This window comes from Nocardioides sp. NPDC058538 (assembly GCF_042719275.1).
Lineage (GTDB): Bacteria > Actinomycetota > Actinomycetes > Propionibacteriales > Nocardioidaceae > Nocardioides.
Window position 1 is genome coordinate 1 of the sequence record NZ_JBHXNY010000011.1, and the last position, 163,201, is coordinate 163,201.

Below are 163,201 nucleotides of genomic sequence, written 5' to 3' on the forward strand. Positions count from 1 at the left end.
GCCGAGATGGCACCGGAATGCCATCTCGGCCGACGTAGGTGACGCCTCGGCAGGGTGGGGTCAGCTGACCAGCTTCCCGAAGTTGGAGCGGTGGAAGACGAGGGGCTGGCCGACGCCGTGGTCGGCGGCGTGAAGCTGGAGGAGTACGACGATGTGGTCGCCGGCCTCGACCTCGCGGTAGACGGTGCAGTCGAACCGCGCCAGGCCTTCGTCCAGCGTCAGCGCCCCCTCGGGGGATGCGCTGACGACCAACCCGTCGAAGCGGGAGTCGACGGGACCGGCGAGCTGGCGGCAGACCTCACCGTGGTGCTCGGCGAGAACGGTGACGCCCAGGTGCGAGGAGCGCCGCAGGTCGGGCCAGGTCTTCGAGGTCCTGGCGACCGAGAAGGAGACCAGGGGCGGGTCCAGGGAGACCGAGGTGAACGACGACGCGGCCAGACCGACGGGGCGGCCGTCGACCACCGCGGCGACCGCCACCACCCCGCTGGGGAAGGCCCCGAAAGCCTGCCGCAGCGCGGCTGGGTCGAGATCCTGATTCGTACGCAACGGACCGGTCATCAAGCCACCATCTCTCTCGCGGGCACAGCCCGCGACTCGTAGAGCTTGTCGAAGACGAGGCCGGCGGCGCGACGCGACCAGCTGGGGCTGGCGGAGGTGGCTGTGGGGGTGGACACGTTCGCCTCCTACTGGGCCGCGGCGCCGAAGGGCACCGCTGCCCCTCGACCGGCGACGGGGGCGGGGTGGGACCACAGGCCGCGACGCGCGAGCTCGGGTAGGACGCCCTCGCCGAACCAGTAGGACTCCTCCAGGTGCGGGTAACCGGAGAGCACGAACTCGGAGATCCCGACGGAGTGGTAGGCCTCGATCAGGTCGGCGATCTCGGTGTAGGAGCCGACCAGTGCGGTCCCGGCACCGCCCCGGACCAGCCCGACGCCCGCCCACAGGTTGGGGTGGATCTCGAGCCTGTCGCGCGAACCCTGGTTGAGCTCCAGCATCCGCCGCTGACCCTCCGAGACGCTGCGGGACAGCCCCGCCTGGACGCGCTCGATGTCCTCGTCGGAGATGTTCTCCAGCAGCCGGTCGGCCTCGGCCCACGCGGCGGACGAGGTCTCGCGGGCGATCGAGTGCAGCCGGATCCCGAAGCGGAGCTCGCGGCCGCGGTCGGCTGCCAGCTTCTGCACGCGTCCGATCTTCTCCGCGACCGCGGCCGGGGGCTCGCCCCAGGTCAGGTAGACGTCGGCGTACTCGGCGGCGACCTCCAGGGCCGCCGGCGAGGAGCCGCCGAAGTAGACGTCCGGGACCGGCGTGGGCCGCTGCTCGAGCCGGGCGTTCTCCACCGAGAGATGCGACCCGGTGAAGGTCACCGTCTCCCCCGCCCACAGTCGGCGGACGATGTGCAGGAACTCCCCGCACCGCTCGTAGCGCTCGTCCTTGGCCAGGAAGTCGCCGTACATCCGCTGCTCGTGGTCCTCACCTCCGGTGACGACGTTGAGGAGCAGCCGCTGCCCGGACAGGTTCTGGAAGGTGCCGGCCATCTGCGCGGCCAGGTAGGGCGAGACCGAGTCGGGCCGGAAGGCGACCAGGAACTTCAGCCGCTCCGAGACGGAACTGAGCATCGCGGTCGTCACCCAGGCGTCCTCGCACCACGCGCCGGTCGGCGTCAGCGCAGCCTCGAAACCGAGCTGCTCGGCGCTGCGGGCGATCTGGCCGAGGTAGGGCACCGTCGCCGGACGGCCCGACGCCAGCGCGCTGACGCCGTGACCGCCGCCGATCACGTGACGGCCGTCGCCGCCGTTGGTCGGGAGGAACCAGTGGAACTTGAGCGTGCTCATCGCTGCCTTTCGGGTGGGATGTGTGGGGATGTGTCAGATCTGCCCGTGCCGCGGTGGTGCGGTGCCGTCGACGGCCCACCGTCCGAGGTGCTGCACCTTCCAGGCGGCCGGGTCGTGAAGGGTGTGGGTGCGCGCGTTACGCCAGTGGCGGTCGAGGTTGGTGGACGTCAGGGCCGCCCGGGTGCCAGAGACCTCGAGCAGCCGGCTGGTGACGTCGACCGACACCTTCGCCGTCGACGCGCGGGCAGCCGCCACGGCCAGGCTCGCCTCCGCGGCCGATGCCTCGGTGAGGTCCGCATCGGCCTCGTCCACGCGTTGCGCCGCCTCGGCGAGGAGCGCCTCGGCGCTGCGTACGGACAGCTCCATCTCGCCGAAGGCCTGGACGACCAGCGGGTCCTGCGCGGCTGTCTCGGCACCGGCGAGCGCGACGGCGTCGGCGTAGGGCCGGGACTTCGTGCGTACGAACTCGGACGCCTCGTCCAGCGCGCGCCGGGCGATCCCGGCGTCGATGGCCGCGTGCAGCAGCTGGGCGAAGGCGCCGTAGGTCGTCGGCACGTCGAAGGTGACCGCGAACGGCGTCACCCACTCCTCGGCCACGGCTACGTCGGTGAGGCGCACCGTGCCGGAACCGGTCGTACGCTGCCCGACGGCGTCCCAGTCGTCGATGATCTCGACGCCGGGAGTCTCCGTGCGGACCCAGGCCACCTGCAGCGGCCCGTCGACGTCACGCCGCGCGAGCACGGCGAGATAGTCGGCGAAGAGCGAGCCGGTGCAGTAGAACTTCTCACCGTTCAGCAGCCACTGTCCGTCCTCCCGCGCAGGCGCGAGGGTCGTCCGGATGTCGCGCACGTGCTTGGTGCCGAACTCCGACTGCGCGTTGGCGACCAGTGCGCCTGCCCGCACCTCGCTGTAGATCCGCTGCTGCTGCTCACGGGTGCCGTTCAGCCGGAGCTGGTTCAGGAACACGAAGTGGCTGTGCGGGACCTGGCCGACATTGGGGTCACCCCACGAGACCAGCCGGAACACCTCCGCCACGGTCGTGGCCGAAAGCGCCGGACCGCCGAACTCGAGCGGGACGGTCAGCGCGCCGAGCCCGGCGGCGGCGTACGCCTTGACCTGGTCGTAGGGCAGCGCCCTGACCCGGTCGCGCCCGCCGTCGCCGAGCGCGAGCTCGTCGGCCAGCCGCCGCGCGACCAGCGGCGCGGTCTCGGCGTCGAGTCGGGCGATCTCCGTCGTGCTCAAGCCACGGACTCCAGCTGCTGGGCCTCGAGTTCGCGCACGATCGGCAGGACGCGCTGACCGAAGTACTCCACGTCCTCGAGGTAGTGCAGGAAGCCGCCGAGGATCAGGTCGGCGCCGGCCCTCTTGAGCTCGACGATCCGCTCGGCGACCTGCTCGGGCGTGCCGATCAGTCCCGTCCGGAAGCCGTCGTTGTACTGCACCAGGTCCTCGAGGCTGGAGTCCTGCCACATCCCGGTCTTGTCCCCCGTCGACTGCCCGGCCTGCTTGACCGCGGAGCCGAAGCCCTCGACGGCCTCGCGGTCGGCCTTGTCGATGATCTCCCGGAGAGTGTCGCGCGCCTCCTTCTCGGTGTCGCGGGCGACGATGAAGCCGTTGATCCCGAACCTGACCCGGCGTCCCAGCGGCCCGGCGACCGCGTTGACGTCCTTGATCTGCGCGGCGAGACCCTCGGGGGTGTTGCCGTTGGCGAAGTACCAGTCAGAGACGCGGCCGGCCATCGCCTTGGCGTCGGAGGAGTTGCCGCCCTGGAAGATCTCCGGATGAGGCCGGCCCTCGCTGGCCAGCGGCTTCGGCTTCAGGTCGAAGTCGTGCAGCCGGTAGAAGTCGCCGTTGAGCTCGGCGGCGTCGCTCGTCCAGATCTCGCGGAGGTAGCGGATGAACTCCTCCGAGCGGCGGTAGCGCTCGCCGTGCTCGAGCCACGGCTCGCCGAGCTGGGTGAACTCGTCCTTGAACCAGCCCGAGACGACGTTCACGGCCGCCCGCCCGCCGGAGATGTGGTCGGCGGTGGCCAGGAACTTGGCCAGTACGCCGGGCTGCCAGAGCCCCGGGTGGACCGCGGCGATCACCTTGAGCCGCTCGGTGGCCAGCAGCAGCGCGAGGGAGAACGAGGTGGACTCGTGCTGGTAGGCCGCGCCGTACGAGGCCATGTAGCGCACCTGGGACAGGGCGTACTCGAAGCCGTTGTTCTCGGCCAGCTGCGCGAGCCTCTTGTTGTAGTCGTAGCTCCAGTCGGTGCGCTGCTCGATCTTGCTCACCACCAGGCCGCCGCTGACGTTGGGCACCCAGTAGGCGAACTTCAGGGGCTCGGTTGCCGGTGAAGTCATGCTGGTCTCCTTGGATCGCGAATGTCTATTAAACTTATCGGATTAAACATGCGACGGGACCGGATCTCCCGATGTGGACCACCGGCCGTGCTGATCAGTGGCCCAGATCCCGTGAAAGGCGACGCCTATCAGGCGGCGTCGGGGCGAGAGGCCCTACAGATCACCGACGGCCGGCTCACGTGTACCAGGTCGGCGCGGGGATCTCCCCGAGCAGCGCATAGCGGCCCACCTCGGCGCGCTTGTGCGCCACCGGGTCGTGCAGCGAGTGCGTCCGGATGTTGCGCCACGCGATGTCCAGCCCGACCTTGTTGGACGTCGCCCGGGCACCAGTGAGGTCGTAGACCTTGGTGCCGACCTCGAGACCGACGTCGATCGCGACCTGCTTGGCCGCGGCGATCACGACCGCCGCCTCGCCGCGCTCCTGCTCGGTGACCTCGTCGGCGCGCGCGTTGATGGCCTCGATCAGGCCGGCCGCACGCTCGGCCAACGCCTGGGCCGCCCACAGCTTCGAGGTCAGGTCGCCGTACGTCTCCTGGATGTAGAACTCCTCGCTCCCCGTCTCCTTGACGTCTCCGGCGTAGGGCCAGGCGCGGGTCGTGTCGCGGGTGTAGGTCGCCGCCGTCGCCAGGGCGCCCTCCGCGATCCCGAGATAGAAGTTGGTGAAGATGAGCTGGATGATCGGCACGTTGAGGGTGTTGTAGACCCGCGGGACGAACTCGTACGTCCCGTCCTCCTGCTTCACGTAGCCCGCCGCGGACTCCCAGGGGACCCGCACGCCGTTGATCTCGACGGCGCCGGACTCGGTGAGCCGCTGGCCGAGGTTGTCCCAGTCGCCGGCGAAGACGATGGCCTCCTGCTGGGTCGGGACGATCGCGAAGACGTGCTTCTCCGTGCCCTCGATGACTCCCTCGAGCACGGTCAGATCGGAGATCCGTCCGCCGGTCGAGAACGACTTGCGGCCAGTGAAGACGAGCTCGTCGCCCTCGACCCTGATCACCAGGTCGTCGTCGCGCGGATTGACCGCGCCGCCGAAGAAGAAGTTGTTCTCGGTGTAGAGCTGCTCGACGGCAGCGATCTGCTCCGGGGTGCCGACCAGCCGCGCCGCCCAGGCCCACAGGTAGTGGTAGCCGAGCAGCTGCCCGATCGAGCCGTCACCCGCGGCGACCGCCCGGACCACGCGCAGCGCGGTCGTCCAGTCCTGGCCGGCACCGCCGTGCTCGGCGGGGCCGAGCAGGGTGACCAGGCCGCTCTCCTTGAGCAGGTTCACCTCGTACGTCGGGATCTGGTTGGCCCGGTCGCGGGCGACCGCGTCCACGGAGAGCCTGGTGGCCACCTCGCGGGCACGGTCGACCCAGCCCTCCGGAGTCGTGGGTGCCGCGCCGAACTCCGCGGCGGTGCGTACAGCTTCGGTTGTCATCGCGCCCTCTCATGTCTTGCGTCGTGGATGTTTCTGTCTTTATTCGACCAAATTACTTGAGAATGGTCGGCGTGAGGCAGGCTGGACGCCAGCCATCACCGATCACCCGCTCGGGATGACCGATCACCGACCGACGAGAGGACAGCGTGAGGATCGAGCAGCTGGAGTACATCGCAGCCGTGACCCAGTACGGCTCGCTGCGCCGCGCGAGCGAGCAGCTCCACATCTCCCAGCCCGCCCTGAGCGAGGCGATCACCAAGCTCGAGCGCGAGCTCGGCGTGACCCTGCTCGACCGGCGCCGCGCCGGGGCCCGGATCAGCCGCGATGGCCAGGAGCTGCTGCACTCCATGTCCGACGTCCTCGAGGCCGTCGACCGCCTCCGCCTGGCCGCCGGCGATCAGAGCGCCGGGGTCAGCTCGGTGCGGGTCGGGACGGTCCACGCCGGCACCTCGACCGTGCTGCTACCGACCTTGCGGAGATTCGCCGACGAGCACCCGCGCACGAGCGTCGAGGTGCGCACCATGGTGCAGGAGGACATCTACCTCGCCCTCGCCGAGGGCACCATCGACATCGGCCTGGTCAACCTGCTCGACGGCGACGACCTGCCGCCGACGGTCGAGGGCACCGTGCTTCTCCACGGACGGCCGATCGTGGTGCTGCCCGCGGACCACCCGCTCGCGTCCCGCGACGAGATCACCGTCGAGGAGCTTCGCGAGGAGCCGTTCGTCGGCATGCGCTCGGGCTACCTGATGTATCGCTTCGCCCACCGCGTCTTCGGTCGCGACCTCCCCCACCACTGGCACGCCACCGACGGCGCCGAGATGGGCAAGATGATGGTCGGCGAGGGCCTCGGACTGACCCTGCTGCCGGACTACAGCGTCGTCGGCGACCCCCGCGAGACCGGCGGGCACATCACCGTACGTCCCCTCGCCGGGGACCGCTCGCGGGTCACGATGGTCGCGGTGCGACGGCACAACGCGCGTACGACCTCGGGGGCGCGCAGCCTACTCGACCTGCTCGCCGAGACGGCTGCCCGCTCTTGACCCTCTCGGGCTCAGCCCTCGGCCGGCTCGTAGCTCTGCACGAACTCGGTGAGCCGGGCGAGCTGGTCGGGGTCGGTGCTCGGGATGACGCCGTGGCCGAGGTTGAAGACGTGGCCCTTGGCGCGCCGCCCGGCCTCGATGATCTTCCCGGCCTGCTCGAGCATCACCTCGGTGGGCGCGAAGACGAGAGCGGGGTCGAGGTTGCCCTGGACGCCGAAGTCGTCGCCGAGCTGGGTGACCGCCCAGTCCAGCGGCGTACGCCAGTCGACACCGACGACCTCGGCACCGGCGCTGCCCATCAGCGGAAGGAGCATGGCGGAGTTGACGCCGAAGTGGATCCGCGGGACACCGAGCTCGCCGATCCGGGTCAGCACCTGGGTGGAGTAGGGCAGCACGTGACGCTCGTAGTCGGCGGGCGTGCAGGCGCCGGCCCAGGAGTCGAAGAGCTGCACCGCGGAGGCACCCGCGCGGACCTGGACCTCCAGGAACGCACCGGAGATCCCGGCGATCTTGCGCATCAGGGCGTCCCACACGTCGGGGGCGCCGAACATGAGCGCCTTGGTCTTGGCGTACTCCTTCGAGGGGCCGCCCTCGACCAGGTAGGAGGCGACGGTGAACGGGGCGCCGGCGAAGCCGATCAGCGGGGTGCCGCCATTGATGCCGGCCAGCTCACCGGTGAGGTTCTGGACGGCCTCGGTGATGTAGGTGACGTGCTCCGGGGTCAGGTCCGGGATCGCCTCCACGTCCGCCAGGGTGCGCACCGGGTTGGCGATGACCGGGCCGACACCGGGCTTGATGTCGAGGTCGACACCGACCGCCTTCAGCGGCAGCACGATGTCGGAGAAGAAGATGGCCGCGTCGACCCCGTAGCGGCGTACGGGCTGCAGGGTGATCTCGGTGATCAGGTCGGCGTCCTGGCAGGACTCGAGCATGCCGATGCCTTCACGGACCTTCAGATACTCGGGCAGCGACCGGCCGGCCTGGCGCATGAACCACACCGGCGTACGGCTCGGCTTCTGCCCCGCGAGTGCCTGCAGGAACGGGGAAGATGCGAGCAGGTCGGGGGTCTTCCCAGAGGTTTGTTCAGCGGCCACCTGGCAATGGTCCCATCCGGTGCGGCGTGTACGCACATCGCGAATCGCGCAGAAGACATACCCTGTTCACATGGTCGTCCGTGGAGAGTCGCGTCCCGCCGCGGGACCGGAGACCGGTCCCGCCGTGTTCCGGTCCGCCGCGGAAGGGATGCGCGCCGCGACCTTCAGACCCGAGGTGCTGGCCGAGGAGATGCCGGCGCCCCAGCGGATCGCTCCGTACGCCGCGGCGCTGTCCGCCGAGGTGACGGTCGACGACGTCGACGTGGCGACCGGACGGTTGATCCTGCTGCACGACCCCGACGGCAACGATGCGTGGGGCACGGTGCACGGACTGCCCGGCACGTTCCGCCTGGTGGCGTACGCGCGGGCCGATATCGACGTCGAGCACATCAGCGATCCGCTGTTGGGTGAGGTCGGCTGGTCCTGGCTCCTCGACGCGCTCTCCGGTCACGGCGCCGAGCACGTCGCCGCGGCGGGCACCGTGACCCGCGTCGCCACCGAGTCCTACGGCGGGATGGCCGATGAGGACGGCACCGCGCAGATCGAGATCCGCGCCTCCTGGACCCCGGTCGGCACGGCTTCGGGCGACCTGGACCTGCGACCACACACCGAGGCATGGGGCGAGCTGCTCTGCACGGCCGCGGGACTTCCTCCGGTGCCGGAGGGCGTCACCGTCATACCGAGCCGGCGAGGGCAGCGAGGCGCGTGAGCGAGCGTCAGCGAGCGACCGTCACGACCATCGCGCCACCGCTTCCGTATACTGGCGCCTGCGCTACGGAGGTGGCGGCGTGATCGAAGACAACACCGAGGCCGAAACAGGGCCGGACACACCAGAAGATGCTGCTCCGGCGCCACTGCTGACCCTGCGCGACGGGCTGCCTCCGGTGACCGACACCGATGAGGGCCTGGTCAAGGCCGCCGCGGCCATCGCCGCCGGCTCGGGTCCGGTCGGGATCGATGCCGAGCGCGCCTCCGGCTACCGCTACTCCAACCGCGCCTACCTGATCCAGCTGCGCCGCGAAGGCTCCGGGATCTGGCTGATCGACCCGACCGAGCTGTCCACGATGCAGCCGCTGGTCGACGCGCTCGAGGGCACCGAATGGATCCTGCACGCCGCCACCCAGGACCTGCCCTGCCTCAGCGACCTCGGCCTGCACCCCTCCGCCCTCTTCGACACCGAGCTCGCCGGCCGGCTGCTGGGCTATCCGCGCGTCGGGCTCGGCACCCTGGTCGAGACGGTGCTGGGCTTCACCATGCTCAAGGAGCACTCCGCGGCCGACTGGTCGACCCGGCCGCTGCCGGACGCCTGGCTGGAGTACGCCGCGCTCGACGTCGAGGTGCTCGTCGAGCTGCGCGACGCGCTGGCTGACGAGCTCGTCGCGCAGGACAAGGAGGCCTGGGCCCGCCAGGAGTTCGACTGGCTGCGCGGGTTCGAGGCGCCGGTGCGTACGGATGCCTGGCGGCGCACCTCCGGCATGCACCGCGTCCGCGGGCGCCGCGGCCTAGCCGCGGTGCGTGAGCTGTGGACCGAGCGCGACCGGATCGCGCAGCAGCGTGACGTCACCCCGAGCCGGATCATTCCAGATGCCGCGATCGTCGCCGCCGCGCAGGACCTCCCGCAGGAGAAGGCCGCGCTGCTCGGCCTGAAGGGCTTCCACGGTCGTGGCGCCGAGCGCTACTCGACCTCCTGGGTGAAGGCGCTCAACCGCGCGATCACGATGGAGGAGGACGAGCTCCCGGTGCGGTCGCCGCGCTCCGACGGTCCTCCCCCACCGCGCGCGTGGGCCGACAAGGACCCTGCTGCCGCCCGTCGTCTCACGCTGGCGCGCGAGTCCGTCAACGCCCTCGCCGAGGCCCGCAACCTCCCCGCCGAGAACCTGCTCACTCCCGACTTCCTGCGCCGCGCCATGTGGACGCCCCCGAAGACCCGCGACCCCGGCGCCCTGCTCGACGGCATCATCGAGCTCCTCTCCGGCTTCGGCGCCCGCGGCTGGCAGATCGCCCTCACCGCCCCGCTCCTCACCGACGCCGTCCTCCACGTCGAGACGAACTGAGCGAGGTCGAGCGGCGAGCTTGCTCGTCCGCTCGCGCCGAGCGAGGGAGTGACCGAGACGTCAGGCCCGTCGGCCGAAGCGTCACTGAGGACGGCCGAGGTGGCATCGTCGTGACGACTCGACCGACCTAGCCGACTTCTCGACCGACGTACGTGACACCTCGGGCGACGGGGGTGACGCCTCGGCTCGGCAGCTAGGAGCTGGGTGAGATGGAGGGCGACGGGGAGGCCGGCGGCGTCGGCTGGGGGAAGACGGTCTTGGAGAGCTCGTCGATCTGGACGGCGTAGTCCTCGACCTGGTCGGGCTCGGTGACCGCGAAGGAGCCTCGTACGGCGGCGGCGGCGACCTTCTGGAGCTGGGCGAGCTGGGTGGCCTCGGGGAGGACCTGCATGTCGCGCACGGTGTCGGTGAAGATCCGGGCGTTCTTGGGGTTCCGCTCGGGCTGGGTGAAGACCGGCGCGTAGCCGACCTCGGAGTTGACCGGCACGAAGTGGCCGGTGCGGACCATCTTCACGACCGACTCGGTCGAGATGAGGTAGGTGAGGAAGTCGGCGGTGGCGTCGGGGTCGGCGGTCTCCGAGCCCATGCAGAGGCCGGCGTAGTCGCCGGTGGTGCCGTTGCCACCCGGCATCGGCATCACGTCCCACTCCATCGCTTCGGTCGCCCGAAGGTCCGAGACCAGCGAACGGTCACCGACCAGCGCCACCAGGCGGCCCTGCTTGAAAGCCTGGAACGGGGTGCGGCCGTTGAGGTCCTTCGCGGTGGCCAGCACGTTGGGCTGGGTCAACGCCTCGACCAGGTCCTCGTACGCCCCGGCTGAGTCCTCCAGCGCGGTGGACGTCGGAACCAGCGGGTCGTCGAAGAGGGTCGCGCCGGCACCGGCGAGCCAGGGCATCAGCGCGGAGAGGTTCTGCTCGACGTAGGTGCCCCGGACACCCTTGCGGTGCTCAGCGGCGTACGTCATGGCCGAGCTGAACTGCTCGAGAGTCCAGCCACGCAGGGAGCCATCGGCCCGTACGCTGGGCGTGGGCAGGCCCTCCTCCTTCATGGCGTCGAAGTCGATCAGCCCGGTGTTGACGTAGACGACCTGCGGCGAGACCGAGTAGGGCATGCACTCCAGGCGGCGTTCGACGGAGAAGTCCTCCATCGCCTCACGGGAGTACTTGTCGCCGAAGTCGACGTTGCGGGCCTCGAGCAGGGTGTCGACGGGCTGGATCCGCTTGTCCTCGGCGAACGTGGCGACGTCGGCACGCGGGGTGAGCACCACGTCGATCTTCTCGCCGCTGCTGACCGCCGCGGTGAGCTGGTCGGCGGTCGGCCAGGACTTCACCTCGACGGTGACGTTGGGGACCTCTTGGGTGTATTCGGCGGCCAGCTGCTTGTAGGTGTCGACCACCGTCTTGTGGCCGGAGACCCCGAAGACGAGCTTCACCTTGGTCGGCGCCTTCGTCGTGGTGCTCGGCGATGGCTTCGAGGCCGGGTCACCACCACCGCAGGCGGCGAGGGACGCCGAGAGAACCGCCACCAGAAGCGCCGTTGCCAGCCGCGTGCGCCGCACCATTTCCTCCATCTCAACACCAGGACCGGGTCTGTGATGCAACCACAGACCCGGTTTACCAGCGATTCACTTTACGATACCTACCTGGACGCTTCCTGAGAAAGCACCGCCTGAGAAAGCACAGCCGGAGAAGGCACGTCAGAACAGCCCCAGGACCGCCTCAGGCGAGGTGATCGCGTGCGGCCTTGATCACATCATCGAAGATTTCCTTGGCCAGCACATCGCCCTCACGGCGTACGTCTGCGGGATCCATCCGGATCAGCCGGTCCAGGCGCACCTCGGAGGGCCGCCCCTGGCGGTCCCAGCCGCCGGTGCCGACATCCATCCAGTGGCGCCCGTTCCGCGCCTCCTGCGCCTCGTCGCGGTCGTGGTCCTTGCTGGTCAGCATCAGAGACAGGAGTACGCCGGCCTTCTGGCCGATCACGAGGACCGGACGGTCCTTGCCCTGGGTCTCGTCGTCCTCGTAGGGAACCCAGCCCCACACGACCTCGCCCGGGTCGGCGTTGCCGTCACCGATCTCGGGCTCGTAGGAGATGGCGCCCTCGCGCGCTGCGGGCTGGGTGTCGGTCACTACGGCTCCTTGGTCGGTGGCTGGCGTCATGGCCGCCCAGCCGAGTGCACCGAAAAGATGATGAACACGCCGGACCGGGAGCGCCTCACGGCGCAAGGCCGCTCGAAGCGGCTGAAGTTGGGACCCGGGGCTGCCGCAGCCCGACGTGTTCGGTCACCAGTGTAACGGTGCCCCCAACCTCACCCGCATCAAAGCGGACAGGAGGCTACATCACGGATGGGCAGAACTACCGATGCCGCCACCGCGATGCCCTGGCGATGCTGGTGGCAACAACACATCAGTCACAAGGGGTGGTCATAGTGGCAACCACGGCAGCCGGCACTCGGCAGGAGGAGCTGGCGTTCATCAGGGTCGACGGCGTGCGGATCGCGTACGCCGACACCGGCGGCACGGGCACCCCGCTCGTGCTGGTCCACGGATCCTGGGGGTCGCACCACAACTGGGACGCGGTCGTCCCCGGGCTGGCCGAGCGCTTCCGGGTCGTCTCATACGACCGGCGCGGCCACAGCGAAAGTCAGCGCCCGCCCGGGCACGGGCACTTCTCGGAGGACGTCGCCGACCTGGCCGCCCTGATCGAACAGCTCGGCGTCGCCCCCGCGTGGGTGGTGGGCAGCTCCTTCGGAGCCGCCGTGACCGTGAAGCTGGCAGCCGCACGGCCAGAGATCCTGCGCGGCATCGTCGCGCACGAACCCCCACTCTTCGGGTTGCTCGAAGCAGGCAGCCAGGAGGCGCACGCGGTGGCCGAGATCGAGAGCGGCCCGCTGACCGAGGTCGGCCGGCGCATCGCCACGGGCGACCACGCAGGGGCGGCCGAGCAGTTCGCCGAACAGGTGGCACTCGGGCCCGGCAGCTGGGCACGGTTGCCCGAAGCCATGCGAGCGATGATGATCGCCAACGCGCCGACCTTTCTCGACGAGCTCCGCGACACCGAGCGGCTGCTCGTTGGCGAGGCCGAGCTGGCCCGCTACGGCGGCCCTGCCCTGCTCACCTCCGGTGACCAGAGTCCGCCGATATTCCAGCACATCGAGCGCCAGCTCGCGAAACTGCTGCCGCACGCCTCCCGGATCACCTACTCCGGAGCCGGGCACATCCCGCACGTGACGCACCCCGAGGAGTACGTCGCCGCGCTGGTCGGCTTCATCGAGTCGCACGAGGTGGACCGGCGATGACCGCCTCCACCGAGGTCGAACGCCTCACGGTCCGCTCCCCCGACGGTGTCGACCTGGCGGTGTGGGTCGAGGGACACGGCCCGCCGCTGGTGCTGGTGCACGGATCCATCCAGGATCACACCATCTCGGCAGCGCTGGTGGCCGAGCTGACGGCCGAATTCACGACGTACGCGATGGACCGGCGCGGATTCGGCGCCAGCGGCGACGCCCCGGCGTACTCACTGGGGAGGGAGTTCGCCGACGTGGTGGCTGTCGTCGACGCCGTCACGGCACGGACCGGCGACCCGGTGGTGCTGTGGGGACACTCGTTCGGCGCGAGCTGCGCGATGGGCGCGGCGGCGCTGACCGGCAACGTCAGCCACGTCGTGCTCTACGAGCCGAGCCTGGGCCTCCCGTATCCGGCCGGGTGGATCGACCGGGTCGAACAGGTGGTGGCCGGCGGTGATCACGAGACGGCGATCGTGATGGTGCTGCGCGACCTGCTGGAGCTCACCGATGAGCAGATCGCGGAGCGGCGGGCCGAGCCGGAGTGGCCCGGTCGGGTCGCTACGGCGCCCACGGTGGTCCGGGAAGCGCGAGCCGAGCAGGAATGGACGTACGCCGGCGGCTCGATGGACCGCATCAGCGCACCGACGCTGTTGCTGTCGGGCACCGAGAGCCCGCCAGATATCGTGCGGACCACGGCCGCGGCACGTGCGGCGATCCCGGGCGCCCGGGTGCGCAGGCTGCCCGGCCAGGCCCACATCGCGCATCGCACGGACCCGGCGATGGTGGCGAGGATCGTGAGCGAGTTCGTCAGGGAGTGAGGAGGTCGTGCTCCATGGCGTAGAGCGTGGCGGCGGCGCGGGTGGAGCGGCCGATCTTGGTGTAGATGTGCTGGACGTGGTGCTCTGCGGTGCGCCGGGAGATCACCAGGCGCACCGCGATCTGCTGATTCGACGCCCCGCGGGCGAGCAACCGCAACACCTCGACCTCACGGTCGCTGAGAGCGGACGGCCACTCGCGGCGTACTCGCGGCCGGTCCTGCCCTGCGGCGGCGATGACGGCAGCGACACAGTCGACATCGAGCCGTCCGGCGACCGCTTCGGCGGTGAGGTGCTCGGCGGCCTGCTCGGCCGTGCCCGCCGGCCGGTGGGGCCTATCCTGGGTGGCGGTCTGGAAGGTGTCGGCGGCCGCAAGGATCCGGGCTGAGGGCGGGATCGCCGACGCGGAGACGCCGTGGTGGTAACCGCTGCCGTCGAGCCGCTCGTGGTGCAGTCCGGCGATCCAGCCCAGCGGCGCCAGGGTCGCAGAGCAGGAGAGGATCCGCTCGGTGAGGTACGGGTGCAGCCGGACCTGCTCCCACTCGCCACGGGTCAGCGGCCCCTTCTTGTCCCAGACTCCGCTCGTGACGCCCACCCGGCCGAGATCGTGCAGCAGCGCCGCTCGGCGCAGGGAGACGACGTCGGTGTCGGAGAGGTTGAGGGTTCGCGCGGCCGTCTCCGTCAGCTCAGCCACCTCGCTGGAGTGGCCGACGGTGTACGACGACTTGAGGTCGACCATGTCGGCGAAGCATCGCGCCATCCCGTCGAGATCGGACTCGGCAATGTATGCGACCGGCGCCGGCTCGGTCTCGAGGAGGGCTTGCCAGGGATCGGCGGCGACCAGTTCCGCCAACAGTCCCGGACCTGCCTTTTTGAACGTTGCCACGACGTCAGGGGCGAACCAGCCGCCCGCGCGCTCCGCCACCATGGCGAGCGCCGAGTCCGGACCGGCCGCGTCGAGGAACAGCACCACCTGCGTGGCGACCTCACCCACCCGCGCGGGCAGCGCGACCGCGTCCTCCGCCAAGCCGTGAGGCCCATTGCCGTCCCACCGCTCGAACTGCTGCGCCAGGCAGTCCTGCACGGCGCGCCCGAGCCCGAGCCGCCGAGCGAGCATCGATGCCGCGTCGCAGACCGACCTGAGGATCTCATCGCCATGCCGCACGTCGCCGATGACCACCTTGGCGACCTTCGCCGGGCGCCTGAGCCCCTCGCCGCGCCCCGTGCCGAGGGTCAGTTGCAGCATCTCGCGGGGACTGCCGAAATCCGTTGGCTGGGCCGCCCGACGTGACACCAGCTCGTTCCCGCCGTACCAGCGCGCCTCCACCGAGGCGGTCGCCGTACACCCGATGTGGCGCAGCAGCGTGCCGAGGCGAGCGTTGCGTACGTCCTCTTCGGGCAGATTCATCGCGCGGGCGAGCCCGGTCGCAAGCAGGCTCGACCGCAGCGCGGTCTCCGGAGGTTGCCCCATGCCCAAGTCAGTGGTGACGGAGAGCGCAGCCAGCAGCTCCATCATCCGCAACCGATGGTCGGTCACCGCTCCATCGTGCCCGAGGTGTGTGAGCCCCCGCCACTCCTACCACCCGGGGGAGCTCAGCTGAGACGATGCTCGAGCTCCGCATGCCCCGCGGCCTCGAGCTGTTCGGAGAGCTGCAGCATGTTGCGTACGTCCTTGGCTGCCGCGTCCGGGTCCAGGGCCGCCCGTCCGGCGGCGATGACGCGGGAGAACGCGGCGGCGCGGAGGAGCACCACGGCGAAGTCGCTGCCGGCGATGCCGCGCAGCACCTCGTCGACCATCGCCTTGAGCTCCTGCGGGCCGGGAGGCTCCGCGACACCGGCAACGACCTGCGCGACCTGGGCCTTCGCCCGGCCGGCGTCGAACTCGCGCGCAGCGCCGACCGGGTCGGCGTAGACCCAGCTGCGGAGCAGGTAGAGCCGCCACAGGCAGCCGGCCAGCGACTCCGCCGGCGAGCTCGACCAGACCTCAGCGATCGTCTCGATGCCCTCGGACTCGGCGAGATGGAGGATCCGCTCGGCGACCGCGGGGTCGTCGCTGTCCCGCGCCCCGCGCACGAGCGCTGTCGCCGCCGCGTCGGCCGCCTCCTGCACCAGGGCAGGGTCGTCGCCCCCGAGGAGGGAGTCGAAGAAGCCGTCCCCGGGACGCATCGGCGAATGAAACTCTCTGGACATCGGATCGAGCGTAGCGGCCGCCGCACACATGTAACACGTCGTTCGTAGGACTACTCGCCCTATTGGAACGACCGGAAAGTCCTACGAACGACGTGTTACACCCCCGCAGGCGCTACCCCAGCAGCTTGCGGATCCGCGCGTCGGAGACCTTCTCGGCGGTGCCGAGATGCTGGGCCCACAGCTGGACGCGGTACTCCTCGAGCATCCACCGCACCTGCCGCAGCCGCGGTCCGGGCGGCCGGCCCTCGGCGAGCGCCTCGACCTGGTGCAGGTAGGCGTCCTGGAGAGACGCGATCCGGTCGTGGGTCGTCCGGTCGGCGCGCAGGTCGGCGTCGAGCTTGCGGCGGCGTTCGACGATGGCCTTCAGATAGGTCGGATACCGCCTGATCTGCTGGGCACCCGCCTCTGCGACGAACCCTCGGTGCACCAAGCGCGCCAGTTGGTCCTTCATGTCGGTCAGCGCCGGGAGCTGGAACATGTCGGCCCGCCCGGAGAGGGCCTTGTCGGTCTCGCGATAGGCCTCGAGCGCCCGCATCACGTCAGCCAGGACCGCGCGGACGGCCGCGACCAGGTCGGCCGGCGTGCCGGCGGCGGCCAGGACGGCGGCGTACGCCTCCTGCGTCCGCGGAAGCGGACGGGCATCGACCAGCTGCTGGACGACGGCGGCGCGGCAGTCCTCGACGAGCTCGGCGGCGCTCGGGTAGGGGGATCCGGCCAGCGCGAGCTTCTCCATGGTGGAGAGCCCGTCGACGACCTCCTTGCCCACATTCGGGAGAGCGAGGACCAGCAGCCGTACGACGCCGAGTCGATGACGCGCCTCGGCCTCCTCCGCGGATCCGGCGACGACGAGACCGACCGTCGTGCCCTCGTCGGAGAGGCACGGGAAGACCGTGACCTCATGACCGGCGCGCTTCTCGGTCACCGTGGTGGCGATGTCACCGAAGACCCAGCTCGTCTCGCCGGTGCGGGTGTGACCGGCCGACGCCGCGACCTCGGCGATGGCCGCCTTGAACTCCCCCTCGAGCGGCGCCTTGAGCGCGTCGAGGTCCTTGCCCTTCGCGGTCTCCTTGCCGTCCTCGCCGACGACCCGGTAGGTCGGGCGCAGGTGCTCGGGCACCTTGGTCCAGTCCCAGGCCTCGCGAGGGATGTGTACGCCCGCGGTCGAGCGCGCCCAGCGCTCCAGCGCGGTCAGCAGCGGCTCCTCCCCCGGCGGGGTCTCCTTCAGGAAGGCGCGCGCCTTGTCGGGGGCAGGCACGAAGCTGACCCGCAGCGGCTTGGGAAGCGACCGGATCAGCGCGGTCACCAGCTCTTCGCGCAGCCCCGGCACCAGCCAGGAGAAGTCCTCGGCGCCGACGCGGTTGAGCGTGGCGACGGGTACGTCGATCGTCAACCCGTCGTCGGCCGTCCCCGGCTCGAAATGGTAGCTGAGATCGAACGTCAACGGGCCTGCGTCCCAGGTGGCCGGGAAGTCGCTCTCGGTCACCTCTCCCGCGGCGTCGTTGGTGAGCATCGACAGCTCGAAGGTGAGCAGGTCGGGCGTCTCCCGCCGGGCCTGCTTCCACCACTGGTCGAAGTGGGCCCCGGAGACGATGGAGGCAGGCAGCCGGCGGTCGTAGAAGTCGAAGAGCGCGTGCTCGTCAACGACGATGTCGCGGCGCCGGGCGCGGTGCTCGAGCTCCTCGGCCTCCTCGACGAGCTTCGCGTTGTCGCGGAGGAAGCGGTGGTTCGTACGCCACTCCCCGTAGACCAGCGCATGCCGGATGAAGAGCTCGCGCGAGAGCTCGGGATCGATCTTGCCGAAGGCGACGGGGCGGTCGGCGACCAGCGGCACGCCGTAGAGGGTCACCTTCTCCCGCGCCATCACCGAGGCACGCTTCTGGGACCAGTGCGGCTCGGAGTAGGTGCGTTTGACCAGGTCACGGCCGAGGCTCTCGGCCCACTCGGGCTTGATCGAGGCGTTCTGCCGGGCCCAGAGCCGGGACGTCTCGACGAGCTCGGCGGACATCACGAACTGCGGGTTCTTCCGGTGCAGCGCCGACCCGGGGAAGATCGCGAACTTCGCACCTCGGGCGCCTTCGTACTCCCGCGGGCCGGGCCGCCGCTTCTCCCGCGCTCGCGCCGCGTCGGCCTTCGAGTCCCGCTCCTCGAGCGCCCCGATGTGGGAGAGCAGCCCGGAGAGCAGCGCCTGATGGATCCCGTCGGCGTCGTACGCCGCCCCCGCAGTATTCAGTCCAGTCTCGGCCGCGTCCTCGCCGGCTTCGATGACGTCGCGGTGTCCCTTGCCGAGATCGATCTTCATCTCCCGGCAGACCTGGCGCAGCTGCGACTCCAGGTCCTGCCACTCCCGGACGCGTACGTAGTGCAGGAACTCCCGCTTGCACAGCCGCCGGAACGCGCTGGAGGAGAGCTCGTGCTGCTGCTGCTTCAGGTAGCGCCACAGGTTGAGCCAGGTGAGGAAGTCGGAGGTCTCGTCCTTGAACCGCGCGTGCAGCTGGTCGGCCTGCGCCTGCTCCTTGGGGTGGTCCTGCCCCGGCCGCTCACGCGGGTCCTGGAGCGAGAGGGCGGCGGCGACGACGATGACGTCGCGTACGCACCCGAGCCGCTCGGCCTCGAGCACCATCCGGGCCAGTCGCGGGTCGATGGGCAGCCGGGCCAACCGGCGGCCCAGCTTGGTCAGCCGCTGCCCCCGCATCGCGCCGAGCTCCTCGAGAAGCTGTACGCCGGCGGTGATGTTGCGCCGGTCCGGCGCCTCCACGAACGGGAACCGGGCGATGTCCCCGAGCCCGAGGGAGGCCATCTGCAGGATGACCGAGGCCAGGTTGGTGCGGAGGATCTCGGGGTCGGTGAACTCCGGCCGCCCCTCGAAGTCCTCCTCGGAGTAGAGGCGGATCGCGATGCCCGCCTCGACCCGCCCCGTACGCCCCGACCGCTGGTTCGCCGAGGCCTGCGAGATCGGCTCGATGGGCAGCCGCTGGACCTTGGTGCGGGCGGAGTAGCGCGAGATGCGGGCGACACCGGTATCGACGACGTACTTGATCCCGGGGACCGTCAGCGACGTCTCGGCGACGTTGGTCGCGAGCACGATTCGGCGGCCGGTATGAGGCGAGAAGACGCGATGCTGGTCGGCGGCCGAGAGCCGCGAGAACAACGGGATGATCTCGACGAGACCAGTTGAGCGCCCCTTGTTCAGCCCCAGCCCATCCGACAACGCGTCGGCCGCGTCCCGGATCTCACGTTCGCCGGGAAGGAAGACGAGGACGTCACCCGGCCCCTCGGCCGAGAGCTCCTTGACCGCGTCGACGATGGCCTCGGTCTGGTCGCGGACGACCACCTCGCCCTCTTCGTCCTCCTCGGAGAGCTCCATCAGCGGCCGGTAGCGGACCTCGACCGGATAGGTGCGGCCGGAGACCTCGATGATCGGCGCCGGCTCACCGGTCCTCACATCGGAGAAGTGGGCCGCGAACCGCTCGGGGTCGATCGTCGCGGAGGTGATGATCAGCTTCAGGTCGGGTCGCCGCGGCAGCAGCCGGCGCAGATAGCCCAGCAGGAAGTCGATGTTGAGCGACCGCTCGTGGGCCTCGTCGATGATGATCGTGTCGTACTTGCGCAGGTCGCGGTCGCGCTGCAGCTCGGCGAGCAGGATGCCGTCGGTCATCAGCTTGATCCGCGAGGCGGCCGAGGACTTGTCCATGAACCGCACCTGATAGCCGACCAGGTCGCCGAGCGAGGTGCCGAGCTCGGAGGCGATCCGCTCGGCCACCGACCGGGCCGCGATCCGGCGCGGCTGGGTGTGCCCGATCAGTCCGGCGGACCCGCGCCCGAGCTCCAAGCAGATCTTGGGCAGCTGGGTCGTCTTTCCCGACCCGGTCTCACCGGCGACGATCACGACCTGATGGTCACGGATGGCCGCGGCGATGTCCTCGCGGCGCTGGGTGACCGGGAGCTCGGCAGGGTAGGTGATCGCGACGGAGGTGGCGGCGGGCTGGTCGGTCTCGGACATGAGGTCACCCATTCTCCCCCGGCGTACCCCTCGACCGCACATCGGTTTCTCGGGGAACCCCGCCCGCCGGATGGCGGGGGCAGCGGATGTGATTCCCGCCACAGGCCGGGTTCCGTCGACAACGGTCACGAGGGAGGCTGGGGGCACCCCCGACGAAGGAGTGGCCATGACCGAGACGACCACCAGCGAGATCTTCCCCGACACCCCCATCCGGCCGCCGTTCGATCCCGAGCTCGTACCGGTCCTCGAGGCGGTACGCCAGGGCATCCCGCCCTTCTCGGCCGAGATCCTCCCGCTGATACGGCAGCAGAGCGCCGATGGGTTCCCCGGCATGGAGCCGGCGGATCTGACCGTCGGCGGCGCAGTCAGGGTCGAGGAGCGGCAGGTTCCCGGCCCGGAGGGCGCCCCCGACATCACGCTGCTGATCCTGAGCCCGACCGTCGACGGGCCGCCGCGCCCGGTGATCTACCACATCCACGGCGGCGGCATGGTGATCGGAAATCGGGTGTTCGGCGTGGAGGCCTTCCTCCCGCACGTCGCAGACGGCACCGCCGTGGTCGCGTCGGTGGAGTACCGCCTCGCCCCGGAGCATCCCGACCCCGCGCCCGTGGAGGACTGCTACGCCGGCCTCGTCTGGACCGCGAAGAACGCCGCTGAGCTCGGCATCGACCCCGAGCACCTCATGATCGCGGGAGCCAGCGCCGGCGGCGGCCTCGCCGCGGGCACGGCGCTGCTCGCCCGCGACCGGTCCTTCCCGAAGCTGAGCCACCAGATCCTCATCTGCCCGATGCTCGACGACCGCTTCGAGACCCACAGCAGCCGGATGCTCGACGACGAGGGAGTCTGGGACCGCGAGGCCAACCTGTTCGGCTGGACAGCACTGCTCGGCGAACGCCGGGGTGGCCCCGAAGTCTCCCCGTACGCAGCGCCCGCGCGCGCCGAGGATCTCACCGGCCTTCCCCGTACATACATCGACACCGGCTCGACGGAGACGTTCCGCGACGAGACGCTGACCTATGCGCGCCGGCTCTCGGAGGCCGGCGTCAGCGTCGACCTCCACATGTGGGGCGGCGGGTTCCACGGGTTCGACATGATGGCCGGGCACGCCGCGGTCTCCCGTGCCTCGATCGCGACCCGTGACGAATTCATCCGCAGGGCACTCGAGGCCTGATCCGCTGGCTTGCTCGCCCTCCGTGGGCGAGAGTGGGCCAGGGAGGTTCAGGTGCGAGATCTGATCGGCAAGCTCGAGGTGGTCGACGACGACACGGCCAGTGCGCTGCGCGTCATCGACCACTTCGACCGGCTCGTGGACGAGCGGACGTCGACGGCTGCGGTGGTGCGCGCCGCGGCGGCGCTGGCCGGCTCCCCCGCAGGCCTCCATGACGCCGCGCGCGGCCTCGTCAAGCGGTTCGCGGCAGATGGCCGCGCGCTGACCGGCGAGGCCGAGGGCGGCTGGCACCACGAGCCGATCCCCGGCCAGCCCGGCTCCTGGCTGTGGCTCGAGCGCACCGGGGACGACGGCCCGCTCGACGCACTCATCCTCGAGCGGGCCGCCCGCGCCCTGCAGGCGCTCAGCACGGGCTCGTCCGATCCCTCGACGAGCGGGCTGGTCAGGATCGCGTGCGACCCCGACGCGACCGACGCCGACCGGCGGGACGCGGTCGCACGGCTCGGCCTGAGCGGCCCCGTCACGGTCGTGCTGAGCACCTCGGCCCACCTGCGGGCGACGCTGATCAGCACGGTCGGCGCCCTGGTCGTCGCGCTGCTTCCCGGCACGCCCACCATCCCGGAGGGCGTCCGTGCGGGCGTCGCCGTCGCCCCCGACCCGCTGCAGCTGCCGACCGCGCTGGAGCAGGCGCGTACGGCCCTCCGGCTGGCCGCCGACGCCGGCGGCCTCGCCCCTGCGATGGTCCGCTACGACGACCTCGGGGCACTTGCCGTCATCGCCGAGCGGATCAGCGCCGACGAGGCAGCGGCGGTGGGTGACGTACGACGTCTGGACGAGCTGCTCGCCGGCCATCCGTGGGTCGTGGAAACGCTCCACGCGGTGCTCGACCAGCCGAGCCTGAGGCAGTCGGCTGCGATGCTCCACGTGCACCATTCGACGCTGCAGGAGCGGCTGACCTGGCTGAGTGGTCAGCTCGGCTACTCACCCATCAAAGGACGGGGACGTCAGCGTGCGGCGGTCACGCTGCTGCTGTGGCGTGTGGCCCACGGCACCGCCCAGCAGGTCGTGGACGATCCGCACTAGGCGAGCCTTGGTGCGGGCACCTAGATTATGTCCCCATGACCGGGGAGCCGAGCGAGACCGAGGTCCAGGATGCGCTGCGCGCGCTCCGAGGAGAGGACGAGACCCTCAACGAGCGGTCTGTGCAGACCGCTCTCGACCTCCATCGGCTGCGCGACGCGCTGACCCGGTTCGGCGACGACGAGCCGTCCGGCGACACCAAACCGGCGCGGGACAGGTTCCGACTCTGAGTCGAAATCGGCCAATGGGTGGGACGCCGAGTTACGTAGGGGATTTCAAGAGGGTTACCGTTGCTGATCGTGACCGAATCTCTAACAGTGCGTGACAACCGCACCGGGGTGGAGTACGACATCCCGATCACCGACGGCACCATCCGCGCCGCCGACCTGGGGAAGATCAAGGCCGCTGACCCGGCCACCCAAGAAGAAGGTCCTGGCCTGGCCGTCTATGACCCCGGCTTCGTCAACACCGCTTCCTGCCGATCTTCCGTCACCTATATCGACGGTGACAAGGGCGTGCTCGAGTATCGGGGCTACCCCATCGAGCAGCTCGCCGAGAAGTCGAGCTTCCTGGAGGTCTCCTATCTCCTGGTTCACGGCGCGCTGCCGACCAAGGAGGAGTACGACGCGTGGGTGCACGAGATCACCTTCCACACGTTCGTGCACGAGAACATCAAGGAGTTCATGCAGGGCTTCCGCTATGACGCCCACCCGATGGGCATGCTCATGGCGTCGGTCGGTGCGATGTCGACGTTCTACCCGGACGCCGCGAACATCTCCGACCCTGACAACCGTCGCCTGCAGATCATCCGACTGATCGCCAAGATGCCGACGCTGGGCGCGTGGGCGTTCCGGCACGCGCAGGGCAAGCCGTACGTCTACCCGGACAACGACCTGTCCTACACCGGCAACTTCCTCTCCATGCTCTTCAAGATGAGCGAGAGCAAGTACGCCTCGGACGACCGCATCGAGAAGGCGCTCGACACGCTCTTCATCCTGCACGCCGACCACGAGCAGAACGCCTCGGCCAACGCCGTGCGCAGCGTGGGCTCGACCCAGGTCGACCCCTACTCCTCGGTGGCCGCCGGCGTCGGCGCCCTCTTCGGCCCGCTCCACGGTGGCGCCAACGAGGCTGTCCTCCGGATGCTGCGCCGCATCGGCAAGGTGGAGAACATCCCCGCCTTCATCGAGGGCGTCAAGGCCGGCAACGAGCGGCTGATGGGCTTCGGCCACCGGGTCTACAAGAACTACGACCCGCGCGCCACGATCATCAAGCAGCAGGCGCTCAACGTCTTCGAGGTGACGGGCACCAACCCGCTGCTCAACATCGCGATGGAGCTGGAGAAGATCGCGCTCGAGGACGAATACTTCGTCAAGCGCAAGCTCTACCCCAACGTCGACTTCTACTCCGGCCTGATCTACGAGGCCCTGGAGTTCCCGCCGGAGATGTTCACCGTGCTGTTCGCCATCGGGCGTACGCCGGGCTGGCTCTCCCAGTGGCTGGAGCTCGTCCAGGACAAGGAGCAGAAGATCGCCCGTCCGAAGCAGATCTACACCGGCGAGCGCGGACTCACCTTCGTCCCGCGCGACGTGCGCTGGAAGTGAGCGCTTAGCCAGGCTCTAGTCGGCGCAAAACCGCCCGGAGCGAAGCGAGGACGGATTTGCGCCGACTAGAGCCGAGCAACGCATAGGAGAGACATGGCTGACGTGGACGGGGTTGTCTGGGATTTCGGGAACGTCCTGATCCGCTGGGACCCGCTCCCGGCGATCGCGGCCGGAGTCGGGGACGCCGACGCCCGTGCATTCCTGGAGTCCTACGACTTCCGGTCGTGGAACCACGTCCAGGACGCCGGCCGGACCTGGGCCCAGGCACTCGCCGTCCTCGAGGGCGACGCGCCCCAGTGGCTCAGCGCCGGAGCGGCGTACGTCGACAATTTCCCGCTCTCCCTGCTGGGCCCGGTCCCCGGCACCCATGAGCTGGTCCGCGAGCTCGCCGCGGCCGGCTTCCCCCAGCTCGGACTGACCAACTGGTCGGCCGAGCTCTATCCGCATGCTCCGGCGACGTACGACGTGATCGAGCTGCTCGGCGACGTCGTCGTCTCCGGTGAGGTGCGCCTGGCCAAGCCCGACCCGGCGATCTACCAGCTCGTCGCCGAGCGCGCCGGGATGCCGCTGGACCGGCTGGTGTTCATCGACGACAGCGCCGCCAACGTGGCCGCCGCCGCGGCGCTGGGCATGCACGCGATCCAGTTCACCGGGGCCGAGCAGCTCCGCAAGGACCTGGTCGCGCTCGGCCTACCGGTCTAGAGGACCTGGTCGGGCGCGCGCTCCAGACGGCGCACGCCCGCGAAGGAGATCGACATCAGGGCGCTGCCGGAGATCACCGCGGCGACCACGAGCAGCCAGGTGTCGAAGCCCACCGCGACGGCGACCGGGCCGACGAGCGCGAGCCCGAGGGGGCGGGCGACGAACGAGCCGACGATGTCGAAGGAGTAGACCCGGGAGAGCTTCTCCTCGGGGATCTCCTGCTGGATCGCGATCTGCCAGAAGATGTCGAAGACCTGCAGGCCGAACCCGTGCAGGAACGCGCCGAGGAGGATCGGCCAGAGCGTGTCGGAGACCGCCATCGAGATCGGGAAGAGGCCGGTCATCGCGAGGAAGAACACACCGACGGAGAGCAGCCTGCGCGGGCGGAACCTCAGACAGAACAGGCCGCCGACGAAGAAGCCCGCCATCAGGGCGGCGAGCGCGAAGCCCCACGACGCCCGGCCGATGCCCTCGCCGACCACGATCGGGCCGAGCACGCTGTGCGCTCCCGACCAGAACAGGTGGTAGAGCAGCGCCTGCAGGATCAAGAACCACAGCCACGAGTGCCGCATCACCTCGCGGAAGCCCTCGGCGAGGTCGCCGAGCATCGACGCCTTGTGGGGCGGGCGCTCGTGGGGCACTCGCATGCCGGCGTAGGCGACAGCGGCGATGGCGAAGGTGAGCGCGTCGACCATGATCGCCCAGCCTGATCCCACCGCGGCGACGAGCACACCGCCGAGGGCGTAGCCGATGGTCGAGGCGGTGGTCTGGAGCAGCGACCGGAGCGAGACGGCGGCACCGAGATCCTCTGCGGGCACGACGACCTTGGTCATCGCCATCGCGGAGGGCTGGTTGAGCGCGGCGACGATGCCCGCGAGACCGCCCATCACCGCGATCGACGGGATCGTCGCCACCCCGAGGATCACCGTCGCCGCCAAGGCGCCGGCCACGACAGCGCTGATCGCCGCCGTGCCCTCCATCATCAGCTTGCGAGAGACCCGGTCGCCGAGCACTCCCCCGGCCAGCGTGGTGACCACCTGGCAGGTCGCGAAGATCGCCTCCACGATGCCCAGCTGCGTGACGGTCCCACCGAGGTCGAGCACCGCGAACGCCAGCGCGACCGGCGTGATCGCGTTGCCCAGCGACGAGGCCGCCGTCCCGGTCACGAGGCGGCGGAAGTTGCGATGCCTCAACGGTGAACGGCGCCCGGTCGGCGGTTCGGTGGTGGTCGCGGTCATGCCGGAAAGGTACTTCGCCAACGAATTATTCGCCAACGAATTATCTCTGTCCGAAGCGTTAGGATCGACTCATGCCCGAGATGCGACACTCCTCTGACCCGCTCGAAGGCAGCCCCACCCAGATCGGAGTCGGTGTCGGCAGCGGCCCGGAGAGCATCATCCTGACGCCCGAGGCGCTCACGGAGGACGAAGCCGACCGTCACGTGGCCCGCTGGCGTGACCACTGGATCGACGTCGACTTCGACGACGAGATCGAGGCCATCACGGTCCGGATCGGAACCATCGCGAAGTTCTTCAACGATGCTCGCGCGGCGGCGGCCAGCGAGGTCGGGCTGGCCGACTTCGAGTACAAGACGCTCCACATGCTGATGATCCGCGACACCCCCGGCCACGCCTCGCCCACGGCACTCGCGAAGGACCTCGACATCAGTCCGGCCGGAATGACGGGACGGCTCGACAGCATGGAGAAGGCCGGGTGGGTGCGGCGTACAGCATCGATGGATGACCGTCGCAAGATCAGCGTCGAGGCGACGAAGGCCGGGATCGAGATCTGGCGCCGGGCGATGGACCTGCGCGGCGAGGCCGAGACCAGACTGCTGGAGACGCTGAGCCCGGAGCGGCGTACGGAGCTCGCGGCTCTGCTCAAGCAGGTCACCCTGCGGATCGAGGCCGAGTAGGTCCTGAGACATCTCTTCGAGACCGCATAGCCCCGTCTCAGCCCGTTCACAGGGACGCTGGCCACACTCGAAGACATGACCGAACTCCCTCCTCAGCAGCCGAGTGGGACTCCGCCGCAGTGGACTCCCCCGGCCCCGGCCGGCCCCACTCAGCCTCCCGCCGGCCCGTTCGCGCCCCCGCCGGCGCAGACCTCCGTCATGCCCGCCGTGCCCGGAACCCCGGGTGCTCCCGGTGCTCCCATCAAGAAGCGCGCCGCGGGCCGCACCGGGCTCGTCGCGGCGGTCCTCGCCGGTGCTCTGGTCGCTGGTGGCGCCGCCGGCATCGGTGGCGCGGCCGTCTACGGCGCCCTCAACGGTGAGGACAGCATCGGCGGGGCGAACACCCCGGCCAACTCTCAGGTCGTCGACGCGAAGGCCCCCGAGGGCAGCATCGAGAAGGTCTCGGCCAAGGTGCTCCCCTCCGTCGTGAAGATCGAGGTCACCTCGCAGCAGGGCTCCGGCTCGGGCTCCGGGGTCGTCATCTCCTCCGACGGCACGATCCTGACCAACAACCACGTGGTCGAGCTCGCTGCCAACGGTGGCACGGTGACCGTCGACTTCAACGACGGTACGTCGGCCTCCGCCGAGGTCCTCGGCACCGACCCGCTCACCGACACCGCCGTGATCAAGACGAAGGGCGTCTCCGGCCTGACGCCGATCACCATCGGCAAGTCGTCCAACCTCACCGTCGGCCAGAGCGTCGTGGCGATCGGCTCCCCGTTCGGGCTCGACTCCACGGTGACCACCGGCATCGTCAGCGCGCTCGACCGCCCGGTCAACGTCGGCGTCGACCAGAGCGGCGCGGCCACCGTCTACCCCGCGGTGCAGACCGACGCGGCGATCAACCCGGGCAACTCCGGTGGCGCGCTCGTCGACCTCAACGGCAACCTCGTCGGCATCAACGCCTCGATCCGCTCCGGCGGCGGCGCGACCAGCGAGGACGCGGGCTCCATCGGCATCGGGTTCGCCATCCCGATCGACGAGATCCGCCCGATCGTCGACCAGCTCGAGAAGGGCGAGCAGGCCACCCACGCGCAGTTCGGCATCTCGGTCTCGGACGCCCCCGCGGCCCAGAACGGCCAGACCTCGGTCACCGGGGCCCAGGTCCAGGAGGTCGGCGAGGGCAGCACCGCCAAGAAGGCGGGCCTCGAGAAGGGCGACATCATCACCAAGGTCGACGACCACGTCATCACCGGATCGGACTCCCTCGTCGCCACCGTCCGCTCCTACCGCCCGGACGACGAGGTCGAGGTGAGCTGGTCGCGCAACGGCGAGGAGCAGACCGCGAAGGTCACCCTGGACTCCGACGCCTCCTGATCTCCCCGCGAGACGCTGGGGCCCGCAGGGCACCAGCGTCGCGGGGTGCCAAACGCCCGAGCGCCTCATCCCCGTCACTGACCGGGATGAGGCGCTCTCGTGCTCAGGAGACCTGCTTCTGGACGCTGCACAGCCACTCGACCGGCTCGAAGCCCATGGCCTCGTTGACCGCGATCATGTGGGCGTTGACCTCGGCGTTGTAGGTCGACAGGGTCGGCACCTCCGGCCGCTCGGCCTGAAGCAGCCGGAGATTGGCGACCTTGACCGCCAGCCCGAGCCGGTGCCCCCGGTGAGCCCCCTCGACCAGGGTGCCCCACTGATAGCTGTTGCCGTCCAGGCTCGAGTAGCCGATCACCGTGTAGGCGACCACCCGACCGTCGGCGTCCAGCGCCACCGAGTGGTAGAGGGTCCGCTGCTGGGCCGCGACCAGCGCCTCGGTCTCGCGCACCTTCGCCACGTCGGGCTCGGGCGCCTCGATGTCCAGGTCGCCGGTCGGTGCCTCGGTCTCCAGGCTGGCGTCGAGCACCGCCCAGCTCTCCACGATGTCGTCGGGCACCCGGCCGACCCAGGAGCGCAGCGTGTAGTCGCCATGCTTCTCGGCGGCCTCCGCCGCCAGCCGGTCGAGGACGTGGTCCGGCACCGGGAGCCGCAGCAGTCGGCGTACCTCCACCAGGGCGGACGCATAGCCTCGCGCGATCCCGAAGTCCCGTCCCGGCGATCCCTCGCCACCGGACCCGAGCGACCAGGGCCACCAGACCTCACCCGTCAACGACGTACGCCCCTGAGCGCGTGCCTCCGCCTCGACATGGTCGAGCAGACCGGTGCCATGGCCCCGTCGCCGGTGGGCCGGCAGCACGGCGACCACGAGTGTCGCCCGGTGGAGGTTGTCGAGCAGCGGCATGGCCATCCAGGCGGCGGCGACCGCCGTGTCGCCGACACGACCGACGTAGGCGCGACGGTCGGTCTTCTCGGTCTGCTGCCGCAGCTCGACGCGCTGCTCCTCACGCGCCCACAGATCCGCGTCGGGGCCACGTACGTCGAGCCACGACGCGGTCATCACGTCGAACCACGCGTCGAAGGCGTCGTCGTCGAACGGGTCGACGCGCTCGATCACCAGCTCACTCATCGGGACCTCTCCACTCTCGTCTCGTCCCAGACCGGCTCCGGGGACTCATAGACATCACCGTTGGCGCCGTAGACCAGGAACCGGTCGAAGCCACGGGCGAACCAGCGGTCGTGGGTGACCGCGACGACGGTGCCCTCGAACGACTCCAGCCCGGCCTCAAGCGCCTCGGCGGACTGGACGTCGAGGTTGTCGGTCGGCTCGTCGAGCAGCAGCAACGTGGCACCCGAAAGCTCGAGCAGAAGGATCTGGAAGCGTGCCTGCTGTCCGCCCGAGAGCGAGTCGAAGGACTGCTCCGCGGCGTGCGCGAGCTCGTAGCGGTCGAGCACCCGCGAGGCGGCCTCGCGCCCCATCCCCGCGCGCCCACGCCCGTCAGGCGTGGCCTCACCGCGGTGCAGGATGTCGAGCAGCGTACGCCCCACCAGCTCCGGATGGGCATGGGTCTGCACGAACCAGCCCGGCCGTACTCGGGCGCCGAGCTTGGCCTTCCCACGGTGGTGGACCGGCTCGATGGGGGTGTCCTCGACCGGGCGGTGCTCCACGTCCGGGTCGGTGCCACCGCGGGCGAGCAGCCGCAGAAAGTGGGACTTGCCGGAGCCGTTGGAGCCGAGCACGGCAACCCGCTCGCCGTACCAGACCTCCAGGTCGAACGGGCTCATCAGTCCGGTGAGCTCGAGCGCCTCGCAGACCACCGCCCGCTTGCCGGTGCGCCCGCCGCGCAGCCGCATCTGCACCGCCTGCTCTCGTGGCTGCTCGACGGGCGGCCCGGCCTCCTCGAACTTCCGGAGCCGTGTCTGGGCCGCCCGGTACTGGCTGGACATCCCGTCGTTGTACTCCGACTTGACCTTCAGCCGCAGGACCAGCGCCTTGATCTTGGCGTGCTCCTCGTCCCAGCGACGGCGCAGCTCCTCGAACCGCAGGAACCGGTCTTTGCGGGCCTCGTGGTAGGAGGCGAACCCACCAGGATGCGTCCACGCGCTGTTGCCGGCGCCGGACGCGCCGAGCTCGACCGTGACCACCCTGGTCGCGGTGTTGTCCAGCAGCTCACGGTCGTGACTGACGTAGAGGATCGTCTTCGGAGACTCCCGGATGCGCTGCTCCAGCCAGATCTTGCCGGGCACGTCGAGGAAGTTGTCCGGCTCGTCGAGCAACAGCACCTCGTCGGGGCCGCGCAACAGGAATTCGAGCACCAGCCGCTTCTGCTCACCGCCGGACAGGGTGTCCAGGGAGCGGTAGCGGGCGCGGTCGTAGGGCACCCCGAGCCCGGCCATGGTGCACACGTCCCAGACGACCTCGATGTCGTAGCCGCCGGCGTCGGCGTACTCAGCCAGCGCGGTCGCGTAGCGCATCTGCAACCGCTCGTCCTCCGACGACATCAGCTCCAGCTCGCACGCCTCCACCGCAGCTGCCGCCTCGCGCACCCGCGCGGGCGCCACCGAGAGCAGCAGCTCACCGACGGTCGAGGAGCCCTTGCCGACCATCTGCCGCATCACCCCGAGGCCGCCCGAGCGCACGACGGACCCCGTCGTCGGGGTCAGCTCGCCGGTGACGATCCTCAGCAGCGTCGTCTTCCCGGCGCCGTTGGCGCCGACCAGCGCGACCTTGGCGCCCTCGCCCACCCGGAAGGAGACGTCATCGAGCAGCACTCGTCCGTCAGGCAGCTGGAAACTCACTCCAGCAACGTCCACATGTCCCACAGCCATCCAGTCTGGCATCCGTGTCGAATGGTTATTACCGGCCGTCTTCGATCCAGCGGTCCCATCAGTAGAACGTGACGCTCGACACATTTTGGCTATTAGCGATATGACTGTCGCCATGCCTCCGCTCGACAGCCAGATCGCTGACCTGCTCACCCTCTTCGCCAAGGGCCAGCCCCTGGAGTCCTTCGACCCGCCGACTGCACGAGCGCTCTACCGTGCGTTGGGCGAAGGCGTCCCACTTCCACCGGTCGGATCGGTCGAGAGCGCGGTGATCCCAGGGCCGGCCGGCGACCTGGACGTACGCATCTACCGGCCCACCACGCAGGGGCCGCTGCCCACGATCGTGATGTTCCACGGCGGCGGCTGGGTGGTCGGCGACCTCGACACCCACGAGGACCAGGCGCGCAACCTCTCCACGATCTGCGACGCCGTGGTCGTCGCGGTCGACTACCGACTCGCCCCCGAGCACCGGTTCCCCGCCGCCTACGACGATGCGGTGGCAGCGGCTCGCTGGGTCAGCGACAACGCCGCGACGCTGGGTGGTGACGGCCGGGTCGCGGTTGCCGGCGACAGTGCGGGCGGCAACCTGTCGGCCGTGGTCGCCCAGGTCTTCCGCGACGAGGGTCGCGAACTCGCCGGCCAGCTGTTGATCTACCCGGGGACCGACATGACCAGCGGCTACCCGTCCTATGCGGAGAACGGCCACGGCTACTTCCTCGAGCTGCCGACGATGAAGTGGTTCTCCGACAACTACGTGGGCGACGCCGATCGCGCCGACCCGCGGCTGAGCCCGATCAAGGGCAACCTGGAGGGCCTGGCACCGGCGGTCGTGGTGACCGCGGAGTTCGACCCGCTGCGCGACGAGGGCATCGCGTACGCCAAGGCGCTGGAGAGCTTCGGGGTCCCGACGACCTACCACCACTGCGACGGTCTCATCCACGGCTTCTTCGCCATGGGCCACGTCTCGCAGGCGGCACAGCTCGCGATCGAGGAGACGTGTGCGCTGTTCAGGACCGTGCTCCACGGGTGAGCCAAGCCACACCGTCAAACCAGGGTTATTCCTGATGACCGTCGATTGACGATGGTCCAGACTGGCCGCATGCCGATTGCTGCCCAGGTGCGTCCCCGTCTATGGGCGATGACGCGACCGCTGACCGAGCGTGTCCGCAAGCTTGCCCTGCAGTTCGCGATGCGGGGCAAGGAGTCGCCGATCCCCGACGTCACCACGCTGCGCAAGATCCCCGAGCACCTGACCTTCCCGCTGCGCCGTGACGGCGTCGACCCGGTGCCGCTGCTCGCCGAGAGCCGCGAGCAGGCGCCGGTCACCAAGCTCGGCTCGGTGCTCGGCCTCGACATCGTGCTGGTCACCGGGCACGCCGAGTCCAAGCACGTCCTGGCCGACAAGAACGCCTACTCCAACGACATGCGTCACCTGCTCGGCACCCGCAAGCGCACCGACGCCGAGGGCATCGGTGGCCTCGGCATGACCGATCCGCCCGACCACACCAAGCTCCGCGGTCTGCTGACCCCGGAGTTCACGATGCGCCGCCTCGGCCGCCTCAACGAGATGATCGACCGGATCGTCACCGACGCCCTCGACGACATGGAGGCCCACGGCCCCGAGGTCGACCTGGTCCACCACTTCGGCTTCGAGATCCCGTTCCGGGTGATCTGTGAGCTGCTGGGCATGCCCGAGGACGTACGCGACGAGTTCCACAAGCTCGGCATGGCGCGCTTCGACCTGTCCGAGGGCGGCGCCGGCGCCTTCGGTGCCGCCACCGAGACCAGGACGTTCCTCATCGAGCAGGTCCGCCAGCAGCGCGCCACCCCCGGCGACGGCATGATCGGCGAGATCATCCGTAACAAGGGCTCGGAGTACGACGACGTCGAGCTCGGCGGTCTCGCCGACGGCGTCTTCCTCGGCGGCTACGAGACCTCCGCCTCGATGCTCTCCATGGGCGCCTACGTCCTGATGCAGAACCCCGAGGCGTACGAGATCCTGCGCTCCGGCGAGAAGGCCGAGGTCGACAAGGTCGTCGACGAGCTGCTCCGCTACCTGTGCCCGGTGCAGCTCGCGTTCCCGCGGTTCGCCCGCGAGGACCACGACCTCTTCGGCCTGCCGGTCAAGAAGGGCGCCGTCGTCCTGGTCAGCCTCACCGGCGCCAACCGCGACCCCGCGGTGGTGCCCAACCCGGAGCAGTTCGACCTCCGCAACGCCGACACCATGCACTTCGCCTTCGGCCACGGCATGCACCGCTGCGTCGGCGCCGAGCTGGCCCGCATGGAGCTCCGCGCCGCCCTCACCGGCCTGGCCCGCCGCTTCCCCGACCTGGCCATGGCCACCGACGACCCCGGCGACCTCGGCTGGCGCGACCTCTCCGTCGTCTACAGCCTCGACCGCCTCCCCGTCCGCCTGGCCAAGGAATCCATCGCGGTCTGAAGCCCAAGCGACTGGATCCATCAGCTGTCCGGATCCTCTCCCTCACGCGTCCAGGCGACAGCGGCACCGGCCCCTGGTGCGAAGGCCAGAAGAATCACGGTGAGGGCCGGGTCGACGGCAGCTGCCGGGTACGAGAGCGCAAGGCATCCCAACGTCACCAAACCGCTCAGCCCGGGCAGTCCGAACAACCTCGTCAGCACGAGACCGCCGCCGGCCACGACCATCACAATGGCGATGATCACCCACCCAAGCCGGGCGAACGGGTCGCCCCAGCCCTCGCAGTTCAACACCCATCGCCAAATCGGCCACGCCGCCACGGCCAGAGCCACCGCGACGATCCAGGCTGCGTACGAAAGAAGGATGGCGCCATACCAAGTGGGGTCTGATCTGCTCATGCGCAGAGGGTGGCCGACCGGCCTGAGTCCGCGCATGAGCACAGGTACTCAGTTCCCCAGCAGCCGGGTAGTCGGGGATCAAACAGTCGGTCTACCTGGGAGTAACCGACCGATTGATCCCCGACTACCCGGGGCACGCCCAGCAGTTGGCCCGGCCGTCCCAGACGTCGGCGGGTTGCTCCAGATCTCGTCGTACGTGCTCTCCGGTTCGATCTTCGGCGGGCACCGCCGCCTGATCTCTCAGCCGTTCCCGCGCTGAGGCGCGGGCTCCTCACTGATCGCCACGGCGATCCAGGGCGCCAGGACGTACGCCGGGATCGCCAGCAGCGGCAGGCTCGTCATCGGGGTCGCGATGATCACGAACGCGGCTCCGGTACAGAACCGGCCGAGCCCGGAGCGCATGCTCAGGTACGCCCCGACCACCGGCCCGATCAGCCCCACGACGACCATCACCGGCACGCTCATCAGCCGCGACAGCTCGATCCCGGAGCTCGTGACGGCAAGGTAGACAGGCAGCACCGTCACCAGGCTCAACAGCGCGGCGACGCCCCAGGCCTTGTAGGAGCGGGCCAGGCGCTGGCGGTTCGTCAGCGCGGGGGTCGTCATCGCGGGACTGGTCATGGACGGAGTCTGGCAGCGCACCCAGCGCGACCGGCCGCGAGACGCGCGAGACGGCGGAAACCGGCATCTGGACCGTTCAGGAGCGACGGGCCTCCAGGACACGGAAGCCCTTGGCACTGCCGATGCGGGTGGTGGGATAACCCTGGTCGGTGATCCAGCGCTGCAGCGAGTCGCCACCGAGGTTCTTGCCGACGACCATGACCGCTCGGCCATCGGGGGCGAGGCGCGGGAGCCAGGTGAGCAGGAGTTCGTGGAGGGCCGGCTTGCCGATCCGGATCGGCGGGTTGCTCCAGATCTCGTCGTACGTAGTCTCCGGGTCGATCTCGGCGGGCACCGCGGCGCGATACCGATCACCCAGACCCAGCTTCGCCGCGTTCTCGTTGGCCAGCAGGACCGCACGCTCGTTGACGTCGACCCCGGTGACGTACGCCTCCGGCACCGCGAGGCCCAGCGCGAGCCCGATCATGCCGTAGCCGCAGCCGAGGTCGAGGACTCGCGCGCCGGGCTTCAGCGAGGGCGGCTCGGTCTCCTTGAACAGCACCGAGGTGCCGATGTCGAGGCGTCCCTTGGCGAAGACGCCCGATCCCGAGACCAGCGAGAGATCCATGTCCCACACGGTCGTCGAGACGGGGATCCGTTCGAAGGGCACCGACGGGTCGGCGGAGAAGTAGTGCTCGTCATCGGTCCCGGTCAAGCTCGCTCGCCTCTCTGCGATTCATGGTGCGTTGGTGCTGGGCCGCCAGCAGCTCGTCGGGCGGATAGGCGACCTCTTCGAGGGTCAGACCGTTGGCCGGCGCGATCGGGATCGACGAGGACCGCGAGCGCGAGGCCAGCGCCTCCTTGGCCCAGCTGACGTCCTTGCGGCCCTCCCCGATCACCATCAGGCACCCGACCAGCGAGCGCACCATGGAGTGGCAGAAGGCGTCGGCGAGCACGGTCGCCTCGATGATCCCGTCGGGGCGCCGGTCCCAGGTGAGCTGGCGCAGATCGCGGATCGTGGTCGCGCCCTCCCGCGGCTTGCAGAAGGAGGCGAAGTCGTTGAGCCCGACGAGGTCGGCGGAGGCGACATTCATCAGCGACAGGTCGAGCGGCCGCGTCCGGTAGAGCACGTGCCCACGCTGCAGCGGGTCGACGTACGCCGGGTCATCCACGATCCGGTAGACGTAGCGTCGCCACAGCGCCGAGAACCGGGCGTTGAAGCCCACCGGCGCCTCGACTGCGGCACGAACGCGCAGGTCGGCGGGGAGGATCCCGTTCAAGCGCCGCACCAGCGAGTCGAGCGGCGACTGCTCCGACCGTCCCCGTGAGGACTCGAGCACCTCGGCGTCGATGTCGAAGTGGGCGACCTGTCCGCGGGCGTGCACACCCGAGTCCGTACGCCCGGCGACCGTCACCCACACCTGGGACCGCTCCCCTGGCGCCGGCATCCGCAACGCGGTCGCCAGCGCGGCCTGGAGCTCTCCCTGGACCGTACGCAGCCCCGGCTGGGTCGCCCAGCCGTGGAACATGGTGCCGTCGTAGGCGAGGTCGATCCTGATGCGCACGGGCCCATTCTCGCAGCGACCGCGTCGTTTGCCAGACTCGGCGCATGCGCTACGTGATCTTCGGAGCAGGAGCGGTCGGCGGCGTCGTGGGCGGCCTGCTGCACAGGGCAGGGATCGAGGTCACCCTGGTGGCCCGCGGCGAGCACCTCCGCGCGATCCAGGACCTCGGCCTCAGCCTCGACACCCCCGACGGCGTGCTGACCCTCGACGTACCCGCCGTCGGCGACGCCGGCGACGTCGTCTGGACCGAGGACACCGTCGTGCTCCTCAGCGTCAAGGGCCAGCAGACCGAGGCCGCGCTCGAGGACCTGGCGGCATACGCCCCGCCGGGCACGCCGGTTGTCTCCCTGCAGAACGGCGTCGCGAACGAGCCGCGGATCCTGCGGCGGTTCGCCCGGACGTACGCCATCCACGTCATCCTTCCCGCCACCTTCCTGACCCCGGGCGCAGTCGTCCAGGACTCCGGCAACAAGCCCGGCGTCCTGGACATCGGCCGCTACCCCGCCGGCGTCGACGAAGTCACCACGGCGATCGCGAACGACCTGGTCAAGGCGGGGTTTCTGAGCGAGCCGCGCGCCGACATCATGGCCTGGAAGCACCGCAAGCTCCTCAACAACCTCGGCAACGGCGTCAACGCCGCGATCGCCCCCGGCCCCAGCGACCAGGAGATCTACGCCCGATGTCTGGCCGAGGCGGAGACCGCCCTCGCCGTCGCCGGCATCGACGTCGTGACCGCCGACCAGGACCGGGCCCGGCGTGCCGGCCACATCACCGGCCGCGGCCATGCCAACAACAGCTCGACCTGGCAGAGCCTTACCCGCGGCACCGGCGTCGAGATCGACTACCTCTCCGGCGAGATCGTGCTGCTCGGTCGCCTCCACGGCATCCCGACGCCCGCCAACGAGGCCATCCAGCGTGCGGTCCACGACATCGCCCGCACCGGCGCCGAGCCCGGCACTCTCGACGGCACCGCGTTCCTCACGAGCCTGTGACGGTCCGGCTCGGAATAGGGGTGGTCAGGTAGGCCGCGGCTCCGGCAGGCTGCCTGCCATGAGCTACGCCGCGCCGCCTCCCCCACCGCCGCCCCCGACGCCGCTGCCACCGACCCACACCACGGGGCCCGCCCCTCGATCGACCATGGGCGCCACCATCGCCGTGATCGTCGCCGTGCTGATCCTGCAGATCGCGATCGCCCTGATCGGCTTCGCCCTGACGTACTTCCTCGGCGGCACGATCGCCAGCATGTCCATCTCCAACATCGTGACCATCGTGCTCAACGCGCTGCTGTACGCCGTGGTCGCAGGTGGCGCCGCGTACATCGCCCGCACCCCGACCGGCCGGCTCCTCGGCATCGTGCTGCCGATGCTCTCCTGGCTGTTGAGCACGGTGTTCTGGTACGGGTTCATCCGGCTGCTGGACTTCTACAACCCAGCCGTCATCGGCTTTCTCGCACCACTGTTCCTCATGCTGGTGCTGGCTGGCTGGGGGTGTGCTGCCTGGGCCGGTCACCGTTGGCTGTTCGGACTGCCCATCACCTACGTGCTGCTCATCGTGGTGCAGGTGCCGCTGTCGCTCGCGCTAGCGCCGGCCATGTCGCTCGACAACATCGCCGCTGCGCAGCTGCTCTCGGCCCTCTCGACCGTCGCGACGACCGTTGTGATGGTGGCCGGCGGCGTCGTCTGCTGGCTGCTCGCCCGGACCGAGCAGACCGCCGGGCACTGACAGTCGGGAGATGACAGTGGCCCGTCACCCTCGCGGGTGACGGGCCACAGTTCAGAACCAGATCAGGCCTTGGCCTCGTCCGTGGTGGTCTCCTCAGCGGGAGCCTCCTCGGCAGCAGCCTCGGTCTCGACGACCTCGGTCTCGTCGGCGGCGGTCTCCTCGACCGGGGCCTCCTCGACGGGGGCCTCAACCGGAGCCGCGGCAGCCGGAGCAGCCTTGGTCTTCGGCTCGTAGGCCTCGTTGACGAGCTCGATCACAGCCATCGGAGCGTTGTCGCCCTTGCGGGGACCGATCTTGGTGATCCGGGTGTAACCACCCGGACGCTCCGCGAACTGCTCGGCGATCTCGGTGAAGAGGGTGTGCACGACGGACTTGTCGCGGATGGTCTTGAGGACCTCGCGACGGTTGTGCAGGTCACCCTTCTTGGCCTTGGTGATCAGCTTCTCCGCGACGGGGCGGAGGTGCCGAGCCTTGGCCTCGGTGGTGGTGATGCGGCCGTTCTCGAACAGCGCGGTGGCGAGGTTCGAGAGGATCAGCTTCTGGTGCGCGGGCGAACCGCCGAAACGGGCACCCTTCTTCGGGGTAGGCATCGTGCCTGCTCCTTCTCTCCGGCCGTATCAGGTACCGGGGTAGACGCCCCTCACGGGGCGGTTTGGTGGAAACTCAGTACTGCTCGTCCTCGACGAACGCGTCGTCGTCATCGTCGCCGTAGGCGGCGAGGGCCGCGGACGGGTCGAAGCCCGGAGCGCTGTCCTTGAGGGACAGACCCATCTCGTGCAGCTTCAGCTTGACCTCGTCGATCGACTTGGCGCCGAAGTTGCGGATGTCGAGCAGGTCCTGCTCCGAGCGCGAGATGAGCTCACCCACGGTGTGGATGCCCTCACGCTTGAGGCAGTTGTAGGAACGGACGGTCAGCTGCAGGTCCTCGACCGGGAGGGCGAGGTCGGCGGCGAGCTGCTCGTCGACCGGCGACGGGCCGATGTCGATGCCCTCGGCGTCGACGTTCAGCTCGCGGGCCAGGCCGAAGAGCTCGACCAGGGTCTTACCGGCCGAGGCGATCGCGTCACGGGGAGCGATCGACGGCTTGGTCTCGACGTCGATGACGAGCTTGTCGAAGTCGGTGCGCTGCTCGACACGAGTGGCCTCGACCTTGTAACTGACCTTTAGGACCGGCGAGTAGATCGAGTCGACCGGGATACGGCCGATCTCGTTCTCGGCGCCCTTGTTCTGGACGGCGGAGACGTAGCCACGGCCACGCTCGACGACGAGCTCGAGCTCGATCTTGCCCTTGTCGGACAGCGTCGCGATCTTCAGGTCGGGGTTGTGCACCTCGACACCGGCCGGCGGCGCGATGTCGGCGGCGGTGACGTCACCGGCACCGGACTTGCGCAGGTACATGGTGACGGGCTCGTCGTGCTCGGAGGAGACGACCAGACCCTTGAGGTTGAGGATGATCTCGGTGACATCTTCCTTGACGCCCTCGATGGTCGAGAACTCGTGGAGGACGCCGTCGATCTTGATCGAGGTGACCGAAGCACCGGGGATCGAGGAGAGCAGGGTGCGGCGAAGAGAGTTGCCCAGCGTGTAACCGAAGCCCGGCTCGAGGGGCTCGATCACGAAGCGGGAGCGGAACTCCTCGACGGACTCTTCCGACAGGGTGGGGCGCTGTGCGATAAGCACTGATTTGTCCTTTCCGGGCCGACCGCTATTTGACGGACCCGAACTTCAAGGGGTGATGACGGAAGGCTGTGGGGGCGGCAAGGCCCCGGCGTACCTCTTTTATGAAGTTTGAACGCCGGGGACTCACCGTGGTTACTGCGTGGGTCTGATCAGAGCTTCGAGTAGTACTCGACGATCAGCTGCTCCTGGACCGGGACGTCGATCTGAGCCCGGACGGGGAGCTGGTGAACCAGGATGCGCATCCGGTTCGGGACAGCCTCGAGCCAGGCCGGGACGACGCGCTCGCCGTGGGTCTCGCGAGCCACGATGAACGGGGTCATCTCCAGCGACTTCTCGCGAACGTCGATGACGTCGTGAGCCGAGACCTGGAACGAAGGCACGTTGACCTTCTTGCCGTTGACCAGGAAGTGGCCGTGAACGACCAGCTGGCGGGCCTGGCGGCGGGTGCGGGCGAAGCCGGCACGGTAGACGACGTTGTCCAGGCGGCCCTCGAGGAGCACCAGGAGGTTGTCGCCGGTCTTGCCACCGCGACGGTGGGCCTCGGCGTAGTAGGAAGCGAACTGCTTCTCCATCACGCCGTAGGTGAAGCGAGCCTTCTGCTTCTCACGAAGCTGGAGGAGGTACTCGCTCTCCTTGATGCGGCCGCGGCCGTGCTGGCCGGGAGGGTAGGGGCGCTTCTCGAACGCCGCGTCGTTGCCGACAAGGTCGACACCGAGACGGCGCGACTTGCGGGTCATGGGTCCGGTGTAACGGGCCATTACTCTTCAGTCTCCTTCTATGTCTCGGTGGGGATCAAACGCGGCGGCGCTTGGGCGGACGGCAACCATTGTGCGGAGCCGGCGTGACGTCCTGGATGGTGCCGACCTCGAGGCCGATCGCACCCAGGGAGCGGATCGCGGTCTCGCGGCCCGAGCCCGGGCCCTTCACGAAGACGTCGATCTTCTTCATGCCGTGGTCCATCGCGCGGCGGCCAGCGGCCTCGGCGGCCATCTGCGCGGCGAACGGGGTGGACTTACGCGAGCCCTTGAAACCGACGGTGCCGGCCGAGGCCCACGAGATCACCGCACCGGTCGGGTCGGTGATCGTGACGATCGTGTTGTTGAACGTGCTCTTGATGTGGGCCTCGCCCTGAGCGACGTTCTTCTTCTCCTTGCGACGAACCTTCGTCGCACCCTGTCGGGTCTTCGGAGGCATGCATTAACTCCTGTGTTGGCTGGTCTGTGAGATCGAGGCGAAGGCCGGATCAACGCTGCCCGGAAAAGTCCGGTACAGGCGTCGGATCACTTGGCCTTCTTCTTGCCGGCGACGGTGCGCTTCGGGCCCTTGCGGGTGCGCGCGTTGGTCTTGGTGCGCTGACCGCGGACCGGAAGGCCCTGACGGTGGCGGCGACCCTGGTAGCTGCCGATCTCGATCTTGCGACGGATGTCAGCCTGGACCTCACGACGGAGGTCACCCTCGGTCTGGATGCCCTGGGCTTCGATCTCGTCACGGAGCTTGACCAGCTCGTCCTCAGCCAGAGCGTGCACCCGGGTGTTCGGGTTGACGCCGGTGGCCTCGAGGAGCTTCTGCGAGGTGGTACGGCCGATGCCGTAGATGTAGGTGAGAGCGATCTCCACGCGCTTGTCGCGCGGAAGGTCAACACCTTGGAGGCGTGCCATTGTGTTCCTTACGTTTCGACAGAGGTGTCGGTCGGGTCGCGCCCCGGGGTGGCACCCTCGGGCTCCGGCCTCTGCTCCGGAGGTGACTTCGGACTCCAGAAATCTGGTTCAGCGTCCTAGCGACTCGATGCGAATATTCAGTTGTTGCTGCGAGCTGGGCTCAGCCCTGACGCTGCTTGTGACGCGGGTTCTCGCAGATCACCATGACGCGGCCGTGGCGACGGATCACCTTGCACTTGTCACAGATCTTCTTCACGCTCGGGTTGACCTTCATGTCAGCCCTTTCTTGATCGTCGGCTGGTTACTTGTACCGGTAGACGATCCGACCGCGCGTCAGGTCGTAGGGAGACAGCTCCACCACCACGCGGTCCTCAGGAAGGATCCGGATGTAGTGCTGTCGCATCTTGCCGCTGATGTGGGCGAGAACCTTGTGTCCGTTGCTCAGCTCCACACGGAACATGGCGTTGGGGAGGGCCTCCACTACGGTGCCCTCGATCTCGATCACGCCTTCTTTCTTCGGCATGCCCTCTGCAATCTGTTGGTCGGTCATCTACCGTTCAAACCACGGATCGGATGACCCGCGGGCGGTCCGGGAACCTCTCCGAGAACTCGGAGTGGACCTCGTGAAGCCATCTGCATGTCTCACCCGCGAGCGCACAGAAGCGCGCTGACCGGGCAGCCGCGAGGCACGACGAGACAGACCCACGTTGGACCGACTACCAAGCCTAGACCCCTAGAACAGCAATGCCCTAATCGTCAAGCCGCCACATCCGTAGAGCAATGCGAAGAATACGGACGTGGCGGCTTGAACCTTTGGGTCGCTCGCTGACGCTCGCTCAGGCCCTGGTGGCCGCGTCCCCCTGAGCGACCTCTGCGACGTAGGCGAGCGCAGCCTCCGGGTCGCCGAGGAACGGTCCGAGATCCTCGGGGTGCGGGAACAGCCGGGTGAACCGGTCCGCCACCGCCTGGTGCTGCGTGGCCGCACCGAGCACCTGCTGCACGTGGTCGGGAAGCGGGTTGAGCAGCGCGTCGGTCAGCCCGGTCGAGTGCTGGGCACGGGTCTCCCAGAAGGTCTCGAACGTCGCCTGCATCCACTCGGGGTCGAACGGCTGGTCGCCGCGGTCCAGGATCGCCTGGGTGTAGATCCCGGCGCAGTGGGCGGCGTTGTTGGAGCCCTGGCCCGCGATCGGGTCGTTGACCACGACGACGTCGCCCATGCCGAAGACGAAGGTGTCGTCCGCGACCTCGGCGTACGGCTTGCGGATCGTGCCGGTGAAGGCGCCCGAGAGCGAGGCGCGGGCGTCAGTGGGCTCGCAGTCCTGCATCAGCTCGCCCTCCCACGGCATGTGCTCCAGCATCACGTGCTGCAGCCGGCGCAGGTGCTCGTCGGGGCGGGGGCGGTCCCAGAAGCAGTCGAAAGGGCCGTCGGGGATCGCCTCGACGAACGCGACCCGGCTCGGCCCGAACTGGGTCAGGGCGCTGATCACGAACAGCTCCCCCACACCGGGCGCGACGTTGATCCGCATGCTCCCGGCCGGGAAGTCGTCGGGCTCGACCATGCCGTGGAGGTAGATCGCCGAGAGGGCGCGGCCGGGGGTGTCGTACTTGGAGCGGACCGGGTCGCGGTCGAACAGCTCGACGATCTCGCCCTTGCCGGCCGCGATCAGGGTCAGCTCGTACATCGAGGCCAGGCCGGCCAGGTCAGAGGTCATCACCGGGTGGTAGATGATCCGGCCGCCCCGGTCCTCGAACAGCTCCAGCCAGGAGGACATCTTCAGGCGCTGGTCGACGGACATGGCGTACGGCTCCCAGGGCCCGTCGAACTTGAGCGCGCGGACCCCTGGCTCCGGGCTGACCGAGATGCCGACCGCGGGGATATGGGGCGCCTCGTCCTCCCACAGGTTGAGGTCGTAGGCGCGCTCGTACTGCAGCGCAGGGTCGAACATGACCTGCGTCGACGTCGGCCAGCCGTCGCGCAGCTCATCGGGCGTGCGCGCGGACATGACCGTCACCTCGTAGCCCTCGGCCTGGAGGCTGAGAGCGAGCTGCATGCCCGCCTGTCCGGCGCCGACGATCAGGATCTTGCGCAATGAAACTCCTTCGGAGTGGGGACGCCTCCGGGCTCAGGCGCGTGTGGGGGTGGTTTTCATCGTGTGCGACAGGCAGGAGACCAACGTCTTGGCCGTCGACCTGCGGTCGCGGGCGTCCACGGTCACCAGTGGCGTCCGCTCGTCGAGGCAGAGCGCGTCGCGCACCTTCTCCAGGGAGTGGGTCAGCTTCCCGTCGAACAGGTTGACCGCCACGATGAACGGGACGTCGGTGTCGTTCTCGAAGTAGTTGACCGCGGGGAAGGACGCGTCGAGCTGGCGGGTGTCGACGAGTACGACGGCACCGCTGGCGCCGCGGCACAGGTCGTCCCACATCGGCCAGAACCGGGGCTGGCCCGGGGTGCCGAACAGGTAGAGCAGCAGGTCGGGGGCGAGAGTGACCCGGCCGAAGTCCATCGCGACCGTGGTGGTCGTCTTGGCGCTCGTGTCCGAGAGCGGGTCCACCGATTCACCGGCCTGCGTCATCCACGCCTCGGTGTTGACCGGCGGGATCTCTGAGACCGAGGCGACCAGGGTCGACTTCCCGACGCCGAACCCTCCTGCGATCACGAGCTTTGCAGAGGTGACGGTCAGTGCCGGGCGGTCAGCCGAGCTCGGAAAGGCCATCGATAACTCTCTTCAACAGACGGTGGTCGAACGGGGAGTCGTAAGCCCCCTCATTGATCTGCAGGTGCTCGGTCGAGGCAAGGTCCTCGAGCAGCACGCGCGTCACCCCGAGCGAGATCCCGCAGTGTGCGGACAGCTCCGCGACCGACTGTGGCCCGAGGCGTACGCGGTCGTAGAGCCGGCGCGACTCGGGCGTCAGCTTGGCGGCCGCGCGCGCGTCGAAGTGCGCCGCGGAGATCAGCGTGTGCACGTACAGCTGGTGGTTGGTCTGGGTGCGGCCGCCGGTGAGCACGTAGGGACGTACCCAAGGGTTCTGCTGGCTCACGGCGCCCCCTCCGCAGCGCAAGCGCCAGGATACGGACGCGGCGCCGTGATGATCCTCTGGTTCGCTCGCTGACGCTCGCTCACGCCCGCTCCCCCGCCATCGAGCTGACCGTCATCTGGCGCAGCTCGTCGCGCATCTGGGGAGTGAGTACGTGGCCGACGGCGTCGACCATCTGGGCCATCTTGTGGGCGACGACGCCCAGGTTGGCACCGGCGCCGACGAGGACGGCGAAGCCCGCGAGGTCACCGATGCCCATGAAGAGGAAGTGTCCGGTGTGGAACTTCAGCATCACCTGGTCACAGCCGGGCTCGCCCACCTCGCGCGCGATGTTGTTGCCGAGACTGATCACTCCCGCCGTCATCGCGGCGAGCGGGTCGGCGACGTTGGCGGACATTCCGCCGGCACCGATCAGCGGGAGCCCGTCGGAGGAGACGATGAGCGCATGGGTCACACCGGGGGTGGAGCTGGCGAAGTTGTCGATCAGCCAGCTGAATTCCTTGGGGTCGCGGGGGACGACCGGGCTTTCCATTACGAAAGGGTTCCTTTCACTGCTGGGTCTTAGCTACCAAGGGAGAACGCGTCGAGATCGTCGGCGAAGGAGTACCGGGCCGCCGACTGGTCCTCGGGCGAGGACTCTTCCATCTGCGGTCCAGCGGCTGCTTCGGGCACGGTCGGCGTGCTGCGCAGGCTGACCGGCTCCCGGCGCGGGAGCGCGCCTGACTCTACTGGGCTGCTCTGCTCAGCGGACACGGAGGCCTCATTCGTCTCATCCGTCCCATCCGTCTCGCCGGGAAGCGGGATCGACGTCTTCATGGTGTCGGAGGCGAGATCCGGCGACGGCTGCTCGCTGGGCGCCGGCGCGAACTGGGCCGCCGGCGGCTGCACAGACTGTTGCACCGCTGGCTGTTGCCCGGTCTGTGGCGCAACCTGTTCGGCAGGCGGCGTCGGCCGGCGCAACGGCTCGAGCGCGGACGGTCGCGACTCGCGCCTCACGGGCCGGGCGGCCGGCTGTGGCACGGACTGGGGCACCGACTGGGGTCCACGCCGCCGCGGGGCGGGAGGCAGCACGGCGACGCTGCTCGCGCTCGAGGCCCTCGGCAGCTCGGCCGGCTCGAGCGGGGCGACCGGCACCTCGCACAGGAGCTGGGCCGGGACCGTCACCATCGCGATCATCCCGTTGCCGGGCGCGGGGCGGGTGGCGAGGCGTACGTCGATGTCGTACTTGCGGGCGATCCGGTGCACCACCGGGAATCCGGTGTGGCTCCCGGACTTGCTGACCAGCTCCACGATCGGGCCCGCGAGCAGCGCGTTGAGGCGGCCCACCGACCGCTCCGGGATGCCGATGCCGGTGTCCTCGATGCGGAACAGCACGTCGCCGGCGTCGGCCAGGTGAACGTTGACCGTCACCGCACCCGGGGAGTACTTGGTCGCGTTGTCCAGCAGCGCGGCGATCAGGCAGGAGACATCGTCGGCGGCATAGCCGATGACAGCGAGGTCGCTCACCCGGCCGATCGTCACCTGGTTGTACCCCTCGATGCCCGACAGCGCCATCCGGATGATGTCCAGCAGCGAGGTGTCGATGCCACCCATCTCGTCCTCGGCGCGGCCGGCGAGCGTACGCAGGTCGCGGCTCGCGCGCCGCATGCGGGTGACGGCGTGATCGACCTCGTAGAGCTTCTTCAACCGATCGGGGTCGTCCTCGTCGGCCTCGAGGCCGTCGAGAGAGATCCGCATCTGCTCGGCGAGGCTGATCAGGTGGAGCCCGAACTGCTCCATGATCTCGGGCCAGGCCTCGTCCTCTTCCTCCTGGAGGGGAGGTGGCGTGGAGGAGAGCTGTGGCATGGCGGGGTTCGATGGCACCGGCGGGAAAGGCACAGCCTGACCCCCGGTCGGAGGGAATGAGCGAGCAAGACCCGGATCTGACTGCTCAGCGAGCGTCGCAGTCTGGGGCCCCCGGCGCTTCAACCAGCGCAGGCTCCAGCGTGTCATGAGGCGGCACTTTCAAATGTGGAGAACGAAACAGAGCGGTGATCAGACTGGCACAACCGGTGCGCGAGCGCAGAGTTACGCACCCAGAAGCAGACAGTGTCCTAGGTCCCTCGTCCCAAGTGGCTCAGGCGCGCCGTCGCCGCCCGACGAGGTGGCCCGATCCTACGCGGCCGCCCAACTCAGTTGGCCAGCAGGCGCAGCGTCTCCTCACGGGCAGGCGCCGTGCGCGGGTCAGTGCCCTCGTACGCTGATCCGACCGGGTTCACCATGACCTCGTCCACGCCGTACTCCTCGGCCATTCCGGCCAGGCGTGCCTTCGCGTACTCGGCGGAGCCGATGATCCAACGGCCACGCATCGTGTCGATCAACCCTTGGTGGGCTTCGGGGATCTCCGTCTTCTCGGCCTCCTCGATGCTGGGCTGCGCGGTCAGCGGCTGGCCCGTGCGCAGCTTCAGCATGGTCAGCAGCTGGGGCAGTGCCTGGCGGTCGGCCTCCTCCGAGGTCTCGGCCACGCTCGCGTTCACGGTCAGGAACGTCTTCGGCTCGCTGAGGAGCTCGGAGGGCCGGAAGGTCGAGCGGTAGAGCTCGATCATCGCCTTGGTGTCGGTGCCGTTGCCCGCGAAGTGGTGGGCGAAGACGTAGGGCAGACCCTTCTCGGCGGCCAGACGCGCGGAGTAGTCGGAGGAGCCGAGCAGCCAGAGCTCGGCGACCGACGCGGCCGACGGGGTCGCGTGCAGGACATGCTGGCGGCCGCCGGCCATCAGGCCGACGCCCTCCGGCGCCATCATCGCGACGATGTTGTCGAGGTACTCCGGGAAGCGGTTGACCGCGTCGTCGCTCACCCCGCCGGCGCCGTGACGCAGCGCCCACGAGGTCACCGGGTCGGTCCCCGGCGCGCGGCCGATGCCGAGGTCGATCCGCCCCGGGAACGCCGCCTCGAGCAGCGAGAACTGCTCTGCCACCACCAGCGGTGCGTGGTTGGGCAGCATCACTCCCCCGGACCCGACCCGGATCCGCTCGGTGACGCCGGCCACCAGCGAGATCAGCACCGGCGGGTTGGTCGACCCGACCGCCGGCATGTTGTGGTGCTCGGCGAGCCAGTAGCGCTCGTACCCGAGCTCGTCGGCCACCTTCGCCAACGACAGCGTCGCGGCCAGGGCATCTGCGGAGGACTGGTCCGTGCGGACCGGGACGAGATCGAGAACGCTCAGCTTCACGTGAAATCTCAACCCGCCCCGGGGCGTCGCTTATTCCGGCGGCAGCAGCGCGCGCAGGCCGTCGGCGACGGCCGAGCGCCACCAGGCGTAGTCGTGGCCACCGTTGTGCTCGGCGGAGGTGACGTCGATCCCAGCAGCGCGGAGACGGTCGACGAGGTCGTGGTGGAGCTCGTCGAGGACCCACTCCTGAGTGCCGTGCGCCAGGTGGACACGCGTCTTCGCCTCCGCCGTGACAGCGTCCGCGAGGTCGTCGAGCCACAGCGAGGCCGACTGACTGGCGACCCCGTGGATGTGCTCGGGATAGGTCAGGCCGGCGCGCAACGCGGTGACGCCGCCGAGGCTCTGACCCACGACGTACGTCTCCTCGGAGACCGCGCGACGCTCGCGCACCCACGGCAGCAGCTGGTTGACGATGTAGTCGGCACCCTCGCCACCGGCGAGCTCCTCCCACCGCTTGTCGCGGCCGCCGGAGGCGGGCAGGACGCAGCGTACGTGGCGGAGGTGGCCGTCGGCGATCAGGTTGTCGAGCGTGGTCGGCAGCGAGTGGTGGTCGGTCCAGATCTCACCATCGAGGGCGACCACGAGCGGCAGGTCGACGTTGAGACCGGCGCCGGCGGGGTCGTAGAGCCAGACGTCGCGGCCGTCAGGACCCACTTCCAGGGTCACCGTGCCGGCGACGACGTCGTCGCGACGGAACAGCCACGGCTGCAGCGGAGCATCGGGCAGGGAGACGACCGACTGCTTGATGCCCTGCCGGTTGTGGCACCAGTCGGGGTTGAGCGGGTCGAGGTAGCCGCGGTGCAGCACGGCACGCAGCTCGACCTGACCCTCGCTCTCCCACGGAGCCGGCTCGCCGGGGTGCTTGCACAGGAAGGAGTACGAAGCCCGCCAGTCGCCCTTCATCAGGAACGAGGCGTGCCACAGGTCGGTGCCTGCCTTCCGCTCGAGCATCGTCTCGGCGAGATGACGCTCGTCGGTCAGCCTGTTGGCGAAGAGAAGCACCTCCTCGGCGTCGGCATCGCGCCAGCAGAAGGTGACGATCACCTCATGGTCCGCGGCGCCGGTGCCCGTCTCCTCGACGAGCGGGAGCGAGGTGGCGATCTGGTCCCAGAACATGTCGATGTCCTCAGGACTGAGGCGGTCGATGATCGCGCTCCGCGTCCGTGCTGATGGATTGGGTCGCGCCGCCGTGGGTGGTCGCAACTGCGTACTCATCCGGTTCTTCCTCCCGAGTACGGGGCTCTCTCTGTCCCCGCGGGCTGACCAAGTTACTCACAGTCGGGGCCTCACGCGAGATGCCGAGGTCCCTTTCTCTGTCAACTGACAGGTGATGTCGCATATCCGCTAGTCAAACGCGTTGGTAAGCGGGGATCCTTCAGTTTCCTATCAGTTTTCGGTCCACATGTCGGCACAGATCGCGACCGCGCCGAGGAATCCTGAGCCCTCCCACTGGGTGAGCCGGACCTCCCCGACCTGGCCCGCCGGGACGTCGCCGGCGAGGACGTCGAGGCGCTGCGCCGCCGCCATGCTTCCGTGGCCGGCCTTGACCAGCGCCTCCTTGCGCACCCACAACCGCGTGAACGCGTACGCAGCGTCCTCCTGCCCCGCCACCCAGGCCGCCTCGCGCGGCGAGAGCGCCCGGTCGGGCCCGCGCGAGACCTTCTCCACGTCGATGCCGCAGCGTCGGCCGGCTGCGACCGCGGCGACCTGGCCCCGGGTGTGACTGAAGCTCACCCGCACCGCTGCGGCACCGGACACCGACGGGGCTCCGTGCTCGGGGCTGCCGCAGCGAGCACAGCGCTGCTCGATCACGATCGCGTCGCGCGCGGTGCCCAGCAGCTCCGCTGCGCACTCGCGGACCAGGACGTGCGCGGCGGCGTACGCCTGCTTGTCGGCATCGGCGACCAGCCGATCATGACGCGCCCGCTCCGCGGTGGAGAGCAGCCCGAGATCGGCGTCGATCTCGGCCACTGCCGCGAAGCGCACGACCTCGGTCATGCCGCGGCTCAGTGACCGCCCCAGGGCACCCCGAGCTTGCCGAGCATCTCCTCGCCGCCGTCGAGCGCGGTGAGCACCCAGACGCCGTCGGAGGTGAGCGCGAAGGTGTGCTCGAAGTGGGCCGCCCAGGAGCCGTCGTCGGTGACGACGGTCCAGTCGTCCTCCAGGGTGGTGACCTCGGGACCACCGAGGGTGAGCATCGGCTCGACGGCGAGCGCGATGCCACGCTGCAGCTTGGCGCCCTTGCCGGGCTTGCCGTAGTTGAACACCGACGGCTCCATGTGCATCTCGGTGCCGATGCCGTGGCCGCTGAAGTCCTCGAGGATGCCGTAGTCGCCCTGGGAGTCGACGTAGGTCTCGATGGCGTGCGAGATGTCGGTGACCCGTCCACCGAGGCGGGCAGCGGCGATGCCGTGCCACATCGACTCCTCGGTGACGCGCATCAGCTCGGAGACCTTCTCAGGCACCGAGCCCATGGCCACCGTGATCGCGGCGTCGCCGTGCCAGCCCTCGACGATCGCGCCGCAGTCGATAGAGATGATGTCGCCCTCGGCGAGCACCCGGGCGCCCGGGATGCCGTGGACCACGACCTCGTCGACCGAGGCACAGATCGAGCCCGGGAAGCCGTGGTATCCCTTGAACGACGGGACGCCACCCCGGGACCGGATCGAGTCCTCGGCGATGGCGTCGAGCTCGAGAAGGGTGACTCCGGGCCGCGCGGCGGCCCGGAGCACCTCGAGCGTCTCGCCGACCACGAGGCCGGCCTTACGCATCTTCTCGATCTGCTCAGGGGTCTTGATCTGGACCTTGTTCAAGAAGCCCACTGCTCCCCCGTTGCGTGCAAGATGTTTGTCTCAGGACTCGGTGACGATGTCGAGCTCGTCGAAGATCCGCTTGGTGACGTCGCCGACGTCGCCCATGCCGTCGATCTCGTGGACCAGGCCGCGGCCCTTGTAGACTTCGATCAGCGGCGCGGTCTCCTCGAGGTAGACCTCCTGGCGGCGGCGGATGACGTCCTCGGTGTCGTCGGCGCGACCCTCGAGCTCGGCACGCTGAAGCAGCCGCTGCACGATCTCGTCCTTGTCGACGGTCAGCACGACCACGGCGTCCAGCGCGTGGCCGGTGTACTTGATCATCCCGTCGAGCTCCTCGACCTGCGCGAGCGTGCGCGGGTAGCCGTCGAGCAGGAATCCCTGGGCTGCGTCGGGCTCGTCGATGCGGTTGCGGACCATCAGGTTCGTGATCGAGTCCGGGACGTACTCTCCCTTGTCCATGTAGGACGCCGCCTCGACACCCAGGGGCGTGCCCTGGGAGACGTTGGCGCGGAAGATGTCGCCGGTCGAGATCGCCGGGATCTCGAAGTGCTCGGCGATGAACTTCGCCTGGGTGCCCTTACCGGCTCCAGGCGGGCCCATGATGATCAGTCTCATCGGAGGAACCCTTCATAGTTGCGCTGCTGGAGCTGGCTCTCGATCTGCTTCACCGTGTCCAGGGCGACGCCGACCATGATGAGGATCGAGGTGCCGCCGAACGGGAAGTTCTGGTTCGCGTTGATGAGCGCCAGCGCAATCAACGGGATGAGCGCAACCAGACCGAGGTAGAGCGAGCCCGGCAGTGTGATACGGGACAGAACGTAGGACAGGTAGTCCTCGGTCGGCTTCCCGGCCCGGATTCCTGGAATGAAGCCGCCGTACTTCTTCATGTTGTCGGCGACCTCCGGCGGGTTGAAGGTGATCGACACGTAGAAGTAGGTGAAGAAGATGATCAGCGCGAAGTACGTCGCCATGTAGATCGGGTGGTCGCCCTGGACGAAGTAGTTGTTGATCCAGTCGACCCACACCGGCGGGTTCTGCGCGTTCTGGTTGAACTGCGCCGCCATCGCCGGCAGGTAGAGCAGCGACGAGGCGAAGATGACCGGGATGACACCGGCCTGGTTCACCTTGAGCGGGATGTAGGTCGAGGAGCCGCCGAACATCTTGCGACCGACCATGCGGCGCGCGTACTGGACCGGGATCCGGCGCTGGGCCTGCTCGATGAAGATGACCGCCGCCATGATCGCCAGACCGATGACGATCACGATCGCGAAGGTCCACCAGCCCTTGTCGTTCTTGACCGCCCACATGGTGGCCGGGAAGGTGGCGACGACCTGGGTGAAGATGAGGATCGACATACCGTTGCCGATGCCGCGCTCGGTGATGAGCTCACCGAGCCACATGATGACCGCGGTGCCGGCGGTCATGGTGATGACCATGACCAGGAAGGTGGCGGTGCCGTCGTCGTGCAGCAGCGGCTGGGTGCAGCCCTGGAGCAGGTCGCCGGAACGGGCCAGCGCGACGATGCCAGTGGCCTGCAGGACCGCGAGACCGAGGGTCAGGTAGCGGGTGTACTGCGTGATCTTCGTCTGCCCCGCCTGGCCCTCCTTCTTGAGGCGCTCGAGGCGAGGGATCACCACGACGAGAAGCTGCAGGATGATGCTCGCGGTGATGTACGGCATGATGCCGAGCGCGAAGATCGTCAACTGCAGCAGTGCGCCACCGGAGAAGAGATTGACCAGGTTGTAGAGGCCGGCGCTGTCACCGGTCTGAGCCGCGTCAAGACACTGCTGGACGTTCGCGACGTGAACGCCAGGAGCCGGGATCTGGGACCCAGCCCTGAAGATCACGACGATGAAGAGAACGAAGAGCAGCTTCTTGCGCAGGTCCGGAGTACGGAACGCTGATGCGAACGCGCCAAGCACGAATGGTTCCTCTTTCGACAATCATGGGTCGCAGGGCCTGCGCCGATGCGAAAACCCGTGGCAGCCTAACAGCCCCCACGGCAGTTCTTGCACGTAGGGCTGAAACAGCGAGAGCGCGGTCGGGACCCCGAAGGGGCGACCCGGCCGCGCTCCCACGTGACAGGCTCTACGTTAGTAGAACTGTCAGAGAACCGTGACAGTTCCGCCAGCGGCCTCGATCTTCTCCTTGGCGGTGCCGGAGAAGGCGTTGGCGCTGATCTCGACCTTGACGGTCAGGTCACCCTGGCCCAGGACCTTGACCGGGTGGCCCTTGCGGACGGCACCCTTCTCGATCAGGGTCTCGGGGGTGACGACGCCACCCTCGGGGAAAAGCTCGTTGAGCTTGTCGAGGTTGACGACCTGGAACTCCACCTTGAAGGGGTTCTTGAAACCCTTCAGCTTGGGGAGTCGCATGTGCATCGGGGTCTGGCCACCCTCGAAGTAAGCGGGGACCTGGTAACGGGCCTTCGTGCCCTTGGTACCACGGCCGGCCGTCTTACCCTTGGACGCCTCACCACGACCCACACGGGTCTTGGCCTTCTTGGCACCGGGAGCCGGCGCCAGGTTGTGCACCTTGAGTGCCATATCAGTCGACCTCCTCGACCGTCACCAGGTGACGGACGGTCTGGACCATGCCGCGGATCTCCGGGCGGTCCTCCTTGACGACCACGTCGCCGATCCGCTTGAGACCGAGCGTACGCAGGGTGTCTCGCTGGTTCTGCTTCAGACCAACGAGGCCCTTCTTCTGCTGGACCTTCAGCTGCGCCATCAGGCCGACACCTCCACGGCGGGAGCCGTAGCCTCGGCCTGCGCCTTGAGCAGCGCGTCGGGGGCGACGTCCTCAACCGGGAGACCACGGCGGGCGGCGACAGCCTCAGGCGTCTCGAGCATCCTGAGAGCCTCCACCGTCGCGTGGACGATGTTGATCTGGTTGGACGAACCGAGCGACTTGCTCAGCACGTCGTGGATGCCGGCGCACTCCAGGACGGCGCGCACCGGACCACCGGCGATGACACCGGTACCAGGGGCGGCCGGACGAAGAAGGACCACACCAGCGGCCTTCTCACCCTGCACCGGGTGCGGGATCGTGCCCTGGATGCGGGGAACGCGGAAGAAGTGCTTCTTCGCTTCCTCGACACCCTTGGCGATCGCCGCGGGAACTTCCTTCGCCTTACCGTAGCCGACGCCGACCAGACCTTCACCGTCACCGACGATCACAAGGGCGGTGAAGCTGAAGCGACGACCACCCTTCACGACCTTGGCAACTCGGTTGATCGCGACGACCTTCTCGATGTAGGCGGTCTTGTCGGCGCTCTGGTTGCGACGGTCGTCGCGACCTCGGCGCTCGCCACCACGCTGTCCGCGCTGGGCTCCGCTCATCAGACTTTCCTCTTCTCTCGTTCGATCGTTGCGATCAGAAGGTCAGACCGGCCCCGCGCGCGCCATCGGCGAGCGCGGCGACACGGCCGTGGTACTTGTTGCCGGCACGGTCGAAGACGACGGTCTCCACCCCAGCGGCCTTGGCACGCGACGCAACCAGCTCGCCGACCTGCTTGGCCTTGGCGGTCTTGTCACCGGAGGCCGACCGCAGGTCGCCCTCGATGGTCGAAGCCGAGGCAAGCGTCTTGCCGGCCAGGTCGTCGACGACCTGGGCGGTGATGTGCTTGGCCGACCGGGTCACGACGAGGCGCGGGCGCTCCGGCGTACCCTCGATCTTCTTGCGACCGCGGGCCTGACGACGCAGGCGCGAGCGGACACGGGAAGCGGTGTGCTTGTTGTTCGACAGCGAGATGGCCATCACTTACCAGCCTTTCCGACCTTGCGGCGGATGTTCTCGCCGGCGTAACGAACGCCCTTGCCCTTGTAGGGCTCCGGCTTGCGCAGCTTGCGAATGTTGGCCGCAACCTCACCGACGAGCTGCTTGTCGATGCCGACGACACCGAGCTTGGTCGGACCGTCGGTGGTGAAGGTGATGCCCTCGGGTGCGTCGAAGACGATCGAGTGGGAGTAACCCAGCTGGAACTCCAGCTTGGTCGGGCCCTTCGACAGCACGCGGTAACCCACGCCGACGATCTCGAGCTTCTTCTCGTAGCCCTCGGTGACACCCAGGACCATGTTGTTGATCAGCGTGCGGGACAGGCCGTGGAGGGCCTTGTTGTCCCGGCTGTCGTCGGGGCGCTTGACGTCGAGGACGCCACGGCCCTCGTCGTCCTGGCCCTTCTCGACGGTGATCGGGGCGGCCACGGTGTGCGACAGGGTGCCCTTGGGACCCTTGACGCCCACGACCTGGCCGTCGATGGTGACGTCCACGCCGGCCGGAACCGGGACGGGGAGCTTGCCAATACGCGACATTTCTCTTCTCTCCCTTCCCTGATTACCAGACGTAGGCGAGGACTTCCCCACCTACGCCCTTCTTGTTCGCCTGGCGGTCGGTCAGCAGACCCTGGCTCGTCGAGATGATCGCGACGCCGAGGCCGCCGAGCACCTTCGGGAGACCGGTGTGCTTCGCGTAGACACGCAGACCGGGCTTGCTGATGCGGCGTACGCCGGCAATCGAGCGCTCACGGTTGCGGCCGTACTTGAGGGTGATCGACAGGGTCTTGCCGACCTGGCCCTCGGTGGGCTCCAGCACCTCGTACTTGGTGATGTAGCCCTCCTGCTGGAGGATCTCAGCGACGCCCTGCTTCAGCTTGCTGTACGGCATCGAAACCGCATCGTGGTACGCCTGGTTGGCGTTACGCAGACGAGTGAGCATGTCTGCGATCGGGTCAGTCATCGTCATTGGCCGAACGGCCCTTTCTCGTAGTGGTTTCCTCACGACACCAAGTCATGAGGACCTTCAACGTCAGTGGTTGGAACGGTGATCGGGCGAAGCCCCGTGAATCGAGCTTGTCGAGATCACCAGGAGGACTTGGTGACGCCGGGCAGCTCGCCCCGGTGGGCCATCTCGCGCAGGCAGATTCGGCACAGGCCGAACTTGCGGAACACAGCCTTCGGGCGGCCGCAGCGCTGGCAGCGGGTGTAACCGCGAACCGCAAACTTCGGCTTGCGGGCGGCCTTCACCTTGAGAGCGGTCTTCGCCATCTCAGTTCTCCTTGAACGGGAAGCCGAGCGCCTTGAGCAGCGCGCGACCCTGGTCGTCGTTGGTGGCAGTCGTCACGAGGGTGATGTCCATGCCCCGCGAGCGGTCGATCTTGTCCTGGTTGATCTCGTGGAACATGACCTGCTCGGTGAGACCGAAGGTGTAGTTGCCGTTGCCGTCGAACTGCTTGCCGTTCAGGCCGCGGAAGTCCCTGATGCGGGGCAGCGCGAGCGAGAGCAGGCGGTCGAGGAACTCCCACATGCGGTCGCCGCGCAGCGTGACGTGCGCACCGATCGGCATGCCCTCACGCAGCTTGAACTGCGCGATGGACTTCTTCGCCTTGTTGATCAGCGGCTTCTGGCCGGTGATCGCGGTCAGGTCGTTGACAGCGCCCTCGATCAGCTTGGAGTCGCGAGCAGCCTCGCCCACACCCATGTTGACGACGATCTTGGTCAGACCGGGGATCTGCATGACATTCGGGATCTCGAACTCGGCCTGCAGGGCCGGGGCGATCTCCTCGCGGTACTTCGTCTTGAGGCGCGGGGCCACAGCGGTGTCGGTCATGATCAGATGTCCTTACCGGTCTTGCGCGAGATGCGAACGCTGCGCTCGGCGGCGTACGTCGACCCGTCGGGGCGACGCTTCTGGACCGTCTCACGGCGGAAGCCGACGCGAACCGGCTCGCCACCCTCGAGCAGCTGGACGTTGGAAACGTGGATCGGGGCCTCGGTGTTCACGATGCCGCCGGTGGTGCCGGCGCGGCCGCCCTGGTCCTGGACCTTGGTGTGCTTCTTGACGAGGTTGATGCCCTCGACGATCACACGGTCCTCCTGGGTGAGGACAGCGATCACCTTGCCGGAGCCGCCCTTGTCCTTACCAGCGATCACCTTGACGGTGTCGCCCTTCTTGATGTGCGAGCGACCCATCACAGCACCTCCGGCGCAAGCGAGATGATCTTCATGAACTTCTTGTCGCGCAGCTCGCGGCCGACCGGGCCGAAGATGCGGGTGCCTCGCGGCTCGCCGTCGTTCTTGAGAATGACGGCGGCGTTCTCGTCGAAGCGGATGTACGAGCCGTCAGCGCGGCGGCGCTCCTTGACGGTGCGCACGATGACGGCCTTGACGACGTCACCCTTCTTCACGTTGCCACCGGGGATAGCGTCCTTGACGGTGGCGACGATGGTGTCGCCGATGCCGGCGTAGCGACGACCGGAACCACCGAGCACACGAATGCAAAGGATCTCCTTCGCACCAGTGTTGTCGGCGACCTTGAGTCGCGACTCCTGCTGGATCATTACTTCTCCTTGTCGAGCTGGTTCTCAACCGCATCCAGGGCGGTCGAGCCTTGCCGAACGTAATGGGATTTGATGGGCACAGGCCCAGCGAACAATGGTCGCTGGACCTGCGCCCTTTGGTCAATTTGGCGATGCTTGAACAAGCACAGCGTCGCCAGTCGGATCCGTCTCTTACGAGACGAGGATCACTTGGCGCGCTCGACGACCTCGACGAGGCGCCACCGCTTGGTGGCGGACAGCGGCCGGGTCTCCATGACCAGGACGCGGTCGCCGATGCCGGCGGTGTTCTGCTCGTCGTGAGCCTTGAGCTTGCTGCTGCGGCGCATGACCTTGCCGTAGAGCGGGTGCTTCACGCGGTCCTCGACCTCGACGACGATGGTCTTGTCCATCTTGTCGCTGACGACGAGGCCCTCGCGGACCTTGCGCGTGTTGCGCTCGGTGCCCTCGGTGGGCTCTGCCTGGGTGGACTCAGTAGCCATCTCAGGCCTCCTCAGTGGTCTCGGCACCCGGGGCCACGCGGATGCCGAGCTCGCGCTCACGCACCACGGTGTAGATCCGGGCGATGTCCTTCTTGACGGTGCGGAGCCGACCGTGGCTCTCCAGCTGGCCGGTGGCCGCCTGGAACCGGAGGTTGAACAGCTCCTCCTTCGCCTCGCGCAACTTCGCCTCGAGGTCGACGTCGGTGAGCTCGTCCAGCTCGAACGCCTGCAGGGAGTTAGCCATCAGAACTCACCAGCCTCTCGCGTGATGAAACGGCACTTCATGGGCAGCTTGTGGATCGCGCGGCGCATCGCCTCGCGGGCCGTGGTCTCGTCGACACCGGAGAGCTCGAACATGACGCGGCCCGGCTTGACGTTGGCAACCCACCACTCGGGCGAACCCTTACCGGAACCCATGCGGGTCTCAGCAGGCTTCTTGGTCAGCGGGACGTCGGGGTAGATGTTGATCCACACCTTGCCGCCTCGCTTGATGTGACGAGTCATCGCGATACGCGCTGCCTCGATCTGGCGGTTGGTCACGTAGTGACCCTCGATCGCCTGGATGCCGTATTCACCGAAGGCCAGCTTCGTGCCACCCTTGGCCACGCCAGTGCGCTTCGGGTGGTGCTGCTTGCGGTGCTTGACGCGACGGGGCATCAGCATGGGTCAGCCCTCCTGGGACGTGGTCTCGGCGGCGGGAGCCTCAGCGGCAGCCGGCGCCTCAGTCTTCGCCGCGCGGTCAGCGCGGTTCGGGCGGTCACCACGGGAGCCACGCGACGGACGGTCGCCGCGGCCACCGCGACGGTCGTTGCCACCGCGACCCGGGACGCCCGCACGGGCGGCCTGGGCGGCCTGACGCTCGGCGCGCGATCCGGAGACCTCGCCCTTGTAGATCCAGACCTTCACGCCGATGCGGCCGAAGGTCGTGCGGGCCTCGTAGAAGCCGTAGTCGATGTCCGCGCGAAGGGTGTGCAGCGGCACGCGACCCTCGCGGTAGAACTCGGTACGCGACATCTCAGCGCCGTTCAGACGACCCGAGCACTGGATCCGGATGCCCTTGGCACCGGAGCGCATGGTGGTCTGCATGGCCTTACGCATCGCGCGACGGAACTGCACGCGACCGCTGAGCTGCTCGGCGACACCCTGGGCGACCAGCTGAGCGTCGACCTCGGGGTTCTTGACCTCGAGGATGTTCAGCTGAACCTGCTTGCCGGTGAGCTTCTCCAGCTCGGTGCGGAGGCGGTCGGCCTCGGCGCCGCGGCGACCGATGACGATGCCGGGACGCGCGGTGTGGATGTCCACACGGACGCGGTCACGGGTGCGCTCGATCTCGACCTTGGAGATGCCGGCCCGCTCCATGCCCTTGCTGAGCAGCTTGCGGATCTTGACGTCCTCGCCGACGTACTCCTTGTACTGCTTGTCGGCGTACCAACGCGACTTGTGGTCGGTCGAGATGCCCAGGCGGAAGCCGTTCGGGTTGATCTTCTGACCCATTACTTCTTACCGCCCTTCTCGACGACGTCGGCCGGCTGCACGACCAGGGTGATGTGCGAGGTCCGCTTGTTGATGCGGGTCGCACGACCCTGGGCGCGGGGGCGCCAGCGCTTCATGGTCGGACCTTCGTCGACCATGGCGACCGAGACGACGAGGTCGTCACGGTCCAGACCCTCGGTCGACACCGCGTTGGCGATGGCGCTCTCGAGAACCTTGTAAACAGTCTCGGAGGCTGCCTGCGGCGCGAACTGCAGCAGGGACAGAGCCTCGTCGACGGGCAGACCGCGGACCAGGTCGACGACGCGGCGTGCCTTCAGCGGGGTGATCCGCACGAAGCGGGCACTCGCGAAGGCACCCGGCTGGTCGCCGAGCAGGGAGTCGCGGCGGGCGCTGATGCGCTGCCGTTCGGTGGTGGTCATCGACGGCGTCCCTTCCGGTCGTCCTTGATGTGACCCTTGAACGTGCGGGTCGGGGCGAACTCGCCCAGCTTGTGACCGACCATCGAGTCGGACACGAAGACCGGGACGTGCTTGCGACCGTCGTGCACCGCGATGGTGTGACCGATCATCTCGGGCACGATCATCGAGCGGCGCGACCAGGTCTTGATCACGTTGTGAGTCCCCTTCTCGTTCTCGGCGTCGACCTTCTTCTGAAGGTGATCGTCGATGAAGGGGCCCTTCTTCAGGCTGCGAGGCATTGCTTACTTCCTACCCTTCCCGCTCTTACGGCGGCGGATGATCTGCGAGTCAGAGGCCTTGCGCTTACGCGTACGGCCCTCGGGCTTACCCCAGGGGCTGACCGGGTGACGGCCACCGGAGGTCTTACCCTCACCACCACCGTGCGGGTGGTCGACCGGGTTCATGACGACACCGCGGACGGTCGGGCGAACGCCCTTCCACCGCATACGGCCGGCCTTACCCCAGTTGATGTTGGACTGCTCGGCGTTGCCGACCTGGCCGACGGTGGCGCGGCAGCGCACGTCGACGAAGCGCATCTCACCCGAAGGCATGCGGAGCGTGGCCTTGGAGCCCTCACGAGCGACCAGCTGGGCGCTCATGCCGGCGGAGCGGGCGATCTTCGCGCCGCCACCGGGACGCAGCTCAACATTGTGGATGGTGGTACCAACCGGGATGTTGCGCAGCGGGAGGTTGTTGCCGGGCTTGATGTCGGCGGTGGGACCGGACTCCACGACAGTGCCCTGGCTGACGCCGACGGGCGCGAGGATGTAGCGCTTCTCGCCGTCGAAGTAGTGCAGCAGGGCGATGCGGGCGGTGCGGTTCGGGTCGTACTCGATGTGAGCGACCTTGGCCGGCACGCCGTCCTTGTCGTAGCGACGGAAGTCGATGATCCGGTACGCACGCTTGTGACCGCCACCCTTGTGCCGGGTGGTGATCCGACCCTGGTTGTTGCGGCCACCGTTCTTGGGCAGCGGAACCGTCAGGGACTTCTCCGGCGTGGTCCGAGTGATCTCGGCGAAGTCGGCCACCGACGAGCCACGACGGCCCGGGGTAGTCGGCTTGTACTTACGAATAGCCATGTTCAGTCAGTCCTTCTCACGCGCCGAAGATGTCGATGCGGTCGCCCTCAGCCAGGGAGACGATCGCGCGCTTGGTGTCGGGGCGCTTGCCCAGGCCGTAACGAGTACGACGGGCCTTGCCCTTGCGGTTGATCGTGTTGACCGAGGTCACCTTGACGTCGAACACCTTCTCGACCGCGATCTTGATCTCGGTCTTGTTCGCGTCGGGGCGAACGATGAAGGTGTACTTGTTCTGGTCGAGGAGGCCGTAGCTCTTCTCGGAGACCACCGGCGCGATCAAAATGTCGCGGGGGTCGTAGTGCAGCGTGCTCACTTGTTAGCCTCCTCGTCAGACTCAGCCTTCTTCTTGCCGGCCTCGACGAAACCAGCCGCGGTAGCGTCCTCGGCGGACTTGAAGTAGAACTCCGCCTTGGTGGACTCGTACCAACGGCCGCCCGGGGCGTGGAACTTCTTGTCCTTGCCCTTGACGTTGCCCTTGATGTCGAAGCCCTCGGGAGCCGAGCCGTCCTCGAGCGGCGCGACAGCACCTTCGGGGAGGTCGATCTCCTTGGCGGGCTCGACAGCAGCCTCCTTGATCGCGTCCTTCTCGACCTCACCGATGGTGACGGTCTCCTTGGCGGCGACGACCGGCTTGCCCGAGATGAAGACCTCGAAGGCCGGCTTGGAGAAGACAACGTCGTCGGAGACGAGGACGTCGTAGGTGTTGAGCTGGTCGGCCCAGAGCAGGTGCACCTCAGGGGCGTTGCGCAGGCTCAGCGCGGCGACGTCCTCGGAGCGGTCCAGGACGACGAGGTAACGCTTGACGTCCGAGATCGCCTTGAGGGCGGTCAGCGCGGTCTTGGTCGAGGGCGCCTCGAGGGCGAACTCGGCCACGTGGATCTGGCCGGCACGAGCCCGGTCGGAGAGGGCACCGCGGAGGGCGGCGGCCTTCATCTTCTTGGGGGTGCGCTGGCTGTAGTCACGCGGCTGCGGGCCGTGGACGATGCCACCACCGGCGAACTGCGGCGCGCGGGTCGAGCCCTGACGGGCGCGACCGGTGCCCTTCTGCTTGTAGGGCTTGCGTCCACCGCCGCGGACCTCGCCGCGGGTCTTGGTGGAGTGCGTGCCCTGGCGCTTAGCGGCCTGCTGCGCGACGACGACCTGGTGGATCAGCGGGATGTTGACCTCAACATCGAAGATCTCAGCCGGGAAGTCGACCTTGACGGTCTTGATAGCCATGATCAGGCCTCCAGCTTCTTAGCAGCCGAGCGGAGGACCACGAGACCACCCTTGGGGCCAGGAATGGCGCCCTTGACCAGGATGAGGCCCTTCTCGGCGTCGACGGCGTGCACGGTCAGGTTCTGGGTGGTGACGGTGTCAGTACCCATGTGACCGGCCATGCGGACGCCCTTGAACACGCGACCCGGGGTGGCGCAGGCGCCGATCGATCCCGGCTTGCGGTGGTTGCGGTGGGCACCGTGGGAGGCACCGACACCGTGGAAGCCGTGACGCTTCATCACACCGGCGAAGCCCTTGCCCTTGGAGGTGCCCGTCACGTCGATCTCCTCGCCGATGGCGAAGGTGTCGACGGGGAGCTCCTGGCCGGCGGAGTACGTCGCGGCGTCGGCGGTGCGGATCTCAGCCAGGTGGCGGCGCGGCGTGGTGCCGGCCTTCTCGAACTGGCCGGCGCCCGGCTTGTTCACCTTGCGGCCGTCGATCTCGCCGTAGCCGATCTGCACGGCGTTGTAGCCGTCGGCCTCGGGGGTGCGGACCTGGGTCACGACGTTGGTGTTCGCCGCGATGACGGTCACGGGGACGACGACGTTGTTCTCGTCCCACAGCTGGGTCATGCCGAGCTTGGTGCCCAGGAGACCCTTCACGTTGCGTTCGATCGTCATGTCGTCAACCTCAGAGCTTGATCTCGATGTCGACACCAGCAGGCAGGTCGAGCCGCATGAGGGAGTCAACAGTCTTCGGGGTCGGGTCGATGATGTCGATGAGGCGCTTGTGGGTGCGCATCTCGAAGTGCTCGCGCGAGTCCTTGTACTTGTGGGGCGAGCGGATGACGCAGTACACGTTCTTCTCGGTCGGCAGCGGCACCGGGCCGGCGACCTTGGCACCCGTACGGGTGACCGTGTCCACGATCTTTCGCGCCGAGGTGTCGATCACCTCGTGGTCATAGGCCTTGAGCCTGATGCGGATCTTCTGTCCCGCCATCTGTCTCTCTCGTCCTTCTTGGTCAGCGTGCCGCGTGCTACAGGCTTCCTCCGGCTGAGTCGGCCCGGTTGCTCACCTCTGGCTCCGACCCCCGAGGTCGGGCGTGTCGCTTATTCTTCACAAGCGAACGCCGACTTCTCGACGGGACTCTCACCATCAGCTTCACTGGAACCACGCCTTCGGGATGGGCACACGGCGACCACAGACCACATCCGGACAGGCTGATCAGCCTGCTCAGGTGACGCGATTCAGTAGTCAAGGTGTGCGCACCCCAGCGAACAGTTCACTGGAGCAACCAGAGAATCTTGTCACGCGTGCGCAGGTGGCTCCAAATCAACGATGTCGTCTGGGTCGCTCTGAGAGGATGCCCCCAACCGAGCGAGTTCGCCGGTCGTCGCGACGAGGAGCATCCAGATGTCAGGAGTGTGGCCACCCCCACCGGGTGAGCAACCTCAACAGGGCGCGGCGAACCCGTCGACCCCACCCCCGCCGGGCCAGCCGGTGCAGTCCCAACCGGTGCAGTATGTGCAACCGGCGTGGAACCAGCCGCTGCCGCCCGCCCACAAGCCGGGAGCCATCCCGCTGCGCCCGCTGGGCCTCGGCGACATGCTCGACGGCGCCTTCCGGCTCGTACGCTTCAACCCCGGCGCCACGGTCGGCGCCTCGGTCCTCGTGGCAGCGGTCGCGATGGCCATCCCGCTGGGCGTGACCGCGGCGATGACCTTCACCGGCGACAGCCTGGAGTCGTTCGGGACCAGCATCGAGGACCCCGCCTACTCGCCCGGCGGCTCCGAGGTGATCGGCATGCTGGTGGCCTTCGGCTCCTTCTTCCTCGGCTCGGTCCTGCAGGCGATCGGCGCGATCCTGGTGGCCGGGATGATCTCCCACGTCGCCCATGCCGCCGCCATCGGCCGCAAGCTCACCCTCGGCCAGGCGTGGGCGGCGACCCACGGCAGACGCTGGCGCCTGATCGGGCTGGCACTGCTGAGCGGGGTGGCCTTCACCCTGCTCCTGGCGGTCGCGGCGACTCCCGTGGTGGTGCTCTCGCTCGTCGTCGACAGTCCCGTCCCGGCCATCCTGGTCGGCATCCTGATGTTCCTGCTGCTGATCGTGGCCGCCCTCTTCATGACGGTGCGGCTCTACCTGCTCGCGGTGCCGGCACTGATGCTCGAGCGCACCGGCGTCTTCGGTGCGATCGGACGGGCCTGGCAACTGTCGGCGAGACAGTTCTGGCGGCTCTTCGGGATCTGGCTGCTGGCCGCCATCATCGTCGGCTTCGCCTCCCAGATCGTCGCCTTCCCGATCAGCCTGGTCGCCAGCGTCGTGGGCATCGTCCAGCCCGACCTCTACTTCCTCGCGACCATCGCCGGCAGCGCCGTCTCCACCGTGGTCTCCGCAGCGATCGTGACCCCGTTCAGTGGCGCGGTGACCAACCTGCAGTATCTCGACCAGCGCATCCGCAAGGAGTCCTACGAGGTCGAGCTGATGGAGCAGGCCGGGCTGCTGAGCAGATGATCCTCCTCCAACAAACCCCTCCTCTGACGCCGACGTCGGAGGAGGGTCGCTCCTGGCTCCGGCGCGAGCTGGCCGGGCCGGAGTACCACGACCTCGACCTCATCGAGCGGATCCTGCGCTGGATCGAGCGCACCCTGTCCGACGGCCTGCCGTCGGTCGGCGACGTGCCCTGGGCCCAGACCGTCGCCGCGATGGTCGTCTTCGCGGCGCTCCTGGTCGGGATCGGCCTGCTGGTCTCGCGGGCCCGGCGCAGCCCCCGGGTCGCCCGCGACCGCAACGGCGACGTCCTCACCGACGCATCGCTCTCCGCGGCCGCGCTCCGGGCGCGGGCCGAGGCTGCGTACGCCTCGGGGGACCACGGCGCTGCGGTGATCGACGGGTTCCGGGCACTGGCCAGACGACAGGTCGAGCGCGGCCGGCTCGCGGAGGACCCTGGGCTGACCGCGGCCGAGGTCGCGGCGAGCCTGGAGCGGGAGATGTCGCTCGACGGCCGCGCCGGGCGGGCGGCGGAGCTGTTCAACGAGGTGCTCTACGGCGACCATCCCGCCACACGTGAGCAGGCCGAGGGCGTACTCGCTCTCGAGCAGGAGCTGGCGGTGGCGCGATGAGCACGCAGGCCCCGGCGAGCCCGGGCTCGACCGCCGGACGAATGGGCTGGATCCGTCGGCGTCGGCCGATTCTGTTCGTCGCTCTGGCCTTCGTGATCGCAGTCGTGCTGGCGTACATCGCGACGCCGAAGGGCGGGGAGTCCTATGCCGCGTACGACCCCGAGAGCCCCGACCCCGACGGCACCCGAGCGCTGGTCCAGGTGCTCGAGGACCACGGGGTCGAGATCGACATCGTGCGCTCCTCCGAGGCCCTCGACGACACCGAGATCGGGCGGGACACGACGGTCTTCGTGACCGGCACCGACGCTCTCGGCGAGGACACCGCCTTTCGGCTGCGCGAGCGCACGGACGGCGCCGGCGACCTGATCCTGGCCGAGCCCGCGCCCTATGTGTCGGCGATGCTCGGCATCCCCTACGCGGTCGCCCAGACGCCCGAGAAGGTCGAGGCGGGCTGCGACGACCAGCGCTGGGAAGGGCTCAGCATCCAGGCCGATGCGGTCACTGCGTACGACGCCGGCTCCTGCTTCGCGCACGAGGGTGGCGCGGTGCTCGCGCCCGCGGAGGGGCTCACCGTCTGGGGTGCGCCGCAGGTGCTGACCAACGACCAGATCCTGCGAGCGGACAACGCGGCGGTGGCGCTGCGGCTGCTGGGCGAGACCGACCACCTGGTCTGGTACGTCCCCTCCCTCGACGACCTCGCCCCCGACGAGGCCCACTCCCCCAGCTCGTTGCTGCCGCGCTGGATCAACCCCGCCCTGTGGCTCCTGCTGCTCGCGGTCGTCGCCTTCGCCATCGCCCGCGGACGGCGGCTGGGTCCGCTGGCGGTCGAACCGCTGCCGGTCCACGTCCGTGCCGGGGAGACGACGCGCAGCCTGGGCCGGCTCTACCGCCGTTCCGGCGACCGTACGCATGCCGCGGCAACGCTGCGCCAGGCAGCCCGCACCCGCCTCGCCCGGCGACTGCGGCTGGGGCGCGATGCCACCCCGGAGGCCGTCGTACGCGCCGTCGTCCAGCGCACCGGACGACCCGATCTCGAGGTCTCCGCGCTGCTCACCGATGCCCCGATCGAGAACGACCAAGACCTGATCACGCTGGCCAACGCGCTGGCGGCCCTTGAGGAAGAGGTACGACACCCATGACCCAATCCGAGACCATCGCCAACGTGTCGCCCGACGGCGCGCGGGAGCGGCTCACCGCGGTCCGGGCCGAGGTCGCCAAGGCGGTCGTCGGGCAGGACGCCGCGGTCTCCGGGCTGCTGGTCGCGCTGGTGTGCGGCGGCCACGTGCTCATGGAGGGCGTACCCGGCACCGCCAAGACCCTGTTGGTGCGGTCGCTGTCGGCGGCACTCTCGGTGGAGACCCGCCGGGTGCAGTTCACCCCCGATCTGATGCCCGGCGACATCACCGGGTCGATGGTGGTCGAGTCGTCCCACGGCGAGCTCACCTTCCGGGAGGGGCCGGTCTTCACCAACCTGCTCCTGGCCGACGAGATCAACCGCACCCCGCCGAAGACACAGTCGGCGCTGCTCGAGGCGATGGAGGAGGGCCAGGTCTCGGTCGACGGGGTCACCCGCCCGCTGCCGCGTCCGTTCCTGGTGGCCGCGACCCAGAACCCGATCGAGTACGAGGGCGTCTACCCGCTCCCCGAGGCCCAGCTGGACCGGTTCCTGCTCAAGGTCGTCCTCCCGGTGCCCTCGCGCTCCGACGAGGTGCAGATCCTCAACCGGCACGCCTCCGGCTTCGACCCGCGCGACGTCGCCGGTGCCGGTGTTCGTGCGGTGGCGTCCGGCGCCGACATCGAGGCCGCCCGGCAGCACGTCTCGACGGTCCAGGTCTCCCCCGAGGTCACCGGCTACATCGTCGACATCGCCCGTGCCACCCGCGAGTCCCCGTCCCTCTCGGCCGGGGTCTCCCCGCGAGGCGCCACCGCGCTGCTCCGCTCCGCGCGTGCCTGGGCCTGGCTCGCGGGCCGCGACTTCGTGACCCCCGACGACGTGAAGTCGCTCGCCCACGCCACCCTCGCCCACCGCCTGGCCCTGCGCCCCGAGGCCGAGCTCGAGGGCGTCCAGGTGAGCCAGGTCCTCAGCTCCGCCATCGGCGCCGTCCCCGTCCCCCGATGACCACCCCCACCCGATACGACCGGAGCGAGGTCGAGCGGCGAGCTTGCTCGTCCGCTCGCGCCGAGCGAGGGAGTGACCGCGCGCAGCGCGGAGACGTCATTTTCTGGCGCCGAGAAGTCAGTTTTGGGCTCGAGACGTCAGTTCTTACGTGTTGAGGCGGGACTGATGGCGATCACCTGGCGCGTCACGCTTCTGATGCTGGCCGGCATCGTCCCGGTGGTGCTACGCCCGGCCGCGAGCACGGCTGCGGTCTGGATCCTGCTCGTCGTGGTGCTGACACTCCTCGACGTGCTCCTGGCGCCCAAGCCGGCGGCCCTGGAGATCAGCAGGATCCCGCTCCGCGGCATCAGACTGGGCGAGTCGACGACGTCGGAGCTGACGGTCCGCTCCCCCGCTCGCAGCTTCCGGGCGCTGGTGCGCGACGCCTGGCAGCCCACCGCCGGCGCTGTTCGCAACCGGCATCGGATCCGGCTCGGTCGCGGCGACAGCACCAGGCTGAGTACGCCGCTGCAGCCGCGGCGCCGCGGAGATCTGCGCGCGTTGGGCGTGACGGTGAGGGCGTACGGGCCCTTGGGTCTGGGCGCCCGGCAGCGCACGTTCCCGGTGGAGGGCTCGGTGCGGGTGCTGCCCGCCTTCGAGTCGCGCAAGCACCTGCCCTCGCGGCTTCAGCGTCTGCGCGAGCTCGACGGTCGGGCCGCGGTCCGGGTGCGCGGGCAGGGGACGGAGTTCGACTCGCTGAGGGAGTACGTCCGCGGCGACGACATACGCTCCATCGACTGGCGCACCACCGCCCGCTCCCGCACCGTCGTGGTCCGCACCTGGCAGCCGGAGCGGGACCGGCGCGTGGTGCTGGTACTCGACACCTCCCGCACCTCAGCCGGCCGGATCGAGGGCGCCGGCGGCGGGGTGCCACGGCTCGACTCCGCGATGGACGCCGGGCTCCTGCTCGCCGCCATCGCCTCGCGGGCAGGCGACCGGATCGACTTCATCGCCGGCGACCTGCGCGTACGCTCCCGGGTCCGGCTCGCCGGCCAGCGCGACGTCACCCAGCGACTGCAGGAGGCGATGGCCGACCTCGAGCCCATCATCGCCGAAGCCGACTGGTCCAACCTCGCCGGCGCGGTCGCCGGCCTCGGCCGCCATCGTGCGCTCGTGGTGCTGCTGACACCCCTCGACCCGCACGCGATCGAAGAGTCGCTCCTCCCCGTCCTTCCGGTCCTGACCCAGCACCACCGCGTCGTCGTCGCCTCTGTCCGCGACCCCGAGCTCGAGGCCACCGCCGCCTCCCGCGACACCCTCGAGGACGTGTACGCCGCGGCCGCCGCCGAACAGACCCTCCGCCGCCGCGACCACACCGCCGCCATGCTCCGCACCCTCGGCGTCGACATCGTCGACGCCGACGCCGAGTCCCTCCCACCCGCTCTCGCCGACCACTACCTGCAGCTCAAGGCCACCGGTCAGCTCTGAGGTCGGACTAGCATCCTGACCATGGCCCTTGCAGCGGCACCCCGCGAGCCCGCGCTCGTCCAGCCCGACGTAAGGGTGCTGGGCGCTCGCGAGCACAACCTGAAAGATGTCGACCTGACGGTGCCGCGCGACGCGACGGTGGTATTCACGGGCGTGTCTGGGTCGGGGAAGTCCTCGCTGGCGTTCGGCACCCTGTATGCGGAGTCGCAGCGCCGCTATTTGGAGTCGGTGGCCCCGTACGCGAGACGGCTGATCGATCAGGCCGGCGTACCCGACGTCGACTCGATCACGGGGATGCCTCCGGCGGTGGCGCTGCAGCAGCAGCGTGGCGGGGGCAACGCCCGCTCGTCGGTCGGGAGCATCACCACGCTCTCGAGCCTGGTGCGGATGCTGTACTCGAGGGCCGGTGACTACCCCGATGATCAGCCGATGCTCTACGCCGAGGACTTCTCGGCCAACACCGTGCAGGGAGCGTGTCCGGAGTGTCACGGCGTCGGCCGGGTGTACGAGGTCACCGAGGCGCAGATGGTGCCGGATCCCTCGCTGACGATCCGCGAGCGCGCGATCGCCTCCTGGCCCACGGCTTGGCACGGACACCAGCTTCGCGACGTCCTCGTCGCGCTCGGCTATGACGTCGACGTCCCCTGGAAGGACCTGCCGAAGAAGGATCGGGACTGGATCCTCTACACCGACGAGACCCCATCCGTCGCGGTCCACTCGAGGCTCACCCTCGCCGAGGCGCGCGCCGCTGTCAGAGCAGGCGTCGAGCCGAGCTACTCGGGTGCGTTCGTGGGAGCTCGCCGCTACGTGCTCGACACGTTCGCCAACACCAAGAGCGCGTCGATGAAGCGCCGGGTGGCGCAGTTCCTCACGGTGGCCGTGTGTCCGGTCTGCCATGGCAAGCGGCTGAAGCCGGAAGCCCTGTCGGTCACGTTTGCGGGCCTCGACATCGCCGAGCTCTCGCTGATGCCGCTGCGGGACCTGGCCTCGTTGCTGGACGACATCTCCGACAAAACGGAGACCTCGGGGCGACCCCTGGACGCGAGCGCACGTCGTCAGGCTGTCGAGCATCGGGTGGCGGCCGGTGGCTCCTCGCACGCGGCCGCTCCTGACGTACGCCGCACGCCCAACCGCTCGGCGGAGAAGCAGGCGGCCGCTGCCCGGCTGGCGGTAGAGCTGCTGGAGCGCCTGCGGCCGCTCATCGACCTGGGTCTCGGCTATCTCTCCTTGAGCCGTACCACCCCGACGCTCTCCGGCGGCGAGCTGCAGCGCCTCCGGCTGGCGACGCAGCTGTCCTCGGAGCTGTTCGGAGTCGTGTACGTGCTCGACGAGCCTTCGGCCGGCTTGCACCCGCAGGACGTGACCGCGTTGCTGAGGATCCTCGATGGGCTCAAGCGGCGCGGGAACAGTCTGTTCGTCGTGGAGCATTCCGTCGAGGTGATGCGGCACGCCGACTGGCTGGTCGACATCGGGCCGGGCGCGGGCGAGCGCGGCGGCCGCGTGCTCTACAGCGGGCCGACGGACGGCATCGTCGAGATCGAGGAGTCGGTCACTCGCGGGTATCTCCACGGCCGGCGCGGGCTGGTCCCGCACATCCCGCGTGAGCCGCGGGGCTGGCTCACGCTGAGAGGGGTGACCCGCAACAACCTGCACGACCTGACCGTCGAGCTCCCGATGGGGGTCTTCACGGCGGTGACGGGCGTGTCGGGGTCCGGGAAGTCGAGCCTGGTCAGTCAGGCGCTCCCTGCTCTGCTCGGTGAGCGGCTGGGGCGTGCCGTGCCGATCGACGAGGCGCCGGAGAGCGACGACCTCCTTCTCGCTGACTCCTCGGGCCGGCTCGAGGGCTCTGTCGACGGAGACCTCGCCGGCATACGCCGGGTCGTCTGCATCGACCAACGGCCGATCGGTCGTACGCCCAGATCGAACGTCGCGACCTACACGGGGCTGCTCGATCACGTGCGGCGGCGCTTCGCGCAGACCCCCGAGGCACGGTCGCGCGGCTACAAGCCCGCGCGGTTCTCCTTCAACGTCACCGGCGGTCGGTGCCCCACCTGCGAAGGCGAGGGGTCGGTCATGGTCGAGCTGCTCTTCCTGCCGTCGGTCTACACCACGTGCCCCGAATGCCACGGCACCCGCTACAAGGCGAGCACCTTGGAGATCACCTGGCGCGGACGCAACATCGCCGAGGTCCTGGCCATGAACGTCGAGGAGGCCCAGGGATTCTTCGCCGACGAGGAGGAGATCTCGCGCTCGCTCACCGCGCTGATCGACGTCGGGCTGGGATACCTGCGGCTGGGACAACCGGCCACGGAGCTCTCCGGCGGGGAGGCTCGGCGCGTCAAGCTGGCCAGCGAGCTGCAGCGCGCGCAGCGCGGCGACACCCTCTACGTGCTCGACGAGCCGACCTCCGGCCTGCACTGCGCCGACGCCGACCGGGTGGTGGAGCACCTGCGGACCCTCGTCGAGGCCGGCAACACGGTCGTCACGGCGGAACTGGACATGCGCGTCGTCGCCGCAGCCGACTACGTCATCGACCTCGGGCCCGGCGCAGGCGACGCCGGAGGCACCGTCGTCGCCTCCGGAACACCTGAGCCCGTCGCCTCCGGCGGCCTCGGCGCCTCGGCTCCCTACCTGGCTGCCGCGCTCGAGGAGTCCGCCGCGCTTGCGGGGCTCGCCTAGAGCGCACGCTGAAAGTTTTTCCGAATGAGGGCCGCTCAGGCCTGGGTGGCGATGCGGTCCTCCAGAAGGCGGTCGTCGATGTCTCCCGTCTCGCCGCGGGAGGCGGCGGCGCGGCCGACGATGAAGACGTACGCGAAGAAGGCGAGCTCGGCGAGGATGCCGATGCCGACTCGGGCCCAGGTGGGGAGGGGTGAGGGGGTGACGAAGGCTTCGATGATGCCGGAGATCAGGAGTACGACGATGAGGCCGAGGGCGATGCCGGCGGCGGTGCGGCCCTCACGGGCCATCGACTGCCCCCGGGTCAACGAGCCGGGGTCGATCCAGGACCAGAAGATCCTCAAGCCCACGGCGCCGGCGACGAAGACGGCGGTCAGCTCCAGCAGGCCGTGGGGAAGGATCAGGCCCCAGAAGAGGCCACCGCGGTCGTGGCGGTGCATCAGGGTGCCGAGGATCGCCAGGTTGGAGATGTTCTGGAACATCGAGTAGATCACCGGCAGCCCGAGCACACCCAGGGCGATGCAGATGAACGAGACCCAGACGTTGTTGACCCAGACCTGGGTGGCGAACGACGAGGCGGCGTGCTCGCTGTAGTAGCCCTCGATGTCGTGCTCGACCAGCTGCTTGACCTGCTCCGGTCCGAGCAACGACTGCTCGACCTCCGGGTGGCGCAGCAGCCACCAGATCATCACCGCGGTGATCACGATGTTGGCCACCATCATCCCCAGCCACCACCAGCGCAGCCGGTAGAGCGCGGCCGGGAACCGGTGCGTGAAGAACCGCAGGAAACCCGACCAGGTGCTCGTCCTGGTGCCGGTGGTGCGGTTGCGGGCAGCGGCCAGCAGCACCGAGAGATGCTGGACGGCCGTCGGGTCGGGGGCGTTGCTGCGTACGACCGAGAGCTGGGTGCTCACCCGCTGATAGAGCTCGACCAGCTCGTCGGCCTGGGCGCCGCTCAGCCGGCGCTCGGTCAGCAGCTGCTCGAGCCTGGTCCGGTCGGCGGCGGTAGCGGCCAGATACGCGTCGAGATCCACGCCCGCAGCGTACGCTGACCGCCATGACCTCCGCGCCGCAATCGCCCGAGCGACGCCCCCAGGAGCAGCGCCCCCTAGAACGGGAACTGCTCACCGACGACGACCTGATCACCGGAGACGCGGTCGCCCTCGATCTGCCGGCCGCAGGGCTGGGGATGAAGCTGCTGTCGGGCCTCATCGACGTGATCGTGGTGATGGCGCTGCTGATCGTGACGCTGTTCGTCTTCATGACCGCCGCTCCCGCGACCGACGAGGCCCTGGCCTGGGCCGCCTACATCGCCGCCACCGCTTCGGTCCTCGTGGTGTTCCCGACCGCCATCGAGACGCTCACCCGCGGCCGCTCGCTCGGCAAGCTCGCGCTCGGCCTCCGTACGGTGCGCGACGACGGCGGAGCGATCAGCTTCCACCATGCGTTCGTACGCGCCCTGATCGGCGTCGTCGAGATCTACGCCACCAGCGGCGCCGCCGCGTTCCTCACCGCGATGATCCACCCGCGCGGCAAGCGGCTGGGCGACATCGCGGCCGGGACGTACGCCATCCGCGTGCGGGTGCCGCTGCGTCCCCCGGCTCCGATCCAGATGCCCCCCGGGCTCGCCGCCTGGGCCTCTCGCGCGGACGTCGCCACCATCCCGGTCGGCCTGTCCCTGGCCGTGCGACGGTTCCTCTCCGGCGAGGTCGGCACCTACACCGACCCGGTCCGCCGCCACGCTCTCGCCGAGCGCCTGGCGACCCACGTGCAGACGTACGTCGCCCCTGGACCACCTCCGGGCACCCCGCCCGAGGCCTACCTGGCCGCGGTGCTCGCCACCCGCCGTGATCGCGACGCCGCCCGGCTCGCCCGCGACGAGGAGCTCCGGTCGCGGCTCACCGCACGCTAGCGGGTCGTGAGCCGCTTGGCGCTGAGCCCGACCGACTTCAGTTCCAGCTCGGCCAGCCTCGCCACCACATCGGCGTCGCCATCACGCCAGGCACTGACCGGGTCGTCGCTGATCTTGACCAGCTTGTGCAGCGGCTGGGTCGCCATCGCACGCAGCGCCACCAGATCGGCGGCGGTGCCGGCCTCCAGGAACCGCTGGGTCGAGGTCGCGTTGCGGATGAACCGCCACCGCAGCGGCACGTAGATCATCAGCCACATCAGCACCGGGACGAGCACGACCGCGATCGCCAGCCCGATCGCGATGCTGGAGACGGCCTCGACCTGCGCCTCCCCGGCCGCACGGAGCTGGTCGGCGGCCTTCGCGGCACCCTCGAACGGGACCGCGATGCCGTCCTTGACCAGCGGCAGGTCATCGACCTTACCGGCCGCCTCGAGCAGCTTCAGGGAGAGCGAGGTGCCGGCGTCGTCCATCTTCTCGCCGGGCACGGCGAGCGCCGAGACCATCTCGTGGACGAATCTGCCGAGAAGGACCCAGCCGGCGATCCACGCCACCGTCAGCAGGTCGGCGAACAGCTGGGCGGCGAGGCGTGGGGGCCTGTCAGCGTACAACTTCATGCCGCTGATCTTCGCGGTTCCGCGCCTACAGATCAGTCACGACACGGGTAGTTCGGGTCAACGTCGGTAGAGCAGGTCGGTGATGACCCGGTCCTTGGCCAGTCCCTTGCGCTCGAACTTGGTCACCGGGCGCTCGTCCCAACGCTCGACGACACCACCGCTCAGCAGCGGCTCGGCGTCGAGGACCTCGACCATCTGCTCGGCGTACTCGACCCAGTCGGTCGCCAACCGCCAGGTCCCGCCGGGCGCCAGCCGCTCCGCGATCATGCGTGCATTGGTGGGCGTCACCAGGCGCCGCTTGTGGTGGCGGGTCTTGTGCCACGGGTCGGGGAAGAACGTCCAGATCTCGCTGACCGAACCCGGCTCGATCAGGTTCTCGAGCGTCCAGAGCGCGTCGACGCTGCAGAAACGTACGTTCGTCGCCCCTGCGGCGCCCACTCGGGCGAGGCTCTCCGCAACCCCGGGCCGCCACACCTCCAGCGCCAGGATGTTCGCCTCGGGACGGTTGGCCGCCAACACCGCGGTCGCCTCGCCTACGCCACCGCCGATGTCGACGATCAGCGGTGCCTTGCGGCCGAACCAGCTCTCCAGCGAGAAGCCGGGCTCGTCGACTGCTTCGTCCGGGATCACCCAGCCCTCGGCGTACTCGTCCCACGCCTTCTGCTGCTTGGCGTCCAGGCGGTTGCCGCGGCGGGTGTAGGTGAGGACCTCTCTTACCGTGCGGCCGTCATCCAACAGCTTCTGATGCGGTCTTGCGGGGCGTACGGGATTGTCTGGGTCAGTCACTTTCTTGCCTTGGTCTTGTGGCGCGCCGACTCGGCGCAATCCGGTCCTCCGCGCTGCGCGCGGTCACTCCCTCGCCGAGTCAGCGCTTACTAAGCAAACAAGGAGCATCTAGTCCAACGCGAAAGGCCCCCTTCGCCTTGCGGCTCCGGGGACCTTCCACGTTGGATCAGACGATCACTTACTTGATGATCTTCGTAACCCGACCCGCGCCGACGGTGCGACCGCCCTCACGGATAGCGAACTTCAGACCCTCGTCCATCGCGATGGGCTGGATGAGCTCGACCGACATCTCGGTGTTGTCACCCGGCATGACCATCTCGGTGCCCTCGGGGAGGGTCACGACGCCGGTCACGTCCGTGGTCCGGAAGTAGAACTGCGGACGGTAGTTGTTGAAGAACGGGGTGTGACGGCCACCCTCCTCCTTCGAGAGGATGTAGACAGAGCCCTCGAAGTTGGTGTGGGGGGTCGTGGTGCCCGGCTTGATGACAACCATGCCGCGCTCGACGTCCTCGCGCTTGGTGCCACGGAGCAGCAGCCCGACGTTCTCGCCGGCCTGGCCCTCGTCGAGCAGCTTGCGGAACATCTCGACGCCGGTGACGGTCGACTTCTGCGAGGTCTCGCGGATGCCGACGATCTCGACCTCCTCACCGACCTTGACGATGCCGCGCTCGATACGACCGGTGATGACGGTGCCACGACCGGTGATCGTGAAGACGTCCTCAACGGGCATCAGGAACGGCTTCTCGGTCTCACGAGCCGGGGTCGGGATGTAGTCGTCGACGGCCTGCATGAGCTCGGCGACAGAGTCCATCCACTTCTCCTCGCCCTGCAGGGCGGGGTAAGCGGCAACGCGGACGACCGGCAGGTCGTCACCCGGGAACTCGTACTCGCTGAGGAGCTCGCGCACCTCCATCTCGACGAGCTCGATGAGCTCCTCGTCGTCGACCATGTCGCACTTGTTGAGCGCGACGACGATCGACGGCACGCCGACCTGGCGGGCCAGGAGCACGTGCTCCTTGGTCTGCGGCATCGGGCCGTCGGTGGCGGCGACCACGAGGATCGCGCCGTCCATCTGCGCGGCACCGGTGATCATGTTCTTGATGTAGTCCGCGTGACCGGGGCAGTCGACGTGCGCGTAGTGGCGCACCTCGGTCTGGTACTCGATGTGCGCGATCGAGATCGTGATACCCCGCTGGCGCTCCTCGGGGGCCTTGTCGATGTCCTCGAACGCGAACTCCGGGTTCAGGTCCGGGTACTTCGCGTGCAGCACCTTCGAGATCGCCGCGGTAAGGGTGGTCTTACCGTGGTCGATGTGACCGATGGTGCCGATGTTGACGTGCGGCTTCGTCCGCTCGAACTTCGCCTTAGCCACTGTGGGCTCCTCCTGGTGTGATTTTCTTACTGACTCGTACTGAAAGGTGTTGCTGCCGAAGTCCCTGGACGGGCGACCCGAAGGTCACTCGCCACGGGCCTTCTTGATGATCTCGTCGGCGACGTTCGTGGGAACCTCGGCGTACGAGTCGAACTCCATCGAGTACGACGCCTGACCGCTGGTCTTGGACCGCAGATCACCGACGTACCCGAACATCTCTGAGAGCGGGACGAGCGCCTGGACGACCATGTCGCCGTGGCGCTCCTCCTGCGAGGACACCTGGCCGCGACGGGAGTTGATGTCGCCGATCACGGTGCCCAGGAACGTGTCCGGGGTGGTGACCTCGACGGCGAACATCGGCTCCAGCAGAACGGCCTTCGCCATGCGGGCGGCCTCCTTGAAGGCCTGGTTGCCGGCGATCTTGAAGGCGAGCTCGGAGGAGTCGACGTCGTGGTAGGCGCCGTCCTCGAGCGAAACCTTCACATCGACCATCGGGAAGCCGGCGAGGATGCCGAACTCCATGGCGTCCTGAGCACCCTGGTCGACCGAAGGGATGTACTCCTTCGGCACGCGACCACCGGTGACGTTGTTGACGAACTCGTAGCCCGCACCCAGACCGGTCTCTTCGTCGATGTTGGGCTCGACGGAGATGACGACCTTCGCGAACTGGCCCGAACCACCGGTCTGCTTCTTGTGGGTGTAGCTGTGGTTCTGGACCTTCTTGCGAAGCGTCTCGCGGTAGGCGACCTGCGGCTTGCCGACGGTCGCCTCGACCTTGAACTCGCGCTTCATCCGGTCGACGAAGACCTCCAGGTGGAGCTCGCCCATACCGGCGATGATCGTCTGGCCGGTCTGCTCGTCGGACTTGACCGTGAAGGTCGGGTCCTCTTCGGTGAGGCGCTGGATCGCGGTGCCGAGCTTCTGCTGGTCGCTCTTGGTCTTCGGCTCGATGGCGACCTCGATCACCGGGGCCGGGAACGACATCGACTCGAGAACGACCGGGTGGGCCGGGTCACACAGGGTGTGACCGGTCTTCGACTCCTTCAGACCCATGACCGCGACGATCTGGCCGGCACCGACCGAGTTGATCTCCTCACGCTTGTTGGCGTGCATCTGGTAGATCTTGCCGATCCGCTCCTTGCGGCCGTTGATCGGGTTGACCACGGTCGCACCCGCCTCGACCTTGCCGGAGTAGACGCGCAGGTAGAACAGCTTGCCCAGGTGCGGGTCGGAGGCGATCTTGAAGACCAGGCCGGAGAACGGCTCAGAGTCAGAAGGCTTGCGAGTGACCTCGACCTCCTCGTCCTTGACGTCGTGGCCGATGATCGACTCGACATCGAGGGGCGAGGGCAGGTAGTCGACGACCGCGTCGAGCAGGGGCTGGACGCCCTTGTTCTTGAACGCGGTGCCGGTGAGGATCGGGTTGAGCTTGTCGGCCAGGGTCGCGCGACGGATGGCGGCCTTCAGGGTGGGCACGTCGAAGACGTCGCCCTCCTCGAGGTAGACCTCCATGATGTCGTCGTCGGCCTCGGCGAGGGTCTCGACCAGCTTCTCGCGGTATTCCGCAGCCTTGTCGGCGAGGTCGGCCGGGATCTCCTCGATCACGTAGTCCTCGCCCATCTCGGTCTCGCCGCGCCAGACCTTGGCGTGCATCTCGACCAGGTCGACGACACCGATGAAGTCGGACTCGGCACCGATCGGCAGCTGCAGCACCAGCGGGGTGGCGTGCAGCTTGTCGACGATGGAGTCGACGACCATGTAGAAGTCGGCACCGGTGCGGTCGAGCTTGTTGACGAAGCACATCCGCGGGACGGCGTACTTGTTCGCCTGACGCCACACGGTCTGCGACTGCGGCTCGACACCGGCGACACCGTCGAAGACGGCGACAGCGCCATCGAGGACGCGCAGCGAGCGCTCGACCTCGACGGTGAAGTCGACGTGCCCGGGGGTGTCGATGATGTTGATCTGGTGGTCCTTCCACCAGCAGGTCGTCGCGGCGGACGTGATCGTGATGCCGCGCTCCTGCTCCTGCTCCATCCAGTCCATCGTGGCAGCGCCGTCGTGGACCTCACCGATCTTGTACGAGATACCGGTGTAGAACAGGATGCGCTCGGTGGTGGTGGTCTTACCGGCATCGATGTGCGCCATGATGCCGATGTTGCGGACCACATTGAGGTCCGTGGTGATGTCGACGGCCACTGTCTTCAGCGTTCCTTAAAGAGATTGTCTTCGGTCTGGATGGGCGGGGTGCCCACATTGTGCGGCAGGTGGTTCCTGAGCTTGTCGAAGGGCACCCCGCCGTACGTCACCAGCGGTAGTGCGCGAAGGCCTTGTTGGACTCGGCCATCTTGTGAGTGTCCTCGCGCTTCTTCACAGCGGCACCGAGGCCGTTGCTGGCGTCGAGGATCTCGTTCATGAGGCGCTCGGCCATCGTCTTCTCACGACGGTCCTGGGCGTAACCGACGAGCCAGCGCAGCGCGAGCGTGGTGCCACGCGTGCCCTTGACCTCGATCGGGACCTGGTAGGTAGCGCCACCGACACGGCGGGACTTGACCTCGATGGCCGGCTTCACGTTGTCCATCGCACGCTTGAGCGTGACCACGGGGTCGGTGCCGGTCTTCTCGCGGCAGCCCTCGAGGGCGGTGTAGACGATGCGCTGCGCAACCTGCTTCTTGCCGTCCTGGAGGACCTTGCTGACGAGCTGGGTTACGAGCTGCGAGCCGTAGACGGGGTCGACGACGAGCGGACGCTTGGGAGCGGGACCCTTACGAGGCATGTCACTTCTCCTTCTTCGCGCCGTAGCGCGAACGGGCCTGCTTGCGGTTCTTGACACCCTGGGTGTCGAGCGTGCCGCGGATGATCTTGTAACGCACGCCGGGGAGGTCCTTCACACGACCGCCGCGGACGAGCACGATGGAGTGCTCCTGAAGGTTGTGGCCCACACCCGGGATGTAAGCGGTGACCTCGACGCCGGAGGAGAGGCGCACACGGGCGACCTTCCGGAGGGCGGAGTTCGGCTTCTTCGGGGTGGTGGTGTAGACGCGCGTGCAGACGCCACGGCGCTGCGGCGATCCCTTGAGGGCAGGCGTCTTCGACTTCGTCGCCTTGTCCTCGCGGCCCTTGCGGACCAGCTGGTTGATTGTGGGCACCTCGGTGGTTCCCCTTCTTTTCTGCTCTCACTACGCGGCGCTCTGCCGCGAAGGATCAAATGTTGTGCGTCCAGGTGGTGCGATACCAACTGGTCCCGCCTAGCCCCCGAGGTCGGGCGTGTCGCCCTTACCTCAACGCACACGTTGGCGGATCTTTCGAACCGAATCCCCGTACTGAGGGCGCCGAACCCGGGTCCGAGACCTATCTCTCGAGCTTGTTCCGGGCACGCGCGACGGCCTGGTTGTCCCAGACACGCTTCAGAGGCTACCCGGCGGCTTGAGAGGGGGTCAAAACGGCCCGGATACCACCTCTGAGTGCGGCGAGGACCAGCACCCCCGCAAGCGTACCCAACAGCACCAGAGCGCCACTCGCGTACAGGGTCGTGCGGGCACCGAAGTGCTCGCCGACGAAGCCGATGAGCGGGGCACCCAGCGGGGTGCCACCCATCAGGACGGTCATGTAGATCGCCATCACCCGGCCGCGGAACTCCGGGGCCGCCTCGGTCTGCATCGTGGCGTTGCAGGCGTTGAGGGTCGTGATCGTGAAGAAGCCGAGCACCGGCGAGATCAGGGCGAAGAGGGCGTACGTCGGCATCAGCCCGGACACGATGACGGTGAGGCCGAAGCCGGTCGCCGCCAGCACGATCAGCTTGAGCGGGATCCGGGTACGGCGGGCGCCGAGCAGGGCGCCGGAGAGCGAGCCGATGGCCAGGACGGTGCCGAGCAGGCCGTACTCGCTGGCGCCCTTGCCGAACTCCTCGGTCGCCATCAGCGCCGAGGTGATCGGGAAGTTCGCCCCGAAGGTGCCGACGAAGAAGATGATCACCAAGACCATCAGCATCTTGGGCTGCGTACGGATGTAGCCGATGCCCTCGCGCAGCATCCCGCTCCGCCGTGCGACGGGGTCGGGCGAGTGCAGCTCGGCGGTGTTCATCCGCTGCAACTGGCCGATCACGGCGAGGTAGGAGACGGCGTTGACGAGGATCACCCAGCCGGTCGCCTCGGGGCCGCTCCCCAGCCAGCCGATGAGCAGCCCGGCCAGCGCCGGCCCGATCAGACGGGCGAGGTTGAACGAGGCCGAGTTGAGGCCGACGGCGTTGGTGAGGTCGTCGGGGTGGACCATCTCGGAGACGAACGACTGCCGGCCGGGGCCGTCGAAGGCGGCGCCGGTGCCGAAGAGGAACGCGATCACGTAGACCATCCACACCTCGGCGTGGCCGCTCACCGCCAGCACACCGAGCAGCAGCGACATCAACGCCATCCAGCCCTGGGCCACCTGCAGCAGGCGGCGCTTCGGGAAGCGGTCGGCGATGACCCCGGCGTAGGGGCTGAGCAGGAGGATGGGCAGGAACTGCAGGCCCGTGGTGATACCGAGTGCCGCTCCCCCGCCGCCGAGGCTCAGGACCAACCAGTCCTGGGCGATGCGTTGCATCCAGGTGCCGACGTTGGAGACGACGCTGCCGGCTAGGTAGAGGCGGTAGTTGTGGCTGCGCAGGGAACGGAACGTGGGACTCAACTGGTGGCTATTCTCTCCATGATCGAAGCGGCTGTGCGGAGGGCGGCGAGCTCGTCCGTATCGAGGTCGACGAGCTGCTGGGCGAGCCAGGCGTCCCGGCTGAGCCGGTCCTTGCGTACGGTCCGGCGGCCCTTGTCGGTGATCGAGACCAGCACCTGGCGGCGGTCGGTCTCACCCTGGCGGCGGACGACGTAGCCGCCCTCCTCGAGGAAGTTGACCATCCTGGTCATGCTCGGCGGCTGGACGCGCTCGCGCCCGGCGAGAGCGCCGAGGGTCATCTCGTCGTTGGCGTACAACGCCCCGAGCACCGCCATCGACCCCAGCGAGAGGTCGTTGTCGGGGTGGCGCTCGTTGGCCAGTCGGCGGCGCATCCGCATGACGGAGGTGCGCAGCACCGAGGCGACCTCGGGGATGTCGGAGGCCGCGTCGGGCGCGGAGGCTGGCTGTGCGGTAGGCATGTCGGTAAGCATAACTGCTTACCGGCGCTAACTATTCCAGCAAGAGACGGCGCCCAGGTGAGGGCGCCGTCACAGAGTCAGGACATCGCGGCGAGCATCAGGATGTCGTCGCGGCTGTAGGTGCGGCCGGGGTGAGCCTCCGCGAGGTGCTCTTGCACCTTCTCGACCAGCTCGTCATCGGACTCCGTGCGGAAGCTGGTGCCACAGGGGCAGCGAAGCGAAGCCATCAGGGACCTCCAAGTCGTCGGCGTTCCACCCAACCCTACCGGCTCGTGGTGACCTACTAGATTGGACTCCATGAGCGAGCGCCAGCGAGCGACCACAGGCCTCAGGCCGCCGCGTCCGTATTCTCCGCATGCCTCGACGGAGGCGGCGGCATGAGCGATCAGTACCGCGACGACGACTATTCCGGCACCTACCCGGAGCAGCAGTACGAGGGGTACGACGGCGACTACTACACCGAGACTCAGTCCGACGACGGGCATGGCTACCCCCAGGACTACGGCTACGACGAGCCGCCTGTCGAGGAGCCGGCTCAGGCCGTCCCGGAGCCGAAGATCGAGCTCGTCGACCAGGACGGCATCCGCGCCTTCGAGCTCGCCACCCTCGGCTGGCTGGTCGGGTTCGTGGCCCTGCTCCCCTTCTGGGGCCTGCTCAACGACCGCGGCTGGACCTGGTGGATCTGGACCTGCCTGGCCGCCTTCGGCATCGGCGCGATCGGCATCGAGCTGACCCGGCGCCGCAAGGCCCGCCGGCTGCGCGCCGAGGGCCTCGCCTAGAACAGCTCGGCTAGAAGGCCTCGGCGTCGTCGCTGATCGTGTCGAAGACCGGGTCCGGCAGCGGCTGCGGCTCGTGCTTCTTCGCCAGCCGCACCTCCGAGTGCGCACCGCACCCGTGGTTGAGGCTGACCACCTTGCCGTCGTCGTTGGCGTCGCCGTTGGCGCAGACACCGAAGCTCGTGGCCAGGTGGCCGGTCAGCCGGACCAGGAAGCCACAGCTGTGGCACTGGTCGGGGGCCGCCTGCGCGAGCGGCGCCTCGGGGCCGCCGTCACCGGCGTACCAACGCTCGGCGGCGGCGTCGAAACCGGAGACGGACAGGGTCCGGACACGGCCGAGGCCGAGGTCCTTGGCGACCTCGCGCACCTGAGCCTTCTCGTCGGCGTCGAGCGGGTCGTCACCGAAGGCGTACGTCGGGACCAGCCGTGCGTCGTCGTCCTCGACCGGGAGCAGATCACCGGGCGAGAGGTCCCCGGGCTTGATCCGTTCGCGGTAGGGCACCCAGGCCGGCGCGACGATCGCGGCGTCACCGGGGACGAGGACGACCTCGTTGACGGTCACCGGAGCATCGACACCGAATCCGGGGCCGTCGAGCGAGGGCACGGTGACGAGCGTGACCGACCAGTGCCACCCGGCGTAGCCCTTGCGGGTGCAGGCGAACAGGTGGGTCACTACGCCCGGGCCGGCACCCTTCTCGACCACATGGCCGAGATGTTCTCCGACGTCACCGGCTGGCACGTCGGACAGGAGCGCGGCGCGGGCCTCGTCGACGGCAGCGACGGCCGTCGCATCGGCGTACGGGGTCGTGATCACGGACCACATCTTCACCCACATGCGCCTCAGGTGCCACTTCGGGGTCACCTTGCGCCACCACAACCTGAACTTCAGCACAACGCGTGATCCTCCCAGACGTACGCCTCTACTGCACAGTCACGACAGCCCTTGGAATGGCCAACACCCGCCGGAGCGTGGCTACGGCGGGTGTTGGTGACGCTTGGCTACTGAAGAGCGCGCGTGGAGACCATGGAGAGGACGTACTCGACGAGCGAGATCAGCGTCGCCTTGGTCGACTGACGGTCGCGAGCGTCACAGGTGACGATCGGGATGTCCGGGCGCAGAGCCAGGGCCTCGCGGATCTGCTCCGGCTTGTAGGCCTGGTTGGCGCCGAAGACGTTGTGGGCCACGACGAACGGCACGTTGCGGGACTCGAAGTAGTCGATCGCGCCGAAGGAGTCGGCGAGGCGACGGGTGTCGATGAGCACCACGGCGCCGATGGCGCCCTGGGTCAGGTCGTCCCACATGAACCAGAAGCGGTTCTGACCGGGGGTGCCGAACAGGTAGAGGATCAGGTCGGAGTCGAGGGAGACTCGACCGAAGTCCATGGCGACCGTGGTCGTCTTCTTGTTGGGCACTGCGGAGAGGTCGTCCACGCCGGCGGTCGCCTGCGTCATCACGGCCTCGGTCGTCAGGGGGACGATCTCCGAGACGGAGCCCACGAAGGTCGTCTTACCAACGCCGAACCCGCCGGCGATGACGATCTTCGCAGACATCGTCGCCTGCTTGGAGTCGGTGGTCACTGCATTACTCCTGTCAAAGCTTCCTCAGGCCGGACAGCACGCGCTCGAGGAGAGCGGTGTCCGGGGCGTCCGGGACCTTGCTGGCGTGCACCTGCACCACGCCGCGCTCCGCAAGGTCACCGATCAGGACTCGGGCGACACCCAGGGGCACCCGGATGAGCGCCGCGACCTCAGCGACGGAACGGCTCTCGCGGCAGAGCTCTGCGATCGTCCGCTCCTCGGGCGACCGGACGTAGCCGTCGATCACGTAACGGTCAGTGATCACCAGTGCTTCCATCGGGAAGACGCGCTTGGGTTGCGTGCGGCCACGGGTCAGGGCATAAGGCCTGACCAGCGGCGGCGGTTCGGATGCGTGGTTGCTCACGATCTCGGTCCTAGGGTCGGGGCACTGATCAGGCGCCGGTTCTGGTATCGGGGGTGAGGGCGGTGGCAACACGCGAGATCAACAGCTGCATCTGGTAGCCAACCTGTCCCAGATCGCAGTCGGGGGCGGCGAGGGCAGCAAGGCTGGAACCCTCACCAACCGCCATGAGGACCAGATAGCCACCGTCCATCTCGATGACCATCTGCTGGACATTACCCGCCGCGAAGCACCGAGCTGCTCCTTGGGTAAGACTGGTGAGACCGGAGGCGATCGCCGAGAGCTGGTCGGCCCGGTCCGGGGGGAAGTCGACGGAGCTGGCCATCGGCATGCCATCAGCCGACACCAAGATCGCGTGAGCGATGTCAGGGGTGCGCTGGGTCAGGCTGTCGACAAGCCAGTCCAGTCCTGCGGGGGCCGTTGTCACTGCTGCTCCTCACCTTCGGGGTTGCTTTCCGCATCAGCGGGGTTGTTGCGGGCGCGGCTGACGCCCTTCTGGAAGCTGGACATGCCACGGGTGCGGCGCGCGTCCATGTTACGCGGACCTGATGACGGTGGTGTGACCGCCGGAGCCGCACCTGGGATCAGGTTCTGACCCGGGACACGGACGGGGAGGCCACCCTGGGTGATCGTCGCCGGCTCCTGCTCCTGCAGCTGCTCCAGCTCCTGCGCCCGGCGCCAGCCCTCGTCGCCCGGCGAGGACCAGCTCGTCGGCGTGGTCGGCTCGTCGTCCTGAGTGACCGGTTCGTCGACCGGCTCGCTCGCGGGGGCGGCCGCCGGACGGGGAACGTCGGGCTTGGGTCCCGGACCGGCCTTGGCGGCCGGGGCGATCGGGTCGCTGAGCGGGTCGCCCTTGGTCTCCATCGCCCGGCGCGCGCCGAGCGGGCGACGACGGGTGAACCACTCGGACTGCAGGTCGTCGAAGATCGAGCTGCCCTCGTCATCGAGGATCGGAACCTCGGTGGTCGAGTCGAGCGGGTTCGGCGAGTTGGTCGGCTCCGGGGCCATCGGGCCCATCGGGCTCGGGGCGATCGCGTCACCGGCCGGACCGAACGGGTCGTCGTCGGGACCGAAGCCCGGCGGCGGCGTACGCGGCGTCGTGCGCTCGTTGGGACGCTCGAAGGTGCGGAACGCGCCCGTGTCGGTGCCGAACGGGCTGCCGCCCTGCATGCCCGGGTCGCGACGCGGCAGCTCGCCGGTCTCGGTGCTCGGGTCGAAGCGACCGTCGGGGAAGCGCGCGGCCAGGTCCTCGGCCTTGCGAACCGGCAGCATGTTGGACAGGAAGTTCTGCTGCTGGCCGCTGGGGCTCTGCTGCGGGGCCGGCGGCTGGTTGGCGCCGAACGGGTCGCCGCCGAACGGGTCTCCCCCGTACTGCGGCTGGCCACCGCTGAACTGCTGCGGCTGCGCCGGGAAGCTGCCCGTACGCGCACCCGGACCCTCGAACCCCGGGTCGCCCGGCATCGGCGGGACACCACCGTATGCGGGCAGCTGGCCGGTCTGCGGTCCGCTCTGACCGAAGCCGTTGTGCTGGCCCGAGTGACCGTTGGCACCCTGCTGCTGGAAGGCCGGCGCACCGCCGTTGGACAGGTTGGGGTGGTTGGACGCACCGGGCGTACGGCTCGGCAGGGCCGGGGGCGCTGCGGCGGAAGCCGCGGGCGCCTCGGGGGCCGGAAGGGCGCCGACCGGCACGTCGTAGGGGTTGCCACCGGCGTACGGCTGGGCGTCGTAGGCGGGCATCCCGTACTGCATCTCGTAGGGAAGCTCGCCGGTGCCCGGGTAGGCGCCGGCCTGCTGGCCGTAGCCGCCCTGCTGGAAGGCGTAGGCGTCGAAGCCCTGCTGCTGGCCCGACGGGGCCTCGGCGTGAGCGCCGACGATCGTGGTGACCGGCATCTCGACGCGCGCGACCACACCGCGGGGGCGGTTGGGAACGAGCTCGATGTAGAGACCGTGACGCGCCGCCAGGCGCGCGACCACGACCAGACCCATCATCCGGGCGACGTCGGCGTCGAGGCCGGTCGCACGGCGCAGCTTCATGTTGGCCGCGTCGAGCTCCTCCGGCGTCATGCCGATTCCGAGGTCCTCGATCTCGACCAGCAGCGGCGCGGCCGGGCCGGCGCGGAAGGTGCGGATCGTGACCGCGGTGTCGGGCGGGGAGAAGTTGGTGGCGTTCTCGATCAGCTCCGCGAGCAGGTGCACGAGGTCACCCGCGATCGCGCCCTCGAACTCGGCGTTCTCGTCGGAGTCGATGTCGACCCGGGCGAACTGCTCGATCTCGGAGGCGGCGGCACGGAGCACGTCGAGGACCGGGACCGGACCACGAGCCGCGTGGCCGATCTCGCCACCGGCGAGAACCAGGAGGGACTCGTCGTTGCGGCGCATTCGGGTGGCGAGGTGGTCCAGGCGGAACAGGTTCGCGAGGTCGTCGGGATCCTGCTCGTTGGCCTCGAGCTGGTCGATGAGCTGCAGCTGACGCTCGACGAGGCTCTGCGAACGCCGGGAGAGGTTCATGAACATCTTGTCGACGTTCGTACGCAGCTCGGCCTGCTCGCCCGCCAGCCGGATCGCCTCGACGTGGACCGCGTCGAACGCGTCCGCGACGTCACCGATCTCGTCTCGACGCGCGATGTCCAGCGGCTCCACATGGGTATCCACCGGGCCTTCGGCCTGGTTCATGTAGGCGACTCGCTCGGGCAGGTCGTGGTTGGCCAGGTTGTAGGCCAGGCGACGCAGCTGGCTCAGCGGCGAGAGGATCGAGCGGGCCGCGACCAGACCGACGGCGAGGGCGAAGATCAGAACACCGAGAACGAGGAGACCGATGACGATGGCGTCGCGGGTCGCGTCGCTCTTGATCTGCTCGACGTCGTCGCTGATCTCCTGCGCGGTCTGGACGATCATCTTCTGCAGACCACGGATGAACTCCGTGCTGGCCTCGGTGTACTGGTCCGGGGTCATCTTGACCCGGTCCATGCTGCCGCTGGAGATCACCTGGTTGACGACCTTGTGGGCAGGCGCCCCGACCGAGCCCTGGTCGGTGGTTTCGTTGGTCAGCTCGTCGAGCTGCTGGCGGATGTTGTCGGACGTCTTGGCGTAGTAGTCCGCCGTCGACAGACGCCACTTGGCCTCGGCGCGGGCGAGCTCTGCGAACTGCTCGTCGGTGAGGACGTCCGGGTTGACCTTCCCGTCCTTCTCCGCGGCCGCCTTGGCGCCCAGCGCCTGCATCATGATCATGCGCTCGACGCCCATGGCCTCCGAGGCGGGACGTACGTTGCTGATCGCCGAGATCTTGGAGAAGACCTCGTCGTTCTCCAGCGTGGGCATCTGCGCCGAGATCCCGAAGAGGTTGTTCATCACGGTCGTGTAGGCCAGCTGGGCCTCGACCGCGGTGTCCCGCTCCTGGATCTGCGCCCGCAGGTCGTCGATGCCGTTCAGCGCCTGCTGGATCTCGACGATGCTGTTCTCGAGATCCTTGTCGTCGCCGGCGTCGATCTCCTTCGCCTTGGCGCTCCAGGCCTCGATCGACTCGTCGGTCTTCTGCTGCAGCGGCCGCATGACGACCTCAGGAACACCCGCGAGCGCACCGTCACGCTCGAACAGGATGTTGATCGCGAGTTGGTACGTGTCAGGCAGTGCCTGGGCGACAGTCTCGGCCTGGCGTGCTTCCGCCTGGGCTGAGAGGGCGCGCGAAATGCTCAACCCGCCGAACACCATCGCCGCGATGGTCGGGATGAGCAGCACGAAGATGAGGCGCGCTCGAATTCCCTGCCAGGGCTTACGTTCCGGACGGTGGGTTGTGCTTGCGTATGGCTCGGCCATTACTCCCTCTCGTGGCCATGTCACATCATTCCCGAGAGGTATGCACCGTCTGTGGCGCATACCCCAGTCCCCCGCCGCGAAGTCTGCTGGCACCCGGGCGTACCTGTCTGCAGTCTTTGGCGACGCAAACTTACGTCATAAGTGGTCTCGATTACCAATGGTGTACGAAATCATTTGCAAATCTATGGAGGGGTAGGCGGAGTATAGGCCCCACCCGCACGAGGGACGACATGGCGAGCCATCCGTGGATGCCGTCGACGCCGGAGAGGGGAATACCTCACGCGTCCCTGGGCGCTGAGGACTAGGCTCTCCCGCGTCGGCCGTCACAGTCGCCGGGCGACGTACGTTCGTAGCGCTGATGCGCGAGGAAGGGGCAAGCTGCCGTGCCTACTGGCAAGGTCAAGTGGTTCGACGCCACCAAGGGCTTCGGGTTTCTGTCGCAGGACGACGGTCCGGACGTGTACGTCCACGCAGACGCGCTCCCCGAGGGCGCTGCCAAGACCTTGAAGGCCGGCACCCGGGTGGAGTTCGGCATCGCCCAGGGGCGCCGCGGTGAGCAGGCGCTCTCGGTGACCGTTCTGGAGCGCTCCCCGTCCGTAGCCGGGCGCCAGCGTGCGGCCAAGCGCCGCAAGCCCGAGGAGATGGAGCTGATCGTCGAGAACGTGATCAAGCTCCTCGAGGACATCCGCGAAGGCTACGCCCAGGGCCGTCCGCCCACGCGCGAGCTGGGTCAGAAGGTCTCCCCCGCGCTGCGCCAGATCGCCGACGAGTTCGAGCTCTAGATCCAGCTCAGGTCGGGGATCAGGGTCTGCACGCCGACCACGAGGCCGGCGACGTTCACGGCCAGCAGGACGAGGATCCAGAGCACCGACGGGATGCCGGTCAGGCCGGCGAGCTGGTCGGGGTCGGAGCCGCGGCGGCCTCGCTCGCCGCGTCCGAGGAGCTCCAGGAGCGGCCTCGGTGAGGCGAGCAGGAGCAGCCAGGTGACCAGCGTGGCGGCGATGGTCTGGATGCGGCCGTCGGCGTACCAGCTGATCGCGCCCAGGGCGGCGCCTAGCACCAGCAGGACGACGAGGCCGTAGCCGTTGCGCACCCACAGCAGCAGCACGAGCATCGCGGCCACCAGGAGCCACAGCAGTCCCAGGGCGTGCCCCGCGGCGAGCATGGTCGCGCTGAGCAGGCCGAGGAGCGCCGGGGCGAGATAGCCGGCGGCGAGCATCGCCACCATCCCCGGCCCGGACGGCTTGCCGCGCGAGAGGGTCACACCCGAGGTGTCGGAGTGGAGCTTGATCCCGGCCAGGCGTCTTCCCACCAGGACCGCGACCACTGCGTGACCGGCCTCGTGAACGACGGTGACGCCGAGGCGTACGGTGCGCCAGCTCCCACGCCACACGACCAGCACCAGCGCGACGAGCCCGGCGCCGATCAGCCAGGGCGCTTCGGGGACGGTCTGGGTCGCGGTGACCGTGTCCCAGAACTCCCTCACGCCGCCACCTTTGTAGCGCAAGCGCCAGAATACGAAGGCGACGGCGTGTGGTGCTCGTGATTCACTCGCTGACGCTCGCTCACTTGGCTGCCTTCTGGTTCATCGATCCGGAGCGGAAGCCCCGTGGGTCGATCTCCGCGGCGGGGAATCCTGCGTCGGTCACTGTCTTGAGCACCTCGTCGGCATGGTGGGGGTCGAGAGGCAGGAGGGTAGCGGACAGCTCCACCGTGGCCTTCTCCCCATGGTCACGCACGCGCAGGTCCACCCTGGCGGCGTCGTGGCCGCGGGCGGCCAGGACGCTGCGTACGCCCTGCTCTGCTCTCTCCACGCGCGCGAGGCGCCTCGGGGTGACCTCGAGGCCGTAGGCGATCCGGCTGGAGAGGCAGGCCGCTGCCGGCTTGTCCCAGGTCGGCAGCTCCCAGCGGCGCGAGGCCTCGCGGATCTGTGCCTTGGTCAGCCCGGCGTCCTTGAGCGGGGTGATCGCACCGCGCTCGGCGGCCGCGCGGATGCCGGGCCGGAGGCCGTTGAGACCCTCGAGCGCGTCGTCGGCGTTGGTGCCGGTGGCCACATGGGCCAGGCCCAGCTCACGGGCCAACGGCACGAGGGTGTCGAGCAGCTCCGCCTTGCAGAAGAAGCACCGGTCGGTGCCGTTGGCCCGGTAGCCCTCCCGCTCCATCTCGTGGGTCTGCGGGGTGATCAGGCGTACGCCGAGGCTCTTCGCGAAGTCGGCTGCCGGGTCCCTCTCGGCGATCGGAAGACTGTGCGAATAGCCGGTCGCTGCGGCGACGTTGTCGCTGCCCAGAGCTCTGGCCGCGGCGGCCAGGAGGAAGGCGCTGTCGGCACCGCCGGAGAAGGCGACCAGCACGCTTCCCCGAGTCTTGAGATCCGCTTCGAGAGCGTTGAGCCGTTGGTCGAGGTCGGACACGCTCCGACCCTATCCACGCGCCCCACGCGCGTTCGCGGATCGGCGCCGGGAGACCAGGACCACCAGCAGGACCACGAGCACGATCACGATGACGACGAGGACGCTCACGACCGCGAACGTGAGACCGACCGCGACGAGCGCGGTGCGGGTTGCCTCGTCACGGTCGGCCCGCAAGTCCTCGGCGACCTCCTGAGCGGAGGCGATGAGCACCTCCTGCAGGCTGCGTATGAAGTCGGTGCTCGACGCGACGTACGACGCCAGGGTCAGAGCGGTGCCGCCACCGGCGATGACCTCATCGACTGCCTGCTGGGCCGGCACACCGGTGGCACCCTCCGCGGCCGTGCCGTTGGTCAGCTCGTCGAGAGCCCTACGCTGGTCCCCCGACGACCCGTCGTAGAAGGCGGCGAGCGAGCGCCGCAGTCCGGCCTCCGCCTCGGTGAGCGCCGCGATCTCGTTGTCGCTGATCCGCTTCTCGCCGGTCAACGGTGCCCTGGAGAGTACGGCGATCATGATCGCGCGCTCCTGGCCCAGCGCCTCCCATGCCTCGGGCATGTGGCCGATCGCCTCGATCGACGAGGCGGCCTGGCCATCGCCCGGGTGCGGCAGCTCGTCCGCGATGCTGAACAAGTCGTTGGACAGAGCTGTGTATCCCTGGGTCCCCTCGGCGCGATCGTCCTGCATCTGCGTACGCAGCTCGTCGATGTCGTCGACGCCTTCATCGATCCGGGCGAGCGTCGCGTCGAGCTCAATGTCGCCGCTGTCGATCTCCTGCACCCGAGCGCGCCACTCCTGCGCCGACTCATCGGTCATCTGCTGTATCGGCCGGAGCACGACCGGAGGTGCGCCGGCCGTCATCGCATCGCGTTCGAATGACAGGTTGACGGCGAGGACGAAGGTCTCCGGGAGGGCCTCGGCGAGCGTCACGGTCCGCGCGCTGGGCCCCGCCTGGGTGGCCACCCGCGAGAGGCCCAGGTAGCCGAGGAGCCCCGCCACGATGGCGACGATCACGGCCACGGCAAGGACGGTCCAGATCGCCCACGCGCCCTTCTTGGCACGCTCGTGGGTCGGGGATTCCAGTGTGTTGGTCATGACGCCCTCTCGGGTCCGGATGAGTGGGGAACCCTACGGCAGGAGCGGCGACGCGCGCCCGTGAATTCTGGATAGCGTCCGGGCCTGCCCCGGCGTCTGGATAGGGTCTCAGCATGGGGGCAGAACGCGAGGCGTCGGTGGGGTCGGGCCGACGGCAGAGGGGGGTTCTGGGGTCGCTCGTCGAGATCCTGATCATCGCGGTGACCGCGATCCTGCTCGCCGTCATCATCAAGACGTTCCTCGCCCAGGCGTTCTACATCCCCTCCGAGTCGATGCAGCCCGGGCTGGATGTCAACGACCGCGTCCTGGTGGAGAAGCCGTCCTACTGGATGGGCGGCACGCCCGAGCGCGGCGACGTCGTCGTCTTCACCGATCCCGGCGGCTGGCTCTCCGCCAACCAGATCGCACCTGCCCCGACCGGCTTCAGGGCCCTGCTCGCCAAGATCGGGCTCTACCCGACCGGCGACCACCTGGTGAAGCGGGTCATCGGCGTCGCGGGCGACACCGTGGAGTGCTGCGAGTCGGGTCGCGTCGTCGTCAACGGCACACCCTTGGACGCGTCGTCCTTCATCGCCCCTGCCGACACCTGCGACGGCCCGATGGCGCAGGACAACGGGTCGTACGTCAAGGGCGGCTGCCGGGGGTGGAAGGCCGTCGTCCCCGAGGGCCGGATCTTCGTGATGGGTGACAACCGCGCCAACTCCGCCGACTCGTCCTTCCATCTGTGCAGCCCCGAACGCCAGGAATCGGGCGACGAGGCCTGCTCGAACGCGTTCGTACCCGTCTCCGACGTCGTCGGCCGCGTCGCCGTCGTCTTCTGGCCCACCGACCGCTTCGGCGTCGAGCACCGCCCGGAGACCTTCGACACCGTCGACTGAGAACATCCGGCCGAGTCGGTCGTTGTGGCAGGAGGGGTCAGGCCTCGCGAACCACATCCATGGTGCGGTCGCCGAACTTGACCTTGTCGCCGTCGACGAGAGCCGCGGGGCGGCGGGCGCCGAGGGCTCGTGCGGCACCCTGGCGGATCAGGGTGGTGCCGTTGGTGGAGCCGCGGTCCATGACCACGAGGGTGCCGTCGGCCGCGATCTGGAACTGAGCATGGGTCTTGGACAGGGACATGTCGCTCGAGGAGAGGGCTACCCGGTGGGCGACCTCCTCGCCCGGACGCGGCTCGGGTCCGCGACCGACAATGGCGAGACCCTCGACCACGAAGCTCTGACCGGTGTCGAACGTGACCCGCCAGCGAGCCGTCGCCGCTGGCTGCGGAGCAGGCACGGGAGGCGGCGGCGGGGCAGGCTGAGCCACCGCTTGCGCTGCCGAGGCGACCGGCGGTGCAGGCGGGGCGGGCGGAGCGGGCGGTGCAGGCGGGGCGGGCGTCGGTGGCACGGGGGCCGGCGGCGCCTGACGGGCGATCGGTGCCGGGACCAGGGTCGGGGCCGCCTGAGCCTCGGCCACGACCTGAGCGGCGCTCTGGGTCGGGGCGGCGGGAGTCTGCGGCCGCTCGGCCGGCTCCGGGGTCGCCTCGGCCTGCTTCAGGCGCATGGTGGTCAGGTTGACGATGCGGCGCGGCGCCGGGGCCTCTTCCTCGGCCTCGACGACCGCCGGAGGACGTACGTCGACCACGACCGAGCCCGCACGGCGGTCATGCCACCCCTGGCGCCGGCCGCGGTCGTCCATCGCGGCGACCCAGGCGAAGGTGGCGGTGCCGATGCCGAGCGTCGGGATCGTGCAGAGGCCGAGCAGGGCCTGGCGTACGAACGCCTTGCCGACGCCGATGGGGCGGCCCGCGGCTCCGGAGTCATCGCTGACCACGCGGAGCCCGAGGGCCATCTTCCCGGGGGTCTTGCCCCCGGAGCCGGTGAGTACGGTGCCGACCAGCCAGACCGCCAGCACCACGCTGACGATCAGGCCGACGCCGGCAAGCGGGTTGTCGTTGCGGAAGAAGATCAGCCAGGCGGCAAACCCCGCCGCGGCGAAGATCGCCCACGCGATCACCCGGTCGATCGCGAAGGCGTAGAACCGACGGTCCGGCTCCGCGATCGCAGCCTCGACCGGCGAAGCCGGCAGGCCGGCCACGCTCATGCCGCCGCCTCCGAGGAGCGCGGCGGCACGAGCGAAAGCCGTTCGGTCACGGGTTGGTCACCCGGATCGTCAGACTGTCACCGAGGTCGATGACGGCACCCGGCATGAGCTGGACGGGTACGCCGGGGCGCAGGTCCTCCGGGCCGAGACCGGGCTGGACCAGCACCGTGCCGTTGGTCGAGCCGAGGTCGGTGACCACCGCCGCGCCGTGGTCGACTCCGGCACCGGGACGGATCTCGCAGTGGGTCGAGGAGATCTCCTGGTGGGGGCTCGGCACGGTCACCAGCATCGGCTGCTCGGTGGGCGTGAACCGGCTCGCCTCGGGGGCGCGGCCGACCAGGACGACCCGGTCGACCTCGACGCGGTCGCCACTGGAGAACTCCAGGCGCGCGACCGGGTAGGCGGTCACCTTCGGGGCCTCGGGCTGGCCGGGGATCCCGGCGAGACCGGCGTTGAGGTCCTCGCCGACGCCGATGCGGGTCAGACCGTCGTGGTCGTCCTCATCGGGGTTGGGCTCCTCCCAGACCGGCTCGTCGTGGGTCTCCGGGATCGGCGCCACGGGCGGGGCCGGCGGCGCGGGTGGAGCCGGGAACGCCGGAGGGGCCGGGGGCGCCGGCGGGATGTCGGTCACCGGAGCGTCGACCGGCGGGCCGTCGAAGGCCGGTGCCTCGATCGGCGCCTCGCTCGGCGCGGAGTCGATCAGACCCTCGGCCGGCGCCTCGTCGAAGGGAGCGGGCGGCCCGTCCACCGGAGGCGGCGGAGGCGTCGTCAGCGGCGGAGGAGGCGGCATCGACGGCGGGCCGAAGCCGGGCGCAGGGGCGGACGCGGGCTCGTCGTAGGACTCGGGCTCGTCGTAGGACTCGGGCTCGTCGTAGGACTCCGGCTCGTCGTAGGGCTGCTCGTCGACGGCCGGAAGGATCTCGGTCTCGGCGTCGGGGGCGACGTCCATGTCGGACACGGGCTCCGGGGAGACCGCGGAGGGGCCGAAGGAGGAAGCCACGGCAGCAGCGTGCTCGTCGCTGGCGTAGTCGTCCTCGTAGCTGCCGGTAGCCGGCTCCGGGAAGTCCTGGTCGTCGGCGTCCTGGGAGGCCGACGGCATCTCGAACGCCTCGGTCGGCTCGGTCAGGTCGTCGTGACGCGGCGCCGACGCCTCGCCGGACTCGTCGCCACGGTTGACCGAGATCGGCTCGTCCGCCTCGGCGTCCGCGTCGAAGTCGGAGTCCGGGCCGAGGTCTGCCTCCGGGTCGGAGTCCGACTCGAGACCGGGGAGGTCACCCGAGACCGGGATCGGCGGCACGACCGAGAGCGAGGGCGGAGCCGCGACCGGCTCGTCCTCGTCGAGTGCCTGCTCCTCGGCGGAGTCGAGCTCATCGGCGGAGTCGAGGTCGCCGGAGTCGGCATAGCTCTCCTCGGGAAGAGGATCGCTGAGCGGGTCCGCCGGGGCGGGCTCGTCGACGCTGTCGTCAGGGCCCTCCTCGACCGCTACCGGGGCAGCGACGAAACCGGCGCGGCTCTCCGGCGAGTCGTCCTGGGCGGACTCCGGGACCGGCGGCGGAACCTCGAGGCCCGAGACCCGCAGCAGGCCACCGAGCGCCGTCATCGGCTCACCGGTCGCGCCTTCCTCGCCGAGCGAGACGGACATCCTGGTGACACCCTCGAGGGTGCGCTCGACCCACGTCTTCGACGACGAGCCGTCGACCTCGACGGCGCCCTCGCCGGCCTCGAAGGAGACCACGGACGGGCCGCGCACGACGGTGCGTACGCTGCCGCCGTCAGGCGTCACGTCCCCGGAGATGAGGACGAAGCCCGGCAACGAGCTCAGCCCGGTCGCGACGAGCGCGTCGAGCACCTCGTCGAACCCGGCACCGTCGTCGACGAGCGCCCACAGCGCGCCCGCACGGCTCTTCTCCGAGGGCGGGAGCAGCACCGTGGCGCTCTCACCGATGATGCCGAACCACGTGCCCGGCATGTAGGACGTGCTTGCGATGGTTGCTGGCTCACTCATGCGGCCACCTCTGCGCTTCGCGCAGTGACTCCCTCGCTCGGCGCGAGCGGACGAGCAAGCTCGCCGCTCGACCTCGCTCCGGTCGTAGCCGTGGCGCAAGCGCCAGAATACGGACGTGGCCGCCTGAGGCCTGAGGTCGCTCGCTGACGCTCGCTCATGGCAGCACTCCTAGCTTCTGCTCCATACTCACCCTTTGTTGCTCCGAGTCATACGGGTTCTCCTCGGTCAATCCCATCACATCGACCACGATGGCGGTGGCGTTGTCCCGGCCACCTGCCTCCACCGCGGCGGCGACGAGCTTCTCGGCCGTGTCGCGGGCGTCGGTGTCCTCCGCCGCGAGGATGTCGGCGATCTCAGAATCCGAGATCATTCCGCTCACGCCGTCCGAGCACAGCATCAGCCGCGCGCCCACGGGCAGCGTCACCTGGAAGATGTCGGGGACGGCCGGGGCCATCCCGCCCAGCGCCCTGGTCACCACGTTGCGCTCCGGGTGGTGCTCGGCCTGCTCGCGCGTGATCTGACCGGAGTCGACCAGCTCCTGGACCAGGCTGTGGTCTCGGCTGAGCTGGCTCAGCGTGCCGTCGAAGAATCGGTAGATGCGCGAGTCGCCGACGTTGAGCAGGATCCACAACGGGCTGCTTCCGCCGTCGGCGATGAGAGCCGCGGCGCAGGTGGTGCCGGACTGGTAGTCCGAGGCCCCGCGCGAGCGCTGCTCGAGCGCGAAGGCCACGATCCGGTCCTGGGCCGCCTGGAGTGCCTCGACCATCGCCTGGCTGCCGGACTCGGAGGCGTAATGGGTGCCACCGAGCTTGGCGAACTCCTGGATCACCATCTCGCTGGCGATGTCACCACCGTCGTGGCCGCCCATACCGTCCGCGACGACAAAGACCGGTGGCTCGGCCACATGGGAGTCCTCGTTGACCTTCCGCACCTGACCGACATCCGTCGCGGCCCCGTGCGCGATCACTACTTTCCTGGACATCTCGCCCCCTAGGCCTGCCGGGATAGCGTGATGCCGATGGACACAGGCTTCCGCTCACTCGCAGACCAGCTGCGCTCTTGGCCCACAGAGCGCATCTCACGCCTGCTTCTTGCTCGTCCTGATCTCGCCACGCCGTCCCCTCATGACTCCGGCCAACTCGCCGCCCGAGCAGCCACTCGCACATCCTTGCACTACGCGATGGATGACCTTAACCATCTCGAGCTGATCGTGCTTGATGCCGTTGTCCTCGCGAATCAAACCACCAAAGCCCACTTATCTTCCATGCTGAACGCTGAAGTGGACGCCGCGACACGGGCACTTTCTCATCTGGAGGACACCTGCCTGGTGTGGCACTCCCTCGACGGCCTGCGCGCGGTGACCGGTGTCGCGGCCCTGCTGCGGGGCTCGCCCGGCACCTCCGGGCTGCAGCCGTTCGCCGCTGACCAGGGAGAAGTCGTACGCAGCCTGTCGGCCGTCTCCGCCGAGGCACGCGCGATGCTGGAGGCCGTCGACGCCGGCGGCGGGCAGGCCTCCTCCTCCCGCGCGCGCCCGGGCGTATCCGTGGCCGAGGCGGCCGGACCGGCCGAGGAGCTCATCGCCCACGGGCTGCTGGTCTCCTCGGGCGACGGCATGCTGACTCTGCCTGGAGAGGTCGGGCTCGCGCTGCGGGGCGGGCGGACGACGGTCGCCCCCGTCGACGTCCCGCCGCCCCTGCCGACCTCGTCGCGGGCGTCCACGCTGGTCGACAGGGCGGCCGCGGGCGCCGCCTTCGAGCTCGTACGCAACCTCGAGCTGCTCCTCGACGCCTGGAGTGCGACGCCACCCCGGTCGCTGCGCGGCGGGGCGGGGCTGACGGTCCGGGACCTGAAGACGACCGCCGAGCGGCTCCATGCCAGCGAGCCCACGGCGGCGTTGCTGATCGAGGTCGCCTGGGCCTCAGGACTGCTCGCGCTGGGCACCGACGAGGAGGGCGATCCGTCCTGGATGCCGACCGAGCTCTTCGACCAGTGGCTAGAGCAGCCCCTGGCGGCCCGCTGGTCCCACGTCGCCGGCGCCTGGCTGGCCTCGCCGCGCCTACCCGGGCTGGTCGGCCAGCGCGACCCCGCCGGGAAGACCTGGAACGCGCTGGCTCCCGATCTGGCCGGGGCCTCAGCCGTGGCGACGCGGCGGCAGACCCTGGGCCTGCTCGCAGCCCTGCCGGACGGTGAGGTCCTCGCGGCCGGCACCGCGCCAACTGCCTCGGGCTCCGCTTCGGCCGGCCCGGCCGCGGTCGTCACCCGCCTCGCCTGGGAGCGGCCGCGCCGGCCGCGCATCCGCACCGAGTCCCGCGAGGCACTGGTGGGCTGGACGCTCACCGAGGCGGAGACCCTCGGGCTCGCCGCGTTCGGGGGGATGGCTGCGTACGGTCGGCTCCTGGTGGCTGGCGAGGATCCGGTCCCGACCCTGGCCGGGCTGCTGCCGGAACCGGTCGACCACGTGCTGCTCCAGGGCGATCTGACCGCGGTCGCGCCGGGGCCGCTGGAGCCCGCGCTGGCCCGCACCCTGGCCGTGGTGGCGACCGTGGAGTCGCACGGCGGGGCGACGGTCTACCGGTTCACCAAGGAGTCGGTGCGCCGGGCCATGGACCGCGGCTGGACCGCCACCGAGATCCACGCGTTCCTCACCGCCGCCTCCCGCACCCCCGTCCCGCAGGCGCTGACCTACCTGGTCGACGACACTGCGCGTACGTTCGGGACGGTCCGGGTCGGGTTCGCCGCCGCCTACCTGCGCAGCGACGACGAGGCGGCGCTGGCCGAGCTGCTGGCCCACCCGGCCGCCGAGTCACTGGGGCTGCGGCGGCTGGCGCCGACGGTGGTCGTCAGCACCGTCGCGCTCGACTCGCTCCTCCCCAGGCTGCGCGAGCTGGGCCTGGCCCCGGTCGTCGAGGCCCCCGACGGATCCGTCCACGTGGCGCGCTCCGACACCAAGCGTGCCAAGGCCCGCAACGGCCAGCGTCCGGCAGGCGCCCAGGAGGCCCACCTCACCGCGCGTGCGACAGCGGTCGCGGCCCGGATCAAGGCGGGCGACAAGACCGCCGCCTCCCGCCCGGCTCCGGCCGAGCCGGCCTCGACCATGGCGATCCTCCACGAGGCCATCGATGCCGGTGAACAGGTCGTGATCTCCTATGTCGACGGCCGCGGGGTCGCCGGCGAGGCGCGCGTCGAGCCGTTGGGCATCGACGGCGGCTCTCTCGCGGCCCGGGTCGAGGACGACGTACGTTCCTTCGCGCTGTCCCGGATCAGGAGCGTGCGCCCGACGCCGCCGTAGGCTGGTGCGGTGAACGACGGCCCCCTGATCGTCCAGTCGGATAAGACGCTGCTGCTCGAGGTCGACCATGCCCGGGCAGGTGAGTGCCGCAAGGCGATCGCGCCGTTCGCCGAGCTGGAGCGGTCACCGGAGCACATCCACACCTATCGGCTGACTCCGTTGGGGCTGTGGAACGCGCGCGCGGCCGGGCACGACGCCGAGCAGGTCGTGGACACGCTGCTGGAATTCTCCCGCTATCCCGTCCCGCACTCCCTGCTGGTCGATGTCGCCGAGACTATGGCCCGCTACGGCCGGCTCCGTCTGGAGAAGAACCCGGTCAACGGGCTGGTGCTGGTCTCCTCCGACCGGGCGGTGCTGGAGGAGGTCATCCGGGCGAAGAAGGTCGCCGGGATGCTGGGCGAACGGCTCGACGAGGACACCGTCGTCGTCCATCCCTCCGAGCGCGGCAACCTCAAGCAGGCGCTGCTCAAGCTCGGCTGGCCGGCCGAGGACTACGCGGGCTACGTCGACGGCGAGGCGCACTCGATCGCGCTGGACACCACCGACTGGACGCTGCGGCCCTACCAGTCGGAGGCGGCCGAGTCGTTCTGGCACGGTGGCTCCGGTGTCGTCGTGCTCCCGTGCGGCGCCGGCAAGACGCTGGTCGGCGCCGCCGCGATGGCGCACGCCCAGGCGACCACGCTGATCCTCGTCACCAACACCGTCTCCGCGAGGCAGTGGAAGGACGAGCTCGTACGCCGCACCTCACTGACCCCGGACGAGATCGGCGAGTACTCGGGGTCGGTCAAGGAGATCCGGCCGGTCACGATCGCCACCTACCAGGTGCTGACCATGCGCCGGAAGGGCGCCTATCCCCACCTGGAGCTGCTCGACGCCCGCGACTGGGGGTTGGTCGTCTACGACGAGGTGCATCTCCTCCCCGCGCCGATCTTCCGGATGACCGCCGACCTGCAGGCCCGGCGCCGGCTCGGCCTGACCGCCACGCTGGTGCGCGAGGACGGGCGCGAGGGCGACGTGTTCTCCCTGATCGGCCCCAAGCGCTACGACGCTCCCTGGAAGGACATCGAGGCGCAGGGCTGGATCGCCCCGGCCGACTGCGTCGAGGTGCGGGTGACGCTGCCGGCCGACGAGCGGCTCGTCTACGCCACCGCCGAGCCCGAGGAGCGCTACCGGATCGCTTCGTGCACGCACCACAAGATCGACGTGGTCAAGGAGATCGTCTCCTCCCACACCGGCAAGCCGACGCTCGTGATCGGGCAGTACCTCGAGCAGCTCGACGAGATCGCCGCCTCGCTCGACGCCCCGGTGATCGAGGGCAAGACGTCGGTCAAGGAGCGGCAGCGGCTCTTCAACGCCTTCCGCTCCGGCGAGATCGACCTGCTGGTCGTCTCCAAGGTCGCCAACTTCTCCATCGACCTGCCCTCGGCCGAGGTCGCGATCCAGGTCTCCGGGGCCTACGGCTCCCGCCAGGAGGAGGCCCAGCGGCTCGGCCGGCTGCTGCGCCCCGGCGACGGCAACAAGACCGCGCACTTCTACACGATCGTGTCCCGCGACACCGTCGACGCCGACTTCGCCCAGAACCGCCAGCGCTTCCTGGCTGAGCAGGGCTACGCATACCGGATCGTCGACGCCGACTCCCTCGACGACCTCACCTCCTGACCGGTTGAATCGTTGGCTGTGGCCGGATGCGGCCAAGTCGATGCACATGGAATGTGACGCACGCCATACTCGGTGAAGCGTTTCAATTCCTCGACCTCAGGAGTCCGCGTGCGCCGACACATCGCCGGGCTGGTCACGGCCACCCTCGCCGTCGTCCTCTCCCCCGCACTACCCCCACTCGCCGCCAGCGCCGTCCCATCGACCGAGAGCGTGGGTGCCGTCCCCGTCGTCAGCGAGCTGCGCACGAACGCGCTGGTCGATCCGCTCGGCATCGCGACGACCGCCCCCACACTGGGGTGGCAGCTCGACTCCGACCGCCGCGGAGTGACCCAGAAGGCGTACCAGATCCGGGTCGCGTCCTCGGAGCGACGACTCACCTCGCCCGACGTGTGGGACAGCCGGAAGGTGAAGTCCGGGCAGTCAGTCGACGTCCGGTACGCCGGCCCCGCGCTGAAGCCTCGCACGGACTATGTGTGGTCGGTGCGGGTCTGGGACGACGAGGGCGTCGCCTCCGCGTGGAGCAAGCCGGCGACGTTCGCCACCGGCCTCGGCAAACAGGCGTGGACCGCGGACTGGATCGGCGCGGAGACTCGCGAGCTGGGCGCCGAGTGGACCGACTACACGATCGAGTTCACCGCCTCCGACATCGGCGGAGCCCTCGGCGTCTACTTCCGTGGCGAGAACACCGAGAACGCCTACATGTGGCAGTTCAGCGAGTCCGACGACGCGCTTCGCCCGCACGTGAAGCGCAACGGCGGCTACTCCGTGCTGCCCGCTAAGCCGGTCCCGAGCGGCTTCGACTTCGCCGCCGAGCACGACTACGCGATCACCGTCGCGGGCGACACGATCACGACCTCGATCGACGGCCAGCAGCTCGACCAGCGCACCGATGCCACCTTCGCCGGGCCCGGGGTCATGGGCTTCCGCACCAGCGGTGCCGAGCACGGGCTGATCCACGACGTGACCGTCACCAGCGCCGGCGGCACCGCCCTCGTGGACACCGACTTCCCGACCGGCGACCGCACCTTCACCGCCGGCACCGTCACCGCCGACGGGCTCCGGGTCGACGACGCCGGCGGCGAGGCATGGCTGCGCGGCGACGACGCGGTGCCGCTGCTGCGCAAGGAGGTCGACCTGGGATCGAAGCAGGTCTCCCGCGCCCGTGTCTACGCCTCCGCGCGCGGCGTCTACGAGCTGCGTCTCAACGGTGAGCGGGTCGGCGACGCCGAGCTGGCGCCCGGCTGGACGGCGTACGACAAGCGCATCGACTACCAGACCTACGACGTGACCGAACTGGTCCGCTCCGGATCGAACGTGTTCGGGGCTGAGGTCGCGCCCGGCTGGTACTCCGGCAAGGTCGCGATGTTCGGCACCGACGTCTACGGCACCGACAACTCCGTGATCGCCGAGCTCGTCGTCGACTACTCCGACGGCACCAGCGAGGTCGTACGCACCGACGACACCTGGCGCACCACCGGCGGACCGACCCGCGAGGCCGATCTCCTCGACGGCGAGTGGTACGACGCCCGCCGCGCGGCAGAGGTCGACGGCTGGGACCGGGCCGGATATGACGCCCAGGACTGGGCCGCCGTCGCAGTCAGGGACGAGCCGACCGACGTGCTCGAGCCGCAGACGACCGTCGACGTACGCGTCACCGAGGAGCTCGAGACCGCGAAGCGGATCGACTCGCCCACCGATGGTGTCTACCTCTACGACCTCGGCCAGAACATGGTCGGCCACGTCCGTCTCACCCTGGAGGGAGAGAAGGGCCAGACGGTCACGATCCGCCACGGCGAGGTGCTCAACCCGGACGGCACCCTCTACACGGCCAACCTCCGCAGCGCGAAGGCCACGGACACCTACACCTTCGGGTCGGACGAGCCGGAGACGTACGAGCCATCCTTCACCTTCCACGGCTTCCGCTACGTCGAGATCTCCGGCGTGGAGGAGGCGCCCGATGCCTCCGATCTCGTGGGCGTCGTGGTCGGCACCGACGGCGACCTCGCCAGCACGCTGGACACCAGCTCGGACCTGGTCGACCAGCTGCAGAGCAACATCGTCTGGGGCATGCGCGGCAACTTCCTCTCCATCCCGACCGACACCCCGGCTCGCGACGAGCGGATGGGGTGGACCGGCGACATCAACGTGTTCGCCCGGACGGCGGTCTACAACATGGACTCCGAGTCGTTCCTGACCAAGTGGCTGCAGGACCTGCGCGACACCCAGCGGCCCAACGGATCGCTGCCCGGCGTAGCCCCGGTCGTCCCGGGCCGCTTCGACGGCGGCTACGAGTCGGCCGGCTGGATGGACGCGGGCGTACACGTGCCCTGGACGCTGTGGCAGGCCTACGGCGACACCGGCGTCATCACCGATAACTACGACATGATGAAGCGCTACGTCGACTTCCTCGACGCCGACTCGACCGGACACATCCGCTCCGCCGGCGGCTACCTGGACTGGCTCAACCTCGACGACCCCACACCGGCGGACGTCCTGGACACCGCCTTCGTCGCGAAGAGCACCCGGGAGTTCGCGCAGATGGCGAAGGCCATCGGCAGGGACGCCGACGCCGCTGCCTACCAGGCGCGCTACGAGGCCATCCGGGCGGCATATCAGCAGGCGTTCATCGCGGCCGACGGTTCCGTCAAGGGCGACAGTCAGACGGCGTACATCCTCACCCTGACCAACGACCTCGAGCCCGAGGACCGGCGCGATGCGGTCTACGACCAGTTCGTGCAGACGCTCGAGCGGCGTGACTATCACCTCTCGACCGGGTTCCTGGGCGTCGACGGCCTACTGCCGGCGCTGACCAAGGCCGGGCGCACCGACATCGCCTACCGGCTGCTGCAGCACGAGGACTACCCGTCGTGGGGTTATGAGATCGGCAAGGGCGCCACCACGATCTGGGAGCGCTGGAACTCGATCAACCCGGACGGCACGTTCAACGACGTGGGCATGAACTCCTTCAACCACTACGCCTACGGCGCCGTCGGCGAGTGGATGTACCGCACCATGGCCGGGGTCTCGGCCGCCGCGCCCGGCTACCGCAAGATCACCATCGCGCCCGAGCCCGGAGACGGCGTCGACGACGTCGACTACAGCCTGCAGACCCCGTACGGCACCGTACGCAGCGCATGGACGACCGACAACGGGCCGATGACCCTCGAAGTGACCGTCCCGGCGAACACGACCGCCGAGGTGCGGATCCCGGCCGCCAACCGGTGGGCGGTCACCGAGGGCGGCTCGCCGATCGAGGACTCGGACCACGTCGACTTCGTGCGTGAGGACGAGGACGTGGTCGTTCTCGAGGTCGGATCCGGCGACTACAGCTTCGCGGTCGCTCCCGCGCTCGGGGACCTCGGCGCCGCTCGGGCGGAGGCTGCCGCGACGGCTGCGCAGGTCTCCTCCCTGAACCTCGACGGCCCCGCGGGCCGTGCGGCCAAGCGCGACCTCACGAAGCGGACAGCTCTGCTGCGCGGCGGGATCAGCGGGGCATGGGACCTCGCCGCTCGTGACGTCGACGAGGAGCGGGTCGCCGAGGCGGTCCATCGTGCCCTCGCGGCAGCCGCGAACCTCGACCGAGCCGTCCAGATGTACGCCGACAACGGCATGCTCGCCGAAGCGACCGCGGCAGGTCTGCGCGATCGGCTGACGACGATCGAGAAGAGCCTCTCGCGCGCTTCGGCCCGGCTGGTCGGCGCCGTCGCCGTCCTGCAGGTGCCCGACGAGGAGGTCCTGCCCGGCGATGTCGTCGAGGTGTCGGTGCGGGTCGACAACTCCGGGAAGCAGTCGCTGAAGGAGGTGTCCTCGTCGATCGAGGTGCCGGACGGATGGACGGCGGAGCCGGTGGGTGCCCCCACCGGCACCGTGCCCTCGGGCGGACACGTCGAGCACGCCTATGACGTCACGGTGCCGGAGGACGCCGCCGTGGGTCCCGCGGAGCTCAGCGGTGAGCTGTCCTACAGTCGCTCAGGTGGCACCGCCGGGCTCCCGGTGGGAGGCACCCTGATGGTCGGACCCGGAGTGCAGATCACCGCGACGTCGAGCGCCCCGGCGTCGGCCGACGGCGGACAGACCGCGACCATCTCCGCCACGCTGCACAACCGCAGCGACGTCACCCAGCGCGGCGAGCTGTCACTGACCGGTCCCGGCGGCTGGTCGGCGGAGCCGGTGGGCTACGAGGTCCCGGCCGGCCAGGACGCCGAGGTGGACGTCGAGGTCGTCGTGCCGCAGACGGTCGTGGCCGGCCCGGTCTCCCTGACCCTGGCGACCGGAGCGACGCCGGCGGAGCAGGCGGCGGCCACCGTGACCGTCGGACTCGCGACGCCGCCGTCGGAGTCGACCGATCACATCGACCTCGGCGAGGCCACCTCGGAGACGGCGCACGGACTGACCGCCTCCGAGCGGTCGGGAACCAATCAGGAGGCCGGACTGACCCGCCGCTACACGCACTCCTCCTACCCCGGCGGCTGGTTCGAGTTCGACGCCGCGGTGCCGACGGACGGATCGTTCGTGGTCCGCATCGTGGAGACGTTCGACGGCGCACGACGCAAGACCTACGACGTCGAGCTCGACGGACAGGTCGCACACAGCGTCGACCTGAACCGCACCGGCGGCGGGCAGGGCGCGATGACCCACCAGTTCCTGGTGGAGCCCTCGGCGCAGACCGCGGACGGCTCGGTGCGGATCCGGTTCCGGGACACCGGCGCTGACTACGACCCCTCGGTCGCCGACGTGTGGGTGGTGCCGGTGGCATGAGCCTCACCCGAGCGCAACGACGCGGAGCTGGTGAGGGGGTGGACAGTTCTGCACCCAAAGGTCTCGGCACTCCCGGCACAACAGGTAGGTGTGGGTGCACCGGTCGTCGGGACAGAGCACGGTCACCGCGTACGCCGCCACCTCGCCACAAGGCTCCGCGTCGCTGTCCGGGCTGCCACAGCTGCACTCACAGGCAGGCCGCTCGCCGAGCTCCTCCTCAAGCCGCTCGATCTCCTCATCGATGGTCGTGCTGATGGTCATGACATCTCCTCCGTCTGGATCGGATGTCGTCCTCACCACCACCTAAACAGAGACCACCGACAGTTCTGCCTCATGGATCGTGGTCTCGAAGCCGAGATCGGGACGTGAACCTCCGACCGGGGTCAGCTGCACGACGACCCCGGTCGCCACGTCCAGCGCGACGTCGTACGCCTCGGGGTAGACCGTCCCCGCGGATGGCTCCCAGCCCGGGTCGCCGTCGCCGTACTCGTCGCGGTCGGAAGCCCAGGACCACAGCAGCGGACAACAACCGCACCGCGGCTCGTACTCGTCCCCGGGCACCACCCTCGCCCACCAGGTCTCCCGACCCGCTCGCTCCTCCGAACGCAGGTCGCTCAGCACCACGTCGGCGGAGAGCTCTTCGGGATCGAGCATCGACACGAAGACGTAGTTGTTCCACATCGGGTCGTCGATGTCGTGGGTGTAGGCCCGCGACCGGCTCTCCACGAGACCGTCGGTGCGCAGGACCGGCTTCGGATCGAACACCGGAGCCTCACCCCTCTCTACGCGATCCCCGCCGGCATCGCGCACCCGGAGCCAGCCAGGTCTGCGCAGCCAGCATTCGATGTCGCCGTCCCGCGTCCGCCAGGTGAAGTGCAGCGCGGAGAAGCGCCACGGCGACGATCGGGAGAGCGCCCGGAAGGTGTCCTCGGTCAGCGGGATCTCAGCTTCCATCGGACCCACCCTCGTCCAGCCAGCGGCCGTTCCGCATCAGGTGGCGACCCTCGAGCTCGTTCGACTCGCGCCACGCCTGGATCTTCGTCGGCCGGACGCGGATCAGGCTGTCCGCCCAGGTACTCGGGTCGCCGCCCTGCTTCTCGGCGTAGATCTCCACGACCCGCTTCGGCGTACGCTCCATCGGCTCGACCTCGGCGCGACCATCGATGATCACGACGTCGCGCAGCTCTCCGAGCGCCAGGCGCACGACCGGGGAGGCGGACAGGTTGCGCTGGGTGCGCGCGCCGCCCATGCTCGCGATCCAGATCTCGTCCTCCCACCACACGAACGAGATCGGCACCAGCCACGGCTGGTCATCGTGCGCGGAGGCGATCCACAGGTCGATGTCGTTCTCCAGCCGGGCACGGGTGTCGGCGAGTCTCTGGTCGAGGGAGCGAGGGTCAGCCATGGCCGCACCCTAGCCGCCGGCCATGCCGGTCGAACCATCATTTTCCAGACGCCGACCTGGGAGGATGAGCGCGTGGAGACCTGGGATTTCGACGCCGAGCTGTGGCCGTGGAAGGACACGACGGACGCCTGGATCTTCGTGACCGCGCCACCTGAGGTCACCGAAGAGATCCGCGAGGCGTCGATCGCGACCGGCCCGCCGCGCGGCTTCGGGTCGGTCAGGGTCGAGGCGCGGATCGGCACGACCACCTGGAGGACGTCGGTCTTCCCAGGCCAGGAGGGCTATGCACTGCCGATCAAGAAGGACGTACGCCGCAGGGAGGACCTCCAGGTCGGTGACCGGGCGCTCGTCTCGATCACCCTCGTCTGACATTCGCGAAAATCATGCGCGGAGCCGGCCACCGGCATGGTTGGCTCAGCCACGATGAGCGCCCGAATGCACGACGACGAGCTGATGATCGACGAGGACCTGGTGCGGTCCCTGCTGAGGCGGGACGTCGCCGCGTACGCAGAGCTTCCCCTCCGCCCGCTGGACTCGACCGGGTCGACCAACCGGCTCTTCCGGCTGGGCGAGGAGCATCTCGTACGCCTCCCCCGCCAGCCCCGCGGATCCGCCACGATCACCCAGGAGGCGCGCTGGCTGCCCGGGTTCGCGACCAACCTCGCGGTGGCCACACCCGAGGTGGTGAGGGTCGGCGAGCCGGGCTTCGGCTACCCCGAGCGCTGGAGCGTGGTGCGCTGGCTCGACGGCGAGAAGCCGGCCCCCGGCGCGGGTGACGTCACCGCCGCGGACCTGGCCTCGGTCGTGACCGGGCTCCGCCGGACCGAGGTGCCCCAGGAGGCGCTCGACGACCCCGAGCTGCGCTGGTATCGCGGCGAGCCGATCACCGGCTTCGACGCCGACGTCCGGTCGAGGCTTCATGAGTGTCGGGAGCTCGCCTCCCTCGAGCTGGACCTGGACGCGGTCGAGGCCGTCTGGGACGAGGTGATGGCCCTTGCCCCTGCGGAGGCCGGGATCCACTGGCTCCACGGCGACCTGCTCGCCGAGAACCTCCTCTCCCGCGACGGCCGCCTCACCGCCGTACTCGACTTCGGTGCACTCTCCGTCGGCGACCCCACCGTCGACCTGATCTGCGCCTGGGAGCTTCTCGATGCCGCCGGCCGAGACGAGTTCCGCAGGATCTTGGACATCGACGACGCCACCTGGCTTCGCGGCCGCGGCTGGGCCCTCTTCATCGCCGTCATGACCTTTCCCTACTACTGGCGGACCATGCCCGTACGCTGCGCCGACCGCCTCGTCATGGCCCGGGCTGCGCTGGCGGGTTGACCATGGCTTGTGCCTGAGTTCCAGCGTGGGTGGGGCCAATACGGTGTTCGGGTTGGGAGATTTAGAACCAGAGTGCCTGGGTTGAGTGCCATGTGGCTGTCTTGCGGGCTTCCAGCAGCGGTCTGGCTTTGGGATTGGGATATCTGTCCCTGAATGGGTTTCGAGCTATTCCCGTGGCTTTGACTTTGCGTTGTGTGGTAGGCTCGGCGCAGGCGTAAACGTGAAGGCCGACCACCTCTCAAGAGGCGTGCCCTATCCATCCGAGACACAACGGATGGCGGGTAATCCAGGGGAACCAGGGGCGTGAACGCCGAGCTGCGAGGGTAAGTAATAGCCCGTACTGCCGGGCCTCCGAGACCAGCGAACCAACCGGGATTCTGCACAGGCAGAAACCCTTGAGTTCGTACGTCGGGAGGTGACCGTGATGACCACGCTGCAACAGCCCCAACACCCCGTGCTCGGGGCCGTGGTCGCGATCACTGCCGCGCTTGATGGGGTTGCGGCGGCGAACCCTTCGTTCATGGCCACCGACCAGAAGGCCGCCACCCTGCTCGAGATCGCCCGGGCTAAGGCCCAGCTGGCTGAGCTCGAGCTGCGGGTGCTCGCTACCGCTGACGACGTCACGGCTGAGTCCGGGGCCCGGGATGTCGCGGCGTGGCTGCATCACCACACCCACCAGCGCCCCGAGACCCTGCGCGCCGACCTCCGCCTCGCCGAAGCGCTCGACCGTTCCTATGGGCTGGTCGCCGAAGCGATGCGCGCCGGTTCCTGCAACCCGGCCCAAGCACACGTCATCGTGAACGCGCTCGATGACCTCCCGGCAGATCTCGACCCGGAGATCAAGACCAAGGCCGAAGAGACCCTGGTCGACTATGCGGCCCGGTTCGACCCCACCCAGCTGCGCCGCCTGGGGCGTCGGATCCTCGATGTCATCGCCCCTGAGATCGCCGAGGCCGAAGAAGCCCGACGGCTCACCGCGGAGGAGGCCCACGCGCGGAAGAAGACCCGCCTGGCCATGCGCCGCCTCGGGGACGGCACCACCCGGATCACCGCGGTCATCCCGGACGCGGCAGCCGACCGGCTGGCCACCAACCTGGAGGCCTTCGCCTCACCCCGCCGCGACGACGGCACCCGCACCGAGACCGGCGACTACCTGCCCTACGACCGACGCCTCGGGCGAGCGTTCTGCCAGATGCTCGAGGCGATCGACCCCACCCGCCTGCCGGTCCACGGTGGGGATGCGACCACCGTGATCGTGACCATCGACATCGACCAGCTCCGCACCGAGGCCGGCATCGCTCAGATCGTCGGCGGCAGCCCGATCAGCGCAGCCGAGGCTAGGCGGCTGGCCTGCACCGCCAACATCATCCCGGCTGTCCTTGGGGGTGCCTCGGAGGTGCTGGATCTCGGGCGCAAGGAACGTTTCTTCACCGCCGCCCAACGCCGTGCGCTCCTGCTCAGGTCGGCGACGTGTGAGGCCGAGGGCTGTGACATCCCGGGCACGTGGGCCGAGGCCCACCACTGGATCGCCTGGGCCCAAGGCGGCCCCACCGACCTCGACAACGCCACCCTGCTCTGCTCCCATCACCACCACCGCGCCCACGACGCCACCTACCTCCACGAACGCCTCCCCAACGGCGACATCCGCTTCACCAGACGCACATAGAGTCGCGCTAGCCGCGGCCTTTTAGCCGGGAGCGAAGGACGAGCCGGGCCGTCGGCCCGAGATCCTCGATGACCTCGACGAGCGCGCCGAGCTGCTCCAGGGAGGCGAAGGCCGAATCGGCGCCGGGGCGATCGACACCGTCGTACATGAGCAGGCCGATGAACGCCGAGCTGATCGCACGCGACAGCCCCGGCGCATCCACCACGCCCTCGAGCGGGCTTCCCTGCAGGGCACGAGCGACCGCGGCCTCGATCTCCTCGTTCCACCGGCCCAACGCGTAGCGCGATGTCTCGGCCAGGGTCTTGTCCCGCTGCGCACCGGCCAACAGCTGGGCCATCACCGTGATGTTGCCCGCGGCTCGCTCGCGCTCGTGGAGCCCCCGGCCGAGCTCCAGCAGCTCGCTCAGCGAGGTCACCTCCGCGAGCTCGGCGCGGTAGGACGCCGCCGCCTCGTCGGTCGCCGCACGGCACGCCTGGTCGACGAGATCCATGAGGGTTCCGAAGTGGTAGAAGACCAGCGCCTGGTTGACCCCTGCCCGGTCGGCGACGGCCCGCGCCGAGAGGCCGGCGATCCCCTCCTGCTTGAGCAGGTCGGTGACCGCCGACATCAGCTTGGCCTTGGTGGGGTTCATTCTGCGGCGGGCTCCTTGGTGACGAGCAGGTTGTAGCCGATCAGGACGAGACCGAGTATGCCGCCACCGATGAAGCCTACGAACGCGCAGAGCAGCGCGAACCACGGCCCGGCATGGACCCATCCTTCCGCCATCACGAGTCGCGCGGTCGACACCAGCGTTCCCGCCAACGCGAAGTAGACGACGGGCTCAGGAGTACGCAGCGCCCGGATCCGCAGACGACGGGTGATCGCCCGACCGAAGAGTCCCGCGATCAGACCGGCGGCGACAGCCATGCCGACGACGGCGCCGAGCACCCTAGCCCATATCTTGAGCGATCGCTCAAATGAACCGTATTGTCGCAGACATGAAGATCGTCATCCCTGGCGGAACCGGCCCGGTCGGAGGCATCCTGCGGCGTGCCTGGAGTGCGCGGGGACATGAGGTCGTGGTGCTCTCCCGCCACCCCGAAGAGCTGGAGGAAGGCGTACGTCATCAGGTCTGGGACGGCCGGACGATCGGTCCGTGGGCCGACGAGATCGACGGCGCGGACGTGGTGGTGAACCTCGCCGGCCGGACGGTCAGCTGCCGCTACACCGCGGCCAACCTGAAGCAGATGATGGACTCGCGCGTCGAGTCGACCAGAATCGTCGGAGAGGCGATCGCCAAGGCATCGGCTCCCCCGCGCACCTGGCTGCAGATGAGCACCGCAACGATCTACGCTCATCGCTTCGACGCTCCCAACGACGAGGCGACCGGCATCATCGGCGGCAGCGATCCCGACACTCCCGCATACTGGGAGTTCTCGACGAGGATCGCCAAGAGCTGGGAGGCCGAGCAGGCCGCGGCGGCGACACCGCGGACCCGCAAGGTGGCACTCCGCTCGGCGATGGTGATGAGCCCTGACAAGGGCGGTGTCCTCGACGTACTCCTCACCATGGCGCGCCTCGGCCTCGGCGGCCCCGTCGCCGGTGGCGAGCAGTTCGTCTCCTGGATCCATGAGACTGACTTCGTACGCGCCTGCGATCTCCTCATCGAGCGCGACGACATCGCCGGACCGGTGAACCTCGCAGCACCAGCTCCACTGCCCCAGCGCGACCTGATGCGCACGCTGCGGAAGGAGGCCGGGATGCCGATCGGGCTGCCCGCCACCCGCTGGATGGCAGAGATCGGGGCCTGGGCGCTGCGTACGGACACCGAGCTTCTACTCAAGAGCCGACGCGTCGTCCCGGGAAGGCTGCAAGAAGCGGGCTTCGAGTTCGAGTACGCCGACTGGCCGGCCGCCGCCCGCGACCTCGTCAGCCGAGCACTGCGGCGGGCGCGGCAGAGAAACCACTCGCTTGACCCAGCCGGATCGGCCACGATGAAAAGGTGACCCGCGCGACCTGGCAGCCCCGACCCGACGACGCCGAGACCCTGAGGCGGTTCTTCGGCAAGGACGGGCGGCTGCTGACGATCCCGTCGAAGCACGTCAAGAAGCTGGTCGTGCTCAACCAGCTCGCGCAGGCCTTCGAACCGGGGAAGGTCTACCCCGAGCGGGAGGTCAACGACATCCTGAGACAGTTCCACGAGGACGTCGCGGCGCTGCGCCGCTACCTCCACGAGGAGGGGTTCATGATGCGCGAGGGCGGCTACTACTGGCGCGACGGCGGGAGCGTGGAGGTCTGAGCGGCGAGGGTCCCGGCCGTCGGGCATGATTCGCCCCATGACGATGCCGGACCAGACGGGCCAGCCAGTGCCCGGACAGCCGCCCGTGGGGTGGATCGACCTGACGATCCAGGGCAGCCACATGACCTCGAACATGATCGTGCCGACGGTGAAGCTCAACGGCCACCAGATGCCGACGCAGTACGGCCGGAACGTCTTCCCTGTGCCACCGGGGCGATGGAACGTCGACATGTACGCCCAGTGGACCTGGAAGTTCGGCAAGGCATCGCTGAGCTTCGACGTCGCCGAGGGCCAGACCGTTCCGGTCTTCTACGCCGCGCCGCTGACCGGGTTCAGCAAGGGTGCGATCGGGCACGAGAAGCAGGGCAAGCCCGGAGTCCTCGGCTTCGTCCTCATGATGGTCGTGCTGCTGCTCTTCATCGTCGGCATCGTGGCTCTGGGCGTGGTGTCGGGGTAGCTCCGCACGCGGGGACACCGGCCCGGACTGTCGGTGCTCACCGATACCGTCAGCCTTGTGACCACCACCGAATCACGCGGCCGAAGCGAAGCCCGGCGAAATAGCCGGGGCTACGCGGTCCTCGACGTCGAGACGACCGGGCTCGACCCCTACCGCGACCGCGTGATCCAGGTGGCGATCCGCCAGATCGCCGCCGACGGCACCGCCGAGTCGGAGTGGGAGACGCTGGTCAACCCCGGCGTCGGCGTCGACCCCGGACCGGTCGAGGTCCACGGCCTGACCAGTGCCGATCTCGCCGGCGCCCCGCCCTTCCGGGACGTCGCCGCCACGATCGCCCAGCGCCTCGCCGGCCGGGTCTTCGTGGCCCACAACGCCGCGTTCGACTGGACGTTCGTGGCCGTGGAGTCGGACCGAGCCGGCGTACGCCTCGAGGTCCTGGAGTGGCTGTGCACGATGCGGTTTGCGAAAGCGCTCGCGCTGGAGGTTCCGGACAAGTCCCTGGCGACCATCGCGGCCTACTACGCGGTCGAGCAGCTGAGGGCCCACGACGCCGGTGACGACACCCGGGTGGCCGCGGAGATCCTGCAGCGCGAGCTGGCCGACGCAGACCGGGTCGGCCTCACCCTGCCTCTGGTGGAGTGCAACACCTCGCGACACCGGCTGAAACGGACCGTACGCCGTTGGTTCAGCCGCGTCCGGCGACCGCTTCACTGAGAGATCGTCCCAACATCCGGGACATCTCCCGCAGAAATGCAACCGGAGAACCCGGTTCGGACATCACTATCTCGTCGGCCCCGCGTTACTTGAAGTAACAGCACCTTGAGGGCCCTGGTCCGAAGTGAGGCGATGAAGATGGTCATCCGGGGATTGATCGCCGGGGCGCTCGCCGCCCTGTTGGCAACGACGTTCGCGGCCTGCGCCGTGGAGCCGGCCGCCGCGCCTGGGCCCGAGGCGACTGCCTCACCGGCCGCGGGCTCCTCCTCCGCCAGTCCCTCGGCATCACCGAGCGCCACGCCGACACCGTCGCCCAGCGCGAAGCCGAAGCCCGAGCCGAAGCCGTCCCCGACCTCGGGTCCGCGGCTCTTCGGCAAGGGTGACAGCGGTGACGACGTACGTGACCTGCAGGCGCGACTGAAGCAGATCGGCTGGTTCAACGCGGGCGTGACCGGGTTCTACGGCAACGTCACCACCGAGGCCGTCTCCGGTTTCCAGGGCAAGCGCGGCATCGCGGTCACCGGCTTCGTGGACCAGACCACGCTCGACCGGCTGCACGCGATGACCCGCGAGCCGACCGAGGCCGAGCTGACCAACGCGCCGCCGCCGGTGCCCTCCGGCAAGCTCGACCCCCGCTGCCTGACCGGCCGGGTGATGTGCATCGACAAGTCCACCTCGGTGCTGCGCTGGGTCGTCGGCGGGACGGTGCAGATGAGCGTCGAGGTGCGGTTCGGCTCGCAGGAGCTGCCCACCCGAGAGGGCCAGTTCTCGGTCTTCGCCAAGAGCCGCGACCACGTCTCCTCCATCTACAAGACCCCGATGCCGTTCGCGATGTTCTTCTCCGGCGGCCAGGCGGTCCACTACTCCCCCGACTTCGCCGCCAACGGCTACAACGGCGCCTCCCACGGCTGCGTCAACGTGCGCGACTACGGCGCCATCACCTCGCTCTACGACCAGGTGAACATCGGCGACGGGGTCGTCATCTACTGGTCCTGAGAACCGCCGCGGGCCGCCGTCCGGCCCTCGGGCAGGATTGAGGAGGCGTACGTCCGGAGTCTTAGGCTTGAGCCATGAAGGCGCTGCTCCTGGAGAACATCCATCCCGTCGCTGTCGAGAACCTCGAGAAGGCCGGCTTCGAGGTCGAGCTGCGCAGCAAGTCTCTCTCCGAGGACGAGCTGGTGGCCGACCTTCCGGGCGTGACGCTGCTCGGCATCCGGTCCAACACCCACATCACCCCGCGCGTGCTGGACGCGGCCACCGACCTCAAGGCGATCGGCTGCTTCTGCATCGGCACCAACCAGGTCGACCTGGCCGGCGCCGCCGAGCGCGGCGTGGCCGTCTTCAACGCCCCCTACTCCAACACCCGCTCGGTCGTCGAGCTGGTCATCGGCTACATCATCTCCCTGGCGCGACGGCTGCCGGAGAAGACCGAGAAGATGCACGCCGGCGTCTGGGACAAGTCCGCGAAGGGCTCCCACGAGATCCGCGGCCGCACGTTGGGCATCGTGGGCTACGGCAACATCGGCACCCAGCTGTCCAACATCGCCGAGGCGCTGGGGATGTACGTCATCTTCTACGACATCGCCGACCGGCTGGCCCACGGCAACGCGCGCCGGATGAAGTCGCTCGACGCGCTCCTGGAGGAGGCCGACGTGGTCTCCATCCACATCGACGGACGCCCGGGCAACCTGGGCATGTTCGGCGAGGAGCAGTTCGCGAAGATGAGGCCGCGATCGCTGTTCATCAACGCGGCGCGAGGCTTCCTCGTCGACAATGACGCGCTGCGCAAGCACATCGAGTCCGGCCACATCGCCGGCGCCGCGCTCGACGTCTTCCCGATCGAGCCCAAGGCCCAGGGCGACGCCTTCGAGAGCCCGCTGCAGGGTCTCGACAACGTCATCCTGACCCCGCACGTCGGCGGTTCGACGCAGGAGGCCCAGGAGGAGATCGGCTGGTTCGTCTCCGGCAAGCTGCGCGACTTCATCCGCGCCGGGTCGAGCGCGCTGAGCGTCAACCTGCCGGCCGTCCAGCCGCCGCCGCTGGCCGCCGGTGCGCGCCTCGCGCTGCTGCACGACAGCGTCCCGGGCGTCCTCGCCGAGCTCAACGCGCTGCTCGCCGCCGAGAGTGTCAACGTGACCGGTCAGTACCTCGCCACCGCCGGTGAGACCGGCTTCGTGGTCACCGACGTGACGGACGTACCTGCGACGACGCTGGAGAAGATCACAGCCAACCCGCACACCCGGTGGGTGCGCGCCTACCACGCCTGACGCTAGCGTTCTGGCTCATGGAGCTCCCGCAACATTGGCCGCTGCCAGAGGCGACCGACCTTCTCGATGACGTCCTGGCAGCGTACGACGACCCGACCCGCCGCTATCACGACCGCAGGCACCTCACCGAGGTGCTGGACCGGATCGAAGAGCTGCGGGCGGAGGGAGAGCACTTCGATCCGCTCACGGTCACCCTGGCGGCGTTCTTCCACGACTCCGTCTACGACGGGGAGCGAGATGCCGAAGAGCGCTCGGCCACCTGGGCCGAGGACGCGCTGGGCGCCTACGTGGATGCCGACACGGTGGCGGAGGTCGCCCGGCTGGTGCGGCTGACCGAGACCCACGACCCCACCGCCGACGACCGCAGTGGCCGGGTGCTCTCCGATGCCGACCTGGCGATCCTGGCGGCGCCGGCGGAGCGCTATGCGGAGTACGCCACGACCGTCCGCGAGGAGTACCAGCACCTCTCCGACGAGGAGTTTCGCGTCGGTCGTGTCCAGGTCCTCGAGCGGCTGCTGGAGAAGGAGTCGCTCTTCTCGACACCCTTCGCGAGGATCAGCTGGGAGGCCGCCGCGCGGGCCAACATCTCGGCCGAGATGGAGACTCTGAACACATACCTGTCACCCGACCGATAACGATTCGTTCGAATCGCTCACCGGTGACAGAATCTCTCGGTGAGCTTCCAGACGTACGCCGACCTGTGGCGGATCCCCGACGTTCGCCGCATCCTGGTGCTGGGTCTGTTCCTGCGGATCCCGATGCCGGCGTCCTCTGTCATCGTGACCCTGCATGTGGTCGGCCCGCTGGACCGCTCCTACGCCGAGGCCGGCCTGGTATCGACGATGCTCGCGATCGCGATGGCGATCTCCGCGCCGTGGCTCGGTCGGCTCCTCGACCGCCTCGGCCTGCGGCGTACGCTCCTGCTGCCACTGGCCGTCCTCCCGATCGCCTGGTCGATCGCTCCCTGGGTCGGCTATTTCCCGCTGCTCGCGCTGGTCGCCGTCGCCGGACTCTTCACGGTCCCGTCCTTCTCGGTCGTGCGCCAGGTGATGATCCGCTCGGTCGGTCCCGGGCAGCGCACCGCGGCGCTGAGCGCCGACGCGATGATGACCGAGCTGGGCTTCATGGTCGGACCGGTGATCGGCGTGCTCGGCGCCAGCTACTTCGGCACCGCCTGGGCGATGCTGCTGATCCAGTGGCTCGGGATCGCCGCGGCAGTCGTGCTGTGGCTGTTCAACCCGATGATCACCGAGGGCGAGCCGACCGTCCCGAGCGACGCTGTCCCGAGCGACGCTGTCCCGAAGCGCCGCTTCGGGCTCCCCTCGTGGGTGAACCCGGGCGTCACGCTCCTGCTCGCCGGCACCTTCACCGCCTCGCTCATCCTCATCGCCGAGGACCTCGGCACCGTGGCCGCGATGCGCGACTTCGACCGCACCGCCCTGCTCGGGATCGTCATGGCGATCTGGGCGCTCGGGTCGCTGCTCGGCGCACTCATCTACGGCGCCCTCAACAGCCATCCCTCCACCGCGGTGATGCTCGTCCTGCTGGGTGCGACGACGGTGCTCACCGCGTTCGCCTGGGACCCGGTCTCCTTCACCGTCCTGCTCCTGCTCAGCGGCTTCTTCTGCGCACCGACCCTGACCGCCGCGCTCGAGGCGATCACCAGCAGCGTCCCTTCGAACGTACGCGGCGAGGTGATGGGCTGGCACGGCTCGGCCATTACCCTCGGCAGCGCCGTCGGTGCCCCCACCGCCGGGTTCGCCATCGACCTGATCGGCTGGCAGGGCGGCTTCATCCTCGGCGGCGGCCTCGGCCTGCTGATCGCCGCTGCCATCTGGCTCACCACCCGACGGATGTCCACCCAAGCGGAGGCGTCACTCCCGCCGGGCGAGAAGTCACCCGCGCCGGCCGAGTAGTCACCGGGTGCCATCTCGGCCGACGCACGTGACGTCTCGGCCGACCTACGTGACGCCTCGCCCGACGGGGGCGACGCCTCGGTTAGCGGGGTTTGCGGCGGCGCAGGCCGGCGGCGAGGAGAGCAGCGACCAAGACCCGAGAGGTGACCTCTACGGCACCGGCGGCGACCATGTCGTCGTAGACCTCGGCGGGTACGTCGTAGTGGTCCCGGTCGAAGCCTCGGGCCGGGATGCCCAACCGACTCGCGAAGGCGTGCAGCTCCTCGTAGGAGGTGTCACTGGCGAGGTGAGACCACATCCGGCCGCGACTGGGTACGTTCGGCGGGTCGATGAGGATCACGGGCCATTCTTACCGTGTCCATCCTGAGGCCACAGCCTTGACCGGTCGGCAAGAATGGTTCCTGATGAACACGACAGTGCTGTTCGAGGCTCGGGCGAAGGTGCTCCATGACCTCGATGCCCGCGGACTCGCCGGTGCGGCAGCCGTCTCCGCACTCGAGGACGCGATGACCGAGCGCGGCTGGTGGGTGGAGCAGTGGCCGGAGGGCAAGGCGTACGTCGCCGGCCTGGTCGCCCAGGACGTGCAGGACCTGCTCTTCGACGGCGAGGCCGCCGCGCGTTGGCCGGTGTGCACCACGTGTCCGCCCGAGTCGCCGGTGCACTCGCTCCACATCACTCCCGACCTGGGAGGTCCGGACCCGATCTGGGTCTGCGAGGAGAGCGGCGACGTGGTCGCGCCGCTCGGCGACCTCTGAGCAGCTCAGAGGGTCAGGACGGACCGAGCTGCAGGTGCAGCGCATAGCGGTCGGCACGGTAGACCGAGCGGCACACCTCGACGTAGCGATCCCCCGAGACCGACTTGCGCTGCCTGCGGAGCACGGGGACGCCGACCGAGAGGCCGAGCAGGGTGGCCTCCTCGATGTTGGCCACATCGGCACGGAAGGTGTCGTCGACCCACGAGGGCCGCATCTGTCGACTGGCCAGCTCGGCGTAGAGGCTGGTCGGCGCGGTCCGCTCAAGCATCCCGGGCACGATCGCATCGTCGAGGTAGACGTCCTCGATGCAGATCGGCACACCGTCGCCGCGGCGCAGACGCCGCCAGTGGATGACGGCCGCACCTTCCTTGATGCTGAGCGCGCGGGCGATGGTGGGTCCGGCCTTCTCCCGGCCGAGCAGCAGCGTCTCGGAGGATGCCTGCATCCCCCTACGCGCCATCTCCTCACTGAACCCGAGCACCGGGCTCGCCGCCCGCGGCGGGCGCGCCACGAAGGTGCCCCGGCCCGGGATCCGGACCAGCAGACCGTCGGCGACGAGAGCGTCGAGCGCCTGCCGCACGGTGGCCCGCGCGACGCTGAACTTCTGGACCAGCTCGCGCTCGGAGGGGGCGGAGGCACCAGGGCTTTCGCCGATGACCAACTCCCTGACGTACTCACGGATCTGGACGTGCTTGAGCGACCGCTCTCCCTCGACCGACCGGACCATGACCAGAGCGTAGGTGCACACCTCACGTACGTCCCGAGTTTAGTCAAGTTGTGACATTGCAACGAGATGAGGCAGATCAGCTGCAACGAAACAACAATGTCCGCCGACAATCAGTGCAGCGGTAGAACACATGTTCGATCACGAGGTATGGTGGCAGGGTGGACTTCCAGGGAACACTCTTCGCCCCCACAGACGACGAGACCACCGAGACGACCTACGAGCGGATCCATCTGGACCGCGGAGCCTGGGTGGACATCGCCCGCGGCTGGCTGCCCGATCCCGACGACGTCTTCGCCGCGCTGGTCAGCGACGTCCCCTGGCACGAGGAGCGACGGCAGATGTACGACCGCGTCGTCGACGTGCCTCGGCTCCTGCACACCTATCTGCAGGGCGACCCGCTCCCCCACCCCCGTCTCGCCGAGGCCCGAGGCCGCCTCACCGCCCACTACCTGCCCGAGCTTCGCGAGCCGTTCGTCACCGCGGGCTGCTGCTACTACCGCGACGGCCACGACTCGGTCGCCTGGCACGGCGACAAGATCGGCCGGGGCCGCACCAACGACACGATGGTCGCCATCGTCTCCGTCGGCGACCCCCGCCGCCTCGCCCTGCGTCCCTATGGAGGCGGCAAGGGGATGAGCATCCAGATGGGCCACGGAGACCTCGTCGTGATGGGCGGCTCCTGCCAGCGCACCTGGGAGCACGCCATCCCCAAGGTCTCCTCCGCCGGCCCCCGGATCTCGGTCCAGTTCCGCCCCCGCAACGTCTTTTGAGCTTGGCTCAGGCGGCCCCCAGATGCGTTCCGTACGCTGGTAGGAAAGGATGGGACCGACAGCCGACGCCCCTGGAGCCGCCTTGACCACCACCGCACCACCCCTCGCCCCGCCGTCCGCTGAGGAGATCGCCAGGGCGAAGGAGATCGTCGGGCGGGTCAGCACCGCCTTCAGCAGCCGTGTGGTCGGCCAGGAGCGGCTCAGGACGGCGTTGCTGATCGCGCTCCTCTCGGAGGGCCACGTGCTGCTCGAGAGCGTGCCCGGACTGGCCAAGACGCTTGCCGCGAGCACGCTGTCGCAGACGGTCAAGGCGCAGTTCTCCAGGATCCAGTGCACCCCCGACCTGCTGCCGAGCGACATCATCGGCACCCAGGTCTACGACCAGCGCAACCACGAGTTCGAGACCCAGCTCGGCCCGGTGCACGCCAACTTCGTGCTGCTCGACGAGATCAACCGTTCGTCCGCCAAGACGCAGAGCGCAATGCTCGAGGCGATGCAGGAGCGCCAGACGAGCATCGCGGGTCACATCCACCCCCTGCCGCGCCCGTTCATGGTGCTCGCCACGCAGAACCCGATCGAGGAGGAGGGCACCTACGTCCTCCCGCACGCGCAGATGGACCGGTTCCTGCTCAAGGAGATCGTCAACTACCCCAGCGACGCCGAGGAGCTCGTCGTCCTGGAGCGCATCGAGGCCGGCACGCTGGGCCCCGACCACGAGGTGACCAGTCCGGTCGCCGACCCCGGCGACGTGATCTGGCTCCAGGAGCTGACCAAGCGCGTCTACGTCGACCCGGCGATCAAGCGCTACATCGTCGCCCTCGTCCAGGCGACCCGCAACGCCCGCCAGCTCCTCGGGCCGGAGACGGGTTCCTACGTCGAGATCGGCGCGTCTCCGCGTGCCTCGATCGCGTTCCTGCAGGCCTCGCGCGCGGCGGCGCTGCTGCTCGGCCGCTCCTACGTCACCCCCGAGGACGTGCGCGAGCTGCGCCACAGCATCCTGCGCCACCGGCTCCACCTCAGCTTCGAGGCGCTGGCCGAGAAGGTCCAGCCCGAGATGCTGGTCGACGCGCTGGTCCGCGCTGTCCCGAGCCCCTGACCCCAGCACCGACATGGCGACGTACCTTCCCCGGATCCGCACGCGGTTGATGATCCATGCCCACCGCAAGGTCCTGGGCCTGCTCGACGGGGAGTACGCCAGCGTCCAGACCGGGCGCAGCATGGACTTCCACGACCTGAGGGAGTACGTCCCCGGCGACGACGTCAAGGACATCGACTGGAAGGCGACGGCTCGGTCCCGGAGCCTGCTGGTCAAACGGTTCACCGCCGAGCGCCAGCATCTGGTGCTGCTGGCGATCTCCACCGGACGGAGCATGGCGGCCCAGGCGACCGGCACCACGACCAAGCGCGAGCTGGCGATCTTCACCGCCGGCCTGGTCGGCTGGCTGGGCGTACGCCACGGCGACAAGGTCGCGGTCGTCTACGGCGACTCGGAGACCCAGAAGCTCACCAAGTCCGCGGACACCGAGGTCGCGCTCGAGCGGGCGCTCGGGCAGGCCCACGACGCGATCACCCCCGACTCCGCCGAGGCCGACATCGTCGCCGTCCTGCGCCACATCGCCACCACCGTACGCCGCCGGGCGATCCTGCTCGTCGTCACCGACGAGCACTCGGTCAGCGACGAGATGGCCGCGATCCTGCGCCGCCTCACCGTCCAGCACGAGGTCCTGGTCGCCGGCATCGATGACCTCGACCCCACCACCGCCGTGGCCGGCGGCGCCCCGACCGTCGACATCGACACCGTCTCCGCCCTGCCGGGATGGCTCACCGGCGACTCGGTCCTCCAGGCTCAGTACGCCGAGCTGGCCGCCGCCGAGGAGCACGGCCTGCGAGGCACCCTGGACCGCCTGGGCATCGCCTACCAGCGCGTCCAGGACGACGCCACCGCCATCGGCGCCGTCTTCCATCTCCTGCAGAGGCACCGTCATGCGCGCCGGTGAGAGCCTGTCCCCGTGCCCAGCGCCTTGCTGCGCGTCGTCCAGCGCGTGGGCTGGCAAGGCACGGCCGCGAAGGCAGACCGGGTTTGTCTGTCGAGCGGTCGTAACGCCGCCGGCGTGCGCGCTGGGCGGCGCGCAGCTGGCGCTTCTGGGCGCGGGGACAGGCTCTTCCGTCCCCGAGGAGTTCCAGCAGCCACTGGCCCACTCGGGCTGGTGGCTGGTGCTCGCGCTCGCGCTGCTCGCCGCGGTGGCGCTCTACTACCTCGCGGTCATCCTGCTGACCCGCAAGCGCAGGCCGGTCGTCGAGGTCGAGACGCCCTGGGTGCCCGAGCCGCGTGACATGCGTGCCGAGCACCTGGCCGAGATCGACCGGATCGAGCGGGCGGTGCACCGTGGCGACGTACCGGCGCGGGTCGGTCACCAGCACCTGAGCCGCACCGTGCGCGACTACGTCGCCGAGGTCAGCCAGATCCCGGCCGACAAGATGGTCCTCGCCGACCTGAAGGCGACCGTACGCAGCGACCCCCGCACGCGCCCCCTGGCGATGGCCGTCGAGGTGATGTACCCACCCGCCTTCGCCTCCGAGGAGGAGGGCAAGGCTGCCGAGCGCTTCCCCGAGGCGCTCAGCCGGGCCCGTCAGGTGGTGACGACATGGAGCTGAGATGGCCCGTTCTCGGCGCGATCGTGCTGGTTCTCACCATCATCGCGATCGCCGCGATCGTCGTGTTCGCCGCCCGGGTGCACCGCCGCCCGGCCGACGCGGTGCTCGTCGCCCACACCGCGCGGCTCAAGCGGCTCCCCCGGTTCCGTGAGCTCGCGACCCAGCAGCGGTGGCTGTCCTGGTGGCAGACCGCGGGGATCGCGCTCGCGGTGATCGGGTGCATCTGGCTGATCGCCCGGCCGCAGGCCACCGACATCACCCAGAACCGCTACTCCACCCGCGACATCGTGCTCTGCCTCGACGCCTCGACCTCGATGTTCGACGAGGACACCCAGGTCACCCAGGCCTACTCCCAGCTCGTCGCCGGCCTCAACGGCGAGCGGGTCAGCCTCGTCCTGTGGAGCGACGCCGCGGTCACGGTCTTCCCGCTCACCGACGACTACGGCTGGGTGCAGGACGAGCTGGCCCGGGCCGGTCGGGCCTTCGCCCTCGGCGACCAGGAGTACGTCGCCGGCACCTACCTCGGCAAGGAGCGGGCGAGCCTGATCAGCGACGGGATCGTCTCCTGCGTCAAGCGCTTCGACCTGTCCAACTCCGAGCGCGGCCGGGCTGTCATCGTCGCCTCCGACAACGACCCACAGGGCGGCCCTCCGGTCTACACGCTGCCCGAGGCCACCGAGTTCGCCAAGGAGCGCGACGTACAGCTCTACGGCATCGGCTCCGCCGACCTCAGCTTCCAGGAGGACAAGCGCGCCACCTTCGACAAGGCGGTGACCGAGACCGGCGGCACCTTCTCGCTGCTCGGCGACGACGGCTCGATCGACACGATCCTGGCCGGCATCGACCGGCTCTCCGCCGACGAGGTCGTCGAGCCGCCGAAGTACCAGATCCGCGACGCCCCCGGCTGGCCGATCGCCACGATCACCCTCGGGGTCCTCATGCTGATCGCGGGATGGGTCTATGCCCTGGTCCGCTCCGGACGGCTGTCCCCTGGCCCGTCGTCGCGGCCGGCGCCGCCGGGAGGCTCGTTGCCCGCACAGACCCGGCCACCGAGCGAGGTGGCCCGATGAGCGCCAGAGGGTGGCAGATCCTCACGCTCGTACGCCGCGCGCTGATCGTTCTGCTCACCGTCGTCGTCCTGGTGCGGCCGAGCTGGGGCGCGGCGCCGGCGGAGATGCGTACGGCCGATCTCGATGTCCTCGTCGTGGTCGACCGGACACGGTCGATGGTCGCCGAGGACGCGCCCGGCGGCGAGGCCCGGATGACGCAGCTCAAGAAGGACCTCAAGGCGCTCTCGAAGGCGCTGCCCTCGGTGCGGTTCGGCGCGATCACCTTCGGTGGCGAGGTCGTCCGCACCGAGATGCCGTTCACCTACGACACGACCGCCTTCAACGCGTGGGTCGACGGGCTCTACGCCGAGCGGGCCTTCGACGGTTCCGGCTCGATGGTCGATGCTCCGCGCGATGCGGTCGTCGAGGCCCTCGAGCGGGATCAGCAGCGCTTCCCCGAGCGGCGCCGGATCGTGGTGTTCGCCTCCGACGGCGAGAACACCCGCGAGGGCGTCGACCAGCAGTCGTTCGCCGAGGTCGACGACCTCTCGGCCGGCGGCATGGTGCTCGGCTACGGCACCGAGGGGGGCGGCCGGATGCCCTGGGACGACGAACGTCCCCAGGACGGCTACCTCAAGGACGGCGACGGCCAGGACGCCCGCTCCCGGATCGACCTGGCCAACCTGCGCGAGATCGCAGGTCAGATGGGTCTTCAGACGATTCACCGCACGACGAAGGAGACCAAGGAGATCACCACGGAGGCCTCGACCTGGGACTCCGAGATGCTCACCGAGGAGACCTCCGCCGGCGGCGAGACGTCCCGGGCCTGGCTCTTCGGCTTCCCGCTCCTGGCACTCTTGCTGTGGGAGCTGTGGGGCCACCGACGCCGCGCACACGAGGCGGAGGAGGTGCTGTCATGAGCAAGCGTCAGCGAGCGGCAACAGATGTCAGGCCAGCGCGTCCGTATTCTCGCGCTTGCGCTACGGAGGCGGTGGCATGACGCTCACCGAGACACCTGTCGACTCGACCGAGCCGCAACCGCTACGCACCCCTCGCGAGCAGGTGCGGCGCGCGCTGCTGCTCGCCGGGATCGTGCCGGTGGTGATCGGTCTGGCCTTCCTGGGGAAGGTGATCCTGATGGACCACCACGACCGCGGCGGCCGGGACGCCTGGGACGTACGCGACGCCGCGACCGCGATGGAGCACTACTCGGCCAACCGAGACCTCAACTTCCTACAGCCGTGGATCGCCCACTTCGACGCCGGCAACGCGGCGTTCCTGCTCGGCGAGAACGCCCGCGCGGTCGCCTACTTCGGCGAGGCTCTGGAGCGTGTGCCCGAGGACCACGAGTGCACCGTACGCATCAACTTGTCGCTGACCCAGGAGGCGATCGGCGACCGCGCCCGGGACGCCGGCGATCAGCCCGGCGCGAAGGCGGCCTACGAGGAGGCACTGGCCACCCTGAAGGAGGGCGACTGCCCCACCGACGCCGGCCAGGGCCCCGAGCAGTCCCAGCAGGGCGAGTCCGTCGAGGAGCGCCTGAAGGAGAAGCTGACCCCGAAGGTGCCGATCAAGCCCGAGGAGCAGGAAGACCCGCCCGAGGAGCCGCAGAACCAGGACAAGAAGGAAGACAAGCTCGACCGGCGCAACGGCGACGGCGAGGACTACCGACGCGACGACGCCGACCTGGACGACTACGGCGGGTTCAGCGACGAGCCCCAGTGGTGATGCTCAGCGCATCAGCGTCTGAGACGGGAGCTCCTGGAACTGTGCCCGGTACGCCTGGGAGAACCGGCCGAGGTGGAAGAAGCCCCACTGGGCGGCGACCTCGGTGACCGAGGTCGCGGTCGCGTCGGCGGCGAGCAGGTCGGAGTGGGCCCGGTCCAGCCGCGTACGCCGCCAGTACTCCAGCGGGGTGGTGTCGAGGTCGCGCTGGAACGCCTCCTGCAGCGTGCGGGTGGAGACCCCGACCCTCTGGGCCAGCTCGGCGACCTTCCAGGGGCGCTCGGGGTGGGCCTCGAGGACGTCCACGGCCATGCGTGCGGCTCGGGAGATGGTGGGAGATCCGGTCTCGGAGACGATCTCGAGGGAGGTGTTGGCCTGGATCGTCAGCAGTCCGCCGATGAGCGCCTGCTCGTACGGCGCGGCCACCAGCGGAGAGCTCAGCAGTGAGCCACCGGCCTCGACGTTGTCGTAGGCCAGCCGCACCATCTTCAGCCAGTCACGCACCTCGGGCCGGCCGAGGTCGAGGCTGGGATCGAAGACCACCGGCCCGGAGCCGCCGATGCCCGCGGCCGCCTCCTCGACGGCGCTGCGCCGGATGTAGACCTGCAGCTTCTCGCAGCCGTCGGACCAGAGCATGTCGACCGGTTCGGTCGGCGAGCCGATCGATGCGCGGGTGCGGTCGGCGAGGACGACCTGCTCCCCCACCTTGACCTTGGCGGTGCCGGCCAGCGGGAGCTGGATCAGGTAGAAGTCGTCGAAGGTGCCGGGAGTGATCCGCACCTCGTCGCCGTAGCGCATGTAGTTGAGCATCACGTCCTCGCCCAGCGGTGCGGCGTTGTGCACCATGTCGAGGTGCGAACCGGCCTTGGTCAGCGCGAGGTAATGGGCACAGAATCGTTCGGCTACGGCTTCTCTGGCCTGGTCCACGTCAGTGGTGGCGACAACGGTGTGACGGCCCAACAAGGGACGAGGCAATGGAGGCTCCTGGAGCGTGCTCGATTGACCGAAGAGCGTAGCGGAGCCAGCACCGCGTCATCGCGAACGCGGCGCAATCACTGTCTAAGGTCCCAGCCCAGGTCCTGACCCGGTCCCGAAACGAGATGCCGGCCCCACCCAGCACCGGCATCTCGCCGTACTAGCTCCTCGCTGCCAGCTTCTCCACGAGTCTGGGAGTGATGGAGGCGTACGCCTTCGGGTCGATCGGCAGCAGCCACTGCACTGCCTTGACCCGCTTGCTGACGTCGATGCCGACGTCACCGAGAACCTCGTCGATGTTGTGCATCGAGAACGGGATGATGTTGGTGCCGCGGGCGTGGTGGCCGTCGGTGCGGTCCCGCATCCAAGCCAGCCGCGCGGTGACGTGGGCGTCCATCTCCTCCACCGGCGGGACCTCGTGGCCACCAGCGAGGTGCGAGCCGATCCAGACGGCGCTCATCTCGGCCGAGAGCGGTGAGAAGAACGAGGAGTTGTAGCCGGCGAAGGTCAGGTCCTTCACGCCCAGCGGGAGGATCTGGCGGTAGAGCTGGTAGTCGCCGTTGTCGTCGGTGAGCTGGTCCTGGATCTCCTCGGAGAAGAACGGGAGCTCCTGCTTGAACCCGGTCGCGGTCACCACGACGTCGGCGGGCACCGCGCGGCCGTTGGCGAGCTCGGCGTACGGCTTGCCCTCCTTCGTCACGAAGGCGGCGATCTCGGTGTCGCGCTCGACGGCGATGTCCCCGGCCTCGACGCCCTCGAAGAAGCCCTCGGTGGCCAGCGAGACCGTCGAGCGGGCGATGTCGGTGAACTGGCCCTTGGGCAGGAGCCCGAGCTTCTTCAGCTTGAGCTGGCCGCTGGTGACCGACTCGACGCTGCCGACCATCGAGCCGGCCATCTTCGAGCCGCCCGCGTGCAGGGCCTTCTCGGCCCCGCGGATGCTCTGGTAGGGGAACAGCCCCTCCCCCAGGCGGGTGAGCAGCAGCATCTTGTAGTTGAGGACGCCCTTGATCTTGCGCGGCATCTTCCACAGCAGCTGGCGCGCGACCACGGTGGTCGAGGCCGCCTCCTTGGCGATCTCGACGGCCACGTCGCAGGCCGACTTCCCGTAGCCGACGACCACGACGTGCTTGCCGTTGACGGTCTCCAGGTCGTGCAGCTCGCTCGCCGCGAGGATCCGGCCGCCGGCGGCCTCGAGCTCGTCGACCCCGTCGTACGCAGGGGCGAACGGCTCCGAGAAGACGCCGCTGGCCACAATCAGGTGGTCATAGTGCTCGGTCGTCTCGCCGTCGGCCCCTGCGAGGGAACTGGTCCTCGAGGTGAGGGCCCAGCCGCCCCCTCCAGCCGGCTGGGCACTCCGCACCTCGGTGGAGAGCTTGATCATCGGGGCGAGCTCGAACTTCTCGACGTACATCTCGAGGTAGCTCTGCACCTGCTCGCCGCTGAGCCACTCCGGGAACACCTTGGGCATCCTCAGGTCCGAGAGCGTGTAGGAGTCCTTGTTGTTCTGCGTCGTCAGGCCCGGGTAACGACGGGTCCGGCTCCAGACGCCGCCGACATCCGGGGCCTTCTCGTAGACGGTGACGTCATGACCGAGCTCGGTGAGCACCTTGGCCGAGGCAACGCCTGCGAACCCGGCACCGATGACCGCGATCTTCACTTTTCTGTTTCCTCTCGCAGCGGGGTCTGCGTACGGAAAACGCTAGAGAGGTCGCACCGCGCTCCGCTATCCCCGTTGCGCGAGAGGTATCCGGATTGCGCGACGGGTTCGTCACGCCATCCGGTCTCAGCCGCGCAGGAGCTTGTAGCCGATCACCACCGCCGCGATCACGGCTACCCCGATGGCGATCTTCTTGCCGTAGTTCTTGATCAGCACCGGTACGACCGTGGCGCCCAGGTCGATGGCATCCGTGCCCCCGCCGGCCGCCCCGCCGGTCGAGCCGCCGGAGCCGCTAGGCGGAGGCCCCGCCGAATCAGGCTCAGTGAGACCAACAGGGTCACCGTCCGCGCTCGACGGGACTGTGTTGGTCTCGACACGCTCGCTGGCGCTCGCGGCTCGACCAGCGGAGTCACCGTCGGGCTCGACCAGCGGCGCGGGGGCCGACTTGGACTCCAGGCACGCGACGAACTGGCCGAGAAGCTTGTCGGAGACGTCCTGCATGACCCCGCGGCCGAACTGGGCGGGCTTTCCGGTGACCGCGAGGTCGGTGACGATCTCGACCTTCGTGCCGGTGCCCTCCGGGGCCATCGTCAAGGTCGCGTTGGCGCCGGCGGTGCCGTTGCCGCGCTTGTCCCGTCCCTTGGCCTCGACGACCAGGCGGCGGGCGGTCTCGTCCTTCTCGACGAAGGTGCCGGAGCCGGCATAGACCATGGCGATCGGGCCGAGCTTGACCTTCACCGTGCCGGTGAAGGTGTCGCCCTCGGCCGAGGTGACCTGGGCTCCCGGGAAGCATTCGGCCATCGAGCCGATGTCCAGGAAGCTGTTCCAGGTCTCCTCGACCGAGGTCGGAACCGTGAACTCGTGCGTCAGGTCCACGCCTCAGCCCCCGAGGGCCTTCGTGATGGCGCGCCGGGTCAGCACCGTGACCAGGTGACGCCGGTAGTCGGCGTCGCCGTTGAGGTCGGAGGGCGGCTCGGCGCCGTCCGCGGCCAGGGCCGCGGCGTTGCGTACGACCTCCTCGGTGGCCTGCTGGCCGACCAGCGCCTGCTCGACGCCGGCGGCACGCAACGGGGTCGAGCCCATGTTGGTGAGACCGATCGCCGCGCCCTCGATCACGCCGCCGGAGACCTTCAGTGTCGCGCCGACCGCGCAGATCGGCCACTGGTGGGCGACCCGGACGAACTTCTCGTAGTGGGCCGTCCAGCCGGTGTGCTTCGGGATGCGTACGCCGATGAGCAGCTCGTCATCGGAGACCGCCGTCTCGAAGAGCCCCTGGAAGAAGTCCGAGCCCGCGACGACCCGCTCGCCGGCCGGCCCGGCGATGACGAACTCGGCGTCCAGAGCAAGGGCCGGGGCTCCGAGGTCGCCCGCCGGGTCGGCGTGGGCGAGCGCGCCACCGAAGGTGCCGCGGTGGCGTACCTGCTCGTCTGCGACCGTCGCCGTGGCACGCGCGACCAGCGCGGCGTGCTCGGCGACCAGAGGATCGGTCGCGACGTCACTGTGGCGCGTCATGGCGCCGACGAAGATCGCCGCACCCTCGTCGCGTACGCCACGAAGGGAGTCGATGCGACCGAGGTCGATGACCCACTCCGGGGCGTTGAGGCGCATCCTCAGCACCGGCAGCAGGCTCTGCCCGCCGGCGATGATCTTGGCCTCGTCGCCGTACTGGGCGAGGGCGGCCAGTGCCTCCTCGACCGTGGTCGGGGCGACGTAGTCGAACGATGCGGGAATCACTGGACATCTCCTTCCGTGCGGTCGACGTTCCCGGACATGCCCGTCGACGGATCGAAGTGCGGTGCGGCCGCGCCGGTGGTCTCGCCGCCGGCAGAGCCCTCGTTGATGGCCCGCCACACCCGTTCGGGCGTGCAGGGCATGGTCACGTCGTGCACGCCCAGCGGACGCAGCGCGTCGACGACGGCGTTGACCACCGCCGGGGTGGAGGCGATCGTCCCGGCCTCGCCGACGCCCTTGGTGCCGAGCGTGTTGGTGGTCGCGGGCGAGGTGGTGTGGTCGATGTCGAAGCTGATCGTGTCGGCGGCCGTCGGCAGCAGGTAGTCCACGAAGCTCCCCGAGACGAGCGTCCCGGCGTCGTCGTAGACCGCGTCCTCCCACAGCGCCTGGGCGATGCCCTGGACCAGACCACCGTGCACCTGACCTGCGACGATGAGCGGGTTGATGATGTTGCCGATGTCGTCGCAGCAGACGTACTTCCGCATCTTCACCTGGCCGGTCTCGGTGTCGACCTCCATCGCGCACAGGTGGGTCCCGTGCGGGAAGTTGAAGTTCTCCGGGTCGAAGGTGGCCTCGGAGTCGAGGTTGGCCTCGACCCCCTCGGGCAGGTTGTGCGCGGCGAAGACCGCCGTGGACAGCTCGCCGATGGACATGCCCTGGTCGGTGCCGCGCACCGTCCACCTGCCGCCGGTGAACTCCATGTCCTCGACGCTGGCCTCGAGCAGGTGGGCCGCGATCGGCTTGGCCTTCTCGAGCACCTTGTCGGCAGCCCGCACCAGCGCCTCGCCACCCACGACCAGCGACCTGGACCCGTAGGTGTCGTAGCCCTTGGCCGCGATCTGGGTGTCCCCGTGGAGCACCTCGACGTCCTCGAAAGGTACGCCGAGCCGGTCCGCCACGATCTGGCTGAACGCGGTCTCGTGGCCCTGCCCGTGCGCGCTCGCGCCGGTGATGACCTCGACCTTGCCGGTCGGGGTCAGTCGCACCTGGGCGTGCTCCCAGCCACCGGCGCCGTAGTCGAGGCTGCCGAGGACCCTGGACGGTGCCAGGCCGCACATCTCGGTGAAGGTGGAGATGCCGATGCCGAGCTGGACCGGGTCGTTGTTCGCGCGGCGCTGCTGCTGCTCGGCGCGGAGCTCGTCGTAGCCGAACATCTCCTTCGCCTTGGCGGTCGCGGCCTCGTAGTTCCCGGAGTCGTACGTCAGGCCGGCGATGGTCGTGAACGGGAACTCCTCGTGCTTGATCCAGTTCTTCTCCCGGATCTCGAGCGGGTCGACCCCGACCTCGGCGGCCAGCTCGTCCATCAGCCTCTCGATGGCGTACGTCGCCTCCGGCCGCCCCGCGCCGCGGTAGGCGTCGGTCCAGGTGGTGTTGGTGAACACCGTCTGACAGTTGAACTGGTAGGCCGGGAACTTGTAGATCGCGTTGAACATGAAGGCGCCCAGCACCGGGACACCGCCGCCGACGATGGCGACGTACGCCCCCAGGTTGGCGTCGAGCTCGACCTTGAGGCCGGTCACCTGACCGTCCTTCGTGGCCGAGAGGGTCAGCTTCTGGATCTGGTCCCTCCCGTGGTGAGCGGCGAGCAGCGACTCGGAGCGGGTCTCGGTGTACTTCACCGGCTTGCCGAGCCGGCGAGCGATCGCGAAGACGATCATCTCCTCCGGCGTCTGCTGGAGCTTGCCGCCGAATCCGCCACCGACGTCGGGCGCGATCACCCGGATCTTCGACTCGGGCACGCCCGTGGTCGCGGCGAACGCGAACCGCAGGATGTGCGGGATCTGGGTGGCGCTCCACACCGTGATCTGCTCACCGGTCGGGTCGCACACCACGCTGCGAGGCTCCATGAACGCCGGGATCAGGCGCTGCTGGCGGTAGGTGCGCTCGATGACGATCCCGTCGCTCTTCGCGGAGGAGATCGCCTCGTCGACGTTGCCGCCGGTGCCGGCCTGGGCGCTGTCGAAGACCCACAGGGCGGACTTGTTCGTGCCGAGGTCGGGGTGGGCGAGCACCTCGTCCTTGACCGCCTCCTCGAGGGAGACGACCGCGGGCAGCTCCTCGTAGTCGACCTCGACCATCTCGGCGGCATCCCGGGCGGCGGCCGCGGACCGGGCGGCCACGACCGCGACGATCTCACCGGCGAAGGTGACCCGGTCCGTCGCGACCGGCGGGTGGGCCGGCGTCTTCTGGTCGGGCGTGATCGGCCAGGCGTTGATGCAGACGCCGAGGCTCTCGTCGAAGTCCTTGGCGGCCAGCACGGTCACCACGCCCTCGGACTCCTCCGCGGCGCTGGTGTCGATGCCGGTGATCCGGGCGTGCGCGAACGGGCTGCGCACCATCGCGAGGTGCAGCATCCCGGGCAGGTTGATGTTGTCGGTCCAGCGGGTCCGTCCCGTGATCAGGCGCGCGTCCTCCTTGCGGCGCCGGTCGCGGCCGATCTCGTTGGTCTGCTGCTCCGGACGAGCTTCTACGGCGGTCACAGCGCGTCCACCTCCTCGGTCTCGCCGCGCGGGCCGGCGGCATTCCTCCGGTGGTCGAGCCTGTCGAGACCGCCGCTGGCGTACTGCACCGCGCGGACGATGTTGTGGTAGCCCGTGCAGCGACACAGGTTGCCCTCGATGCCCTCACGGATCTCGTCCTCGCTGGGCGCAGGGTTGCGCTTGAGCAGGTCGACGGACTGCATGATCATGCCCGGCGTGCAGAATCCGCACTGCAGGCCGTGACATTCACGAAATGCCTCCTGGACCGGGTGGAGGTCGCTCTCGACCGTGTCGGCGAGGCCCTCGATCGTGGTCACCTCGCACCCGTCGGCCTGCACCGCGAGCACATTGCACGACTTCACCGAGTCGCCGTCGAGATGGACCGTGCAGGCGCCGCAGTTGCTGGTGTCGCAACCGATGACCGTGCCGGTCTTACCGAGTCCTTCGCGAAGGTACTGCACGAGCAGCGTTCGCGGTTCGACGTCGTCGGTGACTTTCATACCGTCGACGCGCATGCTGATCCGGGCCATGTTGTCTCCCTGCCAGACGTCACTGTTCTAGTGGAAAGCTGTGTGGGCCAGATCACAGTAGGACGCACAGGGTTGGGCTCCGGTTGGCTGCTGCTGCCGGTTACCTCTTCTTGGTCAGCGACTGGCGGCCAAACGCGCCCTGAGCAGGGGCAACGCCGGGTGAGTGCTCCCGTCGAGGCGGCGCAGACAGACGTCGACGACCTCGGTGTCGTAGGGAGCCAGCTCGCTGTAGCTGAGCACCGCGTCGGGCTGGGGGTCGGCGATCAGCGCCTCGCGCAGCGCGACCGCGACGTACTCGGCCATCTCGGCCAGCGCCGGGCTGTTGGTGCCGGGCAGGAGGTCACCGCCGTACGCCTCCACAGCAGCGGCCACTCGGCCGTGCCGGATCAGGGCGAGGACCTGCTCGACGTCGGTCACGACCGGCATCAGCAGGCGGTAGGGCCTGGAGGCGACCTGGCCGCCAAGGGCGTGGCGCAGGTGGGAGACCTCGGCCTTGAGGGTCGAGAAGGTGACCGCCTGGTCGCCGTAGACCATCGCGTGCAGCCGCTCCAGCGAGAGGCCCTCGGGGTGGAGCGCGAGCAGGGCGAGGATCTCGGTCTGGCGACGGTTGAGCAGCAGCCGCTGCCCGTCGAGCCAGGTCTCCGCGGTGCCGAGGAGAGTCAGCACCAGGCCCGGTTCTGCGATCGCCTCGTCGTCCCGCTGGGTCGGGAGCTTCGGCAGCGCCCCCTCGATGAGGCGCGCCATCACTCGGGCCGTGGCCAGCCCGATCGGGTGGGTGCGGTCCCAGGTCGTGGAGAGGTCGAGGACACCGAGGTGCTTTCCGGTGACCGGGTCGTGCAGCGGCGCGGCCCAGCAGACCCAGTTGTGCACGACCTCCGCATAGTGCTCGGGTCCGAAGACCATAGTCGGGGCGTTGGTGCGGTTAGCGAGGTCGAGCGCGTTCGTGCCGGCGCTCTCGTCGTCCCAGCGGCCGCCCGGCACGAAGTTGACCGACTCCGCCTTGTGGCGCATCACCCGGCCGCCGTAGGTCCACAGCACCCGGGTGTCGGGGTCGGTGACCGCGATGACCAGGTCGCCGTCGTCGGCGGTGCACCGCAGCTCCTCCTCGACCCTCTCGACGGCCACCTGGAGCGGCGAGTCCCGCCACATCTCCCGGGTCTCGTCCTCGTCCGCCAGCGGCGCCTCGCGCACGTCGGTCTTGATAGCCGTCGCCGAGCGCGTCCAGCTGGTCAGGATCTCCGGCCTGACGAAGTCCTCGGCGGCGTCGCCGCTCTCCACGAAGGCGGTCCACGCCCGCGCCGCGCTGATGCGGCGCTCCTGCAGATCGCTACGAACCATCACTCCCCCTTCGGAGCTCGGCCCATTGAGGCTGGGTTCTGCCAAGGTAGCACCCTGTGACGTGCCTCACGATCCCCTCGGCGGTACCCGTTCGCGCCACGCTCGATCGCGGCTCCCACGGCGGTGACACAGTGGGTGCATGACGACGCGCACAGCCACGACCTGGGCCGACTTCGAGACCGCGGCCAGGCTGCAGGTCGACTTCAACACCGAGTACGCCTACCCCGCCCCACCCGCCGACGAGCTCGCCCGGCACCTCAGCCGGCTCGTCGAGGGTGGGGACACGACAGTGATGCTGATCGGCGACCCCGCGGTCGGCCACGGCATCACCCGCTTCCGCCTGCAGACCACGGCCGACGAGCTCGAGGCCTACCTAGCCGAGCTCTACATCGTGCCCGACCGCCGCGGCCACGGCCTCGGCACCATCCTGCTGAAGGCGATCATCGACGAGGCGAAGGCCCGCGGTGCGACGTACATGGACCTGGGCACCAGCGAGGACGACACCTCGGCCCGGGCGCTGTACGAGAAGTTCGGCTTCGACAACCATGAGGGCCGCGGCTCCGGGCCGCGGGCGCTCTACTACGAGAAGGAGCTCTAGCTCGTTCCATCGCGGTCGACCTCCAGGCGAGTCTCCGTCAGCGGTACTCCACGTCCTGGTGGATCCGGCCGTTCGTGGTGGCCAGGCGCTCGCCCGAGCCGCCCCAGCGGCCGGCGATGATCTCGGCGGCGATGGAGATGGCGGTCTCCTCCGGCGTACGGGCGCCCAGGTCGAGGCCGATGGGGCTGCTCAGCCGCGCGATCTCCTCCTCGGTGAGGCCGGCGTCGACCAGGCGGGCGAGGCGATCGTCGTGGGTGCGGCGCGAGCCCATCGCGCCGACGTAGGCGATGTCGGGGAGGCGGAGGGCGACCTCGAGGAGAGGTACGTCGAACTTCGGGTCGTGGGTGAGGACGGCGATCACGGTGCGCTGGTCGATTCGGCCGGCCTCGACCTCCTGGTTCAGGAAGCGGTGGGGCCAGTCGACGACGACCTCGTCGGCCTCAGGGAAGCGTGAGTTGGTGGCGAAGACCGGGCGGGCGTCGCAGACGGTGACGTGATAGCCGAGGAACGCGCCGACGCGGGCGACGGCGGCGGCGAAGTCGATCGCACCGAAGACGAGCATCCTGGGCTTCGGGGCGAAGGACCAGAGGAAGACCCGCATGCCCTCGCCGCGGCGCTCACCGTCGATGCCGTAGGAGAGCGTCTGGTTGGTGCCATGGGCCAGCAGGCCGAGCGCGTCGTCGTGGACGGCGTCGTCCATCCGGGCGCTGCCCAGCGACCCTTTGACCCCTTCGGGGCGGATGAGGACGCGGCGTCCGAGGATCTCGGGGTCGGGGTGCTCGATGACGGTCGCCAGGGCGACCGGGCTGCCGCTGCGTACGTCCTCGGCGAGCTCGCCGAGCTCGGGAAAGGTCTCCTGGGACACCTTCTCGACGAAGACGTCGAGGATGCCGCCGCAGGTCAGCCCGACCGCGAAGGCGTCGTCGTCGGAGACGCCGTAGCGGTTGAGCTCCGGCACCCCGGTCTCGGCGACCTCGCGGGCGACCTCGTAGACCGCGCCTTCGACACAGCCGCCGGAGACGGAGCCGACCGCACTCTCGTCGGGTCCGACGAGCATCGAGGCGCCCGGCGGCCTGGGGGCTGACTGGAACGTCGCCACCACGGTGGCCACCGCCACGGTCTCGCCGGATTCCCACCACTTCATCAGATCGTCGAGCACGTCACGCACGCGCGATCACCTCCACCAGATCCTCGTACGTCGCCAGGGAATGTCCGGCGACGAAGTCGTCCACGTGCGGCAGCACCGCGACGATGCCTCGCTGCAGTGGTTCATATCCAACCTTGCCACGGTGTGGGTTGACCCACACCACTCGGTGGGCGAGACGGTGAAGTCTCGCCGCCTGCTCCTCGAGGAGCGCGGTGTCGCCGCGCTCCCAGCCGTCGCTCGCGATGACCACCACGGCGCCTCTGGCCAGGCCCTGGTGTCGCCGCAGGAACGCCTGCAGATTGTCCCCGAGCCGGGTCCCGCCCGACCAGTCGGGCACCGTCTCGCCGGCCGCGACGAGTGCGCGGTCGGGGTCGCGGTGGCGCAGCGCGCGGGTGACGTTGGTGAGCCTGGTGCCCATGGTGAACACCGAGCCGCTGCCGGTCGTCGAGCTCACCCGGTGGGCGACCCGCAGCAGCACGTCGGCGTAGGAGCTCATCGAGCCGGACACGTCGATCAGCCACACGACGCGACGCGGCCGCTCGCCACGCCTGCGGTAGTGGATCCCGGCCGGCTCCCCGAGGTGCCGCAGGCTGGCACGCAGCGTGCGATGGGCATCGACGCGCCCTCGCCGCCAGGGGTCCTGCCGCGGCGTCCTCCGTCGTGGCGCCCGGGGGCGGAGCCGCGCGATCAGGGTCGCCAAGCGCTCCTGCTCGGCCGGGTCGAGGTCGGCGACGTCGCGGTGCCGCAGGGTCTCGATCTCGCTGGCCCGTGCCCTGATCAGGTCGTCGGTCTCCTCGCCCTCCCCCTCGCCTTCCTGCGGCTCGGTCTCGGGGAGCGTGGAGGTGACCGAGACCGTACGCGGCGGGCCCTGTGGCCCCGGCAGCGTCGCGCTCGACCCGAACCAGGCCTCGAAGACCTGGTCGTAGCGGCGCAGGTCGTCGGGGCCGGCGCACAGCGTCGCCCGTCCGGAGGCGTAGGTGGCGGTCGGGTCACCGGCCCCGACGATCGCGGTCGCCTGCAGGAAGCCGTGGGCGCGGTCCTGGGTCACCTGCACCCCGGCCGCACGGAGCGCCCGGGTGAAGCCGAGCAGGATCTCGGGGCCGTCGTGCACGCTCATGCCAGCAGCCGGTCCAGCGCTGCCCGGACGCGGTCGGCGTCCTCGCGGTGCTTGACGAGCGCGCCGAGCGTCGCGGCGGCGCTCTCCAGGTCCATCTCGGACACCCCGAGATGATGCAGGGCGCGGGCCCAGTCGAGAGTCTCGGCGACGCCCGGGGGCTTGAGCAGGGCGTTCGCGCCCTCGGCGCCACGCAGCTGCTGGACCACCGTGACCACCTGGCGGGCGAGCTCATCGGCGACCTCGGGGGCCCGGCTGCGTACGATCTCGATCTCGCGGGCCAGGCCCGGGTGGTCGATCCAGTGGTAGAGGCAGCGGCGCTTGAGGGCGTCGTGGAGCTCGCGGGTGCGGTTGGAGGTGAGGACGACGACCGGTGGGACCGTGGCAGCGACGGTCCCGAACTCCGGGATCGTCACCTGGTAGGTGGACAGCACCTCGAGCAGGAACGCCTCGAACTCGTCGTCGGCCCGGTCGACCTCGTCGACGAGCAGCACCGAGGGAGCCTGACGCAGCGCGGCCAGCACCGGGCGGGCGAGCAGGAACCGCTCGTCGTAGAGGGACTTCTCTGCCTCCTCGACCTCCCCCGCACCACCCGCCGCCTCGAGGGCACGCAGGTGGAGGATCTGACGGGCGAAGTCCCAGTCGTAGAGCGCCTGGGTGGCGTCGATCCCCTCGTAGCACTGCAGCCTCACCAGCGGCAGCTCGAGCGCCTCGGCGACGGCCTCGGCGAGTGCGGTCTTTCCGGTCCCGGGCTCTCCCTCGAGCAGCAGCGGCCGCTGCATCCGCAGCGCGAGGAAGGTCACCGTCGCCAGCTCCGGGTCGGCCAGGTATCCGGTCGCCGCCAGCCGGTCGGCGATCTCCCGGGGCGTCAGGTCCATGACCTGAGCCTAGAACGCGAAGCGTTGGCTCAGGGTTGGACAACCTCTTACGAGGGCGAACGAATTTCGTTCAGCGGCGGTCGACGTCGTTCCCGCCGGCCAGGTCGCCGCATTCGACCAGACGTACGTCATGGGTCTTCAGGTAGCCCCGGGCGCCCTGGTCGCCGACGGCCGCCTCGATGACCCCCGCCCAGTGGTCGCGCCCGATCAGCACCGGATGACCCGGAACCCCGGCGTACGCCGCCCGCACGAGCCCCGCGGTCGAGCCGGGGTCTGAACGCGGTGGCCCCGAGCCTGTCGAGACCACCCGAGCGACCACGTCAGGCCCCACGTCCGGCAGGTCTACGAGGTGAACAACCGCAGCCTCGGCATCCGACCCGAGAGCAGCCAGGCCGACCCGCAGCGAAGCCCCCATCCCCTCGTCCCAGTCCTCGGCGACGACGACCCGCTGACCGGCCGGGAGCATCGCCCGCGCCTCGTCGGCCGCGGCGCCGAGCACGACGAGCACATCGTCGCAGCCGCCCTCGCGCAGCACCTCGATCGACCGCACCAGCCAGTCGTCGACCAGCGCCTTGGGCATGCCCATCCGCCGCCCCGCGCCGGCGGCCAGGAGCAGGCCGGCGACCGCCGTCACTTGAACGCGGCGGTGTAGAGCTTCTGCAGCTTCGCGCTCTTGACGTCGCTGTAGCCACAGCCGATGACCTTGGCATCGCCCTTGGCCGCGACCAGGTAGTTCTTGCCCTTCTCGAACTCGGGCATCGGGATCGTGCTCGGCGCGGGCAGCGTGATCCGGACGGTGTCGGTGCCACCGACTCCGTCGGCGTACATCCACGTCTTCACCCGCAGCACGGCCTCGCTCTCGGTCACGCTCTCCGCGGTGCCCTCGAAGGCGAGCGCGGCGTTCTGGGAGAGCCACTTCGAGGTCGGCGGGATGCATCGGGCGGCGTCCGCGACGACGGTCAGCTCGGTCGCGCCGGCGCCTCCAGCGGGAGCGGACGACGAGGGGACCGGTGCGGTCTCGGTGACCGTGGCGATCGGCGACGGAGGTGCGGCGCCCGGGTCCTCAGCAGTGTCGTCGGAGCTGAGGAGGCCGAAGGAGGCGACGATGGCGACGAGCACGACAGCGGCGGCGATCACGGCCGCGACCCAACGCCACGGTGACCGCGGCTGCATCCCGGTCTTCGGTCCGAGGTCGACACTCATGCCAACATCATGCCTCATCACTGGGCGCCATCCGTGGACCCCGTCGGCCGCCTGCACGTTGACACACGCAGGCGGGGCCCTGGCTTCGAAGAGCCCTGACCCCGCCCGCCGCTGCAGAACCTCACCCGGATATTCCCTTGGGCTTCAAAGCCCCCCAGATCCAGACGCTTCCCCGCAGTCGGCCACTGTGTGGAGCACCAATGTTGCGTTACCGAGCTGTTGTCGAAACAGTGTCGAAAGTCCCCAAAACAATGGGGCCGCTGGGCCCCTTCTCATCGCCTGGTCAGGTCATGCCAGATGACGATCGAGGAACCCGACGACCCGCCGGATCGAGAGGTCCCACTGTGGCCCGAAGGCGTGCTGCTCCCCGGGGTAGACCCACAGTCGCTGGCGTACGCCCGCGGTCTCCATCAGGTCCCGGGTGGTGTAGGCCCACCTGATCGGGCAGGACTCGTCATTGGTCCCGTGGTGCATCTGGACCGGGACCTCGATGCGGTCGAAGTACGTCCGCGCCGACAGGCCCTCCCAGAACGCCGGCTCCGTCTCGGGATCGCCGTGCTGCCGGTAGAGCCGGGCCACCTCGTCGGGCCGCGACGGCACCGCCCACCGGTTGACGTTGTCGACGATGTCGGAGGAGACCGACGCGTACGTCACCCCCGCCCGCACCAGCCCCGGCTGGGCGACGAGCGCGTTCATCACCACTCCCCCGCCCATCGAGCGGCCGAGCAACGCGGTGCGGTCGGGGTCGACGTACGGAAGTCGCTTCATCGCCTGGACGGCGTTGATGGTGTCGCGGGTGTAGCCGAGCCGGCTCTCGTCCTCCTCGGTTCCTTCCGGGATGGGGGACGATCCGGCGTGACCGCGGTAGTCGGTGTGCAGTACGACGTAGCCCTCTCGCGCCAGCCGGTCCTGCTCCCGCCGCAGCCCCTGCCCGGTGACGTAGATGTCGGTGTCGATGTGGCCGTGCGCGAAGACCACCCCAGGGAACGGACCGGTGCCCCGCGGCCGGAAGAGCACCCCGGTGATCGTCAGCCGGCCGCTCGGGTAGCTGATCTCGAAGCGCCGGTAGGCATCCGTGCTCCCCGACTCCCGCAGCACCTTCACCTCGCCGCCCTGGAAGTCCTCCCGCATCAGCTGAGGTAGCGAGACCTTGTCGGTCACCGGCGGCAGCGTCTCCGACGGGCTCGGGGAGGGGCTGGCTGGGGCCGAGCTCTCCGGGGTCGTCGGCGTCGCCGACCGGGACGGTGGCGCAGCGGCCGGCTCACCGCCGCATCCGGCGAGAAGCATGGCCGATAGCACCAGTGCCGACGCCGCCTTCGGGCCCATGTCGTCGATCGTAGCCGGGCGGTCCTGGGGCGGCGCGCGGTTCCTTCGTCAAGGCACACCCCCGCCGAAACGCAAGAAGGCCTCTCCCGAAGGAGAGGCCCTCTTGGTGGAGCTAGCGAGACGGGCTCAGCTGTGCTGATCGCTTCTTCGGCTTGCGCCTCAGAAGCCCATGCCGCCCATGTCACCCATGCCACCGGTCGGGTCGCCACCAGCGGCGGCCTTCTCCGGCTTGTCGGCCACGACGGCCTCGGTGGTGAGGAACAGCGCGGCGATCGACGCGGCGTTCTGCAGCGCCGAGCGGGTCACCTTGGCCGGGTCGATGATGCCCGCGGCCAGCAGGTCGACGTACTCACCCGTGGCGGCGTTGAGGCCGTGGCCCTGCGGGAGGCCGGCGACCTTCTCCGCCACGACGCCGCCCTCGAGGCCGGCGTTGATGGCGATCTGCTTCAGCGGCGCCGAGATGGCGGCCTTGACGATCGAGGCACCGGTGGCCTCGTCGCCGTCGAGCTCGAGCTTCTCGAAGGCAGCGGTGGCGGCCTGGATCAGCGCGACACCACCGCCGGCGAGGATGCCCTCCTCGACAGCAGCCTTGGCGTTGCGGACAGCGTCCTCGATGCGGTGCTTGCGCTCCTTGAGCTCGACCTCGGTGGCCGCGCCGACCTTGATGACGGCGACGCCGCCGGCCAGCTTGGCGAGGCGCTCCTGGAGCTTCTCGCGGTCGTAGTCGGAGTCCGACTTCTCGATCTCGGCGCGGATCTGGTTGACCCGGCCCTCGATCTGACCCTGGTCGCCCGAACCCTCGACGATGGTGGTCTCGTCCTTGGTGATGACGACCTTGCGGGCCTGGCCGAGCAGCTCGATGCCGGCGGTCTCCAGGGAGAGGCCGACCTCCTCGGAGATGACCTGACCACCGGTGAGGATCGCGATGTCCTGCAGCATGGCCTTGCGGCGGTCACCGAAGCCCGGAGCCTTGACGGCGACGGACTTGAAGGTGCCCTTGATCTTGTTGACGACCAGCGTCGAGAGAGCCTCGCCGTCGACGTCCTCGGCCAGGATGACCAGCGGCTTGCCGGTCTGCATGACCTTCTCCAGGACCGGGATCAGGTCCTTGACGCTGGAGATCTTCGAGTTGACGATCAGGATGTACGGGTCGTCGAGGACGGTCTCCATACGCTCCGGGTCGGTCACGAAGTAGGCCGAGATGTAGCCCTTGTCGAAGCGCATACCCTCGGTCAGCTCGAGGTCGAGCCCGAAGGTGTTCGACTCCTCGACGGTGATGACGCCTTCCTTGCCGACCTTGTCCATCGCCTCGGCGATGATCTCGCCGACGGTGGTGTCAGCAGCGGAGATCGAGGCGGTAGCAGCGATCTGCTCCTTGGTCTCGATGTCCTTGGCCTGGGCGAGCAGCTGCTCGGAGACGGCGTCGACGGCCGCCTCGATGCCGCGCTTCAGGCCGGCCGGGTTGGCGCCAGCGGCGACGTTGCGCAGGCCCTCGCGGACCAGCGCCTGGGCGAGAACGGTCGCGGTCGTCGTGCCGTCACCGGCGACGTCGTCGGTCTTCTTCGCGACCTCCTTGACCAGCTCGGCACCGATCTTCTCGTAGGGGTCCTCGAGCTCGATCTCCTTGGCGATGGAAACACCATCGTTGGTGATCGTGGGGGCACCCCACTTCTTCTCGAGCACGACATTGCGGCCCTTGGGACCGAGGGTGACCTTGACGGCGTCGGCGAGGGTGTTGAGACCCTTCTCCAGACCCCGGCGGGCCTCCTCGTTGAAAGCGATGAGCTTCGGCATTGCTCCTGCGATCCTTCACTTGGGAAGTTCGTTGGATCCGGTCCGATGGGTTGCCCGCGACGGACGACGCCACTCCCGGCAGAACCCTTCCCTGCCGCTCGCGACGCCTCAACGTCACCGGTCCGGTTGTTGTCACTCTCATGGTAAGAGTGCCAGCCTCATGTTTAGCACTCGACCCCTGCGAGTGCAAGAAATCCCAGGATGGCGACGGTCAGAGAGCCTTCGCGAGCTCGGCGAACTCGAGGTCGTCACGCAGCGGGCGGCCGAATCGCTCGTCGCCATAGGGGAACGGCTCGAAGCGTCCCGTACGCCCGAACCCGCGCCGCTCGTAGAACGCGATCAGGTCCTCGCGCTGACGGATCACGGTCATCCGGATCTCCTCCGCACCCCACACGCGAGCGATCCGCTCGGCCTCGGCCATGACGGCCTTGCCGACGCCGGCTCCCTGCAGCCTCGGCGAGACGGAGAACATGCCGAAGTAGACGTACGCCTCGCGCTTCTGCAGCTGGCAGCAGGCGACGATCTCGGCGGCGCGTTCGACCACCAGGAGCCGGGAGCCCGGTGCGGTGATCACCTCGCGTACGCCCTCGGGGTCGGTGCGCTGGCCGGCGAGCAGGTCGGCCTCGGTGGTCCAGCCGGCCCTCGAGGCGTCGCCGCGGTAGGCCGACTCGATCAGCCCGACCAGGGCCTCCACGTCGGAGAAGGTCGCGTCACGGAAGGTCAGCTCAGGCACGTCGCCGAGGATAGCCGGGGTCAGCGCCCCCTGGTCGAGCCGTGAGGCCGTCTGCGGCCGAGCGTGTCGAGCGGTGTATCGAGCTTGTCGAGATGACCAACACGGTCTCCATCGAGCGCGACTGGGATCGTGTTGGTCTCGACACGGATTCGCTCGTTCCTCACGAATCCGGCTCGACCAGCGGGGGAAGTCGGCTCGACCAGCGGAGCGACTGTTCAGGCGGGCAGATCCGGCAGCGCGGGCCGGCGCAGCCAGGCGTCGAAGAGCGGGGTGAGGTCGCGGCCGCTGACCTCGGCCGCGAGGGCCTCGAAGTCGGCGGTGTCGACCGTCCCGCCGCCGAAGCGAGCCACCCAGGTGCGCAGGATGCGGAAGAACGACTCGTCGCCGACCGTACGCCGCAGCGCGTGCAGGGTGAACGCTCCGCGCTTGTAGACGCGGTCGTCGAACATGTCCGCGGGACCGGGGTCGGCGAGGACCAGGTCCTGCGCCAGTGCCTTCAGCCGGCGGTGGTGGTGACGGGCGTGCTCGCCGCACGCGCGACCCCCGGCGGCGTCGGACCACAGCCACTCGCTGTAGCAGGCGAAACCCTCGTGCAGCCAGATGTCTCGCCACTCGCGCAGGGTCACCGCGTTGCCGAACCACTGGTGGGCGAGCTCGTGGGCCACGAGGCGTACCTCCGACCACTCGCCGGTGAGGTGGTTGCGCCCGAAGGTCGACAGCGACTGCGACTCGAGCGGGATCTCGAGCTCGTCGTCGGTGACCACCACGGAGTAGGAGGCGAACGGGTAGGGCCCGAGGACCGAGGCGAAGTAGGCCATCATCTCCCGCTGGCGCCCGAAGGAGGCCTCGAACCCGGCGGTGGCGTCGACCGGGTACGCGGCCCGGATCGGCACCCGGCCGCCCGGCCCTTCGGTCGTCGCGATGTCGACCATCCGATAGCGCCCGATCTGCACGGTGGCCAGATAGGTCGCCATCGGCTCGGCCTGCCAGTAGCGCCAGGTCTCCCCGCTGCCGCGGCGTACGCGGGAGGTCAGCTCGCCGTTGGAGACGACCGCATAGCCCGGCGCGGTGGTCACGCTGATCGCGTAGCGGGCCTTGTCGGAAGGACGGTCGTTGCACGGGAACCAGGTCGGCGCACCATGCGGTTGACCTGCGACGATGACGCCGTCGTCGAGCTCCTCCCAGCCGGCGTCGCCGTGGTGCGAGAGCACCACCGGTCGGGGCTTGCCGGAGTATCTGACCGTGACCACGAACTCCTCGCCGGCCGCGATCCGCGAGCGGAGGTTCAGGACCAGGCGGTGGTCGTGGTGGGACCACTTGGCCGGCGGGCGACCGTCGATCGCAACCTTCTGCACCCGCAGGTGGGCGAGGTCGAGGACGACACGGTTGGTGTCCTCGACGGCGACCGCGCGGATCGTCGCCGTGCCCGCGAGCCGGTTGCCGACCAGGTCGTAGGTGAGCTCGAGGTCGTAGTGGGTCGCGCTCCACGACAGGTCCCCGTGACCAGGAAGGTAGGGGTCGGCTGCGGGGAGCTTCGGCACGGCGGTCATGTTAGGGGTCCGCCTGGTCCCAGGGGCCGATCGGGTTGCCGATCCACAGGGTCTTGTCGGGGAGGCTCTCCCCTCGCATGACCAGCGAGACCGGGCCGACGACCGCATGCCGGCCGATGGCGGCGGCGGGCAGGATCACCGAGTTGGGCCCGAGCGTGGCACCACGCCGGAGGACGACCTCGTCGAGGGCCAGGACGCGGTCGTGGAACAGGTGGGTCTGCACGACGGTGCCGGCATTGACCGTGGCGCCGTCGCCGAGCTCGACGAGGTCGGTCTCGGGGAGCCAGTGGGTCTCGATCCAGACGCCGCGGCCGATCCGCGCGCCGAGTGCGCGGAACCAGAGGTTGAGCACCGGCGTACCGGAAACGGCGCCGGTGAACCAGGGCGCGGCGAGCACCTCGACGAAGGTGTCGGCCAGCTCGTTGGCCCACACGAACCAGCTCCACAGCGGGTGTGACCCGGCCCGGATGCGGCCCACGAGCAGCCATTTCGCCGCCACCGTGATGCCGGCGGCGACCGCTCCGGCGGCCGCGAGCACCGGCCCGGCGACCAGGATCGCGACGAGGAGGTCGGTCGCCTCCCAGACCCGCACGAGCACGTAGGCCACCCCGGCGTAGAGCAGCACCGCGAGCGTCTGCGGCACCAGTCGGGTCAGCTCGACGAGCGCCCTTGCGATCTTGAGCCCGACCGGCGGGTCATAGGTACGTCCCGAGTCGGCCTCGCCTGCCGCCCGGCGCAGCGGCGCCGGCGGCGAGCCGAGCCAGCTCTCCCCCTTCTGCGCGCGCTTGCGGCGCGGCGCCGCACTGAGCACGGCGACCAGGGACGCCTTCGGCACCTTGCGGCCGGGCGCCGCCATGCCGGAGTTGCCGACGAAGGCCCGCTTGCCGATCTTCACCCGCTCGACACGCAGCCAGCCGCCGCCGAGCTCGTAGCCGCCGATCAGGGTGTCGTCGGCCAGGAAGCTCTGGTCGTTGACCTGCGTCAGACCGGGGATCATCAGGACCGTCGAGGCCTCGACGTGCTTGCCGATCTTCGCGCCCAGCGCCCGCAGCCACAGCGGCGTCAGCGTCGAGGAGTAGAGCGGGAAGAGCCAGGTGCGGGCCTCGTCGAGCACCTGCATCGTCGACCAGACGGCGACACCGGCCAGGCTGCGTACGGGATGTACGCCGGGGGCGATCGCCAGACCGGCGAGCCGCACCACCGCCCAGATCAGCGCGGCCAGGGTGGCGAATCCGGCCGCCACCGCGACCGGGCTCCAGGCCAGCAGCGTCCCGACGTCGGTGTAGGAGGTGGGCACGCCGGCGAGGGCGACGCCGACGAGCACACCGACGCCGATGGCGACCGCGGGAAGCAGAGCGAGGACGGCGGCCGCGATGCCGTAGAGGAGCATCCAGACCCGGGCTCGCGCCTCGGGCGGTTGCCACGGGCCACGCGCCTCCCGGGCGGCGCGTACGGCCGGCGAACCCGACCAGAACTCGCCCGCCGGCACCACGCCGAAGACCGCCGAACCGGGTCCGACCTCGGCGTCGTCGCCGACGCGTGCGCCCGGCAGCAGTGTCGAGCGCGCCCCGACGCGGGCCCGTTCGCCCACCTCGACCTCACCGAGATGAAGCACGTCACCCTCGATCCAGTGACCGGAGAGGTCGACCTCCTGCTCGATCGAGCAGCCCTTGCCGAGGGTGAGCATGCCGGTGACCGGCGGGAGACTGTGCAGGTCGACGTTCTTGCCCATCCGCACGCCGAGCAGCCGGGCGTACCAGAGCATCCACGGTGCCCCGGCGAGACCGTGGGCACCGAGCTCATCGACCGCGTGCGTCGCCAGCCAGAGCCGGAGATGGACCTTGCCGCCGCGGGGGTGCTCCCCGGGACGTACGCCGTGCAGGATGAGCCGGGCCGCGCCGGCGGCGAGCAGCATCCGGCCCGGCGGGGTCAGGAACGCGAGGACGGCCGGTACGAGGACCCACCAGCTGAGCGAGGGCAGCCAGGGCGCCCACGGCTGAGCGAGCGTCGTCCCGAGCGCGATCCAGGTCAGCCACCGCGGTGCCGCGAGGCAGCGCAGCAGGATCGTGGCGACCACCTGCGCGACCTGGGTCTTGAGGCGTACGGCCGGCACCTCGCGCTCGGAGAGCGCGGCGGAGCTTCCCATCTCGTCGATGTAGGTGGCCAGCGCTCCGAGCTTCGGTCGGTCGTAGATGTCGCCGAGCGCGACCTCGGGGAAGCGCTCGCGGATCAGGCTGACCATCTGGGCCGCGGTCAGGCTGCCGCCGCCGAGGTCGAAGAAGTCCGCCGCCGGCCCGGTGACCTCGGCACCGAGGACGTCGTTCCACAACCCGGCCAGCCAGGCCTCGGTGTCGCTGAGCCCCTCCCCCGAACCCGCGGAAGAGGCGAGCGGCCACGGCAGAGCGTCGCGGTCGACCTTCCCGCTCGTACGCGTCGGGAGGCTGTCGACCACTGCCAGCCGTGGCACCAGGGCCGCCGGCATGTCGGCCCGGAGCCGGGCGACGGAGGTGGCCTGGTCGAAGGTGTCGTCGACGGTGACGTAGCCGACCAGCAGGCTGTTGCCCGCGGCGCTCCTCCGCACCGCCGCCGCGGCCCCGACGACCCCGTCCAGCTGCAGCAGGGCGCTGTCGATCTCGCCGAGCTCGATACGCCGGCCGCCGAGCTTGATCTGGTCGTCGGCGCGCCCGCCGAAGAGCAGCCCCGCGGGGTCGTTGACGACCAGGTCGCCGGAGCGGTAGGCGCGCTCCCAGCCGAGAGTGGGCATGGGCGCGTACTTCTCGGCGTCCTTGGCCGCGTCCAGATAGCGCGCCAGCCCGACGCCGCCGATGATCAGCTCTCCGGTCTCGCCCTCGGCGACCTGGACGCCCGTGACAGGGTCGACGACGGCGAGGTCCCAGCCGTCGAGCGGGAGGCCGATCCGTACCGGTCCCTCGGCGGTCAGGCGGGCACCACAGGCCACCACCGTCGCCTCGGTCGGACCGTAGGTGTTCCACACCTCCCGGTCGGAGGTGACCAGGCGGGCGGCGAGCTCGGGCGGGATCGCCTCGCCGCCGGTGATCAGCAGCCGGACCCTGTCGAGCGAGGACGGCGGCCACAGCGCGACCAGTGTGGGCACCGTCGAGACGATGGTGATCTGGTTGGCGACCAGCCACGGACCGACGTCGACTCCCGAACGCACCAGCGCCCGTGGCGCCGGCACCAGGCAGGCGCCGTAGCGCCACGCCAGCCAGATCTCCTCGCAGCTCGCGTCGAAGGCGACCGAGAGTCCCGCCATCACCCGGTCGCCGACCCCGATCGGGGCGTCCTGGAGGAAGAGGCGTGACTCGGCGTCGACGAACGCCGCGGCGTTGCGGTGGGTGACCGCGACCCCCTTCGGGGTGCCTGTCGATCCGGAGGTGAAGATCACCCAGGCGTCGTCCTCGGTCGACGGCTCCTCCGGCTCCCGCGCCTCCCGGACCTGGGTCGCGGTCGTGACCCGCAGGTCGTTGGTCACGACCGCGGCGACCTGCGCCTCACCGAAGACCAGCCGGGCCCGCTCCTCGGGGTCGTCGGCGTCGACCGGCACGTACGCGGCACCCGCGCAGAGGATCCCGAGGATCGCGACGTACAGGTCGGTGGTGCCGCTCGCGATCCGCAGCCCGACCTTGTCCCCCGGCCCGATCCCGACGGCGTTGAGCTCGGCGGCCAGGTCTTCGGCGGCCTCCTCGAGCTCGGCGTACGTCAACAGCCCGTTGCCCGCGTCGACGGCCGGCTCGTCGGGCACCTGGGCCGCGGTGGCCCGGAAGATGTCGACGAGGGTCCGAGGCTCGGGCGCTAGCTCGCCTCGCAGCAGGGGGTCAGTCACACGACCACCTCCGTAGCGCAGGCGCCACGATACGGACGCGGTCGCGTGAAGCTTGGATGGTTCACTCGCTGACGCTCGCTCACACGCGGAGCCTTCCGGGGTCAGTTGAACGCATGACATACATCTTCGTTCTTTCTCGCTGTCGATTTGGTCTTGTTCCAGCCGTCATCCCCGGTGACAGACTCATTCCGAGTAGACGAAGGGGACGGCAATGACCAAGTACATGGTTCTGCTGCCGGCGAACGAGGCCTCCTGGGCCGAGTCGACGCCGGAGGAGAAGGCGGCCGGATACGAGGTGCACGGCAGGTTTGCGGCGCTGCTCGCCGAGCGCGGCCACGAAGTCACAGGGGGTGCCGAGCTGCACCACTCCAGCAAGGCCAAGACGCTGCGCGGGACGGGCGCGGAGGTGGCCATCACCGACGGTCCCTTCGCCGAGACCGTCGAGCAGGTCACCGGCTTCTACATCGTCGAGACCGATGACCTCGAGGACATGCTCGAGTGCTGCAAGGTGCTCGCCGATCGCGACACTGCGATCGAGGTCCGCGAGGTCGTCGAGCACGAGGGGATGTCCGCATGAAATACTTCCTGCTCATCCCCAACGTCGAGGCCGAGTGGCAGGCGAAGACGGAGGAGGAGAGGGATGCGTTGTTCGCCGTGCACGAGAAGTTCGCGGCACTGCTCGCCGAGCGCGGCCACACCGACCTGAGGCACGGCGCCGCGCTCGACCTTCCGTCGACGGCGGTGACCGTGCGTACCTCGGGCGTCACCGACGGCCCGTACACCGAGGCGGCCGAGCACCTCGCCGGGCTCTACGTCGTCGAGTCCGAGGACCGCGACGATCTGGCCGAGTGCTGCAAGCTGCTCGCCACGGTCGAGTCGGCGATCGAGATCCGCGCGGCGGACTAGGGCGACCCACGTCGATGCTGGAGACGCTGCTGCGCGAGGAGTGGGGCCGGTTGCTGGCCCTGCTCGTCGCGCAGTTCCGGCGGCTGGACCTGGCCGAGGACGGTCTGGCCGACGCCTTCGAGGCGGCCGCCCGGCGCTGGCCCGTCGACGGCGAGCCCGACAACGGGCCGGCATGGCTGCTCACCACGGCGCGGCGGCGGATCGTGGACCGGATGCGTTCCGAGGAGGTGCTGGCTCGCAAGATGCCGCTGCTCGCCGTGGACGCGGCGGTGACCCAGGAGGCGCAACGGGTGATGGTCGATTCGGGCGAGGAGGTCACCGACGAGAGGCTGCGTCTGGTGCTGCTCTGCGCCCACCCGACCCTGTCCCGCGAAGCCGCCGCGGCACTCACCCTCCGTCTGGTCCTCGGCGTCTCCACCGAGGACGTCGGGCGGCTCTTCCTGCAGTCGAAGGCGACGATGGCCGCACGGCTGACCCGGGCACGGAAGCGCCTCGCGGGCGCCTCCTTCGAGGTTCCCGCAGATCTCGCCGACCGGGTCGGGATCGTCGCCGAGGTCGCCTATCTCGCGTTCACGGCGGGCTACGCTCCAGGCACCGGTCCCGATGTCGTACGCAGCGACCTGGCCGGCGAGGCGATCCGGCTTGTCCGCGTCCTTCGGTCGATCCTCCCCGAGCCGGACCCGGAGATCGACGCCCTTCTTGCGCTGATGCTCCTGCAGCACTCGCGCCGAGCGGCCAGGATCGGGCCTGCCGGCGCTCTCGTGCTGCTCCCGGACCAGGACCGCGCACGCTGGCGGACCGACGAGATCGCCGATGCCCTCGCGATCCTCACCCCGCTCGCCCACGCGGCCCCTGCCCCCTATCTCCTCCAGGCGCTGATCGCCGCGGAGCACGCCCTCGCTCCCAGCTCCGAGACGACCGCCTGGAAGCGCATCGTCGAGCGCTACGACGAGCTCCTCGCGCTCCAGGACACCCCGGTCGTACGTCTCAACCGGGCCGTCGCGGTGGCCGAGGCCAACGGCGCCGAGGCCGGCCTCGCGGCGCTGGAATCGGTCGCTCTCCCGGGGCACCGGCTGCCTGCCGTACGTGCCCAGCTGCTGGAGCGGTCGGGGCGTCGCGACGACGCGATCGAGGCGTACGCGGAGGCCATCGCGCTCTGCACTCACGGGCCGGAGCGGGCCGACCTCGTCCGGCGACGGGACGCGTTGGAAGGTTTTGCACCCCAATCGCTAGACGAGAACGTTCTAGTTGCCACACTCGGTGATGTGACCCCGATCACTCTCCCTGACATCCTCGAGGCGATGGCCGACGCCATCCCCGACCGCACCGCCGCGTTCACCATGGAACACGCCTACAGCTTCGCCGAGGTCGACGAGCGCGCGACCAGGCTGGCCAACCACCTCCTCGGGCAGGGCATCAAACCCGGCGACCACATCGCCGTCCACTCCCGCAACCGGATCGAGTGGGTCGACGCCTTCTACGGGTGCATGAAGGCGCGCGCGGTGCCGATCAACATCAACCACAAGTACCTCCACGACGAGCTCGACCACCTCTACCGCAACTCCGACGCGGTCGCGGCGATCATCGGACCGGAGCACGTCGAGGCGGTCGCCGCCCTCGGCCTGGGCATCCCGACGCTGGTGATGGGCGAGGAGTACGACGCCGCGGTCGCCGCCGCGTCCAAGGAGCGCCCCGACATCGAGCGCAGCCCCGACGACCGCTACGTCATCTACACCGGCGGCACCACCGGGATGCCGAAGGGCGTCGTGTGGCGCCAGGAGGACATCATCCGCGCCGCGATGAACGCGAGCCGGTTCGGCGCTCCCTTCGACACCGTCGAGCAGCTCGCCCAGGAGGCTGCGGCACAGGAGTCGCCGATGGTGCTGCTGGCCTGCGGTCCGATGATGCACGGCGGCAGCCAGTGGATCATGGGCAACGGACATGTCGCCGGCTGCACGGTCTCGCTCTACACCGAGCCGGCCTGGTCGCCGGAGACGATCCTCGACCTGGTCCAGGCCGCCGGGGTCAACTCCCTCACCTTCCTGGGCGACGCGATGGGCCGCCCGGTCGCCGAGGCGATCCTGCGCGAGCCGGAGCGCTGGGACCTGAGCAGTCTGTTCGCCGTCTCCAACGGCGCGGCGCCGCTCTCCGCAGGGGTCCGCACCCAGCTCCGGGAGGCACTGCCGGGCCGCTACATCCTCGACTCCTACGGCGCCTCGGAGTCCGGAGCGACCGGCATGCAGGTCGATGAGGGCAACGAGGGCGCGCAGGCCGCGCCGAAGTTCCAGGTCGGGATGGACGTACAGGTCTTCGACACCGACATGAAGCCGTGCGCGCCTGGCGAGACCGGCATGCTCGCGCGCACCGGATCGATCCCGCTGGGCTACTACAACGACCCGGTCAAGACCGCGGCGACGTTCAAGGAGGTCGACGGGCAGCGCTGGTCGATCCCGGGCGACTTCGCGCGGCGCGAGGAGGACGGCTCGATCACCGTCCTCGGCCGCGGGTCGGGCTGCATCAACACCGGCGGCGAGAAGGTCTTCCCCGAAGAGGTCGAGTCGGTTCTGCTGCGTCATGCCGACGTCTTCGACACTGCGGTCGTCGGCACCCCGCACGAGCGCTGGGGCCAGCAGGTCACCGCTCTCGTGCAGCTCCGCGACGGCGCCGTGACCTCGACCGATGGGCTCCGCGAGCACTGCCGCAGCCTCATCTCCGCCTACAAGGTGCCCAAGGACATCCTGCTCGTGGAGCGAGTCCCCCGCACGCCCGTGAGCAAGGTGGACTATCGTGCGAGCGCTACGGTCGCCGCCGAGCTGCTCGAGGCGCGTACGTGACGACCGGCTGATCCGACGTACGGTTCGGTGCCGTACGGCCCTACCCCTGGAAAGCCTACGTCTCTGTGTCCGCCGTGATCCCCCTCACACTGCCCGACATCCTGGAAGCGATGGCCGATGCGATCCCCGACCGCACGGCAGTCGTCACCACCGACCGCGCCTACTCATACGCCGAGATCGACGAACGTGCCACGCGCCTGGCCAACCACCTGCTGAGCGTCGGCCTCGAGCCGGGTGCCCAGGTCGCCGTCCACGCGACCAACCGGATCGAGTGGGTCGACGCCCTCTACGGATGCCTCAAGGCCCGCACCATTCCGGTCAACATCAACCACGCCTACCGGCGCGACGAGCTCGCAAGGACGTACGCCGCCACCGACTGCGTCGCGGCCATCGTCTCCCCCGAGTTCACCGATGACCTCGACGAGCTCGACCTGAAGCTGGACCACCGGGTCGTCCTGGGACCCGACTACGACGCCAAGGTCGCGGCGGCCTCCAAGGAGCGGCCGAGCGTCGGACGTACGCCCGGCGACTGGCACATCATCTTCACCACCGGCACCACCGGCACCCCGAAGGGTGCGGTCTGGCGCCAGGAGGACCTGATCTGGGCCGCGCTGAACACGGTCCGCCGCAACGCGCCGATCCCATCGGTCGAGGGTCTCGCCGCCGAGGCGGCCGCTCGCGACTCGGGTGTCGTCCTGCTCGCCGGCGGTCCGCTGCTGCACGGGCAGAGCCAGCTGCTGCTCCTGCGGGCGCTGGTCGCCGGTGGCACTGCGGTGCTCGACACCTCTGCGTCGTTCTCGGCGGAGGCCTTCCTCGACCTCGCCGAGCAGGCCGGCGCCACCGCGATCACGCTGCTGGGCGACGCCCAGGCGCGACCGGTGGCCAAGGCCCGACTGACCGGCAAGAAGCGCTGGCCCCTGCACTCGCTCGCCGGCGTGTCCAACACCGCGGCACCGCTCTCCGACGGTGTCCTCTCCGTGCTTCGCAACGCGTTCGCCCGCCGGGTCATCGTCGACTCCTACGGCACCCTGGAGACCGGCGTCACCGGCTCTCGGGCCGACGACGGCTCGGCACTCGTGCCCGGCGAGGCGCGGTTCATGGTGGGTCCCGAGGTGGAGGTCTTCAACCCCGATCTCACCCCGGCGGCCCCCGGCGTCGAGGGTCTGCTGGCCCGCTCCGGCCCGGCCGCGCTCGGCTACTACAAGGACAACGCCCGCTCGGCCACCGCGATCAAGCTGATCGACAACCGGCGCTGGACCTTCCCCGGCGACCTCGCCCGTCGCGAGCAGGACGGCTCGATCACCCTGCTCGGCAGGGCCGCCACGCTCGTACGCACCGGTGACCTCGAGATCCACCCCGAGACCATCGAGGGCGTGCTCCTCGCCCACGAGGACGTCGTCGACGCCGCCGTCTTCGGCATGCCCCACCCGCGCTGGGGCCAGCAGGTCGCGGCGCTGGTGCAGCTGTCCCCGTCGACGGAGACCACCGCCGCCGCCCTGCGCAAGCACGCCCGCGACCGCCTCGGAGAGTCGCACGAGCCCAAGCTCGTCCTGCTCGTCGAGTCGGTGCCGCGTACGCCTGCGGGGACCGTCGACTACCGCGCCGCCACCGGCCTCACCGCCGACATGCTCAGCACCGGCGGCAAGACCCCGGACGAGACGGGCACCGACGCCGACAACTAGACGCCGCCGCATGGGCTGATATCCGCCCGCCGCGCCTATGGGCTGATATCCTCGCATTCATCGAACGAGTCGATATCAGCCCATAGGAGGCACCGTGGCGGACTATCAGCTCACCGCACGGTCACCTGAAGCGCTCGGTCAAGCCCTCGCACGCCTTCGGGCGAAGCGCGGCGTGACTCAGGACGAGCTCGCAGAGTCACTCGGCATCTCCCGGCGATACATCTATGAGCTCGAGGCCGGGAAGCCGAACCTGTACGCCACGCGCATCTTCGAACTGCTCCGAGAGCTCGGGGCACACATCGAGATCCATGCCCAGGTCGACGACGAGGGCCAGCACTGATGCGCGATCCGCTCGACATCTGGGTCTATGGCACACGGATCGCCACCCTGTCCGAGGCGTACGACGGCCGACTCACCCTGTCTTGGACCGATGAGTCGCAGGAACGTTGGCCCGAAGGGACGCGCCTACTGTCGGCAAAGCTGACGATCGGCGACGTGCCGGTTCCCGCACTGGTCAAGAACTATCTCGACGGACTTCTCCCAGAGGGGAACGCCCGGACCAACCATGCGATGAGTGCGGGCGTCCCGCCGGACGACTCGTTCGCGATGATCCGGTCGTACGGACGCGACACGACCGGCGCGGCCATCTTCGTCACCGAAGGGGCGGATGACCCCACCTCCAAAGGGCGATACGTGCCACTGACGCAGGACCAGCTCGCCGAACGAATTCAACACGCGGACGAACACTCGCCGGCGAGCGCCTTCGGGACGGCGGTTGAGTCGATCAGCCTTCCGGGAATGGTCCCGAAGATCGCCGTCCACCACGAGGACGGCGGCTGGTTCGCCTGCAAGGACGGAGCGCCGTCGACCTGGATCGTCAAGCGAGGCGGCTCGACGGAGTCCGGCATCGCTGATGTCGTCGACACCGAGGTCGCCTCTCTGACTCTGGCCCGCATGGTCGGCCTGACCAGCGTCGACGCGAAGATCCTGGAGTTCGAGGACGTACGTGCCATCGCGGTCTCCCGCTACGACAGAGACCTCGACGGGCCGCATCCTCGGATCCATCAGGAGGATCTAGCTCAGGCGATCGGGCTGAACACCCTGGATCCCAACCGGAAGTTCCAGTGGGGTTCGAAGATGCCGTCCTTGCGACACGCCGCCGACGTACTCCGCCTCGACGGCGGCAACCCGGACGACCTCCTGCGGCTGGTCACGTTCTCCCACCTCGTCGGCAACACCGACATGCACGCGAAGAACATCTCGTTCATCCGTCGGGCTGATGGGAGCGTGACCCTGAGCCCGGCGTACGACATCTCCATGCATCTCCACCACCGCAGGGACAACCGGCGGTTCGCGTTGGACGTCAACGGGAAGTTCCTCGTCGACGAGGTCACCATCGACGACGTGGTCGCGGAGGGCCGCTCATGGGGTCTGCCCGAACGACGCGCTCGGCGGGTTGTCGATACGACCGTCGCCGACCTCGCCAAGGCACTTGGCGGCATCGACCGCAGCGCCCACCCGGGCGTCTCAGCCGAGGCTTGGACCATCGTCGACGAGCGGGTCGCCGCTGCTTCCTAAGGGCTCGGGGAGGTGGTGTCCGAAGGGGACCTGCTGGACCTGCCCGAGGGCGGCGAGGACGGAGGGCAGCATCGCCTTGGCCGTGCGCTTGTAGCCCATCGCGCTGGGGTGGAAGTGGTCGATGGCGAACATCTCGTCGGGGTTGGTGATGAAGAACGGGCCGACGACCTCGGAGAGGGATACGACGTGGGCGCCGCGGGCCAGTGCTGTCTCCCGCTGGCCCTCGGCCAGCTGCTTGGCGATCCGGCGTCCGAGCGAGCGCAGCGGCTGCGGCAGGGGTCGCACCGCGCCCACGTCCGGACAGGTCCCGACCACGACCTCGGCACCACGCTCGCGCAGCGCGTCGATGACCTCCCCCAGCACCCGGGTGGAGTCCTTCTGCGGCACCCGGTGGGTGACGTCGTTGCCGCCGACGATGAGGACTGCGACGTCGGGCCGGTAGGTCGCCGGCAGCCCCTCGAGCTGGGCCGGGACCATCGAGGTCTCGGCCCCGACCACGGCTGCCGTACGCAGCCGCACCGGCCTCAGCAGCGCCTTGGCCGTGCCCTTGGCCAGCCGGGCGCCGAGGGTGCCACCCCTGGTCTCCGCGCCCAGCCCGGCGGCGATCGAGTCGCCGAGGACGAGGAGCTCGACCGGCGTACCTCCGTAGGTCTTCTTGTAGACCTTGTCGGCGTCGATCGCCTCCTCGCCCAGGGGCTTGCCGATCACGTCACGCGCGTGCGCCGCCTGTCTCTTCAGCAACGTCACGAACCCGGCACCAGCCGCCGCCCCCACCACACCGACTGCGCCGGCGACCCCGGCGGTCGCGGCGACCATGCCGAGCCATCTGGCCTCTTCACTCGTCTTCGCGCTGCTCACATTCCTTATCTGTAGCGCACGTGGGTGAACGCGAGGTTCCTTCGGCCCTTACGCCTGGGAGAGCCCGGCTTCCTCGAATGCGTCGTAGTTGGGGGCGATGGTGGCGCGAGGGCCGACGATGCCGCTGACCGCGTCGAGCGTCTTGAGACCGTGGCCGGTGTTGATGATCACCGTCTCCAGGCTCGGGTCGAGGGCGCCGGTCTCGACGAGCTTCTTGGTGACCGCGAGCGTGGTGCCTCCGGCGGTCTCGGTGAAGATGCCCTCGGTGCGGGCCAGGAGCACGATCGCGGCGCGGATCTCGTCGTCGGTGACCTCTTCGACAGCACCACCGGAGGAGCGGGTGGCGTCGAGGACGTAGATGCCGTCGGCCGGGTTGCCGATGGCCAGCGACTTGGCGATCGTGTCGGGCTTGACCGGGCGGATGGCGTCGACGCCGGCCTTGAACGCGGTCGCGACCGGGTTGCAGCCGGTGGCCTGGGCCCCGAAGATCCGGTAGGGCTTCTCCTCGACCAGGCCGAGCTTGATCAGCTCCTTGAAGGCCTTGTCGACCTTGGTCAGCTGGGATCCGGAGGCCACCGGGATGACGATCTGGTCGGGCAGACGCCAGCCGAGCTGCTCGGCGATCTCGTAGCCGAGCGTCTTGGAGCCCTCGGCGTAGAAGGGACGTACGTTGACGTTCACGAACGCCCAGCCCTCCTCCTCCGCGGCGATCTCCTGGGCCAGCTTGTTGACGTCGTCGTAGTTGCCGTCGACGGCGATCAGGTTGTCGGTGAAGACGGCGGAGTTGACCTGCTTGGGCTGCTCGAGGTTGCTCGGGATGAAGACCGCCGTCGGGATGCCGGCTCGCGCTCCTGCCGCCGCGACAGCGTTGGCCAGGTTGCCGGTGCTCGGGCAGGCGAAGACCTTGGCGTCGAGCTCGCGAGCGGCGCTCAGGGCACAGGCGACCACGCGATCCTTGAAGGAGTTGGTCGGGTTGGTCGAGTCGTCCTTCACCCAGATCTTCTCGATGCCGAGCTCACGCGCGAGGTTCTTCGCGTCCAGGAGCCGGGTGAAGCCGGGCTCGGTGTTCGGGCTCTGCTCGATGTCGTCGGGCACCGGCAGCAGCGCCTTGTAACGCCAGATGTTGCGGGGTCCGGCTTCGATCTCCTCGCGGGTCACGGCCGGGAAGTCATAGGCCACCTCCAGTGGCCCGAAACACTCCGGACAGGCGTAATGCGGTCCGAGCTCGATCTGGTGCCCACACTCCCGGCACGACAGCGCCGAGGCGTTGCCGAACGCACCCTCGCGCAGGCCCTTCGTCTCCGTGGTCGCAGCGCTCATGAGAAACCTCCTCCTCATCTTCCCCGATCACGTCTCTCGCGCCGGGCCGGAATTAGCACCTGCTCCCACGCCCTACCCGATGGTCGGGAGGAGGCTCGTGGTCGGTTGCCGGGACTTCACTGGGCCGTTCCCTCAGTCCCTCTCGATGAGCAGTAGCGATCGTACGGCAGGTATCCGCTGCCAAACACACCCGGGTTCCATTCCGCGGACCAGTCGTCCACCATCTGGACATCGGGGTCTAGCGAGCGCGGAGCCGCTGGCCACCTCGCCCCCAGGCATGATGGGCACGCAGCCGCTCGGCGCTCCGCGGGTGAGCCGGGGGCCGGCGACGAGGTCGTACGCCGCCCGCCAGCCCGGCACGACGAGCAGGTCACCGGGGTCGAGATCGGGCCAGTCCGCGGTGGCCGTCAGAGGCAGCCCCTGTGCGGAGAGCACCTCCCCCGGCTCGGCGCAGGGTCTGGGTCCAGGACTCCCGCTGCCGGAAGGACTCCTGGATGTCGATGACGAGAAGGGCTCGATTGCTCATGGTCACTCGCTTGCGCTCGCTCATGCGTCCATGATGCGAGCTGCCCGCTCGACGCACGAGGCATCAAGCGGGCAGCATCCGGAACGATCCGGTCAGGCAGCGGCAACCGTGCTCTGTGTGGTGGCCCCTTCCTCGGCAGCCGCGAGGGCGCCACGTACGACATCCCTGACATCGCTCACCAGGTTGATCTTCAGGGCCTGCTTCACCTCGTCGGGGACCTCGTCCAGGTCGGGCTCGTTGCGCTGGGGCACGAAGACCTCGGTCAGGCCGGCTCGCTGGGCGGCGAGCAGCTTCTGCTTGAGGCCGCCGATGGGCAGCACCCGCCCGGAGAGCGAGACCTCACCGGTCATCCCGACCTCGCTGCGCACCGGGCGACCGGTCGCGAGAGAGGTGAGCGCGGTGACCATCGTGATGCCGGCGCTCGGGCCGTCCTTCGGAACCGCACCCGCAGGCACGTGGACGTGGAGCGAGCGGTCGAGCACGGCCGGGTCGACGCCCAGCTCGGCAGCGTGCGAGCGGACGAAGGAGAGCGCGATCTGCGCGGACTCCTTCATCACCTCGCCGAGCTGGCCGGTGATGTTCAGCCCTGCCTGCCCCTCGGCCGAGGACGCCTCGATGAAGAGCACGTCCCCACCGAGCCCGGTGACGGCCAGTCCGGTGGCGACCCCCGGGACAGAGGTACGCTCCGCCGACTCCGGCGTGAACCGCGGCCGACCAACCAGGTCCTTGAGGTTGTCCAGGCCGATCTCGACGTGCTCCGCACCGGTCGCCAGCCGCGTCGCCACCTTGCGCAGCGCCTTGGCGATGAGCCGCTCGAGCTGGCGTACGCCCGCCTCACGGGTGTAGTTGGCAGCCAGCTCACGCAGGGCGTCGTCGGTCACCGTGGCCTCCTCCGAGGTCACCGCGGCGCGCTCGAGCTGCCGGGGCAGCAGGAAGTCACGGGCGATGGCGACCTTGTCGTCCTCGGTGTAGCCGTCGATCGTGACCAGCTCCATCCGGTCCAGCAGCGCCGACGGGATCTGCTCGACCACGTTGGCCGTGGCGATGAACAGGACGTCGGAGAGGTCCAGGTCGAGCTCGAGGTAGTGGTCGCGGAAGGTGTGGTTCTGCGCCGGGTCGAGCACCTCGAGCAGCGCGGCGGCAGGGTCACCCCGATAGTCGGAGCCGACCTTGTCGACCTCGTCCAGGAGCACGACCGGGTTCATCGAGCCGGCCTCCTTGACGGCCCGCACGATCCGGCCCGGCAGCGCGCCGACATAGGTGCGCCGGTGACCACGGATCTCGGCCTCGTCGCGGACACCGCCCAGCGCGACCCGGACGAACTTGCGTCCGAGCGAGCGCGCGACCGACTCACCCAGCGAGGTCTTGCCGACCCCTGGCGGGCCGGCGAGCAGCACCACGGCACCGGATCCACGGCCGCCGATGACCTGCAGGCCCCGTTCGGCACGTCGGGTCCGCACCGCCAGGTACTCCACGATCCGGTCCTTGACCTCGTCGAGGCCGTGGTGGTCGGCGTCGAGCACCTCACGAGCCGCGACCACGTCGGTCGAGTCCTCGGTCCGGACCGACCACGGCAGCTCCAGCACCGTGTCCAGCCAGGTGCGGATCCAGGCGGTCTCGGGGTTCTGCTCGGAACCACGCTCGAGCTTGTCGACCTCGCGCAGCGCGGCCTCGCGTACGGCCTCGGGGAGGTCGGCGGCCTCGACGCGGGCCCGGTAGTCATCGGACCCCTCGGGCTCGCCCTCGCCGAGCTCCTGGCGGATCGCGGCGAGCTGCTGGCGCAGCAGGAACTCCCGCTGCGTCTTCTCCATGCCCTCGCGTACGTCCTCGGCGATCTTGTCGCTGACCTCGGACTCCGCGATGTAGTCCTTCGCCCAGGCGATCACCTTCTCGAGGCGCTCGGTGACATCCGGCGTCTCCAGCAGCTCGCGCTTGGCGTCGTCGTCGAGATAAGGCGCGTAGCCGGCGGTGTCGGCGATCTCCGACGGCTCGGTGAGCCGGTTGACCTGGTCGATGACCGGCCAGGCCTCGCGACGCTGGAGCACCGCGACGACCAGCCGCTTGTACTCCTCGGCCAGCTCCTTCGCGTGCTCCGTGGTCGTCTCGGTGGCGGTCTCGACCTCGACCCACAGCGCTGCGCCGGGTCCGGTCACGCCGGAGCCGATCTTCGCGCGGCCGACGGCCCTCAGCACCGCCGCAGGCTCACCGCCCCGGAACCGGCCGACGCGCTCGATCGTGGCGACAGCGCCGTACGTCGCATACCGGTCCCCCAGCCGCGGCGCGACCAGCAGCCGGCTCTCCGAGCCGGCCCGGGCGGCATCGATCGCGGCCTGAGCGGCCTCGTCGAGCTCGATCGGTACGACCATCCCCGGCAGGACCACGGCATCCGAGACGAACAGCACAGGAAGCTTGTCCATTTGCGGACCCTCCTAGAAGAGTTGAGTGATACTGGCTCAACTTCCGGGAGCAACCGGATGTTCCCTCCGGTTATCGTGTTCGCTGTCAGCGGACGGCGTCGTCAGTCAGCCGCCGCAGCAGCTCCAGCACACCGTCCGGCCCCTGCACCTCGAGATCGGCGAGCTCCGCGAGCAGACCCCGGTCGGGGCCGGCGTGGGAGTAGACGAGCAGCGTCGCCGACCCGGTGGTCTTTCCCCAGGCCCTCACGGCCTCGAACGCCTCGATGTCACCCAGGTCGTCGCCGCCGAACAGGATCGCGCCGGGCGAGACCTCCGAGATCAGCGTGTCGATCGCGTGACCCTTGTGCATGCCGGGGGCACGCACCTCGATGACCTGCTTGCCGGGCTCGATCACCAGTCCATGCTCGGCCGCCAGCGATGTCAGCGGCGGGAGCAGACGTGCGGCGACGCCGTCGGGGTCGGGGAACCGGCGGGTGTGGACACCGACGGCGAGACCCTTCTCCTCGATGTAGGCGTCCTGTGCCCCGTGGGCGGCGAGCACCGCCGGCAGCGCCGCCTCGAAGGCGGCCAGTCCCTCGGGCGGCGGCGGTCCGACGACGACCCGGTCGGCACCGCTCCAGCGCTCGTTGCCGTACTGCCCGAAGACGTACAGCTCCTTGCCCTCCTCCGCGAGCGCATCGGCGATCGCGGCCAGGCCGCCGAGCTCGACGACCTGTCCGGCCGGACGGCCGGTGACGATGGCCAGCGCCTTCACCCGGGATGCGAGCGCGATCAGGACCGAGGCCGCGTCCGGATGGATCCGAGCCGCAGCGGGGTCTTCGACGATCGGGGAGAGCGTGCCGTCGAAGTCGAGACCGACGAGGGTCTCGGCGGCAGCAGCCGCGATCGCGGCGTACTTCTGCTCTCCTGCGGTGCCATCAGGCTGGGGTTCGGCCATGCCTCAACTGTGACACGCCAACGACCTCGGGGCCGACCGGGCGGGCGCCGCCGTGTGTCAGATCACACATCGTCGAGAACGGCCGGAAAGCCTCAGAGAGCCCCGGTCAGAACCACCGTCAGCCGGTCGCCCTTCATCGAGCCCTCGACCAGCAGATGGGTGCGTTTGATATCGAGGTCATCGGCGAGCTGCTGGCCCTCGCGCTTCATCTCGGGCGGGTAGTAGACGGTGCTCTCCGGGACGGAACCCATCCAGTTGTCCTCGCCGACGACGTTCCAACCGACCGTGGTCGCCTTCGCTGCGACGTCGCCGGCCAAACCGGCGATGTTCGACTGGTTGTAGACCTCGACGCTGACCTTGGCTCGGTCGACGGGCGAAGGCTCGGCCTTCGGCGGCTTCTTCTCCTCGGCCTTGGCCGCCTTCGGTGAGGCCGACGGCGAGGCCGATGGGCTGCCGCCGGCCTGGGCGATCTCCTTGCCCTCGTCGCCATCGCCACCGGTGATCCAGAAGATGATCACCGCGGCGATGACGGCCACCACGCTCAGCGCGATGACGGGTGTGGGGAGCGCGACGCCACGCTCACCCTTCGAAGGACGTACGCAGCCGGTCATTCAGACCTCGAAACCGAGCCGTCTCGCCGAGCGCTGACGCTGCCGGGCCGCGCGGAGCCGCCGCAGGCGGCGTACCAGCAGAGGGTCGGCCTCGAGAGCCTCCGGCTTGTCGATGAGGGCGTTGAGCACCTGGTAGTAACGGGTCGCGGACATGTTGAACGCCTCGCGCACGGCCGCTTCCTTGGCCCCGGCGTACTTCCACCACTGACGCTCGAAGTCGAGGATCTGCTTGTCGCGTTCGCTGAGGCTCGCGGGGTCCTCGCCTGGGCCTGTGACCTGCACGTTGACAGCGCTCATTCCTCGTCCCCCGGTGTCGTCTGCATCTGACCACACCCTAACGCGCCGAACTACACCGCTGTGGTTCACCCTCCCGGCGTGTTACTCGACAGGTATTCCGACCGGGGGGCCGTAAGTCACGGGTGGAACGACTCCGCGCCGAACCTGGCCCGGGTCCATTACAGTCGGAGATGTGCAGGCTGACCTGGTAATCGTGGCCAATCGGCTCCCCGTGGATCGTGTGGAGATGCCGGACGGAACGAAGGCGTGGCGACGCTCCCCAGGAGGCCTGGTCAGCGCCCTCGAGCCGGTCCTGCGGGCCAACGACGGTGTCTGGATCGGCTGGCCCGGGGGCATCGACGAGGACCTCGAACCGTTCGAGGACGACGGGCTCCACCTGCTGCCGATGACGATGACCGCGCAGGACATCGAGGAGCACTACGAGGGCTTCTCCAACGGCACCCTGTGGCCGCTCTACCACGACGTCGTGGCCAAGCCGGAGTTCCACCGCGAGTGGTGGGACGGCTACCAGCGCGTCAACCAGAGGTTCGCCGAGAAGTGCGCAGAGGTCGCCGCGAAGGGTGCGACCGTCTGGGTGCAGGACTACCAGCTCCAGCTGGTCCCGCAGATGCTGCGCGAGCTCCGCCCCGACCTGCGCATCGGCTTCTACCTGCACATCCCGTTCCCACCGGCCGAGCTCTTCCAGCAGGTCCCCTGGCGCCGCCAGCTCCTCGAGGGCCTCCTCGGCGCCGACCTGGTCGGCTTCCAGCTGCCCCAGGCGGCCCAGAACTTCGTCCGCCTGGTGCGCCAGCGCGTCGGCCACAAGACCCACCGTGACCTGGTCTATCTCCCCGACGGGCGCACCGTGCACGCGGCCGCCTTCCCGATCTCGATCGACTTCCTCGGCTTCGACGAGATGGCCCACGACGAGGGCGTCAATCAGCGCGCCAAGGAGATCCGCCAGCAGCTCGGCGACCCGAAGAAGATTCTGCTCGGCGTCGACCGGCTCGACTACACCAAGGGCATCTACGCCAGGCTGCGCGCCTACGGCGAGATGCTCCGCGACACCGAGCTCGACGTCGAGGACGCGATCTTCGTCCAGGTGGCGGTGCCGTCGCGGGAGCGTGTCGAGCAGTACCGCAAGCTGCGCGACGACATCGACCGCCTCGTCGGCCGCCTCAACGGCGACCTCGGCCGCATCGGCCGTCCCGCGATCTCCTACCTCCACACCTCGCTCCCCCGCGCCGAGATGGCCGCGCTCTACCGCGCCGCCGACATCATGGTCGTCACCCCTTACCGCGACGGCATGAACCTGGTCGCGAAGGAGTACGTCGCCTGCCGCTACGACAACGACGGCGCCCTCGTCCTCTCCGAGTTCGCCGGCGCGGCCGAGGAGCTGCGCCAGGCCTGGCTCGTCAACCCCTACGACATCAACGGGATGAAGGCGGCGCTGCTCGAGGCGTACAAGGCCGAGCCGAAGGAGCTGACCCGACGGATGCGGGCGATGCGCAAGCAGGTCGCCTCCAAGGACGTACGTTACTGGGCAGACTCCTTCCTCGAGGAGCTCGCCGCGGTGCAGGGCAGCCACACCAAGAGCGTGCTTCCGCCCAACGCCCACTAGGGCCGCCCAAGTGGCTAGAGTCGAGGCGTGACCACCAACTCTGACCCGATCAGGTGGGGAATTCTCGGCACCGGCCGGATCGCCCACTCCCTCGCCACCGATCTGATGCTCGTCCCCGACGGCCGGCTCACGGCCGTCGGCTCCCGGAGCAAGGAGTCCGCGGAGACGTTCGCGAAGGAGTACGCCGCCAACGGCCCGGTCCGCGCACACGGCTCCTATGAGGAGCTGGCCGCCGACGAGGACGTCGACGTCGTCTACGTCGCCACCCCCCACTCACACCACCTCGAGCACGCCACCCTCATGCTCGAAGCCGGCAAGCACGTGCTGTGCGAGAAGGCGCTGACGCTCAACGCCGCCGACTCCCAGAAGATGGTCGACCTGGCCACCTCCAAGAAGCTCTTCCTCATGGAAGCCATGTGGATGGCGACCAACCCGATCATCCGGCGCCTCGTCACGGACGTGAAGTCGGGCCGCTTCGGGGTCCCCCGTCACGTACACGCCGAGCTCGGCTTCGTCGCCGACCCCGAGCAGCACCAGCGTCTCCTCGACCCCGCGCTCGGGGCCAGCGCGCTGCTCGACATGGGCATCTACCCGCTCACCTTCGCCCACCTGCTCTTCGGCGAGGCCCGCGCGCTGACCGCCCAGGCCAACCTCGGCGAGGGTGCCGACGGCGCCACCTTCGACCTCGACCTCGTGATGACCGGGAAGTACGCCGGCAACGAGCTCTCCACCATGGTCTCCTCGGTCACCTCCTACTCCTCGCGCTCGGCGGCCATCGCCACCGACCAGGGCCGCGTCGAGCTGACCGACTTCCACCACCCGTCCTCGGCGGTCTTCAAGCCCGCCAACGGCGACGAGCCCGTCGAGATCGTCGGCGACGAGCCCGTCATCGGCGCCGCGTACGGCAACGAGATCGTCGAGGTGCAGCGCTGCCTGCGCGAAGGCCTCCTGGAGTCCCCGCTGGTGCCCCACAGCCAGACGCTCAGCCTGATGCGCCAGATGGACATGATCCGCGAGTCCATCGGCGCCCGCTACGCCACCGAGTCCTGACGAGAAGTCACCCCCGTCGGCCGAGACGTCAGCTGCGTGGGGGGGGGGGGGGGCCCCGGGGGGGGGGGCCCCCCCCCCC

General features: G+C 69.3%; 166 protein-coding genes and 1 riboswitch. Of the genes, 57 read left to right on the top strand and 109 right to left on the bottom strand.

The features are described 5' to 3' along the window. Positions 1 to 60: 60 nt before the first annotated feature. From ACFWQC_RS12275 to ACFWQC_RS12295, 5 genes are all read right to left on the bottom strand, one after another. The gene (locus ACFWQC_RS12275) at positions 61 to 558 is read right to left on the bottom strand and encodes a flavin reductase family protein (protein ID WP_378677732.1); all 498 of its coding nucleotides are present in this window, start codon (positions 556 to 558) and stop codon (positions 61 to 63) included. A 125-nt stretch (positions 559 to 683) separates the two neighbouring features. Further along, positions 684 to 1,832 (bottom strand): LLM class flavin-dependent oxidoreductase, encoded by a 1,149-nt coding sequence (locus ACFWQC_RS12280; protein WP_378677735.1) that lies wholly within the window; start codon positions 1,830 to 1,832, stop codon positions 684 to 686. Between the two features lie 33 nt (positions 1,833 to 1,865). After that, a complete protein-coding gene (locus ACFWQC_RS12285) occupies positions 1,866 to 3,074 on the bottom strand; it encodes an SfnB family sulfur acquisition oxidoreductase (RefSeq protein WP_378677738.1) in 1,209 nt (402 codons plus the stop codon). Continuing rightward, complete coding sequence (gene sfnG / locus ACFWQC_RS12290) at positions 3,071 to 4,177, bottom strand: dimethylsulfone monooxygenase SfnG (protein WP_378677741.1); 1,107 nt, start codon at positions 4,175 to 4,177, stop codon at positions 3,071 to 3,073. The genes ACFWQC_RS12285 and sfnG overlap by 4 nt, the downstream gene beginning before the upstream one ends. A 175-nt stretch (positions 4,178 to 4,352) precedes the next feature. Further along, positions 4,353 to 5,594 carry an acyl-CoA dehydrogenase family protein gene (locus tag ACFWQC_RS12295; protein ID WP_378677744.1) on the bottom strand — a complete coding sequence of 414 codons (1,242 nt, stop codon included), beginning with the start codon at positions 5,592 to 5,594 and terminating at the stop codon, positions 4,353 to 4,355. A 146-nt stretch (positions 5,595 to 5,740) separates the two neighbouring features. Between ACFWQC_RS12295 and ACFWQC_RS12300 the strand changes: the two genes are divergently transcribed. Continuing rightward, entirely contained in the window at positions 5,741 to 6,637 is an 897-nt protein-coding gene (locus tag ACFWQC_RS12300; protein ID WP_378677747.1) for a LysR family transcriptional regulator, read from the top strand. A gap of 11 nt (positions 6,638 to 6,648) precedes the next feature. Here ACFWQC_RS12300 and hemE read toward each other — a convergent pair whose 3' ends face one another. Next, entirely contained in the window at positions 6,649 to 7,731 is a 1,083-nt protein-coding gene (gene hemE, locus ACFWQC_RS12305; protein ID WP_378677750.1) for a uroporphyrinogen decarboxylase, read from the bottom strand. A gap of 70 nt (positions 7,732 to 7,801) precedes the next feature. Between hemE and ACFWQC_RS12310 the strand changes: the two genes are divergently transcribed. Both ACFWQC_RS12310 and ACFWQC_RS12315 read left to right on the top strand, forming a co-directional pair. Further along, positions 7,802 to 8,440, top strand: a complete 639-nt coding sequence (locus tag ACFWQC_RS12310) for a DUF3000 domain-containing protein (RefSeq protein ID WP_350660578.1) — start codon at positions 7,802 to 7,804, stop codon at positions 8,438 to 8,440. Between the two features lie 79 nt (positions 8,441 to 8,519). Continuing rightward, positions 8,520 to 9,785: an HRDC domain-containing protein gene (locus ACFWQC_RS12315; protein ID WP_378677753.1), complete on the top strand. Its 1,266-nt coding sequence runs from the start codon at positions 8,520 to 8,522 to the stop codon at positions 9,783 to 9,785. A 193-nt stretch (positions 9,786 to 9,978) separates the two neighbouring features. Here ACFWQC_RS12315 and ACFWQC_RS12320 read toward each other — a convergent pair whose 3' ends face one another. Both ACFWQC_RS12320 and ACFWQC_RS12325 read right to left on the bottom strand, forming a co-directional pair. After that, complete coding sequence (locus ACFWQC_RS12320; protein WP_378677756.1) at positions 9,979 to 11,343, bottom strand: ABC transporter substrate-binding protein; 1,365 nt, start codon at positions 11,341 to 11,343, stop codon at positions 9,979 to 9,981. 160 nt (positions 11,344 to 11,503) lie between these two features. Then, positions 11,504 to 11,914, bottom strand: a complete 411-nt coding sequence (locus ACFWQC_RS12325; protein WP_378677758.1) for a type II toxin-antitoxin system PemK/MazF family toxin — start codon at positions 11,912 to 11,914, stop codon at positions 11,504 to 11,506. A gap of 299 nt (positions 11,915 to 12,213) precedes the next feature. Between ACFWQC_RS12325 and ACFWQC_RS12330 the strand changes: the two genes are divergently transcribed. Both ACFWQC_RS12330 and ACFWQC_RS12335 read left to right on the top strand, forming a co-directional pair. After that, entirely contained in the window at positions 12,214 to 13,083 is an 870-nt protein-coding gene (locus ACFWQC_RS12330) for an alpha/beta fold hydrolase (protein ID WP_378677761.1), read from the top strand. Then, on the top strand, positions 13,080 to 13,889 hold the full coding sequence (locus ACFWQC_RS12335; protein WP_378677764.1) for an alpha/beta fold hydrolase: 810 nt from the start codon (positions 13,080 to 13,082) through the stop codon (positions 13,887 to 13,889). The genes ACFWQC_RS12330 and ACFWQC_RS12335 overlap by 4 nt, the downstream gene beginning before the upstream one ends. On the opposite strand, the gene ACFWQC_RS12340 is transcribed toward ACFWQC_RS12335, so the two are convergent. The 3 genes from ACFWQC_RS12340 to hrpA all read right to left on the bottom strand — a co-directional run bounded on the left by ACFWQC_RS12340 (position 13,879) and on the right by hrpA (position 20,076). Then, positions 13,879 to 15,423 carry an HD domain-containing phosphohydrolase gene (locus tag ACFWQC_RS12340; RefSeq protein WP_378677767.1) on the bottom strand — a complete coding sequence of 515 codons (1,545 nt, stop codon included), beginning with the start codon at positions 15,421 to 15,423 and terminating at the stop codon, positions 13,879 to 13,881. The two genes, ACFWQC_RS12335 and ACFWQC_RS12340, sit on opposite strands and share 11 nt — an antisense overlap. Positions 15,424 to 15,479: 56 nt before the next feature. Beyond that, positions 15,480 to 16,076 carry a hypothetical protein gene (locus tag ACFWQC_RS12345; protein ID WP_378677770.1) on the bottom strand — a complete coding sequence of 199 codons (597 nt, stop codon included), beginning with the start codon at positions 16,074 to 16,076 and terminating at the stop codon, positions 15,480 to 15,482. A gap of 112 nt (positions 16,077 to 16,188) precedes the next feature. Beyond that, positions 16,189 to 20,076 (bottom strand): ATP-dependent RNA helicase HrpA, encoded by a 3,888-nt coding sequence (gene hrpA, locus ACFWQC_RS12350; RefSeq protein WP_378677773.1) that lies wholly within the window; start codon positions 20,074 to 20,076, stop codon positions 16,189 to 16,191. Between the two features lie 166 nt (positions 20,077 to 20,242). Here hrpA and ACFWQC_RS12355 point away from each other — a divergent pair, with 166 nt between their 5' ends. From ACFWQC_RS12355 to ACFWQC_RS12375, 5 genes are all read left to right on the top strand, one after another. After that, positions 20,243 to 21,247 carry an alpha/beta hydrolase gene (locus ACFWQC_RS12355; RefSeq protein ID WP_378677776.1) on the top strand — a complete coding sequence of 335 codons (1,005 nt, stop codon included), beginning with the start codon at positions 20,243 to 20,245 and terminating at the stop codon, positions 21,245 to 21,247. A 51-nt stretch (positions 21,248 to 21,298) separates the two neighbouring features. Further along, on the top strand, positions 21,299 to 22,327 hold the full coding sequence (locus ACFWQC_RS12360) for a helix-turn-helix domain-containing protein (RefSeq protein WP_378677779.1): 1,029 nt from the start codon (positions 21,299 to 21,301) through the stop codon (positions 22,325 to 22,327). A gap of 35 nt (positions 22,328 to 22,362) precedes the next feature. Next, positions 22,363 to 22,554 (top strand): hypothetical protein, encoded by a 192-nt coding sequence (locus ACFWQC_RS12365; protein WP_378677782.1) that lies wholly within the window; start codon positions 22,363 to 22,365, stop codon positions 22,552 to 22,554. Positions 22,555 to 22,623: 69 nt separating this feature from the next. Further along, positions 22,624 to 23,928, top strand: a complete 1,305-nt coding sequence (locus ACFWQC_RS12370; RefSeq protein WP_378677784.1) for a citrate synthase — start codon at positions 22,624 to 22,626, stop codon at positions 23,926 to 23,928. A 93-nt stretch (positions 23,929 to 24,021) separates the two neighbouring features. After that, positions 24,022 to 24,630 (top strand): HAD-IA family hydrolase, encoded by a 609-nt coding sequence (locus tag ACFWQC_RS12375; protein ID WP_378677787.1) that lies wholly within the window; start codon positions 24,022 to 24,024, stop codon positions 24,628 to 24,630. Here ACFWQC_RS12375 and ACFWQC_RS12380 read toward each other — a convergent pair. Continuing rightward, positions 24,627 to 25,868 carry an MFS transporter gene (locus ACFWQC_RS12380; protein ID WP_378677790.1) on the bottom strand — a complete coding sequence of 414 codons (1,242 nt, stop codon included), beginning with the start codon at positions 25,866 to 25,868 and terminating at the stop codon, positions 24,627 to 24,629. The genes ACFWQC_RS12375 and ACFWQC_RS12380 overlap by 4 nt on opposite strands. Positions 25,869 to 25,939: 71 nt before the next feature. On the opposite strand from ACFWQC_RS12380, the gene ACFWQC_RS12385 reads away from it, so the two are divergent. After that, the gene (locus tag ACFWQC_RS12385; protein WP_378677793.1) at positions 25,940 to 26,545 is read left to right on the top strand and encodes a MarR family winged helix-turn-helix transcriptional regulator; all 606 of its coding nucleotides are present in this window, start codon (positions 25,940 to 25,942) and stop codon (positions 26,543 to 26,545) included. 75 nt (positions 26,546 to 26,620) lie between these two features. Beyond that, a complete protein-coding gene (locus ACFWQC_RS12390) occupies positions 26,621 to 27,901 on the top strand; it encodes a S1C family serine protease (protein ID WP_378677796.1) in 1,281 nt (426 codons plus the stop codon). 103 nt (positions 27,902 to 28,004) lie between these two features. On the opposite strand, the gene ACFWQC_RS12395 is transcribed toward ACFWQC_RS12390, so the two are convergent. Together ACFWQC_RS12395 and ACFWQC_RS12400 are read right to left on the bottom strand one after the other, a co-directional pair. Continuing rightward, on the bottom strand, positions 28,005 to 29,027 hold the full coding sequence (locus tag ACFWQC_RS12395) for a GNAT family N-acetyltransferase (RefSeq protein ID WP_378677799.1): 1,023 nt from the start codon (positions 29,025 to 29,027) through the stop codon (positions 28,005 to 28,007). Then, positions 29,024 to 30,721, bottom strand: a complete 1,698-nt coding sequence (locus ACFWQC_RS12400; RefSeq protein WP_378677802.1) for an ABC-F family ATP-binding cassette domain-containing protein — start codon at positions 30,719 to 30,721, stop codon at positions 29,024 to 29,026. Before ACFWQC_RS12400 ends, ACFWQC_RS12395 begins: the two co-directional genes overlap by 4 nt. A 118-nt stretch (positions 30,722 to 30,839) precedes the next feature. Here ACFWQC_RS12400 and ACFWQC_RS12405 point away from each other — a divergent pair, with 118 nt between their 5' ends. Further along, positions 30,840 to 31,754 carry an alpha/beta hydrolase gene (locus ACFWQC_RS12405; protein WP_378677805.1) on the top strand — a complete coding sequence of 305 codons (915 nt, stop codon included), beginning with the start codon at positions 30,840 to 30,842 and terminating at the stop codon, positions 31,752 to 31,754. 69 nt (positions 31,755 to 31,823) lie between these two features. Further along, a complete protein-coding gene (locus ACFWQC_RS12410) occupies positions 31,824 to 33,164 on the top strand; it encodes a cytochrome P450 (RefSeq protein WP_378677808.1) in 1,341 nt (446 codons plus the stop codon). A 20-nt stretch (positions 33,165 to 33,184) separates the two neighbouring features. Here ACFWQC_RS12410 and ACFWQC_RS12415 read toward each other — a convergent pair whose 3' ends face one another. The 4 genes from ACFWQC_RS12415 to truA form a co-directional block, all read right to left on the bottom strand. Then, positions 33,185 to 33,559, bottom strand: coding sequence for a hypothetical protein (locus ACFWQC_RS12415; RefSeq protein WP_378677811.1), 375 nt, complete (start codon positions 33,557 to 33,559; stop codon positions 33,185 to 33,187). 240 nt (positions 33,560 to 33,799) lie between these two features. Further along, positions 33,800 to 34,180, bottom strand: a complete 381-nt coding sequence (locus ACFWQC_RS12420; RefSeq protein ID WP_378677814.1) for a hypothetical protein — start codon at positions 34,178 to 34,180, stop codon at positions 33,800 to 33,802. Positions 34,181 to 34,256: 76 nt separating this feature from the next. Further along, complete coding sequence (locus ACFWQC_RS12425) at positions 34,257 to 34,874, bottom strand: class I SAM-dependent methyltransferase (protein WP_378677817.1); 618 nt, start codon at positions 34,872 to 34,874, stop codon at positions 34,257 to 34,259. Continuing rightward, positions 34,858 to 35,724 (bottom strand): tRNA pseudouridine(38-40) synthase TruA, encoded by an 867-nt coding sequence (truA, locus tag ACFWQC_RS12430; protein ID WP_378677820.1) that lies wholly within the window; start codon positions 35,722 to 35,724, stop codon positions 34,858 to 34,860. The genes ACFWQC_RS12425 and truA overlap by 17 nt, the downstream gene beginning before the upstream one ends. Before the next feature lie 44 nt (positions 35,725 to 35,768). Here truA and ACFWQC_RS12435 point away from each other — a divergent pair, with 44 nt between their 5' ends. Together ACFWQC_RS12435 and ACFWQC_RS12440 are read left to right on the top strand one after the other, a co-directional pair. After that, the gene (locus ACFWQC_RS12435; protein ID WP_378677823.1) at positions 35,769 to 36,716 is read left to right on the top strand and encodes a ketopantoate reductase family protein; all 948 of its coding nucleotides are present in this window, start codon (positions 35,769 to 35,771) and stop codon (positions 36,714 to 36,716) included. Between the two features lie 58 nt (positions 36,717 to 36,774). Then, positions 36,775 to 37,446: a hypothetical protein gene (locus ACFWQC_RS12440; protein WP_378677826.1), complete on the top strand. Its 672-nt coding sequence runs from the start codon at positions 36,775 to 36,777 to the stop codon at positions 37,444 to 37,446. A 62-nt stretch (positions 37,447 to 37,508) separates the two neighbouring features. On the opposite strand, the gene rplQ is transcribed toward ACFWQC_RS12440, so the two are convergent. The 39 genes from rplQ to rpsJ all read right to left on the bottom strand — a co-directional run bounded on the left by rplQ (position 37,509) and on the right by rpsJ (position 61,885). After that, entirely contained in the window at positions 37,509 to 38,036 is a 528-nt protein-coding gene (gene rplQ, locus ACFWQC_RS12445) for a 50S ribosomal protein L17 (RefSeq protein WP_357354735.1), read from the bottom strand. Positions 38,037 to 38,109: 73 nt separating this feature from the next. Next, positions 38,110 to 39,126 (bottom strand): DNA-directed RNA polymerase subunit alpha, encoded by a 1,017-nt coding sequence (locus tag ACFWQC_RS12450; RefSeq protein WP_008361061.1) that lies wholly within the window; start codon positions 39,124 to 39,126, stop codon positions 38,110 to 38,112. A 149-nt stretch (positions 39,127 to 39,275) separates the two neighbouring features. Then, entirely contained in the window at positions 39,276 to 39,884 is a 609-nt protein-coding gene (rpsD, locus tag ACFWQC_RS12455; RefSeq protein ID WP_141806200.1) for a 30S ribosomal protein S4, read from the bottom strand. 34 nt (positions 39,885 to 39,918) lie between these two features. After that, complete coding sequence (rpsK, locus tag ACFWQC_RS12460; protein ID WP_091052417.1) at positions 39,919 to 40,320, bottom strand: 30S ribosomal protein S11; 402 nt, start codon at positions 40,318 to 40,320, stop codon at positions 39,919 to 39,921. Between the two features lie 86 nt (positions 40,321 to 40,406). Next, complete coding sequence (gene rpsM / locus ACFWQC_RS12465; protein ID WP_008361056.1) at positions 40,407 to 40,784, bottom strand: 30S ribosomal protein S13; 378 nt, start codon at positions 40,782 to 40,784, stop codon at positions 40,407 to 40,409. A 160-nt stretch (positions 40,785 to 40,944) separates the two neighbouring features. Next, complete coding sequence (gene rpmJ / locus ACFWQC_RS12470; RefSeq protein WP_008361054.1) at positions 40,945 to 41,058, bottom strand: 50S ribosomal protein L36; 114 nt, start codon at positions 41,056 to 41,058, stop codon at positions 40,945 to 40,947. A 27-nt stretch (positions 41,059 to 41,085) separates the two neighbouring features. After that, complete coding sequence (infA, locus tag ACFWQC_RS12475; RefSeq protein ID WP_011757309.1) at positions 41,086 to 41,307, bottom strand: translation initiation factor IF-1; 222 nt, start codon at positions 41,305 to 41,307, stop codon at positions 41,086 to 41,088. A gap of 313 nt (positions 41,308 to 41,620) precedes the next feature. Further along, a complete protein-coding gene (locus tag ACFWQC_RS12480; protein ID WP_378677834.1) occupies positions 41,621 to 42,874 on the bottom strand; it encodes a styrene monooxygenase/indole monooxygenase family protein in 1,254 nt (417 codons plus the stop codon). A 33-nt stretch (positions 42,875 to 42,907) separates the two neighbouring features. Further along, positions 42,908 to 43,441, bottom strand: a complete 534-nt coding sequence (locus ACFWQC_RS12485; protein WP_378678119.1) for an ATP/GTP-binding protein — start codon at positions 43,439 to 43,441, stop codon at positions 42,908 to 42,910. A 34-nt stretch (positions 43,442 to 43,475) separates the two neighbouring features. Next, positions 43,476 to 43,823: a DUF742 domain-containing protein gene (locus ACFWQC_RS12490; protein ID WP_378677837.1), complete on the bottom strand. Its 348-nt coding sequence runs from the start codon at positions 43,821 to 43,823 to the stop codon at positions 43,476 to 43,478. Between the two features lie 79 nt (positions 43,824 to 43,902). Continuing rightward, positions 43,903 to 44,352 (bottom strand): roadblock/LC7 domain-containing protein, encoded by a 450-nt coding sequence (locus tag ACFWQC_RS12495; RefSeq protein ID WP_091052410.1) that lies wholly within the window; start codon positions 44,350 to 44,352, stop codon positions 43,903 to 43,905. Between the two features lie 29 nt (positions 44,353 to 44,381). Further along, a complete protein-coding gene (locus ACFWQC_RS12500) occupies positions 44,382 to 45,665 on the bottom strand; it encodes an ATP-binding protein (RefSeq protein WP_378677841.1) in 1,284 nt (427 codons plus the stop codon). A 326-nt stretch (positions 45,666 to 45,991) separates the two neighbouring features. Further along, complete coding sequence (locus tag ACFWQC_RS12505; protein WP_378677844.1) at positions 45,992 to 47,029, bottom strand: LLM class flavin-dependent oxidoreductase; 1,038 nt, start codon at positions 47,027 to 47,029, stop codon at positions 45,992 to 45,994. Between the two features lie 30 nt (positions 47,030 to 47,059). After that, entirely contained in the window at positions 47,060 to 48,244 is a 1,185-nt protein-coding gene (locus ACFWQC_RS12510; RefSeq protein ID WP_378677847.1) for an enterochelin esterase domain-containing protein, read from the bottom strand. Positions 48,245 to 48,415: 171 nt separating this feature from the next. Further along, a complete protein-coding gene (locus tag ACFWQC_RS12515) occupies positions 48,416 to 49,027 on the bottom strand; it encodes a 4'-phosphopantetheinyl transferase family protein (RefSeq protein WP_378677850.1) in 612 nt (203 codons plus the stop codon). A gap of 8 nt (positions 49,028 to 49,035) precedes the next feature. Then, on the bottom strand, positions 49,036 to 49,851 hold the full coding sequence (gene map, locus ACFWQC_RS12520; RefSeq protein WP_378677853.1) for a type I methionyl aminopeptidase: 816 nt from the start codon (positions 49,849 to 49,851) through the stop codon (positions 49,036 to 49,038). Positions 49,852 to 49,881: 30 nt separating this feature from the next. Beyond that, positions 49,882 to 50,457 (bottom strand): adenylate kinase, encoded by a 576-nt coding sequence (locus ACFWQC_RS12525; RefSeq protein ID WP_378677855.1) that lies wholly within the window; start codon positions 50,455 to 50,457, stop codon positions 49,882 to 49,884. After that, positions 50,454 to 51,764: a preprotein translocase subunit SecY gene (gene secY, locus ACFWQC_RS12530; protein ID WP_355017756.1), complete on the bottom strand. Its 1,311-nt coding sequence runs from the start codon at positions 51,762 to 51,764 to the stop codon at positions 50,454 to 50,456. Before secY ends, ACFWQC_RS12525 begins: the two co-directional genes overlap by 4 nt. A gap of 183 nt (positions 51,765 to 51,947) precedes the next feature. Then, positions 51,948 to 52,388 carry a 50S ribosomal protein L15 gene (rplO, locus tag ACFWQC_RS12535; RefSeq protein WP_091052397.1) on the bottom strand — a complete coding sequence of 147 codons (441 nt, stop codon included), beginning with the start codon at positions 52,386 to 52,388 and terminating at the stop codon, positions 51,948 to 51,950. A gap of 1 nt (position 52,389) precedes the next feature. Beyond that, a complete protein-coding gene (gene rpmD, locus ACFWQC_RS12540; RefSeq protein WP_008361029.1) occupies positions 52,390 to 52,572 on the bottom strand; it encodes a 50S ribosomal protein L30 in 183 nt (60 codons plus the stop codon). Continuing rightward, entirely contained in the window at positions 52,572 to 53,183 is a 612-nt protein-coding gene (gene rpsE / locus ACFWQC_RS12545) for a 30S ribosomal protein S5 (RefSeq protein ID WP_160027014.1), read from the bottom strand. The genes rpmD and rpsE overlap by 1 nt, the downstream gene beginning before the upstream one ends. 34 nt (positions 53,184 to 53,217) lie before the next feature. Next, positions 53,218 to 53,601, bottom strand: a complete 384-nt coding sequence (rplR, locus tag ACFWQC_RS12550; protein WP_378677861.1) for a 50S ribosomal protein L18 — start codon at positions 53,599 to 53,601, stop codon at positions 53,218 to 53,220. Beyond that, complete coding sequence (rplF, locus tag ACFWQC_RS12555; RefSeq protein WP_378677864.1) at positions 53,601 to 54,155, bottom strand: 50S ribosomal protein L6; 555 nt, start codon at positions 54,153 to 54,155, stop codon at positions 53,601 to 53,603. The genes rplR and rplF overlap by 1 nt, the downstream gene beginning before the upstream one ends. Before the next feature lie 22 nt (positions 54,156 to 54,177). After that, the gene (gene rpsH, locus ACFWQC_RS12560) at positions 54,178 to 54,585 is read right to left on the bottom strand and encodes a 30S ribosomal protein S8 (RefSeq protein ID WP_040755997.1); all 408 of its coding nucleotides are present in this window, start codon (positions 54,583 to 54,585) and stop codon (positions 54,178 to 54,180) included. A gap of 116 nt (positions 54,586 to 54,701) precedes the next feature. Next, a complete protein-coding gene (locus ACFWQC_RS12565) occupies positions 54,702 to 54,887 on the bottom strand; it encodes a type Z 30S ribosomal protein S14 (RefSeq protein WP_017932844.1) in 186 nt (61 codons plus the stop codon). 1 nt (position 54,888) lies between these two features. Further along, positions 54,889 to 55,449 carry a 50S ribosomal protein L5 gene (rplE, locus tag ACFWQC_RS12570; RefSeq protein ID WP_091052391.1) on the bottom strand — a complete coding sequence of 187 codons (561 nt, stop codon included), beginning with the start codon at positions 55,447 to 55,449 and terminating at the stop codon, positions 54,889 to 54,891. Positions 55,450 to 55,451: 2 nt separating this feature from the next. After that, positions 55,452 to 55,811 carry a 50S ribosomal protein L24 gene (rplX, locus tag ACFWQC_RS12575; protein WP_141806214.1) on the bottom strand — a complete coding sequence of 120 codons (360 nt, stop codon included), beginning with the start codon at positions 55,809 to 55,811 and terminating at the stop codon, positions 55,452 to 55,454. Next, positions 55,811 to 56,179, bottom strand: a complete 369-nt coding sequence (rplN, locus tag ACFWQC_RS12580) for a 50S ribosomal protein L14 (RefSeq protein ID WP_008361015.1) — start codon at positions 56,177 to 56,179, stop codon at positions 55,811 to 55,813. The genes rplX and rplN overlap by 1 nt, the downstream gene beginning before the upstream one ends. A 185-nt stretch (positions 56,180 to 56,364) precedes the next feature. Next, positions 56,365 to 56,658: a 30S ribosomal protein S17 gene (gene rpsQ, locus ACFWQC_RS12585; RefSeq protein WP_378677871.1), complete on the bottom strand. Its 294-nt coding sequence runs from the start codon at positions 56,656 to 56,658 to the stop codon at positions 56,365 to 56,367. A gap of 1 nt (position 56,659) precedes the next feature. Beyond that, positions 56,660 to 56,902 carry a 50S ribosomal protein L29 gene (rpmC, locus tag ACFWQC_RS12590; RefSeq protein ID WP_292648878.1) on the bottom strand — a complete coding sequence of 81 codons (243 nt, stop codon included), beginning with the start codon at positions 56,900 to 56,902 and terminating at the stop codon, positions 56,660 to 56,662. Next, positions 56,902 to 57,321, bottom strand: a complete 420-nt coding sequence (gene rplP, locus ACFWQC_RS12595; protein WP_141806215.1) for a 50S ribosomal protein L16 — start codon at positions 57,319 to 57,321, stop codon at positions 56,902 to 56,904. Before rplP ends, rpmC begins: the two co-directional genes overlap by 1 nt. A gap of 3 nt (positions 57,322 to 57,324) precedes the next feature. Further along, complete coding sequence (gene rpsC / locus ACFWQC_RS12600; RefSeq protein WP_355017753.1) at positions 57,325 to 58,152, bottom strand: 30S ribosomal protein S3; 828 nt, start codon at positions 58,150 to 58,152, stop codon at positions 57,325 to 57,327. Continuing rightward, positions 58,152 to 58,571: a 50S ribosomal protein L22 gene (gene rplV / locus ACFWQC_RS12605; protein ID WP_091052384.1), complete on the bottom strand. Its 420-nt coding sequence runs from the start codon at positions 58,569 to 58,571 to the stop codon at positions 58,152 to 58,154. The genes rpsC and rplV overlap by 1 nt, the downstream gene beginning before the upstream one ends. Beyond that, positions 58,568 to 58,849 carry a 30S ribosomal protein S19 gene (gene rpsS, locus ACFWQC_RS12610; protein ID WP_008361004.1) on the bottom strand — a complete coding sequence of 94 codons (282 nt, stop codon included), beginning with the start codon at positions 58,847 to 58,849 and terminating at the stop codon, positions 58,568 to 58,570. The genes rplV and rpsS overlap by 4 nt, the downstream gene beginning before the upstream one ends. A gap of 3 nt (positions 58,850 to 58,852) precedes the next feature. Next, positions 58,853 to 59,689, bottom strand: coding sequence for a 50S ribosomal protein L2 (gene rplB, locus ACFWQC_RS12615; protein ID WP_355017752.1), 837 nt, complete (start codon positions 59,687 to 59,689; stop codon positions 58,853 to 58,855). A gap of 16 nt (positions 59,690 to 59,705) precedes the next feature. Beyond that, entirely contained in the window at positions 59,706 to 60,002 is a 297-nt protein-coding gene (gene rplW, locus ACFWQC_RS12620; RefSeq protein WP_008360999.1) for a 50S ribosomal protein L23, read from the bottom strand. Further along, positions 59,999 to 60,907, bottom strand: a complete 909-nt coding sequence (gene rplD / locus ACFWQC_RS12625) for a 50S ribosomal protein L4 (RefSeq protein ID WP_378677880.1) — start codon at positions 60,905 to 60,907, stop codon at positions 59,999 to 60,001. Before rplD ends, rplW begins: the two co-directional genes overlap by 4 nt. Positions 60,908 to 60,909: 2 nt before the next feature. Then, a complete protein-coding gene (gene rplC, locus ACFWQC_RS12630) occupies positions 60,910 to 61,566 on the bottom strand; it encodes a 50S ribosomal protein L3 (protein ID WP_378677882.1) in 657 nt (218 codons plus the stop codon). Between the two features lie 10 nt (positions 61,567 to 61,576). After that, positions 61,577 to 61,885: a 30S ribosomal protein S10 gene (gene rpsJ, locus ACFWQC_RS12635; protein ID WP_008360994.1), complete on the bottom strand. Its 309-nt coding sequence runs from the start codon at positions 61,883 to 61,885 to the stop codon at positions 61,577 to 61,579. 516 nt (positions 61,886 to 62,401) lie between these two features. Here rpsJ and ACFWQC_RS12640 point away from each other — a divergent pair. From ACFWQC_RS12640 to ACFWQC_RS12665, 6 genes are all read left to right on the top strand, one after another. Continuing rightward, the gene (locus ACFWQC_RS12640; RefSeq protein WP_378677884.1) at positions 62,402 to 63,400 is read left to right on the top strand and encodes a hypothetical protein; all 999 of its coding nucleotides are present in this window, start codon (positions 62,402 to 62,404) and stop codon (positions 63,398 to 63,400) included. Continuing rightward, a complete protein-coding gene (locus tag ACFWQC_RS12645) occupies positions 63,397 to 64,008 on the top strand; it encodes a DUF4129 domain-containing protein (RefSeq protein ID WP_378677887.1) in 612 nt (203 codons plus the stop codon). Before ACFWQC_RS12640 ends, ACFWQC_RS12645 begins: the two co-directional genes overlap by 4 nt. Continuing rightward, a complete protein-coding gene (locus ACFWQC_RS12650; RefSeq protein WP_378677890.1) occupies positions 64,005 to 65,147 on the top strand; it encodes a DUF4350 domain-containing protein in 1,143 nt (380 codons plus the stop codon). Before ACFWQC_RS12645 ends, ACFWQC_RS12650 begins: the two co-directional genes overlap by 4 nt. Continuing rightward, positions 65,144 to 66,127, top strand: coding sequence for an AAA family ATPase (locus tag ACFWQC_RS12655; protein WP_378677893.1), 984 nt, complete (start codon positions 65,144 to 65,146; stop codon positions 66,125 to 66,127). The genes ACFWQC_RS12650 and ACFWQC_RS12655 overlap by 4 nt, the downstream gene beginning before the upstream one ends. A gap of 165 nt (positions 66,128 to 66,292) precedes the next feature. Then, a complete protein-coding gene (locus ACFWQC_RS12660; protein ID WP_378677896.1) occupies positions 66,293 to 67,594 on the top strand; it encodes a DUF58 domain-containing protein in 1,302 nt (433 codons plus the stop codon). Between the two features lie 21 nt (positions 67,595 to 67,615). Further along, positions 67,616 to 70,273 carry an excinuclease ABC subunit A gene (locus ACFWQC_RS12665; RefSeq protein ID WP_378677899.1) on the top strand — a complete coding sequence of 886 codons (2,658 nt, stop codon included), beginning with the start codon at positions 67,616 to 67,618 and terminating at the stop codon, positions 70,271 to 70,273. A gap of 35 nt (positions 70,274 to 70,308) precedes the next feature. On the opposite strand, the gene ACFWQC_RS12670 is transcribed toward ACFWQC_RS12665, so the two are convergent. Beyond that, positions 70,309 to 71,304: a stage II sporulation protein M gene (locus ACFWQC_RS12670; protein WP_378677902.1), complete on the bottom strand. Its 996-nt coding sequence runs from the start codon at positions 71,302 to 71,304 to the stop codon at positions 70,309 to 70,311. 23 nt (positions 71,305 to 71,327) lie between these two features. Between ACFWQC_RS12670 and ACFWQC_RS12675 the strand changes: the two genes are divergently transcribed. Then, positions 71,328 to 72,182, top strand: coding sequence for an RDD family protein (locus ACFWQC_RS12675; RefSeq protein ID WP_378677905.1), 855 nt, complete (start codon positions 71,328 to 71,330; stop codon positions 72,180 to 72,182). Here ACFWQC_RS12675 and ACFWQC_RS12680 read toward each other — a convergent pair. From ACFWQC_RS12680 to ACFWQC_RS12720, 9 genes are all read right to left on the bottom strand, one after another. Next, positions 72,179 to 72,796 (bottom strand): hypothetical protein, encoded by a 618-nt coding sequence (locus ACFWQC_RS12680; protein ID WP_378677908.1) that lies wholly within the window; start codon positions 72,794 to 72,796, stop codon positions 72,179 to 72,181. The genes ACFWQC_RS12675 and ACFWQC_RS12680 overlap by 4 nt on opposite strands. A 57-nt stretch (positions 72,797 to 72,853) precedes the next feature. Continuing rightward, positions 72,854 to 73,582 carry a tRNA (guanosine(46)-N7)-methyltransferase TrmB gene (gene trmB, locus ACFWQC_RS12685; protein WP_378677911.1) on the bottom strand — a complete coding sequence of 243 codons (729 nt, stop codon included), beginning with the start codon at positions 73,580 to 73,582 and terminating at the stop codon, positions 72,854 to 72,856. A 178-nt stretch (positions 73,583 to 73,760) separates the two neighbouring features. Further along, complete coding sequence (gene tuf / locus ACFWQC_RS12690) at positions 73,761 to 74,954, bottom strand: elongation factor Tu (RefSeq protein WP_378677914.1); 1,194 nt, start codon at positions 74,952 to 74,954, stop codon at positions 73,761 to 73,763. Positions 74,955 to 75,038: 84 nt separating this feature from the next. Next, positions 75,039 to 77,102, bottom strand: coding sequence for an elongation factor G (gene fusA / locus ACFWQC_RS12695; protein ID WP_378678121.1), 2,064 nt, complete (start codon positions 77,100 to 77,102; stop codon positions 75,039 to 75,041). A gap of 157 nt (positions 77,103 to 77,259) precedes the next feature. Further along, positions 77,260 to 77,730 carry a 30S ribosomal protein S7 gene (gene rpsG / locus ACFWQC_RS12700; protein ID WP_141806234.1) on the bottom strand — a complete coding sequence of 157 codons (471 nt, stop codon included), beginning with the start codon at positions 77,728 to 77,730 and terminating at the stop codon, positions 77,260 to 77,262. A gap of 1 nt (position 77,731) precedes the next feature. Next, positions 77,732 to 78,103, bottom strand: a complete 372-nt coding sequence (gene rpsL, locus ACFWQC_RS12705) for a 30S ribosomal protein S12 (protein WP_091052356.1) — start codon at positions 78,101 to 78,103, stop codon at positions 77,732 to 77,734. 265 nt (positions 78,104 to 78,368) lie between these two features. Then, on the bottom strand, positions 78,369 to 79,619 hold the full coding sequence (locus ACFWQC_RS12710) for an MFS transporter (protein ID WP_378677918.1): 1,251 nt from the start codon (positions 79,617 to 79,619) through the stop codon (positions 78,369 to 78,371). Continuing rightward, complete coding sequence (locus tag ACFWQC_RS12715) at positions 79,616 to 80,077, bottom strand: MarR family winged helix-turn-helix transcriptional regulator (RefSeq protein ID WP_378677921.1); 462 nt, start codon at positions 80,075 to 80,077, stop codon at positions 79,616 to 79,618. Before ACFWQC_RS12715 ends, ACFWQC_RS12710 begins: the two co-directional genes overlap by 4 nt. 77 nt (positions 80,078 to 80,154) lie before the next feature. Next, on the bottom strand, positions 80,155 to 80,304 hold the full coding sequence (locus ACFWQC_RS12720; protein WP_378677924.1) for a DUF1059 domain-containing protein: 150 nt from the start codon (positions 80,302 to 80,304) through the stop codon (positions 80,155 to 80,157). Positions 80,305 to 80,454: 150 nt separating this feature from the next. On the opposite strand from ACFWQC_RS12720, the gene ACFWQC_RS12725 reads away from it, so the two are divergent. After that, positions 80,455 to 80,856, top strand: a complete 402-nt coding sequence (locus tag ACFWQC_RS12725) for a DUF2530 domain-containing protein (protein WP_378677927.1) — start codon at positions 80,455 to 80,457, stop codon at positions 80,854 to 80,856. 10 nt (positions 80,857 to 80,866) lie between these two features. Here the strand turns inward: ACFWQC_RS12725 and ACFWQC_RS12730 are convergent, their stop codons facing one another. From ACFWQC_RS12730 to ACFWQC_RS12750, 5 genes are all read right to left on the bottom strand, one after another. Next, a complete protein-coding gene (locus ACFWQC_RS12730; RefSeq protein ID WP_378678124.1) occupies positions 80,867 to 81,688 on the bottom strand; it encodes a DUF3027 domain-containing protein in 822 nt (273 codons plus the stop codon). 164 nt (positions 81,689 to 81,852) lie between these two features. Continuing rightward, positions 81,853 to 82,404 (bottom strand): ATP/GTP-binding protein, encoded by a 552-nt coding sequence (locus tag ACFWQC_RS12735; protein WP_084101379.1) that lies wholly within the window; start codon positions 82,402 to 82,404, stop codon positions 81,853 to 81,855. 40 nt (positions 82,405 to 82,444) lie between these two features. Next, a complete protein-coding gene (locus tag ACFWQC_RS12740; protein ID WP_008360948.1) occupies positions 82,445 to 82,795 on the bottom strand; it encodes a DUF742 domain-containing protein in 351 nt (116 codons plus the stop codon). 28 nt (positions 82,796 to 82,823) lie between these two features. Continuing rightward, on the bottom strand, positions 82,824 to 83,219 hold the full coding sequence (locus tag ACFWQC_RS12745; protein ID WP_008360946.1) for a roadblock/LC7 domain-containing protein: 396 nt from the start codon (positions 83,217 to 83,219) through the stop codon (positions 82,824 to 82,826). Next, a complete protein-coding gene (locus ACFWQC_RS12750; RefSeq protein ID WP_378677932.1) occupies positions 83,216 to 86,527 on the bottom strand; it encodes a nitrate- and nitrite sensing domain-containing protein in 3,312 nt (1,103 codons plus the stop codon). The genes ACFWQC_RS12745 and ACFWQC_RS12750 overlap by 4 nt, the downstream gene beginning before the upstream one ends. A 461-nt stretch (positions 86,528 to 86,988) precedes the next feature. On the opposite strand from ACFWQC_RS12750, the gene ACFWQC_RS12755 reads away from it, so the two are divergent. Then, positions 86,989 to 87,387: a cold-shock protein gene (locus ACFWQC_RS12755; RefSeq protein ID WP_378677935.1), complete on the top strand. Its 399-nt coding sequence runs from the start codon at positions 86,989 to 86,991 to the stop codon at positions 87,385 to 87,387. On the opposite strand, the gene ACFWQC_RS12760 is transcribed toward ACFWQC_RS12755, so the two are convergent. The 3 genes from ACFWQC_RS12760 to ACFWQC_RS12770 all read right to left on the bottom strand — a co-directional run bounded on the left by ACFWQC_RS12760 (position 87,384) and on the right by ACFWQC_RS12770 (position 90,105). After that, a complete protein-coding gene (locus tag ACFWQC_RS12760; protein WP_378677937.1) occupies positions 87,384 to 88,091 on the bottom strand; it encodes a M50 family metallopeptidase in 708 nt (235 codons plus the stop codon). The genes ACFWQC_RS12755 and ACFWQC_RS12760 overlap by 4 nt on opposite strands. A gap of 79 nt (positions 88,092 to 88,170) precedes the next feature. Continuing rightward, on the bottom strand, positions 88,171 to 89,016 hold the full coding sequence (larE, locus tag ACFWQC_RS12765) for an ATP-dependent sacrificial sulfur transferase LarE (RefSeq protein ID WP_378677940.1): 846 nt from the start codon (positions 89,014 to 89,016) through the stop codon (positions 88,171 to 88,173). A 9-nt stretch (positions 89,017 to 89,025) separates the two neighbouring features. Then, complete coding sequence (locus ACFWQC_RS12770) at positions 89,026 to 90,105, bottom strand: nitrate- and nitrite sensing domain-containing protein (RefSeq protein WP_378677943.1); 1,080 nt, start codon at positions 90,103 to 90,105, stop codon at positions 89,026 to 89,028. A 113-nt stretch (positions 90,106 to 90,218) separates the two neighbouring features. Between ACFWQC_RS12770 and lepB the strand changes: the two genes are divergently transcribed. After that, entirely contained in the window at positions 90,219 to 90,983 is a 765-nt protein-coding gene (lepB, locus tag ACFWQC_RS12775; RefSeq protein ID WP_378677946.1) for a signal peptidase I, read from the top strand. A gap of 37 nt (positions 90,984 to 91,020) precedes the next feature. On the opposite strand, the gene ACFWQC_RS12780 is transcribed toward lepB, so the two are convergent. From ACFWQC_RS12780 to ACFWQC_RS12790, 3 genes are all read right to left on the bottom strand, one after another. Continuing rightward, positions 91,021 to 92,187 carry an RDD family protein gene (locus tag ACFWQC_RS12780; protein WP_378677948.1) on the bottom strand — a complete coding sequence of 389 codons (1,167 nt, stop codon included), beginning with the start codon at positions 92,185 to 92,187 and terminating at the stop codon, positions 91,021 to 91,023. A 46-nt stretch (positions 92,188 to 92,233) separates the two neighbouring features. After that, positions 92,234 to 94,192, bottom strand: a complete 1,959-nt coding sequence (locus tag ACFWQC_RS12785; RefSeq protein ID WP_378677950.1) for an FHA domain-containing protein — start codon at positions 94,190 to 94,192, stop codon at positions 92,234 to 92,236. 154 nt (positions 94,193 to 94,346) lie between these two features. Beyond that, entirely contained in the window at positions 94,347 to 95,174 is an 828-nt protein-coding gene (locus ACFWQC_RS12790; protein WP_350660720.1) for a protein phosphatase 2C domain-containing protein, read from the bottom strand. A 282-nt stretch (positions 95,175 to 95,456) separates the two neighbouring features. Here ACFWQC_RS12790 and ACFWQC_RS12795 point away from each other — a divergent pair, with 282 nt between their 5' ends. The 3 genes from ACFWQC_RS12795 to ACFWQC_RS12805 all read left to right on the top strand — a co-directional run bounded on the left by ACFWQC_RS12795 (position 95,457) and on the right by ACFWQC_RS12805 (position 103,898). Then, positions 95,457 to 97,481 (top strand): helicase-associated domain-containing protein, encoded by a 2,025-nt coding sequence (locus ACFWQC_RS12795; protein WP_378677954.1) that lies wholly within the window; start codon positions 95,457 to 95,459, stop codon positions 97,479 to 97,481. Between the two features lie 9 nt (positions 97,482 to 97,490). After that, entirely contained in the window at positions 97,491 to 99,140 is a 1,650-nt protein-coding gene (locus ACFWQC_RS12800; protein WP_378677957.1) for a DNA repair helicase XPB, read from the top strand. A gap of 108 nt (positions 99,141 to 99,248) precedes the next feature. Next, positions 99,249 to 103,898: a family 78 glycoside hydrolase catalytic domain gene (locus ACFWQC_RS12805; protein WP_378677960.1), complete on the top strand. Its 4,650-nt coding sequence runs from the start codon at positions 99,249 to 99,251 to the stop codon at positions 103,896 to 103,898. Positions 103,899 to 103,901: 3 nt separating this feature from the next. Here ACFWQC_RS12805 and ACFWQC_RS12810 read toward each other — a convergent pair whose 3' ends face one another. From ACFWQC_RS12810 to ACFWQC_RS12820, 3 genes are read right to left on the bottom strand one after another with little or no spacing between them, the layout of a single operon-like run. Further along, entirely contained in the window at positions 103,902 to 104,159 is a 258-nt protein-coding gene (locus ACFWQC_RS12810; RefSeq protein WP_091052322.1) for a hypothetical protein, read from the bottom strand. Positions 104,160 to 104,201: 42 nt separating this feature from the next. Then, the gene (locus ACFWQC_RS12815) at positions 104,202 to 104,852 is read right to left on the bottom strand and encodes a hypothetical protein (protein ID WP_378677963.1); all 651 of its coding nucleotides are present in this window, start codon (positions 104,850 to 104,852) and stop codon (positions 104,202 to 104,204) included. Continuing rightward, complete coding sequence (locus ACFWQC_RS12820) at positions 104,842 to 105,303, bottom strand: pyridoxamine 5'-phosphate oxidase family protein (protein WP_378677966.1); 462 nt, start codon at positions 105,301 to 105,303, stop codon at positions 104,842 to 104,844. The genes ACFWQC_RS12815 and ACFWQC_RS12820 overlap by 11 nt, the downstream gene beginning before the upstream one ends. Positions 105,304 to 105,375: 72 nt before the next feature. On the opposite strand from ACFWQC_RS12820, the gene ACFWQC_RS12825 reads away from it, so the two are divergent. The 3 genes from ACFWQC_RS12825 (at position 105,376) to ACFWQC_RS12835 (ending at position 108,295) form a co-directional block, all read left to right on the top strand. Further along, positions 105,376 to 105,672, top strand: a complete 297-nt coding sequence (locus ACFWQC_RS12825; protein WP_378677968.1) for a DUF1905 domain-containing protein — start codon at positions 105,376 to 105,378, stop codon at positions 105,670 to 105,672. A 54-nt stretch (positions 105,673 to 105,726) separates the two neighbouring features. Continuing rightward, a complete protein-coding gene (locus ACFWQC_RS12830; RefSeq protein WP_378677971.1) occupies positions 105,727 to 106,629 on the top strand; it encodes an aminoglycoside phosphotransferase family protein in 903 nt (300 codons plus the stop codon). Positions 106,630 to 107,053: 424 nt separating this feature from the next. Next, positions 107,054 to 108,295, top strand: a complete 1,242-nt coding sequence (locus tag ACFWQC_RS12835; RefSeq protein ID WP_378677974.1) for a DUF222 domain-containing protein — start codon at positions 107,054 to 107,056, stop codon at positions 108,293 to 108,295. 7 nt (positions 108,296 to 108,302) lie between these two features. Here the strand turns inward: ACFWQC_RS12835 and ACFWQC_RS12840 are convergent, their stop codons facing one another. Then, complete coding sequence (locus ACFWQC_RS12840) at positions 108,303 to 108,926, bottom strand: TetR/AcrR family transcriptional regulator (protein WP_378677977.1); 624 nt, start codon at positions 108,924 to 108,926, stop codon at positions 108,303 to 108,305. Beyond that, positions 108,923 to 109,201: a hypothetical protein gene (locus ACFWQC_RS12845; RefSeq protein WP_378677980.1), complete on the bottom strand. Its 279-nt coding sequence runs from the start codon at positions 109,199 to 109,201 to the stop codon at positions 108,923 to 108,925. Before ACFWQC_RS12845 ends, ACFWQC_RS12840 begins: the two co-directional genes overlap by 4 nt. Before the next feature lie 71 nt (positions 109,202 to 109,272). Between ACFWQC_RS12845 and ACFWQC_RS12850 the strand changes: the two genes are divergently transcribed. The 8 genes from ACFWQC_RS12850 to ACFWQC_RS12885 all read left to right on the top strand — a co-directional run bounded on the left by ACFWQC_RS12850 (position 109,273) and on the right by ACFWQC_RS12885 (position 115,927). Continuing rightward, a complete protein-coding gene (locus tag ACFWQC_RS12850) occupies positions 109,273 to 110,280 on the top strand; it encodes a TIGR01777 family oxidoreductase (RefSeq protein WP_378677983.1) in 1,008 nt (335 codons plus the stop codon). Then, positions 110,277 to 110,573, top strand: a complete 297-nt coding sequence (locus ACFWQC_RS12855; RefSeq protein WP_355021225.1) for a DUF2087 domain-containing protein — start codon at positions 110,277 to 110,279, stop codon at positions 110,571 to 110,573. The genes ACFWQC_RS12850 and ACFWQC_RS12855 overlap by 4 nt, the downstream gene beginning before the upstream one ends. A gap of 37 nt (positions 110,574 to 110,610) precedes the next feature. Further along, entirely contained in the window at positions 110,611 to 111,030 is a 420-nt protein-coding gene (locus ACFWQC_RS12860) for a hypothetical protein (RefSeq protein WP_378677986.1), read from the top strand. 57 nt (positions 111,031 to 111,087) lie between these two features. Continuing rightward, the gene (locus ACFWQC_RS12865; protein WP_378677989.1) at positions 111,088 to 111,744 is read left to right on the top strand and encodes an exonuclease domain-containing protein; all 657 of its coding nucleotides are present in this window, start codon (positions 111,088 to 111,090) and stop codon (positions 111,742 to 111,744) included. Positions 111,745 to 111,876: 132 nt separating this feature from the next. Beyond that, on the top strand, positions 111,877 to 112,740 hold the full coding sequence (locus tag ACFWQC_RS12870) for a peptidoglycan-binding protein (protein WP_378677992.1): 864 nt from the start codon (positions 111,877 to 111,879) through the stop codon (positions 112,738 to 112,740). Between the two features lie 74 nt (positions 112,741 to 112,814). Further along, positions 112,815 to 114,011, top strand: a complete 1,197-nt coding sequence (gene serA, locus ACFWQC_RS12875; RefSeq protein ID WP_378677995.1) for a phosphoglycerate dehydrogenase — start codon at positions 112,815 to 112,817, stop codon at positions 114,009 to 114,011. A 17-nt stretch (positions 114,012 to 114,028) separates the two neighbouring features. Beyond that, a complete protein-coding gene (locus ACFWQC_RS12880) occupies positions 114,029 to 114,646 on the top strand; it encodes a hypothetical protein (RefSeq protein WP_378677997.1) in 618 nt (205 codons plus the stop codon). A gap of 39 nt (positions 114,647 to 114,685) precedes the next feature. Beyond that, a complete protein-coding gene (locus tag ACFWQC_RS12885; RefSeq protein WP_378678000.1) occupies positions 114,686 to 115,927 on the top strand; it encodes an MFS transporter in 1,242 nt (413 codons plus the stop codon). Positions 115,928 to 116,009: 82 nt separating this feature from the next. Here ACFWQC_RS12885 and ACFWQC_RS12890 read toward each other — a convergent pair whose 3' ends face one another. Further along, positions 116,010 to 116,267 carry a DUF4031 domain-containing protein gene (locus ACFWQC_RS12890; protein WP_378678003.1) on the bottom strand — a complete coding sequence of 86 codons (258 nt, stop codon included), beginning with the start codon at positions 116,265 to 116,267 and terminating at the stop codon, positions 116,010 to 116,012. A 64-nt stretch (positions 116,268 to 116,331) separates the two neighbouring features. Here ACFWQC_RS12890 and ACFWQC_RS12895 point away from each other — a divergent pair, with 64 nt between their 5' ends. Further along, a complete protein-coding gene (locus ACFWQC_RS12895) occupies positions 116,332 to 116,682 on the top strand; it encodes a hypothetical protein (protein WP_378678006.1) in 351 nt (116 codons plus the stop codon). A 13-nt stretch (positions 116,683 to 116,695) separates the two neighbouring features. On the opposite strand, the gene ACFWQC_RS12900 is transcribed toward ACFWQC_RS12895, so the two are convergent. Continuing rightward, entirely contained in the window at positions 116,696 to 117,409 is a 714-nt protein-coding gene (locus ACFWQC_RS12900) for a GntR family transcriptional regulator (protein WP_378678009.1), read from the bottom strand. Positions 117,410 to 117,567: 158 nt separating this feature from the next. On the opposite strand from ACFWQC_RS12900, the gene ACFWQC_RS12905 reads away from it, so the two are divergent. From ACFWQC_RS12905 to ACFWQC_RS12935, 7 genes are all read left to right on the top strand, one after another. Then, positions 117,568 to 118,179 (top strand): alpha-ketoglutarate-dependent dioxygenase AlkB, encoded by a 612-nt coding sequence (locus ACFWQC_RS12905; RefSeq protein WP_378678012.1) that lies wholly within the window; start codon positions 117,568 to 117,570, stop codon positions 118,177 to 118,179. A gap of 82 nt (positions 118,180 to 118,261) precedes the next feature. Beyond that, positions 118,262 to 119,275 carry an AAA family ATPase gene (locus tag ACFWQC_RS12910; protein WP_378678014.1) on the top strand — a complete coding sequence of 338 codons (1,014 nt, stop codon included), beginning with the start codon at positions 118,262 to 118,264 and terminating at the stop codon, positions 119,273 to 119,275. A gap of 13 nt (positions 119,276 to 119,288) precedes the next feature. Next, the gene (locus ACFWQC_RS12915; RefSeq protein WP_378678017.1) at positions 119,289 to 120,176 is read left to right on the top strand and encodes a DUF58 domain-containing protein; all 888 of its coding nucleotides are present in this window, start codon (positions 119,289 to 119,291) and stop codon (positions 120,174 to 120,176) included. Between the two features lie 217 nt (positions 120,177 to 120,393). Next, complete coding sequence (locus tag ACFWQC_RS12920) at positions 120,394 to 120,834, top strand: hypothetical protein (protein ID WP_378678020.1); 441 nt, start codon at positions 120,394 to 120,396, stop codon at positions 120,832 to 120,834. Further along, positions 120,825 to 121,904 carry a VWA domain-containing protein gene (locus tag ACFWQC_RS12925; RefSeq protein WP_378678023.1) on the top strand — a complete coding sequence of 360 codons (1,080 nt, stop codon included), beginning with the start codon at positions 120,825 to 120,827 and terminating at the stop codon, positions 121,902 to 121,904. Before ACFWQC_RS12920 ends, ACFWQC_RS12925 begins: the two co-directional genes overlap by 10 nt. Beyond that, positions 121,901 to 122,803 (top strand): VWA domain-containing protein, encoded by a 903-nt coding sequence (locus tag ACFWQC_RS12930; RefSeq protein ID WP_378678026.1) that lies wholly within the window; start codon positions 121,901 to 121,903, stop codon positions 122,801 to 122,803. Before ACFWQC_RS12925 ends, ACFWQC_RS12930 begins: the two co-directional genes overlap by 4 nt. A 76-nt stretch (positions 122,804 to 122,879) precedes the next feature. Then, positions 122,880 to 123,611, top strand: coding sequence for a hypothetical protein (locus tag ACFWQC_RS12935; RefSeq protein WP_378678029.1), 732 nt, complete (start codon positions 122,880 to 122,882; stop codon positions 123,609 to 123,611). Positions 123,612 to 123,614: 3 nt separating this feature from the next. Here ACFWQC_RS12935 and ACFWQC_RS12940 read toward each other — a convergent pair whose 3' ends face one another. From ACFWQC_RS12940 to ACFWQC_RS12970, 7 genes are all read right to left on the bottom strand, one after another. Then, positions 123,615 to 124,535 carry an AraC family transcriptional regulator gene (locus tag ACFWQC_RS12940; protein ID WP_378678032.1) on the bottom strand — a complete coding sequence of 307 codons (921 nt, stop codon included), beginning with the start codon at positions 124,533 to 124,535 and terminating at the stop codon, positions 123,615 to 123,617. Between the two features lie 208 nt (positions 124,536 to 124,743). After that, on the bottom strand, positions 124,744 to 126,240 hold the full coding sequence (locus ACFWQC_RS12945; RefSeq protein WP_378678035.1) for a flavin-containing monooxygenase: 1,497 nt from the start codon (positions 126,238 to 126,240) through the stop codon (positions 124,744 to 124,746). A gap of 126 nt (positions 126,241 to 126,366) precedes the next feature. After that, positions 126,367 to 127,116 (bottom strand): SRPBCC family protein, encoded by a 750-nt coding sequence (locus tag ACFWQC_RS12950; RefSeq protein ID WP_378678038.1) that lies wholly within the window; start codon positions 127,114 to 127,116, stop codon positions 126,367 to 126,369. Positions 127,117 to 127,119: 3 nt separating this feature from the next. Further along, positions 127,120 to 127,974 (bottom strand): FAD binding domain-containing protein, encoded by an 855-nt coding sequence (locus tag ACFWQC_RS12955; RefSeq protein WP_378678041.1) that lies wholly within the window; start codon positions 127,972 to 127,974, stop codon positions 127,120 to 127,122. Next, complete coding sequence (locus ACFWQC_RS12960) at positions 127,971 to 130,451, bottom strand: xanthine dehydrogenase family protein molybdopterin-binding subunit (RefSeq protein WP_378678044.1); 2,481 nt, start codon at positions 130,449 to 130,451, stop codon at positions 127,971 to 127,973. The genes ACFWQC_RS12955 and ACFWQC_RS12960 overlap by 4 nt, the downstream gene beginning before the upstream one ends. Then, entirely contained in the window at positions 130,448 to 130,981 is a 534-nt protein-coding gene (locus ACFWQC_RS12965; protein WP_378678046.1) for a (2Fe-2S)-binding protein, read from the bottom strand. The genes ACFWQC_RS12960 and ACFWQC_RS12965 overlap by 4 nt, the downstream gene beginning before the upstream one ends. A gap of 114 nt (positions 130,982 to 131,095) precedes the next feature. Next, positions 131,096 to 132,319: a transcriptional regulator gene (locus ACFWQC_RS12970; protein WP_378678049.1), complete on the bottom strand. Its 1,224-nt coding sequence runs from the start codon at positions 132,317 to 132,319 to the stop codon at positions 131,096 to 131,098. 139 nt (positions 132,320 to 132,458) lie between these two features. Here ACFWQC_RS12970 and ACFWQC_RS12975 point away from each other — a divergent pair, with 139 nt between their 5' ends. Then, positions 132,459 to 132,917 (top strand): GNAT family N-acetyltransferase, encoded by a 459-nt coding sequence (locus tag ACFWQC_RS12975; RefSeq protein ID WP_378678052.1) that lies wholly within the window; start codon positions 132,459 to 132,461, stop codon positions 132,915 to 132,917. Positions 132,918 to 132,954: 37 nt separating this feature from the next. On the opposite strand, the gene ACFWQC_RS12980 is transcribed toward ACFWQC_RS12975, so the two are convergent. From ACFWQC_RS12980 to ACFWQC_RS13025, 10 genes are all read right to left on the bottom strand, one after another. Beyond that, on the bottom strand, positions 132,955 to 134,085 hold the full coding sequence (locus ACFWQC_RS12980; protein ID WP_378678054.1) for an XdhC family protein: 1,131 nt from the start codon (positions 134,083 to 134,085) through the stop codon (positions 132,955 to 132,957). After that, a complete protein-coding gene (locus ACFWQC_RS12985) occupies positions 134,078 to 135,181 on the bottom strand; it encodes a VWA domain-containing protein (protein WP_378678057.1) in 1,104 nt (367 codons plus the stop codon). Before ACFWQC_RS12985 ends, ACFWQC_RS12980 begins: the two co-directional genes overlap by 8 nt. Then, positions 135,178 to 136,056, bottom strand: a complete 879-nt coding sequence (locus ACFWQC_RS12990; protein WP_378678059.1) for an AAA family ATPase — start codon at positions 136,054 to 136,056, stop codon at positions 135,178 to 135,180. Before ACFWQC_RS12990 ends, ACFWQC_RS12985 begins: the two co-directional genes overlap by 4 nt. A gap of 70 nt (positions 136,057 to 136,126) precedes the next feature. Next, positions 136,127 to 136,690 (bottom strand): NTP transferase domain-containing protein, encoded by a 564-nt coding sequence (locus ACFWQC_RS12995; protein WP_378678062.1) that lies wholly within the window; start codon positions 136,688 to 136,690, stop codon positions 136,127 to 136,129. Then, the gene (locus ACFWQC_RS13000) at positions 136,687 to 137,259 is read right to left on the bottom strand and encodes a hypothetical protein (protein ID WP_378678065.1); all 573 of its coding nucleotides are present in this window, start codon (positions 137,257 to 137,259) and stop codon (positions 136,687 to 136,689) included. Before ACFWQC_RS13000 ends, ACFWQC_RS12995 begins: the two co-directional genes overlap by 4 nt. 288 nt (positions 137,260 to 137,547) lie before the next feature. Beyond that, positions 137,548 to 138,585, bottom strand: coding sequence for an alpha/beta hydrolase family protein (locus ACFWQC_RS13005; protein ID WP_378678068.1), 1,038 nt, complete (start codon positions 138,583 to 138,585; stop codon positions 137,548 to 137,550). A 159-nt stretch (positions 138,586 to 138,744) separates the two neighbouring features. Beyond that, positions 138,745 to 140,379, bottom strand: coding sequence for a chaperonin GroEL (gene groL, locus ACFWQC_RS13010; RefSeq protein ID WP_378678071.1), 1,635 nt, complete (start codon positions 140,377 to 140,379; stop codon positions 138,745 to 138,747). 211 nt (positions 140,380 to 140,590) lie between these two features. After that, positions 140,591 to 141,112 carry a GNAT family N-acetyltransferase gene (locus ACFWQC_RS13015; RefSeq protein ID WP_378678074.1) on the bottom strand — a complete coding sequence of 174 codons (522 nt, stop codon included), beginning with the start codon at positions 141,110 to 141,112 and terminating at the stop codon, positions 140,591 to 140,593. 215 nt (positions 141,113 to 141,327) lie between these two features. After that, entirely contained in the window at positions 141,328 to 142,662 is a 1,335-nt protein-coding gene (locus ACFWQC_RS13020) for a M1 family metallopeptidase (protein ID WP_378678077.1), read from the bottom strand. 1 nt (position 142,663) lies between these two features. Continuing rightward, on the bottom strand, positions 142,664 to 146,506 hold the full coding sequence (locus tag ACFWQC_RS13025) for a Pls/PosA family non-ribosomal peptide synthetase (protein WP_378678080.1): 3,843 nt from the start codon (positions 146,504 to 146,506) through the stop codon (positions 142,664 to 142,666). Between the two features lie 211 nt (positions 146,507 to 146,717). Between ACFWQC_RS13025 and ACFWQC_RS13030 the strand changes: the two genes are divergently transcribed. The 6 genes from ACFWQC_RS13030 to ACFWQC_RS13055 all read left to right on the top strand — a co-directional run bounded on the left by ACFWQC_RS13030 (position 146,718) and on the right by ACFWQC_RS13055 (position 153,506). Continuing rightward, a complete protein-coding gene (locus ACFWQC_RS13030; RefSeq protein WP_378678083.1) occupies positions 146,718 to 147,083 on the top strand; it encodes a YciI family protein in 366 nt (121 codons plus the stop codon). After that, positions 147,080 to 147,412: a YciI family protein gene (locus ACFWQC_RS13035; RefSeq protein WP_378678086.1), complete on the top strand. Its 333-nt coding sequence runs from the start codon at positions 147,080 to 147,082 to the stop codon at positions 147,410 to 147,412. The genes ACFWQC_RS13030 and ACFWQC_RS13035 overlap by 4 nt, the downstream gene beginning before the upstream one ends. Positions 147,413 to 147,426: 14 nt before the next feature. Continuing rightward, positions 147,427 to 150,246: an AMP-binding protein gene (locus ACFWQC_RS13040; RefSeq protein ID WP_378678089.1), complete on the top strand. Its 2,820-nt coding sequence runs from the start codon at positions 147,427 to 147,429 to the stop codon at positions 150,244 to 150,246. Between the two features lie 74 nt (positions 150,247 to 150,320). Further along, positions 150,321 to 151,928 (top strand): AMP-binding protein, encoded by a 1,608-nt coding sequence (locus ACFWQC_RS13045; protein ID WP_378678092.1) that lies wholly within the window; start codon positions 150,321 to 150,323, stop codon positions 151,926 to 151,928. 94 nt (positions 151,929 to 152,022) lie between these two features. After that, complete coding sequence (locus tag ACFWQC_RS13050) at positions 152,023 to 152,268, top strand: helix-turn-helix transcriptional regulator (protein ID WP_355224419.1); 246 nt, start codon at positions 152,023 to 152,025, stop codon at positions 152,266 to 152,268. After that, the gene (locus ACFWQC_RS13055; RefSeq protein WP_378678095.1) at positions 152,268 to 153,506 is read left to right on the top strand and encodes a type II toxin-antitoxin system HipA family toxin; all 1,239 of its coding nucleotides are present in this window, start codon (positions 152,268 to 152,270) and stop codon (positions 153,504 to 153,506) included. Before ACFWQC_RS13050 ends, ACFWQC_RS13055 begins: the two co-directional genes overlap by 1 nt. On the opposite strand, the gene ACFWQC_RS13060 is transcribed toward ACFWQC_RS13055, so the two are convergent. From ACFWQC_RS13060 to ACFWQC_RS13090, 7 genes are all read right to left on the bottom strand, one after another. Further along, positions 153,456 to 154,364, bottom strand: coding sequence for an SGNH/GDSL hydrolase family protein (locus ACFWQC_RS13060; protein ID WP_378678098.1), 909 nt, complete (start codon positions 154,362 to 154,364; stop codon positions 153,456 to 153,458). The two genes, ACFWQC_RS13055 and ACFWQC_RS13060, sit on opposite strands and share 51 nt — an antisense overlap. 48 nt (positions 154,365 to 154,412) lie before the next feature. Then, the gene (gene thrC, locus ACFWQC_RS13065; protein WP_378678101.1) at positions 154,413 to 155,684 is read right to left on the bottom strand and encodes a threonine synthase; all 1,272 of its coding nucleotides are present in this window, start codon (positions 155,682 to 155,684) and stop codon (positions 154,413 to 154,415) included. Positions 155,685 to 155,695: 11 nt separating this feature from the next. Next, positions 155,696 to 155,836, bottom strand: a riboswitch (SAM riboswitch). Between the two features lie 218 nt (positions 155,837 to 156,054). Next, the gene (locus tag ACFWQC_RS13070) at positions 156,055 to 156,234 is read right to left on the bottom strand and encodes a hypothetical protein (RefSeq protein ID WP_378678104.1); all 180 of its coding nucleotides are present in this window, start codon (positions 156,232 to 156,234) and stop codon (positions 156,055 to 156,057) included. A gap of 68 nt (positions 156,235 to 156,302) precedes the next feature. Further along, positions 156,303 to 158,627 carry an endopeptidase La gene (lon, locus tag ACFWQC_RS13075; RefSeq protein ID WP_378678107.1) on the bottom strand — a complete coding sequence of 775 codons (2,325 nt, stop codon included), beginning with the start codon at positions 158,625 to 158,627 and terminating at the stop codon, positions 156,303 to 156,305. Between the two features lie 85 nt (positions 158,628 to 158,712). Next, positions 158,713 to 159,564, bottom strand: a complete 852-nt coding sequence (gene otsB, locus ACFWQC_RS13080; protein WP_378678110.1) for a trehalose-phosphatase — start codon at positions 159,562 to 159,564, stop codon at positions 158,713 to 158,715. A gap of 92 nt (positions 159,565 to 159,656) precedes the next feature. Continuing rightward, positions 159,657 to 160,175, bottom strand: coding sequence for a LytR C-terminal domain-containing protein (locus ACFWQC_RS13085; protein ID WP_378678113.1), 519 nt, complete (start codon positions 160,173 to 160,175; stop codon positions 159,657 to 159,659). Then, positions 160,176 to 160,472 (bottom strand): DUF3263 domain-containing protein, encoded by a 297-nt coding sequence (locus ACFWQC_RS13090; RefSeq protein WP_091046051.1) that lies wholly within the window; start codon positions 160,470 to 160,472, stop codon positions 160,176 to 160,178. A gap of 157 nt (positions 160,473 to 160,629) precedes the next feature. Here ACFWQC_RS13090 and ACFWQC_RS13095 point away from each other — a divergent pair, with 157 nt between their 5' ends. Both ACFWQC_RS13095 and ACFWQC_RS13100 read left to right on the top strand, forming a co-directional pair. After that, the gene (locus ACFWQC_RS13095; protein WP_378678128.1) at positions 160,630 to 162,072 is read left to right on the top strand and encodes a trehalose-6-phosphate synthase; all 1,443 of its coding nucleotides are present in this window, start codon (positions 160,630 to 160,632) and stop codon (positions 162,070 to 162,072) included. A 27-nt stretch (positions 162,073 to 162,099) separates the two neighbouring features. After that, complete coding sequence (locus tag ACFWQC_RS13100) at positions 162,100 to 163,122, top strand: Gfo/Idh/MocA family protein (protein ID WP_378678116.1); 1,023 nt, start codon at positions 162,100 to 162,102, stop codon at positions 163,120 to 163,122. Positions 163,123 to 163,201 lie beyond the last annotated feature (79 nt).

Excerpts from the sequence above, each read along its gene's own strand:
- ACFWQC_RS12275 (WP_378677732.1), bottom strand. The coding sequence starts at position 558 with ATGACCGGTCCGTTGCGTACGAATCAGGATCTCGACCCAGCCGCGCTG.
- ACFWQC_RS12280 (WP_378677735.1), bottom strand. The coding sequence starts at position 1,832 with ATGAGCACGCTCAAGTTCCACTGGTTCCTCCCGACCAACGGCGGCGAC.
- sfnG (WP_378677741.1), bottom strand. The coding sequence starts at position 4,177 with ATGACTTCACCGGCAACCGAGCCCCTGAAGTTCGCCTACTGGGTGCCC.
- ACFWQC_RS12295 (WP_378677744.1), bottom strand. The coding sequence starts at position 5,594 with ATGACAACCGAAGCTGTACGCACCGCCGCGGAGTTCGGCGCGGCACCC.
- ACFWQC_RS12310 (WP_350660578.1), top strand. The coding sequence starts at position 7,802 with ATGGTCGTCCGTGGAGAGTCGCGTCCCGCCGCGGGACCGGAGACCGGT.
- ACFWQC_RS12335 (WP_378677764.1), top strand. The coding sequence starts at position 13,080 with ATGACCGCCTCCACCGAGGTCGAACGCCTCACGGTCCGCTCCCCCGAC.
- ACFWQC_RS12345 (WP_378677770.1), bottom strand. The coding sequence starts at position 16,076 with ATGTCCAGAGAGTTTCATTCGCCGATGCGTCCCGGGGACGGCTTCTTC.
- hrpA (WP_378677773.1), bottom strand. The coding sequence starts at position 20,076 with ATGTCCGAGACCGACCAGCCCGCCGCCACCTCCGTCGCGATCACCTAC.
- ACFWQC_RS12355 (WP_378677776.1), top strand. The coding sequence starts at position 20,243 with ATGACCGAGACGACCACCAGCGAGATCTTCCCCGACACCCCCATCCGG.
- ACFWQC_RS12365 (WP_378677782.1), top strand. The coding sequence starts at position 22,363 with ATGACCGGGGAGCCGAGCGAGACCGAGGTCCAGGATGCGCTGCGCGCG.
- ACFWQC_RS12375 (WP_378677787.1), top strand. The coding sequence starts at position 24,022 with ATGGCTGACGTGGACGGGGTTGTCTGGGATTTCGGGAACGTCCTGATC.
- ACFWQC_RS12380 (WP_378677790.1), bottom strand. The coding sequence starts at position 25,868 with ATGACCGCGACCACCACCGAACCGCCGACCGGGCGCCGTTCACCGTTG.
- ACFWQC_RS12385 (WP_378677793.1), top strand. The coding sequence starts at position 25,940 with ATGCCCGAGATGCGACACTCCTCTGACCCGCTCGAAGGCAGCCCCACC.
- ACFWQC_RS12390 (WP_378677796.1), top strand. The coding sequence starts at position 26,621 with ATGACCGAACTCCCTCCTCAGCAGCCGAGTGGGACTCCGCCGCAGTGG.
- ACFWQC_RS12395 (WP_378677799.1), bottom strand. The coding sequence starts at position 29,027 with ATGAGTGAGCTGGTGATCGAGCGCGTCGACCCGTTCGACGACGACGCC.
- ACFWQC_RS12405 (WP_378677805.1), top strand. The coding sequence starts at position 30,840 with ATGCCTCCGCTCGACAGCCAGATCGCTGACCTGCTCACCCTCTTCGCC.
- ACFWQC_RS12410 (WP_378677808.1), top strand. The coding sequence starts at position 31,824 with ATGCCGATTGCTGCCCAGGTGCGTCCCCGTCTATGGGCGATGACGCGA.
- ACFWQC_RS12415 (WP_378677811.1), bottom strand. The coding sequence starts at position 33,559 with ATGAGCAGATCAGACCCCACTTGGTATGGCGCCATCCTTCTTTCGTAC.
- ACFWQC_RS12420 (WP_378677814.1), bottom strand. The coding sequence starts at position 34,180 with ATGACCAGTCCCGCGATGACGACCCCCGCGCTGACGAACCGCCAGCGC.
- ACFWQC_RS12435 (WP_378677823.1), top strand. The coding sequence starts at position 35,769 with ATGCGCTACGTGATCTTCGGAGCAGGAGCGGTCGGCGGCGTCGTGGGC.
- ACFWQC_RS12440 (WP_378677826.1), top strand. The coding sequence starts at position 36,775 with ATGAGCTACGCCGCGCCGCCTCCCCCACCGCCGCCCCCGACGCCGCTG.
- rplQ (WP_357354735.1), bottom strand. The coding sequence starts at position 38,036 with ATGCCTACCCCGAAGAAGGGTGCCCGTTTCGGCGGTTCGCCCGCGCAC.
- rpsD (WP_141806200.1), bottom strand. The coding sequence starts at position 39,884 with ATGGCCCGTTACACCGGACCCATGACCCGCAAGTCGCGCCGTCTCGGT.
- rpsK (WP_091052417.1), bottom strand. The coding sequence starts at position 40,320 with ATGCCTCCGAAGACCCGACAGGGTGCGACGAAGGTTCGTCGCAAGGAG.
- rpsM (WP_008361056.1), bottom strand. The coding sequence starts at position 40,784 with ATGGCACGCCTCCAAGGTGTTGACCTTCCGCGCGACAAGCGCGTGGAG.
- rpmJ (WP_008361054.1), bottom strand. The coding sequence starts at position 41,058 with ATGAAGGTCAACCCGAGCGTGAAGAAGATCTGTGACAAGTGCAAGGTG.
- infA (WP_011757309.1), bottom strand. The coding sequence starts at position 41,307 with ATGCCGAAGAAAGAAGGCGTGATCGAGATCGAGGGCACCGTAGTGGAG.
- ACFWQC_RS12495 (WP_091052410.1), bottom strand. The coding sequence starts at position 44,352 with ATGGAAAGCCCGGTCGTCCCCCGCGACCCCAAGGAATTCAGCTGGCTG.
- ACFWQC_RS12500 (WP_378677841.1), bottom strand. The coding sequence starts at position 45,665 with ATGCCACAGCTCTCCTCCACGCCACCTCCCCTCCAGGAGGAAGAGGAC.
- ACFWQC_RS12510 (WP_378677847.1), bottom strand. The coding sequence starts at position 48,244 with ATGAGTACGCAGTTGCGACCACCCACGGCGGCGCGACCCAATCCATCA.
- ACFWQC_RS12515 (WP_378677850.1), bottom strand. The coding sequence starts at position 49,027 with ATGACCGAGGTCGTGCGCTTCGCGGCAGTGGCCGAGATCGACGCCGAT.
- ACFWQC_RS12525 (WP_378677855.1), bottom strand. The coding sequence starts at position 50,457 with ATGAGACTGATCATCATGGGCCCGCCTGGAGCCGGTAAGGGCACCCAG.
- rplO (WP_091052397.1), bottom strand. The coding sequence starts at position 52,388 with ATGGCACTCAAGGTGCACAACCTGGCGCCGGCTCCCGGTGCCAAGAAG.
- rpmD (WP_008361029.1), bottom strand. The coding sequence starts at position 52,572 with ATGGCGCAGCTGAAGGTCCAGCAGAAGAAGGGCCTCGTTGGTCTGAAG.
- rpsE (WP_160027014.1), bottom strand. The coding sequence starts at position 53,183 with ATGAGCGGAGCCCAGCGCGGACAGCGTGGTGGCGAGCGCCGAGGTCGC.
- rplR (WP_378677861.1), bottom strand. The coding sequence starts at position 53,601 with ATGGCCATCTCGCTGTCGAACAACAAGCACACCGCTTCCCGTGTCCGC.
- rplF (WP_378677864.1), bottom strand. The coding sequence starts at position 54,155 with ATGTCGCGTATTGGCAAGCTCCCCGTCCCGGTTCCGGCCGGCGTGGAC.
- rpsH (WP_040755997.1), bottom strand. The coding sequence starts at position 54,585 with ATGACGATGACTGACCCGATCGCAGACATGCTCACTCGTCTGCGTAAC.
- ACFWQC_RS12565 (WP_017932844.1), bottom strand. The coding sequence starts at position 54,887 with ATGGCGAAGACCGCTCTCAAGGTGAAGGCCGCCCGCAAGCCGAAGTTT.
- rplE (WP_091052391.1), bottom strand. The coding sequence starts at position 55,449 with ATGACCGACACCGCTGTGGCCCCGCGCCTCAAGACGAAGTACCGCGAG.
- rplX (WP_141806214.1), bottom strand. The coding sequence starts at position 55,811 with ATGGGTCGCTCGCACATCAAGAAGGGCGACACCGTCAAGGTGATCGCT.
- rplN (WP_008361015.1), bottom strand. The coding sequence starts at position 56,179 with ATGATCCAGCAGGAGTCGCGACTCAAGGTCGCCGACAACACTGGTGCG.
- rpsQ (WP_378677871.1), bottom strand. The coding sequence starts at position 56,658 with ATGGCTACTGAGTCCACCCAGGCAGAGCCCACCGAGGGCACCGAGCGC.
- rpmC (WP_292648878.1), bottom strand. The coding sequence starts at position 56,902 with ATGGCTAACTCCCTGCAGGCGTTCGAGCTGGACGAGCTCACCGACGTC.
- rplP (WP_141806215.1), bottom strand. The coding sequence starts at position 57,321 with ATGCTGATGCCCCGTCGCGTCAAGCACCGCAAGCAGCACCACCCGAAG.
- rpsC (WP_355017753.1), bottom strand. The coding sequence starts at position 58,152 with ATGGGTCAGAAGATCAACCCGAACGGCTTCCGCCTGGGCATCTCGACC.
- rplV (WP_091052384.1), bottom strand. The coding sequence starts at position 58,571 with ATGACCACCACCGAACGGCAGCGCATCAGCGCCCGCCGCGACTCCCTG.
- rpsS (WP_008361004.1), bottom strand. The coding sequence starts at position 58,849 with ATGCCTCGCAGCCTGAAGAAGGGCCCCTTCATCGACGATCACCTTCAG.
- rplB (WP_355017752.1), bottom strand. The coding sequence starts at position 59,689 with ATGGCTATTCGTAAGTACAAGCCGACTACCCCGGGCCGTCGTGGCTCG.
- rplD (WP_378677880.1), bottom strand. The coding sequence starts at position 60,907 with ATGGCTATCAAGACCGTCAAGGTCGACTTCCCGGCTGAGATCTTCGAT.
- rplC (WP_378677882.1), bottom strand. The coding sequence starts at position 61,566 with ATGACGATCGAACGCAACGTGAAGGGTCTCCTGGGCACCAAGCTCGGC.
- rpsJ (WP_008360994.1), bottom strand. The coding sequence starts at position 61,885 with ATGGCGGGACAGAAGATCCGCATCAGGCTCAAGGCCTATGACCACGAG.
- ACFWQC_RS12645 (WP_378677887.1), top strand. The coding sequence starts at position 63,397 with ATGATCCTCCTCCAACAAACCCCTCCTCTGACGCCGACGTCGGAGGAG.
- ACFWQC_RS12650 (WP_378677890.1), top strand. The coding sequence starts at position 64,005 with ATGAGCACGCAGGCCCCGGCGAGCCCGGGCTCGACCGCCGGACGAATG.
- ACFWQC_RS12655 (WP_378677893.1), top strand. The coding sequence starts at position 65,144 with ATGACCCAATCCGAGACCATCGCCAACGTGTCGCCCGACGGCGCGCGG.
- ACFWQC_RS12660 (WP_378677896.1), top strand. The coding sequence starts at position 66,293 with ATGGCGATCACCTGGCGCGTCACGCTTCTGATGCTGGCCGGCATCGTC.
- ACFWQC_RS12665 (WP_378677899.1), top strand. The coding sequence starts at position 67,616 with ATGGCCCTTGCAGCGGCACCCCGCGAGCCCGCGCTCGTCCAGCCCGAC.
- ACFWQC_RS12675 (WP_378677905.1), top strand. The coding sequence starts at position 71,328 with ATGACCTCCGCGCCGCAATCGCCCGAGCGACGCCCCCAGGAGCAGCGC.
- ACFWQC_RS12680 (WP_378677908.1), bottom strand. The coding sequence starts at position 72,796 with ATGAAGTTGTACGCTGACAGGCCCCCACGCCTCGCCGCCCAGCTGTTC.
- fusA (WP_378678121.1), bottom strand. The coding sequence starts at position 77,102 with ATGGCGCACATCGATGCCGGTAAGACCACCACCACCGAGCGCATCCTG.
- rpsG (WP_141806234.1), bottom strand. The coding sequence starts at position 77,730 with ATGCCTCGTAAGGGTCCCGCTCCCAAGCGTCCGCTCGTCGTCGACCCC.
- ACFWQC_RS12715 (WP_378677921.1), bottom strand. The coding sequence starts at position 80,077 with ATGCCTACCGCACAGCCAGCCTCCGCGCCCGACGCGGCCTCCGACATC.
- ACFWQC_RS12720 (WP_378677924.1), bottom strand. The coding sequence starts at position 80,304 with ATGGCTTCGCTTCGCTGCCCCTGTGGCACCAGCTTCCGCACGGAGTCC.
- ACFWQC_RS12725 (WP_378677927.1), top strand. The coding sequence starts at position 80,455 with ATGAGCGATCAGTACCGCGACGACGACTATTCCGGCACCTACCCGGAG.
- ACFWQC_RS12730 (WP_378678124.1), bottom strand. The coding sequence starts at position 81,688 with ATGTGGGTGAAGATGTGGTCCGTGATCACGACCCCGTACGCCGATGCG.
- ACFWQC_RS12735 (WP_084101379.1), bottom strand. The coding sequence starts at position 82,404 with ATGTCTGCGAAGATCGTCATCGCCGGCGGGTTCGGCGTTGGTAAGACG.
- ACFWQC_RS12770 (WP_378677943.1), bottom strand. The coding sequence starts at position 90,105 with ATGACCAACACACTGGAATCCCCGACCCACGAGCGTGCCAAGAAGGGC.
- lepB (WP_378677946.1), top strand. The coding sequence starts at position 90,219 with ATGGGGGCAGAACGCGAGGCGTCGGTGGGGTCGGGCCGACGGCAGAGG.
- ACFWQC_RS12780 (WP_378677948.1), bottom strand. The coding sequence starts at position 92,187 with ATGAGCGTGGCCGGCCTGCCGGCTTCGCCGGTCGAGGCTGCGATCGCG.
- ACFWQC_RS12785 (WP_378677950.1), bottom strand. The coding sequence starts at position 94,192 with ATGAGTGAGCCAGCAACCATCGCAAGCACGTCCTACATGCCGGGCACG.
- ACFWQC_RS12790 (WP_350660720.1), bottom strand. The coding sequence starts at position 95,174 with ATGTCCAGGAAAGTAGTGATCGCGCACGGGGCCGCGACGGATGTCGGT.
- ACFWQC_RS12795 (WP_378677954.1), top strand. The coding sequence starts at position 95,457 with ATGCTGAACGCTGAAGTGGACGCCGCGACACGGGCACTTTCTCATCTG.
- ACFWQC_RS12810 (WP_091052322.1), bottom strand. The coding sequence starts at position 104,159 with ATGACCATCAGCACGACCATCGATGAGGAGATCGAGCGGCTTGAGGAG.
- ACFWQC_RS12815 (WP_378677963.1), bottom strand. The coding sequence starts at position 104,852 with ATGGAAGCTGAGATCCCGCTGACCGAGGACACCTTCCGGGCGCTCTCC.
- ACFWQC_RS12820 (WP_378677966.1), bottom strand. The coding sequence starts at position 105,303 with ATGGCTGACCCTCGCTCCCTCGACCAGAGACTCGCCGACACCCGTGCC.
- ACFWQC_RS12830 (WP_378677971.1), top strand. The coding sequence starts at position 105,727 with ATGAGCGCCCGAATGCACGACGACGAGCTGATGATCGACGAGGACCTG.
- ACFWQC_RS12835 (WP_378677974.1), top strand. The coding sequence starts at position 107,054 with ATGACCACGCTGCAACAGCCCCAACACCCCGTGCTCGGGGCCGTGGTC.
- ACFWQC_RS12840 (WP_378677977.1), bottom strand. The coding sequence starts at position 108,926 with ATGAACCCCACCAAGGCCAAGCTGATGTCGGCGGTCACCGACCTGCTC.
- ACFWQC_RS12845 (WP_378677980.1), bottom strand. The coding sequence starts at position 109,201 with ATGGCTGTCGCCGCCGGTCTGATCGCGGGACTCTTCGGTCGGGCGATC.
- ACFWQC_RS12850 (WP_378677983.1), top strand. The coding sequence starts at position 109,273 with ATGAAGATCGTCATCCCTGGCGGAACCGGCCCGGTCGGAGGCATCCTG.
- ACFWQC_RS12860 (WP_378677986.1), top strand. The coding sequence starts at position 110,611 with ATGACGATGCCGGACCAGACGGGCCAGCCAGTGCCCGGACAGCCGCCC.
- ACFWQC_RS12870 (WP_378677992.1), top strand. The coding sequence starts at position 111,877 with ATGAAGATGGTCATCCGGGGATTGATCGCCGGGGCGCTCGCCGCCCTG.
- serA (WP_378677995.1), top strand. The coding sequence starts at position 112,815 with ATGAAGGCGCTGCTCCTGGAGAACATCCATCCCGTCGCTGTCGAGAAC.
- ACFWQC_RS12880 (WP_378677997.1), top strand. The coding sequence starts at position 114,029 with ATGGAGCTCCCGCAACATTGGCCGCTGCCAGAGGCGACCGACCTTCTC.
- ACFWQC_RS12895 (WP_378678006.1), top strand. The coding sequence starts at position 116,332 with ATGAACACGACAGTGCTGTTCGAGGCTCGGGCGAAGGTGCTCCATGAC.
- ACFWQC_RS12900 (WP_378678009.1), bottom strand. The coding sequence starts at position 117,409 with ATGGTCCGGTCGGTCGAGGGAGAGCGGTCGCTCAAGCACGTCCAGATC.
- ACFWQC_RS12915 (WP_378678017.1), top strand. The coding sequence starts at position 119,289 with ATGGCGACGTACCTTCCCCGGATCCGCACGCGGTTGATGATCCATGCC.
- ACFWQC_RS12925 (WP_378678023.1), top strand. The coding sequence starts at position 120,825 with ATGGAGCTGAGATGGCCCGTTCTCGGCGCGATCGTGCTGGTTCTCACC.
- ACFWQC_RS12930 (WP_378678026.1), top strand. The coding sequence starts at position 121,901 with ATGAGCGCCAGAGGGTGGCAGATCCTCACGCTCGTACGCCGCGCGCTG.
- ACFWQC_RS12935 (WP_378678029.1), top strand. The coding sequence starts at position 122,880 with ATGACGCTCACCGAGACACCTGTCGACTCGACCGAGCCGCAACCGCTA.
- ACFWQC_RS12965 (WP_378678046.1), bottom strand. The coding sequence starts at position 130,981 with ATGGCCCGGATCAGCATGCGCGTCGACGGTATGAAAGTCACCGACGAC.
- ACFWQC_RS12970 (WP_378678049.1), bottom strand. The coding sequence starts at position 132,319 with ATGGTTCGTAGCGATCTGCAGGAGCGCCGCATCAGCGCGGCGCGGGCG.
- ACFWQC_RS12975 (WP_378678052.1), top strand. The coding sequence starts at position 132,459 with ATGACGACGCGCACAGCCACGACCTGGGCCGACTTCGAGACCGCGGCC.
- ACFWQC_RS12985 (WP_378678057.1), bottom strand. The coding sequence starts at position 135,181 with ATGAGCGTGCACGACGGCCCCGAGATCCTGCTCGGCTTCACCCGGGCG.
- ACFWQC_RS12990 (WP_378678059.1), bottom strand. The coding sequence starts at position 136,056 with ATGGACCTGACGCCCCGGGAGATCGCCGACCGGCTGGCGGCGACCGGA.
- ACFWQC_RS13000 (WP_378678065.1), bottom strand. The coding sequence starts at position 137,259 with ATGAGTGTCGACCTCGGACCGAAGACCGGGATGCAGCCGCGGTCACCG.
- ACFWQC_RS13005 (WP_378678068.1), bottom strand. The coding sequence starts at position 138,585 with ATGGGCCCGAAGGCGGCGTCGGCACTGGTGCTATCGGCCATGCTTCTC.
- groL (WP_378678071.1), bottom strand. The coding sequence starts at position 140,379 with ATGCCGAAGCTCATCGCTTTCAACGAGGAGGCCCGCCGGGGTCTGGAG.
- ACFWQC_RS13020 (WP_378678077.1), bottom strand. The coding sequence starts at position 142,662 with ATGACCGCCGTGCCGAAGCTCCCCGCAGCCGACCCCTACCTTCCTGGT.
- ACFWQC_RS13030 (WP_378678083.1), top strand. The coding sequence starts at position 146,718 with ATGACCAAGTACATGGTTCTGCTGCCGGCGAACGAGGCCTCCTGGGCC.
- ACFWQC_RS13035 (WP_378678086.1), top strand. The coding sequence starts at position 147,080 with ATGAAATACTTCCTGCTCATCCCCAACGTCGAGGCCGAGTGGCAGGCG.
- ACFWQC_RS13040 (WP_378678089.1), top strand. The coding sequence starts at position 147,427 with ATGCTGGAGACGCTGCTGCGCGAGGAGTGGGGCCGGTTGCTGGCCCTG.
- ACFWQC_RS13055 (WP_378678095.1), top strand. The coding sequence starts at position 152,268 with ATGCGCGATCCGCTCGACATCTGGGTCTATGGCACACGGATCGCCACC.
- thrC (WP_378678101.1), bottom strand. The coding sequence starts at position 155,684 with ATGAGCGCTGCGACCACGGAGACGAAGGGCCTGCGCGAGGGTGCGTTC.
- ACFWQC_RS13070 (WP_378678104.1), bottom strand. The coding sequence starts at position 156,234 with ATGAGCGAGCGCAAGCGAGTGACCATGAGCAATCGAGCCCTTCTCGTC.
- lon (WP_378678107.1), bottom strand. The coding sequence starts at position 158,627 with ATGGACAAGCTTCCTGTGCTGTTCGTCTCGGATGCCGTGGTCCTGCCG.
- otsB (WP_378678110.1), bottom strand. The coding sequence starts at position 159,564 with ATGGCCGAACCCCAGCCTGATGGCACCGCAGGAGAGCAGAAGTACGCC.
- ACFWQC_RS13085 (WP_378678113.1), bottom strand. The coding sequence starts at position 160,175 with ATGACCGGCTGCGTACGTCCTTCGAAGGGTGAGCGTGGCGTCGCGCTC.
- ACFWQC_RS13090 (WP_091046051.1), bottom strand. The coding sequence starts at position 160,472 with ATGAGCGCTGTCAACGTGCAGGTCACAGGCCCAGGCGAGGACCCCGCG.